Here is a 226,554-nt window from a genome sequence, read left to right as displayed (position 1 = left end):
GTGCAATAGATTGCGCCTTTTTTATGAAAATGCTTCAAATGACTCTTTCCGTGCGGTATGCTCTGCCATAAAATAGTAGCAACACCCTTGAATCCACTCGCAAGCATAAAAAAGGAGGGCTTTTTTATGAATGGTGAAATGCGGTTGATTCCTTATGTCACGGATGAGCAAATCATGGATGTGAACGAGCTTCCTGAGGGTATTAAAGTGATTAAGGCGCCAGAATTGTGGGCAAAAGGGTTTAAAGGCAAGGATATTAAAATCGCAGTGCTTGACACAGGCTGCGACATTAATCATCCTGATTTGAAAGACCGGATTGTCGGCGGGAAAAACTTCACCGATGATGACGGAGGCAAAGAAGACGCGTTTTCCGATTACAACGGACACGGGACACATGTTTCCGGAACGATTGCCGCCAATGATTCAAATGGCGGAATTTCGGGTGTTGCGCCGGAAGCGAGCCTTTTAATCGTAAAAGTTCTCGGCGGGAAAAACGGCAGCGGAAAATACGAATGGATCATTAACGGCATCAACTACGCCGTTGAACAAAAGGCTGATATCATTTCTATGTCACTCGGCGGGCCGAGTGATGTGCCTGAACTGAAAGAAGCCGTCACAAATGCGGTAAAAAGCGGTGTACTGGTCGTTTGCGCAGCAGGAAACGAAGGCGACGGAGACGAGCGGACAGAGGAACTGTCGTATCCGGCCGCTTACAACGAAGTAATCGCCGTCGGATCAGTCTCAGTCGCGCGAAAATCGTCAGAATTTTCAAACGCCAATAAAGAGATTGACCTCGTGGCTCCCGGCGAAAACATTCTCTCCACCCTTCCCAACCATAAATACGGGAAGCTGACGGGCACTTCAATGGCCGCCCCGCATGTGAGCGGAGCGCTTGCCTTAATAAAAGGGCTTGAACAGGCCTCGTTTCAGCGGACGCTTTCTGAGGCAGAAGTTTACGCCCAGCTTGTGCGGCGGACCCTTCCCTTGGATATCGCCAAAACATTGGCCGGGAACGGATTTCTGTATTTAGACGCGCCTGATGTGCTGATGGAAAAAGCCGAACAGGCACAGCTGCTGTCTTTCTGATATGTTTCTCATATAATGATTAATCAGCTTGTCACATCATCAATTTTTAAAATGTGAGATTTTCTATTGACAGTGATCTGAATAAGCTGATAAGATAACCAACAAATGATGTAACTTTTCAAAAAAATTGAAATATTTTCTCTTATCGAGAGTTGGGCGAGGGATTGGCCTTTTGACCCCAACAGCAACCGACCGTAATTCCATTGTGAAATGGGGCGCGTGATTTTTGCGCCGAGACAATTGTCTCTTAAGGCACGGTGCTAATTCCATCAGACATGATCTGAGAGATAAGAGAGGCTTACATTTTGATGTTAAAGCCTCTTTCTCTCATGAGAAAGAGGCTTTTTTGTTACATCTTACTTAAAGGAGGAGACTTAATGACAACTATTAAAACTTCGAATCTTGGTTTTCCGAGAATCGGCTTGAACAGAGAATGGAAAAAAGCGCTTGAAGCTTATTGGAAAGGAAAAACTGATAAAGAAACGTTTCTAAAAGAGCTTGACGGTTTATTCTTATCAGCTGTCAAAACACAGCTTGACCAAAATATTGATATCGTGCCGGTCTCTGATTTCACCCATTATGACCATGTGCTCGATACAGCCGTCAGCTTTAACTGGATTCCGAAAAGATTCCGCAGCATCACGGATCCCATTGATACATATTTCGCGATTGCCCGCGGTGTAAAAGACGCCGTTTCCAGTGAAATGACGAAATGGTTTAATACCAACTACCACTACATCGTTCCTGAATATGACGAAAGCATTGAATTCCGTCTGACGAGAAACAAACAGCTTGACGACTACCGCCGGATCAAAGAAGAATTCGGAGCGGAAACGAAACCCGTCATTGTCGGTCCGTACACATTTGTCACGCTTGCGAAAGGTTACGAAGAATCAGAAGCGAAAGCGATTCAAAAGCGCCTTGTCCCTCTTTATGTTCAGCTGCTAAAAGAGCTTGAAGCAGAAGGCGTCAAATGGGTTCAGATCGATGAGCCTGCCCTTGTGACAGCTTCTTCTGAAGATGTCCGCTCCGCAAAAGAACTCTATGAATCAATCACAAAAGAGCTTTCAGGGCTGAATGTCCTCTTACAGACATACTTTGATTCGGTTGATGCGTATGAGGAACTCGTTTCTTATCCTGTACAGGGAATCGGGCTTGATTTCGTGCATGACAAAGGCAGAAACCTGGAGCAATTGAAAAAACACGGCTTCCCGAAAGATAAAGTGCTGGCAGCGGGTGTGATTGACGGCCGCAACATTTGGAAAATCGATGCTGAAGAACGCCTTGATGCGACTCTTGATATCCTCAGCCACGCTGACATAGAGGAATTATGGATTCAGCCTTCAAGCAGCCTTCTGCACGTCCCGGTGGCAAAACACCCTGACGAACATCTTGAAAAGGATCTGCTGAACGGCCTGTCATACGCTAAAGAAAAACTGGCGGAACTCGGTGTCTTAAAAGAAGGTCTCCTGTCCGGAAAAGCGGCCGTCAGTGCGCAGATCGAAGAGTCCAAAGCTGCACTTAAAGCTCTGAAAGCTTTCGCAACAGGGGCGAACTCAGCTCAAAAAGAAGAACTGAATCAGCTGACGGAAAAAGATTTCTCCCGTCCTGCAAGCTTTGAGGAACGATTGGCGCTGCAAAATGAATCACTCGGTCTTCCCCTTCTGCCGACGACGACAATCGGAAGCTTCCCTCAATCTGCTGAAGTGCGGAGCGCACGCCAAAAATGGCGGAAAAAAGATTGGACGGACGAACAATACCAAGCCTTTATTAATGCGGAAACGAAGCGCTGGGTTGACATTCAGGAGGAAATCGGGTTAGACGTGCTCGTTCACGGAGAATTTGAACGGACGGACATGGTCGAATACTTCGGTGAAAAACTGGCCGGATTCGCCTTTACGAAATATGCATGGGTGCAGTCTTACGGTTCACGCTGCGTACGTCCGCCTGTCATTTTCGGAGATGTCGAATTTATCGAACCGATGACGGTAAAAGATACGCTCTACGCCCAATCGCTGACGGAAAAGCATATGAAAGGCATGCTGACTGGACCTGTCACCATTTTAAACTGGTCATTCCCGCGCGTGGATATTTCAAGAAAAGAAATCGCCTTCCAGATCGGGCTTGCCCTCAGAAAAGAAGTAAAAGCGCTTGAAGATGCAGGTATTCAGATTATCCAAGTCGATGAACCGGCGCTCCGCGAAGGGCTGCCGTTAAAAACGCAGGATTGGGATGAATATTTAACTTGGGCCGCAGAAGCATTCCGATTAACGACGTCTTCTGTGAAAAATGAGACGCAGATTCATACGCATATGTGTTACAGCAACTTTGAAGATATCGTAGATACGATCAATGACCTTGACGCGGACGTCATTACAATCGAACACAGCAGAAGCCACGGAGGATTTTTAGAGTATCTGAAAGAACATCCTTACGTAAAAGGCCTCGGACTCGGTGTATACGACATTCACAGCCCGCGTGTGCCGGCTACTGAAGAAATCTATCAAATTATCGATGACGCGCTTGAAGTGTGTCCGACAGACCGCTTCTGGGTAAACCCGGACTGCGGACTGAAAACAAGACAGCAGGAAGAAACCGTTGCAGCATTAAAAAATATGGTCGACGCTGCGAAACAGGCACGGAAAAAACAAGCTCAGCTTGTATAATAAAAAAAACAGCCATCCCTTATTTGAGCGGATGGCTGTTTTTTTCTGGGCCCGTTACTTATTTTTCAGCGCCTCTGCAAGGTCATACAGTGAATCATGCTGCTTAATTTGATAGCCCCGCCCTTCTTTCTGCAAATACCCTTTTTGGCAGAATTGCGTCAGTACATGTAAAAGATGACGGTAAGATACACCTAAATAATCACAAACCGTTATGTGCTTCTCTTTATAAAATCCTTCAAAAGCCGTTTGCAAAATAAAATCAGCAAGCCGGTTTTCAAGCGGGAACGCCAGACTTTGTGAATACTTTGAAGCCATAAGTGTTGCCTTTATACTTAAAAACTTAGCCAATTCACGCAGGAATTTCGCATCCTGAAGCAATTGCGAGCGGCAGCGGTCAATCGGCAGAGCAAAACAAACAGTCTTCGCTGAGGCCTGAATTCCTTTTGTATAATACATTTCATGTAATAGTTCCATTTCTCCGATGTAATCATTTTTGTTGATAAAATTAATTAACGACACTTTCCCGTTTTGATGGGTTACATATATTTTCGCTTTTCCTTCAATCACGTAAAACAGGAATTCCGGCCTCCTGCCCTCTTGAATCACCCATTCATCCCGCTGATATTCGCGCACTTCCATATACTCTTTTGCGGGAAAAGAAAATAAATGCGCGATTGAGTGTTTTTCTAACTGGTGCCGCTTTTTCTCACCTTTATAAATTTCCATCGTCCACCCCAAAAATATGAGATATCTCATATTGTCTTTACGTCTTTACATGATAACATGCCAATTAAAGGAGGAACGGGAATGAACGCATATCGCTGGATGAGTCTGCATTTTTTTAGTTTTTTTATGACATGGGGAGTTTTCCTGCCCTATTGGACGGGATGGATGGTGCATATAAAAGGGATTTCCGTATCCGAAGCCAGTTTCATTATGAGCTTAGGCCTGACAGCAAGAGGGATTTCCACATTACTTTTCTTTCCTTATTTATCAGGAAAATTCAGCAGCAAAGCCTTACTGAATGGCGCCAGAATCGGCACGCTTCTTGCACTTTTATGTTATATTCCGGCTGATTCTTTCCCAAGCCTGCTTCTTGTGACATTAGCGCTGCATGTGTTTTACCCGGCTTTGATGCCTGCTTTAGACAGCGCTTGCGGCGTCCTTGTACAGCATAACGAATTAAAGGATTACGGGACCAGCCGCCAGTGGGGGTCCGCCGGATTCGTTTCAGCCGGCATTATCCTGTCCGTCTTTACAGGCATGTTTGGGGATCAAGTGATTTTATGGGCACTGCTTTTAGGCACTCTGATATTCGTATGCCTCAGCTTTATGCATGCCCCTGCTGTTCTTTCAAAACGGCCGGAAACAGACCGCGCAAAAAAAGAGGGCATGCTTTCCTTATTCCGCGTCAAACATTTCGGTCTGGTGCTCGCAATCGTCATCTTACTGCAGGCGGCACATGCATCTTACTACAATTACGGTTATCTCTTTTTGCAAGAAATCCATGCACCCGCATATGCAATAGGGATCATCATCAATATCGCCGTTATCGCGGAGATCATCTTCTTTGCAATCGCTGACCGTTGCTTTCATCAATTTTCAGCAGGCTCTTTGCTCGCCATGGCGGCGCTTGGTGCAACCGTACGCTGGATACTGGTATTTGCCTTTCCGCATGTCATCATTTTCTGTATTGCGCAGACGCTGCATGCATGTTCATTCGCGATGGGACACTATGCATTTATGAAATACTTAATTAAGAATATTTCACCTGTGCAAGTCCCGAAAGCCCAAGGCATGTATTCAGCGCTGGCGCTCAGCTGGAGCACAGCGGTATTTACCATTTTTGGAGGTTTTCTATACGAAATTGAACCCAGGTATGCCTTTATCGGAATGATTGTTTGTACGATCCCTTCTATGCTTCTTGCCCTTTTGTACAGGAAACTGGAAATGAAAAAGAAAGTTTTTATCGGAAACGCACAGGATATATAGCTAAAGCTTTAAGTATATGATCTAATTTCCTGCATCCGAGCAACTCGGAGGACATGGGATGAATCAGCATACTTCATTTTTAAAACGGGCGGTCACACTGGGAGTTGAGAGCGTGAACAATGTGACATCAAGCAGCGATCCGGAATGCGTGCCGGACGCTTCAAACAGACCAGTTTGACGATTGTGTGATTTACACAAGCTGTGGACCGTGCCCAAGGTAATCGGCTCAGAAACTTGGACAGAACAAGTGAATATATTGATACCGTACTGCTTTACGCTTTTTTTGGCTACTTTGTACGTAATGAAGAAACTTTCCACCAACTCATAAGGAGGGACGTTGTGTCACAGCCTAATTTACCGAATATCACCCCTGTCGTTACCCTTTCCAGGGACGATACCATTAACCTTCTTCTTTCGGCAATTGCTATGGAAGAACTGGGGATGGCACATATTCTGAATGCGGAAGGGGAAAAAATCCAATACGCGCTCGGAACGATTCCCGGCTTAACTGGACCGCCGTCAAGTCTTGCGGATATTCTGAACTTGAACGAGAGCGTCCGTGATACGCTTGACAGCTTAATGAAACAGGAGCTTCTTCTCGGTTCAAAATTGGACAGTATCTCAAATATCCCTACACTGGCGGGACCGACCGGGGCTACGGGACCGACTGGACCAGCCGGCGGACCCACTGGACCGACTGGAGCAATCGGGCCGGCCGGAGCGACGGGGCCAACCGGGCCGACCGGGCCGACGGGGGTCACCGGTGCGGGTCTTCAAGGGATTATTGTTTTTAATCCTTTGATTGCCCCTACTTACACAACCGGTCAGGTTGTCCTGTATAACGGCAGCTCCTATGTCGTGAACACAGCTTCGCCTGCCGGGGTTCCGGATACGTCTGCCGATTATACGCTTTTAGCTGCCGCAGGGCCGACCGGGCCGACTGGTGTTACCGGCGCCGGTCTGCAGGGTATCGTGCCGTTTGATCCCCTCGCCGCTCCTTCGTATACTGCCGGACAGACCGTTACGTTCAACGGCAGCTCTTACGTTGCCAACGTAAACAGCCCGGCGGGAACCCCTGGAGCTTCAGCTGACTATACACTTTTAGCCGCGGCGGGAACAGCTGGCGCTACCGGAATCACCGGGCCGACCGGAATCACAGGCGTTACTGGTGACACTGGACCGACCGGAATCACTGGTGCTACCGGATCCACTGGACCGACTGGAATCACTGGTGCTACCGGAACCACTGGGCCGACTGGAATCACTGGTGCTACCGGAGCAACCGGATCGACTGGGATCACTGGCGCTACCGGAGCCACCGGGCCGACTGGAATCACTGGTGCTACCGGAACCACTGGGCCGACTGGAATCACTGGTGCTACCGGAGCAACCGGATCGACTGGGATCACTGGCGCTACCGGAATCACCGGGCCGACCGGGATCACTGGCGTTACTGGTGACACCGGACCGACTGGAATCACTGGCGTTACCGGAGTCACCGGGCCGACTGGAATCACAGGCGTTACTGGTGACACTGGACCGACTGGAATCACTGGTGCTACCGGAACCACTGGGCCGACCGGAATCACCGGCGTTACTGGAGCCACCGGGCCGATCGGGGTCACTGGCGTTACCGGTGACACTGGACCGACCGGAATCACTGGCGTTACTGGTGACACTGGACCGACCGGAATCACCGGTGTTACTGGAGCCACCGGACCGACCGGGATCACTGGGGTTACCGGTGACACTGGACCGACCGGGATCACTGGGGTTACCGGAGCCACTGGACCGACCGGGATCACTGGGGTTACCGGAGCCACTGGACCGACCGGGATCACTGGCGCTACCGGAGTCACCGGGCCGACCGGGATCACTGGGGCTACCGGTGACACTGGACCGACCGGGATTACCGGCGTTACTGGTGACACTGGACCGACTGGAATCACCGGCGTTACTGGTGACACTGGACCGACGGGAGGCACTGGCGCTACTGGAGTCACCGGGCCGACCGGGATCACTGGTGCTACCGGTGACACTGGACCGACTGGAATCACTGGCGCTACTGGAGCCACCGGGCCGACCGGAATCACCGGCGTTACGGGCGTCACCGGAACAAGTCTAACAGCAACTTCCGGCTTTGCAAGTAATACAGGCGGCGGTATTGTCGCAGTTGTTGTCGGCGGCACAACCATTTCCTTGCCGAATGATCAAAACCTTTCCGCAGATATTACGGCTAATGCTGCAAATACTGTGTTTACCGTTGCTCCGGCAGGACGATACTATATCTCCTACCATATTAATTTAACGGCCGGCCTGCTTGTCAGTTCACGGGTCTTGATTAACGGCACTCCATTTCCAAGTTCAATTATTGCACCGGTCGCGTCATTGGCAAACTTCAATAACTCCTTCATTGTGACTTTGGCAGCAGACAGCACCATCCAGCTCCAGCTGTTCGGATTATTGGGTGCGGCGACATTGCTTGGAGGAAGTGTCGGTGCAGCATTAAATATCATTCGATTATCTTAATGGAACAGATAAAAAAGGATCAGGCGTTTGTCCGCTGATCCTTTTTTAATTGAGACAGAAGTTCTTGTGCGGGTTTAAATTGAGGATTAGATTTCACGGATTTTTTGGCGTAAGCGATGGCCGTCATATCATGGTTTAATTCAGCATGGCATTTCGCCATATAATAAAAAGCTCTGAAATCGGCGGCGCCTTTTAAAATTAAGTGACCAGGGTTTTCCTCTTCAATCCGCGTCCCGTTTTCAAATGCTTTGATTGCCGCTCTGTACTTCTCCAGATGATATAATACAAGACCTTTATAATAATGAAGATTACTGTAATCGGGATAAAGCCTGAGCACCTTTTCAATCCCCTGCTCGGCTTCTTCATACCGTTTGAGTTCAAGCAATATTGTATATTTTAGATAATACAAGAGAGACGGAGGCATTCGGTTTTCACTTAAAAATTGAAAAATTGAGCCGTTGACAAGGTGTAATGCTTTTTCATAGTCTTTTATTCTGTAACATTCACTTGCCAAATGATAAATAAGCCACGGATCAGGCGTTTCCTCTGAAAGCTCTTCATTTAAAATGCTGATATTCCGTTTATGTTTTTGTTTGATCTTTTCTTCCTGCTCCAAATAGCCGTAGTGATGAATCACACAAGGAAGCGTAAAAAAAGCATTGTTTTCTTCCTCATTGGAAGACATGATATTTTCGTGAATTCTGCCTTGATACAAAAGGCCTTCATGATTGCGGAACAGTCTCGGCTGCATGCTTTCTAACGCTTCGTTTTCATCCAGCTGTTTTCCCGTATAATTGATAATCTTCAAAAGGCCCCGGCTCGGTAATTCGTCATGAAGCAGCGAAGTTAAAAAGCGGCCCGTCTCCTGATCGAGCTCTTCATCCGCGTCAAGCATTAAAATCCAATCCCCTTCGGCATGCTGCAGACCGTAATTTCTCGCCTTTGCGAAATCATTCTCCCATTCTAAATCATACACTCTGGCCTGAAAGTTTTTGCAGATATCTTTTGTATTATCTTGTGATCCGGTGTCTACGATAACGATCTCATCAGCAATATCTTGTACACTTGATAAACAGCGGGAGATATATCTCTCCTCGTTTTTTACAATCATGCAAAGCGTCAGTTTACATTCGGCATTTCCGCTCATTTTCTCACCTTTCCCGCTTTTGGAGTTGTGGATTGAACCAAGGCCGTTCAGGAGTGCCGTTCATCGTTACGATGACAGGCCTCACCCATCTGACGGCAGGTTCGGCAGATGATTCTGTATTCCATTCCTGCCATTCTTGAAGCTGCCTGACCGCCCGCTTCGTAATGGGATGCGCCCGGAATTCGCGCGGGCTTTCAGAAATGAATTTTTTCGTTCGTTCCGTCACTGTTTTCATTTCATGAAAGTGCCGCTCATACATCCGCTCCTGCCCTCTTTCCAGGCTGATCATTAAAAACAGCCGCCCGCCTGTTTCCATCTGCCAGCGGCACAATGCGGAGAACAGCCTGATTTCTTCCTTGTAATTTGAACCCCTTCTTTTATCAACGGTCACAGATAATATATTTAACAGCGCAATCGTGAGACAATGCATGGCTTCAAAAGATGTCTGTTTCGCTTTTGCGATGCTTGGATACGGCATATGCTTCACCCGTCTCTTTCTTTATGAACGCTCCCCGCCTTTCCTCTTCCATCCGCATTCCTCACAATCCTCGCACTCACAGCAGCCGATGCGGCCGTAAAACAGGCCGTCACACGGATCTTCAGGTGAAGGATTCGGATCACATGGGCCGCTTGAATCGTCGCCCGGATCATCCGGTTCGCAGGGATCATCCGGATCCCACGGGTCATCTGGGTCGTCTGGGTCGTCCGGATCGCCCGGGTCACTCGGATGACTTGGGTCGCCCGGATCCATACAGGCTTCAGAATCCTGTAAGTAGATAATGTCCTCGAGCTTCGTCTGCAAAAGGAGCTGGGATTTCATGACGGTGCGCAGGAGCCGTTCGGTGCTTCTATTGATTGCTGACAATTCCCCTAAAGTGGGATCGCCGGAAGCGCCGAGAAATGTTTGAATTCTTTCTGCTTCCGCCTGCAGAATATGGGATAATCCGATTTCTTCCATAGCAACGGATGAAAGAAGGAGGTTCAAAGTCTCACATCTGGAGAGTGAAATGTCGGGGGTGATGTTCGGTATGTTTGGAAGAGACATCGATTTCTCCCTCGTTTCTCTTGGTGTCATTATGCTAAAGTGCTATATCGTATTCTTATTCCGGGAGAGAAGAGATCATTACTGATGTTTTCGTTAATAAAATATCCCGGATATAAGATCCGGGATATTCGTTCGTGTATTTATTTGAGTTCAAGTTTGACGTCAACATTTCCTCTTGTTGCTTTTGAATACGGACAGAACTCGTGAGCGGCGTGTACAAGCTTCTCCGCCGTTTCTTTATCAAGGTCTTTTGTATCGATGACGAGTGTTACGCCGATTTTGTATCCGTCGTCGCTCTCATCTTTTAAAAGGCTGACCTGTCCTTCAATTTCAGAGGTCATGTCGATGTTCTGTTTTTTGGCGGCGAGCTCAAGCGCTCCCCCGAAGCAGGCGGCATATCCTGCCGCAAACAGCTGTTCAGGGTTTGTGCCGGTTTCACCGTCTTTTTTTGCATTCGGCATGATGATGTCAAAATCCAGCACTCCGTCTTCGGATTTAATATGTCCTGACCGTCCGCCGACTGCGGTCGCTTTTGAAGTAAATAATGCCATAATTATCAGCCTCCTCATTGTGCTTATTGTATATATTGCCCCTGCTCATATTTTTAAACATGATAGGAATAGGAAATGTGCCTTTTTTCGGCTACAATAGGGGTAACGTTAACAAACAAAGAGTTGGTGAAAGAAATTATGGCAGAAAAAGAATTTGAACATATGAAACTGGAGAATCAGCTTTGTTTTTTGTTGTATGCAAGCTCCAGGGAAATGACGAAACGGTATAAACCGCTGCTTGATAAGCTCAATGTGACCTATCCGCAATACTTGGCGCTTCTCTTATTATGGGAGCACGAAGAACTGAATGTAAAACGGATGGGTGAACTTTTGCACTTGGATTCCGGAACGCTGACACCGATGCTGAAACGGATGGAGCAGCGCGGAATCATTATGAGAAAGCGGTCGCCTGAAGACGAGCGCTCCGTGACGATCAGATTGACAGATGAAGGGCGCGCCTTGCAGAAAATGGCGGCGGATATTCCCATTGCCATGCTGGAACAGACGGGTCTGTCAAAAGAGGAATTAAAGCAGGTAAAGCAGGCGCTTTATGAAGTTTTGAAAACATTGCATGGCGTAAAATAAGGATGCCCGAATGGGCATCCTTATTTTTTATTCTGCTGCCAGAAGATTTACTTCAATATTTCCCGCTGTCGCTTTTGAATACGGGCAGACACCATGCGCTTTTTGAATAAGTGCCTCAAGCTCCTCTTTATCAATGCCGGATGCTTTGGCCTCAAGGGTAACGCCGAGTTTATATCCTTGGTCTGCTTCATCTTTCAGCAGACTGACATGCGCTGTGACCTCTGTTTCAATACTCAGGCGCTCTTTTCTCGCTACGAGCTGAAGGGCGCTGTCAAAGCAGGCAGAGTATCCTGCAGCAAACAGCTGTTCAGGGTTTGTGGCATGTTCGAGCCGTTTTGCTCTTGGCGTTCCCGGCATGGCAACATCAAGATTCAGCACACCGTCAGAAGACGAGACTTTTCCCTCCCGTCCGCCGGCGGCTGATACTGAAGCTGTAAATAATGGTTTTGTCATGTGAATTCACCTCTATTATATTGTGTACAATTAAATTGTACACAATATAATATGAATCGTCAATCTCCCCGCACAAAAAAAGCCTACCCTTTTTCAAGGATAAGCTTAAAAAGACTATACGCGGATTTGTCCGTTTCCTTTAATAATGATTTTTGTAGATGTTAACGCCGGAAGCCCCATCGGTCCTCTCGCGTGAAGCTTTTGCGTGCTGATGCCGATTTCGGCTCCGTACCCGAATTCAAAGCCGTCTGTAAACCGTGTGGAAGCATTATGATACACGGCGGCGGCGTCAACGGCTGTCTGGAAGTAAGCGGCATGCTCACCGTTTTCCGTCAGAATGGCTTCTGAATGGTTTGTGCCGTACTGCTGAATGTGGCGGACCGCCTCCTGTACGTCATGCACCGTTTTTACACTGAGAATCGGCGCCAGGTATTCCGCTCCCCAATCGGCCTCTTCGGCTTGTTTCGCATTAGGCTCCAGCTCGCAAATCATCTGATCTCCGCGTAGCTCCACCCCTTTTTCTGTCAGCTGATTCAGCAGCTTTCGTCCGTGTACTTCCGCCCATTTTTCATGAATCAAAAGAGATTCAATCGCATTGCAGACAGAAGGCCGCTGTGTTTTGGCGTTGATGACGACATCTCTTGCCATATCGGGATCTGCTGACTCATCTATGTACACGTGGCAGTTGCCCGCTCCGGTTTCTAACACGGGTACGGTTGATTCCCTGACCACCAGATCAATCAAATTTTTGCCGCCGCGCGGGATCAATACATCCAGCCCGTCATTTAATGTGAAGAGCTGTTTCGCGGTTTCTTTGCTTGTATCTTCTATGAGCTGAACGGCATCAATCGGAAGCTTTGACAGTCCCAGTGCGCGTTTCATCACACTGACAAGCGCTTTGTTGCTGTGGATGGCTGACGAACTTCCTCTGAGCACAACCGCGTTTCCGGTTTTCAGGCAAAGTGTGGCAGCGTCTACGGTAACATTCGGTCTGGCTTCATAGATCATGCCCACTACTCCGAGGGGCACGCGGATTTTTTCAATGGATAATCCATTCTCTTTTTGAATGGTCTCCAATGATTCACCGACGGGATCTTCCAGACCGATTAACAGTTCTACAGCATCCGCGATATCGAGCAGGCGTTTTTCATCAAGAGTCAGCCTGTCAATAATGTCAGGTGTCAGCCCTCTTTTCTGTCCCGCTTCAATATCTTTCTGATTCTCTGTTAAAATCAGCTGGCGTTCATTTCTGAGTCCGTCTGCAATACATTGGAGCGCTTCGTTTTTTTCAGCAGTCGTTTTCATGACCATTTCGGCAGCCGCTTCTTTTGCCAAGGCAGCTTTTTGCAATACTTCACTCATTTGTTTTCCCCCTCGTCAAATAAATTCACCCAATCATTTCTGTGAATCACTTCCACCTGCTTCGCGCCCGGAAGCTGATCGCTCCGCTTCCCTTTGGCTTCCAAAATCTCATCGGATGAGTAATGCGTCTGCCCTTTGCCGATGATGCCGCCGGGACCTCTGACTTCCACCACGGCCCCTTTCGGAAAACTGCCGCAGACATCGGCGACACCGGCCGGAAGGAGACTTGAGCCGTTATGGATCATCGCCTGCTCCGCTCCCCCATCAATGATGATTTCCCCTGATATCGGAGAATGAAACATGATCCATTGCCGTGTATTATTGACGGAGGACAGCTCTTTATCACCGATATATGTGCCGTCGCCTTTACCGTCTAAAATCACCTTCAGTTTTTCCCGTCCGGCACCGGTTCCGATAAACACCTTAACTCCGAGCGACAATGCGGTCTGGGCAGCGAGAAGTTTTGACTTCATGCCTCCGGTGCCGACCTTCGAGCCCGCTGATCCGGCATACCCGAGCAATTCAGGTGTAATGTCAGTCAAATAGTCAAACCGCTTTGCGTCAGGGTTTTCATTCGGATTGGCATCGTACAGCCCGTTAATGTCTGTGAGAATCATTAATTGGTCTGCATGAATCAGGCCGCTCACAAGCGCCGACAGCATGTCATTATCTCCGAACGTCAGTTCTTCGACTGATGTGGAATCATTCTCATTAATAATCGGCACGACTCCCCGCTCCAATAATTCCATTACCGTGGCATACGCATTTCTGTACCGCTCTCTTTTTGAGAAATCATTTCTTGTTAATAAAATTTGCGCCGGCGTCAGACCGTATCTTTTTAAATGGTCCATATATTGCTGCATTAAAAGCGTCTGGCCGACCGCGGCGGCTGCCTGCTTTCCTTTTATCGTAACGGGGCGCGCCGGATAGCCGAGAGCGGAAAAACCGGCTGCCACCGCGCCTGAGGTAATGAGGATTACTTCATGCCCGTTTTCTTTTAATAATGAAATGGCTTCCGTATGCTCCTTGATTTTGGCTTCATCAATACTTCCGTTACTGTTTGTGAGCGAGCTGCTCCCGATTTTCACAACAATTCTCTGCTTTTTCATAGTTTCTCCTCCGTGGCAATCAATCCAAACCGGCTCATCAATAAAAAAAGCCCATTCCGTCCTGAAAAATAAGGACGAAATGGGCTTTCCGTGGTACCACCTTGTTTGAACGCGTTTTGCACGCGTCCCGCTTTCCTGTAACGCCAGGTTATCGCGCCTGAGTTTTCCCCTCAGGACTCCAAGGCAGGTTCGGCAGGTTTCATGCGGCAAAATGTTTCAGCGGGCCATTTTGCTCTCTGTCACAGAAAGTTCTGCGTACTGATCCTCTTCAACGCTCAATGATTTTTTTATATTATGCAAAGAAAACGGGTTCTTGTCAAGACATTTTCATCCATAAAAAACGGCCCGCCTCCCCGGCGGACCGCTATTAATTAAATACGATCGTTTTGTTTTCGTGTACGATGACGCGGTCTTCCAAGTGCCATTTTACGGCTCTTGCCAATACGCTGCGCTCAATGGTTCTGCCGATATTCTTCAGATCCTCTGCGTGATCTCTGTGATCGACGCGTTCAATATCCTGTTCAATAATCGGGCCTTCGTCAAGGTCATCCGTCACATAGTGAGATGTCGCGCCGATTAATTTTACTCCGCGCTCATAAGCCCGTTTATACGGATTGGCGCCGATAAAGGCCGGCAGGAATGAATGGTGGATGTTGATAATCCGATTCGGGTGTGCAGATACAAAGTCAGACGTCAAAATCTGCATGTAGCGGGCAAGAACGATCACATCAATCTCATACTGCTCCAGCAGCTCAAGCTGGCGCCGTTCAACTTCCGCGCGGATGTCTTTGTTAGCCTTCATGTAATGGAACGGAATATTCAGCGGTTCAACCACTTCTTTCGCCTCTTCATGGTTGCTGATGACGACCGCAATTTCGGCCATCATATTGCCGCTTTGCCATTCCCAAATGAGTTCATGAAGACAATGCAGCTCCTTCGATACAAAGATCGCCACGCGCTTCAGCTCACTTGCCAGAGACAGGCTCCATGTCATGCCGAATGTTTGGGCGATTGAAGCGAACGCCTGCTTTAAGTCCTCTTTTTTCTCCCGAATGCCTTTGCAGTCGAATTCAATCCTAAGAAAAAACCGCCCGCCTTCAGGATCTGTCGTATATTGATTTGATTCAATAATATTTGCGCCATGTTCAAACAAAAACGCGGACACAGCCGATACAATTCCCGGCTGGTCGGGGCAGCTGACGAGCAGGCGCCCTTTTTCCTCATTCCCTTCGCGGTATTCATTCAGCCGCTGTGTCATATATGAATTCATATGTTTTAATCCCTCGTATCTTCATAATTCGTAACTTATTATAGATTATACTGAAGATTTGTTAAAAATCAATTTACGAAAGAATTTTCAATCCTACGGCAGCGCATAAAATAAGCGCAATGAAAAAGATGCGCTTCGCATCCTTCTGCTCTCCGTAGAAAAGAATACCGGCTAACGCGCCGCCCGCCGTGCCGATACCCGTCCAGATTGCATAAGCCGTTCCCATCGCGATCGTTTCCATCGCATAAGAAAGCAGCGAAAATGAAGCCGCAAAACCGACGATAATGAAGAGAATCCATTTGATTTTCTTTTCTTTTTGAAATTGATTCATCAAAATGACCCCGAGCATTTCACAAAGACCCGCGGCTATCAGACTGATCCAATGCATTACGCCTTCTCCTCCTTCGTCTCAGGCGTATCCTGTGTGACCAGCTTTAATCCGATGACACCGATCAGCAAAACGCCGATCAGCACGATTTTCACCGGATCGGCCTGCTCTTTGAAAAGCAAGATTTCACTCAGCACGGTGCCCGCTGTCCCGAGACCGGTAAAGACCGCATATACCGTTCCTACGGGCAGGCTGTTAGTCGCCTTGATTAATAGATAAAAACTGATGATGATGCCCACAATTGTGGAGCTCCACGTCAGCGCCGAATCTGCATGTTTCAGGCCGATGACCCATACAACCTCAAATACGGCCGCTAAGACCACTAAACCCCATTTCATGTTCTTCACCCTTTCTGTTTTCGGACAATACAAAAAAGCCCGGATAGTCGTCTCACATGAGATTGACTCTCCCGGGCTTTTTTCCCTCCGTGTGCATATGCGGGAATATGTCCGCATATGTGTTTTCTCTCGGACCAGGCCATGTGTGAACATGCGGAACCCTAGAAAACATGTCTGTTCGTATCATACTACATTTCGCTGAAACGTTCAATGTCAGATGTGATGTCAAAAACCGTCAGCTGCCTCTCCCATTTGTTAACGGTCTCGCCGGGCACCATGCCGATTTTTTCCGCGACACGGACGGAAGCAAGGTTTTTAGGATCAATCAGCGCCGCTATGCGTCCGTATTGCTTTGTTTGAAAACCGTATGTTAGACAGGCCTTGGCAGCCTCTGTTGCATAGCCGCAGCCCCAATGGCGGCGGGCAAACATATAGCCGATTTCCATCATCGCGGTTCCGTTTACCGTCTGCGGAACGATTCCGCATTGACCGAGAAATGCACCCGTCTCTTTATCTTCTGCGATCCAAAGACTCACGCCGTATCCTTTGGCCAATCGTTTGTTCCAGGCAATCCATTCCTTCGTTTCCCGTCTGCTTTTAAGAGAAGGATAATATTTCATGACCTCTCTGTCGGTAAACAGCCCGTACAAATTCTCTTCATCGTCATCCCGCATGGTGCGCAGGCGGATACGCCCGGTTGTCAGGATGGTGCCGGAAGACTTATGTTTCATCATACACGCCACGTCTCCTTTCCCTGTATTAGATTATGGGTCCGGCAGGAAAAGTCCTTTTTCAGCGTAAAAAAAACCGCTTTTTTAAAAAAGCGGTTTGACGATTACCAAGGCTTATCTGTCCCGAGCGCCTCGGCCAGGGCCTTGCTGTGTTTTAAACGGTTTTTTCGTTCTCCGGCGCGCTGAACGGCCGTATTGTGAAGCATGATTTCTTCCTCGGTTTCCGGCACGATCCGCGGAACGGGCACCGATTTCCCGTTTGAATCGAGCGCGACGAAGGTCAGAAATGACGTTGCCGCAAGCTCGCGTTCCCCAGTCATCAGATGCTCTTTAATGACTTTGACAAACACCTCCATAGACGATGTTCCGACCCATGTGACGTAGGATTCAAGGCATACGGAATCCTGCTGGCCGATCGGGCGCAAAAAATCTACAGAGTCCATTGAGGCCGTGACGGTTTCACACCGGCAGTGGCGGGCCGCGGAAATTGAGGCGATATCATCAATGTAGCTCATCAGCTTTCCGCCAAACAGCGTATTGTGGTTATTGGTATCAAGCGGAAAAACCCTGCTTGTTTTGACTACCCTTGTTTCTTTGCAAAATCTTGATTCTGGCAACTTCATTATTCAAACTCCCCTTTGGTGTCTGGTCGTTTTGACTCATTCATCTGCTACCACCTATTAAACAATACTTTTACCGTTTTGTCTAAAATTTTAAATGTTAAGTTGGTTAGATATTCTGTCAGAAATGTTTCATTATTCATCACATCCGGGAATAATAAACGCACATTGAATATTGATAGGAGGCTATCACATGGACGTATCCATTCCCAAATCCACGCAAAAACCGGCATGCCGCAGTGAATATGATGCTTTGAAAACAGTCATTTTATGCCGGCCGGAACACATGGCCATCAAAGATATTATTAACGGAACGCAAAAACATTTCAAACAAGAAAATATTGACATCTCCACCGCCCTCAAACAGCATAATGAGTTTATTGACATTTTAAAATCTCATCAGATTGAAGTCGTCCTGCTGCCTGCCGATCCTGAATTGCCTGAGCAGGTATTCACCCGGGATATCGGATTTGTCTTAGGAGAAACAGCGTTTATTTCAAGCATGGCGGCTTCAGTCCGGCAGGGAGAAGAAAAGGTGTTTCAACACCTGCTTGACGATGAGAAAATCCCTTATACGCGAATCAGCAAAGCGAACATTGAAGGCGGCGACGTCATGATCGCGGACGGCACCGTTTATGCCGGGCTGAGCGAGCGCACGGATAAAGCGGCTGTCCGGGAGCTGCAGGAGGCGCTGCCGGAGATGACCGTCGTGCCGATCCCTCTTAAGGAGGATTTCTTACATTTGGACTGTGTGTTTAATATGATCTCGGAAACGGAGGCGCTATACTGCAAAAATGGCTTGCGACAGAAAGAAATTGATCTTCTCGCCGAACGTTTTGAGATGATAGAAGTGCCTGAAGAAGAACAATTTACGCTCGGACCGAATATCCTGTCAATCGGCAATCAGACAATTATCAGCCTGCCGCAGCACCGTCATACGAACCGAGAGCTCAGGAAAAGGGGATATAATGTCATTGAAACCGAGTTTTCCGAAATTATCAAATCGGGCGGTTCCTTCCGCTGCTGCACCCTGCCGCTTGTCAGAACATCTTAAACATTTACAGGCAGTTTCCTTCAAGATACGTTAATATAGAGAAGACAAGACTTAAAGGGGGAAACCGAATGGCTAAGTACATAGGATACGCGGGAACATATACAAAAGGCGGAAGCGAAGGCATTTATTGTTTTGAACTTGATACAGAAGCGAAACAGCTCAGCCAGCCGAAGCTGGCTGCAAAGCTCGGCAACCCGACATACGTCACACCGAACTCTGATAACAGCATGCTGTATTCCATTGAAAAAGCAGACGGAAAAGGCGGCGTCGCAGCCTATCAAATTAATCAGAACAGCGGCGAATTAACGTTTGTGAACCATCAGCTGATTGAAGGCCCGTCTCCATGCCACGTCAGCATTGATAGTAAACATGAATATGTTTTAACCGCTAATTACCACAGCGGAAAAGTGCACGCCTTCCCTGTCAATCAGGACGGCAGCCTGCAGGAGCCGGCAGCTGAAGCAGCTCATACGGGGACCGGTCCTCATGAAAGACAGGAGAAACCGCATGCTCATTTCGCAGGCTTTACACCTGAGCATAATTACATTGCGGCCGTCGATTTAGGGACGGATACGCTGTATACTTACCAAATGCAAAACGGCGCGCTCACAGAGGTGAAAACCCATTCTTTCGCACCCGGTTCAGGGCCGCGCCATATCGTTTTCCATCCGGCGGAAAAATACGCCTATATCATGACGGAGATCAGCAATGAAGTCATCGCGCTTGAATACAATCCGACCTTGGGTGAATTCAGAGAGCTCCAGGTCATTTCCGCTTTGCCTGAAGGCTTTACTGACAAATCCCAGGGCAGCGCGATCCGCATATCTAAAGACGGCAGATTTCTTTATGCCGCCAACCGCGGGCATGACAGCATCGCCATCTTTAAGATCAATCAATATTCCGGGGAATTGTCTCTTGTTGAATGGGTGCCGACAGAAGGAAGCTGGCCGCGTGATTTCGCGTTTGATCCATCCGAAACATTCCTTATCGCGTCAAATGAAGAAACGGGAAATCTGGTTTTGTTTGAACGCGATCCGGAAACGGGCAGACTGACTCTGCTTCAATCTGACATACCGGTTCCGTATCCGGTCTGCGTGTCATTTCTGCATCAGGTTTAATCACAAAGAAAGCTGACGATTTAAAGTCAGCTTTCTTTTTTGTATAAGTGACAGGCGACAAAACGTCCCGTCTTCACTTCTTCAAGCTCAGGCGTAATTTTACCGCAGAGCTCCATCGCTTCAGGGCACCGCGTCCTGAAAACGCAGCCGCTCGGCGGGTTAACGGGGCTCGGCAGCTCCCCTTTCAGAATAATCCGTTCACGCTTGTCCTCAAGAAGCGGATCAGGGATCGGAATTGACGATAAAAGCGCCTTCGTGTAAGGATGAAGCGGTTCCTTGTAAAGCGCAGCGCTTTCTGTGATTTCCATCATGCGCCCCAAATACATCACGCCGATCCTGTCGCTGATATGCTTGACCATTGATAAATCGTGAGCGATAAATAAAAATGTCAGCCCTTTCTCCTTCTGAAGCCTTTTTAAAAGGTTGACGACCTGCGCCTGTACGGACACGTCAAGCGCTGAAATCGGCTCATCCGCCACGATAAACTCGGGGTGCAGAGAAAGCGCTCTGGCAATCCCGATTCTCTGTCTCTGTCCGCCGCTGAATTCGTGGGGATACCGGCTGCCGAAATCCGGATGGAGTCCGACAGCTTCAAGCAGTTCATCCGCCATCATCAGACGGGCTTTACGGGTATTGTAAAGATTGTGGATTTCCATCGGCTCCATAATAATCTCCCGTACGGTCAGGCGCGGATTTAACGAGGCGTAAGGGTCTTGAAAAATCATCTGCAGTTTGCGGAATAAGACCGACCGCTGATCTGGCACGGCACGGTGTATGTCCATCCCTTCATATGATACCGAACCGGCCGTCGGGTCGTACAGACGAAGAATAACCCTTCCGAGCGTCGATTTACCGCACCCCGATTCTCCGACGAGTCCGAATGTTTCCCCTCTTTGAATGTGAAAACTGACACCGTCGACTGCTTTTACGGCTTTCTTTCTTCCTGCGTCAAAATGCATTTTCAGCCCGCTGACTTCAAGGAGCGGAGATGCTGTCATATTTATTCCCCCTTTTCGCTGATACAGCGGCGTACGGTGCATAATTCCTTTTCATAGACGGTTCCTTCCAAAGGCAGCACTTCGATTGTTTTTCCCGTTTTCGGGGAGTGCAGCATCCGGCCGTCTCCCAGCGCCAAACCGACATGGTGGATCGCGCCTTGTCCTTCATCATAGGCGAAAAACAAAAGATCAGCCGGCCGGATATCGTTTACCGCAGCGCCGAATCCAGCTTTTGCTTGGTCCTGCGCATCACGGGGAAGGGCATAACCGTTTGCTTTAAATACCGAATACATAAATCCGGAGCAGTCAAACCCGAAACCGCTCAGTCCACCCCATAAATAAGGAAGCCCGAGAAACATCATGCCTGTTTCGATGATATCTATTGCCCGCCCTTTCGTATGCCGGAATTCGTCTGCGTCAGCTTCCTTCACGAATCGTTCTCCGAGCGGCGTCGCCACCCGGAAAAAGCCATTTTCACGTCCGGCTGCCGGAAGACGCGTTAAGAAACTCACTTCAAGATCCGGTTCGCCGTTTGAGTGATATAAAAAAGTTGTCGGTTTGGTAATCCATACGGCAGGAGAAGATGTGGGAAAGCTGTTTTTTGAAAGCTGGCTTTTTTTCATCCAGCCCGGATATCCGCGCGCGTCCTTTTTTGAAGGCTGGCCGGGAACGGCAACAAAAGCCCATTCACCCTCCTCTTTAAGGATAATCACTTCTTCCCCGAAAAGCACTTGCGTTTGGACAAGGTTGTCTGTGCATAGTTGAAGCCGCTCTTCATATCCCATAGACGCCAGCCATTTTCTGATTTGCGGCGGGTTTTCGAGCATCGGTGCATCATACGGGCGGGGAGATGACGGCAGCGTCCATACATTGGCTGCCGCCGCTGTAACGGTTGCTCTCATTGTTTTGCCTCCTCTTGCATCGACACACCGGTAATGCCCAGACCCGGTTCATCCGGGATCGTAATCTGACTGCCGCTGTATGTGATCCCGCCTTTTATGAAATCATTTTTCAGCATAAGCGGCGCATCAAAATCAAACCTTGTGACATTCCGTTTGCCCGCTGCAAAATGGGCTGCGGCCGTAATGCCGAGCTTCGTCTCAATCATGCTGCCGACCATGCATTCCACGCCGCACGTTTCCGCCATCGCATTGATGGTTTCCGCCTGCTTTATGCCGCCTGCTTTCATCAGCTTAATATTGATTAAATCGGCGCTTCTCGTTTGCAGTACGTGAAAGGCCTGACGGGGCGTAAAGACGCTCTCGTCCGCCATAATCGGCGTGTCTACGGCATCTGTGACCCGTTTCAGCCCGGCGATATCGTCTTTATGAACAGGCTGTTCGACCAGCTCAATGCCAAGTCCGGCGTCTTCCATCTTTCGGATGGCGGTCACGGCTTCTTTCGGCGTCCAGCCTTGGTTCGCGTCCAGTCTCAGTTTGACGGTTGCGCCGACACGTGATCTGACCGCCTGAATCCGCGCGATATCGTCTGATATGTCACCTATGCCGACTTTTATTTTTAAAATATGAAATCCTTTGCTCACATAACTGTCTGCATCCCCTGCCATCTCCGCAGGAGCATTGACGCTGACGGTAAAATCTGTTTCCATCGTATTCCGATAACCTCCGAGAAGCTGATAAAGCGGCTGTCCGTGCATTTGCGCCCATCCGTCATATACAGCCATATCTACCGCGGCCTTTGCGCTTTGATTTCTTTCCAAAAGCCGGCTGATGTCATACAAAACTGCTTCCCTGTCAGAAATGTTCCGGCCCAAGAGAGCGGGCTTCAGCACATCGCAAACAGCGCTTTCGATACCGGCAGCGCTGTCACCTGTAATAACAACCGTCGGCGGCGCCTCGCCCCAGCCGGTCAGACCGTTGTCAAATGTAATCTTCACAATGACCGATTCAGCATTGTAAACCGTGCGCAAAGCGGTCTTAAACGGTTTTTTCAGCGGCACGGATATCCGTCCCGTTTGAATATCTGTTATCCTCACGTCTGGTCACTCCCTTCCCGAAATCCCCGATTCAATCGTTACCGCTTTGGCCGCCGTATCCATAACCGCGCGGACTCCGATCGGAACGGCGAAGCTCGGCGAACAATGGCCGATTTTAAAGCCTTTGAGCGCGGGCTTCCCTGATTTGACAATGTAATCGTTCAGCACTTGCTCTAAAGTGAGGGACTTTTCTTTATTCTTCGGTTCACATTTGTGAAAATCACAGACTAGAATTCCTGCTGCGTCTGATAATTTGCCGGCCATTTTCAATTGATTCAGCATTCTGTCGATTTGATACGGCTCCTCATCGATATCCTCGATAAACAGCAGTTTGTCTTTCGTATCAATTTCAAACGGCGTACCGAGTGTGGATGTAATAAGCGACAGATTGCCGCCCGCAAGCTCTCCCTCGGCTCTTCCGTCTGTCAGCACCTCCAGCGGAGAAATGTCCTCCGTATAGGTGAATTCCGTTTCTTCGAAAAGCTGATGATACGATGCCTTTGTCAGCGGATCAGCATCTTCAAGCCCGACATCCGTGCTCAGCATCGGGCCGTGAAAAGTGACAAGTCCCGTATTTTGATGAATGGCGGTATGTAAAAATGTAATATCGCTGTATCCCCAGAAAATTTTCGGATTGCTGCGGATTAAGCCGAAATCAATGTCAGCGGCAATGCGGCCCGTGCCGAATCCTCCGCACGCGCATATCACTGCTTTGACATTCTGATCACTGAACATGTCATGGAGATCATCGAGACGGGCCCTGTCTTCTCCCGCCAAATAGCCGTGACGGGTCTTCAGCGCCCGGCCGAGTTTCACTTGAAGGCCAAGCTCATTCTCTAAAAAAAGCAGCGCGGTTTGTAAAGTCCCGCTCTCAGGCGGGCTTGCGGGCGCAATCACACCAACCGTGTCGCCTTTTTGCAGTGCTTTCGGTTTATGGTTCATGGCTTTTTCAATCTCCTCTCCCATGGATTGAAAAGTGAAACATACCGCTCCTTTAACGGAAAAAGAGCGGTATGGCGTTTTCGAGGTGATATCAGGACTTTTCTGCCCACTTCAGATCAACGTAACCGACGGGGTGCCGGACAATGCCCTTCACGCCGCTGTTTTGCAGATGCACCTGATTGTAAAAATAAATCGGAATGATCGGAGCCCCGTTCATGAGCAGCTTCTCCGCTTTATGCATGAGCGCAAAACGTTTTTTTGGATCGGCTTCCTGTTTTGCCTGCTTGATATAGCTGTCGTATGTCTCGCTGCCCCAGCCGGTGCGGTTCATGGAATTGCCCGTCTGGAAAGCCTCAAGAAAACTGATCGGATCTGCGTAATCCGGTAAAAATGAACTTTGAGAGAACTGAAACTTCAGCCCTTTCTGCTCCTCTAAAAAGACATTCCATTCCATATTGGCGAGCTTAACGTCTATACCGAGCACACTTTTGAGCTTCTGCTGTACCGCTTCCGCTATTTTTTTATGCTCCGGTTTTGTGCTGTATGTCAGTGTGACGGCAGGCAGTTTGTCATAATGCTCTTCTTCCATGCCTTTTTCCAGCAGTTTTTTGGCTTCTGATTCATCCGGAGTTAATAAACTGCCGCCCGCTTCGCGGAAATCTTTCCCGTCTGGCTGCGGAAACCCCGGGGATACAAAGGCATGTGCCGGCTTTTCACTGTTTTTGGTCACATAATCCGTGATTTCTTTCTGATCAATAGCCGCCGCAAACGCTTTTCTGATCTTTTCATTTTGGAACGGCTCCATTTTAACGTTAAAGCGATAGAAATAAAGTCCGGCCTGATCCCACGTGCGGACATTTTTCCCGCCCATCAGCTGCTCGCTCAGCTCTGCCGGCACAAAAGCGGTATCCAAATCTCCCGACTGGAACATCTGGTAGTCGGTATTTCGGTCACTGACCATCGCCCATGTGACTTTATCAAGTTTCACCGTCTTTTTATCCCAATACGTCTCGTTTTTGACCATCGTCATGCTGTCGTCATGCTTCCATTCCGTCAGCTTGAACGGTCCGTTGCCGACAAAGGTTTTCGCTTCAGTGAACCATTTCGGATCAGCCTTGGCGACCTTTTCATTAATCGGGAAATACGCCGGATTGGACACGACGCTCAGAAAATAATCCTGCGGTGCCGCCAATGTGACGACCAGCGTTTTTTTATCTTTTGCCGTAACTTTCACGTCTTCTTTTTTGCCTTTTCCGCTGTTAAATTCTTCCCCGCCTTTGATCATATAGCCGAGAAATGCGGAAGATGCTCCCGTTTTCGGATCGAGCATCCTTTTCCAGGCGTACACGAAGTCTTCCGCCGTGACGGGATCGCCATTGGTCCATTTGGCGTCATCACGGAGACTGAAGGTATATGTCAGCTTATCAGCGGACACCTTCCAGCTTTTTGCCATGGCCGGTTCGGGCTTATTATCTTTTCCGAGCCTTGTTAAACCTTCCATTATGTTATTCAGCGGCTGCCAGGAAACATTATTAAATCCGATCGGCGGATCAAGTGAGGTCGGCTCATTTTCGTTATTGAGCCGGAGCACTGTTTCATCCCCCTGTTCTTTTGCTTTGCCGGATTCTGTTCCCGCCTGCTCATTGGCCGTACAGCCCATCAAAGCAAACGACACAACAGCAATCACTCCGATCGCCCATTTCTTTTTCATTTGAATCCCCCTTTTTCCTCTGCTGCCGTCAGCTGTTTGTGCTTCAGCCTCTCTGCACGGTCATCCTGAAGCCAGCAATTGACGGAATGGCTTTTGGATTTCACGGTTGTTTCCGGATATACCTTTTCACAGACGATCATCCTGTCCAGGCAGCGGGCGGCAAACGGGCAGCCCGGCGGCGGATCGAATAAATCAGGCGGCGTCCCGTCAATCGGCGAAAGCTCACTATCCTCCATATCCAGCCGCGGCACTGAGCGGAGCAGCCCCTTTGTGTAGGGATGAGCGGGCCGGTAAAAAATATCATGCCTCGTGCCGATTTCGGCGATTTTTCCCGCGTACATGACGGCGACCCTGTCAGCGGTCTGAGCGACAACGCCGAGATCATGCGTAATCAGAACAATAGATACGCCTGTTTTTCTTTGAATCTTTTTAAATAATTCAAGGATTTGCGCTTGAATTGTTACATCAAGAGCCGTTGTCGGTTCATCGGCAATCATGATTTCCGGCTCGCAGATCAGAGCCATCGCGATCACGATCCGCTGCCGCATGCCCCCGCTTAATTGGTGGGGATACTGCTTCAGGCGGGATTTCGAGTCAGGGATGCCGACAAGGTCCAGCATGGCGAGAACCTCGGATTCAGCTTGTTTTCTGGTCATGGCTCGGTGTTCCAAAAGCGCTTCTGAAAGCTGATCCCCTACAGTCAAAGTCGGATTGAGCGCCGTCATCGGGTCCTGAAAGATCATAGAAATGTCGCGCCCCCGAATTCCCCGCATTTCCCGTTCCGTCATTTGACAAAGGTCTTTCTGTTTAAATTGTATGCTTCCGGATTCAATCTTTGCCGAATGTTTCGGAAGAAGGCCCAGCACGGCTTGTGACGTCACGCTTTTTCCGCAGCCCGATTCACCGACGATCGCAAACGTTTCACCTTTATATAAATCGAAGCTGACGCCTCTGACGGCTTTTACGGTGCCTCCGTATGTTGAAAAAGTAACATTCAGATTTTGAACTGAAAGAACTTGCTGCGCCATTTTTCCTACCTCCTCAATTTCGGGTCTAACGCGTCCTGCAAGCCGTCTCCAAGCACGTTAAACGCGTACATCGTTAAGGAAATGAAAAAGGCGGGAAAAAACAGCCGCCACCAATGACCTGATAAAATCGCCGGGAGCCCGTCGTTTGCCATGACTCCCCAGCTTGCAAACGGCGCCTGAATGCCGAGTCCTAAAAAACTTAGAAATGATTCCGCAAAAATCGCCGCCGGCACCGTAAGCGTCATTTGGACAATAATGGCCCCCATCGTATTCGGCAGCAGATTTTTCTTAATGATCCGAAATGTTTTCGCCCCAAACGTTTTCGAAGCAAGCACGTGTTCATCATGCTTCATCCTCAATACCTGTCCTCTGACAATCCGCGCCATGCCGACCCACCCCGTCACGGTCAGAGCGACGATAATGGAACCGAGCCCCGGTCCCATCAGTACCATTAACAAAATGACAACGAGCAGATACGGCAAGCCGTAGAGAACCTCGATGATTCTCATCATGGCGCTGTCTGTCCGTCCCCCTTTGTAGCCGGCGATGCCTCCGTAAATGACGCCGATCAAAAAGTCGATCAAGGCCGCCATCACACCGACAAATAAAGATATCCTCGCTCCGTACCACGTTCTTGTAAATACGTCCCGTCCAAGCTCATCGGTTCCGAACCAGTGTGAAAAAGACGGCGGAAGATTCTGCTCGGCGAGCGTCTGCCTTGTCACACTGTGCGGTGATATCAGCGGACCGAACATAGCTAATAGAAACAGGCAAAATAAAATCACAAGGCCGGCCATCGCCAATTTGTTCTTTTTAAGCCGCCGCCACGCATCCTGAGTGTAAGACAGGCTCGGACGCTTGACCGACTCGGCTTCACCCTTTCTTTCCATGCCCGGCTGAAACCATTCATCAGGCACTTCTGTGTGTTTTACCGTTTCCTGCGGGAGATTCATCTGGATCACCCTTTCTTATGAAGTTTTATGCGCGGGTCTAACAGGCCGTATGCCAAATCAACCAGAAACAGCATGACGATCAGAATCACACTGTAAAATACGGTCGTCCCCATAATCACCGGGTAGTCGCGCTGATTGATGCTTTCCACGAAATATTTGCCCATTCCCGGAATGGCAAAGATTTTCTCGATGACGAAACTGCCCGTCAGAATACTTGCAGCAAGCGTGCCGAGTACTGTCACAACAGGCATAAGAGCGTTTTTCAAGGCGTGTTTGATGATAATTTTGACAGGAGAAAGGCCTTTTGCTTTTGCTGTGCGGATATAATCCTGAGTGAGCACTTCAGCCATGCTTGATCTTGTCAGCCTCGCGATGATGGCCATAGGTCCGACGGCAAGCGCTGCAGTCGGCAGGACCATGTGAACGGGACTCGCCCAGGTAGCAGCCGGAAACCATTTCAGATGAACCGCAAATTGCTGAATCAGCAGTGTCGCCATAATAAAATTCGGAATGGAAATCCCCAGCACCGCAAGGCTCATGGCCGCATAATCGAGAAATCCGCCGCGCCTCAGAGCGGCCGTTATGCCGAGCGCGAGTCCTGAAATAACAGCGATGATAATTGCCGTTATGCCAAGCTCAAATGAAACGGGAAACCCGCGTTCAAGCATAGCGTTTACACTGTCTGACGGTTTTTTAATTGAAGGACCGAAATCAAAGGTTAGAATGGATTTTAGATAGATGGCGTATTGAGTGATAAGAGGTTCGTTCAGATGGTAGTAGGATTCGAGATTTCGCTGAACCGCTTCGTTTGTGCCCCGCTCTTCGTTAAAAGGCGAGCCGGGTATCACTTTCATCATGACAAATGTCAGAGTGGTGATGACGAGAACGGTCATAATCATTGCGATAAAACGTTTGATAAAATACCGAAGCAATGCCGTTCACCCCTTTAACAGAATGTTGTTCTCATGGCGAGTTCTGTCATGACGAGCATGGCCTGATAGGCTTCCGGCATGTCTTTTGCCTGAAATTGAACGATTGTCGTTCCCGGTATGATTTCTGTGCCCGGCATTAAATGGGCCCATTCAGCCTGTCCGTAGTTGGCAAATTCAATGCCTAAGACCGGTCTTTCAGGCGGAGTCAGCGGCTTGACCTTATCTTTATTTTTGAGCGCATAAGCTGTTTTTTCCGTCAGAAGCTGCCCGGCTTTCAGAGGAGACAGGCATTTAACCGCGGTTCTTGAAATGGTTTGCTTGACGGCGGCTGTCGTCACATTCGGTATCAGCTCCTCCGCTTCTTTTGCGGCGCAATCATCCCCGGCTGCCATGATCACCGGGACATCGTAAAATCCGGCGAGGTAGGCATTTAACCCCAGTTCACCGACCGGCTTATCATTTATGTAAAAGTGACGCACGCCGAATATCATGCTGTGCGACATGACTCCCGGCATTGAGGCTCTCGCATGGTAGCCGATAAACATCACGCCAGAATAGGATTCATCAAGCCCCTGCATCATGGAAAACGGCTTGACGTCCCCTGTGATCAGCTCTGCCTCAGGATGAAGTTTTTCTGCGAGCAGATTATTCATCTTTGAATGGCTGTCATTCACGGTCACTTCCGTGCATCCGTTATTAAACGCTTCTGCGATGCACCAGTTTGCTTCTTCGGTCATCAGAACCCTGCCGCGCTCATAATTGCGCATGCGGGAATTGACAAATGTTTCATCCGGCAGTCCGGATATCCCTTCCATATCTACAGATAGATACAGTTTCATGTAATACCTCCTTTTTTATTTAAAATTCCGATATTAAATTATGAATATTCTAACAAATTATATTAAAAAAGGATGAAACATGCAATATACCATTCTGCCATTATAGGAAAAAACAAACCTTTTCACCGGGAAAAGGGTTTGCTGATAGAAAAAGTTACATACTGTTGTTGGGGCGACGCTGAAACTGTTTGACCGCACTTCTGTATTCATAATCGGGAATGACCTGATGCCTGATCGGTTCAGGAGTTTTCCGCGGAGGCTGTTCAGCCTCCTGCTTACGGACGACGTGCGGTTTATGCGCCAGCTTATGTCCCATGCCGGCCGCATTCATGACAAATGATAAACACACTAAAAGCAGGCTTAAGATGAAAGCAATAAGAAACAGATCGCTGTATGTCCCCATCAGCAACTCATGCGGCGATTGTGTGCCGTGCGCGCCCCAAAGCATGCCGGAAGCATCTCTTTTGATAAAATAGCCTATTAATACAGGAGCGCCCATATAAATGAACAGCCGCAAAAACTGAACTGCCGTCATGCGTTTCACCAGTTCCGGAAGCGGTCCTCCCAACGCGGCTCCCATCAGTCCGGCTGCCACGATAAGCCCTGTTCCGGCCGCCAGCATTACGAAAAGCCCCGCAAATAGAATAAGAGGCATATGATGATCCGTCGTCATCCATTGAAAATTCACGAACACAAGTATAATAGAGCCTGTTATCCCGAGCATGCCCGGGCCGACTTTATCATATGCTAATGCGCTGATGACAGCGGCAACGGCCACGCCTGCCAAAAGGCTCGCATATAAAAATATCAAATGAGTTTGTGACAGATGATACGCCGCCTGAAGCTCCCCGCGAAATGCAGAAAGGCTGACCGCTATTGAGATACTGCCTGCAGCGATCATAAAAACTCCCAGAATCGGCTTTGGAATCAGCATAAGTTTAATCGAAATCAGCGCATGTTCGTTTCTGTACTGCATAATCAGCAAGATCAGCAGAATGACGAAGCTTCCTCCGAATCCCGCCAGTGTATGCCATGACGAAAAGCCCCATTTCGGCAGATGAATAAACGTAAAGGCAGCCAGCACGGCTGATACACCCGCTAACAGAAAACCGAAGCCGTCAAATGGAGACCTTTCAGCGCCTCTATGGGCATCATCTTGCAGCCACATATAGCTGAAAATAAAGCCGAAAAAAGACAGCAGGCCAAAAATGCCGAACAGCCAATGCCAATGGCCGGCGCTTGCCGCCGCCGTGCCTAATACGGTCCCCATAATGACGGACCCGTAAAAGCCGCCGATTAACACAAATAAGGCGTAATTGCGGCGCTCAATCGGAAACGAAAGCACCAGCATCGGGATCATAATCATCAGCATAGTGCCCGCAGCGGCTCCTTGTAAAAAACGGCCCGCAGCGAGCGGGTAAATATCATTCGTACAAGAAGCAAGCAGCGCTCCGATGACACTTGCTGCCATAGAAATCATATAGACAGGCCGGGAGCCGAACCTTTTTTTCAAATAAGGTCCCGCCGGCACGAATAAGGCAAATGCCATATTACCGATAATAATCGGATGAAAAGAATCAAAGTTTCCTCCGCCGACCGTCTGCCGGACAAGGCTTTGGACAGCCGAAAGAGCGGTGTTCGACATCAGTCCCGGCCCAACCGCCAACACAGCAAGCAGAGAAATAATCCAGTGATGTTTTTCTTTCATTTGACAGCTCCTTTCTTAAATTTGACAACGTAAAAAAGCTAACAGATTTCCCCCATTAGCTTGACAGAATTTTCATATCTTTTCATGTGAAGGATTGAACATAATCTCTCATTTATTATTTCAAATCCGATCGAAATTGTCAATATAAAGCGCCCCGTCCAATTACGTCTTTTTCACAATTTCCCACAATCTTTTCATTATTATCCCACACTTTTTGTGTAAGATGGAGTCAGTAATAATAGGCAAATCATGCTATGATGAAATAGAGAAACGGAGTGAACATGATGGATAACTATCGTGATGAAAATCGGACAGACCAAAAAGAACAGAAAGTCCTTTTAGCAAAAGAAAATCCGCAGCCGGCCAGATATTCCGCGGCGGACGAGGACAAGAAAAAACGAAGCTTCGGCTGGTTCAGACCGCTCCTCGGCGGGGTGATCGGCGGAGGGCTCGCCCTCGGCATCTATACATTTACGCCGCTTGGAGACCACCAGACACAAGATACTTCCAATCCTGCTCCCGCTCAGGAAACGTCATCTGTAACCGCTAAGCAGACATCTTCTGATTCCGGCAGCAGCAAATCGTCAAGCAGCTCATCAGCAAATTCAAGCAGCATTTCAAATATGGTGGAAGACATTTCACCGGCGATCGTCGGAATCACCAATCTGCAAAAGCAGCAAAGCAGTTCAGATTTATTCGGATTCGGATCCAGTTCCGGTTCTAACTCAAATTCATCGGGTGAAGATGCCGAAACGGGGTCGGGTTCAGGCGTTATTTTTAAGAAAGAAAACGGCAAAGCGTATATTATTACGAATAACCACGTGGTCGAAGGCGCCTCTTCCCTTAAAGTGTCATTATATGACGGTACTGATGTAACAGCTAAACTCGTCGGCAGAGACTCTTTGACGGACTTGGCCGTTTTAGAAATCAGTGATAAACACGTGACAAAAACGGCAAGCTTCGGCAGCTCATCCGCTCTCAGAACGGGTGAATCCGTCATCGCCATCGGTGATCCGCTCGGAAAAGACCTTTCCCGCACTGTCACTCAGGGTATCGTGAGCGGCTTAAACAGAACCGTCTCGATTTCTACATCAGCCGGTGAGTCAAGCATCAACGTCATCCAGACTGATGCCGCCATCAATCCCGGAAACAGCGGCGGACCGCTATTAAATACAGACGGCAAAATCATCGGCATCAACAGCATGAAAATCAGTGAAAGTGATGTAGAAGGCATCGGCTTTGCAATCCCGAGCAACGATGTAAAACCGATCGCCGAAGCGCTTCTCACTAAAGGACAGGTGGAGCGTCCTTATATCGGGGTGAGCATGATCGACTTGGAGCAAGTGCCGCAAAACTATCAGGAAGGCACACTCGGCCTCTTCGGCAAACAGCTGAATAAAGGGGTTTATATTCGCGAAGTGGCGCAGGGATCGCCTGCCGCTAAAGCCGGATTAAAAGCAGAAGACATCATTATCGGCTTAAAAGGGAAAGAAACCGACACAGGCAGCGAACTTCGCAATATTCTCTATAAGAATACGAAGGTCGGCAGCACCGTGGACGTGAAGATTATCAGAAACGGCAAGGAAATGACGAAAAAAATGAAACTGACTCAAAAAGAAGAAACGCCTTCTTAACATAAATCCAAGGCAGCGGCCTTGGATTTTTTTATATGAAACTTTCAGCACAGGCCGTCCGTATGAATAGTGTACAAAGGAGGATACATACCCATGAAACATTCCGGACTTTTGCTGGTCGTTACCGGCCTGATCTTGCTGCAGCTCAGCTTTCAGCTTCCTCAGCAAAACGTTGCTTGGGCCATGACACTGGGTGCAAGCATTTTATTGAACCTGACGGGAACCGGACTGATCATGCGCTCTTTGCACATGCAAGCCGGCCGCAGATGAATGAAAAAAGCCGCTTGACACTCAGTAATCCGGCGGCTTTTATTTCAGGCATAAAAGCACCCTGTCCGCTAGAAGGACAGGGTGTTTCGGTTAAGACATATGCTGATCCCGATAAACCTTTTCGTTATTAATGCCGTACGCTTTTTGCACGATATAGAGCGGACGGTCTTTTGCTTCGTCATAAATCCTTCCGATGTATTCGCCGATCATACCGAGAATTAAGAGAACGATACCGCTGAATAAAAGCTGTATCACAATCAGTGAGGACCAGCCCGTAATGGTGCTCTCTGTAAAAAGTTTCATATATAAAACGACAAACATATAGAGAAAACCCGCTCCGGACATGATCATTCCCGCATAGCTTGCCGCCTTGAGCGGTTTATGGGAGAACGTTGTTATACCGTCCATGGAAAGCTTCAGCATTTTTTTAAGCGGGTATTTCGTTTCTCCCGCAAGCCTCTCATCGCGTTCATATTCAACAGCAGTCTGCTTAAACCCGACCCAGCTGACGAGTCCCCTGACAAAAGGATTTTTCTCTTTTAATCTTTTCATTTCGTCACAGACTTTTCTGTCCAGCAGGCGGAAATCTCCGGTATCGAGCGGAATATCAATATCGGTCACGCTCCGCAGCAAGCGATAAAACATAGAAGCCGTCTGTTTCTTGAAAAAGGTTTCTCCTTTCCGTTTCGTTCTGACGGCATACACCACATCGCAGCCTTCTTTCCACTGGTCAATCATATCAAGGATTAATTCAGGAGGGTCCTGCAAATCGGCGTCAATGACGATGACGGCATTCCCCTCTGCGTAATCCATGCCTGCCGTGATCGCGATCTGGTGACCGAAGTTTCTGGAAAAATCAATAATTTTCACTCTCGGATCAATCAGACTGTGCTCTCTTAATATCTCAATACTGCGGTCTTTGCTTCCGTCATTGACAAAGATCAATTCATAATGATCTTTTGTTTGATCCATGACTTCTTTCAGGCGCTGATAGGTTGTCTGAATGACGGGTTCCTCGTTATAAACGGGGACGACAATTGAATATTGAATATGTCTGCTCATGTTTTTTCCTCCTATTCATCAGATTGCAGTTCGTATAATGAGGCTGACTGATTCATTCCGCCGGGGCCGCCGCCCATCCGATTGTTTTCACTTGAATCCTTCCTGGTTTCAGTATCAGCTGCATCATTATTTTTCGTTTTCTGATCATTGCTTGATTGCCATTTATCTGAAGATACTTTCTTGCCGTTTTTCTCAACCCATTGCACAATATCGTTGTTTCCGCCTTTGCCCATTCCGGATGTTAAGAAGTATTTTACTTTCCCTTCTTTTACGAGCTTTTTAAATTGAGACAGCGTGATGGCCGGGTCAGATCCGCTGAATCCGCCGATCGCCATGACGGCTTTCTTCGTTTTAATAATGTAAGGCGCCGCCGTGTTGGAATCGGTTGTGGCAAACAGATAGTCCGCTCCGGCGTTATGTTTCTCTAAATAGTTGATCAGTTTTCCATTTACAGATGCGTTATTCATCCCCATGCCTTTTTTGCTTGTTGAGACGAGCTGAGGGCCTGTTTCAGGCAATGAGCTGTTACCTCCGTAGAGAAGCGGTGTGCTCGCCCAATAAATCGGCATTACCAGCAAGACGAAAAGAGCTGCAAGTGACAGATAAGAACTGAGCGGTTTTTGGCGCTGTTTGAACACGAACAGAGCGATGGCAGCCGCAGCGCCGATCACGCCTATGCCGATGCTCCAGCCTGCCCCGATTTGATCAATGTAGTTTCTGAGTATAAACAGCTCAAATCCGGTTGTCGCAAGAATGGCTGCCGGCAGAAGCCAAGACTTCCATCCCGCCTGCTTGCGGTACAGATGAACGAGAGCGACCCACCCCGCGCCGGCAAGTGCCGCAATCGGCGGCGCCAGCATAATGAGATAATAATGGTGGAAAAATTCCGCCACACTGAAGAATCCGGCAATCGGCACAAGCCACGCTGCCCAAAAAATCGTTTCCTTTTGTTCTTCTGACAATCTTCTTCTTTCTCTCGCCCCTGCGATCAATAAACCGGCCAGCCCAAAAATCGCAAACGGCAAGAGCCAGCTGATCTGATCAGATAATTCCGTTTGGAAAAGCCGCAGCGGACCAGGGGTTCCGGTCCCGAACATTCCTGAACCTGATTGCATTTTCGAGCCGGTGCCTGTACCGCCTTTTCCTCCGCCGCCAGGACCGCCTTGGCCGCCATCTCCGCCGCTTGGAGGGCCTCCTTGAACGCCGCTTGGCATTTCTCCGTTAGACGGAGGCGCCGTCATGCTGCCGTTTTGTGATTTGCCTTCACTTGATGAACTGCTGCTTGAAGACTGACCGGGCGGTGCTTGCATTCGTGAAGAACCGGCAGAAGAAGACATCCCTTTTGAAGCGTTTCCGTCCGGCCCGCCTTGGCCGCCGCCTGAACTTTGGCCTGTCAGCCGCTGAATCCCGTTATATCCGAAAGCCAATTCCAATACGGAGTTGGTCTGGCTGCTTCCGACATATGGCCTTTTGCCGGCCGGGATATTGTCAACAATGAGCGGCCACGACAATGAAACGGCTGCTAATACGGCCAGCGCGCTTACCAATGAAATGATTTTTTTCTTAATGGTCGTGTTTGCCGCAATCATATAGAACAGCAAGAAGGCCGGTAAAATCATATAAGCCTGAAGCATTTTTGTATTGAAGCCTACTCCGACGACAAAAAACGCCGCCAGAAGCCAAATCAGTCTGCCTTTTCGAATCGCTTTAAAGAGAAGCCATGTGGCGAACAACAGGAAGAATACCAGTAAAGCATCGACATTGTTCGTCCGCGCGACTGCTACAGCGATCGGCGTACATGCCATGACAAATGAGGCGATGCGCGCCGCCGTTTTTCCGAACGTCGGCTTTATTAATAAATACATAAAGAGAACTGAGCCTGCACCCGCCAATGCCTGAGGCAGGATCACACTCCACCCGTGCATACCGAATATCAGCGTGCTGATCGTTTGAATCTGGTATGTAACAGGCGGTTTATCTACCGTGATAAACCCGGCTGCGTCAAATGAAGCGTAAAAGAAATTATGAAAGCTTTGAAGCATACTCGTTACCGCTGCGGTGTAATATGGATTCACCGTATCGTCATTCCAGATGTTATACATATTCAAGAATGCGGAAACGAGTAAAATGAGAATGAAGACTGCGTCTATCTCGCGTTTTTTCATGTTCACCTGTGTTTTCACTCCTTTTGTTTTAACTTTGAACAAGTGTAACAACCAAATATGAAAAATTTATTAATAAACAAAGACAATTATTTTGCCGTTTACAAATAGGTAAAAAGGATGACAAAACGGGTGAAAAAGCAAAAAAAAGATGCCCCCGTCAAGCCGGGAGGCATCTGTCTTTCTTTCTGATTTACTGAATCGGTTTCAGCCGCGCTTCTATTTCAGAACGGCGGTGTTCGAGATAAGGCGGGAGCGCAACCGTTTTGCCGAGCTCCTCAGGTTTTTCATCGACCATAAATCCCGGACCGTCTGTTGACAATTCAAACAGAATTCCGTTCGGCTCCCGGAAGTACAGCGCTTTGAAATAATAACGCTCTACAATGCCCGAGTTGGTGAAGCCTTCTTTCGTGATTATCCGGTGCCATAAAGCAAGCTCCTCCTCATTCTGAACGCGGAAGGCCACATGATGCACGCTGCCTTTTCCCGGACGCTCGCGCGGAAGATCGTTTCTTTCAATCAGATGAACTTCTGTACGCGCACCTCCGTTTCCGGATTCCAGCACCGTAACTGTGCCCCGGTCTTCATGCGTTTCTTTTCCGATTTCAGTAAAGCCCAGCACATCGGTTAACACACGCAGCGTCGCCTCTGCATACGGGACGGTTAATTCAACGGGGCCAAGACCGCGGAAAGAATATTCTTCCGGAATGCCGCTTTGCTTCACCGCTTCACCGATATCTTTTCCTTTTTCGTCAGCCGTCAGTACAAGCCGCTGTCCTTCATGATCCTGAAAAGCGAGTGTGTCTCTGCCCGCTGCCTTCCGGATGTCACTATGAGCGACCTGATGCTCTTCAAATCGTTTTTTCCAATATTGCAGCGCTTGCGTATCCGGGACACGCAGGCCGATCGAAGAAATACTGTTTGTCCCCGCATGAAACGGCGCAATCCGCGGGATTTCAAAAAACGTCAGTTCAGATCCCGGATTGGCTGTTTCATCACCGTAAAACAAGTGGTACATTGTCGGTTCATCCTGATTTACGGATTTTTTCACAAGCTTCAGCCCTAGAATATTCCGATAGAAATCTAAATTTTTCTGTGCATCAGCCGTCAATGCTGATACATGGTGTATTCCGTTAACTTTCATTATGTTATCCTCCAGTCAATTATCTCGATTTCGAGATATTTTCTATATACAATTTATGTTATCCGGATCATAAAGTCAATACATCTGCTTCTCAGGCGGTCAGCAGATTGCTCCCTTCAAAATAACGAACTATAGTTGTTTCAAATCTGTTAATGTTCGCTTTTAAAACGAGATGTTTTCCTTCTCAAAAGCAGAAACCTTGCTTTTTCAGGTAAAAACACTAAAATCAGAAAATTTATTTTATTCGTGTTTCGACAATTAGGGTTTACAATATGTAAAATAGTTTTTTCAGCATGACGATTTTACATCTGGAGGGAAAGGATATGCAGATTGAAGAAAATGGACTAAAAAAAGAGATCGGCCTTACCATCGCCCTCTCACTTGTTATCGGCACCATCATCGGTTCCGGCGTATTTATGAAACCCGGCGCCGTGCTTGCCTACTCCGGTGATGCGAAAACCGCGCTTATCGCGTGGCTGTTAGGAGGCATTTTGACGCTTGCCGGCGGCTTGACCGTTGCGGAAATCGGCACTCAGATTCCGAAAACGGGCGGACTTTATACATATCTTGAAGAAGTGTACGGTGAATTTTGGGGCTTTTTGTGCGGCTGGGTTCAAATTATTATTTACGGCCCCGCCATTATCGGAGCAATCGGTTTGTATTTCGGCTCCTTGATGGCCCATCTGTTCAATTGGGATTCCGGCTGGTCTAAACTGATCGGGATTTCAGCCGTTTTGTTTTTAAGCATCATTAATATTATCGGAACGAAATATGGCGGCATCGTTCAGGGAATTACGACTGTCGGCAAATTAATTCCGATTATCTGCATGATTGTGTTCGGCCTTTGGAAAGGCGATCAGCATATTTTTACAGCCGTCACAAGCAGCATGTCGGAAATGAATTTCGGCGCTGCCATACTGGCTACCTTGTTTGCCTATGACGGCTGGATTCTTCTTGCGGCTCTCGGCGGAGAAATGAAAAATCCGGAAAAGCTGCTCCCGAAAGCGATGACAGGCGGACTGTTGGTCGTCACCGCTATTTATCTTTTCATTAACTTTGCCCTGCTGCACATTCTTCCCGCGACCGATATTGTGAAACTCGGTGAAAATGCGACCGGCACCGCTGCCGGAATGCTGTTTGGCGACATCGGGGGAAAATTGATCAGCGTCGGAATTATCGTCAGCATCTTCGGCTGTTTAAACGGAAAGATTCTCGCTTTTCCGCGTGTCTCATTTGCGATGGCGGAACGGAAACAGCTTCCGTTTGCCGGACAGATTTCACGGGTGCACCCGACATTTCGGACTCCGTGGATTGCCGTGTCATTTCAGATCGCGCTGGCCATCATTTTTATGATCGTCAGCAATCCCGATAAGCTGTCCGAAATCTCTATTTTCATGATTTATATTTTTTACGTCATGGCCTTTTTCGCCGTGTTTATCCTCAGAAAAAAAAGCGGCGGAAAACCGCGCGCCTACAGCGTGCCCCTGTATCCGATCATTCCGGTTTTGGCCATTGCGGGTTCACTGTTTGTACTCATCAGCACGATCATTACAGATACACTGAGCTGCGGGCTGTCGATCTTAATCGGCCTCGCCGGACTTCCGCTTTATTTTTGGCTGAAAAACAATAGAAAAAACTGACAAAAACGGTTCCTTTTACGGGAACCGTTTTTTTTCGGCAAAATCACGTGTAAAAGTTGACAGCAAATTCACATCTTTTGTTATACTTTTTAAGCAAGATGTCTGAATTCGAAGTATGTTACGTTTTTTTGGCGAAGTGGGTAACATAAGAAAAACAGGATGAGACACGTTTTTACGAAAAAATCAAGAGGCGTTTTTTTCGACTTTATCTGTTTTTTTTCGACAAAAGGCTATATAATAATTTGATGTGTGCATTGTCTCATTCAAACAATGGAGGGTTTTTAATGATAAAAAGAAAAAAAGATAAGTTCTCACTCCTTTTAACAGAAATCGCAAAAAATATAGACGAAACCGCAGAATATTTTGTCAACTTTAAAGTGACGAACCAGACGACTTTAAAGGAATTTGCCGATACGTTAAAAGAGTTTGAAACAAAAGGAGATAATCATGTTCATGTCATGATCAAAGAGCTGAACAAAGCTTTTATCACTCCCATTGAACGTGAAGACATCCTTGAGCTGACAAACAGCCTCGATGACGTGCTTGACGGAATCGAACATTTTTCAGCAATGATGGAGATTTTCTCGATCACCTCTTCTGACGAACATATCGATAAGTTCAGCGGATACATCAGAGAGTGCGCGAAGGAAATTTTAATCACGATTGAACTGCTTGCAGAAAACCGATTAAAGGACATTCACCCTCACGCCATTAAAATTAAGGAATACGAGCACAGCTGTGATAACCTGCACCGTAAATCATTAAAAAATCTGTTCGGCACAGAAACCGATCCGATTAAAGTGATTCAGTACCGTGAGATTTACGAAACGCTTGAGGAAATTGCCGACTCTTGCCAAAGTGTTGCCAATAACCTTGAAACCATCATTATGAAAAACGCGTAACGAGGGGTTATAATGGATACTCTATTACTTTTAACGATATTAATTGTCATTTGCGCTTTGGTATTTGACTTCATCAACGGATTTCACGATACTGCAAACGCAATTGCCACCTCAGTTTCGACAAAAGCGCTGAAGCCGCGGCACGCGATTGTCATGGCGGCCATCATGAACTTTCTCGGAGCGATGACATTTACCGGTGTTGCGAAAACCATTACGAAAGATATTGTGAATCCCTATACATTAGACAACGGGTCGGTTGTCATTCTGGCGGCTTTGATCGCCGCAATCGCCTGGAACTTGATCACATGGTACTTCGGTATTCCGAGCAGCTCTTCACATGCGATTATCGGAGCGATCGCCGGTGCGGCCATTGCAGCGTCAGGTTTTGCATCGCTGAATTATAAAGGGTTTATTAAAATTATCCAAGCGCTTATTTTTTCACCGATCATCGCCTTTGTTCTCGGCTTTATCGTATATTCGATTGTGAAGCTGATTTTCAAGGACAGCAATTTGGCGAAAACAAATAAACGCTTCCGCAGAGTGCAGATTTTGACTGCTGCCATTCAGTCTTATACACACGGAACAAACGACGCGCAAAAAGCGATGGGTATCATTACGATGGCGCTTATGACGGCCAATTTACATAAAAGTGATGCGATTCCTTTTTGGGTGCAGCTCTCCTGTGCTCTGGCAATGGGTCTCGGCACATCCATCGGCGGCTGGAAAATCATTAAAACCGTCGGCGGAAAAATTATGAAAATCCGTCCGGTAAACGGCGTATCTGCCGACTTAACCGGCGCAGCCATTATTTTCGGGGCCACGTTTATCCATCTCCCTGTCAGCACGACACACGTCATCTCGTCTTCCATTCTCGGTGTGGGCGCTTCCCACCGCGTAAAAGGCGTGAACTGGGGCACGGCTAAACGGATGCTCATTACATGGGTCATCACCCTGCCGATTTCAGGTACACTCGGCGCCATCGCCTTTTTTATCTTAGATCTCTTTTTCTGATTACAGCATCCGCTTCTTTACAGGAGCGGTTTTTTTTGTGACAGGAAAATGATGTCATGGCATAGAATGAACATAGCAGACCATTTTTCGAATTGTGAGGGATGCTCATGCTTTTGTTTTATCAGATTATGGTGTGGACGATGGCGGCCGCACTCATTTTATATGTGTATGCATCCTGGCGGTATGAGGCAAAAGTAAAAGAAAAAATGTTTGCCATCCGTAAAACGTGGTATTTACTATTTGTAGTAGGCGCCATGGTCTATTGGACATATGATCCCGAATCGCTCTTTGCCGCATGGAGACAATATTTGATTGTTGCCGTCTGCTTTGCCCTTATTGATGCGTTTATCTTTTTGAGCGCGTATATCAAAAAGCTCGCCGGCAATGAATTAGAGACGGATACAAGGGAAATATTGGAAGAAAATAATGAAATGCTTCACTCCTATCTTGAAAAACTGAAAACCTATCAATATCTGTTGAAAAATGAACCGATCCATGTATATTATGGAAGTACAGAAGCTTATGCAGAAGGCATCAGCAGACTGCTGGCCGCTTATGCAGAAAAAATGAATGTCACGGCTTCATTGTGCGACTATTCCGCACAATCGGATAAGGACCGCTTGACAGAGCATATGCCTGATGCGGCAGACGTTCAGTCCCGCCTTAACCGGAAAGACGTCTACTATGATCAAAAAGGAAGGCTTGTGCTTATTCCGTTTACAGTCCAGACCCGCCAGTATGTGATCAAACTCACGTCAGAAAACCTGTTGACGGAATTCGATTATTTGCTTTTCACATCGCTAACGAGCATTTATGATTTAATGCTGCCAATAGAAGAGGAAGGTGACGGATAATGGAGCAGGCGTTTCAAAACGGGCAGCCGGAACAAAGAGCGAAACCGTTCAAAATGTTTAAAAAACGCTCAATGACAAGCATCGCAAGTTACCAGGTCAGCCCTCACACCGCCAGAATTTTCAAAGAAAATGAGCGGCTGATTGACAAGTATAAACAAAAAAAAGCTTGATTACACTAAGGACAGGAGACACGGCTCTTGTCCTTATTCCTTTTTTCCTTATATTTCATATAATAATACCAACAAAGAGATGCGACAGGTGATGATGTGAAGAAAATTGTAAGGCGCGTAAAGTTTGTGGATTACGGACGGTTCGGGCTTTCCGCTTATTCGCTGAGGATGCGGGCGAGGAATCTCGGGCTATTAAACCGATTAAAAAAGAAGAAAGGCTGAATCCCGGGATGTTCCGGGACTCAGCCTTTTTTTCTTAAAGCTGCTTCAAAATTTTCGCTTTTACAGCGGGGCCGTAGATGCCGTCAGACGGCAGTCCGTTTACAGATTGAAAGCGGGCCACGGCATTTGCGGTTTTCGGTCCGTAGATGCCGTCGATGCCGTTATTGGCAGCTCCTTTTTCAGGATAAAAATAAAGCGCGGCGAGCGCGTTTTGCACCTGGTATACCTTTTCACCGGATGTGTACGGCTCTGTCAGCTGAATCACCTCATCCGGAAGAGGATACAATCCCTCAACAGGCGGGCTGACAATCAGCACTTGTCCGACTTTAATCAAGTTCGGATCAGCGATGTTATTCCATTTCTGCAGATCGGCCACACTGACACCGAATTTTCGTGCGATTGCCGACAGCGTATCTCCTTTTTGGACAGTATACGTCTGTCTATTCTCAGAACCGATTCCCGCTTTAAACTCGTCCCATGTATCCAACAGTCTTCTCGGGCAAAGCTTTCCTGACCAATGCTTGTGCTCAACGACATTCGCAAGCGGGATGCCGTGCGACGTCATTAATGTGCGGATGAGCCATTGAGCGTTAGCCACGGCCTGTGAAAAGTTCCCGTCTGAATTTTCACAAATTTCAATACCGATGGATTTACGGTTGCCGTCCCCGTTTCCGTCTCCGGCATGCCAGCCGTTTTCGTTCAGCGGAAGATGCTGATAAATTTCCGCATCATCGACTGTGAAATGCCAGCTTGTCGGCGTATCGGGATTTTTCACATAGCTCGCGTGACTTTTGGCATTTGCGCCGGCTGCGGTATTGGCCGTATTATGCACCGTAATGTAAATCGGTGTCATTGCATAGCCTGGGCGGTTATTGTTTCCTTCCGGAATGAAATCCTGTGTGATTTTCACCATGTTTTCATCTCTCCTATTTCGATAAATTGTTTATTTTTAATAAAGCCTGCTGTTTTTTCCCTTTTGCTGTAACGTAATTGTTTTTAAACCAGGCGGCCGCAGTCGTTGCGATCGTAAAAACGGCCGACCCGGCGGCATACAGTGTATCCGCAAGCTGATTGACCTGATCCTCCTGAATATCCAGCGGCGATTTGCCGAACATCAGCAGTGTTTGGTTCAATAAAGCAAGCAAAAGAAGCACCGTCCTGACGACCGTGCCTTTGTCCGCGAATTTCATATTTGTTTCCCCCTTACTTTTGCAGCAGATTGTACATGATGGCGATGGCTCCGCCAATGACGCCCGTGCAGATTGCTGTCACGATGGCTCCTGTAATGGTCCGCTTAATCCATGTTGTATTTTCTTCAATTTTGTTCAGCTTTTCATTCAGCGTCATGATTTGCTGATCCTGCCGGTCTGATACCCGCTCTAAAGCGGCTACCCGCTGTTCAAGCACCTTTTGTTCACCTTTGATGCCTGCGAATTCTTTTTGCACCGTTTGTTCATCCAGAAGCACTTCAGCTCCCTCCTCTTACATTGTTCTCACCTCCCTTCGGAAGCTTGATTCTTTTAAGAAAATGCCGTGCCTTTGACAGAAAGGTTTCCGCCGGAAATGCTCTTGATTTCCATGACGATTTCTTTAAAGCCGGCAATATCAAATGTCCACACTTCTTCTGTGCCTGACGTGCCGGCGGCTGATGTCCCGTCGTCAGATCTGATTCCTCTGATCGGCACATTTTTCCCCGAGATGGACCTCCCCCAAAACGCGACTTGGCTTGACTCGGCGGTGCCGGTGATTTCGACGAGAAGTTTCTTCCAAGTCCCCGCTTTAAAGATGATGCCCTCGCCCGTTTCGGCTGTATCTTCATGAAAAATGACGTCTGTATATGAAGACGCCGCGGCACCACCCGTGCCCACAGATTGGTATAAAACAAATTCGGACTGCTTTTGGTCTCCATTTTCAAAACGGAGCCGGTAATATCTTTTTGTCAGGCAAACCCAGCCCGAAGCAGTCAGCATTCCGCCTTTGACTGCGACAGAGTGTGAGGCTGTCCACGAATTGTTATCCTCACTCTCTTCGATAAAAAGTGTTCCGCTGCGATCCGAGTAAGCCCACCCCTGTGCTCTGTCTATTAAAACAGCTCCTAAACGGTCTTGTCCGAATTGGCTGTAGACTTCAATCGCTTGCAGCGGCGTGTTAGTAAGAAGCTCTGCCATTCCGGACAAATCAGCAACTGGTGTGACATAATCGTTTTTGTTACCGCGATAAGCTTTTACGGCGCCTGGCCTGCCAAGTTGATCAGCGGGAAATTCAAATGAATGCTTTTTCATCGCCATCCTCCTTTTTTAAAAACCACAAATAAAAAAAGCCGTCTGGCTTATGACATAACATTTTTATAGTTTTCGTATGTTTCACCCGTTATTTCTTGAAATTCCTCAGGCGTGATATAGTGCGCGGCCACCCCTTCAGCCAGATCTTCGGCAGAACAGTCATTATAGCCCATAGCCTGTTTTACCATTTCTGTTGAGGCCCACTTATAAAACAAAGCGTAAACCCAAAAGTTAAGTTTTTTCATTTTTTCATTCTCCTTTTAAGTTTAAGAGTTCCAGTTTTAAAGATGCTATTTGCACGCCGAGTGACTGCTGCGCTTGTTCAGCTGCTTTTCTGGTCAATTTCTCATTCGCCAGCAGCGCGCCGAGGCCTGCAAGCTGGTTTAATGAATTTGAATCGGGGGCCATATCCTTTTTTAAGCTGTTTTTATATGCTTCATCAGCCGTTTCAACCCATTCTTGTTTTTCTTCATCAAAAAATGGGCGCCACATACCTTCTCCGTTTATTTCCGGCGGAAAGTCCGCAGCGTTAGCCGGCATTATATAATCTCCTGTCTCAGAATCCGGATAAAGCTCAACCGGACTGCCTGTATAAATATTGTCATTGCCATACGGAAATATTAATTTCATATTCTCGCTCCTTTACGTGAGGGCCACAACAAGATCAATGTAATAGCCGTTAACGTTATTTTCAATATTGGCCATTATTCCCGTCAACTTCAAATCTCCATTAGAATAAATAATAATCTTACTGTAACCGGTGGTTCCGCTGGCTGCGACCATAGTCACAACGCCTTTGGCCGGCGCACAAGAAGACGGCACACTCCCGAACACCACTTCTCTGTCAGTAAGTACGTGACCGTTCAAATGAAGAGTGTTTCCCACTTTGCGATATTGAAGCGGCCTGTCTCCTGACTTAGCGCCATTTTTATAAGGAACATTTATCCAAGGGACGTTTTCAGTATCAAGTTCGGTAACGATCCGCCGCCAGCCCTGCCAGCCCAAGTTCAAATCCAAATAGTTCGTGAACATATTATTTTTATAATCGACGGCAATGACATACCCAAATGTTCCCTTTCCCTCACTGTCAAGAGAGGTAAAATGAAACATGCCGCGGGTCGAAGCATTGCTCGGACTGTTTGCCGCTTTACCGGTTGAATAAAAGGTGCCGAACGCCCTTCCGTTTTTAACGATTTTTTCAAGAAAGTTATCTTCATCACCAATCGCAAGAAGATAGCTGCCGTTATCGCTTGTTATTTTCGAAAGCTGTGCGCCGTTCCACATATTTTTATCAGCCTGTGTGACATGGATGTCTTTCTTATTAGCATGAGCGTCTACCAGCTTTTGTGCAGCTTCTGTACTGTCCAACTCAATCCAATCACTCCAAATGTTATTTGCCAATGACTTACGAAACGTTCTGTTGTCATTTGTCATGGCAAGAACATGACCATATGACTTTCCAACGCTGCATGTCCAGAATCCACGTCCGCCTGCAGGCGGAGTGTTCGCCGCAGTTTTTTCATATGAGAAATAGGTCAATGAAGGATATTTTAACAATTCAGCATGAAGATCAGTTGTGACATTAAATAACGGCTGGCCGTCATCATTCGAAATTTTATTTAACTGTGCATTATTCCATTTGTCCTTATCAGATTTTGTTACGTGAATATCTGTTTGATTAGCATGTGCATCGACCTTTGCCTGCGCGCCTGCCACAGATTCGATCGGATACCAATTGATTGCTGTTTGATTAGAGTTATAGTAAAACCACCATGCGTTACCCTTCACGTCTACAGCATAACCATTACCTATTCCAGGCTGTCCCACTAACTGCATGCCGCGTAAACTTGTATCTGACGGGTTGTCTGTTGCTGCATTGGTTCCGTAAAAAGTTACAGAACCAACGTCTTTTAACGAGTCATAAAACGAGCCGGAAGTTAAATTGATTTTTTGCGTGCCATTATCGGCGGTAATTTTAAACAGCTGTCCGGCATTCCATCTATCCTTATCAGCTTTCGTTACATGGGTATCAGTCTGCTTTGCGTGGGCATCGACTTTTTTTTGAGCGCCTTCTGAAGTTTCTAATTGCACCCAATCAGTCCAGACGGAAGCTTTAAGGGTTTTTCTCCATGTGCCTCCTTCATAATCCATTGCCAGAGCCTCACCATCAGACTTGACTCCGATATATAGGCCTCGGGCGGAAAGCGGCGGAGTATTAACTCCCGTGTTATTTGTGTAAAAGAAGAAAGATTGATTAAGCTTTTCTACAACCTGATGAAAGTCGAGACCATCTTGTATCTCGGCTAAATATTTCCCGGAATCATCAGTCAGCTTTGTTAATTGACCGTTATTCCACTTCTGGCGCTCTTCTTTCGTCAAGTGCCGATCCTGATCTTGATTGTGCTGGTCGAAATCTTTTTTTGCTGCCTGCTGGACGTTGTCCACGTTTCCGAGGCCGATTTGCGCCTTTGTCGTTTTGTGCGGGTTGTTCATGTCGTTTTTATGGGCCGCCAGATCCTTGTGGGCGTCTTTTATGCCTTTTTCCCAGCGGTTGACGTCGTCTTCATTAATCGGATCGTCCGGAAGCCAGTCTGTTTTTTCTTCGTAAGCCATCGTTACACCACCTCAAAGGTAAATCTTAAATCCAGCGTTCTGTTATTGCTGAGATCCAAATTTGTTTTTCGTTCTGTGATGACGCTTCCTGTTTCGTCAAGCATCTGCACGGTTTCAATATGTTTGATGCCTTCTTCCCTGCGTGTAAGAACAGTGACTGCGGCTTCTTTTACAGAAATGTCCGCAATCGGTGTTTCTTTGCCGTTTAACAGCACTTTTGTGATCCTGTTTTTCAGATCGGCTGCGGCACGCTGTCTGTATGCGGCTGATATCATGGTAAGACCACCTCGTTATTATTGAGTGTGACGGAATAACCGACCTTCAGTTCACTGACTTTTCGGTATCTCCGATCGTTGAGAATGACCCGGTCTTTGATTTCCAGTGTTTCGTTTAATGCGGCTCTCAGTATATACGCCAAATGAGCGGGTTTGATCTTTTCAAGTGTTTCAATCAGCTCGTTCATGTGCTGCAGGTCATCAAGCTCCATATCGGCATAAAAACGATATTCCCCCGGAAACATCCGGACGTAAGCCGACGGATGTTTTAAAAAACGGTTTAACGCCTGTTCGATCGCTTGATGCGTGATGGGCGGAATATTCGACATCTTCGAGATCAGCCTGAGCCGTCTCATGTCCTCCGTATCACCTGATTCACGCGGTATTTTCAATATTTTTTCCCAGCGGTCAAGCCCCCACGTCGCCGTCGTAATAAAGAGCTGATCTGTCAAATCGAAAATATCGTGATTCTGCCGCTCAAACTCAGGAGCTTCCGCCTGAAGCACTTCCGCCATCTCTTTTAGCCGGGTTAAAAAAGGCGGGAGGTACGCCGTCATCTCATCGAGTCTGCTCAAGAATGATCACCTCTTTGAGGGTAGGAATTTCCACGTCACTGAGCACAAGATTTTCCGCCGCACCGTTCATTTTGATATCGGCGTAGTCACTGACGGATGCCGAATTATAAACAATGTTGTTTATTTGTGATAAACGGACGGTGTTTTCTTCGAAGGCTATTTTTTTAAATAAATTCAGGACGCCTTTTTCAATCTCCGCTTTTACGTCATCGATCGAGCTGTTCAGCTCAGGCAGCACGGAAGCGGAAATTTCGATCTCTTTCCATACCGCGCTTTCCACCGTTACTGCCGCTCCGATCGGCGCCTGGCCTTCTCCCTGCCCTTCATCCGGATCAATATAATCCTTTACTTTCTTGATCAGAATATCTGATGCCGGTTCCAAATTCGCATTTGTGATAACGACCTTCACCGTTCCGTCTCCGTTCCATAGCGGGAAGATTTTCGCCCTGCCGACACCGTCAACTTCTTCGGCCCACTGTTTATAATGCAGTTTATTCGCGCTGACTGCCTCCCGTCGGACACGGGTAAAATAACGCGCTCTTAAACTGTTGTCGTCTTCTTCCTCACGGCCTGGAATTAAAATATCGCGCATGACAGCCTTCTCAAGCCCGGGAATCGTATCAAGCGGCAGCAGGTTTTGACCTGTAATGCCGGCATTGCCCGCCTCACCGGCCGTTTCACATTCAAGCGTTCCATCCTCCGTATATTGAAAATACAGGTTATCGACGAAGAATCGAGAGCCTGGCGGAATGGTGATTCCCGGTGTGAATTCTCCGGCTCTGACCGCTTTTGTGGCAGCCGTTCGTTCAATTCCCGCTTCAGCAGCCCGCCTGTCCAGAAATTCGCCCTGAGCCGTATCGGAAAAAACAAGCTCCAGCACGGTATCAAGCCAAATATAAGACTTTGCGAGCTCAGCGGCCGCAGGCGCGAGCGCATTGTAAATGACGCTGCCTTCTCTCGTATCAATATCTGCCGTGATTTTCTCCAGCATTCTGTCCATAATGTCGTCAAATGTCTGAGCTTCAAACATCCTCACCCAGCACCTCCTCAATCTCAAGCATGCCCTCATCGGCTTCAACGGTAAAAGAGACGATGAAGGCATCATCTTTTTTCTCAATCTCAAAATTGGTAACGGCCAAAATACGGTCATCATACAGCAAGGCTTCTTCTATCAATCTTGGAATCTCCATTTTTTTGTAAGCATCCGTCGTATTCTGATCTGAAAGCACTTCCTGCAGTTCATTTCCGATATCATGACTGAAAACCGAGTATGAATACCGTTCTGTGTGCAGAGCGATATAGACAAATTGTCTGATTGCGTCCAGTCCGTTTATCAGTTCATTGGTAATCCGGTTGTTTTCAAAATCGATTCGGTAGGTTTGTGACGTTTCAATGGCATCACTCGCATCCTCCAAATCTTCAAATTCGATTTCCGGTGTCAGGGCCATTGCACCCGCTCCTTTTTGATTGTTCATTAAAAAAAGCCCTCTTCAGCGAATGAAGCGGCTTCATCTCTCTCTATTCCATTTCCATCCGGATCTCTCATGCAGAACGGATAACATTTCACGTTCCCGACATTCATCATACAGGCAGGCGGTTAAATTTTGTCCAGCACAAAGAAGGACTGACCGCCTGTTAATGCGGCGGTCATCACCCGGTCTCCTGCCTGGAGCTGATCATCTTCCCCGGACTTCAGCCGCTTCGGCACAATGAGGGCATCAGACGGAATCAACAGTTTGTCGTGATCTTTCAGCTTCAGCTCAAGCGGCGAAACGGAGGTCACTTCGGCCGGCATCAGCTCCACCGGCGCTTCGGCGTCAACCGCTCCGACGGCTAAATGTTTAATGGCATCGCTTAATCTCATCAGGATGTTCCCTCCGGAAGTGAGTTTTTCTCCGTGACATCAATTGTCATGGTATGTTTTGTTCCTTGGAATTCATGGCGGTCCGTGTCCACGTAATAGGTTTTCTTCAGTCCGATTTCCGGTATTGAGATATACACCGGCAATCCGCTTTCCAACCCCGGAATACCGATCGCCTGTATATTTTTCAGCTCTTTCTTAACGCCTTTTTTCTCAGCCTGCTTTACTTTGGCGCGCTGTTTCAGCTGGGCTTCGTTAATATCATCGGAAACCGTTTCCGTATACTGCAAAACGCCGAATGATTTCATGCCCGCGCTGTCCGCGGCGGAAGCCTTCACCGTTTTATTGTCTTTTTGCAGCCGCATGACGACGCGGGTTGCGGTATCATCGATCGAGGTGCTGTACTGATACCCCGTAATATTAACGCCTGTTTCCAGCACCCATATGTCAGACGGCTCCGGCCATTCACGCAAGCCGAGCCTGCCTTTTTCTGAATAGAGCTGATAATTGCGGCCCGTCTGGCTTTTTGTCTGCTTTAAGGCTTTTAACATCATATCGTAAAGGCTTGTATCATTTTTAAAAACGAGTGATTTAATGGTATGGCCTGTATTGGCAATGGATGTGACGGGAATTTGAAAATCGCTGGCAATCCTTTTTAATATTTGATCGGCGCGCTGGTTGGAAAACACGTATACGTCCTGGTTTTTCACAAGATATTGGAGCATATCATATGCGGTGAAGGCAACGGTATGTTCATCCGGCGTTCTTGCAAAGACAATGCCGCGGAACAGTTCTTTTCCATTCCATTTGAACAAAACCGTATCCCCCTCTGACACACTGTAATACGTCTGGCTGCCCTGCTTTACGACAATCGTCGCTTCGATGGAGCGGGGCGCCTGATATCTGTGGCCTTCCAGCGATACGCTTTCTGTTACAAGCTCGAGCCACTCCGTTTCTTTTATGACAAATAGTTCAATCATCTTTTCACCCGTTTCATTGCGGTATCTTCAGCTTCTGCCCCGGGAAGATCCAATGCCCCGGCTGCCGGATATTCCGTTTGCTGCGCTTTATCATGGCCGTTTTATTCGCGTTCCAGATTTTCCGCCACTCTGTATGGTTTCCGTAAAACCTGCCGGCGATGTCCCAAAGCGTGTCCCCCTTTTTCACGGTATACGTTTTGGGCGAGGCTTTGGACGGGCGCTTCGCTTTCGTTTTTTTCTTTTGTTTGATTTTTCTTGGCGAAGCGGTTTTATATTCTTTCAGTACGATGTCAAAATTCCGGTCGCCGATTTCATTGTCACCTTCGCTGTAATTGAAGCTTTCAATGCTGCATGTGACATTGATTGTTGTTCCTGTAATCAAAAACTGAACGGGTTTTTTCGCTTTCATCCATGTTTCAATTTCTGAAATGGCTTTTTCCGGCGAAGGAATACTTTGATATTCGGCAATCGGGCTGTATCGCTTCGGAAAAAAAGAAGAGAACGAAATTTCTTTCGCCCCCGGTTCTTCGATAAACGTCACCTCTCCAAGTCCGGTGACTTTCACGGAATCATTCTGCACGCTGTTTGCGATATCAATCGCTTCAGGGAGAACGGGAAGCCGGAGCTTGTCCTTCCCCTGAGACAGCCAAAATTCATAAACAGATTTAGTCAAAAGCAACGGCCCCCTTTGCACCGGTATAAATATCTTTTTGCAGTTCATCAATCAGCGCCTGCTTGATTTTGGCGGCGAGAGTGTCAGCGTCCTGTCCGTTATGAAAATGCTGATCACCGCTGAATTCGATTTTGATTTCTTTTGTTCCCGTTTTTTGAACGGTTTGGCCGCCGCCTTTAACGGCTGCGGAAACCGTGCCGGCTGAAAGTGCCGCGGGTTCCGTCTGTGACGGGTCGGACACTTCCATGCCGAGCGCTTGAGCCGCTTGTTGAAGCAGGTAACGGCCGCGGATGCCCCGCTCTTCAGGGATAATCCACTCCCGTTTGTTCCCTTCGCCGACACGGGCGATCTGCTCTTTTGTAATAAGACCGCCATTGGCATAACCGACGTAAGGGCCGCCGCGGGCCATACTCTTTATCCCGGGCACATTGTTGATCGAGCCGTATCTGCTTTTAATATAGCCGATAGCGGCAGCGGCGTTGTGGATTGGGTTTTTGATATCATTCATTCCTGGCGCTTTATGAGATTCAAAGGTGCTTGGGATCGTCTGCATTAATCCTTGTGACGGGTGGCCGGCTTTTGCGTTGCTGTCCCATAAGTTAATGGCGTTCGGATTGCCGCCGGATTCATTTTGAGCGATGGTCATTAATCCCGGAAGCCAGCTTAATGGCGTATGTGTAGCGCTCATTGCAGCCAAAAGCCACTCCTTGACGTTTCCTCCGGCAGCGCCCATGCCTGAAAAAGCGGCCGCAAGCGAGCCTGCCTGTTTTTCGGCGTATTTTTTCACATCAACAGAACCGAGTCCCTTTACGACACCGACTGAAGCGAAGCGGCCGAGACTCATCATGACGCGGGAAGGAGAATGGATATCAAGTTCTTCCCGGAAAGCCTCCTCAACCTTTTTGGCCATATCTTTCGCTGCCTGTTTCACTTCGCTTCCTTTAGAATTCATGCCGGAAACGAAGCTGCCGACTAAGCCTGACCCCCATCCGTTTGCAGAATCTCTCGATTGCAGAAACGGCTTATCTACATGTGTGCTCACATATTGCGCCGTTCCTGTATCTTTCGCATTTTGTCCGGCCGAAAATCCTTTGACCGTTCCGATGCCCCAAGAGGATGATTGATTGACCGCAGATTGATAAGGCGTTTTGACTTTAGATTGTAAAAACGCATCGGTGCCCGTCTGCGCCGCATTTTGTCCTTTAGCATATCCTGTAACGACTTGCTTTCCGTAACCGGGTGAAGAAGAAATCAGAGCATTGAACGGCGTTCCGATATTCTTCTCTTTCCAGCCGTCCATATCCACTGCCTTACTGCTGATTCCGCTGTCAAAGCCTTCCGTAAATTGTTTGCCGAGTGATGAAGCCGTCCCGCCAAGTCCGGAAGCATCCACAGACGCCGCGGCCGATACAGACGCCGAAGATGAAACTCCGCCCGCTCCTGCGGGTGCAGCGGAAGACTGAGCCGAAGCCGCGCCCATATCATCGACAACACGCATGCCGAGCTTAGACGCAGCCTGTGAAAGCAGCATCTTCCCGCGGCCTCGGTTGTTGTCAACGGGAATGACAAATTCTTTACCGGCTTCACCGATCCAGGAAATGGTCGGTTTTGTAATGTAGCCGCCTGTGGCGTGTTTGTCCGTTTTTTTCTTTTTATCTCCGCCGCCTGTGACAAAGTTCATTACGCCTGAGATCATGCTGCCGCCGGTTTTATCCCAAATCTTTTTCACCCAGTCAAATGCTGCGGAAAAAGCATCCGATATGGCTGTACCCACTTTTACGAGAGGTTCTTTTATGTTTTTCTCAAACCAGCCGCTTAACCCTTTCCATATATCCTTTACCGTATCTAAAGCAGTCTGGAAAGCGTCTGATATTCCTTTGCCGACATTTTTCACCATGTCCTTCACCGGGTTCCAGACAATGTCCATAAACCAGCCGGAAACCGTACTGAAAACAGACTTAATTTTATCCCAAGCTCCCGTGATATTTTCCCAGATAGAGGAGGCCACACCGACTACAGCCGATTTTACAGGCTCCCAGACGGTGCTCATAAACCAGGATGAAACTGTGCTGAAGACACCTTGAATGGTTGTCCACGCATTCACGATATTTGACCAGATGCTTGTCGCCACTCCGACTACAGCCGTTGAAACCGGAGTCCATACATTTTCCATAAACCAGGATGAAACTGTGCTGAAGACACCTTGAATCGTCGTCCACGCATTCACGATATTTGACCAGATGCTTGTCGCCACGCCGACTACAGCCGTCGAAACCGGCGTCCATACATTTTCCATAAACCAGGATGAAACTATGCTGAAGACACCTTGAATCGTCGTCCATGCATTCACGATATTTGACCAGATGCTTGTCGCCGCTCCGACTACAGCCGTTGATACCGGAGTCCATACATTTTCCATAAACCAGGATGAAACGCTTCCCCAAGTATCTTGTATCGTTGTCCAAGCACTTTGTGCTGCTTTGGATATATCATTCCACGTGTCTTTCAAAGCCCCTGAATCAAAGGCCTCGCCTAAGCTGGAACCGCCTAAACTGCCGGCGATGCCGCCTACCGCGCCGCCAATCAATGTCCCCACTCCGGGAACAACACTGCCGATTGCCGCTCCGGCCGCGGCCCCGGCAAGACCGCCTCCGGCTGAGCCGACCTTCTCTCCTGCATTTTCTTTATTGATGCCGGCTAAATCAGTAAGTGATAACAATTCACCTATGCCGGGAATTCCTTTAGCTGCACCTTTTAACCCTTTCATACCGCCTTTAAGCGCTTTTGAACCTCCTAAGTCTTTCAAAAGGGCGCCGATTCCTTTACTTGCCCCTTTTGCTTTCGGCGTGTTTACAGATGCGTGTGTGCTTTCCTTTACGGATGAGCCTTTTTTTGAAGATTTATTCCGCTCTTCGACTTTACTGCTTTTGCCCCTCGTCACTCCGGTACAGCAGCAGCAGCCCCCAAAAGCCCCGCCGGTTTTTTTGGCTGACTTTCCTGAAGATCTAGGTGCTGTTACCGTACGCTGTGAACCCTTTGTCAGACCAGGACGCTTCGGGCCGTTGGAGCCGCCGGCAGAAATGCTTCCCTTACTCTTTTCTTTTTTCGTGCCGCCTCCTAATAATCCGCCGATATTGAGTTTTCCTAATTTTTCAGCAATACCTGATATTATTTTTTCGATCAATTCTCCGGCTTTTTCGATGATTTTATCCGGGCTGAATTTTTCAAATTTCTTTGCAATCTTGCCGACAATTTTATCAACAAATGCCTCAACTTTTTCGATGATCGCATCAGGACTGAACTTGCCGAACTTTTTATCAATGCCTCCAAACAGTGAGGATGTAAACTGCTCCACTTTTTCCAGTATCTTATCCGGGTTGAGAAAATCGAATTTCTCAGAAATTCGGTCGATCGTGTCATTTACAAATTGTTCGGCGCGGTCGATTAGCTTATCAGGACTAAATTTACCGACAACATCGTCGACTTTCTTCATAAACGAATCAGTAAATTTATCCAGCTCTTTCAATATCGCTTCGGGACTGAATTTGCTGACAAGGTCATCTACCTTTTTCATAAACGAGTCAGTAAATTTGTCCAGCTCTTTCAATATCGCTTCGGGACTGAATTTACTCACGATCCCGTCTATCTTTTTCATAAACGAATCAGTAAATTTATCCAGCTCTGCTAATATCGTTTCCGGGCTGAATTTGCTCGCGACCTCGTCCACTTTTCCCATGAATGAGGTTGTGAACTTGTCCAGTTCGGTTAATATCGTTTCCGGGCTGAATTTGCTTGCGATCTCGTCCACTTTTCCCATGAATGAGGTTGTGAATTTATCCAGCTCTGCTAATATCGTTTCCGGGCTGAATTTGCTCGCGATTTCATCCACTTTTCCCATGAATGACGTTGTGAACTTATCGAGCTCTGTTAAGATCGTTTCCGGGCTGAATTTGCTCGCGATCTCGTCCGCTTTTCCCATGAATGATGTTGTGAATTTATCCAGCTCTGCTAATATCGTTTCCGGGCTGAATTTGCTTGCGATTTCATCCACTTTTCCCATGAATGACGTTGTGAACTTATCGAGCTCTGTTAAGATCGTTTCCGGGCTGAATTTGCTCGCGATCTCGTCCACTTTTCCCATGAATGAGGTTGTGAACTTATCGAGCTCTGTTAAGATCGTTTCCGGGCTGAATTTGCTTGCGATTTCATCCACTTTTCCCATGAATGAGGTTGTGAACTTGTCCAGTTCGGTTAATATCGTTTCCGGGCTGAATTTACTTGCGATTTCGTCCACTTTCCCCATGAATGAGGTCGTGAATTTATCCAGCTCTGCTAATATCGTTTCCGGGCTGAATTTGCTTGCGATTTCGTCCGCTTTTTCCATAAAGTTTGCGGCGAATTTGTCCAATTCCGCTATAATCGTCTCCGGATAGAACTTGGATGCGATGTCATTGACTTTTTTCATGAAGGCGTCTGCAATGGAATCAAGCATTGAAAAATCGTTTTTCGGCGAAGCAGGAGCAGCAGATGCAGGTGCTTTTCCGAAGTCCGGCATATTCTTTTGCAATGCAGCCAGCTGTGCTGCCACCTTTTCGTTTAACGATAATTGAATGACATTGTTTTTTCCCGTCAGTGAATCAATGCCAGCTGAGATTCGGCCGACTGTTTTCATGACGTGATCTATGACGCGTATAGTGACAGAGTACCCGTTCTTTAACGCAGACTGCATATAGCGTTTGATACGTTCCATGGCAGGTGTTACTTCGTCTGACGCATACAGTGAAACGGTAAATCCTTTGAAACCGGCAGCCAGATTCCGCAATCTTTCAAATGCCGCTGTCGCGCTATCTTTTGCTTCTATTTTAATGGTTAAAGACGCAGGCAGACCCGCTGATCGGACTTGCACTTTTTTAATGACGGCACTGGCTCCGTCTTCAGCTGAAATAGAGATCATTTGTGCGCCCAGCTTTCTTTTCATAGAGCGCTGAATGCGGTCAATTGTTCTTAAAACAGATTTACTCTCTTTGCGTATATCAATTTCGCTTTGGCGTTTTGTCATTTTCCTGTATTTCTCAAGCGCTCTGAAGCCATTTTGGATTTTCCTTATTTTCTTCGACACCCGGTCTTCCAATTCAAAACGGGCGGTCAGCTTTGCCATGATGTCGCTCCCCCTTTCTTCGCTTGTTTTTCGAGAATGTCCAGCTTGTAACCGATTAAACCGTACAGCAGCGCCTTAAAATGTCTCGGTGCTTCATATAACTCTTTCAGTTCTGATGGAGAATAATGAAGCTCGTGCATCGCGTAATAAAGATACACGGCTTCCTTATTCCCATCTTTTATCAGTTTTTTGCTTCTTGCTCCAGATCTTCTAATTCATCTTCAAATCCGTTGATCTCAATCGCTTTATTCAGCCAATTTGCATATTCGCCGCCGACTGAAAGAACGCGTTTTGCCACCTCGACCGGATCTGCCGTTTTGTAGGCATCGCGGAGCTCCTTAGACCGGAAATCAGGGTAAATTGTAGATTCAACTGCGATCCTTGCATAAAAGCGCTGGCTGTCTAAGTCTTTGACCCGGCCTCTGCCTTTCACATTTTTATAGGTCGTGCTTTCCTTCTCCAGTTCATCAATGCGCTCCGTCGTAATTGCTTTAAAAATAAAAGGCACGATGTTTCCTTTTTTATCGACAAAACGCTTTGAAAGCGGAACCCGAATCTCCTCGGCCTCGACTGTTTTTCCCGGCATAAAGAATGACAGATCATATACTTGTTCGTTTTTTTCGCTCATGGTGAAAACTCCCTTACTTTTTTTTTATTAAAAAACAGGCCTGTAAAAGGCCTGTGTCACTCATAACGATCTTGATTAAAACGTTTCAGAAAGCTTTTCCGGCACATCGAAATCTTCAAAGGTAAACGGCACTTCTTCTTCGAGCGCTTCTGAGTCTACGTCCAGTCCGGCGATTTTAGCGGAATCAAAGTTGACGTCATACAGGGTGACGCGTTCTGTTCCGCGGCCTGATGATTTGTCGTCAAGAACGGCTTGAAGCGTAAAATACGGGTCGCTGCCTTTTTTGACGTAATCCATCATAAGCACGGCGAATTTGGATGTGACTTTATAGAACGTTGCCGTGCCCGTTCCGTTGGCGCCTGTCGTTTTATGTCCCGTCATGCGGCGGCCCATGATGTTTACTTCCGATTTGTTTTTTTCCACGTTTGCTTCAAAGGTTTTAATATGCGCCATCTCTTCCCCATCGAGAAATAAACGGCCTTCTTTTCCTGAAATGGTGTTTTGCGCTTTTAATGCCATCTTAGTTTACCTCCACGTTAAAGTAGAATTTTTCCGCTGCATCCACAGGCTGTACGGCGAGATCAATTAAAAAGCCGTCGCGGTCTTCATTCAGGCCGATTGTGATATCAGTATCTGAATCAAAGTTTGCAATGCCGCCCGCATCCTGAAGCGTTGTCAAATATTGAATGATCATCGTTTTGACGAATTGAAGGCCGTCGTTTGTCGCAGGCAGATCGCTGCCCGTGCCTTTTTTCGATTTAATTAAGGCTTTCAGTTCACGTGTCAAATCGTTATTCACCGCATCAAGTACGCGGACGATTTTGTTTTTCGCGAACTTTTTGTTTTTCTCTGCCGTAAATGTCACCAATGAGTTGATATCTTTTTCAACGCTGACTGATTTATCACGGGCGTCATAGGAGAAAAGGAATTCACCTTTGGAAAGACGTTCGATCACTTCATCATGAGTCAGGCGATGCAGCACATCGACGGCGCCTTCGTATTCAACAAATGTGAGGGACTGATTAAATGCAGCGGCGGCACTAGCACCTGCCACCCAAGCGGTCGCTTCTTCAGCTTTAATCTCGGTTCCGTCTTCCAGCAGGACGCCCTCAGTAACATTGATAATGCCTTCATAATCCCCGCTGTAATGGGCGGTCACCCCTTGCACTTTTTGTCCCTGCGCATCGCGAAGGCGTTTAATGAATGCGGCAAATGTCGCTTTCAGCTGATCGTTATCCGCGACAGGAAGAGCGATCACATCGAAATTCTCCGTTTCAGCCGCAGCTAAAAAATCAATATAGTCTGAGTTGGCCGGTGCTTTATCGGTCCCGCCCGCAAGTCGGATGCCCGCCTGCGGGTTTAATGTTTCCCCGGACTCTTCCTCAGTGCCTGTCAGCGGGATGGAAGCCGACAGCTCGCCTGTTCCCGTGAATGTGACATAGCCGTTTGGTTTTAATTCTTCGGCTTTTTTCACCGTTTGTTTGTCAACTTCCGCTTCATCCATGTATGTGGTCACATCAAAAGCGGTCTGATCAAGGACGTTTTCACTGATGCGGATGATGATGTCATTTCCTTTTGAACCGCCGTACAGAGCGGTTGCTTTTACACCTTGCGATAGATCGGCGCTCGCTCTGATTCCCTCTGTCAGACGGTACATCAAAACGGTTTTTGCTTTCTTCTTCGCCTCGCGCAGCAGAATCAGTGACGGGTCTTCGATACTGAGCCCCACTTTTTTATTCAAATCTTCAATGCTTGAAATGGAGACGAATGTTTTCGCTTCGCCCCAGTTAGATGCGACAGGAAGGGCGACAATTCCCCGCTCACCGATCGATACCCGCTCCTGGGCGGTTGTTTTAAAGTTAAAATAGATCCCGGCACGTTCTTTTTCTTTTCCTTGCGTAAATGTTCCGCCGTTCATTATTGCATGACCTCCTTGGTTAAAAATGCTTGAATGTATGTCTGGGCTTGCGCTTTTGTCATTTGTTTCTGCTTCACGCCGAATAAAGCACCTTGGAGAATTTCAGGTTTTACACCGAAAAGCTCCTTTGCGTGCTTTGTTAAATCCGCCGTGTCATAAAGAACCGCTTTTTCTGCCGTGGCGGCGTTCTTCTTTTTATGTTGTTTCACTTTTGTTTCACCCCGCTGTTAATGTCCACATCCCGAAGTGCGGGAAATGTTTGTTTCTTATAGTAGTAGCGGCTCGTCCAGCGGATTGTGATCACTGCCTCGCCTTTGTCTCCGACTCTCGTTTCGATACGGCTGATGCGGATGAAATCACCGGTATCCTCCCCTGATTCAGTAAGCAGCGGAATCATCTGTCTGGATTCTCTCACCGCATCAGCAATCCGGTCGGCTTCATCGAGCGCCTGCACCGAGTCGGCATGGAACAGCTTCACATTCAGACTGTATATTTTCTTAAAAGTAGAGACTGTGTCATTCTCGTCAAAAACAAAAGGGGGCGGGATGTAAAGTGACGGCACCTGAAATTGTTCAGGCAGTTCATTTTCATATACGGGCACGCCGTACTGATGATATAAAAATGCGGCGATTGAACCGGTTTCGCGATTCATCCGATACCTCCCCCCAACGTGTTAAGCCACTTGCTGAAGCGCTTGTCCAGCGACCTTGCGAAGATTGTTTCATATAAAAGAAGGGCTTTGTCCCAAAACCCATTCCCGCTGATCCACTGTTTTTTGAGCGCCATTCCGGTTGAAGCTGACGGATCATATATGAACCGGGAGCCTTGAAAATACCCCGGCACCCATCTGACATTTTCTTCTGAGACGGTCCAATGTCCGTCATTTATGAATGAGGCATACTCTATATTGGTGCCGATTTCAAGAGTCAGTCCCCCGTTTTCAATGATCCACACATGATCCCGCGCTCCTTTTCGGAAAGAAGACAGCAGGTTTTCTGTATCGATCCCTCCCGAATGAATAAGCTCCTCCCGTACCAGATCGAGAAAATCCTCTCCTGATTGTTCCAGCCATCCGCTGGCCTGACGGGTAAATTCTCCGGATGATGCCTTCAGCAGCGACCGATTCCATTTTTCAAGGCTGTTTATGCTCATAGTCTGTCATCTCTCACAGCGATGGCCTCCCAATGGTGCTGTCTTGCTTTCTTCGGCATTTCCAGAATATACGCCTGATCTTCCCTAACGATTTTGTCATTGACACGCAAAACTGTCTCTTTCGGAAAATGAACGAGATACCGCTGATATACCTTATGATCAGGCTCAAGCTGAATAAGCTGCTGCTGTTTTTCAACAAACAGACACGGCACTCCTTCAGCGTCGGGAACTTCCGGATAAGAAAAGTCAGGCTGGAGCTTTTCAGCGGGAATGCCGAAACGTCCGGCCTTCGGAGCTGACACCGTTTCATGATAAATATCGCATCTGTCAGTAAGCAGCCGTTCATAGCTCATAACGGCCTCACCTTTGCGCTTGCAGAAGCCGGGGTACAGCCCGGCGCGATATATTCACAAAGCAGATGGTACACCGCCGGCTTTCGGATTCCGCCTTCACCGGCAACCGTATAGGAGTAGTCGCCTATCTTTTCAGATTGATAGGCTGAAGCGGCTGCTTCATTCTGGTTGATCAGCGCAAAATATTGAGAAAGCTTTAATAACGCAAGCTTAATCTTTTCGGGAAGCGGTGAGTATACAGGATCAGTGAACGGATGCCCCGCCATTCTGGCCGCTTCTGCCTCCGCCTCCAGAATGTCCTGGATTAGAAGCTGCTCCGGCCTGTTTTTGACTTGATCATAAACTGAATATGAAACAACGTCAGACGGCTGAATTAACATAACTGCCACCCCCGTCTTATTCTTTAACGTTTACGATTTTGGCGCTTGCATCTTCTTCTTCAAATTTGCTGTCAAGCTTAGCCGTCAGTACGATAATAAATTTGCGGCTGCGAATATCTTTATCTACTTCGATTCTGATATTCCGTGAAAAACCGAGAATGATATTTTTCGGGTGAGTCAAAATAATGTCTGATGCCTCGTACTGAGAATCACCTTCTCCGACTGAATACGGCTGCAAGTTGGAAACCCCTTTAACCGGAACGCCGAATGCTGAAGACAAACCGCCCTGCACCGCAAGATCCCCCAGATTGGTCTGACGGTCGGCCACACGGTCTTTCCATTCAATCTCCATGCCTTGAGATGTGTAGAATCTGAATTCTTGAGGCAGACGCAAATATTTTGCCGGAATTGCTTTTAAGCCTTTTTTAAATGTGGCCCTGGACAGCTCTTCCCCGTTTCCGTCAATAACGTGAGAGACGGTCTGCTTACGGATTCCGTCAAGCTGTGCCAAATACGGATCAGATGAAGATGTATCGCCGTTTACGACAAGCTCTTCTATATCGACTGCAGCCCGCTCCGCTAAAATCTGCATGATCGTCTGCTGCAGACCGTCTTTTTCAATGTTATTTTCAAGCGTGTCATAGGTAATGTTAATTTCCGCAATGACTTCTTTCGTATTCAGCTGCACCGTGCTTGTTGTCGGGACTGTCAGCTGATCGTCCGTTAAGGCTTTTCCTTCCTCAGCGGCACGCAGAATACGCTGGCCGAAACCGATTTTTTCAAATTTCTGCGAGTCGTTTTCCATTTGAATCACTCGCGATTCGCTGAAAATAGTCGGCGTGTTCTGTACCATGCGGATAAATGCTGAAGCTTGTGCGGGATTCATTAAACCGCCGCTTTTTAAAGCGGAAAGTGACATTTCCGCCTTTCTGATGATATCTTGATTTCTCACTCTACAGTTCCTCCTTCTGACTGGGCTTAAAGCAGTCCGCTCCAAATGGATTTTTTAACAGGCTCTTGGCCGCTCGTCTCTTCTTCCGGCTGCTTTGATGCGCCTCTTACTTTTTCAAGCGCTTCGATGCGTTTAATAATCGGCGCGAGCATGTCCTCGACAAGCGTTTTCAGCTTTTCTTCATCAGACGTCGCAGTCGCCCCGTCTTTGTCATCCGTATTTTGGTCCAAACTGTCAAGCCGCTTTAAGAGCGGGTGCAGCGCGTGTTCAATCGATTCTCTTATGTCTTCTTTTCTCATCTTGTTCAAGTCCTCTCCCTTGCGGTATCTTGATTTGCGGTCACGGTCGAGAAATTGTTTGACCGCGCCGAATAAGCCTGCTTGCTTTTCCTCCGGTTCTTCGTAAACGTCAGCGGTTCCCGCCATGCTGTAGCCTGTAATGACACCGGCTTTAATCTGATCCCATACTTCATCGGAGGCTTTGGTGACAAGCACCCAAGAGCCTTTCCGGATCACAGCATTCCCGATTTCAAAGTCATCCGGGGCGACGTACGACTCCACCACCTCGCCGGTTCCGCCTTCAAAATTATGATTTGTATCAATGTTGCGGGCGTCCGCCAAAAAACCGTGAGCGGCCTTTTCAATCTCTTCGGCCGTCATATAATCGCCATGGGCATCCGGGACATCCGGCTCGTATACAATGCCGTAAACAAGCTTCTGCTCATCCGGTTCGCTTTTTGTAAACACCTGCACCTTTTTTTCAAATGACGGAATGCCGGCCGCTTTTGTGAAAAAGAATTCCGTTTGGTTCGCCGCCTTATCGACATAGCTTACAAAACTGATGACGGCATTTCTTAATTCTCTCGGCACGAGATGTTTTCACCCCCTTTCAGGATTGCTCCTTTTTCCGTTGCAGCACCGGCCGGCTGTAGTACTCTTCAGGCCATTCTTCAAGCGTTTTGCCGAGCACTCTTCCGGCCAGATCACGAAGATCATTAGGAGAGACGGCGCCAGCGGAGATAAATGGCGTAAGCACCTTCGCAATTTCAAGCGGATCGCGAAAATCAGGCCCTTTTAGTGCGAGCTGTACATCGTGAAGCCCCAGTTCAGGCAAAAATAACGTATTGAGCTTATTAATCAGCGTTTTCCGCTCCGGCTGAAACACCTGCTCCTCCGTTATTTTCCTTGCCGTATCGGCTGTTGCTTTGTTGTATTCCTGCGCCTCGCCCGTATAAAGCGGCGGGAGACGAAAAGCGGAGCGGAGTTTATTTCTGCTTTTGTCGTCATATTCAAGAAACAGCGCATCATCCTGCAGAATTTCCGCAAGTGATTTAATTTCCACAGACACGGGCGTAATGTCTTCGCCTCCGTGAAGATCCTTTTCCTTCGCAATGCCTTCCGCCTCAATCAGCAGAAACTTGTGGGCGTTTTCCACCCCTTCCAGGTCATTCATATAATCCTGGAGCTCTTTGTACGAGGTTTCTGACAGCATGCCGTTTTCGACCGTAATGGCGGCCGGCACGTGACGGCCCTGCTTGAAATACATAAAATTCAGTTCTTCCGCTTTCCGGGCGCCGTACAGATTGACGATATTGCCGACCCAGCGAGGGATACCGTAAGTGCCGCTGCCGATTTTTAAGTGAATGGCTTCATTTGCCCGGTATTCTTCAGGCAAGGTCTTTACGTATTCGCCGGTTCTCAGGTCCATCATCCGGGGGTCGCCGTATTCCTTGAAAAATACTTTACGCCCGTTCAGCATCTGAACATATTTACGGAACCGTTTTTGCCTTTTAATCGTTTTGGATGAGCCGTTTTCTTCATATGAAAACGTGACTTCAACGGGATCATTCACACCGCACACCCGCATATGTTTCACATCCAGATATTCAATCCCCGCCGGTTTTCCCGCTCCGTCACGAAGCACCTCGAGAAAACCGTTGCCCGTTTTTTCGCGGTCTTCTATCGCATATCCGAGGATCGTCTCGGCTGATTCATCAAAATGAAGACATTTGTAAAAGCTCTCCAGCTTCATCCAGTTCTTTTCGGCCCGCGCTTTTTTAGCCGGGGAGCAGTCTGAGCTATTTACGTCAAATGTATATTCCACATCGAAACCGAAGCCCGTAATATTGACCCGATACGCGTCGATGCACTGCTGAAGAATGGTCGAGTATTCGGCGATCGTTTTCAGCTCAATGAGATTATAGGGCGGTGAAATGATGTCTTCGCCGTACAAATCGGCAAATTGATCTTCTTGCATCTGTCTTGCCTGCGGCGCGGCCATCTTTGATTTAATGACGGTGGCTCTGACGTTTTGATTGTTCGCCAACGGTTACCTCCTCCTTTCCCGATTCGGACGCGTCCGTTTTTGTAATGAATCTTTCAGATCCGCCGCGTCATAATCATCCAGCGCGTACCAAATCGCTGAAAGTGTGTGGGGATCAATTGAAAACTCATCTTCCGACAGAACGCCGTTTTTGTTTTTCGCGTACGTTAAGTTCTGCAATTCGCGGATTGTATTTTGACAGCTGTCTGAGCAATAGATGTGTTTGAACCGTTTCAGTTTTTTCGTATACTGAAGCCTTGAGCCGGGAAACTTTTTGGCCGCGACCATGCAAAAGCCCTGCCTGCGGAAATATTGGATGCTTTTCGGCTCGGCCGAATCCGCCTTGATCAGCTCTTTTTTATCCGCCAATTCCTGAAGCTCCTCCGCTGTCTGATCATCGGTCATTTTGTTTTTGTAATACTCCCAGAAAATATAAAGCTCTTTTTTATCCGGATCGACGGCAAGCCGGATGACCGCATTGTATGACTCTTCAAAACCGAAATCCATGCCCGTCCGAAACAGCGGGCGTCTGATAGCGGCAATCCGCTCTGTTACTTCCTTGTGCTCCATGACCTGAAACTGCGGAAAAACGCGGATGCCGTTGACGCCGAATTGTCCTTTGCGGGCGATCCGGTACAAATCGGGATCGTATTGCCGTAAGCTGTCAAGCTGCTTAATATAGCTTTTTGGCAAAAACAGATTGTCACACGCGGTGGAATGGTGGTAATAGGTATCTCCCTTTACGACGGAGCCTTTTTCATACAGCGTCTGATCATCCAATACGAACCGTTTTTTTTGCTCATCACGAAAAAAATGCCGGTACGTCCAATTGGAGGTGCCGACGGGATTTGTGGTGCATATCATATGAAGCGAAAGCTCGGGATGGCGCAGACGGCCGATCAGTTCCTTAAAGCCTTCATACTTCACTTCTGAGCATTCCTCAATCCAAATCAAAGAAATATGGTGAATGGATTTCAATTTGGCCGGGTTGTCCATTCCTTTAAACATAATCCGGCTTCCGTTTGCGAATCTCAGCTGCATCGGTGAAGAAACGGCCTTTACGGCATGTCCCAGCTCAAGCTCCTCGATAATGTCCTCAAACAGTGCAAAGGTAGAATCCCTGTGCGTATCGAATACTTCCCGGACGACAAGCGCCGTCCGCTTTTCACAAAGCAGCTTCAGGATGATTTTCAGCGCGGTATGATAGCTTTTTGACGAGCCGTAGCCTCCGACCAGAAATTGGTACGTTTCATTCCAATTGAACAAATAATCTTCAAAGCGCGGGTTGACCGCTTTTTCAATCATGGCCGTTCCTCTTTCCGTGTAATGACTATGTCAATCGGCTTTTGGCTCTCTTCTGTTTTTTCCAGCTTCTGCTGCGCCAGCTTTAATTTTTCTTGTTCAATTTTTTTCTTAAATTGATCAGGGAAAAGGTCAAAGTACAAGGACAGCTTTTCCAGTGCTTTCATCTTATCGGCAAGCTTTATTGCAATACCTTCTTTCCCGAGTTTTGCTTCGGTGACGATGGTTCCGTCCAGAAGATTCGAATCTTTAACATCAACGTAGCTGATCTCCTGCATAATCGGATTATCATTTTCGTCAAAGAGCGGTCCTGATTTCCCGAAGGCCTGAACCTCCCTTTTTCCGAAGGTTACATAATCGGTAATGTCGGCGAAAGCGATTTTCACATAGACTTGAAGAACGTCCATCGCTTCGACAAACACTTTATTGACCATTTCCTTTTTCATGCGGCTGATTTCTTTTGCGACTTTTTCGTTTTTTAACAGCCTGCTTCCCGTCACATGCGCGCTTTCCGGTGAATACCCGGCTTTTATCGCGGATTGGGTGGCGTTAAAGCTTTTCACATAATAAAGACAAAACAGCCGCTGTCGTTCGTTTAATTCATCATTTTCGGCCGGGGCGTTTTTTCCGCCGCTTTTCACATTCTGATTGAGCGCTTCGTCCCAGCGCCCTTCTTTTTTCCATCTGCCGATCGTTCTTGCGGATACGCCTGATTTTCCGGCAAGGGCGCGGTTTGTGATGCGGCCCTGATGAGACTGATAGATTGAAAATGCCTGTTCTTTTTTTGCGTTTTTCATGCTACGGCATCACCGCCACCTCCGACATGGATGTCTATAATAAAAAGCGGCTTCTTTCGGGCCGCTTTTTGGGATCGTCTGTTCACTTCTAGGTGGCAAACGTATGACAACTTATTAAGCAGGCGATTGGTTTCTTTGTTCCTGCTGTTTTTGAATTTTTAGAAGCGCCCGTTTGACCGTCGTCTGTACGGTTGATTTCTTTACATTCAGCAATGCGGCGATCCGTTCATACGAAAAGCATTCCGCTTTGTGGAGGAGAAGCATTTCTTTTTCTCTATCCGTTAAGACGGCTAATGCGTCCCGCAATCTGATTCTGTCTTCTTCAGTCACATTTCCGGAAGGTACGAACATCAGCGCCTGTGAATAGGTTTCTATGATTCTCGGATCTTTAATCAGCATTCTCTGATAAGCGTCTCTGCGGTCTATCGCTCTTCTTATACCGGGCTGCCGGCCTTTTTCAAGCCATTCAGTGACATATTCCAAATCTGTAATGATCGTTCTGATGATTTTTTTATCTTTCAGTTCTTCTGAAGTCAGAGCCGTTTCATCAGCTTCCTCAAGATGCTTGTACCATTTTTTCGTCTGTTTCAGCGTGCGTTTATATTCAAATAGTAAGTCTTCCATAATAAATCCTCCTCTTTTTCGGAACAAAAAAAGACACCAACCAATGCGCAAAATGTGCGCGATTGATCAGTGTCCGCAGGCTTTCCGTCTTGGACGTATTCTTTTTTAAAAAAATTAATTCAATTTAAAGCCGATTTCATATTCAACCCGGGCGAGATCCCCTTTTCTCGTTTCGATAAGCGTTTTGCCGTGCTCCGGCGCTTCGGCGAGCCATACTTCCTTCTTCAGCCCGTCTGCAATGATGACCCGCACCTTTCCTTCTTCCAGCTGGCTTTTTAATGTTGTATGTTCAATGTCTGACAGTTTTTTAGGATTCATGTTTTATGTCCTCCGTCTTTTTCAGGATGTTTACTTCATGTATGAGGCTTCCGAGCTCATTAATGAACGCTTCTTTATCTTCAGCGCTTTCTCCCCGAAGCAGGCGGAGAGCCGTTTCAGCCGCTTCAAAAAGTTCTGGGGCTTTAGCCATCAATGCCGCGTTGACTTGCTGCGAGTATGAACTTAAGTTGAAAACGGCCGCGATAAGCCTTCCGTTTGAATAAGGAAATTTCTCTTTATCCGCTTCGCTGTAAGCTGAATAAATGTAAATGGGTTTTTCTTCGCCGCTGTGTACGGCCCGCCACGGGGCGGGGCTGTTTTTTACTTGCAATGTTTATCCTCACTTTCCATCAGCCTCATGCCATGCTTCAATTTGCTTTTCTATCCGTTTCGCCCTGAACAGCAGGCAAAAAAGCCATTTGATATATTTACACACGTGCATCAAGCCTCGCTTTTGCGTCTTGAACCATTTGCTCAAGACGTTTAATGACCGGCGTTAAATCGGCCCCTGTTTTGCAGTTCGGGCAAGGGTGAAAGACAGCGCCGAAACCTGTTTCCGTCACAATGACCTTCTTCGGCCCGCACAGTTTACACATTATCTCGCCCCCTCTAATCTGTGGTTGACTTCATATGGGTTTCCATGAATGATGACTAAATAATCGCTGCACATCTCATATATTCTTGTGCCCAAGGCTTCATCAACCTGAACCAGTTCGTCACAGGCCAGCTCGCTCGACAGAAGAACCGGCTTATGATTTAAATAGCGGTAATTCACGACGGCGTACATTTGTTCAATCTGCCAGTCGGTCGCCCGGGGTTTTCCGTTCAGCGGTTTAAACAAATCGTCAATAAAGAGCACATCCGCCTGCTTCATACGGGCAAGCTTTGCGTCGAGCAGATCAAAATCATTTTTTAAATCCGTAAAGCCCTCCACAAAAGGAAAATACAGCACCGGTGTCTGCTTCTGCCTCATGACATGATTGCTGAGAGCGGTCAAAAGATGGGTTTTTCCCGATCCCGGACGCCCTAAAAGGGCAATGCTGTTTTTCCGGCAGTTTTTAATCGTGTCGAAGTTTTCAACAAATTCAAGGGCGCACTCATATGCGTCGATGACTGCCTGAGGCTTGCCCCGCGTAATAAATCCTTTGAAATCCAGCTTCCGAAAGGCGCCTGTAATCTCACTTGCACCGAGGATACGCTCTACTTTTCGTTCAGCGGCGCAGCGGCACTTGACCCACACATCCATTCCCAGCTGTTTTTTGAGATAACCGCCCTGATCTTTACAGAGCGGACAGTCAAAGCGGCTTTCGTCTGATTCTTCCGGTCTGGCCGCCAGTAATGGACGTTTTCCGTTTTTCAGGTCGGCAAGAATCTGCTCGATCGTTCGTGTTGTCATGTATCGTATTCCTCTCTTTTTTTGTTGTGATTGTCCTTCCCGCAATTCGTGCATTCAAGCGGTCTTCGATAAACTTGGCGCAATAGCTGAAGGCCTTGATCGTTTCAGCTGATGAAGTGCGCCGCTGTTCAAAAGCGGCAAAGCATTCGCCGAGCCATTTGATTGCTTCTTGTACTGATGCACCGAGCGAAACAATACGGGCGATGGCCTGGTAATCTCTTGGCGATGGGTATACGCTCCGCCCCTCCTGTGCAGACCTTAACCTGATAAAATGGGCGGCAATTTCGTTAATCGCTTCTTCAGCAGTATGATTTTTTGTTATATCTATTTCTCTCTGGACATTTTTGTCTCGGTGATCTGCCGTTATTGTCCGGTCAGTGACTGCCGGGCGGGTCAATGTCCCTTTCGGCGTGAATCTTTTCGAGTGTTTTACGGAGATGATGAGTCCGTAAGGCGCGCGGACGGTTTTGATATATTCGTGCTGTTCCAAGATCTCAAGCCACCGTCTGACGGTTTTTTCGCTGACCGTAAATACATCAGCCATTTCTCTTGCTTTAACGGGCTTATGCCCGAGAACGAGCCCCCACTTGATGCCGTCTTTTATTTGTTCCTTTGTCGTTGAGCTGACGAACCATAAAAACAGCCATATGGCGGAACCCATTTTGTCATAATGTTCTGAATTCAGTAATCCGGAATAGATGAAAAACGGGTAGCTTTTACGATTCATCATGAACATCTCCGTTTTTCTTCAACCTTATATAACGTTCATACTGCAATCTGTTATCAAATCGGAACACCGGAAGCCCGCAAGCGGTAAAAGAAATCGAACCGCCTGCTTTTCCTAAACATCTCTGGTCAGCCGGATTGCTGCTGAAACAGATGATTATCGGCTGCATCTCTCACCCTCCTGATCAATTTCTTATCGTTATTTGATACATTTTGTATCTCTATGATGTTGATTATATACGATACATTTCGTATCATCAAGACCTTTTTGATACTTTTTTTATCATCTCTTTATTTTGATACATTTTGTATCTATAATCATAAGTAACTTAGGGTGTTGAAAAAAGAGAGGTCATTCGGATGATAGGCGGAAGATTAAAAAGTCTCAGAGGAAAGAAAACGCAGGAAGAAGTCGCTAATCATATCGGTGTCTCGCGCGCCAGATATTCTCATTATGAAAACGGCCGATCTGAACCCGATTATGAAACGCTGCAAAAGCTTGCGGATTATTTCAATGTGTCAACGGATTATTTGTTAACCGGAAAAGAACCTTCAGATGAAGATCTGTTTGCTGATCCCGACCTGCAGATCGCGTATCGGGACATGCAGGACTTTTCGCCGGAAAGCAAACAGCAGGCCATTGAATTCATTAATTATTTAAAAGAAAAAGAGAAAAACCGCAGGCCGAAACATAAATAATCCGCTCTTTTCCTTTAAATCGTATAAAGTTCAGCCGATATAAAAGCTGAATATTTATTTTTAAAAGAAAAGGGAATTGATTCAAAGTCCGATCAGGGCTTTTCTTTCTCACTTAAAAAGAACATATGTTCGAAAGGGTGTTTTCAATTGGGCGATTTTTTAACACATCTGGAGGAATACGTCAAAAACTTATATTGCCGCATGGGAATGACCGCCCCTCTCCATATTGATATGCAAACAATTGCCAAGGAGCTTGATATTTGGATTCATTTTGAAGATACGCACAGCATGATGCTGAAGCGGGACGGCATGTACAGCATCGTCCTGAATCAAAAAAAGTCACCTGAGGAGCAATGGGAGGATTTTGCACACGAACTGTGCCATGTGCTGAAGCATACCGGTAACCATTTTCACATGAACAAGCTGTTCAGGGAACTGCAGGAATTCCAAGCCAACCATTTTATGTACCACTTCTGTGTACCGACCTTTATGCTGTTAAACATGGAGCTTCCCCAGCGGAGAAGCCATGCCGTCATATTAATCGCAGCCGCTTTCCGGGTGACGGCGTCATTTGCGGAAAAAAGGCTCGAGCTGTTTGAACGGCGTAAAGCAGGTATTCAATTTCAGAAGCGGCTCGCTTGTCTTCTATCCGACAAGCGTCCGAATGTGTATTACGAAGGCAGGCAAAAGCACTTGCATGCCGCTGAAGAAAAAGCGCCGTATTTTATTGAAAGCTGACGATTCTCTGCCGGCTTAGGACTTATGCCGGCATAAGCGTTTTGACATATCAGAAAAAAGGTATTGTGAAGCCTGTATCAGACGCTGTTCTCACCGTACTGCCCGCCAAGCGCTTCTTGCGTGATATTGAAGCTCTTTCAACTGCCCGGTGTATGAAAGAATGGGCAGGCGTTCATTTACTCATAAAAACCGAGCTTTACGGCTTCTACATACCGAAAAAACAGATCGGTCGGCGTGTATGTTTCTCCCCGGCAGCCGAAATTGCTGAACAGCGCGTTTCTCTGTGCCGTGCTTACTTCCAATTGCAGCCCCATTTTCCTTTTTGTCCGATTGACAATATTCCCGGGATTCACACCTGCCAGCCGATCGTTCATGTCCGTCAGTTCGGCGCCAAACCCCGCTTTACGCAGCAGATCACAAATACGTCTGGCTTTTTCCAGATCCGCGCCCCCGACGAGTGTAGTTGCCGTTTTCAGATCATGATACCCATGAAAAGCCAGTGCATGATGGTGAGCGGTTACTTTTTCTAAAGCCAGCGGTTCGTCAAAACGGGTGCTTGTCAAGTGGAGAAAACGGTTGTTGCACTGCTTCGTGCCTTCAAATAAATAAATTGAACTTTGGTCAGAAAATGCCCGCACCAGCTCACTGACACCGGGTTCAATTCTGCCGCCGTGGGGAGCGAGGACGATATATTCACTTCCCTTTTTTTCTTCATAAATAATCCGGTATTCCGATTCAGCAGCAGAAAGAGCTGCGAAGCTGTCATATCGATCTTTCATGTTTAACATGCTCTCCTTTACCAGTCAGCATCAGTTTACTCTACTCATCTAGGAATGAAAACCTTTTTATAGTATGATTTGATAGAATACGTATCAGGGGGGATATATCATGGGGTTCATCAATGGATTGCTTGGTAACGCGTCGACAATATCAACGGCTGAAGCAAGAGAAGAACTGGCCCGTATTTTGCTGGAAGGTGAAAATGTCAATGCCGCGTTTAAGCTCGTCCGCGATATCATTGTCTTTACGGATAAGCGTCTTATTCTTGCCGATAAACAGGGAATCACGGGTAAGAAAACGGAGATTCAATCCATTCCGTACAAAAGCATTTCCAGATTCAGCGTAGAAACCGCCGGCCGCTTTGACCTGGATTCTGAGCTGAAAATTTGGATTTCCGGCGCGGAGGTTCCCGCTGTCTCAAAGCAGTTTAAAAAAGATGAAAGCATTTATGATATTCAAAAGGCCCTTGCCGCAGTTTGTATGTAAGAAGAAACGGAAGCCCGGGGTGCTTCCGTTTTATTGATTACAGTTTTTCTTGGATTTTCGCCTTCGTTTTCGGGCCGTAAATTCCGTCTGCCGTTAATCCGCTGACAGATTGAAAACGTTTTACGGCATTTGCCGTTTTCGGGCCGTAAACACCGTCCGCCCCGTGATTTTTTGCTCCTTTATCAGGATAAAAATAAAGGGCGGATAAAGCGGTCTGCACTTGTTTCACGTTTGTCCCTTTCGTCAGCGGTTTCGTCACTTTGATCACCCCGGATGGGAGCGGATAGGATGACGCAGCCTGACTTTTTGAAGAAGAACCCGTCTGAGGGAGCTTGATCACCTGTCCGACTGTAATGCGGTTTGGATCAGTGATATGATTTATGCTTTGCAGCGATTTTATACTGACACCGTGCGATGCGGCGATTTCCGATAAGGTGTCGCCTTTTTTCACATGGTATTCAGACACGGAAGAAGAAACGGACGCCTTTTTCAGCGACATACTTCCGTTTAATTGCTTCTCAATATCCGCCTTCACTTCATCCCAGCGTCCTTCAGCCAAAATGCGGTGCGGGCAGTACTTTCCGTTCCAGTCCTGGTGCTTTCTGATTCTGTCAATCCCCCAGCCCCGCTCCTTCAGAAGCTGCGCCGCAAATTCAATCGCCAATTTTTCGGCGGCTCTGTACCGTTCGCCGCCTGACTTACTGTAACAGATTTCGATAGCAATCGACTTCCGGTTTCCGGTACCGTTCGTGCCGTCCCCCGAATGCCAGGCATTCCGGTCCAACGGAATTCCCTGGATCACTTCTTTGTCATCAACTGCAAAATGATAGCTCGTTGATTCGCTGTTCCCCGTCATATAGCTGATCTCATTAGCGGCGGAAGCGTCGTTTGCCGTGTTATGGATGGTAATATACTCCGGCGTCATCGGGTTCGGACATTTTAACGCATATTTATCAGCCGATACGAGCCGCTTTTTCACTTCAATCCCCACTCTTCATCTCTCCTTATGCCTTTTTCATAAATAGGTGGCATTCGTAGGACAGATAGATTGAGTACATAGACCCTTCAATCGGATAAAAATGGAATGGTTACGCACAGCAAAAAACAAGACCCTTCCAAAGAAGGGTCATTATGTTATGTTTGGTTGCGCGCGGCAATATGGAATGTGCCGTCCGCTTGGTTTTCCAAATGGCTTTCATGGCCGATCACCTGTGTAAAGCTGAACCCGACAGCAACAAGCAGCAATCCTGACAACAGTTTAGATTTCATATAGACAATCTCCTCTCTGAATTTGTTTTTGGGCGTTCACCATTTTTTCATAAAACGTGAGTGCTTTTTCAGGCTGTCCGTGTTTCATGTAAAATTTGGCAGCGTCATGCGCCAGTTCTTCCACATACGGATACAGCATGTGTTCCTCCAGAAAATCAAACGTGTGCCTGACGGATACGTTATCCATTTTCTTGCCGTATAACGCATGTAAAAATTGAAAGAGATTTACAAACAATTCATCATTGTATTCGCGGGCGATACTCAGCCCGAGGCGGTATTGCTTCTCTGCTTCGGCGGTGGTGTTCTGTTTATAAAGAACCTGTGTTAATGAGTAAATAGAATGCGGAAGATTATCGAACTTTTCTGACTTGCAAATGGAAACGGATGTCTCAAAATATTCGGCTGCTTTAGAGAGGTCTCCCATTTTTTCGTAACAGTTTCCGAGATTATATAAGGCTGAACTGATAAGACGGGGATTGCCTTCTTGTTTTGCAAGATCTAAAGCAAGTTCTAAGTGGGGCAATGCTCTTTCTGGATACTGCATGTCATCATAATTCCCTGCAATAACGAATTCACATTGGATTCTGCGGACGTTGTACGTCTCATACGATTGGTACGTTTCAAGGGCTTGTACCGCATAGCTCATGGAGACGTAGGTTTGTTTCAAGTTGTAAAAAATCTCGGCCATTTTAAAAGCAAACTCAGCTTTCTCGATGTCATCAGAAACGAGTGCGAGGTTTTTTTCAGCCCGTTTGTAATACATCATGGCGTTTAGGAACATTTTCTGTTTAAATTCATACATTCCTCGAAAAAAATTAAAATAGTAATCAAGCAGTCCTGTCAGTTTATACTGGTTGCCTTCAATGTCTTCCAATAATTCTGAAAACTCAGGCTGAGAAGGGTCCTCCTTTAAGGGCTTAATGTAATCCAGCATGACACGGTGTCTGAATTCCATTAATGAATAATACAGGAGCAGATCCTGATCTTCTTCCATATCCTCGATTTCTCTCTCTACTTCACGTTTGACGCGCTCCGCCTCAAGGACGTGAAACTGCCGGATATGGGTGTACCATTCATTAATTTTGAGCCCGACAAAAGAGGACGGAATAGTCTGCTTCATCCTCAATAAATCCCCCCTTTTGGAATGACCGAGATATGTCATATTTTATCATAATTGCTAGAAAAAGAAGAACGCAAAAAGACCGCAATTGTCGAATTTCGGATATCCGCAACGAAATATCACTATCAAGAGCTTATTGCTTGTTTCTTCCGCGCCGTTGATATAGCATATCTTTGCATCTTTATATTCTTGATAAATGGGGGTTTTCACATGACAGCACAAAATCATTTGGTCAGCCACTTTCTGTCACATCGAAACGTGACGATTGAGCTGGCGCAAAAAATCGGCCGCGAGCATTACGATTACAAACCGGCAGAGACTTCAATGTCTGCTCAGGAACTTGTAAAACACATGGTTTATTCTTTTCTCATGTTTGCAAACGTCATTAACGACGGAAACGGATCAGCCATCCAGAACAAACCAAATGAAGAATCAGAAACAGACCTCGTCAAACTGGCTGAAACGTGTACTGAAAAAACGACAAACATCCTGTCACAGCTGACTGAAGAGCAGCTGAACCGCGAAATTGACCTGACCGCCTCTTTCGGCAGAAAAATTACCGGCGCCGCTCTCCTTCAGCTTGCTATGGAACATGAAATTCATCATAAAGGCAATCTTTTCGTTTATGTAAGAGAAATGGGCCACACGGAACTTCCGTTTTATCAGCAAAAATTATAAACCGATGATCCGCCGGTCTGCGAAATAAAGCAGACTGGCGGATTTTTTGTTCCATATAAAATTTTCCGAAAATTCGATTGATTCCCGCCCCTTAATCATATATAATCTGATAAAAATAGTAGGATTATTCAGGAGGCACACAAATGACTGTAAGCATTGTGTTCATGGGTTTCATCGTCGGAACGCTGGTCGGATTGACGGGTGTGGGAGGAGCGGCGCTTTTGACTCCTTTGCTGATCGTTTTAGGAATCAACCCGTCGATCGCCGTCGGCACGGACCTTTTATATAACTCCATCACGAAACTGTTCGGTGTCGTTTCTCATTGGAAGCAGCGTACCGTTCATTTTAAACTTGTCGGCTACTTGGCGCTCGGAAGCATTCCCAGCGCGTCAGCCGCCATCGGCGTTCTTCACTTGTTCCCCGCTTTTCACCAGCATCAGGAGCAGATTATCAAACAGGCGCTAGGCTACGTGCTGACACTTGTCGCCATTTCCATTATCGCCCGTCTTTTTTTCGATAAAAAACTGCGGCCGAACCGCTGGCAGCAAAAAACGCTTGAAGAAAAGCGGGCACTCATGATACTGATCGGCGTCATTTTCGGCTTCATCGTCGGCCTGACATCTATTGGGTCCGGCTCATTATTTGCGATCGCCATGCTGTACCTGTTCAGAATGAAAACGGCGGAAGTAGTGGGAACAGATATCGCACATGCCTTTTTACTTGTAACGGCTGCCGGTCTCTTAAACGCAAGCTTCGGCAGCGTCGATTACCTGCTCGTATTGAATCTGTTGATCGGCTCTGTGCCGGGTGTCCTGCTCGGCAGTTTCTTTTCGCCGAAATTCTCACCGCGCCCGCTGCAGTTTGTGATGGCGGCGATTATTTTGATCAGCGGGATAAAATTAATATAAAAAAGCGATCTGCTGTCGGACCGCCTTTTCCCTTATAACGTCACACCAGTCTTAAAAATCGCAAGCTCCCGAAAATCATTTTTTTCGTTATTGACGAATTCTTCGCTTGCAACTTTGATGATGTATTGAATGAAATCTCTTACAATGTGATCTTCTGTTGTTTGTTCTTCCGCTAATCTGCCCGCGTTATAATCAATCCAATGAGGCTTTGATTGAAATAAATCGGTGTTTGTTGATACTTTCACAGTCGGGACAAATGTGCCGAGCGGCGTGCCTCTTCCGGTTGTAAACAGAACGATGTGGCATCCGGCTGCGACCAGCGCTGAAGAAGCGATTAAATCATTTCCGGGTGCACTGAGCAGTGTCAGTCCCTTTGTTTTCAATGTGTCGCCGTATGCCAGAATATCCGAAACAGGTGCCGCTCCGGCCTTTTGTGTGCAGCCGAGCGACTTGTCTTCAAGCGTTGAAATACCGCCCTCCTTGTTCCCGGGTGACGGATTTTCATAAATCGGCTGCTCGTGCTTTTTAAAATATTGCTTGAAATCATTGATCAATCGGACTGTTTTATGAAACACTTCCTCGCTTGCCGCGCGCTGCATGAGAATCGTCTCAGCCCCGAACATCTCAGGAATTTCCGTTAAGACCGTGCTCCCGCCTTGTGCAATCAAGTAATCTGAAAATCTCCCTAATAAAGGGTTTGCAGTAATGCCGGAAAAACCGTCAGAGCCGCCGCATTTCAATCTGATGTTCAATTCTGACAGCGGAATTTCTTCACGTTTATCTCCCTTTGCCGCAAAGTGTATGTTTTTAAGAAGTGCAATCCCTGCTTCAATTTCATCTGTGACAGCCTGTGATTCGAGAAATTTCACCCGATCCCCGTTCACTTCAGAAAGCGTTTCCTTTATCGCTGCCAGCTCATTATTTTCACAGCCGAGCCCTTAACACAAGCACACCGCCCGCATTCGGATGGCAGATGACATTTATCAGTATTTGTTTCGCATTCTCATGATCATCGCCCAGCTGCGAGCATCCGTATTGATGCTGCCTTCGCCGAACTGAAGGACTTTTTCAGGATATTGAATGTATTCGCCGCACATTTTTTTATTCAGCTGCCGCAAGCTGTCCGCCTCCTTCCGCTTTTTTGCACACGTTAACATTTTTTCGCACGAAAACCCGGTTATTCAGACGGGCGCCGTTATGTGAGTTTTTTGATTGAATCTCTTATCATCACCTCGGTGTTTTCATACATTTTTTCCGCCGCCGTATTCGGGTCGGCGATAAGCGCCAAAATCTTCTCTGCGCCGAGTATGCTGATTTTTTCAACCGGGCGTTTTACTGTCGAAAGCCTCGGCGTCATATATTGAGAAATGCCGATGTCATCAAACCCGATAACGGATATGTCTTCCGGAACGTTCAGACCTTTGGCGAAAATGGCATTCATTGCCCCGATCGCCATATCATCATTTGAACAGAAAACAGCCGTGGGCGGTGATTGAAGCGCCAATAGTTTTTCCATCGCCTGACTGCCGCTTTCCATATCATAGCGGCCTTTTACACTGTATTCATGCTTAATCGGAATAGAATGATCAATTAAAGCCGTCAAATAGCCTTCTTTCCGCTGTGCGGCTGACCTGAATCCTTCCTTTCCCTCAATAATCGCGATATCTCTGTGTCCGTTTGCAATCAGGCAGTCGACCGCTTGTCTGGAACCTTCTTTATCGTTTGATAAAATATTGGTGATGCTCCGGTCGTCAATGTCCCGGTTTAGCACAACGAGCGGGATGTTTTTCTCGCGGATATGATAAATAAAGGAATTATCGCTGTCGCTTTGGCTCATTAAGATGATTCCGTCATACCTCATGGGCGTAATGGTTTCAAAGCTTTTCAGATCGTCAATCGCGCGCACGAACAAATTGTATTCCTCACTGATTGTGCGGTTTACACCTTTGATGGTATCGGAAAAAAAGCTGTGTGAGGTTCCGTTTGTGATGCTTGTAAAAAACAGTCCGATCGTATGGGACTTTTGCATGGCAAGACTTTTTGCATTTACATTCGGTGTGTAATTCAGCTGTGAAGCGAGCTCTAATATTTTCTGTTTTGTATGCTCTTTAATGTAGGGGCTGCCGTTAAGTGCCCGGGATACGGTTGTGTGGGATACGTTGGCGAGTTTTGCGATATCTTTTATGGTTACCATTCGGTTTTCCTTTCTTTATGTATACTGTCATTTATTTCTATTGTACCATTAACGGGCAGTCCATAAAATCACTAAAGTTGAGGTTTTGTATGATGTAAGTCCTGAACGAGCTCGGCATGCTGCCGATCCGTCAGCTTATACATCAAGCCGATAATCAGCATGGCGCACGCTAAAGCGAAAGCCGGGTTCAGCAGCAGAAGCCCTTTTATCCCGATTAACGTGCCTTTTGTCTGAGATACATTCGGGATATAGCCGATAACGCTCAGCCCGACGCCTGAAAGAAAACCCGATAAAGATTGGGAGAGTTTTCTGGAAAAGTTGAAAAGCGAATAATTCGTCGCCTCTTTCCGTTCACCTGTTTTCCATTCTCCGTAATCAATAATGTCCGACACAAGCGCCCACGTAATGCCGTTTAGTATGCTGATGCCGATAAAAGCAATGCTCGCTAACGCCGTAAAGATATATACATTTGACGGGAGACAGAAATTCAGCGTATCAGCCGCGGCGCTGACGGCAAAACCGATCATCACCGTTTGCTTTTTTCCGAAGCGTTTGACGAGTTTCGGCATAAACAGAACGCCTAAAAATGAAGAACCGATGATGATAAAACTCATGTAGGACATCAGCTCAAAAAAGACATTGCCGAGAAAGTCCGGCAATGTCTTCATTGTCATTTGAAGGATTAGTAAGCGAGGCTGAATAATCCTTTGATATGTGTTAAATAACGTACGTTACTTGCTTCTTTCATTAATGATGCAGGAAGACCTTTCAGCGGAGTAGAGTTCGCTCCGATGATGGCAACCGCGTCTTTACGTCCGAGGCTTGCAAGTGTACCAGAGTTTACAGGCTTGAATGTTTCAAGCGTTTTTCCTTCTAAGTAAGCGAACAGGTTGTAACCGACAAGTTCACCCATCTGCCAAGCGATTTGAGCTGTCGGCGGGTACGGACGGCCGTCCGGCGCAAAGTATACAGCGCTGTCTCCGACAACGAATACATCTTCATGAGAAGTAGATTGTAAGAAATCGTTAACAGTCGCGCGGCCGCGGTTCACTTCAAGGCCAGATTCGCCGACTAACGGGTTGCCTTGTACGCCGCCTGTCCATACAAATGTGTTGGCAACGACTTTTGAACCGTCTTTCAGATCAATGACGTTTCCTTCCACGTTTGTAACAGGAAGACCTGTTAAGAACTCAACGCCGCGTTTTTCAAGACTTTTTGTCGCGCGTTCGATAAGATCATCAGGAAGAACAGGAAGAATTTTCGGACCTGCTTCAACTAATTTCAGTTTGATTTCTGTCGGATCTACGCCGTATTTTTTCGTAAGGTTCGGCATGATGTCAGCAAGTTCACCGACAAGCTCAACACCTGTTAAGCCGCCGCCGCCGATAAGAATCGTTGCATCAGCTTCGTTTTTCGTTTTAGAGTATTCACGCACACGGTCTTCCACGTGTTTGTATACTTTGTTGGCATCAGCAGCAGATTTCAGCACCATGCTGTTTTCTTCGAGTCCAGGAATGCCGAAATAAGCAGTAACTGACCCAAGACCGACAACAAGCGCATCATAAGTCAGCTTAGAACCGTCAGAAAGGGCAACTTCTTTCTTATCAACTGAGAAAGAATTGACTTCTGCGATTTTAATGTCAACGTCTTTTCCTTTCAGGAGTTTTTCAAGCGGCATAGCAACAGCCTGTTCAGACACGTTGCCGGCTGCAAGGCGGTGCAGTTCCGTAATAATTTGATGAGTCGGGAATTTGTTCACAACGGTTACGCGTGCTTCATCTTTACTGTAATGTTTGCGAACGGTTAAAGCAGAAAGAATTCCGCCGTAACCAGCGCCTAAAATGACAATATGTTTTGACATCGTATATCCTCCGTCCTTTATATCAATTTGAATCTGAGATTATTTTTGTTTTTCGTTCATGATTTCAAGATAGCTGTTAGCAAAACGGAACAGCTTTTGAGCTTGAGGATCTTTCAGCATGCGCAGCAGGCCGAAAAGTCCGATTGTCTCATTGCTTGCATCCGCGCGGTCTTTTGCTTCGATCGCAGTAGCTGCGACTTCTTTCGCTGTTTCTTTCACCGGCTCAAGAATTTCTGTAAGCGCACCCACTGTATCGCTCTTCAATACTTCGTCTGTCGCTACAGACTGTGCAAAATCATAAGACTTCGTTAAAATATTTACTAACTCAGTCAGTTTTGGAAGCTGATCCACTAAAACAGTCAGTGATTCTTGAACTTCAGGTTTTAGCAGCTGATCGATAAGATCGCGTTGGCCTTGGCTGACAGATGCATTTGTTTGATCGATTGTTTCTGGCATATCCGATTCTCCTTTACTATAAGCAGTATGCTGATTTTTTTTGGAAAGGGTAGCCTTTCCCCTTTCATGCAGAAAAGCATGAAAAAGCAAGATTGTGAATTCATGCACAATCATTTACAAAAATAAATGTTTACTACCCAGTTTTTCACTTTGCCATATTCAGTATTATTTTTATATCAACAAAAACAATTGAATAAGTCAAAATTTCTTTTTTCCTCTCTGAAAATAGCAAACATAAAAAACCCCAATTTGATTTACTCTTATATAATAACACTTTTTGAACAAAATTTGAACGTGAATTGTTTCGTTTATGAAATTATTTATATGGCGGGGGTGTAATAACGTTTCTTTCGGACTATTTTTTTACAGAGCATCCGCTTGTCTCCTGTCATTTTCCCCACACTTTTAAAAGCGGTTCCGTTTTTCCCGTAAAGGGGTCATGTTCCGGGAGCGGGACACGGCTGATTTCTTGTAAAGTTCTATCATTTTTCTCCGTTTTTGTATCGTACTGCCGGCCGCCCGGATAAGCGCCGATCACGGTAAAATCAGAACTGCACGACAGTTTTTTATGTCCAGTTCCGGCCGGAATGACCGCTGCGTCTCCCGTTTGAAGAACAACATCCGCCCCTTGTTCTCCGCCGAACCTCAATACCGCGTTTCCCTTTACCGCGACAAGAACTTCGTGTGTGGTGCTGTGAAAATGGTGATACGGAAACACCCCGCCCATCCAGCTGTTCGACCAATCATGCCGGCGGAGGATCGTCTCTGCTTCCCGCACTGTTTCTTCATTAAATACCGCTTTATAAATGACAAGCGGAAGATTCAGGTTATTCGGAATGCAGCCGTCATCTTCAAAATAAAGCACTTGAATATCCTCTTTCTGCACTGTGTTCACCTCCGTATATGTCTGTTTCCCATTCGTCATTTATTAAAACGCTATTTTCTCATATTCCATTGCGGAGCCTGCCGGTGAATAGTATAGTATAAAAAAATATGTGTCAAAATGAGGGATTTAATGAAAGCCATCTTAATCGGAATATTGGCATCTTTGTTTTTTGCAGTCACATTTATTTTAAACAGGGCGATGGAGCTCTCTGGCGGAAGCTGGATGTGGAGCTCTTCCCTGCGTTTTCTTTTTATGGTTCCGTTTTTATTTGTGATCGTTTATGCGAAAGGAAAGTGGGGGCCGCTCTGGCATGAAATCCGGAAAAAACCGTATTTTTGGCTGAAGTGGAGTTTTACCGGCTTCGTGCTTTTTTATGCTCCCATTACCTTTGCGGCGGCATACGGGCCGGGCTGGCTGATCGCCGGCACGTGGCAGATTACAATTGTCGCGGGCGTGCTTCTGTCGCCGTTTTTCTGCGAAACAAAAGATTCACCGGCGGGTCCGGTTCTCGTCAGACAAAAGATTCCCCTTATTTCGCTGGTTACTTCCGTCATTATCCTGATAGGAGCCGGCCTGATACAGCTTCAGCATGCAGGCTCCCTGTCAGGCCGCACGATAGTACTCAGTGTTGTGCCGGTGGTCATCGCCGCTTTTGCCTATCCGCTCGGCAACCGTAAAATGCTGGAACAATACGGCGGAAAACTCGATACGTTTCAGCGCGTGCTCGGCATGACGCTTGCCAGCTTACCGTTTTGGCTTTTGATTGCCGCTTTCGGCTGGCACAGAGACGGTCTTCCGTCAATGGGACAGACATTCCAATCCTTTATCGTTGCACTCAGCTCAGGCGTTATAGCAACAGTATTATTTTTCCGCGCCACCGATATGGTGAGGAATGAGCCGCAGAAGCTCGCTGCTGTAGAAGCGACACAATCCGGAGAGGTTCTTTTTGCACTGATCGGCGAGATCGTCTTTTTATCCGCAGCGTTTCCGTCACTTCTTTCGTTTGCCGGACTGTTCATTATTATTGCGGGAATGATCATGCATACATTCGCTTCCCGGCAGGCTGACCCGAAAACGGCGGATCAAACATCAGCCGATCTCACCGGTTCCTGATTTTTTTACGAAAGGTGTTATTCTGTATGAAAGAAAAAATTCCGGCAATATCTTTTCTGTCAGCCGGCAAACGCTTTGAACAAAACAATACGTCCTTTGATGTCCTCAGCGGAGTAACCGGACATATACAAAAAGGCTCTATTACGGCGTTGATAGGGCCTTCCGGCGCGGGAAAGAGCACACTGCTGTCACTGTGCAATCTGATGAATACACCTGATGAAGGCGAAGTGCTTGTATTCGGAAAAGACATAAGGCACTGGGACATCAGAGAGCTCAGAAAAACAGCAGGGCTTGCATTTCAATCAGCTCCCGTTATTGAGGGCACGGTGCGGGACAACCTTCTGCTCGGAGAAAAACTCCACGGAACACAGCACTATACGCCCGAAGAGCTCGCAGATTTTACAGATCTGCCGCAGGAGCTGCTGGATCGGAATGCAAAAGAATTATCCGGCGGGCAGCGGCAGAAGCTCTCATTAGCGAGAACTCTCGCCAGCCTGCCGTCCATCCTGCTGCTGGATGAAATCACATCTGCTCTGGATCCCTCATCTGTTCTCATCATTGAGAATCTGATTATGAAACTCCATCGGCAGAAGCAGCTGACGGTTCTGTGGATCACCCATAATCTTGAACAAGCGGAACGGATATCCGATACGGTATGGTTTATGGCTGAGGGACGGCTTTTAGAGACCGCGGAAACGAAAACGTTCTTTAAAGAACCGAAACACGAAAAGGCCCGGGCCCTTTTACAAAGGAGCGGGTGCTGATATGGATTATCTTTCTCTGTTATTGACAAGTGTATTTGTCATTATCGCTTTATTCCTATCTAAATCTTTTAAAGCCGGCGTAGAAAAAGATATGATCGTGGCAACTGTCAGAGCCGTGATTCAGCTTCTCATCATCGGCTATGTGCTGTCGCTGATTTTTCACGGTGATCATCCGGTGTTTATCATATTAATGGTGCTTCTCATGCTCACGGCCGCTTCGCACAATGTCGCCAAACGGAAAAAAATGCGGATCGGCTCATTTTGGCGCGTTTTTCTGACACTGGCTATTGTGGAAATCGTGACGCAGGGAATTTTACTGACCCTTCACATCATTCCGTTTACTTCAAGATATATTATTCCGATAAGCGGCATGGTCATCGGAAACTCCATGGTGCTCTCAAGCCTGTTTTTAAACCGGCTCAGTTCGGAAGCGGAGCTGCGGAAAGAAGAAATTCAGCTGATTCTCTCTCTCGGCGGAACGCCAAAGCAGGCGGTCCGGCATATGTTAACGTCGAGTATGAAGCTCAGTATGATACCGACGCTTGAAAGCCAGAAAACATTAGGGCTCGTTCAGCTTCCCGGCATGATGACGGGGCAGATTTTAGCTGGAGCTGATCCGATACAGGCGGTGCGCTTTCAGCTGTTGATTGTTTTTACAACGATGGCCTCCGCTCTTCTTACATGTATCATACTCAGCGCCTTGACATACCCATCCCTTTTCACGGAACATTGGCAATTAAAAAAATTCAGCAGGGAAGCGTAAGCTTTCTCCCTGCTGAGTGATTGTTTATGATAAGGTCAGAGATTCGTAGTAACGGGATAATTCGATAATCATCGCTCCCATCCGCTCAATGTCCGGAGCAAGGACTCTCTTCACCCCTTCATCCCGGATCGCTTCAGCTGTCACTTTGCCGACTGCGGCGGCAAGTACATGTGTTTCGAATGCTTGCTGCAATTCTTTTGCGGACCCTTTTTCTTTTGCATAATCAAAGAGAGAACGCACTTGAATGGCAGTCGTAAAACATACGGCGTCGACCTCGCCGTTTAACAGCTCTCCCAGCAGTTTATCGACCGTCTCCCTTTCAGGCGGAATATGCTGATAAGGCAGAACAGGGAATACCTCCGCTCCGTTTTTCTCAAGGAATTCCGTTAAGACGGGTGCTTTTTCCCCGTGAAGCTGGATCATGACTTTTTTGTCTTTCAATTCAAACCGTTCCAAGGAGCGGATCAGGCCTCTTGTCGTACCGTCTTCATCTGAAGCATGCGGCGTGACGCCGAGCTTTTTTAAAGACGCATATGTTTTATAGCCCCTGCAGCCGATTTTCGCTTCATGAACGGCCGCTAAAAATTCTTCTTTCAGACCGATTTTTTCCGATACTGACAATAACGTTTCCGTACCGATGCCGGTGGTGAATATCACCCAGTCGGCTTTTTGCTCAGCAAATGTTCTTACGTCGGGTTCAATCTGATTCTCCGCCAGGTATACGGTTCCTTGGAGGGAACGGACGACTGCCGTTCCGCCCTGCTTTTCTATTAATCTCGTGATCTCTTCTGTTTTCCGCGAACCGCCGATCGCAATCCGTTTTCCGTTCAATCCTTTTCCCATCGCTGTTTTCTTCTTCCCTTCAGATGCCGGGCGCCCCATGGCAGGCCGTCATTTATTTCTATTATTGTTACGCAATCAGACCGGAAAATCAAGATATGCTCCGTTGAATCCCCTGTGCAGTTGCTGTATCATTAACCGGGAAAAACGATTTGATTCGCGGAGGGACTTACAATCATGGAAACAAAAAAAGAGTTCGAGACAAAAGGCTACGATACTTCAGTTATTTATGAGTTCAATGAATATCCTGATGTTCACAGCGGCCGATGTGATAATTGCGACTATACGCTGTTTAAAAGCTCGGTAAAGGGCGGAAAATTTTTGCGGGAATGCCGGAGATGCGGCATGAAGAAAAACATATAACAAAACAGGCAGCCGTCCGGCACGCTGCCTGTTTTCCCAATCAATGTTCGACGGCCGCCTCTTTCAAAAATTCTTCAATAGCACAAACAGCCTGTTTGGCGCCGCCTGTTTCTTCTATTTTCTGCTGCATGCTTTTCACGCGGCTGAGGATGTTTTTATCGCCGTATACTTTCTGAACGTCTTTTTGCAGACGCGCCGCAGTGACTTCCTTCGGCGGCAGATGCACGCCAAGCCCCAATTCATCGACACGTTTTGCGGTGACCTCTTGTTCGTGCATTTGCGGAACGACAACGAGCGGGACACCCGCATTCATCGCCTCCATTGTACTGTTCATCCCGCCGTGAGATACGAACAGCTTTGCTTTCTCCAGCACGTCAAGCTGCGGAACGTGCTGGCGGATGATAAAGTGATCAGGCACATCCGAAAAACTTTCCGGATCAATTGTTGTGCCGACTGACATAATGACCCGCCAGTCTGAGTCCCGAAACGCACCGATACACATCTGGTAAAATTCAGGCCAGGCGTTAAACGCCGTTCCCAGTGAGATGAGCATAAGCGGACGGTCATCGGCTGCATCAATTTCCAGACTTCCCGTATTTGTGCGTTCCCCAAGGGACGGACCGGCAAAACAGAACCGTTCATCAAAGGTTTCCTGTTTCGGCTGAAAGGCCCTTGGCATAAAGACAATATTCAGTTTTTCAGGCATGAAAAATTCTTCCATTGTCATCCGTTTGAGCTGTTCATTTTCAATTTGCTCCTGGTATTCTTCTATCGCCTGTTTGGCCGCTTCCAGTGTATCTTCGTCTCTTCCTAATTGAAAATACTCATTCATTGCATAGCTCGGGCAGAACTTCACGGCCGGGATGTTACAACTGTCCGCAAACAATTTTCCGGCAAGAGCTAAAAAATCAAACAGGACGATGTCAGGAAGATCGTCTTTGTACAGCTCTTCCAGCTGCGGAAGCACTTCTGCCGCTTCTTCCAGAAACATCACAAACGCGTCATTTTTATTCACCCGTTCTTTTATCGTCTCCGGATCTGCCTTAAAGCTTGTGCGGTATAAAACGGGAATGGCGCCCGTTTTGGCAACGGAGGCCTCGAAATCCTCACTCGTAGCGAATGTCACTCTGTGCCCGCGTTTGACAAGTTCTTCGGCGACGGGCAGCGTCGGATTGACATGGCCGTGAGCGGCTACATTAATAATGGCGATATGTGTTTGTTTCATCTTTTTTCTTCTCCCCTGTTTTCGTTTATCTCCGCTTCTAAAGACTCCAGCCCGTACATGGCACTGTTTTGGATCGGCTCAACCCGGACGGGCTCCAAGTGTGAAAAGGCCTTTACAATGCCTCTCAGCGCGACTTCCGCTTCAAGTCTGGCAAGCGGAGCGCCTAAGCAGAAGTGTACGCCGAACCCGAAGGAAAGGTGCGGATTTGATTGGCGATGAATATCAAATACATCTGCCTGCTCAAATTTGTTTTCATCACGGTTGGCAGACGCAATGTAGCAGAGAACCATCTCTCCGCTTTTCAAACGGCGTCCGCGCAATTCAGTGTCGTGCCGGACCGTCCTTCTGACAAATGGAGCCGGAGCGCGAAAACGAAGCGTTTCCTCCACCGTTTGCGCAATGAGAGAAGGATCCTGCCTCAGTTCTTCATAAAGGCCCGGCGTCTCCAATATGCTGTAAACCGCATTTGAAATGAGATTAGTCGTTGTTTCATTTCCCGCCACTAAAAGCAGGTTGCAAAACGGGATCAGGTCTTCGGCCGAGAGCTTCTCTCCCTCTTCTTCCTCTTTTATCAAAATTGAAATAATGTCTTGGCCGGGCTGTTTTCGTTTGCTGTCTATTATTTCCGCAAAAAATGCCGCCAGCTCTGTCTCACATTGATCACGTTCCTGCTGATTTTTCTCCGCCTCTTCAGGACTCGCATCTTTCGGCATGCTGACGAGAATGTCCGACCATTTTTTAAACTGTTCCATATGTTCGGATGGAACGCCTAACAATTCAGAAATCACAATGACCGGCAAAGGATAGGAGAGATCTTTCACGATATCAATCCGGCCTTTGTTTTTTGCCTGTTTCAGCAGACTATCGGTAATCTCTTCAATTCTCGGCTCCCATTCCTTCAATACGCGGGGAGTAAAAGCGCGATTGACGGCAGATCTGATTTGGGTATGCTTCGGCGGGTCCATATTCAGCATGGACTTTGCAATCGAGCTTTTCATGTCAGACATGAGGCTTGAGAACGTCTCTTTATCACTGATGACTTTTTTGGCATCATCGTATAAAAACACACTCCAAACCTTAGTTTCTTCATCAAATTGAATGGGGCTTTCGCGTCTCATTTTTTCGTACCAAGGAAAAGGGTTGTATACGTCCAGGCCGTCTTTTCCTTTCATCAGGGTTCTTTGGATGGCTTGTCTCGGGCTCCTCAGGTTACTCATGGTTATCACTCCTGATTATTTCATATTTGAATAGTTGATGTGCCTTGAATTTTATCCTAGCACATATTTTCAATTTTTTTCTATTCATAACCTTAACTATTAACATAACACAACAATAGTCATGAATCCGGAAGTGAAATTTTTCCCAAGAAAGCAGCGGGAGCGCACAAAAAACCCGAGCCATAGGACAGGCTCGGGGGATGAAGTTCACTCATCCGTCTGCGGTTTCTGATGGTGCTTTTGGTCTTCAGGAGGCTGCGTATTTCTCTCCATATCGTCCGTATCAGCACCCATGCCTTTAAGGAAAGAAAACAGCAGAGTGACGGCCTTGTTGATTTCCGGGTCTTTTAAAGCGCGGACGATATCAAAATAACCCGTCTTTTTGCCGCTGTCTTTCTCCTCAACAGCCTTTGTGACCCCCGCATTGAGTTTGACGATAAACGGCTCAAGCTGTTTTACATCAAGCATGCCGAGGACGCCGGTCAACAGCAGGAGATTTTTCAGCATATTGGCCGTTTCCGGGGTATTCGCTTTTTTCACCAGGATATCCATCACTTTGTCGCCCTGGCCGAAGAGACCGCGCAGCAGCGCCAAAACGCCGCGCTCGTTCATTTGCTGAAGAATATGCAGTGACTCCAAAATCGCGTCTTTATTTTGTAAAAGAGCCGTCTCGATCTCTTCTAAGTCCTTTCTTCGTTTGTCTTCTTCTGTGACGGTCTGTTTTTGGATGTTGCTGATTGCTTTAGCCATTTTGCTGTTTCCCCCTTTTTACGGCGTCTCCCGGAAATACATAATCTTTACGCGCCCATTTCCGCTCAACCCGGACACCGATCTGCGGCTGCGGGTTTCCGTATCGGAAATTGATTTTCGGAAGCGGGTTAATGCCTTCTTTTTTCAAAATCTCCATCTTCGCTGAAGTTTCTTTATAGGCCGGTGTATCGGTATCCTTATCCGCATAGCTGCTTGTTAAAAGGTTAATAGCGGCGTCTTTTGAATCGTTCATCGGCAGATATACCTGCTTGCCTTTTACCCGGTCTGTGATGACGCATTTGACTTTCACATTCCCGTAGGGCGATGTCAGACGGACAAGCGTTCCGTCTTCAAGCCCTCTTTCTTCAGCGAGTTCGGGTGAGACCTCCAGGAATACACTCGGTGTTTTTTCGGATATCCCTTTTGAACGGTAAGTCAGATTTCCTTCATGAAAATGCTCAAGCAGCCGCCCGTTATTCACATGAAGATCATATTCTTCATCAAATTCCTTCGGCTCCGTCCACTGAACGGGATAGAGAACCGCTTTGCCGTCTGAAAACGGAAACTTGTCCGTAAATAAAAGCGGTGAATCGGTTCCGTCCGCTGCAACCGGCCATTGCAGTGAATTGTAGCCTTCGAGCCGTTCATAAGTGACGCCTGCGTAGAGCGGTGAAAGCATCGCCGCTTCTTCCATAATGTCTGCCGGGTGTTCATAGCGCCAATCAGCGCCCAGCCGGTTGGCGATGTCCGTAATGATCTGCCAATCGGGCTTTGAATCGCCCAGCGGTTCAAACACTTGGTAAAGACGCTGCACCCTCCGTTCCGTATTCGTAAACGTGCCTTCTTTTTCTAGGCTCGGGCTTGCCGGAAGCACCACATCGGCGAACTCAGCCGTACGCGAAAGAAAGATATCCTGCACCACGAAGAAATCAAGCTTTTCAAAGGCGGCATGAACATGGTTGATATTGGAGTCAACAAGTCCCATTTCTTCTCCTTTTAAGTACATGGACTTCAGTTTTCCTGAGTGGATGCCCTCGATCATTTCATGATTTGTCATTCCGATTTCTTTCGGCAAGTCTGTTCCCCAGCCCTGTTCATACTTTTTGCGGGCTTTTTCATCCGTTACTTTTTCATAGCCGGGGAAGCTGTCAGGCATACTGCCGAAATCACTGGCACCCTGCACGTTATTATGGCCCCGAAGCGGATATGAGCCTGCCCCGGGCTTGCCGTAATTTCCGGTCACAAGAAGCAGGTTGGAAATGGCCGTGCTCGTATCACTTCCTCCGATATGCTGGGTGACCCCCATTGCCCACAGTGCGCACACACTGCCGGCTTCATGAATCATCCGGGCTACTTTGATTAAGGTGTCCTTGTCCACACCGGTATGTTTTTCAGCATATTCCATCGTGTAAGGTTCAAGGCTTTTCACGAATTCATCCAGTCCGTTCACTCTCTCATTCAGAAATGCAGTATCCGCCAAATCGTGATCAAGCAAATATTTCGATACGGCATTCAGCCAGACAATATCTGATCCGGCACGCGGCTGGAAAAACACATCAGAGCGCTCAGCCATTTCATGTTTTCGCAAGTCAGCCACGACGAGCTTCTGTCCGTGCAGCTTATGGGAACGTTTAATGCGTGTAGACAGAACGGGGTGAGACTCAGACGTATTCGAGCCGATAATCAGCACGAGTTCCGCTTTTTCTATATCTGTAATTGATCCTGAGTCGCCGCCGTAGCCGACAGTCCTGAACAATCCGGCCGTGGCGGGAGACTGACAGTAGCGTGAGCAGTTGTCGACGTTATTCGTGCCGATCACGGCTCTTGCAAGTTTCTGCATCACGTATGATTCTTCATTCGTGCATTTGGAAGATGTGATGAAAGCAAGCGCGTCCGGCCCGAAATTTTCTTTTATATCCGTAAATTTATCGGCGATCAGCTGCAGCGCTTCATCCCATTCCGCTTCCCGAAACGAGTCTCCTTCCCGGATAAGCGGTTTGGTAAGACGCTTTTCACTATTGACGAAATCCCAGCCGAATTTCCCTTTCACACACGTCGAAATTCCGTTTGCCGGCGCCTCAGCCTGAGGTTCTACCTTTAAAATGTCTCTTCCTTTCGTCCATATATCAAAACTGCAGCCGACACCGCAGTATGTGCATACGGTTTTCGTCTTTTTGATTCTTTCATCACGCATGGCCGATTCCATATCCGAAATGGCTAAAATCGACCCGTATCCGGTTTCGACGCCCTTTGTGATGTCAATCATCGGCCGAAGCGTCTCTTGGTTGATGCCTGTTAAATACCCCGCTTCGCCTTCCATACCTTTTTCCATCATGGCATTGCACGGACATACCGTCGAACAATGTCCGCAGGAGACGCATGATGATTCATTGATCGGCACATCCTGATCCCAAATGACCCGCGGGTGTTTCCGCTCCCAATCGATGCTTAAGGTTTCGGTTACCTGTACGTCCTGACAGGCTTCGACACAGCGCCCGCATAAAATGCACTGATCGGGATCATACCGGTAAAACGGGTTTGATTCATCTTTAGGATACGGTTTTTGATCAAACGGAATGCTTTGATGATTGATTTTCATTTCCTTTACGGTATTATGTACTTCGCAGCTTCCATTGTTGTAATCACAAACCGTGCAGTACAATTCATGGTTGTGCAAAATGTTGTCCATGCCGATAATCTGCGCTTTTTTCACATCGGATGACAGCGTATCAATGATATCTCCGTCCTTTATTTGCGCGGAACACGAACGCACCAGTTCCCCGTTTACATCGACGATACAGGTATCGCATGTTTCAATCGGCCCGAGACTCGGATGATAGCACACGTGCGGTACGTCAATTGAACTATTGTTCAAAAGCTGCAAAACGGTTTGACCGTCTGCCGCTTCCATTTCAACGCCATTGATTGTAACCTTCTTTGTATCAGCCATTTTCCTTTCCCCTTTCTATACCCCTCTATACATCCTCTATGATTCCCAGCCGGCCTTTCAGTAAAACATCTCGTTTAGCTGGGGAAACATACGGGTATGAGCGGTAAAAAGGAGGCATTCACGTATGTTGAAGAAAAAAACACTCATCACGGGATTGTCGGCAGTGATGCTTACGGGAGGCGCGTTCGGGGCACAAGCATTTTCAGATACACAGTCCGTCCATGCCGCAGCCGCTTCATACACGGAAAATCAAAGTGCAAAAAAACTGGTGAACAGCCTTTATCAATCGGCGTTCAATGGAGAAATGCCCCAAAATGTGAAGGGCCTGAAAATCAATGAAAGCACAAGACAGGACGTTTACGATAAAATCGGAGAGCCGGAACAAAAAGCAGACAGCCGCAATCCATTTGATTTATACAGCTGGAACATGGGAAACCCCGGTTATGGATTTTCCTATCATAAAAACGGAAAAATCTCAGAAATCCGCTATTTCGGAACAGGGGTCGAACGGCGCTTAAACCTCGGCAGCGTCACACCTGACATCTTAAGCAAACAAATCGGCAGCGCTGACAAAATTCTGACGGTGCCCAAAACGGGCGAAACAGATTACGTCTACCATACGGGGCAATATGAGCTCCACTTCGTCATCGGCAGTGATCAAAAAGCAGACCACGTTAATTTAAAAGCAAGATAACGCGAAAAAAGCGGCCTTCCGGGCCGTTTTTTTCATAGACAGCTTCTCCGACATTCCTTACAATACATGGGAGTACAAAAAAAGGGGAACATGTGAAGTGAGTAGACATCCATTGACATACGGGGCATTGACCGTTTTTATCGCCGCCCTCGGTTTACTATCCAGAACGGCATACATAACCGCCCTGCTGCCCGGCATCATAAACGCTTATTTAGGGGACGCCCTGTGGGCGGCCATGATTTTTACCGGATTGGGGTGTTTGTTTCGAAACATCCGGACGAAAACATCCGCCATCCTCAGCCTCTCGTTCTGCTATCTGATTGAATGCAGCCAGCTGTATCACGCGCCGTGGATTGACGCGATCAGAAGCAGCACGCTCGGCGGGCTGATCCTTGGCTGGCAATTTGTGTGGAGTGACATTTTCGCCTATACCGTCGGAGTATGCGCGGCCGCACTTTTAGAATGGGCCGTAAAAAGAAACCGCCGGCTCTCTTCATAATCGGAGCAAGCTGCCGATATGAAGGAATAAGGAGGTGTGGAATCTATGGATATCCCTGCGTTATCAATCGCAATGCACCAAGCATCTCTGGCGCAGAATGTAAATATCGCGTTAACAAAAACGGTCATGCAGAATGCCCAGGCCACTGCGGAAGAAACAGTAAAAATGCTGCCGTCCCAGCACCCGACTGCCGGCCATGTAATTGACGTGAAGGTGTAAAAAAGATGCCGGATGATAACCGGCATCTTTTTTTGCCCGGTGTACGTACACTATACCGGGCATACAGGAATATGGTAAACGGAATCAATATTTTCAAGGGAGGTTTTCTCTTGTACGATCCTTTCTATCATGAATACACAGCCGAGAGCCAAGAACGGGTGCCATATCATTATCCGCGCCCGCCTTTTTATTTCCCCAGACCATTTCCGTACTATCCGCGGCCATATCCTTATGTTCCGCGGCCGTATATCCCATTCTATCCTTGGTATTAATATTTGAACTCGAGAAAGAAAAAGACCCGCAGACAGGGGAGCCCCCCTTTCTGCTATTCTACTTTGACCGACAGGATATACGGGAGGGATTGAACTTTCTCCATCACTGCCGCTTTTCCGCTTTTGCTTTTCACTCTTCCTTTCACTTCAAGCACCGATTTATTCAATTCATAGGATGTAATGAGAATTCCCTTTGCTTCAAGTGAAGTTAAAAGTTCATGCATGACGGCTTTCTCCTCAATTTGGAAACTGACAGACAAAGAGTGCGCCGCAGGCTTAAACAGAAAATTTAAAAGTTCTAGCCCGATTAACGCCAAAATCGTGCCGCTGATGCCGATGACATACATCCCTGCCCCGATCGTCAGCCCGATTCCTGACGTAGCCCAAATCCCCGCGGCCGTCGTAAGCCCCCGCACGACATGCCGCTGCAAAATAATCGTGCCTGCTCCTAAAAATCCGACGCCGCTGACGACCTGCGCCGCCACCCGGCTCGGATCAAAAGACGTATGGCTGTTGGATAACAAATCAAAAAATCCGTACTTGGAAACAATCATCATCAAGGCGCTGCCCACGGCCACCAGAAAGTGTGTCCTCAAACCGGCTTCCTTCGCCCTGAATTCTCTCTCCAATCCAATCAGGGCCCCAAGCAGACCCGCAACCGCCAGACGAATCACAAAATCAAGTTCCATCGTCTCTCCCCTTTCCTTATCTTCTTACCCGATCTTACAACCCAATCATGCGGTGTATCTTTTTTCAAAATGCACCGACTAATTGACATAAGGAGGTTTTATGAAATATATTCTGTGGTTTTTCATATTATTGTTATTTATCTTATTTATTTCGGGAGGATATAAAGCATCCGTTTCTCACCCGGATTTCCCGGTGCCATTATTCGCTCTGCACAGCAAAACAAAGGAATACGAAAAAGGAAAATACGTTTCAAACTATACATATCGTTTCGCAAAAGAAGAAGAAGGTCCGAGCGGTTTATACCAAATGGTAATAGCCGAAAAAGGCTGGAAACTTAAAGGGCAGGAAGGACTCATTAAAACCTATGAAAAGCAAGGAGAACGCGTTTCACTTTTTTTCGGAACTGGGGAAATAAGCGTCATTGAAGAATGATCCTGCTCAAAAGACAGGCTGAAATCCGCAAACGGCATGTTTTTTTTCGACCTCCATTATCTCTGCGGATCTAAACGTCCAACCCAGTTACTCAATTAAGGTGAACACCTTATTGATCCAAAAAACAGCAAATAGACAGGAACCGAAAAGTTTTCCCAAAGAGATGTAACCATCGAGCATAGACACGAGAGCAAACTATTTAACATAAAAAAAGCCCTCTTTTTAAAAAGAGGGCTGCAATCGATGCATTCAGTGACGCCGCAAAAGAAATACATAATTGCTTTTTTAATATAGACGTCACCGATAACAGTCAATATTTCTGCAGCCTATCGCTCAGCTCCCAAATAATAACTTTACGATTGTTGTAATAGAAACAAAAATTTTATAATATTGTGTAAGCACCACTGAGCAGGAGGACAGGCTATGGACAAAAAAGAACAGCTCCTCACGAATTTCAGGGACTTTTTTAACAAGATGGTGTGGCTTAATAGGCTGAAGATGGAAGAAAGCCTGAAGGAGTATAAGCCTTCTGAAGTGCATTGCATCGAATTTATCGAAAAAATTGAAGACGCCAATGTCACTAAACTTGCGGAGTCCCTTTATATGACGAGAGGCGCCATAAGTAAATTAACTAAGAAGCTTATAAACAAAGGCCTTATCGAAAGCTATCAGAAGCCGGTTAACAAGAAAGAAATCTATTTTAGGCTTACTGAGCAAGGGAAAGTCATTTATAAAATTCATGAGAAATTGCACACAGAGTTCCGAGAACGGGACAAAATCGTGTTTGAACAAGTAACTGATGAACAATTTGACACGATGCTGAGCTTCGTGGAAACATACAGCAGGCATTTGGATTCAGAAATAAAGAAACTTGGTGCAGACATTAAATCGGATAAAATTGAATAAAACCATAGGCAGCCCTGCTCCATGAAAACGGGCTGCCTTTTTACCCTCCTCTTATTGTTGACAAAGAAACAAAATCACTCTATTATTTTGTTGACAAGGAAACAAAATAACGATTGAGAGGAGAATAATATGTCAAAACATAAAAGAAAGGAACCCCGGCTGCCAAAAGAAGTTCTCACAGCCGCCTGGGCTATTGCACTGGGAGCAATCGCTCCAATGCTTGACTCAACGATGGTGAACATCGCCATCGACAAACTGACTGAAGATTTCAACACGACATTGGCTGCCATTCAATGGTCCGTTACAGGCTATGTGTTAGCACTTGCGATTGCAGTACCCGTGTCCGGCTGGCTTATGAACAAATATAACGGCAAGAAAATCTTCATCGGCTCAGTCATCGCCTTTGGTGTCATTTCTGTTTTTGCGGGAATGAGCCGTGACGTTTCCAGCTTCATCTTCTTCCGTTTGCTTCAAGGATTCAGCGCTGGCATTATTACTCCGCTTATGTCAACACTCTTGGTTAAAACAGCAGGTCCGGAAAACTTGGGAAAAGTGATGGCAATCGTCAGCACCCCTATGATCTTCGGCCCGATTTTAGGACCTGTCATCGGAGGCTTCATCGTTCAAGGCGCTTCATGGCATTGGATTTTCTTCATCAACGTGTTCATCGTTTTGATTGCTGCACCGCTTATGATGAAAACCATTCCAGACTTTGAACCATTCAACAAAGATCGTAAACTCGATATTTTCGGGATTATCAATTTGTCCTTAATGAGCGCGGCATTGATTTACGGTATTACGAAAGCAGCGGATCATGCATCATTTAATAATATCGATACAATTTTATGGGCGGGCATTGGTCTTGTTTCAGCAGCCATTTACCTCGTATATAATCAGATCAGAAAAAATCAAACCGTGCTGCCGATGAATTTGTTTGCACACAAGAGCTTCACAGCATCTGCGATCGGTTTGTTTTTAGCGAATATTGCCATCATGGGACCGATGTTAATTCTTCCGCTGTTCTTTCAAAACTTTCGTCATTTCACGGCAATTGAAGCAGCGCTTGCCTTAATTCCCCAAGGAGTCGGGATGCTCGTTACCAGGCCGCTGATCGGAAAAATGATTGATAAGATCGGTGCGAAATACGTGGTTATGGTCAGTCTTGTTCTTTCGCTTATCGGATCTGTACCGCTGATCTATATCACTGATAAAACGAGTTTGATTTGGATTTCCGTCGTATTGTTTATCCGGGGCACCAGTTTTGGAGGAATTATGCTTCCGTTAACGAGCGACGCTTATACAGGACTAGACGGCAAACAGCTTCCGGAAGCAGGTGTCGGTATTCATATGATTGAAAATCTCGGGGCCAGCTTTGGATCAGCTGTGATCGCCACCGTTACCGCAACTGTCATACAAGGATTGCAGCCAACAATTGAAAACAGTTTAAAGGGCTACCATGCCGGATTCTTAGTATCCGTCATCATCCTTGCGGCCATCTTCATTCCAAGTCTATTTCTTACCCATAAAAAGACTGCAATATAAAGAACTTTTTATGGTCTCCCTGAGAACTAAGAGAAATGAACTTTAAAGTAAAAAAACCCTTGCGCAGCAAGGGTTTTAGTTGTTGACAGAATTGGACACAATATAAAAGCCTTTTACTCACTCCACATTGCTTTTCAGTATCCATTCTACTTCTGTTAATTCTTGTTTTTGAACGTCTTTTGTGTGTTTTTTCGTAAAATGGACTTTAACAGCTTCTTCGTTTTCCCAAATCTCCCAAAGCATGATTTTGCGTTCTGATGGTTCAAGCGGATAAGCATGGAATTGAATGCAGCCTTCTTCTTTGTTCGTTTCTTCCTCAAGTTTTTTAAATTCTTTCATTATTTCATTAAGGTCTTTATCACTGATGATTTTTAAGCATGCAGTTATGTAATGCATCGAAATCCTTCCCCCTCTTCACATCATTTTATGGCTTTTCATTATATCATTTATAATGAAACCGGCATACCGTGGTCTCAACATATAAAAAACCGTCCATAAAAAATGAACGGCCGTGTTAAAAAGTTTATTTGAGGTCATCAAAGGCGACTTTTGCAGCCTCAGCGATAAGAGCATTATCATAATTCGCATCTTTCGTAAACCGTTTTGACAGGATGGCCAAAACAATAGGAGCTCTGTCAGGCGGCCAAACAATAGCAATGTCGTTTCGTGTTCCGAAACTTCCGGCCCCGGATTTATCGCCGACTTCCCATCCCGCAGGAGCGCCTGCCCGAATAAGTTCGTCTCCGGTAGCGTTGCCCCGCATCCAATCAGTTAAGATCGTCCGCTTGTCAGTCGTGAGAGTGTTACCCAAAGTGAAAGCTTTAAGGTCGGTTGCCAGCGCTTTTGCTGTGCTTGTGTCACGAATATCCCCGGGGATTGCAGAGTTCAGATCCGTCTCGAATCGATCAGCTTTCGTTACATGATCCCCGATCTGTTTCAGTGATTTTTCGAAACCTTTAGGGCCGCCAAGCTGCTGCAGCAATATGTTCCCGGCGGTATTATCGCTGTAACGGATAGCGGCTTCTGAGATTTCTTTCAGGCTCATGCCTGTATCCAGGTGTTTTTCTGTGATCGGAGAATATGTAACAAGATCTTCTTTGCTGTAGCGGATGACGTCATTAAGTTTTTCAATCGGGTTTTTCATCAGGACAGCGGCTGCGGCCAGGACTTTATAGGTTGATGCGTAAGCGAATCGTTCATTTGGCCGGTAGGCGATTGTCTTGTTTGACCCTGTATCAATCGCATAAACTCCAAGCCTGGCATCAAATTTTTTCTCAAGCTGAACAAATTTTTGATTCGTTATACAGCTTGTCATTTTTGTGTCTTCTATGGATTTCGCTTCAGCATGCGTTGAGCCGAATAAAGAATTGAAACCGGTAAAGCTCACACATAAAAGCCCAATACATATCCCGAATTTTATTGATGCTTTATTTTTCACATTCATCAGGCCTCCTACTTCAATGATTTTGTGTACCCCTTCTAATTAACATCACAAACAGGAAAACAGTCAATATATTTCCTGTGAAATGTTTCCCATGCAAGTTAGGAAATCAGCTGAAAAGGTTAATTTAAAAACGTCCTCACGTTAAAACAATCAGAGTCAAAACAATCGAGTAGAAATACGTACTGCTCCCACGAAGGTGGTCAAGCCCTTCACTTTAAAGTTAGATCAATTGATAATACTCTAATAGGAAAGCCCAGATAATAATGAAACTGGAAATTTGGAAGAATTTACAGAGGAAATTAAAACCCTTATTACTGACTCAAATCAACTAATTATATCTGCAGCCTTTGTTAAGGGATACAGTGGTTATGCCGCGATGAAGTATTTCAACAGGCGATGCTTTTGCAGTGACTACCTATAAAATACAGTTGAAGTCAATCTAACGGCTGAACAGATAAACGATAAAAAGTTTATCCAGTAGCATGATCAGTGATATTGAATTCACTCTTGGATGGCTGCAGAACGGAAGAATAATCTTTTCATGACTGTCCCTTTTCTTCATAAAACAAGCCCTTCTTTTGTTCACAAACATTTAACAGTTATTAACAAGTAAAACAATTACTTCTGTTGTATCTTTTATATGCAATAAAAAAACCATAAAGGAGTGTTTCAAATGAGAGTTAGAAAAGGTTTGGTTCTATTTTTTTCAGCTGTTTTGTTATCTATAACTTTTGCATCAACAGCTAACGCAGCCGTGTTAGCCAGTGTAACCCAAAGCAAAACAGGTGGGACCGACGTATATTTTACTGGAAACGGAAAATATATGAGATTTTATTGTTCTTATTCCAGAAGTTTTACTGATATGACGAATGACGGAGATTGTTCCATTTATAAATGCCTCCCACTACCATGGAAAACGTAGCTGACCTTTTCGTAGGGGGAAATACAAAAAAAAGCTCAACGTATATCGATGTGTGGTTGGATAAAAACAGTCAATATGGTATGAAAGCAGTACTTGGACCCTATCCTCCTTCAAATGCATCCACAACAGCTACAATTACAGATTTACCATAATCCAATGATAGGGAAAGGAAAGAAAGCTGTGTCCTTTCCCTATTGCTCCTCCTGTTTTTTGTATTCTGCGATTTCCTTAGGGGTGGCCATCCGTATTCCATCTGTGTCTGTCCTGTTTGCCGCTTGAACGCCTTCCATGTTTTTCACCTCGCCGACTACTCCCAAATGCTTTAAATACACATAATCACCAATCTTGAAACGATTCTGTTTGGCCCGCTCCTCGAGCATGCTCCTGTATTCACCCGCGGCTTTCTTTTTTAAATCAGCCAGACACATTTCACAAAGTGTTACTGTTACAGAATTGCCTTTAAAATCAGCAAATGAAACCGATCTGACAGATTTCTTTTCTGGATGTATCGTGCATGTTTTCTTCATAGGTGATGGCCGTGTAAATTCAATCATTCCGATTCCTCCTCAAAACATGTTTTTCGTCCTTCTGACATAACAGCGGATGAATTGGAAGTTCCATACACCCGCATCCGAACCGTCACAATACATGTAGACTGCGTTTGTCATTTTTCCGTATTGGATACACGAGGATTGCTTCGCCCATTCATTAAAGCTGCAGGCGCAATCAACGCTTTCAATGAAATCGATCTCCTTCGTCGTCTGACGGATTTTCATACATCCTACATAGCTGTAAGCCTATATTTCTTTATATTCCCAATGCTCGCCGCACTTCCCTGTTAGAATGAAGTTTTTAAAGCTGTTGACCAGTTGCCGCATGTTACCTCCATGCGAAAAACCATTTGGACCAACGCATCCCAATTCATACGGGTAAACGTCAGCCCTCATGAATCATCAACGAAGAACAGTTTTTTCTTAAACCTGAAAGGCGCTATGCGATCCTTTGACTTGCGGCAGAATGTCCGATGATATTCTTGCGATAAGCTATTAACCCACCCTCCCTTTGGGATATAAAGGGAAGGGAGAAATTCTCGGAAGAAGTGCAGAACAAGGGTCAAATGTTGCTGAGGATGTCACCAACGCAAAAATAGTGTTAAAAAAAGTATAAATGGGGAGTTTATTTTAACTGGTTACCCTATAAAATAAAGGAGTTCTAATTAACTATGTACGATAATTATGATATTTTGTTCTAGGTAAAAGAAAGCCCCTCTCTTATGAGAAGGGCTTTATCTATGTTTTCAATAGGTTAGACTATCTTCGGTCCGTAGATTCCATCAGCAGTCAAAAAGTACCTTGCAGTATACAGCGAATGCACTTCAAAATCAGCTCAAAAAAAAACAGTTTCGTCCCCAACTTTCCCCCAAATAGGATGATAAATTAAAGTTAATTTCCCACTAGACCTGCCATCAAAACACCCATCACAATCAATAATAATAGTAAAAGTAAACAAAGTGCTAGGATAACAAAAGAAATATACTTAGCCATTCCTTTAGGTGATTTGATTGCTAGAATACTCCCCACGACAATTCCTAGAATTCCAAGCGCCCAATGAATATGAGGCAGAAAACAAAATGTGAATAAAAGGATGATAAGCGACACTATCCCAAAATACTTTCTCATTTCTCTCCTTTCTTTTTCTCTCCATGTTAGAATACTTTTCTGATTTCATTGAAGACATTGTTTCGGTAAGTGAAGCTAATGAATACTTAAAATTGATTCAAAAAGTATTGGATGGTTCTATTGAAGAATATGAGATTCAATTAAACACCGCTATAGCATATATAAAAGAAGATCAAACAGTCATAGAATACCTTTATACAAAAAGTGAAAACGATACTCGTCTGAGAGACAAGATCCCACAAAGGTATAAGAGTGATAATTGAAACTTTAAGTCCTATGAAATTCAAGGGTTCTTTTTATTAATTCAATACCTCTTCAAGTTTCGCTCTGTTTTCGATCCATAGATATAATCTGAAGAACTTCTTAGGAACCGTCTGACAGAAGGCACGTATCTTCTTGTTTATCTGTAGCCTTGTAATAACTCTTCATCAGTCTTACCGATATGTCTATCAATTAGATGCCCGCCACTTGCTTCATGAACAGCTAATCCGCCGCCGGGTGCGAGAGAGGTACTATCACCTTTTTGACATTACCTATGCCCATGTTGTTAGAAGTTTCAGGTTTTAAGAGAACAATGAAACCTTAACTTTAACACCAAATCATTATGTAGACGGACCGATTATTGATGTTGAGCGTAAGCATGAGGGATTATTATGGTAAGAGTTTTCTAATATTTTCGAGTATGTATATATGCATATTTTTTCTTCTTGCTTCATCAAGAATTAATTTGGCGCTGCGTCCAGTTATAGTATTGTTTCCTTCCATTAAAGCTCGTGCTGTACTTCCACTTTTAAAGATAAACTTGGACATTATAATACCTATTATTTTTGATGATATCGTTGAAAGTATAGTATTTAAAGCATCATAACTCATTCCTCGTTCCTTCATTATAGGTTTTAGTTGTCGAAGATTTATGGAGATGTTTCCTAAAGCATGGATGGAGTCCATCAATCTTATAAAACTCCCTTCTTTTAAAACTTCGATTTCAATAGCTACATTTAGGAGGAAGTGGTTCAATAAGAACTTTTTAAAATTAGCTTGCCTTTTAACGCTGAAGCCGGCTTGCTCAAATAATGTGTATACTTGCTGAACTCGTTCTTTCGAAGCCGTCCCTATATCACCTATCATGATAATAGAAGTAAACGCACCATTAATTGTATTTGCTCCTACTGTTCCCCCGCCAGCACCAGGGAACCCGAATATAAGTTGAGATTGTGGTAATATTTCTGTTTGCTTGATGGGATCCTCCCAAAAATTATTAAAAAACAATACAGTGGCGTTATTCACCTTATTATTCAATGTTTTAACAACGGAACTAATTTGTTCAATATTGACGCTCACAAAAATCAAGTCATAGTTATGGTATTGTGGTATCTCATATATTAAATTAGTTTCCCAAGATACATTATTTTTTTTAGGCTGACGTTTCCTCCTATCTTCTAACTGCAAATTCAGCATTGGCTTATACTTATCTATTGATTCTGGTCTGATATAAAAGTCAATATTATTTCCGTTTTCTTTAAAGGTCCAAGCATATTGACTAGAAATGACTCCACGCCCAATAACTAAGATATTCATTAAATCCCCCTCCAGTTTTTTAATTGAACAGGTGTTGATTTAATAGTATCATTTGTATAAAATTAAACAATCATCAAAAGGCAATATATGTTAATTAATGAACATCATACTAAAATTGTTGAGGTGTGGAGATGGATAAAAGAAAAAGAAGAACGCAAAAGCTGATATTAGACACTTTTTTTATGTTACTTAATGAGAAACCATTTGATAAGATCACAGTAAATCAAATTTCAAAATTAGCCGATATTAACAGAGGTACTTTTTACCTTCATTATCAGGATAAATATGAATTGCTGGAAAAAACCATAAAGATTCATATTAATCACATGAACCAATACTGTCTTCATAATCAAGAAGAGACTAGTAACGCACTTACTTTAGCTCTTGATTACTTAAAGGATAATTACAAATTAATTGAGCCCTTATTGAGGAACGAAGGGTATCAACTTTTCCAAAACGAACTCAAGTCATCTATATCTTCCTTTATTGAAACTTCGGATTTATTTGATCTCCGTGTTGTTAGTATTCTGAAGAGAAGAGCCATCATATCAACTGTTCTAGGCGCTATTGAGTGGTGGTTATTAGAGGATGAATTGAACACAGTTCCATCAGATATTGCTGCTGAATTAAAGGATATAGTTTTTTCCATCATTACATAGAATTGTCATATAATCTTGGATTTGAATAAAACCTGTGAAACTGCTTTATTCTGTTTCAGTAATTTCTTTTGATACTAACAGTTAGTACCATAAGAAAAATCCCCTCTAATTTAAAAAGTAGGGAAGGGAGAACATTGTTCTCCACTTTAATTAATATTTTTTATATACCTCTGCATATGATTCTTTTAATTGGGCTCGTAAATCCTTGTTCTCATACTCTAATCGCTTAACTTTTCGCTTTAAAGATTCGATAATCGCGTCTTTATTATTTTCATTCATTTTATACTTTACCTGCTTTGCAGAGGGGTCTTTTATCTGCTGCTGACGCAGTGTTTCAATTTGCTCTCGTAATATCGCATTATTATAAAGCATGGCCTTTGTCACTCCAGCCTCACTGGCTACACTGTTAAAATTAATACCTTGATTGTTTCTAACGAGCCTTTTAATAGCATCATCTACTTTACTCATAGTAATTGCTTTGCGACCTTCGTGAATTTGCTTTAGGTGTTTCTTGCGGTCATATTATACCCCTTGCTCACGTGTTATTCATTTCGTCCAAAAATTATATTTCCTTGTTTAATAGTATTACAGATATTCTGGAGTCTATCTAAATTCTTCTGGTTTTTTTGTGCTATTTCTTCACGTCCATAATGTTTCACTACTTCTACCATTTTTGAAGTAGATTGTATATGAATTTCATGTTTTGCTACATCCATCTCTGAGAGACCTACCGCCAGGTCTTTACAAGGACTTCCACCATTACACGTTAAGCAAGGAGGTTCCTCCGCATAAGGGCAATTTCCGTTCAATCTTGCCCTACATGATCCATAATGATTATCTATTGCAGTTAATTTATGATTTAACCAAAGAATCTCCTTTTATTTCTTTTGTTATTTCTTCATTTTTATTAAGTTCATAAATATTCCCGTTTAAATCAAAACTAAAAACTCCATCAGTAACTACCTTTTCAAATGCTTTACGCTTTGTTTCATCCAAAAGTTTTGCATAAACCATTGTCATCTCCGGAGACAAGTGGGCAAGTAATTCTTGCACTGTAAAAATATCAATACCGTTATTTATCAGTTTTATTGCATAGGTATGTCGAAAGTGATGCATCTTAAATAACTTTAATGTGTATCAACTTGAAGAAATACCCTTTAATTGGTAAACTCATATTTAACTTACATAAGAGTGGGTGATTCTTTGAATAAAACAATCGGTATTACTGGATTAATCTTCAGCATAGTAGTGCAATCGTTTTCGGCCGATGAATCGCTATCCCACAAGATTGCTACGGCTTTGTTATTTGTATCAATAATGATTTATAACTTTGAACATGCTAAAGATTATTCTAAAAAGTCACTTGTAATTTTAGGAGTTACCTTTATTCTTTTTATGCTAGGAATTTATCAACTTCTCTCTTTTACCAGCGATTACTTTGAAAAGCTTAATGTGAATTTTAGATATATCCTCTTATTTGAAATAGCATTAATTATTGCATTGGTAACGATTGCAGTAAACGTAATGAAGTACATTGCAAATCGGTTAAGGAAATCACCTAATGGTAAAGGGTTATAACTCTTTGCCTTTTTTATACTAAATGCTTCTTTCTATGCGATCTTTTATGTATGAAATCAAATGCGATATCAACTTTTGCCGGTTCCCTCTCCTCTGCTACTCGCTCCGTAACAACAATCAGTTGTCCATTTTTCTGCGGTCAACGCTATGAACTGAATATCCTTTGGCAGCGTAATATTTACTATTAATCTCCTCAACGTGGTTACTAAGTAGTTTGTCTTAATCATCTAAACAACCTCCATTTACTGTATTTTTATTCTTTATTCGTTTATAATTATTCCATCTTCAGCCACACTCTAATCCATCTCTAGTACAGTTTCCGGGTCTATCACAACCTTTTTGATTTCACTTAAGTGACAAACATATGACAAAAACCCTTCTCATCTCGAGAAGGGCTTCACTCATCATACGGCCGGTATTTCTTCCGGCCGGCTTCTAATTCTTTTTTAAGAGCTTGTATATGTCCAAGCAAAAACAATGCGACTGTCCCAACCACCTTTTTAACCGGTTTGAGCTTTCCGGAAGTCATAAGGGTGCTTTAAACGCTGCCGGGTGACTCCAAGCAGCTCCCCCCTTCAGTCAAAACTTCTTCCTGAATAAACTTATTTTTTCGCTTTCTTTCATGTCGTTTTTCTGACCAAATCATAATAAGACCTTTAAAAATTGTGAGGACCACAGCTAAATATAAAATTCCACTCGCTATCATTCCAGAAAGCGACAAGTTTTTAGAATCAATCGCGACAAGGCCAAATAACATTATTAAAAGCATGGCCATTTCTGATGTACTGTACTTGCTGAGATAATCTTTCATTCGAAAATGATTGAAGAGTGGTTAAATAGTGATGTTAACAATCCATTACCGTTACCTTATAGAGGAACCGAAGTTATAGGTAGAGGAGTTCGCAAAGGTACAAATGAAGTTAAAGAAAAATGAAGATGGTAGCTTTATACTAACAGGCTACCCAACGAGGTGATATACAATGATTGAAATCAAAGTTTCTGATCCTGTATTTAGATTTCTAGGAGGGCATTTCCACCAAGATATAGAGTCTCCAGAATCAGCTCTTGATGAGTATCTAAATGAAGCATCAAATAAACTAAAAAAAAGAGATGTAAGAGCACTTACCGAGTTTGTAAACAGTGATCATTCGGAAGCAGATAAGATTGATTTTATAGAGGAGGCGGCTGATGGTGTATTTTTCCCAGAGGACGGTATAACTCCTTTAGAATGGCTTAAACAAGTTACAGAACAAATAAAACAGCACATTGAAACTCTCTAGATAAAAGAAAGTCCTTCTCTTATGAGAAGGGCTTTATCTATGTTTTCAATAGGTTAGACTATCTTCGGTCCATAGATCCATCAGCAGTCAGGCTGAAAGAACCTTGCAGTATACAGCAAATGCACTTCAAAAACAGCACAAAAAAATAATTTCGTCCCCAACTCGATGAATGATGACAAAATCAATAAATAAGCAAAGTAAAAAACCCTTGCTACGCAAGGGTTTCGGCTATGATTCCGACTGGGCTCGAACCAGCGACCTCTACCCTGTCAAGGTAGCGCTCTCCCAGCTGAGCTACGGAATCATGATATGTATGTGTTGCTGGGTATGTTGTTGTCTCTCTGACATTTATAATTATATATCCTGGTTATCCGTTCGTCAACACTTTTTTTATCAAAAATAAAAAAGAGCGCCGCACAAATTTGGCGGCGCCCTTTTCGTTTATGATCTCACTCCGGCGGGGGCGATTTTTTTCAGCGCTTGTTCGAAGTCGCGTTCCAAATCTTCGGCGTTTTCGACTCCGACGCTCAGGCGCAGGAGCCCGTCTGTGATGCCGCGTTTCTCCCTCTCTGCTTTCGGCATGGCGGCGTGCGACATGGCAGCAGGGTATGAGAGAATGGATTCGACGGCGCCGAGGCTGACTGCGAACACCGGAAGCGATACGTTTTCGACCAGCTTTTTGACGGCTTCTTTGCTTTCCAGTTCAAAGGACAGGACGGCGCCCGCTCCGCTCGCTTGTCGTTTATGAGTGTCGGCTCCCGGGTGTCCGGCAAGCCCCGGATAGTAAACGTTTTTGACGGCGGGATGCCCGTGAAAGTAGGCAGCCAGCCGTTCAGCCGTCCGGCTCGCTTTTTCCAGTCTGACCTGTAATGTTTTTAATCCTCTCAATACGAGCCAGCAGTCCTGGACGCCAAGTACCGCTCCAAACGAATTTTGCAGCTTATACAGCTGATTGCCGAGCTCTTCATCCTTTACGGCGGCAAGCCCTGACAGGACGTCACTGTGCCCGCTTAAAAATTTCGTCGCGCTGTGAAGCACGATGTCTACGCCGAGGTCAAGCGGACGCTGCAGTGCAGGCGTCATAAAAGTATTGTCAAGATATGTCAGACAGCCGTGATCCTTTGCCAGTTTGACGACGGCCTTAATATCCGTTATGCCGAGCGTCGGGTTTGACGGTGTTTCCATATAGATGGCTTTCGTATTCGGCCGGATGGCGCAGGCGACCGCTTCTGTGTCCGTCATATCGACAAAGGTGTGTTCGATTCCGAAGCGGGACAGCACCTCAGTCACCATACGGAATGTTCCGCCGTACACATCCTCCGTGACGAGCACATGGTCGCCTTGGGATAAGAGCAGAAATGCCGTCGAAATTGCCGCCATTCCGGAGCTGAAAGCAAAACCTCTCGTTCCGCCTTCAAGCCCCGCAATTGTTTCTTCAAGCGCTGTTCTTGTCGGTGTGCCGGAGCGGCTGTAATCATATGTCCCGAATTCCTCAAATGATGACTGATGGAATGTGGAGGCATGCTGGATCGGCACGCTGACAGCTCCGGTGGCTGCGTCTGTTTTAAATGGGTTGTGCACAAGCTGGGTTTCCAGCGTCCAATTGTGATTACTCATACGACACGGCCCCCTCTTTTACTTGCTGTAATGCCTGCTTTACATCCCGCTTCAAATCTTCTGCATGTTCAATTCCCACTGAAAATCTCAGCAGACGGTTGCAGACGCCGTTTGCGATGCGGATATCTTCCGGAATGTCCATGTGCGTCTGTGTCGCGGGGTATGTAATAAAGCTTTCCACCCCTCCGAGACTTTCTGCAAAACAGATCGTTTTAAGCGCCTTTAAAAACGGATTGACCCATTCCTCTTTTTGCAGCCGGAAAGACAGCATTCCGCCTTTTCCGGGATATAACACATCGGTGATTTCCTCTTCTTTTTCTAAAAATTCTGCAAGTTCACGGGCGTTTTCTTCATGACGGCGCATTCTGAGTCCGAGTGTTTTCATCCCTCTCATTAAAAGCCACGAATCGAACGGCGGGAGAACGGCACCGATCGCATTTTGGTGATTAAATATGACGTCGCCGAGCTCTTCATCCTTTACGACAGCCAGACCGGCAAGGAGATCATTGTGCCCGGCTAAATATTTTGTGGCGCTGTGAATGACGATGTCGGCTCCCAGTTCAAGCGGACGCTGGATCACCGGGGTGTAAAACGTATTATCCACAATCAAAAGCAGGCCGGCTTCTTTCGTAATGCGGGCGATTTTTTCTATGTCCGCCTCCTGCATTAACGGATTTGTCGGCGTTTCAACAAATACCGCTTTCGTGTTTTCCGTTATTTTGGAGCGTAAACAGTCTTCATCACTGAAATCATCATAAATAAAGCTTAAGCCGTATTTTCTCCACTCATTTTCAAATAAACGGTAAGTGCCTCCGTATAAATCGGAGGATACAATCAATTCATCCCCGCTTTTAAATAAAGCCATAATGGTTTGAATGGCTGCCATTCCCGAGCTGAAAGCAAAGCCTCGCGCACCGTTTTCCAACACGGCGATGGCGTCTTCAACGAGCTGGCGAGTCGGGTTTTTCGTGCGCACGTAATCAAAGCCTGTAGATTCTCCTATTCCTCTATGGCGGTAAGCGGTGGACAGATAAATCGGCGGACTGACCGTTCCCGTTGCTTCTTCGCTTCTATTTCCGATTTGGGCTAATTTTGTTTCAACATGCTGCGTCATCAGCAGGCACCATCCTTTTTCAAAAATAAAAAAGCTCCCTCTTCATAAGAAGAAGGAGCTTTTCTCTTCCTCTTATCTTCCAAGCATGTGAATCGCTTGCTGGATTTAGCACCTTGGCACTTTGCCTTCCTGCGGCAAAGCAAACCGGTTGCTGAGGTTTCAAAGGGCCAGTCCCTCCACCTCTCGTGATAAGAATATTGTTTTGTATTTTCTGATTGTTCTATATTAACGCACTATAAAATGAATTTCAACAACTTTTTAATTTTCTGAACTCTCTCAAGAAGTGCATCTGAAGAAAGAAATTTCTAATAATTCATGGTACAATAGGGAAAAACCATTAAGACAAGAAGCGGCCTGGAGGAATGCTAAGTGGCACCGAAAACCGGAATCATTCATGAGAAAAAACTTTTCTCCCATGAGCTTGAAGAAGAAATGACCGTTTTGGTCTACCTGCCAAACACCTACTCCCCCCTGTATAAATATCATACGGTCATCGCCCAGGACGGCCATGATTACTTCAGATTAGGGAAAATCGGGCGGCAGGCGGAAGAGCTCATGTCAAAGGGGGAAATTGACCGCTGCATCATTATCGGCGTCCCCTATAAAAATGTGCGGGAGCGAAGAGACACATACCATCCCGAAGGCTCTAAGTTCGCCTCATATAAACGGTTTATCGCAAATGAGCTCGTTCCTTTTATCGACAAAGAATACCCGACTTATCAAGTCGGATACGGCCGCACAATGATCGGGGATTCCCTCGGCGGAACCGTTTCGCTCATGACGGCGATTGACTATCCAAACATGTTCGGAAACGTCATCATGCAGTCTCCGTATGTTGACGGGCACGTCCTGGATGCCGTCCGGGAGTCGGAGGATCTCAAACAGATTTCCGTTTATCATCAAATCGGAGAAAAAGAAACCGACGTTCACACAACGGACGGCCAGATTCTTGATTTCACCGCGCCGAACGAAGAGCTCAAACAGCTGCTGGAAAGCAAACAGTCTGAATACACGTATGAAACCTTCGACGGGGATCATAAGTGGACCTACTGGCAGCCGCTCATAACGCCGGCGCTGAAGAAAATGCTGTAACCATTCATTTAAGGAGGGAACTTTCATGAAATACGGTATTGTTTTATTTCCATCAAAAAAATTACAGGATCTCGCAAATTCGTACCGAAAACGCTACGACCCGAGCTACGCGCTCATACCGCCGCACCTGACGGTAAGAGATCCGTTTGAAGCGACAGAACAGGAAATCGAGCAGGTCGTATCACAGCTGAGACAGACGGCAAAAGAGTCGCACCCGCTCGTTCTGAAGATCACAAAATACAGCTCGTTTTCTCCTGTAAATAATGTGATATACATGAAAGCGGAGCCGACGGAGGAATTAAAAACGCTGAGTGAGAAATGCTACTCAGGAGCATTATCCGGAGAGCCGGAATACAGCTTCGTTCCGCATGTCACAGTCGGCCAGAAGCTGTCGTCAGATGAACATTCCGACGTACTCGGGCAGCTGAAAATGCTGGACATTTCCCACGAAGAAGTCATCGACCGTTTTCACTTGCTCTATCAGCTGGATAACGGCTCATGGACTGTGTACGAAACATTTTTATTAGGCGGAGGAGAATAACTGTTTGGAAGCCATCATTGCAAAAACTGAAAAACAGCTGAACGACGCTTTTTTCGTCAGAAAAGAGGTCTTTGTTAAAGAGCAGCACGTTCCGGAAGAAGAAGAGATTGATCAATTCGAAGACACGTCAGAGCATATTGTCATTTATGACGGCGGCCAGCCGGTCGGAGCCGGCAGATGGCGCTTGAAAGACGGGCATGGAAAATTAGAGCGCATCTGCGTGATGAAAAGCCACCGCTCTCTCGGTGTCGGCGCCATCATTATGCAGGCGCTTGAAAAAGCGGCGGCAGCTAAGGGCGCCGACAGCTTTATCTTACATGCGCAAACACAGGCGGTTCCGTTTTACGAAAAACAAGGATACCAAGTCACGTCTGGCGAAGAATTTTTAGATGCGGGCATTCCCCATCTGGAAATGGTAAAGAAACAAAAACTATAAAATCAAAAACACTCCTGTTGATATGACAGGAGTGTTTTTTTATGAAAATTATACTTTTTCAAGAAATTTATTGAATTTTATGGAATTTAATTGTATGTTTAGTATGCGAAGTATTACATTTCATACAAAAAATACAATTTATATAGGAGGGTTAAACATGACAGCACCAAAAGGGAAGCATATATTCGGGACTGTTAAAGTAGGCACAAAAGGACAGATTGTCATTCCTAAAGAAGCAAGAGATGTTTTTGATATAAAGCCGGGGGACTCACTGCTTATGCTCGGGGATGACCAGCAGGGTATCGCACTTGTTAAACAAGAACTCTTTTTCGAATTTGCAAAAGATATTTTAAACGCAAAGCAAATCAATACAGATGGTGAGGAGGATGAGTAAATGCACGCGATTGAGCTGAAGCAATTAACTAAACATTATAAAGAAACCGCCGCTGTTGACCGACTTGAATTCTCAGTTGAAAAAGGAGAATTTTTCGCTTTACTCGGAGAGAACGGAGCCGGAAAAACGACATTAATCAGTATGCTTTGCGGCCTCCTTTCTCCAGATGAGGGTGATGCATCAGTGCTTGGTCACAGCATTTTGACTGATTTGGATAAAATAAAACCGAAAATGACTATGTCTCCGCAGGAAACAGCCATCGCCCCTAATCTAACCGTACGGGAAAACTTAGAGTTTATAGCCGGAGTCTACGGAATTCCGAAAAAAGAAGGAAAAAAAGAACGGATGAGATGCTCGAATTGTTTCAATTAAAAGAGAAAGAAAGAGCAAAAACAAAAACGTTATCAGGAGGAATGCAGCGCCGGCTCAGCATCGCAATGGGAATGATTACAAAACCGGATATTTATTTCTTAGATGAGCCGACATTAGGTCTGGACGTCCGTTCACGCCGTGAGTTGTGGAAAAATCTTGAGTCATTAAAGGGAGACATGACGATCATTTTAACGACACACTATCTAGAAGAAGCTGAAGCACTGGCAGACCGTATTTGCATTTTAGAAAATGGGACATTAAAAGCACTGGGTACGGCTGAGGACCTGAAAAAGCAAACTCATTCAGCCACATTTGAAGATGCCTTTTTAGCGATTTGTGACGGGGAGGCGGGGCTTTATGCTTGATTTCGCCATACGCAACCGTAAAGAAATTTTCCGTGATCCCCTATCTATCATCCTTGGAATCGCTCTGCCTGTTATTCTATTGTTTCTGTTTACGGCGATTGAGAAAAATGCGCCGCTTGACACTTTTAAAGTTCAGCATTTAGCACCCGGACTTATTGTTTTCGGTTTTGCTTTCCTCACGATGTTCTCTGCATTGCTGATCGCAAAAGACAAACAGACCGCTCTTCTGACCCGTTTGTTTGCTTCTCCTTTAAAAACAGCCGATTATGTCATCGGTTATGCACTGCCAATGCTGCCGTTAGCCATTTTACAAATCGTCATTTGTTTTATCGCAGCAGCTGCTGCCGGCTTATCCGCCGAATGGATCAATCTTCTAGCGGGTATCGCTGTGCTGCTGCCGATTGCGATGATGTCCGTTTTCTTCGGGTTATGTTTAGGAGCTGTGTTTACGGACAAACAAATTTCAGGTATCGGAACCATTTATATTACGCTTGTTCAATTTCTCGGCGGGGCTTGGATGGATGTCAGTCTGCTTGGTGAGACGTTCAAACATATAGCTTATGCCTTACCGTTTATTCACTCGATCGAACTGGCTCAGGAAGTCATATCCGGAGATTATTCTTCGTTCCATAGCATATTTGGCCGATAGCGGGATATGCCGTTTTGGCGCTTGCGCTTGCTTTCCTTAGTTTGATGAAAATCAGGAAGAGATAAAAAACCGGCACTCTGTAATGGGAGCGCCGGTCTTCTTTACTTATTTTCTTTCAGAAGGCTTATCGTATGTGGGAGCAGGCGGCCATCCCCCGGGCTGCCATGGCCCGGGACGACAATGCTTATGTCCCGGTATCTTTTCATCACTTTCTGAACGGCGCGCGGCCACTGATCCGGATAAAAGCCCGGAGTAGGCACGATTTCCTTTGTTTCTAAAGACTTGATTAAGCATCCGCCGAATAAGAGCTTATCCTGAGGCAGCCAGACGGTGATATTGTCTTCCGTATGCCCTTTTCCCGGATAAAACGTTTCCATTTTCATATCGCCAAATTTCAGCTTTGCCACGTTTTTTAAATCTCCGAGCGGCCGGGCATATCCCTGCTGTCGGGCGAAGTCAGCTGTCAGCTTCGTGCTGTGCACCTTTACACCGTATTTGTACAGGGTGTTCAGCCCGCCTATACGGTCATCATGGGCGTGTGTCACAATGGCATCGGTCATCCTTTTGCCGGGAAACTGCTGGTTTATTTGTGTCATTAATTGCTCTGTAAGACTGTCATTCCACGGAGTGTCAATCAACACGATTCCTTTGGAAGTATCAAGTAGCAATCCGTTCGCAGGGACGGGGCTCCCGTCTGCCATACCTGTGCTTGTATGCATCCAGACATGCGGCGCCAGCTGTGTGAGCGTGACACCTTTTAATTCGGAGCCCTCTGCCGCGTGTGCCGGTTTCATCCCGGCTGTAAAGAGGCCGAATAGAAACAGCCCTGCGATGAATAATGTAAATCTCCTCAATTAGATCATTCCTTTCTTCTTTCATATTATAAGACTCAAAAAAGCCCGGATATTTCCGGGCTTTTTTATACGCATTGATTAATCAATCGGCCTTTTCCCATAATTTGCGGGAGGCGGGAAAGAGAGCGCTTACGTTTTTCCTCATTGACTTTCTTTGCTGCGGCTGCGGTGTTTTCCTGGCGGCGCTCCACCTCTCTGTACACCCTGTCATTGGCGAGGGCGGCCGCTTTCGTAACGCCGGCGTAATCAGGCTTATAACCCGCTGACCGGTTTGCGTATTGAGTGTATTGCTGGTTTTGAATCCGTCCTGCATAAATCATATGTACCCCTCCCCTTCGCTTTTCATTTCCCTTAATCTTACTTTTTGAAACGCGGTTCTTTTGTTATGATATTCTTTGTCTATCAAATGGATGAACACCTTTTAATGGGAGGACCCCTTTTTGAAATGCGCCCGACTGAATAACCGAACGATACATTTACATACATATTCTAGAGAACATTACCAATTCCTTTTTGAAGAAGCCCAAAAAGGGAATATTTTTTGCGCACATTGTGACCAGCCTGTCTTGATGGGGCTTTCCATTTTAGAGCAGCCGGCGTTTTATCACCGGCAAAAGGGAGATTTCACCGCCTGTGAAAAAGCATGCGAGGCGAAGGAGCCAAAAGCAGAGAAAGAAAAAGAAGAGTATAAGGAAGCCGGCATGTTCCGCCTGCCGAAAGGAAAAGCCATTTCCGAGAATCCGAAACCGATCGTCTCAGAATGGAAAAGCCCGAAAAAAGTGCCTGCCCCCGAGCCGTTTTCACCGACATCTGAGGCGGCTGATACATCGCTGTTTCCCGGTATCGGACTGAACCGTGAACAGATGCGGGCCGTCACAGAAACGGACGGGCCTTTGCTCGTGCTTGCCGGAGCTGGAAGCGGAAAAACAAGGGTGCTGACGGCACGCGCTGCCCATATGATTGAACATCTCGGTATTTCACCTGAGAACATGCTGCTTGTGACCTTTACGACAAAAGCCGTGGCCGAAATGAAAGAGCGGATGGCGAATGAGTACGGGCTGGCAGCAGGAAGAGTCTCCCGTCTCGTGACCGGAACGTTCCACAGCTTTTTCTATAAAATACTCTATCATTATGATTCTTCAAAATGGAACGGCAGCCAGCTCTTAAAAATGGAGTGGCAAAGAGAGCAATATGTGAAAAAGGCGCTCTATGAAGAAAACCTGGATGAGAAAGAGTTTCCCGTCGACCAAGCGCTTCAGCTGATCGGCTGCTGGAAAAACACGTATCTCCCTCATGAGACAATTCCGCTTGCGGATGACTGGGAGAAAAAAGTATACAGGCTCTACGAACATTACGAACGGCAGAAGCGGGAAAACCGGCAATTTGATTTTGATGACATGGCTCAAGGCTGTTATGAACTGTTTCAAAGCCGGCCTGATATTCTCGCACAATATCAAAACAGATTTTCTCATATTTTAATTGATGAGTTTCAAGATATTAATCCTGTACAGTACAAAATTATGCAATTGATCGCAAGCCCTGAGAATAACCTGTGCTGCGTGGGGGATGATGATCAATCCATTTATGCGTTCCGCGGCAGCAGTCCGTCTTTCATTCTAGATTTTCAAAAGGATTATCCGGCAGCGAAGACCATTTACTTAACGGCAAATTACCGCTCACCGCATCCGATCGTCTCAAGTGCCCATACCGTCGTAAAGAAAAATAAAAAACGGTATGAAAAAACACTTTCTGCCGTCAAAGACGGTGTTCACGCCCCCGTGATGTTTTTTCCTTACGATGAAGAAGAAGAAGCGACTATGATCGTTTCCGATATGAAGGAGAAAATTCAAAACGGCGCGAGCCCTGACGATTTTGCCGTTCTTTACCGGACGAACAGCGCCGGACGGGCCATTTATGAAAGACTGCATCAATCATCGATTCCTTATCATGCCGACCGCGGCGTGCAGACGTTTTACAGCCGCCGAATCGTCCGGCAGATCCTCGCCTACTTATATGCGAGTCAGAACGAGGATGATACGGATGCAGTGAAAGATCTGCTGCCCGCCTTATTTTTAAAGCAATCCGCCCTGCAAACCTTAAAGGCGCTGTCAATCACAGAAGATTGCACGATGATCAAGGCGCTGACGAAACTGCCTGACCTGAAGCCGTTTCAAATCGGGAAGATCAAGCAGATCGTTCCGTTTTTCGCAAGCATCCGGACAATGAAGCCCGTTGAAGCCATCACCTTCGCAGAAAGCAAAATGGGCTTTTCCGAGTATTTAAAAAAACGGGGCAATGAAGGGAACAAATTGGAAAAAGGCTCTGATGATCTCCGTGATGTCAAAGTGGCCGCCAAAAAATTCAAAACCATTCCGGATTTTCTCGCGCATGTCGATCATATGCGCGCCGCCGAGAATCTGAAAACCGATGAAAACGGCGTCGAACTGCTGACCATTCACCGCTCTAAAGGTCTTGAATTCAATACGGTCTATATTTTAGGCGCGGCTGACGGCTCGATCCCTCATGACTTTGCGCTTGAGACGGCGAGACAGGGTGATCCCGCTCCGCTCGAGGAAGAAAGACGGCTTCTGTACGTCGCAATGACAAGGGCCATGCAGCATTTATATGTATCATGTCCTGCGAACAGGCGGGGAAAAACAGCCCGCAGTTCAAGGTTTCTCGAGCCCCTTCTTCGGACGGACAGACGGAGCGCACTCAAGATATAAAGAACCCGGCAGATGACTGCCGGGCTTTTCTCATATAAAAAGGCCTTTCAATAAGGCCGGCTGACGCCTATTTATTGTTCATCATTTTAGAAATGGTGCCAAAATCAAGTTTCTCTTTTCCGCTTGTAATAGATTGAACGATTTTGTCTTCCAATTCTTTCGGTACACGCTTGTTAGCCAGCTGGGATACCTTCTGAATGACGCCTCTCACCGTGTTTTCATCTTTGAAATTGGCATTTTGCAGTGAACCGGCGAGATTCATAACATCCTTCATGTTGACGCCTGTTTTCTTCTCAATATTTTTGAAAAATTGATTATCCATGTTGTGCCTCCTTTTTGTGGAGTAATACGATATTGTATGAACAAAGGGCGGAACATGTGCCCGTAAGACAACGGAAAAATTCCGCACACCCCGTTTTCATGCTCCTTCATACATCAGGCAAGCACGGGACTGAACAATCCCGCGCTTATCCTGGGTCTTGCTAATGTTTAACCGAAAAAGGATGCACCGACAATGATCAGAAGGATGAACAATACGACAACAAGAACAAATGTTGAGCCGTAGCCGCCTCCGACATAGCCGCCTCCGTATCCGCCGCAGCCGCCATAGCCGCCACCGAATCCGCCATATCCGAATCCCATATTTAAGCACCTCCTTTACTCTCTATACTCTATGTGAGCAGACTTGTTTGGCTTGGATAAATGCATAGGGCCGTTGCGGATTTCATTTATTTTATTGAGAATGCTCATTTTTCTTCAGCTTTGCTTCGGTTTCAGCGGCAAACACATCTATCCATTTCTCAAAGCGCAATCCCGCTTCATCAAACTCAGACAGCTGCTTTTCAATAGAAAAAATATGTTTGTCATGCTCCCGCTGATTTTGATTGTGCCGGCGGTATTTTCCGTTTATTAACGATTCAAATATATTCATACCATCCCCCCTCCTATGATCTATGCGGAACAGGGTCCGGTGTTCAGCCAAAAAACAAAAAAACCGGAATCTCCGGTTTCTTTTAGAAAACGGCTATCTCGGTTTTTTCTTTTGGCCGCAGCCGCAGCCTTTCTTTTTAATTTTTTTTTCGTAAGGCTGATACTCAGTTGATTTGTATGGAGTGTTTTGGGAAGGCTTGCTTGATTGATTCATGGTGATCCTTCCTTTCCTTATGTCATATATGCCATTTTATGCAGAAAGTGACGGTAAGTTGCTGATGGAACCGCCTTATTCCTGAAGAAGACGCGACACCGCAGCTTCAATGATCCCCGCCGCGCCTGCTATAGCCAACAGTAAAATCAGCCATTGCGCAGCCTGCGGCATCACAATCTGCGCCGCAATTAAAAAGGCGGCGCACCATACGCCCGTACACCAGTAGCAGCTGAGAAGTTCACCGATAAATGCCCTGATGCCTTTTCCTTTTATGACAATGTAGGTTTCTGTCGTACCGTCTGGTGCGGTTTCTGTTTTTTCCTCATGAAAAAGGCTCCGGAGCGGCGCCATAATGGTATCGAATACAAAAAGCCTGGCCAGCCGAAAAACGGCAAACGATAACAGAATAAATGAAAGCCAATTGGTAACCACCTGTTCACTCCTTTTTAAAACATGACCTCCTAATATATATGCGAAAACCCTGATTCTCATGAATCGCATCTTGTCCGGTAAAAAAATAGGTGCGGTTTAGTTGTTTTTCTTATTCCGCTCGGCGTTTCTTTTGCATTATATAAAGTATGAATTAGAAAGGAGTGAAGGTTATGTCGTTTGAAGAAAAAGTTGAAACACTCCAACCGCAAATATTCGAACAATTATCCAGCGAATTCGAACAGAAAATCGAAGTGATCGATTGCGAAAACATCACAGTGGATACAACACATATAACGGCCGCTCTTTCTATACAAGCCTCAGTTACTACGGCGATTATCCTTGCGACACAGCTCATGGTCGCAGATGAAGACACTGCAGACCAAATGGTAACCGAACTGCTGATCATGGATGATTGCCAGATAAAAAAAAGAACCGTCATTCAAGTCATTAACAGCCGCAATGTCAAAATAACACTGACAGCAGACGATATCATGGCCTTTGTACAAATTTTATTTCAATTATTAAATATACTTTTTGCTGAACTAGACATCCTTTAACCCTTTCTTTTCACAAATTTTTTAAGTTGAGGTGAGAACAGATGTCAGATAACGAAAAATTCAAAGAAGAACTCGCAAAGCTTCCAGAAGTGGATCCGCTTTTAAAAGTGCTTGTCAGTAATGTCTTCAAAAAACACGGCGTGACAAAGGATAAATTACGGGAAATACCTGATGAAGAAAAAGAAATGCTGATCGCATTAGTCAAAGACATGCAGGCGAAATCAGAAGCTTTTCTTGAAAGCCAGAAAAAGAAAAAAGAGCAGGAAAAAGCCCAAGAACAGCAGCCAACTCCGAAAAACCGCAGAGAACAATTAATCGAACAGCTCCGGCAAAGACGCCAAAATCCCGGTCAATAACTAAAAAATAGTGATTTTTATCAGGATATATGCCTGAGTCAAAGTAAGGGGCCGGCTCATTTAATAACAGTAAAAGAAAAGGAGGAATAGATATGGAAAGCAGACCATACTCTTGGGTTGCACTTGATCCTGAATGCGAACATCCGCGAGAAGAAAAAGAAGAAAGAGAATGCAGAAGATGTAATGTTTGCTGTAACGGTAACGGATTCGGCGAAGATAATGCCTTCATCGACCAAGACCTCGCTCAGGCGAATATCAACAAACAAGTTTCTGAAGAAGCGATTATTATCAGAGACTCTTGTGATATTAACGTGACGTCAACAGACGTTCAGGCAGTCACTTCAGTCGTAACAGCTCTTAATGCAGCAGTCGTAACGGCTACTCTCACTTCCATCGCTGACGGAGTCATCGCTGAATTGGTCGCGCAAGACTTACTTCAGCTTACAGCTAACAAACAAATCAACCGTCAAAAACTGCTCATCGAAAACTCCCGCGGCGTAAACGTGACAACAGTAGATGCCGATATCGCAACGTTGATCTCAACAGCGACAAATACACTGGTTGCCATCTTAGTCATCACCCTTGTCCTCTAAATCTAAAAAGCAGAGCTAAAAAACGCTCTGCTTTTTCTTATTTTCTCCGCATATGATGAATATATAGACGTTCACCCACACCAAGTGAGGCTCGCGTACATATGTTGTTAAAGACAAAAGTCAAATACCCTAAAAGAAGGAGCTGAAATCCATGAGCTGCGGAAAACACCATGGCCGAGATGAAAATTGTGTATGCGATGCAGTCGAGAAGATTTTAGCAGAGCAAGAGGCTGTTGAAGAACAATGCCCGACTGGATGCTACTCCAATCTGTTAAGCCCGACGGTTACCGGTAAAGATACCATCCCGTTTCTCCTGTTTGATAAAAAAGGCGGTTTGTTCTCCACATTCGGAAACGTCGGAGGATTTGCGGATGACAGCCAGTGCTTCGAGTCTATTTTCTTCCGGGCAGAAAGAGTTTGCGATTGCTGCGCGACGCTTTCAATATTGCGCCCCGTAGATGTGCACGGCGACACCCTCAGCGTCTGCCATCCTTGTGATCCTGATTTCTTCGGTTTAGAAAAAACAGATTTTTGCATTGAAGTTGATCTAAGCTGCTTCAGCGCCATTCAATGCCTTTCACCGGAGCTTGTCGACCGGCCTGCGCCGCACAAAGAGAAAAAGCACCACGGATAGTCATTGATTCGCATCTTTTCTAAAGGAGAATCCCCTTCCAACCTTCTATTACAGATGCAATCATCAGCCCGCCCGGACGTCCGGGCGGCTGACTCTCCGATATCGTTTAATCCGGTACCATTTAAAACGTGAAGTCAGGAGGGATATTATGAGCAAGAATATAACATACTGTGTGCGGGAAGCAGTAGAAAATATTGAAGACCTGCAAAATGCGGTTGAGGAAGATTGCCCGGCCGGATGCTATTCCAACCTTTTATCGCCGGGTTATTCATTAGGCGATACAGTGCCGTTTGTGCTTTTCACTTCTAAATCAACGCCGTTTATCGCGTTCGGAAATGTCGGCGAGCTGGATAACGGCCCATGCTTTAATACCGTTTTTTTCAGAGTTGAAAGAGTCTGTGACGGCTGTGCCACACTAAGCCTGCTTATTGCTTTTGACGAGCATAAGCACATTCTTGATTTTACAGATAAAGATTCTGTCTGCGATGTATTCCGCTTAGAAAAAACACACTATTGCATTGAAGTCGATCTTCACAGCTTCTGCGCCATCAATTGCCTGAACCCGAGACTGCTGAACCGCACACATTCTTAATCGAAAAGCATAAAAATAAGCTGCCGGATTAAAGAATTCAGGCAGCTTTTTGTATGGTTAAAAACCGAGCGGATGCAGCGAGGTGATATCGCTAATGGCAAGCTCCGCAGGCGCACCGTTGCTCGTCGTCCTCAAATAGATGGCATCATTTTTTCTGCCGACGATCACGCCTCTATAAGTTTTCCCATTGGCTTCTATCAGACAAAGCGCCCTCGGCATATTATGCGGCAGCTTCGTTAAGAAATCAATTTTTTCAAGAATGGACATTCTGCTCATCGGCTTTTTCACGCGCTTCGGCGGAACTTTCTCCTCCGAGGCGTCATTGTGAACCGCTTCAGGCTCTTTTTCAGCGGTGTCAGGTTCATCAGCAGCGTCCTGCACTTGCGCCGGAACTTCTTGAGGGGCTTCCTCCGCGCGGCTGTGCTGTACAGGCGTCTGATTTTCCGGTTTGGCAGACGCGGCTCCGTCAGGCTGAGTCTTACATTCTTCCTCCTGCTTTCCAGACGCCGGCTCTTCTTCCGGCGGCTGAGGTGCTTTCCTTTTTTTGATTAATATGTCCTGCATTGATGATTGCATGTCTGTATAATCCGGCTGAACAATATACATGAGCGGTTTTTTGTCCGCGCTTCTGTTTTGTTTTGACATCTTCATCCCTCCGATTCTGTCATGTTTTATCTATATGACAGAATGATTAAAATCAGAAGAAAGAAAAAAGCAATCCCTGAAAGGGACTGCTTGTCAATTAACGTGCGGTAATATGGAAACCGGAATCAACGTGAAGATTTTCGCCCGTGATGCCTCTTGACAGGTCACTGAACAAGAATGCAGCCGTGTCGCCCACTTCTTCAGGCGTTGTCGTGCGGCGCAGCGGCGCGCGCTCTTCGATTTCTTTCAGGATAGAGTTGAAGTCACTGATTCCTTTTGCAGACAGCGTGCGGATCGGGCCTGCTGAAATGCTGTTGACGCGGATGTTTTCTTTTCCTAAGTCAGCTGCTAAATATCTGACGCTCGCATCAAGAGACGCTTTTGCCACACCCATTACGTTATAGTTTGAAACGACGCGCTCTCCGCCGAGGTAAGTGAGTGTAACGATGCTTCCGCCTTCAGTCATGATCGGACGCGCCGCTTTTGCGACCGCTGTCAGAGAGTAAGAACTGATGTTATGCGCAAGCAGGAATCCTTCACGGTTCGTATTTAAATATTCACCGACAAGCTCTTCTTTGTTTGCAAACGCGATGCAGTGCGCGATGCCGTGAATCACGCCGACCTGCTCTTTAATGCTCGCAAAGCAAGTTTCGATCTCAGCGTCATTTGTCACATCACACGGAAGGATGAGAGAATCATTTCTTTCTAACGTAGCCGCAAGGTCATGAACTGATTTTTCCAAGCGTTCTCCTGCGTATGTGAAAATGAGGCGCGCTCCGGCTTCATGCAGCGAGCGGGCGATTCCCCAGGCGATACTGCGTTTATTGGCGACGCCCATCACAACGATGTTGCGGCCTTCAAGTGAAAAATTCATATGTATAAAGCCTCCTGTAATCGTCTTAAAGACATAGTTTTAGTACCTGATCTTAATTTTTATCATATCATAACCTTGTCCAGATTGAAAGCATGGGAAAAAGACCGCTGGGTGTTGAAGCGGTCTCTTTTTATCTCGTCTGCAGACTGTTTCTTTTAAAGGCAAAATGATTGGTCGGGCCGTGTCCCGCTCCGATGCCGAGCGTATGTTCCACCGCTTCACGCACAAAATTGGCGGCTATCTCAAACGCGGTTTGAATCTGTTCTCCCTTTGCGGTTTCCGCCGTCAGCGCAGCCGCAAACGTGCAGCCTGTTCCGTGAGTGTGTTTTGTGTCAATATAGGCGTGACTGATTTGGGTAAAAGACGAACCGTCAAATAATAAATCAACGATTTTCCCCTGTTCCGGCTGATGTCCGCCTTTTATGATGACGTTTTTTGCGCCAAGCCTGCAAAGGCATTCAGCCGCTTTTTTCCGGTCCTCAAGCGTACGGATTTCCATTCCCGTCAATGCCTCAGCTTCCGGAACATTCGGCGTAACCGCATAGCTGCGCGGAATCAGCAGCTCTTTTAACGCGGCCTGTGATTCCTCACGCAGCAGGGAAGCGCCTCCTTTGGCAATCATGACGGGGTCGGTGATGAGATGATCCAGCCCGTACTGATCCATTTTTTCCGCTATTTCCGCAATCATCTCTGCGCTCCACAGCATTCCCGTTTTTATCGCGTCAGGCCGTAAATCTTCCGCCACCGCATCGATCTGGCTGCCCAGCGCTTCCCGGGTGAGCGGATAGATGCCGTGAACGCCCAATGTGTTCTGGGCGGTTACCGCTGTAATGGCTGACATCCCGAAGACGCCGAGCTCCTGAAAGGTTTTGAGATCCGCCTGTATACCGGCGCCGCCTCCTGAATCTGACCCGGCAATCGTCAATGCTTTGCATATGCTCATGCTGTTTTTCTCTCCTTTCGCATTATCCGATCCATTTATGATAAAAGGATTTTGCTCTGCTGATATCACTTGTGCCGTGAATTAATGCTCTGCCGTCACGAAACAGAACCATCTTGACATTATCTGCGCGGAACGAAATTAAATACGGGTTGGCTGACACGTCAAGCCCCGCCCGCCTGAGCTGTTCCGCAAGCCTTTGCAGATCAAACTGTTCGGAGATCCCCGTTCTGATCTGTACCGTGTTCCGGCCGCACAGAACAGCCGCTTTCGTCTGATTTTCATAAGATAAAAACGGAAAATCGTTTGTGCCGCAGCTTGGACAATCAGCCGATTTAAGCTGGGCGACGTTTATTTCTGACCGTTCATTTTTCCACAAATCAAACGAACGGAGAACATGCTCAATAGGTTCGCCCGTTAACAGCTTCAGCGCGTCTGCAGCCTGAAAAACGGCCGTCTGCAGGACAGCCGGGCTGATGATTCCCGCCGTATCGCATGTCATACCGCCTAAAGGCAATGTCTCAAGCAGACAGTGAAGGCACGGCGTGACACCAGGAATGACGGTGAATGAAAGTCCGTAGCTGCCGACACAGGCGCCGTACAGAAAAGGAATTCCTTTCTGTACAGCCGCGTCATTCACAATCAGCCTCGTTTCAAAATTGTCAGTGGCATCCACGATAAGGGATGCGTCACAAATCAATCCGGGTGCGTTTTCCGCAGTGACATCCATAACAAATCCTTCTACCTCTACATCACTGTTTATAGATCGCAGCCGCTTTTCTGCTGCCGCGGCTTTCGGCATTTCCTGTCTGACATCGTCTTCGGTATAAAGCTGCTGGCGCTGGAGATTACTCCACTCCACATAATCTCTGTCGGCGATCGTTACCTTCCCGACTCCTGCTCTGACAAGCATCTCCGCACTTGCCGTGCCGAGCGCACCCGCACCGATAATCACGGCATGAGACGAATGGAGCTTCTGCTGGCCTGAAGGACCGATCGGCTGAAACAGCTCCTGTCTGGAATATCTGACCGTCATACCGGAAGACCGTCACGCGGACTGCTTGCAGTTCCGTAATCTTTTACCGGAATTCTGCCGGCTTCATAAGAAAGGCGGCCCGCTTCTACGGCAAGCTTCATCGCCCGGGCCATTTTGACCGGATCATCAGCGCCTGACACAGCAGTATTTAATAACACCCCGTCAGCCCCGAGTTCCATCGCGTAGGCAGCGTCTTTGGAAGATCCGACCCCGGCATCGACAATGACCGGCACCTTCGCCTGTTCAATGATGAAGGAAAGATTCAGCGGATTTAAAATTCCCTGGCCTGAACCGATCGGTGAAGCGCCCGGCATAATGGCATGAACTCCGAGCTCCTCAAGACGCCTTGCGAGCACGACATCATCTGACGTATACGGAAGGACGATAAATCCTTCTTCGAGCAGCTGTTCTGATGCTTTCAATGTCTCAACCGGATCAGGCAAAAGTGACCGGCTGCATCCGATAACTTCTACTTTTATCATGTCACAAAGCCCTGAAGCTTTGGCAAGCCTTGCGATTCTGACCGCCTCTTCAGCCGTTGCGGCGCCGGCTGTATTCGGCAGAAGCGTGTACTTAGACAAATCAAGCTGTTCGAGAAAGTTTGGCTGAGACTGTTCAAAGATGTTCATCCGCCGCACCGCGAAGGTTAAAATATCTGATCCTGAGACCGCCACCGCTTCTTTCTGAATCTCAAAGCTCGGATATTTTCCCGTTCCTAACAGCAATCTTGACTGAAACTGTTTTCCGCCTATTGTTAACATCCTCATCCGCCTCCTACAAAATGAACAATTTCTATGACATCCCGGTCACACAAACTTGTATTTTCATAATTCTTTTTTTCAATGATTTCTTTATTTCTCTCTACAACTACGATTCTTTGATCAAGCTGATACGATTCGAGCAAATCCTGAACCGTCCCCTCTTTTCGATCCCAATCAATTTGTTTTCCGTTCAGCTGAAGGATCATATGTGAACCGCCTCCTTGCGATCAATTCGAAACGCTTCTTCCCATTCATTTTTCACCTGTTTTCCCAGGATCATATCGCGCACCATTTCAGCCGTTGCCGGGGCCAATAAGATGCCGTTTCTAAAATGGCCGGCGGCGAATATGATGCCGCTGTCTTCAGGATGCCGCCCGATAAACGGCTTTCCGTCTCTTGTACCCGGCCTGAGCCCCGCCCAAAACCGGTCTATTTTCATATGTTCGATGGCGGGCAGCATGGTTTTCGCTTTTGAGATGACGGCTTCAATCCCGCCGATGTCAGGCGTATCGCTCCAGTCGCCCTGTTTCATTGTGGCACCTATGACAAGCCGGCCGCTTTTTCTCGGGACGACGTAGCTTTGACTATGGTAAAGGGTTTTGGTAAGCGGGATATGGTCATTCCACACAGAAAGGCATTCTCCTTTCACAGGGAAAAAAGGCTGTCCCAAGCCGAGCTGGCTGAAGAACCGGCCGCTCCATACACCGCTTGCAACTGCGACTTGGTCAGCATAAATATCCCCGCCGGATGTTGTGATACAGTACGCTCCGTTCACCCGTTTAACGGCGGACACATGTGTATGCTCATATATATCAGCGCCATAGCGCCGCGCCCCTTTTGCATACGCTTTGCAGACATAATACGGCTCGACATGGACATCGTCTTTTATAAAACTTGCGCCGAGAATGTCCTTTGAAGCGTACGGCTCTTTCTCAAGGGCTTCTTCCGCTGAAAGCCAAGTGACGGAAGGTAAATCATCCATCTTTCGTAAACGGGTAATGTCTTCTTCGGTATACGCCAGTTTAAGCATTCCGCCGTTATGGCGCCTGATGTCAATGCCGCAAGCCTCCTCCAGCTCGCGCCCTGCCGCTTCATACAGTCTTTGGCTGTACATGGCAAAATCAAAAAACGCATCCCGGTTTTCACATTCCGCATGAGCGCCCAGCATTCCCGCAGCAGCGCTTGTCGTTTTTCGGCCGATCGCACCGTCTTCAAACAAGACAACGTTCTTTTGAGTCTTCGCCAGCTCATAAGAAATGGCGCACCCGATAATTCCGCCGCCGATAACCGCCGTATCATAATGCTTCTTCATAATCGGCCTCCCTTATTGCGCGTGCATACCGTTTTGCCGCTTCCTCAGGATTTTCAGCTGAGAAAATACCTGACATGACGGCAATTCCGTCCGGTTTCGCCTGCTTTGCCTGTCCGATCGTCTGCAGTGTCACTCCGCCGATTGCGATTACGGGGATGGAAAGCGTGCGTTTAATATCTGAGAGCAGGCTGATGCCTCTTGCTTCAAGTCCTTGTTTACATTCGGTTTCAAATACATGGCCGAACACCACATAATCCGCATCTTCTTTTTCAGCTTGGACTGCTTCTTTCAACGAATGAACCGAACGCCCGATATGAAGATGGGGAAATCTGTTTCGCACCTGCTTGACGGAAAAGCTGCGGGACGGAAGCTGAACACGGTGTATATTGGCAAAAAGCGCGATATCCGCCCGGTCATTAATAATCAATTTGTCCTTATCGGCGCCGCCTTTTTTCAAAAGTGACAAAAGCTGCATGATCTCTCCCGCTGTTTTGTCCCGCTCACGGATATGGATAAAGCTCACTTCACGCTGAATCGAAAGAATATCCTCCGCCAGCTCGTCAACGGGCTTGCGATTATCGGTTACCGCGTGCAGCTCCAAAGGACTCCACCTCTTTTCCGCCCTTTCCGGACCAGCCTTCTTTTTGATAGGCCATTCCCCAAAATTGATATTCATAATAGCTTGAAATCACAAAATTCTCTTTCATTTTCGCGCGGATTTCCTCTGTGCTGCTTTCAGCAATCTCGTTAAAACGGCTGATCTGTTCCTCAACCTGTTGTCTGAACCAGTCTCCGCCGTATGTGCCGATCCATTTTTCATAAATTGGATGTTCCGGTTTGCATTCCTTTAAGTGTTCGCCGACTTCATAATAAAGCCAATAGCAAGGCAGAAGCGCAGCTAAAATTTCTCCAAATTGGCCGCTCATCACCGATCTGTACATATGAGACGTGTAAGAATAAGCCGTCGGTGCCGGTTTAAAGGCCGCACGTTCTTCTTCTGTAATTCCTAAAAGCTCCGTAAACTCGCGGTGCAGCGCCATTTCTGCTTCATATGTACCCTGAGCGTGGCCCGCCATCCTGCCCGTCGTAAACAAGTCTTTGGCATATGCGGCTCCGAACGCCTGAACTTTTGCAAAATGCGTCAAGTAGTAGGAATCCTGCAGCACGTAGTAGCTGAAACGGTCTATCGGCAGGCTTCCGTCACCGATTCCCGTTACAAACGGATGAACAAAGCTTCCGTCCCACCATTCAGCTGCCGCCAGTCTGCATTCTTCAGAAAATGTCATTATGTCTTCCCCCCTGATAAAATAAAAAAACCACTTTCCCGCATCGGAAAAGTGGTTTGGAATTTATATGGATAAAAGGAACCCAAAAAATACCGCTCCACTTCCCTACGCAGGTCTGAACCTGTTCAAGTTATGAGGGTCTAAAAGTCTCACTTTTATCTCAGCCCTTATGAAGGACACCCCTAGTGGTCATACGATTGATTATTTACTTGTTATGCCTTCTATCTTATCACGAATTGCAATTTGGTCAAGCTTCAAGAATGTTTCTCAGTTCCGACACGTAGTTGCGCGAGCCCGTAACGATGAGACGGTCTCCTGTTTTCAGCCGCGTGTCTCCGTGCGGAACGATGCTGTCCACACCTCTGAAAATCCGGACGAAAATCACATCGCCCATCAGCGGAAATTCCCGGAGAATGATGCCGTTATACGCCGTGTTTTCCAGATTGATCTGATAAAGCGAAGACTCTTCGTTTGTCAGGAGGCTCATCACGCCGGGCGCCTCGATTAACGCGCGCAGCAGCGTCTTTGTAGACAGAAGGATAGAAAAAATACTGATGCCCTCTTCCTTCAGTTTTGTTTCATGTTCAACCGAGCCGACGCTTGCAATGATACGCTCAGTCCCTTTCTCTTTCGCGATTAAGGCGATTTCAGCGTTCACGTCTTCATTGCCCGTCGCCACTACAAGGATATCCGTTTTGAAAATATCATGCGACTCAAGCGTGCCGGGCTCGTAATCAGAAATGGTCTCCACCGAAAAAACGGATTCCGCAAGCTTTTCTCCGGCATTTTCCTGATGAACGACCCGAACTTCATATTCCTCATCAGGCAATTCCAGCGTCACCGGGAGCGTCATTTGATTTGCGCCGATAAATGTAATGCGCTTTTTCTCCTGCGGCGCACTTTGCCGTTTATATAATTTTTTAAATCCTATCGGTGTGATGATGCTGGCAATAACCGCAACCAAAGTCAGCGCGCCGGACATATTGGCGCTGATAATGTGGAGCCTTTCTCCGATCGTAGCCGCCGCGATGACAAGCGAAAGCGTAGATGTCAGCAAAAACCCCGAAGCAAACACGGTTCTTTTGTCATACCATTTCTTTAAATAAAGCACCGGAAACATTTTGCTGATAAACAGCGCAATCAGAAGCAGCGGAATCATCGTCAATATTTTCGGATCTTGGAAGAGCGTCCAAATGTCCAATTTCACCCCGACCATGACGAAAAAGATCGGAATTAAAAACCCGTATCCGAATGAATCCAGCTGCTCCACCATCTCTTTGTTCGGTGACAGAAGCGATACCAAAACGCCTGCTAAAAACGCGCCGAGAATATTTTCCGCCCCGAGAGATTCTGACAAAGCGACAAGCACGATAATCAGTGTGAAAATGGCTCTCGTGCCGATCTGGACGGTGCCTTTAGACATCGACTGCACAAATGAGCGGTGTTTAAAGATCCTGCCGAAGAAATACAGCACGACCCCCGCGGCAAAGAGAATCAAAAGAAGCCACATATTTCCACTGTCTTCTCCGTAAAGAGAAGAGAAGAAAGCGAGCAGAATCATCGTAGCCAAGTCCGCAATAACGGCGACAAGCAGAATGATCTGGCCGATATTGGAGTTCATGATCCTTTCTTCTTTTAAGGTCGGGACCACCACTCCGAGTGATATCGTCGAAATAATAAGCGTCATTAAAAATGCGTTTTGAATAAAACCGGCTAAGACAAAGCCGTAAGACAGCAGCAATGATAAAATAAAGATGCCGAAAAATATAATCAGTGCGGCAGAAAACGTGTTGGGCGCTTCCTTGCCGTTCGGAAGGAATTGTTTTTTCTTCCCTTTCTCAAATGACGAAAAATCAATTTCCAAACCGCTTAAAAACATTAAAAAGATAAAGCCGAGGACAGACAGCGTCTCCAGCCACGTGTCTCCCTGAACGACGAGATTCAGGCCGCTTTTTCCGATAATAAGCCCCATGATGATTTCCGCGACGACGACCGGAATGCTGAGCTTAAACCGATGCAAAAGGAGCGGCGTCAAAAAAGCGACGATCAGAACGACGACTAAAGATGCGACTGATGTGTGTTCCATTAGTAAATACCTCCTTAAAACAAGGGTTATAAAAGCCCGCTTAATGCGGACAAAACCTTACTTTTTTAAAAACATAACGCATATTCTAACAAGGCTGACCGCGAAAAAAAAGTGATAAGGCTTTATTTCTTTAATTCTTTTTTTAATTTGTTCCAAAACATCGTAATTAGGTATAGGAATTAACCCCATAATAAATAAAAAACCGTTAAAAGGAGGCTGACACAAATGGCTTATGACATCATCAGCGATATACACGGATGTTATGATGAAATGATCGCTTTAATGCAAAAGCTCGGTTATGAAGTGAAAGACGGAACACCCGTCCATCCTGAAGGCAGAACGCTCGTCTTTGCGGGGGACTTAACCGACAGAGGCCCTAAATCCGTTGAGGTGATGCGTTTTGTGACAAAAGCATATGAAAAAGGAGCCGTCCGTTATGTCCCGGGAAATCATTGCAACAAACTGTATCGCTACTTAAAAGGAAACCCCGTAAAAGTGATGCACGGACTGGAAACAACGGCAGCGGAACTGAAAGAGCTGTCTCCCGCTGACAGAACGGAAATATCCAGACAGTTTATCCGATTATATGAGTCAGCGCCGCTTTACGACATTTTACATAACGGAGAGCTCGTTGTCGCCCACGCCGGTATAAAAGCTGACGATATCGGTAAATACACGCGTAAGGTGAAGGAGTTTGTTCTGTACGGCGATATCACCGGTGAAACCTATCCCGACGGCAGGCCCGTCAGAAGAGACTGGGCTGCCGCATATGAAGGTAAGGCATGGGTGGTTTACGGCCATACCCCGGTAAAACGCCCCCGGATCATCAACCGTACGATCAACATTGATACAGGCTGTGTCTTCGGCAATAAGCTGACAGGCTTTCGTTTTCCGGAGCACGAAACCGTTTCTGTAACAAGCTCAATGCCGTATGATGCATCACGATTTCGCGAGGATGACGGCACGCAGACATGAAAAAAGCCCGAGACCGGTTAACGGTTCGGGCTTTACATGTGTTCAATTAATGTTTTCATATCGTCAGGAACGGGGGCATGAAAAACGAGCGTTTCTCCGGTCATGGGGTGTACGAATGAAAGCCGCTCACTGTGAAGAGCCTGCCGTGCAATTCCCTCGTTTTTTCCGCCGTACAGTGTATCGCCGACTAACGGATGGCCGAGGTAACTCATGTGCACCCGGATTTGATGCGTCCGCCCCGTCTCCAGCCGTAACGCTGCAAGCGTGAACGCATGTCCCGCTTTTTCCGTTTGAAAATGCGTCACTGCTTTTTGACCCTCCGGCGTTACCATCCGCTCAATAATACTGTCGGGTTTTCTTCCGATGGGCGCATCCACCGTTCCTTCTTTCTGCACCATGACACCGTGTACGACAGCGAGATACCGCCTGTTAACAAGGTCCTTCTTCTGCGCTGCCGACAAAAGGGAATGGGCAAGCCGATGCTTGGCAATCAGCATCGCTCCCGATGTATCCCTGTCAAGGCGTGTGACAAGATGAACCGTTGACTGCACGCCGTTTTTACGGTAGTGGCTGATCACTCCGTTCGCGATGCTTTCGGACGGATGTTCTCTTGATGGGATTGAGGAAACATACGGCTGTTTATTGATCACAAGCACATGGTCATCTTCATAAAGAATATCAAGCGGGACCGGCTCAGGCAAAAGCGTTTCACTCACATGCTCCTTTGGGAATTCAATCTTAAGCACATCGCCGGCCGCTAACACGGTGCGGACGGTTACGTGCTCTCCGTTCACAAGAAGGTCTCCCCCGCCGAATTTAATGTCAGCGAGAAGCCGCTTTGAAATGCCGAGCTGCGCCGTATATTCTTTTACCGTCATGCCGGCTTCCGGGGCAGAAATGTTCTTTTGGATAAAAAAGTTTTTCAATCCGTTTCCTCTTTCTATTCGCCTTTTCCGATAAAGGAGTCCTGCACTCTTTTCCAAAACGGGAACGGGCGGAATCTTGCAAATCTGACTTTTTCTTTTGCCACTCGGCACAGAATAGACTTGACATCCTTATGCAGCAAGGTTAAATGATCTATCGTGACTTGGAAGTCGACTTCGTTTCTCGGTTTGATGACACAGTTATGATGATCGGGAAGCAAAAGCGGCGAACCGACAGTCCTGAACACTCTGTTATTGATGGATGCCATTTCCGCAAGCTGAATCGCTCTGATGGAAGGGTGGATGATCGCGCCGCCTAACGCTTTATTATAAGCCGTGCTTCCGGAAGGCGTGGACAGACATAAACCGTCTCCCCTGAACGTTTCAAACAGCTGGCCTTTAATTTCAACGTCAGCGACGAGACTGCCTTCTATGCTTTTGATCGTACATTCGTTCAAAGCCAGATACCGCTCCTCACGCTCTTCATCATGATAAGTGACAATCACCTCAAGAAGGGGATACTCCACGGTGTGATACGGCGTTTTGGCGATGGCCAGAACAAGCTTCTCTATCTCCTGCGGAACCCAATCGGCATAAAAACCCAAATGCCCCGTGTGAACCCCGACAAAAGCCGTTTTATCGAGACGGTCGCTGTACCTGTGGAACGCGTAAAGAAGCGTTCCGTCACCGCCGACGGAAATAACGATTTCCGGCTCTTTTTCATCCAAGGTCATGTCAAAATCGAGTAAATACGCCTGTATTTTGCTTTTCAGTGTATCTGAAACCTCGTCTCCTTTTGAAGAAACGGCAAATTTCATGCCATTCCCCTCCTTTCCTACTGGTGGCCGCCCGCTTTTTTCTTTCGTGAAAATGCGGCTTGGGCTTCCTGGATCTCTCCGCGGATTTCTGACATTTCTTCATCGAGCCGGGATGCGGCTTCTGAGGCCCGCTGCAGCCTCAGCTTTACTTTTTCGGGAATGTTCCCGCTGTATTTGTAATTCAGTGAATGCTCAATGGTTGCCCAAAAGTTCATGGCAAGCGTCCGAATCTGTATTTCTACAAGAAGGTGCTTTTCTCCGGACGCTGTCTGTAAAGGATATAAAACGACAAGGTGGTAAGACCGGTATCCGCTTTCTTTATGCTCTGCTATGTAATCCCGCTGGTCGACAACGGTAAAATCTTTTCTGGCAAACAGCATATTTTTGACGATCTGGATATCATCGACAAATTGGCACATAATACGAAGCCCCGCGATATCCTGCATCGTTTCAATCTGATGAAGCGGTATGCTTTTCCGTCTCGCTTTTTCAAGTATGCTCGCCACCGGCTTTACACGGCCTGTCACAAATTCAATCGGTGAGTGGTCATCTTCATACTCATAAAGGGTTCTGACACCTTTCAGCTTCACCTTTAATTCTTCAACAGCCTGGCGGTATGGCGCTAGAAATTGCTCCCATTGTTTGTCATCCATCGTACATCCCCCAATTCCGAACCTGTTCTAAAGAAATACGCTTTTCACTTTTTCTTCCATATCTCCGTAGTTTGCATTATCTTTAATATTTTCAATAAGATAATCGAGTTCTTCATGCAGCCCTGAAAGTTCAACCGTTTTGCCGCCGGCCTCAAGCACAGCCGGTTTTCTTTGGTCAAGGGCCTCTTTCAGATCCGGCCATACATGGTCTTTTATAATGACATATTCAAAAGAGTCAGCTGTTTCAAGTATGTATACAAAAGCAAAGTGATCGGAATCAACTAGCATTTGACCTGAGGCTTTGCGTTCCGCTCCGCTTAAGTCCTCTCCGCACTTCAGTCGGAGCGCGTCTTCTGTTAATGATGCATTTTGGATTTCAATTCTCTTTTGCATAATGTTCTCCTTTTTTAACAAAGTACAGCATTTATTTTATCATATCAAGGTCGATATTGATAAACGTAACCTCTAAAGAGATAATGGGAATTATACAATTTTTCGTCCTGAAAGGAAGACTGTCATGACCCAAGAAATAGAAATCGAGTTCAAAAATCTGCTGACAAAATCAGAATTTCAGAAACTAAGTGAAGCACTCGGCATGAAAAAACATGATTTTAAACAGCAGATCAATCATTATTTCGACACAAAAGATTTTTCTCTGAAACAAAAAAAATCAGCCCTCCGCATCCGTGAAAAAAACGGCGCGTTCGTTCTGACTTTAAAAGAGCCTGCCGCGGTCGGTCTGCTGGAAACGCACCAGGAGCTTACGTCACCTGACCTGGACAGCTTCAAGATTCCCGAAGGCCCTGTCAAACGGCAGCTGGAAGGTCTCGGTATCAATTCAGAACACATTTGCTGGTTCGGAACGCTGTCGACTGAACGCGCGGAAAAAGAATCAGAAAAAGGCTTAATCATTTTAGATCACAGCCGATATTTAGAGAAAGAAGACTTTGAATTGGAATTCGAGGCCGCTGACTGGGACGAAGGAAAACGGGCGTTTGAACAATTGCTCAAGCAATTCGGCATCCCGGCGCGGACCACTAAAAATAAAATCCAGCGTTTTTATGAACAGAAACAAAAAAAGGTGGAATGACAGAGTGAATATAACGAATTGGGCGGCCCTTCTCCAGCTTCAATCAATGGCGCTGCAATCAATCTCTAATACAAGCACGGCTTCAAGCGGACAATCTTCACAAAGCCCGCTTTCAGATTTCAGCGCGCTGCTCAGCCAGTATACGGACACAGCCGTCCGGCAGCAGCCGGAAGCGGGAATTTTAAACGGGGTGCGGACCGCTCACACTTCATATTCACCGAGAATTCCGGTTACAGCCAGTTCCGCGGCCGCATCACAGACTGCTTCCCAAAGCATTAAGCCTGCGAATGCGGCTTCTGACATCAGCACCGGAAACTTTTCAATAGACAGCGCCATTCAAAAAGCTGCCGAGAAATATGGAGTGGACGAAAAGCTGATCCGCGCCGTTATTAAACAGGAATCGGGCTTTAATCCGAAAGCGGTCAGCGGCGCGGGGGCAATGGGACTGATGCAGCTTATGCCTTCCACGGCTGAATCACTCGGGGTGTCAAACCCGCTTGATCCCGTCCAAAACGCTGACGGCGGCACGAAGTACTTAAAGCAGATGCTCACGAAATACGACGGCAATGTATCCTTGGCGTTAGCCGCCTACAACGCGGGCCCCGGCAACGTAGATCGGTACGGAGGCGTTCCGCCGTTTAAGGAAACACAGCAATATGTCAAAAACATAACCCGGCAGTATTACGCGTAAACCAGAGAGGCTTCCTTCTCTGGTTTTTTTGCGGAGTGAAATCTTACACATGAATGAAGGCGATGTGATATGATATGAAATACAAGCGCCTGACAGAAAGGCACTTTGTTTGTAGAAATAAAATGTTATTGCTAAAATATACAGTAACTGAAGATAGTAAAACTGAAAGATAATTTCGCAATAGGAATGATGGTTCCTATTAGCCATATAAAGGAGTAGTCAACATGGGACAATCGTTTAACGCACCATATGAAGCGATTGGAGAGGAACTTCTATCGCAACTTGTTGATACTTTTTATGAGCGTGTCTCGTCTCATCCCTTGCTGAAACCAATATTCCCAAGTGATTTGACTGAAACGGCCAGAAAACAAAAGCAATTTTTAACCCAGTATTTAGGCGGGCCTCCCCTTTATACAGAAGAGCACGGACATCCCATGCTCAGGGCAAGGCATCTTCCCTTTCCGATTACGTCCGAGAGGGCTGATGCGTGGTTAAGCTGTATGAGCAGTGCGATGGATCATGTCGGGCTAAAGGGCGATATTCGTGAATTTCTGTACGGGCGTCTGGAATTAACGGCCAGACATATGGTAAACCAGGCGGAAGCGGAGGATCGATCATATTGACGAATTATCAGCATGAGCAATACTTCGCCCATTGCCACGGACATCCAAAAAAACCGCTGGAAATTTACATGTTTGTTGACCCTTTATGTCCTGAATGCTGGTCGCTGGAACCCGCCATAAAAAAACTAAAAATCAGATACGGACGTTTTTTTACGCTGCGGATCATTGTCTCCGCGAGTATCACGTCGCTGAATAAGCAAAAGCGTAAAAAACACCTTCTTGCCGAAGCTTGGGAAAAAATTTCGAATCGCTCCGGGATGCCTTGTGACGGAAGCCTTTGGCTTGAGCAGGAGCAGCCTTTGTCATCGCCTTACCTTGCCGCACTCGCGTTAAAAGCGGCCGAACTGCAAGGAAGAAAGGCCGGCATCGTGTTTCTTCGCAACATGCAGGAAAGCCTGTTTGTCTCGAAGCAGAATATTACGGATGAAGACGTTCTTTTAGAGATTGCCAAAAAGACGAAATTGGATGTCGAAGAATTCAAACGCGACCTCCATTCACAAAGCGCAGTCAAAGCGCTTCAGTGCGATATGAAAATCGCGGCGGAAATGGACGTCACCGTTAATCCGACATTGACATTCTTTAACAGCCTGCACGATGATGAAGGGCTGAAGGTGCCAGGCAACTATTCTTATGACGTATACGAAGAAATCTTATTCGAAATGCTCGGCGATGAACCGAAACCTTCTGAAACGCCGCCTTTGGAATGTTTCATTGAATATTTCCGGTTTGTCGCATCAAAAGAAATTGCACTTGTTTATGATTTAAGTCTTGAAGAAGTTGAAAAAGAAATGAAAAAACTGGCATTCGCCAAAAAGGTGGCCAGAGTGGAAGCAAAGCACGGTCTGTTTTGGAAATCCCTGGCCGGCACCAAGGAAGATGTCACCTGCTATGATCATTAAAAAAAGCTGATTCCTTACGGAGCCGGCTTTTTTTGTGCAAATAAAGAAACCGCGCCGGGATAAGCGCGGTTTCATATGTCTTAACGACAACAAAGGGGATGGGAGAAATTTTTCACGGTCAAACAAAGGGGTAATGTTTGTTTGTGATCAATTTCACATCCTTATCATATCAAATCTTGTCGAGTTTTGACAAGCCATAAGCTTAATGTTCATATTTTTGTCACAAAACATAACTGACTGCTTGTTTTCATAGAATATATCAATGAAAACAAGGAGGGACAAAAATGCTCCGCACCGTATTGACCATCGGAATGATTGTGTTTTTCTTCTTTTTAAATCTGCTGGCCATGATGCATATGCTGCCGATTTACATTACATCTCCCCTGCTGTTTTTATCCATATTGTTTGCCCTGTACCGGCTGAATCATCGAAAAACGTTTAAAGGATTTTAAAAAGCCTGCGCATCTAATGCACAGGCTTTTTTGTATTAGGAAGGATTCACTTTCGAAAGGAGTTCTTCCATTTCATTCAGTTTCTCTTCAAACATTTTGCAGGCAGCTTCGATCGGTTCAGGCGATGTCATATCGACTCCCGCTTTTTTCAGGATGTCGATCGGATATTCTGAGCTTCCGGCTTTTAAGAAGTTGGTATAACGCTCAACCGCAGGCTTGCCTTCTTTTAAGATCTGGCTGCTCAGCGCTTGAGCCGCACTGTAGCCTGTCGCATATTGATATACATAATAATTGTAATAGAAATGCGGAATTCTTGACCATTCCAGGCTGATTTCTTCATCAATTACCATGTTGTCTCCGAAATACTTTTTATTGAGATCATAATAAAGCTTGTTCAGCAGTTCAGGCGTTAACGGCTCGCCTTCTTGCGCTTTCGTATGAATCAGATGCTCAAATTCAGCGAACATCGTCTGTCTGAAGACTGTGCCTCTGAAACCTTCAAGCATGTGGTTGAGAAGATACAGACGCTGTTTTTCATCTTTTAAGCTGTTCAGCATATATTCACCGAGCAGCGCTTCATTGGTCGTAGAAGCGACTTCAGCGACAAAAATGCTGTAGTTTCCGTACGGATACGGCTGATATTTTCTCGTATAGTAGCTGTGCACGGAATGGCCGAACTCGTGAACGAGCGTAAACAGATTATTGACAGTGTCGTGCCAGTTCATTAAGATGTACGGGTTCGTGCCGTATGTACCGGACGAATAAGCACCGCTGCGTTTTCCTTTGTTTTCGTATACATCGACCCAGCGGTTTTCAAGTCCTTCTTTTAAAATAGACGCGTATTCATCGCCTAACGGAGCAAGCCCTTTGAGCATATAATCTTTTGCTTCCTCATATGTGACCTTCATTCCCGAATCTTTTACAAGCGGTGTGTACAGGTCATAATTGTGGACTTCATCAAGGCCGAGCACCTTTTTCCGCAGATCAATGTAACGGTGTAATAACGGAAGATGTTTATTGATCGTTTTGATAAGGTTATCATAAACTTCTTCAGGGATGTTGTTATTGGATAAAGCCGCTTCCCGTGCTGATTTGTATTTTTTCACCCGGGCGTAGAAATTATCTTTTTTCACAGTGCCGCTGAGTGTAGTCGCCATCGTGTTTTTATACTGTCCGTATGTTTTATATACTGCTTTAAAGGCGTTTTTACGGACTTCACGATCGCTGCTTTCCAGAAAATTAATAAAGTTGCCGTGTGTGATTTGAGTTTCCTTGCCGTTTTCATCTTTTATCGACGGAAACGTAATATCGGCGTTGTTTAAAACACTGAATGTATTGGAAGGTGAAGACAGCGCTTCTGACGCTTCCGCAAGCAGGGCCTCTTCTTTTTCGCTCAGCACGTGCGGACGCTGTTTTGTAATTTCTTCAATGGCATGGGAGTAAACCTTAAGCTCTTCTTTTTCCAGAATAAACTGATGCAGCTTGTCCTCCTGAATCGCCAGAATTTCCGGTTCAATGTAAGCAGTCGCACTGGCGGCCTGAGAATACAGACTTGCGGCTTTGTCGTTCAGACCTTGGTAGAAAGAATTTCCCGTATCCTGATCTGAGCGCATATGCGCGTATGCGTAAAGTTTTCCCAGACGGCTCGTCACTTCATCCTGTGCGGTAAGCGCCGCGTATAAATTATCGGCTGAATGAGCAAGCGTGCCTTTAAAGGAAGATAAATTCGGAATTAATTCTTTAACTGCTTGAAATTCTTTATTCCAGGCCTCATCACTAGGAAAAATATCCTCTAGTCTCCATGTATGCTCTGCCTTTACTTCACTTCTGTCAGGCAGCTGTGCTGCTTTATTTTCCTCAGTCATGGTGATCCCCCTCGTTTTCTTTATTTCAAGCCAATTGAAAAAATGATTGTTTCTCCAAAAGCTTGTGTTGTGATTATCTTCCGGCTTTTCACTGCCTTTTGTCAAATCATATGCGGCGTATAAGACCGAGCATACCAATAATACAATGAAAAACCGAAAACAAAATGCTTGTACGCCCTTCACATTCAGCCACCACCTTGACGTTAGGGTGAACGAAACGGAGCATTCTCATTCCCTAAAAAAGAGCAGGTCCCGGCGGCGCAGCTCTTCGGCCGTTTGAGGGCGCTTGTGTTGGGTTGAAGGCATATATACTTCATTCTCAGTTTCCCTTAAAAAATCCTGCAAACATAAGAAATCAGCATATTGTTTTATCGCCATTCCGATGAGATCTTCATATGAATCATACCGCATCCTGATCTCCTGACGCCGGATTTTTTGCCGCAAATAATGAACCATGCCGGATAACCGGATCGGTGCGCCTTTTTCACAAAGCTTCGCAAGCCGCAAGTATAAATGGCCCTGCCACACAAAAACGGGACTTGCGAAAACAAAGCCCGCTGAAACGGGAATAAACACTTCAGAAGGCAGAAAAGGAAAGGCAATCTGATGCCTTTCGTAAAAAAGGCGCCGGATAAGACCTGCATCTTCTGATAAGAACCGGCCGCTTTTTTTGCGGAAGCCTGCTACGGCGCGTCCCCAAGAGGAAAGGCTGACGCTGTGCCGGCCCTCCGGGAGAGAAATGTCTTTTAGGTTTGCTTTATGAAGAGGAATCATGGTTAAGCCGGCATAAGAATAGCCGGTGTAAAACGGGGTAATAGAATGCAGCTTGTAAAAGGAGCGGACGTCGGGGCAGTAAAACATCAAGGAGGAAAATGAATTAACTTCAAAGAATTGCCAGTGGTAAGCAGAAAGCCGGAAAAAATGCGCAGCCAGCCGTTTTAAGCGTTTTGCCCCGATGATCCAGACAGGCCGATACCCGGCGTTTTTCAAGCCGGCCGTCCGGCTCTTTAAAGAGTCTGCCGAAAGGTTTGCACATTGAAATTCAAAAGCCAGCCGCTCTGTGCCGCTTTCCGCCGTCAGGTCAGGCCGCTGTCCTGCGGAAGGCAGATACGGCTCCAGGCTGACGGCGCACCTTTGTGTCTTAAGCCAGAGAAAAAGCTGTCTTTTTCCTTCCAGGTGATATTCGCTTTCGGGTTCGGATTCTCCCGGGCACAGCCTGCTTTTTTTATGAGCGAAGTGCGGCAGTTTTTCCCGTCCCAATTTAATATCAAGCTCACTTTCACAAATGGGGCAGAACCAGCGTTTCTTTCTCAAATCCGCCGCTTTTTCTTTTGAATAGCTTCCGGCCAGCTGAATAAGCTGTCCCTCGGCAGTCAAAGCACTGAACATGCTACATCTTCTCCTTTCCTGAATCTTGATGTATTCAGCAGGACGAAGGCATAATCCTTTTTGCGGATGAGAGCCGTTATGCAGTTTTCAGCCGTTCATAAAGTCATTCAGAACAAAAAAAACCGATTTCTGCTGAGAGAAATCGGTTTGTTATGATGCAAAGTGTTTTTTTATCGTATATAACGCATGATCAGCGATCACCAATTTTCCGTATTCTTCAAGACGGTGGATGCTGACTGATGATTCTTGCGCGTACTCCAACAGGATGCTTAGCTGATTTTCAACCTCTTCATCAGTTTGCTCATAAAAATCTGCATATAAATAATATCGGTCTTCAAACGAATATAGGGTCGTTTTAATTCCGTTAAGATTCAATTTTGATAGCGAGATGAGATCCTCAAAATCGTCGAACCGCAAAGTGAACTGAAGCTTTTGCTCCTTCTCCTCCCGATTCTCGGCCTGCTCTTCTTTCTGGAAATCATCAAGTAAAGCATCGAGATTTTCATCTGCCGGCTCTTGTTTTTTATCTTCCGGGATCGGCAGTTCGAGTTTTTGTCCGTCCTTGGAAAGCTGGGCTTTTGTTACGATTATTTCCAGTCCTTTGTCCAATGCCTGAACCTGAATCCAAAGAGGACCCTCGACAGCGAATTCCTCTTCATCATGCACTTCATCCATGACTTCCCAGAACAGTTCTTCACTGCGCTCGCGATTGTACCAGATTTCTTCTCTGTCAAAACCGCGATCTTCAATATCACCATAAGACATATAAAATTTTACTGTATGCTCATTAATTCTTTCTATTTCCATTTTGCCAACCTTCCCTTCTTTATAAGATGTTGAAGGGACATCTAAGCTCCCGATGAATAGTACTTTACTACACTTTACCCATTCCGTCCACATCTTAACCTTATAGAAGACAGCGCAAATTCTTTATATTTCTATTTTATGATAAAACAGTTATAAAAGAAATAAAAAAGCATTTTCACACCGAAAAACAGGCTTTCTCCCGGTTCTCATCATAAATAGCGCACCGCTTCATATATTAGCTGTACAAGCAACCGATCTATAAGCGAGGTGTTATTATGCCGCACGATTACCTGCTGTCCCTTCTGCTCATTATCGGAATTGACCTCATTCTCGGCGGTGACAATGCCGTCGTCATCGCGATGGCCAGCCGGAATCTGGCGCATAAGCAAAGACAGCAAGCGATCATCTTCGGAACGTTTATCGCAGTCGTCTTAAGAATCGTTCTGACGAGCGCCGCGGTCTATTTATTGAATGTTCCTTTTTTACAATGCGCAGGCGGAGTGTTTTTATTGTATCTCGGCTATCAGCTTCTGATTGAGAAGAAAGATGCGCAGCATGTAAAAAGCAGTTCTTCCCTTTGGAAAGCCATCCGCACAATCGTTCTGGCTGATATCTTTATGTCGCTTGACAATGTCATTGCTGTAGCCGGCGCTTCTCACGGTGAGCTTACACTCGTTGTGATCGGGCTCTTCATCTCGGTGCCGATCATCATTTGGGGCAGCAAGCTCGTTCATGCCGCCATGGACAAAATCCCTTTATTGATGTATGCCGGGAGCGGCCTTCTCGCGTTTACCGGCGGTGAAATGATTGCCGGAGACAGCAAGCTGTCATTTTTCATGGCAGAACACGGCGCGATCCAAATGATGCTGCCGATTTTGACCGTCGTTTTTGTCATCCTCGCCAGTATGATTTATCAACAGACTGAAAAATAACAAAAAGCCCAAACCGCGATGGTTTTGGGCTTTTTCCATGCTTATCGTAAGCTTATATCAGTTGGCAAGACGCTGTGCTTCTCTTAATTGGAAAGAACGCACTTTTCTTGGCAGGAATCGTCTGATTTCGTCTTCGTTATAGCCGACTTGCAGACGTTTTTCATCAATGATGATCGGACGGCGGAGCAGTCCCGGATGCTCATTGATCAAAGTGTACAAGTCTTGAAGAGGCATTGATTCAACATTTACGTTCAGTTTCTGGAATACTTTAGAACGGGTAGAAATAATTTCATCCGTACCGTCTTCAGTCATACGCAGAATCTGCTTGATCTCATCAATTGATAACGGCTCGGAGAAGATGTTTCTTTCTTCAAACGGAATCTCGTGCTCTTCAAGCCAAGCTCTTGCTTTTCTGCATGACGTACAGCTAGGTGATGTGTATAATGTAACCATTAATCTTCACTCCTCTAATTAGTAGGATGAACATGTTTGTATTCTCAAATTGAAATGACTTTAAAAAAGGAATCTTTATAGGTATTATACTATAAAAAAGTAAGTGTGAACAGTCTCCTGAGAAAAAAATGTGTCAATCCGGCAAATTTACGTTTTGCGGATTTTTTTCATTCTCAATTAGCTCAGCTGATCGAAAATGTTTTTTCGTTTGTTCTCATCAATGACTTTGAGAACTTCATCCGTTTTTTCGTATGATTCTCCGTACCATTTTTCATCTTTATAAGTGTGAATGGTTTCATATGTCTGTTTCATCGCTTCAAACATTTCTTCTTCTGACTCTGTCTTAGGTGACCAGTACAGAATCTCCATTTTGTTCACTTCATTCGTAGCCAATGACCGGCGCCGATACCCGATTGACTGCGCGTGCTTGAAATGCTCTCTTTGATAAAAACGCAAACGCTTCTGTGTATCCGTGTCATCCTCGTCCACAGGTTCCACCTCAAGAAGAATCGGCTTGTTTTTCTTTTTCAGCCTGCCGATCAGCTTGCTTCCGAGACCTTGACCTCTGGATTTCTTTGACACAAACAGGTAATCAATAAAGATAAAAGAGTCAAATTCCGCATACATCAGCACGTGGTACTGTCCCTCTTCTTTATGATAAACATCGCTTTGCTCCTTCAACAGAGCTTCCATATGCGCTTTTGATTTCATTTCTTCAATCGGAAAATATTCACTCAGCTTCTCGTACCAGTTCATTCATTTGCTCCTTATGGGTTCGTTGTCTTCACACTCTTAGATATACCCCATTTCCGATTGTTTAAACAATCTTACATCTATTAAGACGTGTGATCCTTTGACATGGTTTCAATTTTTTTAAAATGGTGTATAATCCACGTTTTTTGTATAACGGTTTGCCGCGTCCCACAATAAAAATTCGTCAATCCCTTCATCATGCAGCGCTTTTATCTGGTCTTCCACCTGGCTTTTCCCGTACTCTTGGTAATTACCGCTGCCGAGATAAGAAGCCGTGAAATCCTGAAGCCACGGACGTGACACCGGCGGATGTTTCAGTTTGGACAGTTTTTTATTTTCCACCTTCGCGTATTCTTTGACGACTTTGTAAGGCTCAAGGTCCGGTTTATCAATTCCGAAATAGCTTGTCCAATGGCTCGGGTAAATCATGGATGAAATGACATCCACCCGTTCGGAAATCTTGCTGAAATTCTGGCCGATCCCCGGTGCTTCCGGCAGCGTCGCAGAATAGCCGAAAATATCAGCCGACACATCCGCACCGTACGGTTTGAGTTTTCTTTTCGCATAACCGACAAAATCGGTGACGGCGTGCACGCGTTTCTGCACATTGCTGTCCGCTGTTTTTCCGTAATCGCCGTGTCCGTATGTCAGTTCGTCATCACGTTTTTCAAAGCCTTCAGGAAAACGGACATAGTCAAACTGAATTTCTTGAAAACCCATCTTCACGGCTTGTTTTGCAATCTTTACATTGTAATCCCATACTTCTTTCATAAACGGATTGACGAACGATTCTCCGCGGCCGTTTTTCCAGACACTTCCGTTTTTTTCTTTAAAGGACCATTCCGGCTTTTCGTTCGCGAGTTCGCTGTCTTTAAATACGACAATACGCGCAATCGGGTAGATCTTTTTTTCCTCCAGTTTTTTCATCATCTTTTTTGGGTCTTTGATGTACGGCTTGGCGATTTTAGCATACTCTGAATGACCATCCGGCTTAAAGGTAAGATTTCCGTGGTCGTCCTTCACATCGATCACCATTGTATTGAGCTCCGTTTTGTCCACAAAGTCTGTCAGCTCCTGAAATTTGCTGCCTCCCGCTGAATGCCCTGTAACGTAAATGCCCCGAACCTTATCAGGATGTGTAAAATGCAGACCTGACGGATATGCGAACCTGGCATTTGCTTTTGGCAGTTCTTTTTCAGTCAGCGCCACATTCACAAGCGGCTGTTCCTCTTTCACAACGGCTTGTGCCGGATAAGCGGCTGCACTGAAAAACAGTCCCGCCGCAATGACGCATAAAATAGTTCTCATACTGATCTCCCCCTTTTTTTCCATTATAGGAAAACGGGAGCAGGCATAATAAACTTGGATGTGCGCGAAAAAAATCCTCCAAGACTGAGTCTTGAAGGATGATACTTTTATTGATAGGTTTTAAATTCAGCTTCGGTGCACATGACGAAGTGTCCCGGTTTGACTTCACGAAACTCCATCTTTTCTCCGTCTTGGAGCTGATGAATTGACGGGTCGTACTTCTTTCGTGTGCGATTTCTTTCATAGTCCGGATCAGGGAGCGGGATGGCGGACAGCAATGATTTCGTGTAAGGGTGAAGCGGGTTTTCGTAAAGCTCATCCGCCGGCGCAAGCTCCACCAGTTTTCCGAAATACATAACGCCGATGCGGTCGCTGATGTATTTGACCATTGATAAATCATGGGCGATAAACAGATAAGTGAGCCCTTTTTCTTTCTGCAATTCTTTCATTAAATTGACGACCTGCGCCTGAATCGAAACGTCAAGCGCCGAAATCGGTTCGTCCGCAATGATAAACTCCGGATCAACCGCCAAAGCTCTGGCGATTCCGATACGCTGGCGCTGTCCGCCCGAAAATTCATGCGGGTAGCGGTTGGCGTGTTCTTTATTTAAACCGACCGTTTCCAGCAGTTCGTGAACCCGCTGCATCCGCTCTTTTTTCGTTTTTGCCAGACGGTGAATATCTATTCCCTCGGCAATAATGTCGGCGACTGTCATTCTCGGATTTAAAGAAGCGTACGGATCCTGGAAAATCATCTGCATTTTCCGGTTAAACTCCAGCAGTTTCTTGCGGGATTTTTTTCCGTGGACATTTTCCCCGTTAAAGAGAACTTCACCGCCGGTTGCCTCATACAGCCGGATAATACTGCGGCCCGTCGTTGATTTACCGCAGCCCGATTCCCCGACAAGGCCGAGCGTTTCGCCTTTATAAATATCAAATGACAAATCATCTACTGCTTTTACTGTTCCTTTCGGCGTAAAAAAATGCTGTTTTAAATGTTTGATTTCGAGCAGTTTCTCAGTCATTTTTTTCACCTTCCTTCATTAAAACAGGCTGCTGATACGTATTCGGCAGCTGACGGATTTTAGCCTTCACCGCTTCCGGCGGCTCGACCTTAGGCGCGTCAGGATGCAGAAGCCATGATTTCACAAAATGCGTATCAGACACTTTATACATCGGCGGTTCCTGTTCAAAATCAATTTTCATCGCATACGAGCTGCGAAGCGCAAATGCGTCCCCTTTCGGAGGATTCGTCAAATCAGGCGGCGTACCTGGAATAGCAGTCAGTTTTTCCTGGTCAGTGCTGTCCAGGCTCGGCATTGAGGCGAGCAGCCCCCATGTATACGGATGGCGCGGATCATAAAAGATTTCATCCACCGTTCCCGATTCGACCACCTGACCCGCATACATGACGGCGACCCGGTCAGCGACATTGGCGACAACGCCGAGATCGTGCGTAATAAAAATGATGGATGTATCAATTTTCTTTTGGAGATCTTTCATCAGCTCAAGGATCTGAGCCTGAATCGTCACATCAAGAGCTGTTGTCGGTTCATCGGCAATTAACAGTTTCGGATTTGCCGCGAGCGCCATCGCGATGACGACACGCTGTCTCATACCGCCTGAAAACTCGTGCGGGAATTGGCCGATCCGTTTTTCAGGCATCGGAATTCCGACGAGATCAAGCAGTTCTACGGCGCGTTTTTTAGCCGCTTCTTTTGAGATTTTTTCATGTTTGAAAAGCACTTCCGTAATTTGTTTGCCGACTTTCATCGTCGGGTTCAGAGAGGTCATCGGGTCTTGGAAAATCATTCCGATTTCCTTTCCTCTGATGGCCTGCATTTCTTTTTCGGACATCGGTACGATATCGCGCCCGTCAAAAAGAATCTGTCCTCTTTTAAAATAGCCCGGCGGCATCGGGATCAGCTTCATAATTGCTTGGGAGGTCACACTCTTTCCGGAACCTGACTCTCCTACGATCGCCAGCGTCTCTCCTTTATTCAAATGGAAATTCACGCCGCGGATTGCCTGTACCTCTCCGCCGTATGTTTTAAATGAAATGGCTAAGTCTTTTACTTCTAGCAAGCGTGTCACTCATATCACTCCTTATTTGCGTAACTTAGGATCCAGCGCGTCTCTTAACCCGTCGCCGACAACGTTAAAGCCGAACATCGCCAGGCAGATAAAGCCGGCAGGGAAAAACAGACGCCAAGGGTAATAGGTTAATGCAGGCAATCCGTCTGAGGCCATCGTTCCCCAGCTCGCAAGCGGCGCAGGTACGCCGAGCCCCAAATAACTTAAAAACGCTTCTGTAAAAATCGCCGTCGGAACCGTCAGTGTCATCGTTACGAGGATAGATCCCATCGCGTTCGGAACGATATGCTTAAACAAAAGCCGGCCGGTTTTGGCGCCGAGTGTCTGTGAAGCAAGCACATACTCCTGATTCTTTAATTGCAGCACCTGTCCGCGGACGATCCTCGCCATATTGATCCAGCCTGTGATCGTCATCGCGACGATAATGGTGAGCAATCCTTTCGGCAGGACAACCATCAGCAAAATAACCATTAATAATGAAGGAACAGCCCACAGAATGTCAGCAATGCGCATCATTACTTCATCTGTGCGTCCGCCGCGGAATCCGGAAATGCTGCCCCAGATTACGCCGATTAATAAATCAAGCACGGCAGCGGCGACACCGATAAAGATGGAAATCCGCGCGCCTACCCATGTCCGGACGAATATGTCCCTTCCAAGGTCATCTGTGCCGAACCAATGATCTTTCGACGGTGCTTTATCGGCATTTAGTAGATTGGTAGTCGCATAATCATATCTTGAAAAGACAGGTGCAAAAATCGCCATAAGAATAATAAGAACGATCAGTACAAACCCGACCATCGCAAGCTTATTGCTGCGGAAGCGGAGCATGGCGTCTTTCCAGAGGGAAAGGCTTTTTTTACTTATTTTTTCGGCATCGCCGGCATTAGCTGAAGCTGGTTCAAACATATTTTTAGGAATGTTCTGCATGGTCTAGGCTCCTTTCTTTGCTTTAGAAAGCTTGATTCTCGGATCGATTAAGCCGTACAGCACGTCTACAATTAACACGCAAAAAAGAAGGATTACGCTGAAGAACACGGTAACTCCCATAATGACGGTATAATCACGGTTTGTAATACTGTTTACAAAATGCGCCCCTAAACCGGGAATTCCGAAAATAGATTCAATGATGAAACTTCCTGTTAAAATGGATGCCGCCATCGGCCCCATATATGTCACGACGGGCAAAAGCGCGTTTCGAAGCGCATGGCGCACGGTGACTGACGGACGGGAAAGTCCTTTTGCTTTGGCAGTCCGTATGTAATCGCTGTTTAACACTTCAATCATGCTTGAACGGGAGAGTCTGGCAATGAACGCCATCGGCATGGAAGCGAGCGCAATGGAGGGCAGAAAGCTGTATGCCCAGGATTCCCACCCCGCGACCGGGAACAGTTCTAATTTAATTGAGAAAATATATTGCAAAATCGTCGCCAATATAAAGCTCGGAACTGAGATCCCAAAAATCGTTAAGATCGCAATGGTATAATCCTGCCATTTATTATGGTACAGGGCAGCCAGCACCCCGAAAAGCACACCAAACGCTAAAGCGAGGAGAATAGCTTCTGCACCGAGAGTGAATGAGACGGGGAAGCCTGAGTTGATTAATTCATTAACACTTTGGCCTTTATATTTAAAAGAAGGTCCGAAGTCCCACATCGCCACTGATTTTAAGTAGCTGGCATATTGAACGAAAAGAGGCTTGTCCAGACCATAGTGTTCGTTTAAGTTTGCCTCAATTTCAGGCGGCAGCTTTCTTTCGCCGGAAAATGGTCCGCCCGGCGCTGCCTGCATTAAGAAGAATGTGGCGGTCACAATCACAAACAGCGTGATGATCATGTAAATGAATCGTTTACCGATATATTTCAGCAAGGTGAACACCTCCATGTTTTTTACAATTTTATACTTTATCAGTAAGAAAGGTATATGGGGACATCCTCCCCATATACCTTGGGTTTTTTGATTTCAGAACCGTCTTTTATTCAAAAGAAGCGTTTCTGAAGTAAACTTCACCTGTTCCGGTCATGATGACATTTTTGAGGTTTTTATCCTGCACCCAAGTATCTGTATAGAAATAAATTGGCGCGACCGGCATTGCATCAATAAAGATTTTTTCTGCTTTTTTCAGCTCTTCGATACGTTTGTCCGGGTTAGTTTCAAGCTGAGACTGGTCCAAAAGCTTTTTAAACTCAGGATCTTCCCAGCCGGTATCGTTGTTTCCGCCTTCTTTATCGCGGAACAACTCCAGGAAGTTGATCGGATCATTGAAATCACCAAGCCAGCCCATACGTCCGATTTGATAATCCTGGCTGTGCAGCTTGTCAATAAACACATTCCATTCTGAGTTATCAAGCTCAACGTTAACGCCTAAGTTCTTTTTCCACATTTCCTGCACGGCCTGCGCAATTTTAGCGTGTGCTTCGTCCGTATTATAAGACAGCTTGATTACCGGAAGGTCTGATGCTTTCTTTACGCCTAACTCCTTCAATCCTTTATCAAGATATTCTTTTGCTGTTTTGACATCATTATCTTTGAAATATCCTTTGGTATTATCTTTAAAGCCCTTCATTGACGGCGGCACGGCTGCCATTGCCGGTACTTGTTCGCCCTGCGTCACGTTTTTCACGATCGATGCGCGGTCGAGGGCATAAGTAAGAGCTTTCCGGATGTTAACGTTATTGAGCGGTTTGGCTTCTGTATTAAATTTGTACCAATACACGCCGGCAATAGGCTCTACATGCAGCGATCCGTCTTTCTTCAAAGTCGGCAGGGATTCTGTCGGAAGCTGTCCAAGCGGCATTCCCGCCCAGTCAAGTTCCCCTGCTTGGAATTTTTTAAGTTCCGTATTGGTATTGTTAATCATCACCATGTTGATTTTCTTCAGTTTTACAGAGTCTTTATCCCAATATTCGTCGTTCTTCACAAGATCGATAGAACCGCTATGTTTCCAAGCCGTCATTTTGAACGGGCCGTTTGACACATAATTGTCGCCCGCGTTTGTGTTCCAGTTTTTATGTTTTTCCGCAATTTTCTTGTTGACCGGCATATACGTATAGAATGAAGTTAATTGCAGGAAGTAAGGTGTCGGGTTGTTCAGTTCAACCTTTAATGTTTGGTCATTAACGGCTTTCACGCCTACATCGTCAATCTTGCCTTTTCCTTTGTTGGCAGCTTCAGCGCCTTTGATATAGTAGAGCTGATAAGCGTATTGTGACTCATTGTTCGGGTCAAGCACCCATTTCCAGGCATATTCAAAATCCTGCGCAGTAACGGGATCGCCGTTTGACCATTTTGCACCGTCACGAATCGTAAATGTATAGGTCTTTCCGTCTTTGCTTGTTTCGATCTTAGATGCCCTTCCTTCTTCAGGCTCACCTTTAGAGTTGACGCGTGTCAATCCTTCAAAGATCTGCCGGATGACGCCGCCGGAAACGGTATCGTTAGCTAAACCGGGGTGCAAAGAGAACGGTTCTGTTTTAATATTGAGATGCAGTGATGTCTGCCCTTTGGTGTCTTTCTTTCCACCGCCGCCTGTTCCGCCGCTGAATCCGCCGCATGCACTTAACACGAGCGAGAAGATAAGCATTAAACCTACAATAGACCAACGCTTTTTCATGCACTAACCCCCTAATCAATTTTTCAGCCTTTACTACTAAATACTCAGAAATATCAGACAAAATAACTTAATATTTTTCTAAACTTTAATTGTGTTCCGTCTTTTCTGATTATTTTATGTAAAGAAGCTGTAACAATAGAGTGAACAAGTTCATTATAATGAAATGAATAATTTATTGCAATACTATTTTCTCAATTTAAAATATTTAAATTTGGTCAGTTTTTCTGTCAATAAGGTGATACACTTCTATTGTTTAAAGCGTAACCTAACTAAATTTTTTTATTGTAATTTCCAGTTCATATTGCTTTTTACATATAATATTCGTTATACGAAATGTTGATATGCGTTATCATTTAGGCATTTTCAGTTCTTTTCGGGTATTTCCAGGCCGTAAGCAATTTGGAAATACGCTTGTATTCTCCTGATGACATTTGGCTATAATTGATTTATAATAGATCAATCAAATACATTTTATTGTGATTGCTATGATGAAGAGTAGTACACATGTTAACCCGTTTGAAGAGAGCCTGCGGTGCTGGGAGCAGGTAACGGGCCATGCGGAATGGACTTCTGAGCAGCTGACCGAACGTAAGTAGGCCCAGCCGGAGCAGCCTCCGTTACCAACGTCTCGAGCGATTCCATTTTAAATGGAGTAATCAGGGTGGCACCACGGTTCATTCGTCCCTTTTTTCACGGGAAGAATGGGCTTTTTTTATTATGTTTTAAGAAATGAGGTAAGTTCTATGAAGAAAACGATTTTTTCAGGCATTCAGCCGAGCGGTTCCGTTACCCTCGGCAACTACATCGGCGCGATGAAGCAATTTGTCGATTTGCAGCATGACTACAACGGATACTTCTGTATCGTCGATCAGCATGCGATCACGGTTCCGCAGGATCGGCTTGAACTGCGGAAGAACATCCGCAATCTCGCGGCTCTATACGTGGCCGTCGGACTTGATCCCGAGAAAGCGACCCTCTTTATCCAGTCAGAGGTTCCCGCTCATGCCCAGGCGGGGTGGATGCTCCAATGCGTCGCATATATCGGCGAGCTTGAGCGGATGACGCAATTTAAAGATAAGTCAAAGGGCAAAGAAGCCGTCGTATCAGGACTGTTAACATACCCGCCGCTGATGGCCGGTGATATTTTACTGTACGGAACGGATCTTGTTCCCGTCGGAGAAGACCAAAAACAGCATCTTGAATTGACCCGCAACCTGGCGGAACGCTTCAATAAAAAATACAATGACATCTTCACGATTCCTGAGGTGAAAATCCCTGAATCAGGCGCGCGCATCATGTCACTGGCTGATCCGCTCAAAAAAATGAGCAAATCAGATCCGAACCAGAAAGCATACATCACGCTGCTTGATGAGCCGAAACAGCTCGAAAAGAAAATCAAGAGCGCTGTCACTGATTCTGAAGGCATTGTAAAGTATGATAAAGAAAACAAACCTGGCGTCTCTAATCTTTTGACGATCTATTCTATTTTAGGAAACACATCAATTGAAGAATTAGAGGCCAAATATGAAGGAAAAGGGTACGGTGAATTCAAAAGCGATTTAGCCGAAGTCGTTATCGGCGCATTGACACCGATCCAAGAGCGCTACCGTGAATTAATTGAGAGCGATGAGCTTGACCGCATTCTCGACGAAGGAGCGGCGCGCGCTAACAAAACGGCCGGCAAAATGGTAAAAAAAATGGAAAACGCCATGGGTCTCGGACGGAAAAGAAGATAAAGAAAAGAGGCGGGATAACCCCGCCTCTTTTTTCAGTTCACTTTTGATTCCTGTTCCATTTCCCAAAGCTTTTCGAAAAACGGCTGCCCTTTAATCAAATTCTCACAGAACGCGAGATGCTTGTCTGACCAGCCTTCAATTGTTTCATTGTAAAGCATGTCCCAAATCTCTTCAAAGCTCATCCGTTTGATCTGCTCGTACATATGCGGATTCCATTCCGTATACCAATACACAATTTCCGCGCGGTTTTTCAGCCCTTTCAGCTGGTCAAGCGCCATAAACATCAGCTGCTTGATCTGCCGTTCTTTTCTCGTCAGCCCTCTGACATGCTCCGGCGCCAGTGATAAAATGTGATATTCCTTTGAAGACTCCAGTTGCGCCGGCTCAAATTGAAATGATTCCGGCTCTACATCCTTTACCATTTCATAAACAAGCTGCTCCTGTCTCGGAATCAGGCGGCTCTTTCTGACCGGGATGGTATATCCGATCGTATCCACGGCAATGATGCCGATCCCGTCTGTCACGACAAAACAGTACTCAAGCTTCGTCCGCTCATGATTTTTTCGCACGTATGACTTTTGATGCACTTGATCAAGCAGCTCTTTCGGAAGCTCTGATAAGTCGTTTTCTATGTAATGAAATAATACCGACGGCACTCTGAGCAGCGGCGTCTGATCCAAAAGCTCAACCGTGTCTTCCTTCCGCCATTCGTGAAAATGGCAGACATTGTAGCCATTCTCTTCCCCTTCAAACCAATTGACCCACACATCATGAAGAAATAACATATTCGACCCCTCACTTTATAAAAACTGTTGTCCACAGTATAGGCAAGGGAAAGATAAATTATTCCATTTCGATATGAGATTTCCGCAATACGGGACTGGATTTCTGCCTGCAACGCAACAAAAAAATCTCCCGTTTCATCCGGGAGATCATTTCACATTTTTCGGATCAAGCGCATCACGCAGCCCGTCTCCGACAAAGTTGAAACACAATACGGTAAGAAGGATCAGCAATCCCGGGAATAACGGGTACCACCAAGCTTGAATCATAAGCGTAAAGTTTTGTGCATCCTGAAGCATATTGCCCCAGCTTGCGATCGGAGGCTGGATCCCGAAACCGAGATAACTTAATGTAGACTCTGCCAAAATAACCGTTCCCACTTTTAATGTGGCAGAGACAATTATCGGTCCCAGCGCATTCGGCAATATATGAGAAAAAATGATATGATGATTTTTTGTACCGATCGTCTTTGCGGCCAGTACAAACTCTCTGGAACGAAGCGATAAAAACTCCCCTCGGACAAGGCGCGCTGTTGTTGTCCAGCCTGTAAGGGAGAAAATTAAAATTAATTTATCCATTCCGGGCTGAAAAATCGTAACAAGTGTAATAAGCAAAAATATATCAGGTATAGATAGTACGATATCAACAGTTCTCATAAGAATGGCATCGACAATCCCCTTAAAATATCCGGCAACGGCTCCGACAACTGTCCCGATTGTAATCGCACCGATCACAGAAGCGAATCCGACAAGCAAGGAAACCCGCGCCCCGTACAGAACCCTCGTAAAGATGTCTCTTCCGAATTTATCAGTTCCCATTAGATGTTTTAAACTCGGCGGTTTCAAACGGTTGATAAGAGATTGACTCTCTGGAGAGTAAGGAGCGATTACCGAAGCGAATAAAGCAGACAAGATGATAATGGTTAATATAACGGCTCCGATTACAGCAAGTTTATTTTGAAAGAACTTTTCGAAAAAAATCTTAGTCATTGTTTCCGGTTTGGATTGAATATTTTCCTTTAATTTTATTTCACTGGGGGGTGTGCCGGTATTTGGCTGTAACATTTGACCTCTCACCTCTCTTTGTTAATATTCAATGCGGGGATCAACCAACGCATATAAGATGTCTGCAATTAAATTCCCCACCACAACCAAAACAGCTGAAATGACCGTCATGGCCATGATAACCGGATAATCTCGTGAAAAGGCTGAATCAATAAACAATTTGCCGAGACCCGGCCAAGTAAAAATCTGTTCTACCACTACCGCTCCCCCGATAAATGACGGTATCATCAGACCAAAAATAGTGATAACCGGAAGAAGTCCGTTTCTCAAACCGTGTTTAAAAATCACTTTATTATCCCTAAATCCTTTCGCACGCGCCGTGCGTATATAATCCTGCTTTAACACATCAAGCATACTAGATCTTGTATATCTCGTTATTCCAGCCATGTCTGCCGTGGCGAGCACAAAAGCAGGCAGAATCAAGTGATGCAAACGGTCAAATATGTTGAAGTCAGCATTTAAAGTGCCTACTCCGCCAGTGGGAAACCATCCCAGATTTACAGATAAGACCATGATTAAAATCAAACCGAACCAAAAATTCGGAATGGCAAGCCCTAAAAATGAAGTAACAGTTATCCCATAATCCAATTTTGAATAAGGCCGTTTCGCTGACAGAACACCAAATGGAATAGAAATAAGAAGAGCGACAAGGGTTGAAAAAAGCATAAGCACAATCGTATTCGGTAAGCGGGATAAGATAAGTTCAGAAACAGGGGTGCCTTTCTTTACGATAGAAGTCCCGAAATCCCCTTGGAGCATATTCCCCAGCCATTTCACATATTGAACGGGTTCCGGATCGTTCAACCCGTATTTTTCAATGAATTTCGCCCTGTCCGCTTGACTGATTGTAGGGTCCATCATAAGTGACATCGGATCTCCGGGCGCTGCTTTCATGATGGCAAATGATAAAATCGTAATGCCTAAGAGAATCGGCAAGGACATTAATGTTCGCCGTAAAATATATGTAACCATGTTCTTGTCCCCTTTTTAAATAGGATAAGAGAGGAAAGGAACTTCCTTCCCTCTCAAGGGCTTCTGCTATTTTTGGTCCAGCCACCATTTTTCAATATTGTACAAGTCATTTTTAGGGTGGAATACATAGCCTTGTAAATTATTCGGCATCGCTCTGTGATAATTGTAATAGAATAAGAAGCTGTACGGCTGATCTTCCGCAATCAATTTGTAAATCTCTTCATATTTCTTTTGGTATTCTTTTCTGTCGGTAATTGACTTCGCCTCTTCAAGAAGCTTATCGACTTTCGGATTTTTATACCAGATATTATTCAGCCCGTTTTTAGATTGGCTTGAATGGAAGATGGAGAACTGATCCGGGAACGTTGCAAGACTCCATCCGAGAAGAAGAGCGTCATAATCCCAATTAGGGGCACTGGTCTGTTCAATTAACGCACTGAATTCAACAATCCGCGGCTTCGCCTCAATTCCCACTTCTTTTAATTGCTGCTGAACGACAACAGCTAAATCTTCGCGAATTTTATTGCCTTGATTCGTTTTAATTTCAAAAGAGAATTTTTTTCCATCTTTGTCAAGGTAGCCGTCACCGTCATGATCTTCCCATCCGGCTTCTTTTAACAGCTGTTTTGCTTTTTTCGGATTATAATCAAATGTCGGCACTTTAGACTTCGGATAATTCCATGACAGCGGACTCTCAGGAACATTCGCTACCTTGCCGTCTCCATTCAGCACTTGATCCACCATTGCCTGCCTGTCAAGAGCGTAGGTCAATGCCTGGCGCACTTTTTTATCCTTAAAGAGCTCTTTTTTCTCATTCCAGCCGATATAGCTGTAGTTTAAGCCAAGGTCAGATTTGACCTTCACATTTCCAAACGTTTTAACCGAATCAAAATCAGTGCCAGGCACAACGAAGAAATCAATATCTCCCGCTTTTAACTGGGCCACGGCAGCGTTAGAATCAGGAATTGTTTTCACTGTCACTGTATCGAGATAAGGTCTGCCTCCAAAGTAATCATCGTTTGCTTTCAGTTTGACATACTCGCCCTTTTTCCACTCAGCAAACTTAAACGGACCGGAGCCGATTGGATTTTTACGGTTAAATTCATTCTCTCCCAGGTCGGCAACCGGAACCTTACCCAAAATATGTTTAGGCAAAATGCCGTAACTGTCGAGAACGACATTATAGAAATAGGCGTCTTTTTTCTTCATTTTAAACTGAATTTCATATTTTCCTTTTTTCGTTACGGATTTAAGTGACTCAAAACCTGAGCCCCGCTCACCGTTGTAATCTTTGTTAAGAGGAATACTGTAGGTGAAAACTACATCATCGGCTGTGAGCTCTTTTCCATCATGGAATTTAACGCCTTTTTTAAGTTTTACGTTATACGTTAATCCCCCGTCAGCTTCTGTTACTTTTTCAGCCAGCGACGGCTTGACGTTCAATTTTTCATCGGTTTCTAATAATGTGCTGTAAATCATTCCTTCAATATCGGAACTTGCAACATCGGTGGAGTAAAGAGGATTAAAAAGTGTTGGTTCCCCAGTTGACCCGACAACCAAATCTCCGCCTTTTTGCGGTTTTACGTAATTTCATATCAATTCCCCCTTTGTGATATATATGCAGCAAACAGGTTATGTAATCCGGCATACCCCCTCTCGATGCTTGCCTTTTCAGGCGTATAAATGGCAGGCGACGTAATGGCCGGGAGCGGCTTCCTCAAATACCGGGACTTGTTCCTTGCAGATCGGTTTGGCCATCGGGCATCGCGTGTGGAACACGCATCCTTTCGGCGGGTTTGCCGGGCTCGGCAGTTCTCCTTTCAGGATGATTCGTTCCCGCTTGACGGCGTCTTTTTTTCTCGTCACAGGCACTGAAGACAAAAGCGCTTGCGTATAAGGGTGAAGCGGATTGTCGTACAGCTCGTGTTTATCGGTCAGCTCCATCATTTTCCCCAGATACATGACGCCGACTCTGTCACTGATATGACGGACAACACTCAAATCATGGGAAATAAACAAATAGGTCAGATTGAATTCTTCCTGCAGCTCTTCCATCAGATTGATGACCTGAGCCTGAATGGAGACATCGAGCGCGGAAACGGGTTCATCCGCGATAATCAGCTCGGGATTCAATGTCAAAGCCCGCGCGATCCCGATCCGCTGACGCTGTCCTCCGGAAAATTCGTGCGGATAGCGGTTTGCAAAGCTCGGATGAAGACCGACTTTCGCCAGCAGCTCCTCCACTTTCTCGTTCCGCTCGCGCATGCTGTACATATGGTGAGTCTGTAACGGTTCTTTAATAATGGAACGGAGCGTTTTTCTCGGATTAAGCGATGCGAAGGGATCTTGGAAGACCATCTGGATGTTTTTCCGGACGCTTTTTCTCAGCTTTTCTTCAGATAAGCCGGAGATATCCTGACCTTTAAAAAGAATCCGGCCGTCTGTCGGCTTGTATAAACGGATCATCGTTCTTCCCGCCGTTGACTTGCCGCATCCTGATTCACCGACGATGCCTAGCGTCTCCCCGCGCTTTAGTGAAAATGAAACGCCGTCAACAGCCTTTATGTCTCCGACTTTCCTTTGAAAAAAACCGGAGCGGATCGGGAAATATTTTTTTACGTCTTTCAGCTCTAAAATCGTTTCTTGGTTCACAGCTGTCATTTTGATTGGGCACCCTCTTCCTCATATAAAAAACATCTTACAGAACGGCCGCTTTCATGTGTCACCAGCTCCGGCTGCCCCGTTTTGCATTTGTCCATCGCTTTTGAACACCTCGGGGCGAATCGGCAGCCTGCCGGAAGATTATCCGGTGTCGGGACACTGCCTTTGATCGCTTTTAATGTATCAATCTCTCCGTCTATCACCGGTATGGAGTTTAACAGCCCTTCCGTGTACGGATGGAGAGGGTTTAAAAATAAGTCTTCCACACTCGCGCTCTCTACGACTTGTCCGCAGTACATTACAATCACCCTGTCTGCGGCTTCGGAAACGACACCTAAATCGTGAGTGATAAGCAGAATGGAAGTATCGAATTTATTGCAGAGGTCTTTCATCAGCTCCAATACTTGGGCTTGTATCGTCACATCAAGCGCCGTTGTCGGTTCATCGGCGATCAGAAGTTTCGGATTGCAGCTGAGCGCAATGGCGATCATCACCCTCTGTCTCATCCCTCCGGACAGACGGTGCGGATATTCTTTCATCACTTGTTCCGCTCTGGAGAATCCGACGAGCTCAAGAAGCTCAACGGCCTTTTTGACCGCTTCTTTTTTACTCATTTTTTTATGGTATTCAAGAACTTCGGTAATTTGTTCCCCAATGGTCAGCACCGGGTTCAGGGAAGTCATGGGTTCCTGAAAGATCATAGAGACGTCATTTCCGCGGATTTTGCAATATTCGTTTTCGGTGAAGGAGGCCAGGTCCCTGCCTTCAAGCTTAATCGAGCCATCCATAATTTTTCCGCCCGATCCTTGGACAAGTCCCATAATAGAAAGCGAGGTGATGCTTTTGCCCGAGCCGGATTCTCCTACAAGTGCGACGGTTTCGCCTTTGTTAATGTGAAAATCAACCCCGTCAACTGCGGGAATCGGCTGTTTCTTTCTGAAAAAATAGGTCTTTAAATTATTCACTTCTAATAGTGTGCTCATGATACGCCCCTTTCTCATTCCGCTGCAGCAGAGGGAAACATACGTTTCGCTATCACAAAATATAGAATAGTCGAAAAATTTTATATTTATATATTATTACATCATTATTACAAAAGCAAGAATTATTTAGGATAAATGTAATATCCTTAAATAATTTCCATTCTTTTAATCTTTTAAAGCGTTGCTTCCAGAAAGGTTTTTGAAGGTGTGGCCAATGCTTCTTTTACTGTTTTTTGATGGTCGGTTAAATATTTTTTTACTATATTGAATCCGACCGCATACCCAAGCATCGAGGGGAAGTATCCTTTTCCGTATAACAGCTGGGTAAACATTCTGTTGTCTCTCGTTAATCTGAGGTTCGGCTTGACTCTTTTTTCAAACAGAAAATCAAGCTGCTCAGGCGTATAGTAGGACGTCCATTCCGCCGTAAGACTTGAGCCGAAGCGCTCATATACAGCATATTCTGCCAGCCCCTCCATCATGATTGTATCAAGTAATGTCTCATCTTTTTCGTCCATTGTCACATGCTCTAACCGGCAGACGTGATTATATTCATGCGTCATAAGGGCGGAGACAGCTGAATTGGAGATATCCGACGATAAAAAGAGAAACATTTTGTCCCGGAAGGCAAGACCCGATTTTGACCCGAATTCCATACGTATTTTCCGGTTCCGTTCATCAACAGGCAAAACAACGATCGGCACGTCCGGCCCGCTCCACTTCTCCTTTAAATAAGCTTCCTCCTTTTGGATATGGCTGTAGCATCCCCTTTCTTTCAGCTGTTTACTGGTCACGACACCGTCCTTCAGATGGCGGAACATGCCGTGGTTTTGAAGCATCGCAAGTATCGATTTCCATTCTTTCTTTTCGGCCCCTGAAAAAAGCGGCAAAAGGTGCGGGGCCAAATCATTGATGGATGCCGCCTTTTCCATCCATTGATATGTCAGCTTGACGCTCATACCGGTTCGCCTCCTCTTGTTGTTATCATATGCACGCATAAAAAAACCGGCCACCTTTTTCAGGCAGCCGGTCAAAAACTGTATTATTGATATTTTTTAAAGATCAAAGTGGCATTATGTCCGCCGAATCCGAGCGAGTTGCTGAGTACGATGTTTACATCCTGCTCGCGCGCTTTGTCCGGTACATAATCTAAATCACACTCTTCATCAGGTGTTTCGATGTTAATGGTCGGCGGGATGATCCCGTCTTTAATCGCCATGACGGAGAAGATTGCTTCAATTCCTCCGGCTGCGCCTAACAAATGACCCGTCATTGATTTTGTCGAACTGACGGCAAGCTTGTACGCATGATCACCGAAAACAGTCTTAATGGCTTTTGTCTCGTATTTGTCATTGTAGTACGTGCTTGTGCCGTGAGCGTTGATGTAATCAATTTCTTCAGGCTTGATGCCCGCGTCTTTGATTGCTTCCTGCATCGCTCTCGCACCGCCTTCCCCGTCTTGGGCAGGCGCGGTAATGTGGTAAGCATCACCGGTTGAACCGTAGCCGACAATTTCTCCGTAGATTTTCGCACCGCGGGCAAGCGCATGCTCAAGCTCTTCAAGCACGACGATCCCCGCGCCTTCTCCCATGACAAAGCCGTCACGGTTTTTATCAAACGGGCGGCTTGCCGTTTTCGGATCAGGATTTGTAGAAAGGGCTTTGTTTGCGCTGAAGCCCGCAAATGACATTCTTGTCAGCGGCGCTTCCGTTCCGCCCGAAATCATCGCATCGGCATCGCCGCGCTGAATGACTTTAAACGCGTCACCGATAGAGTTCGTTCCCGTCGCGCATGCCGTCACCGTACAGGAGTTGACTCCTTTTGCTCCGAGAGCGATTGAGATTTGGCCTGTCGCCATATCCGGAATCATCATCGGAACAAAGAACGGGCTGACCCTTCTCGGACCTTTTGTCAGGAAGATTTCGAATTGGGATTCAAGCGTTTCAAGGCCGCCGATTCCGGACCCGACCCAAACGCCGACTCTCGGCGCGATCTCTTCTGTAATGTTCAGACCGGCATCTTCAACGGCCATTTTCGCAGCTACGACAGCATATTGCGTGAAGCGGTCCATTTTTCTCGCTTCTTTTTTATCCATGTAATTTTCAACATTGAAATCTTTCAGTTCAGCAGCTACTTTCGCCGGATACTCGTCCGATTCCACACGTGTGATCGGTCCGATTCCGGATACGCCGCCGATTGCATTTTTCCAGCTTGTTTCGGCATCATTGCCAAGCGGAGACAGGGCTCCAAGTCCTGTAACGACTACTCTTTTTTTACTCATCTTGTGTGCACCTCACCTTTTTTCTATCGTCCCCAGCGCATTGCTATGGCGCCCCATGTCAATCCTCCGCCGAAACCGACCATGACGATGACATCGCCGTCTTTAATTTTACCTGCTTCCAGTTCCTCTACTAATGAAATCGGAATGGATGCTGCGGATGTGTTTCCATATTTATGAACTGTTTTAGACATCTTTTCAACCGGAAGCTCCAAACGTTCCCGTGCCGCTTCCATGATGCGGATGTTTGCCTGATGGGGAATCAAAAAGTCTACGTCCTCTTTGGAGAGGCCGGCTTTTTCAATTACATTTACGCTCGATTCACCCATTTGCCGGACGGCGAATTTGAATACTTCTCTTCCATGCATGATTGTATGCCTTTTTTCATCTAAGTACAAGTGCTGACCGCCTGTACCGTCTGCTCCGAGCTCAAATGACAGTATGCCTCTGTCGTCGCTGACCGGTCCGATGACCGCCGCTCCGGCTCCGTCCCCGAACAGAACAGCCGTATTGCGGTCTTCCCAGTCTGTAATGCTTGAAAGCTTTTCAACTCCGACGACGAGAACATGCTTGTATGTTTGTGATTCAATGAATTGTTTGGCGGTTACGATACCGTACATAAATCCCGCACATGCGGCGCTGATATCCATCGCGCACGCTTTTTTAGCCCCGAGCTTTTCTTGTATCATACAGGAAACGGTAGGGAAAGACTGATCGGGAGTGACCGTGGCCACGAGGATCATATCAAGATCCTCAGCGGAAATGCCCGCCTGATCAAGCGCTTTTTGCGCAGCCTCGGCAGCCATGCCGGATGAATACATATCTTCAGCGGCGATTCTTCTTTCTTCTATACCTGTTCTCGTACGAATCCACTCGTCCGATGTATCTACCATTTGTTCAAGATCATGATTTGTCAGCACTTTTTCCGGAATGTAACGGCCGACACCAAGAATTCCAGCTTTCATAGGAAAGACTCCTTTTTATAATGAATTTATAACTAATTAGTTATGATCAATTATTAGTATCAGGTACTAATTCTACCCTATTTTTTTTCTGTTGGCAATATATTCGTCTAAACTATCGGCTCTTGATCCTCATAGAATAAAAGGAAGACGAAAGGAGGCTTTACTATGGATATTTTCTCTAAGATGATGTTCGGCAATTCCGAGGAGCGGGATAAAGAACCGGAAGAAAATCCGGAGCAGCCTCAGGCTGAAAACGAAGAGCAGATCGATTACAACCACGTGATGAATCAGCTGGGCTCCATCATGAACTCCCTGGACCAATTAAAGCCTGTATTTAAAGACCTCGGGCCGATGGTGTCCGCCATAAAGAAAAAAATCATGTGAAAAGCCACTTCATGAAAAAGTGGCTCTCTTTATTTATTCAGCTCCCCGGCATCAGATCTGCCAAGCTCATACGCTTCCGCCATGACCGATGTAAACAGGTTCATGAACGGCTGAATCATTTCCATAGACAGATCAATGCCTGATTTCTCAAGCTCCGCCTTTGCTTCCGGCAGGTATTTCATCGCGATCTGCATAAATTCAAGAGACTTTTCATGCTGCATGTGTATCCACCTCTATTCATTTGACGGCAGTTCATTTGTTTGGTTATACGTTTTTACAAGGTCTGAGATTTTGTCTTGAAAGGCTTTGTCCACCAGAGGGCTGAACGTCCCCATTTCAACGACTCCTTCCCTGAAATCGAAGTTGTGATCTCCGCTCTTGAGCGTACCTTTATTATATTGCTCGGCGATTAATGTATAGGCTTTGTCTACATTTTGCACGGTGCTTGTCAGCACCGTGTTTTTGCCGAGATACGATTGCTCGGCGACATAGCCGATGGCGTAAAGCCCGTCTTTTTTGATTTGCTGAATGACAGGAACATTATACCCGTCTCCGGCCGGATACACAACATCCGTGCCTTCCGCTTTTAACTTCTCGTAAAGATGGAGCGCTTCATTGCCGTTATCCCAGTGGTCCGTAAATTCAGTATTGACGGTGATATCGGGATTTTCATATTTCGCCCCTTTGATAAAGCCGTCTACTTCAGGCTGCCATAAGAACGAGGCGATGACGCCGACCTCATTGGTTTTTGACATATGGGCAGCCGTCATTCCCCCGAAAAAGCCCATCGCTTCTCCCATGAGATGAACGCTTGTGACATTATCGTTTTTCGCCGTTCCGTTTGCGACGACGAACTCCATGTCGGGATAGTCCTTACTGATCATATTGAAGATTTCCTCGTATTCATTTCCGTGCCCGTATAAAAGATTGACTCCTTTTTTGTGCAAATCATCTATCGCTTTTAAAATATCTTCATCAGATCTGATATTTTCTTTATAATAAACGTCAACGTTAAATTCAGATTGTATCGCTAATAAACCTTTGTAACCTTTTGTGCCCCATACCAGGTCACTGATGGTATCGGGAAAAAGCATTCCGACCTTCTCAATTTTTCCTTTAAACGGAGTTTGTGCGCATCCGCTCAATAAAAGGAGGACAGAAAAGATCATGACAAGCCTGGTGATCAAGCCGTGTTCAACCCCTTTTTAAACTCATAACATGTATAATTTAATTGACATACGTTTATTGTAGCGGTAATGCACATAACATGGAAGGTATTTCTTAAAAATTGTCGAATATTGATGAAAATTGTCTTTTCCACTCTTGAATTTTCTCTTTCGCTTCCGTTTTTTGTGTTTTTTCTTTTATTTCCAGGGTAATAATCTGATTTTCGTCCTCTGTGCCGTCAGTTTCAAGCTTATTCATCAGACCGCAGACCGCGTCTTCTAAAAAGACCCTGTTTTCGCCATCTTCTTTCGCTTCCGTCCACGGTCCGTAAAGAGGCGGAAGGATAATCGCTTTAGCCGTGTCCCGCTGACCGTTTTTTTCCCAGCCTTCGTGATCCTCACTGTAAACAATCCAATATAAAGGCTCCTCCCTGTCTTCAGGCAGACACCCGCTCCCATATTGAACACAGATGCGATCGTATTCCTTTTCGCCGATTTCATCTATTATTTGAAAAAGCCCGTTTCTCCCGAGCCACATTAAACGTTCTTCTAAATACAGCTGCCTCGTTTTGTCCTCCGGTTCATCCAAAATGACATCAACATGCACACCCTCATCCATCATCCGTTCGCATAATGAAAGGCCTAGAAATTCATCTGCTCCAATGATCAGCGCTGTCTTCATCACATCTGCCGCCTTTCCGGTTTTTCATTCACGCACAAGCCAAACAGCCCTCTGAAAAGAGATGGCTGTTGTATTCTATTCACTACAGGTCTTTTTCATGACTGCGGAAAAACCGGCAGATGGCTCTGTACATCCGCGCGGGATTCTCAAGCAGGTGATACGTGATAGCGGTCTTACTTCCGGTCTTTTCCCGGGCTTCTTTATATGCGTTCGCATGCAGGGTATACGGGTACGGCGCTCCGGTCGTTCTTTGCCATATATGTACCGGCGCGCGGGTGCTGCATCCGGTGATGGTCTGATAGTTCAGTGAGCTTGCCTCTTTTTCAGAAACACCGAAGCTTTGAGCCGTTTCTCTCAGAAACTGCTTATAAAAAAACTTATTTTCTTTCTCTGATTCGAAATGGGCTTGAAGATCAAGACAAGGATCTAACATTGCAGCTGAACGGATATGCTCGGGCGATGATCGCAGCAATTGATCGGCGATGAGGGCGCCCATGCCTTCTGCGAGCAAGTGTATCTTCGGATTGAGGGTTTCTTGTTTCAGCACATAATGAATCAGCTGCCTGGCGTAGGCGGCGGCTTTTTCCGATCCCCAGTGCCTTCCGTATAAATTGCTGTTGAAGATCGTATAACCTCTGTCACGCAGCGTATTTAACAGCTGGTTTCTCCCTTCATGTTCGAGCCAAAAGCTTGAATCCCCGCTGACAAAGTGAGTTCTGTCTCCAAGAATAAAGATACAGAAGCCGTTCGGCCGATACGGCAGATGGATGACGTTCAGCTCAGATCCGAGTTGGAAAAATCTTTCCGTTATCCCCATGCCTTTCCGCCTCCTTTTACTCCTAGTCTCTCTATTGACTATCATATGTAAGACGAATGAAAACGGATCAGTTAAACCCCTATTTGCTTCTATGTTTTGGCTATTATACCAAGTGCGGGAACCTTATTTTCCGTCAGACAGCCGAACTTGCGGGAGAAAGTCAGCTCCGGGCGCGCTTTTTGATGCGAAAATGACCTTCCGCCCGCGCTTTATGTATGGTATGATACAACGTAGAATAAAATGAAGGACGAGGTGGAAACGTGCGGTTTATTATCAGTTTTATTTGGACGTTCCTTTTATCACATATGGCCTGTTATTTAATCGCCTCCATGAACAGCGCGGCATACAATTTCAAGCAATCATCCGTTATTGCCGTGGTTATTGCGGTGCTTGTCTTTGTTCTTGCGGAGATCATGCCTGTCAAACAGGATGCAAGCCAGCATTCATAAAAGAACTAAAAAACCTGCTTTTCAGCAGGTTTTTTTGTGTTCACGGTTTTCGCTGATACGTCCACAGTCTGTTGTGATTTGAAGTCTCGGGAAACATTTCTCCCGTTGAGAGCTTGATTTTTTGCGGATTTTTGACCATGCTTCCCGTTTCGCCGATTTCAACGTATACACCGTTATTCGGCGCTTTTTGTCCCGGGCGGAATTGATGCTGCTGTCCCATGTCATTTCCTCCTTTTTCTTTTTCATGTAGTATGCGCTTGTGTGCGGAAAATATTAAAAAACCGCTGAATGAGATTCAGCGGTTTTTTTGTTAATCCTGTTTGTAAAGAAGAGCTTTCAGGAGCGCTTTTTGCGCGTGAAGCCGGTTTTCCGCCTGCTGAAATACCGCCGAATTCGGGCCGTCGATAATGTCGGACGTGACCTCTTCCTCCCGATGTGCGGGCAGGCAATGCAAAAATGTATAGTCAGGCTTGGCGAGACTGACGAGTGAGGCGTTGACTTGATAAGGGGCAAACACGTTCAGCCGCTGCTGCGTCTCTTCCTCCTGCCCCATGCTCGTGAAGACGTCGGAGTAAATCACGTCGGCATCCCGCACCGCTTCCTGCGGATTATCGGTCAGGGTGATCTTCGTTCCGGAAACAGCCGCGGCTTCTTTCGCGGCATTTACCGCCTCTTCCTCAACTTCATAGCCTTTCGGCGAAGCAACCGCAACATCACAGCCCATTTTTGCGCAGCCGATCATAAGTGAATGCGCCACATTATTTCCGTCACCGATATAGGCGACTTTTACTCCTTTCAGCTTTCCTTTTATTTCTTGTATCGTCAACAGATCCGCGAGAGCCTGACACGGATGGTACCGGTCGGTCAGCCCGTTTATGACGGGGATGTCTGCATGCTCGGCAAGCTCTTCAACTTTTTCATGCGCGAAGGTGCGGATCATAATGGCATCAACGAATCCGGACAGCACCTTCGCCGTATCCGCGACCGTCTCTCCCCGGCCAAGCTGCAGGTCGCTGCTTGAAAGAAAAAGTCCGGTTCCGCCGAGTTGAGCCATTCCCGCTTCAAATGACACACGCGTGCGGGTTGAAGATTTTTCAAAGATCATCGCCAATGTTTTCCCTTGGAAAATCGGCTGTATCGGATGTTGTTTTAACAATGAAGCTTCTGTAAGAAGCGCGTTGATGTCTGACGGGCTGACATCTTTTAAGGAAAGAAAATCTTTGCCGTACAAATGGGTTAATGTGTGTTCCGCTTTTACTGTGTGCATGATTCCACTTCCTTTTGATAAAGATCTTTGAGCGATACAGGCTGAGGCGTGCCGGAGCCGCTTGCCAAAAATGCTTTGACGGTTTCGGGTTCAGTAAAGACCGTCACACCGTGCGTCATGGCTTCTATCCGCTGTTTGCGCGCTTCTTCTGAGTGATTGAAATTGATATGAACCGCTTTATCCTTTCGGTCTGCCCAAGCCTGAAAAGAGTCTTTGCATACGGTGAATCCCGCTTCTTGGGTCTGCTGTGCCAGTTTTTCATCTCCGCCTTCCAGATAGACGCTGCCTTTTTTCTCCCAGACGTGCGCATAGATTTTTTTCAGGGCGCTTTCTGCGTCAAACGCGACACACATGCCTTCTCCGGTCGACTTCATTTCCGGGCCGGGCTTTACGTCCACATCCTGAATGGCGTGAGAAGAAAATACCGGGAATTTCACTGCCGTTCCGTGCTGATTTTGAATCACCGGCTTGATTTCTTTAAGGGAAGCTCCGGCCAGCAGTCTGGCGGCAAGCGGGATCATCGGGACTCCCATAACCTTAGACACTACAGGAACCGTTCGGCTTGCCCGCGGATTTACTTCAAGCACGAGAATATCTCCCTTTTCATCAATTACAAACTGGATGTTCATGATGCCTTTGAACGCCAGTTTTACCGCGATTTTTTCGGCGGCCTCTTTTAAATCCCGCTGCATTTCAGGGGTGACAGAAGGCCCCGGAAGAATCGCAAAACTGTCGCCCGAATGGACGCCTGCCCGTTCGATATGCTCTGTACAGGTCGGCACAAATACTTCATGTCCGTCAGAAATCAGATCGATCTCCACTTCTTTTCCTGTAATGTACTGGTCGATCAAAATCGGGTACGGCATGCCCGCTTCATTTTCAAGAAGTTCTGAAATTTGCGCTTCTGACTCAACGATTATCATGCCCATCCCTCCGATGACATAAGACGGACGGATCAGCACTGGATAGCCGATGCGGCTTGCTTTTTCCGCGGCTTCTTCTTTCGTATAAGCGGTTTCCCCTTTGGCATGTTTCAGATCCAGATCATCAAGCAGTTTATAAAACAGATCCCGATCCTCCAGCGCATCAAGGGTTTCAAAGGATGTTCCGAGCAGCGAAATGCCCGCTTTTTCCAGCGGTTCAGCAGCATTGATAGCGGTCTGTCCCCCAAACTGGACGATGGCAAAATCAATGTTTTCATGTTCCGCCACGTTTAAAATATGCTCTGTCGTCAGCGGTTCAAAATAGAGCCTGTCGGCAATTTCGTAATCCGTGCTTACTGTTTCCGGATTGTTATTGATCATAATCGTTTCATATCCGAGCTTTTGCAGGGTCAGGACGCCGTGAACGGCACTGTAATCAAATTCCACTCCCTGCCCGATGCGGATCGGACCTGAACCGATGATGAGCGCGCGTTTTTTCTCTTTTCGGCTGATATCTCCGTCGCTTTCCCCGAGATAGGTGGAATAGAAATAATTTGTCTTGGCATCAAATTCAGCGGCGCATGTATCTACGATTTTAAACGACGGGACGATGCCTGATGTCTTTCTGAGAGCGCGGATGTCTTCTTCCGTTTTTCCTGTAAGAGATGCGATCATGACGTCCGTGAAGCCCTTTACCTTCGCCTGTTTTAAAAGCGGGACAGACAGGTTATCTCCTTCTTCCATCAGCTTGTTTTCCAATGTGATGATATTCCGGAACACATGGAGAAAAAACGGGTCAATTTTCGTTTCAGCATGAATGTCTTCTATTGTTACACCGCGGCTTAACAGTTCCATGACGACGAAGAATCTCCGGTCATCCGGCGTTACCGCTAATTCCCGCAGCTGATTGAGCGTACAGCCGCCGAGTTCAGGCAGGCGGGTGCCGATCGTTTTCAGCTCAAGGGAGGCCGCCGCTTTTTGAATGGCCGCTTCCATATTTCTTTCGATCGCCATGACCTCTCCCGTCGCTTTCATCTTCGTTCCGAGCGTACGGTCGGCATATTTAAATTTATCAAACGGCCAGCGCGGGAATTTGACGATGACATAATCAAGCGCCGGTTCAAAGCTTGCATAGGTAGAGCCTGTCAGCGGATTTTTCAGTTCATCAAGTGTATAGCCGACGGCAAGTTTCGCCGCCATTTTGGCAATCGGATAGCCGGTCGCTTTTGACGCGAGGGCTGATGAGCGGCTGACACGCGGGTTCACTTCAATGACATAGTACTGTTTGCTGAACGGATCCAGCGCAAATTGAATGTTGCAGCCGCCGACCACATCCAGCGCCGAAATAATCGCCAAGCTTGCCGAACGCAGCATCTGATATTCCTCATCGGTTAACGTCTGGGACGGTGCGACGACGATAGAGTCTCCTGTATGCACGCCGACGGGATCGATGTTTTCCATATTGCAGACGGTGATGCATGTATGATTTTTGTCGCGCATGACCTCATATTCGATTTCTTTAAAACCGGCGATGCTTTTTTCGACGAGGCATTGGCTGATCGGGCTTGCTAACAGCGCCTGTTTAATCAGCGTCTGAAACGCTTCTTTCGTTTTCGCGATTCCTCCTCCCTTTCCGCCTAACGTATACGCCGGTCTCAGAATGACCGGAAATCCGATAGACTCAGCAAAACGGAGGGCGTCTTCTTCGTTGTCGACGATTTCGCTTTCCGGAACGGGCTGGTCAAGCTCCTTCATCAGGGCGCGGAACTGCTCCCGGTCTTCGCCTTTTTGAATGGTTTCCACCGATGTTCCTAAAAGCTTGACGTGATGCTTCTTCAGCACGCCTGCTTCTTCAAGCTTAACGGCTAAATTCAGCGCGGTCTGGCCTCCTAAATTGGCAAGCAGACCGTCCGGGTTTTCTTTTTCAATAATGGCCTCGATGCTTTCGGGTGTGAGCGGTTCAAAATAAATTTCATCAGCAAACGCCTCATCCGTCATAATCGTTGCCGGATTGTTGTTGACAAGAATAACGCGGTATCCTTCTTCTTTCAGGGCCATGCAGCCCTGTGTTCCTGAATAATCAAATTCAGCCGCCTGGCCGATGATGATCGGGCCGGAGCCGATGACCAATATACTGGAAATAGTTGTATCTTTAGGCATGAGCGATTTCTCTCCTTGCTGGTATCACTTTCTCTAGAAATTCATCAAATATCCACTCGCTCTCAGCCGGTCCCGGATGAGCTTCAGGGTGGAACTGGACGCTTAATACGGGAAGGCGTTTGTGAATGAGCCCTTCCACTGATGTGTCATTGACATGATGGAACCTGATCGACAGCTCATTTTCGTCAATTGATGATTCATCGACGACATAGCTGTGGTTCTGGCTTGTCATAAACACCCGTTTCGTTTTCCGGTCAATGACGGGATGGTTGGCACCCCTGTGGCCGAACGGCAGCTTATACGTATCTCCCCCGAAGGCGAGAGCAATCAGCTGATGCCCGAGACAAATGCCGAGTGCGGGGAAAGCATTCAGTAAACCCTTAATCCGGGTCATGTACGGAGCAATCGCTTTCGGGTCCCCAGGTCCGTTTGAAAGCACGATTCCGTCAGGCTGAATGTCATAAACGGCGTTCATCTGGTGATACGGAATGACCGTTACTTTACAGCCGCGCTTGACAAGCGACGAAGCGATTGATTTTTTATAACCGAAATCAATCAGCGCAATATGCCGTTCTCCGTCCCCCATTGAGGTGATGTCTTCGGCCTGCGCCAGCTCAGCCGGGTTTTCTGTTCCGCACGCCGCCGGAACCTCTCCTGTTGTTGATACGGCAGCGTTCATCGTGCCGCCGGAGCGGATGGTTTTGACGACAGCCCGTGTGTCCACTTCGGTTAAGAGCGGGATGTTCCATTTATTTAAATACTCTCTCAGGCTTGAGACTGCTTCATGGTGAGAAAAATGTTCACACGCCTCATACACGACAACAGCCTTGACTTGAGGGATCTTACTTTCAAGATCTTTTTCATTAATTCCGTAGTTTCCGATCAGCGGATACGTAAAAACGATGATCTGGCCCTTATATGACGGGTCTGTAAGCACTTCCTGGTAGCCCGTCATTCCGGTGAAAAAAACCGCTTCGCCAACGCAGCATGCCTCTTTTTCAAGTTCACCGCCGAATGATGTTCCGTCTTCCAATACTAAATAGCCTTTCATCTAAAGCCCACCTCTTGATGAATAATTAATTGAAAATATGGATTTTTATACCTTGATAACAAAAAAATTATCGTTTCACTGCGGAATTCGCTTCGATCGCTGCTTTCAGCATACTGACGGCCGACAGCATTTCTTCTTCAGAAACCGTAAGCGGCGGGAGCAGCCTGATGACATTCGGTCCGGCTGGAAGCACGAGAAGTCCGCGTTCCTGCAGATCTCCGATGATGCTGGAAACGGGGCCTGCGCATTCAATGCCGATTAATAACCCTTTTCCGCGGATGTTTTTTACAAAAGGCACTGTCAGCTCACGTTTCAGCTGCGCTTTTAAAAAAGCACCTTTGTCCGCCGCAGCCTGGAGAAAGTCCGGCTGAAACACAATGCGCAAGGTCGCATTCACAGCTGCCATGGCAAGCTTATTGCCGCCGAAAGTCGTGCCGTGCGTACCCGATGTGAAGGCTTCGCCAAGCTTCTTTTTGCCGATCACGGCTCCGACGGGAAAACCGTTTCCAAGCCCTTTCGCAACAGTGATAATGTCCGGAGAGATGCCGAAATGCTCATAACCGAATGCCTTGCCCGTCCGGCCGATTCCGGTTTGAATCTCATCTGCGATAAGCAGCGCCTGTCTGTCTTTGCAAAATGTCTGTAATGCTTTGATGAATTCCGGATCAGCGGGATGAACTCCCCCTTCACCCTGTACCGTCTCAAACATGACCGCGGCGATATCATCCTCGTTTGAAAGCGTGCCGAATGCCGACGGATCATTAAACGGCAGATAGTGAAAACCTTGGAGCATCGGTCCGAAACCGGTTTTGATTTTGTCTTGTCCGGTGGCGGCCATTCCCGCATATGTCCGTCCGTGAAAAGATTGATGGAAAGTCACGATTTTTGTTTTTCCCGTTGCTTTACGGGCCAGCTTAATGGCGCCTTCATTCGCTTCGGCTCCGCTGTTGCAGAAGAAAACAAGATCCCCCGCGCTATGTTCGGCAAGCTTTGCCGCGGCTTTTTCCTGAAGGTCATTTTCAAACAGATTGGAAACGTGCCATACGCTGTCCAGCTGTTGTTTGACCGCTTCTGTCACCGCGTCATGGCAATGGCCGAGATTAGAAACGGCGATACCCTGAATAAAATCCAGATACGTTTTTCCGTTTTCATCCTCTGCGACTGTCCCTTTCGCTTTTTTGATATCGATAGGCCAGCGGCTGTAGGTTTGAAATAAGCTGCTCATGAGACGCTCTCCTTTTCCTTGACGATTTTTGTTCCTTGAAAGGCTTGATCGGTGAAAAACGCTCCTTTTCCGTTTACAATCATCACTTCCGCCACATCTTCACTCAGTGCCGATAATGCCGACTTCACCTTCGGAATCATCCCTCCCGAAATGACGCCGTCATCGATGAGGGCTTGAATCTCTTGCGGCGTTAAAGTATCCAGCCGGTTCTCTCCGTCCATAATTCCTTCGACATCTGTGACAAATAAAAGTTTATCGGCGTGTAAGGCGGAAGCGACGGCAGAAGCCGCGGCGTCTGCGTTTACGTTCAGCGTTTTGAAATCACTTGTCATGGAAAGCGGAGCGATAACGGGAATAATGCCTTCCTTCATTAACGCTTGAATAATGGACGGATCGGTTTTTTTGATTTCGCCCACTTCTCCGTATTTATCTTGGTCAAGATAGGATGCTTGAAGGAGCCAGCCGTCCTTTCCTGAGATTCCCGCTGCTTTCAGCCCGTTTTTCGCCAGTTCAGCCACGAAAAATTTATTGACCGACCCTGACAAAACCATTTCCGCTGTCTCCAGCACCGGTTTGGTCGTTTTCCGCTGCCCATCGACAAATTCCGTTTCAATATGCAATGTTTTCAGCATTTGTGAAATTTCCGGGCCGCCCCCATGCACGACGGCAATGTTCCAGCCCGATTGCATAAGCTCTTTTACATTTTGAAAAAAAGCGGCGGATAACTCGCGGATCACGCTGCCGCCGCACTTAAAAACAATGGTTTTCCTCATGCCGCTCTCCTCTGTCATGTGCGATAGCTCGCATTGATTTTGATATAATCATAGGTTAAGTCACAGCCCCATGCCCGGCCGCTGCCGGAGCCTTCGTTCAGGCGGACTGCGATCGTAATTTCATCACCTGATAAGTACTCCTTGGCATCGGTTTCTGAAAACGGCTGAGGTTCGTTGTTTTTAAACAGACACTGCCCGCCGAGGAAAACTTCCACTTGTTCTGCCGTTACGCTTGCTGCACTGTGCCCGATTGCGCCGATGATGCGCCCCCAATTGGCGTCCGTGCCGTAAACGGCGGTTTTCACAAGGCTTGAGCCGACGATTTTTTTGGCGATAATATTCGCTTCAAGATTATTTTTCGCACCTTCGACTTCGGCTTCAATTAATTTCGTCGCTCCTTCACCGTCTCTGGCAATTTCTTTGGCAAGGTCTTCGCACACAAGCTTTAACCCCTTTTTAAAAGCCGGCCAGTCGGGATGCTGCTCCGTCAGGCAATCATTCCCCGCGCAGCCGTTCGCCATTACGAGCACCATATCATTCGTCGATGTTTCTCCGTCAACGGTGATTTGGTTAAATGAAACATCCGTGATCTCCCTGAGCGCGTTTTTGAGCGCCTGTTCTTCCACGGCCGCGTCCGTTGTGACAAAGCCAAGCATTGTCGCCATGTTGGGGTGGATCATGCCTGAGCCTTTCGCAGCTCCGCCGATCGTGATGATGTCTCCGCCGATCACCAGTTCATAACACGTCTGTTTCGTCACCGTATCCGTCGTCAAAATGGCTTCTTCAAATGCTCCGGACAATGACGGCGCTTGACCGAGCTGTTCAATGCCCGCTTGAATTTTTTTCATATCTAAAAGCTCACCGATCACCCCGGTTGACGAAACCGCCACAAGCTCCGGCTCAATACCGAGCTGGCTTGCGAAGCTGTCCCGCATTTGATAGGCGTCCTTTAAGCCTTGGTCTCCCGTACAGGCGTTTGCAATCGCGCTGTTGACAATAACCGCCTGAAGCACAGCTTCTTTTTTTAAGCTGTCTTGCGTCACTTTCAGCGGCGCTGCCTGAAAATGGCTCTGCGTATATACCGCTGCACTGACTGCCGGCGCCTCGCTGATAATCGCCCCGAGATCTTTTTTTGAATAGCGCAGCCCGCAGTGGACGCCCTTTGCCTCAAACCCTTTCGGCGAGGATACGCCGCCTTTTATTTTCGTGATTTCCTCACTCAGCTGAATCATATTCTGAATCCCTCTTTCGTTCTATGGATAGACTGGCGTCATCGTGAGTCCCGTTTCTTCCTGCCAGCCATTCATGATATTTAAATTTTGCACCGCCTGCCCGGCGGCGCCTTTCATCAGATTATCTATGACAGAAACGATGGTTACGCGGTTTGTTCTTTCGTCCACAGTGACACTGATATCGCAAAAATTGCTGCCGTATACTTCTTTTGTCGCCGGGTATTCACCCTCCGGCCTGATTCTGACAAAATATGAATCTTTGTAAAATTCGGAATACAATTCTCTTATCTGTGCAGAAGACATTCCCGGAGGGGCGTCAGTATACATCGTCGCCATAATGCCTCTTGTCATCGGCGCCAAATGAGCGGAAAACGTAATCGGACCTGTGCCCGGCTGCCATGCCGCCAATTGCTGTTCAATTTCCGGGGTATGCTGATGCTCATTGACCTTATAAATTTTGAAATTATCATTCAGCTCAGAATAATGGGTGCCCATGGATGCTTTTCGGCCCGCGCCGGATACGCCGGTCTTCGCATCAACAATCAGAAATGAATCTTGTAAAAGCTTATTTTTCGCCAGCGGGGCGAGACCGAGCAGCACAGCCGTCGGAAAACATCCCGGATTGGCAATCAGCTTTGCAGTCTGAATCTCTTCTTTTTGCAGTTCCGCTAAACCGTAAACCGCGTTTTGAATCGTTCCTTCAGGGGCAGCCTTCCGCTTATACCACTTTTCATACACAGCCGGGTTATGAATCCGCAGATCGCCGGAAAGGTCAATGACCGGGATGCCCGCTTCCGCCAGCTTAGGCGACCACTCTCCGGAAACACCGGGCGGCGCGGCTATGAACATGACATCAATTTCGTTTCGGATGGTTTCTATATGAAGCGGCTGGAGTGATTGTGACGCGATATTCCTCAAATGCGGATATGAAGCATCATATGCCTTCCCTTCGTCACTTGATGAATATAATATACAATTCCCTGCATAAGGGTGATGGTTAAGAATCCTGACAAGTTCGGCGCCTCCATAACCAGACGCGCCTATAATACCTATTTTCAACGGGTTCACCTTCTTGGTTTTTGTGAAATTATTTAACATTATAACATGAATAAAAATTAATTCAATTGTATATTTAATATTTTTTCACCCATTTTCCATCTGTTTTCAGGGACAAAAAAACAGGCTGATCGGATCAGCCTGTTTTCTTCAGCATCATCAGCCCGCTTATAAAAAACAGCACAGAGCTGGCGTAAAAAATAATATATACCGTAAAGAAATCAGCGAGAAAGCCGCCGATAATAATGGCGGCGGCTGAAAATACGGCCGTCCAGAAGTGATAGCTGCCGACTTTTTTCCCACGTTCCCCGCCGTCGGTATAATCGGCGATCAAGATTTTTTCGCCGTGTTTTTGCATGGCCCCGAACAGGCCCAAAAGCACTTGTACAACATAAACCTGTTGTACGCCGGTAATATGCGGAAGCGTCAGAAGAAGCAGCGCCATGCCCCATGAATTCGCCATTAGGAACCAGCGGGGATGCATTCTTGCCGACAGCCTGCCGAGCAGCGGATGGATCAAAGCGCCGCTCAGGCCGAACAAGCCGTATGACAGACCGAATTGCGTATAACTGGAGCCGATGTTTTTAATAAATAAAATATAAAACGGAAAGATCAGGCTGCCGGCAAAAAAGACACTGCTTTGAGACAGGATCAGCCATTTTAAATGATTGTGTTTCATGATTTGTACCTCTGATAAAAATAATTCATAAATAAGTCATCCGGATCATACTTGTGTTTTTTCTGAAAGAATATATCGCTTTTCGGATATGCCTCGCGCATCTGCTCTTTCGTTTGGTACAGCATATACGGCAGATAATAGCTGCCGTGATGGCGCAATGCCGTATCCGTCATTTTTCTGATGATCCGCGCCGTATCCGCCTGACTGTCTTTTGAAAACCCTTCATTGATTAAAAGAACGAGTGAAAACATGTCATCCTTTGCGTATGACAGATCGGCTTTTTCATTTTTTTGCACGTAGCGGATCGTAATATTTACAAGATTGAGATCTTCATGTGACAGCGCCGCACGTAAATCATGAATGTACGGCGCAAATTCGCCGACGGGTACAAAGTACTCTTGAAGCACGTCGGTGTTGTCCGTGTTTTCATATTCCAAAAATTTCGATTCTGACCTCATAACATTATTCCTTGAGATTTTCACGCCGTTTTGGCTGAGAAAATAAGATTGCTGAGCCGACCAGAGCCAATTTCTTCCCCAGTCATAGCGGCGGGAGAGGCCGAGCGCAAATTTTGTCAGCGCAGGATGCTCATCTTCTTTCAGCTCATTGTGCTGCTTTAATTCTTTCTGATTGTCTGAAAGTGTGTAATCAGTCACATACATATCGTGCAAAAAGCCTTTATCTCCGGTTGCGATTCGTGCGAGATGCATGCGCACGGCAGGGTTGCGCCGGACATGCTGAGTAAAATATTGACTGTATGTATCAGCGTTCATGCGCTTCGTTTTCATTTCATATAGCTCATCATCCGTCAGCTCGATATCCGCGTCAAGGATGACGCCGAACAGGCCGTATCCGCCGATGACGGCTGAAAACAGGTCATCTTTCGGGGTGACGGTGATGATTTTGCCGTCCGCCTTTAAAAGATGAAATGATTTGACCGTATCAATCAGCGAACCGTACCGGATATCCCGGCCGTGGGCGTTGGCGCTCAGTGAGCCGCCGATCGTAAAAATGTTTTGTGACTGCATGACCTTTACAGCGAGCCCGTATGGATTGACATAGCGCTGAATATCATTCCACGTCGCTCCGGCCTGCACTCTGATGATTTTTTTCTTTCGGTCGAGACCGAGTATTTTGTTGTAGCCCGTCATGTCGAGAACGATACCGTCTTCATAATACGTCTGGCCGCCCATTGAGTGCTGGGCGCCTGCGATTGAGATGTTCAGATGCTTTCTCTTTGCTTCCTTAATCGTTTCGACCAATGTTTCTTTCTCTTTTCCTTTGACCGTCTGCTTAATTTTCACGGGCATGAGACGGCTGACATCCGTCATTGTTCCCGTCTTCTGCTCCCGTTCTTTGTGGAAGGCAGAAACAGCGAACAGCCCCGTATAAACAAGGATGCTAAGGATAATGAAAAGTATTTTTTTCTTCATAGGTTCCTCCCTCGCATGCAGCCGGTCTATTATATCATGACTCAAGCCCTCTTTTTTCCTTTTTATCCTTAAACCGCAAAACCCCGAATGATGGAACATTCGGGGTTTTTTAGCTCCTTGTCTTTTTTTCGCACGCCGGTCTGCAACGACAAGCCCGGCAGCCAAAAGAAGGCAGTCAGAATGCAGAAACGGTAAGGATAAAAATCACAGAAACCCTAAAAAAGCTTTTTAGTCGGTATATAATCGTTATATATGCGGTTATTAAAATGTTTAATTACCAAGGGAGAGGTTTTGAATTTCCCCAAAGGCAATAACAACCATTTTAAATGAGGTGGGAAAATGAACATAAAAGGAATCAATCATCTCTTTTTTCTGTTTCACATTTGGAAGAATCTATAGAATTTTATGAGAACGTATTTCATGCACAACTCCTAGTTAAAGGACAAAAAACAGCATATCTTGATCTGAATGGGCTTTGGCTTGCGCTTAACTTAGAGGTGGATATTCCAAGAAATGAAATACATAAATCCTACACCCATATGGCTTTTACAATTGATGCGAAAGATTTTGATGCAATACATCAAAAATTAAAAAGTCTAAATGTAAATATATTAAATGGACGTGCCAGAGATAAGCAAGATCAAAAATCAATTTATTTTACTGATCCTGATGGACATAAATTTGAATTCCACACAGGTACACTCCAAGACAGACTGGCCTATTACAAAAAAGATAAACCCCATATGAAATTTTATGTATGATGGTTTATGTAAACTTTTGTGCACTCCAATACGTTTTGCGATCCTAAGCAACCCCCGCAGCTAAATGCAGCCAAAAGAAAAGCACCTCCGGATTTTAGGTTGATCCTAAAATCCGGGGTGCACTCAAAAAGCTGTTTTTCTTATTACTGAATCCCTAATGCGATTTTCGCGTAGCGTGACATTTTGTCTCTTGTCCACGGCGGGTTCCAGACGATGTGAACCTCAGTCTCTTTTACGTCCGGAATGTCGGCGAGCGCTTTTTTCACCTCGTCGACGATGATCGGAGCGAGCGGGCACCCCATTGATGTCAGTGTCATCGTGACGTGCGTCAGGCCGTCGTCATCCATATCAACGTCGTATACGAGGCCGAGATTGACGATATCGACGCCGAGCTCAGGGTCAACGACCTGCTCCAAGGCGCCCATGATGTTTTCTTTTAATGCTTCTTCCACGTTCCATCACTCCTTTTTCCCCAGTATAACGTATATGCGGCTTTTGTTAACACCTTTGTGCTTTATAAATGCTTATCGAACCAGGCGACTGTTTCTAAAACGGCGTATCGCGGGACTTTATGATCCGCCCGTTCGTCTTTCAGAAACTGAAGATGCTCAGGCCGGCTGCTGTAATGCGGTTTAATCGTTTCATAAAAACCGCGGGTCGGTGCATACGGAACAACTTTGTCTTGAACACCGTGCCAGAACAACAGCGGACGGCTGCGCAGTTTTTCCGGGTGCAGACTGAGATCAAACGGTTTGAGCCGCGCAAACAGTTCATCGACCTGCTCTTTTGTGACGTCAATTTCGATGTCCTGCTTCTGGATGTGGTCAATCTGCTGCTGAAAAAACGCCGTATAGTTCGGGCTTCCCATCAGACTGACGCCGGCTTTGACCCAATCATACGCAGCCATCGCGCCGAATGTCGTAATTCCGCCCATTGACGTGCCGGCGAGGCCGATCCGCCCGTCTTCAATCAGCCCGCGCGCTTCAAAATCCTTTTTCAGCACGTCAAGCTCCGCGATTTCATTTAATACAATGTCCCAAAAATGGACGGCGAGCTCTTCTGCTTCCAGCTGTTCAGCGCGTTCACCGTGGTAAAGAGCTTCCGGCAGCACGGCTCTGAAGCCCTTTTCAGCAAGCAGGTAAGCAAAATGAAGATTATGCTCCTTCGCGCTTGTAAAGCCGTGAATAAAGAAAACAAGGGGAGCGGGACGGTCCCGATTTTCTTCTTTTACAATATGTAAAAACGGAATGCCTGATACGATTTGATGATCAATAAGAATCACGTTGACTCCCTCCTTAGGATACCCATAATCATAAGTGTAACATGTAGACAATAAAGATGGTAAAAAGCTACACTGTACATAAGAGAAAAACAGCAAATCATAAAGGAGTTATTTATGGAGACAAAACCTTATCTCATCGCCTTAGATCTGGATGGAACTTTATTAAAAGATGATAAAACCATTTCCCCCAAAACGGCACGGACGATTCAACTGCTGAAAGAAGCGGGCCATCATGTCTGCATCTCAACCGGGCGCCCTTTCCGTTCCAGTTCGATGTATTATGACGAGCTGGGGCTGACAACGCCGATTGTTAATTTTAACGGAGCATTTGTCCACCATCCGAAAGACGAATCATGGGGACGCTATCACACGTCTTTATCTGTCGATGTGGTCAGACAGCTGGCAGAGCTTACAGAGACCTATCAAATACATAATGTGCTCGCTGAGGTTATTGATGATGTGTATTTCCATTATCATGATGAGCATTTAATCGAGGCGTTTCATATGAATATGGCGAATGTCACGTTCGGCGATCTGCGCGAAACGGTCAAAGAAGATGTAACGTCCGTATTGATTCACGCGAAAGAAGAGGACGTCGCGGACATACGCGCGCATTTATCCGAGGTGCATGCCGAGGTCATTGACCACAGACGATGGGCAGCTCCATGGCATGTGATTGAAATTATTAAACACGGGATGAATAAAGCGGTCGGCCTGAAGAAAATCAGCGACTATTACCAAGTGCCGAGAGAACGGATCATCGCGTTCGGCGATGAAGACAACGATCTTGAAATGCTCCGGTTCGCCGGCTGCGGCGTAGCAATGGAAAACGGCACGGATGAAGTCAAACAGGCCGCCGACCGTGTCACGGGTTCAAATGAAGCGGACGGAATCGCCGAATTTTTAACATCCTATTTCTCCCTATGAGGTTTTCCCGCTCATAACCCGAAGCCTTCCGCCCATACTAAAACAGACGACTCATCTCGTCTAAATATGGAAGGGGGACATTGCAATGGGTAAACGAAACAAATCAAAACGGTTTATTCAGCAAGGCAAGGACTCTGTCAGTCTTCATGACGCAAGATTTCCATATCGGTCTACATTAGAGGAAGCACAGCATGAGGCAGCAAAAGACGAAGCTGAAAGACAGGTTTATTATTAATGAGAAACGAACTATTCTCTCAAGCCAAGTCATTCGTCCAGCAGGCTGTCATGATTGCTAACGGTTTCGAGGACGGCGACCGGGAAAAAGCTGTCTCACGCGCCAAAAATGCTGTGTCTTCTGCGTACGCCAATTCGACAGATGCAGAACGTCAGCAGCTGCACCAGTTTCAGGATCAGCTGGAGAAATTGCAATAAAAAACGGCGCCCCGTTTAGACGGGGGCGCCGTTTTTTTACTTCACTTCAAATGTTTTTACCGTTTTCAGCCTTTTTCCGATCTGATCGGACTTTCCTAAAAACGTCACCGTGACCGTATATGTTCCCGGGCCGGGCACGTTTTTCCACACATCTGAAAAGTCATATGTTTCATTCGGCATTAATGTCACGGTCTGAAACGCCTGAGTAAACATTCTGTCTTTTGAATAGCGGTACAGTTCTTTGTTATGTTGATCATGTACGGTCAATTCGAATTTCTGCCCTGAACTGAATGTGAAATCGATCGGGCTGCCGCTTTTGTTTTTTAAAGACATTTGAAATTCGATCTGCTGATCCGTCTGCACAGGATTTACGGCTAATTCCACTTGCTGTTCATTCATCTCTCCGGATACCTCCTCAGCGGGCTCCTTCTGCCCGGATTGACTGCTGCATCCGATCAGTAAAATGACCGGTAATAACAGGCCAAACAGCCATTTCATTCTATCCGCTCCTATCAGTCTTTTCTGAAGAAACCAAAGATCCCCGTCGTTTGCACGATGTTTGTGAAGGCTTTCGGGTCGACCTCTTTCACGATTTTCTCAAGATCATACAATTCGTACCGCGTGATGACGATGATCATCATTTCTTTCTGTTCGTTCGTGTAAGCGCCCTTTGCCGGCACCGTTGTAATGCCGCGGACCATTTTTCCGTAAATCGCTTCTTTGATTTCATCGGCTTTTTTCGTAACGATCATGGCGGTCAGTTTCATGTGGCGGGTGTGAATGGCGTCAATCACCCTTGTTGTGACATACAGAGCGACAAGGGTATATAATGCTTTCTCCCATCCTTGCAATAATCCTGCCGTCAAAATGATAATCCCGTTCAAAATGAAGAAATACGTACCGACCGGTTTATCCTTCCATTTGGCCAGCACCATCGACACGATATCAAGGCCGCCTGTGGAAGCGCCGAATTTCAGCGTTAAACCGATGCCGACAGCTGAGATGACTCCTCCGAATACGGTATTCAGGAGAATATCGTGCGACAGTCTCATTTCCGGGAGAATTCCCATAAAGACGGACGTCAGCGCTACGCTTAATATGCTGTATACGGTGAATGATCTGCCGACTTTCAGCCACCCTAACACACCGATGGGAATGTTTAAGAGGAACATGAGAACTCCTGTCGAAATATAAAAAGGGGCGTATTGATCAACGACGCTTGACAGCAGCTGGGCGACGCCGGTAAAACCGCTGGCATATACATTCGCCGGTATCAGGAATAAATTCAGTCCCGCCGCATACAGAAACGCGCCGATGACGACGATTGTTAATTTTTTTGCTTGTTCAAGTACCATGGCTTGCTCCTCCGCTCATTTTCATTATTAGCTTTTCCCTTAATACAAAGTTTTGAACACTAATTTGCCAAATTTATATGATATAGTTGGCATGACTCTCACCAATTGGAAAGAAGGGAATTATGATGACAGTTCACCTTATTGCTGACAGCGCCTCTGACCTGCCGAAATCCTTCATTGAAGAAAACCGGATCGGGTTCATTCCGCTGCACGTAACACTTGACGGAAACGAATATGAGGACACGGTCACCATTCAGGCGGATCATATATTTCAAGCGATGCGGGATGGAAAAGTTCCGAAAACATCCCAGGCATCGCCGGAAACGATAAAAAAAGTATTTTTACATTACGCGGAACTGGGAGAACCGGCGATTTACATCGCCTTTTCATCAGGTCTTTCCGGCACCTATCAGACGGCCGTAATGGTCGCCAATGAAATCAAAGAGGAATTTCCCGATTTTGATTTGCGGATTGTTGATTCCAAATGCGCTTCTTTAGGCTGCGGTCTCGCCGTGATGTACGCGCAAACACTCTGTGTTAACGGAAATACAATACAAGAAATCGAAACATCTGTAAAGAGCTTTTGCGCCCGGATGAAACATATATTTACCGTCGATGATGTCGCTTATCTTGCGCGGGGCGGCAGGATTTCAAAAACGTCCGCTTTTGTCGGAGGGCTTTTGAACATCAAACCGATTCTGCATGTGGAGGACGGCAGACTCGTGCCGCTCGAAAAATTGCGCGGACAGAAGAAACTGTTTAGACGGATTATAGAAATGATGAAGGAAGAAGGCGGCGATTGGGCGGATCAAACCGTCGGAATCAGCTATGCCGATAACGAAGATACCGCTCTCAGCATGAAACAGCAGATCGAAGAAGCGTTCCATCCGAAAGAGGTCATTCTTCATTCAATCGGATCAGCCATCGGCGCTCATTCCGGGCCGGGGACGCTTGCGATTTTTTTCCTGAAGCCATAATTTCCAATGCCGGCGGGCATCCTAACGGAAAGAAGGGAGGCTTTCCGCATGAAAGACGATGATAAAAAACCGCTTGATAATAACGCCCTTAATCAGAAAAAGAACCGGCTTGCCGAAAAAAACCGCCAGGCAGGCAAGAAACAGGAATCAAAAAAACCCGATCACCTGTAATCACAAAACAGCCCTCTTTTTCAGGAAGAGGGCTGTTTTGTGTTCTATTTGCGTCTCACATCACCTATCACAAATCCGCTTTCAGGCAATGCCGGCATTCTGGACAGGCTGAAGCTCAAATCTTGGGACGGAACATCGTACTCTATTTCATTAGTAAGAAACGCAAGGGAAGCTTTCATGACTTCCACGGTCATTCCCTCACCCGGACAGCGGTGGCCGTTAGCCGGGTCACCTCCGCCCTGGGGAATGAAATCAAATTTATTTTCCTCCCGTCCCTGAAAACGTTCCGGGCGGAATTCATTCGGATTCTCCCAAAGCCGGGAATCATGGTTTGTTCCATATAGGTCAAGCATGACGGATGCACCCTTTTTAAACTCACAATTCTTCCATACGAAATCTTTTTTCACAACGGCTCCTAAAAACGGGGCGAACGGGTAATACCGCCGAACTTCATGTACAAATCTTTCGGCCTCCTGATCACCTCCCGATCTCAGCTTATCCCGATATTCAGGGTGGTCATGCAATGCCAGAGCTGAAAACGCAATGAAGTAAGAAATGGCGGCAATCGGGCGCAGAACATTAATAAGCTCAACAGCAGCCATGTGAGAATCGAGCCTGCTCCCGTCAAGTTCTGTATGAAAAGCCATTTCATACAAGGCTGAGCCCTCCGGCGTTTGCAGTTTGCCGGACCGCACATCCTCAATGACCTCCTCTATCCATTTCTCCGTTTTCGGCCTCGCTCTTCTGCCTTTCCAATGACGCGGTCCGACTGCGCCGAACGCGTCTACCATATCGGTGAAATCCTCCGCCCGCTCTTTTACTTCCGAGTCTTTCAGCGGAACGCCGGCCCACTCACAGGCAGCCCGGCACAGCACTTTCTTCGCTTCATCAAAAAGGACAATTCGGTCTGAACCCTCCCACTTTTCCGCAGATGCTTTCCACTGTTTTGCCACCGCTTCCGCAAGCCGTTTTTGCCGGGGCGGCGTCATCAGCGACATAAATAGAAGCTTCCTGTGCTTATGCCGTTCACCGTCCATTGACTGGATTGCCCCTGTTCCGAATAACGTTTTCTGGACCCGTTTGGGGAGGGCATGCTGGCGCTGAAATCGTTCTGTGTCATAAAAAAGCTTTGCGGCTTCCGCTCCGCTCATACAAATGAATGTCTTCCCTAATAATCGGGCGCGAAACACATCCGAGCGATAATTCTCCGCTCTGTTTTTTACAAATACATATCCATCGCGTAATAAAGCCAGACTATTATCAAGACCCTTTTCATGCGGAATTTGTTCATTCATCTCGATTCCTCCCTTCTTTTTTCACCTTTCACGAAAAAGAATAAATGTAAACACATTTATATTCAGTATTTGTGTTTCATTCAGAAGTTACTCATGTCAGGCTGCAAAAATCAGGGGCGGAGCAAAAGCCCGTTACAATGTAAAACGGCGGACCTGATCATTTAACCGTTCTGTCAGGCTGCGCAAGGCATTGACGCTTTGCGTCATGTTTTTAAAGGATGACAGCTGCTCCAAGGCCGAGGCTGAAATTTCTTCGCTTCCGGCGGCTGTTTCCTGAACGACGGCGCTGATGCTTTCGGCATGCTGCAGCACTTGCTCACCAAGCTGTTTCGATTCGCGGATCTGCCCGTCTAAGCGAGAAAGCTCCGCCTTAATGTGCGCGGCTTTCTGTTCGATATGGGCGAATGATTCCGACGTTTTCTCCATTAGCTCCTGCTGTCTGTCCCCTAAAGCGACGCCGGTGGTGACAGCGCCGGTAATAGATGTGATGCCGCCTTCAATTTGCTTCACCATATCGAAAATCTGCGCGGTTGCTTTGGCTGATCCGTCTGCCAGCTTCCGTATTTCCTCGGCAACGACGGCAAATCCTTTCCCGGCCTCGCCTGCTCTGGCCGCTTCGATCGCCGCATTTAATGACAGCAGATTGGTCTGGCCCGCAATGTCAGAAACGGTCTGGGCCATCATACTGATGCCTGCCGCATGTTTTATGAACAGATCAGCGGCTTTTGAGATTTCTTTTGACGTTTCATTGCTTTTGTCAATCGCTTGTTTTGTTTCTGCCAAAGCATTTCGGCCTGCAGCCACCGCTGAAATGGTGTCCTCGCTGCTTGCAGTGGTCTGTTTTGAGCGCTCGGCATTCGCTTTTGCGTGCTCATCCATTTTTTCAATAAATAACACCGCATGCTGCAAGTCTTCTGAAATGGTTTGTGAGCCCTTTGCCATTTCTTCCGTTGATACGGACACCTGCTCGGTCATTTCCGTGAGTGTCTGGTTTTCTTTCGTCAGGCCTTCTGCAAATGTTTCCACTTCGCGGCCGACCTCTCCGATCGCCTTGATTAAGGTGCGGAGCTGTTCTGTCATGATTCCGAATGAATCATTCAGCTCTTTCAGCTCGTCTTTTCCTTTGTAGTCGAGCTTTTCAACAGCCAGGTTTCCGCCGGCGATCTGCCGGGCGTGTTCGGCCATCTGGCGGATCGGCCCGGCAATTTTCTTTGTCAGCCTGACGGATGAAAGCACGGTAACGGCAAGGAGCACGATTGTTAACACCGCTGCGCTGTAAACGATAAATTGAATTTGATCGGCCGTTTGTTTCTGCATCTGTTCATAACGGCTGCGGCTTTCAAGATTGAGCATATAAATGTCATTAAGCAGACCGTTAATGCGGGCCGCCGTCCTTGTCGCTTCGGCCGGACTCTTTGTACTCAGGGCCGCGGCAGCCTCCGTCTGCCATGTTTCATATTTTTTGGCGAGCTTGTCATAGGCGGCTTTTCCCGCCGGGTCAGTCATTGTTTTTTGTAGCGCATTCAGGCGGTCGGAGCTGTTTTTCATATAGGTGCGAACGCTCTCTTTCTGGGCATCGGCGAGCGTGTAGGAGTAGCTTGTGATGCTTTCTTTCAATGTATTGAGTTCAGCCTTCGCCGACTGAACGCTTAACAGCGCTTCGACCTCATCTTCATTTGAGGCTTGAATCTTCATCATGTTTACGATCGTAAAACCAATGACAGCGGCAAAGCATATCATCGTCACGGCCGCGTTAACGAGAAGTCTGGTCCGTAATGTCACGCTCATTCCCCTCCCTTTTCGATCAGCTTGCTTTTCATATCAGCGATTTTTTTTGTCAGCTCATCTGAATTCTTCACGATTCTGATCTGGGCTAAGTCCATGCCATTTTCCTTTAATCCGTAAACGATTTGGCCGTTTTTGATTTGCTTTCCGTTTTTTAAATCTTTGGCCAGCTCGTAAATCACATGGTCAACGTTTTTCACTAAAGAGGAGATAACGGCGTGTTCGGCAGTGTAATATTGGTCGCTGTCCACACCGATCGCGTATATCTTTTCGGCCTCCGCTTCCTTCAGCGCGCCGACACCCGTAAAACCGGCCGCCGTAAACAGGACATCGGCTTTCTGATGAATCATTCGTTTGGCGATCCGCTGCCCAAGCTTGTCATTATCAAACGATCCGCTGATTTCAGACAGCACACGGATATTTGGTTTGATTGATTTCGCCCCTTCCATATAGCCTTTTTTAAACCGTTTAATGACGTCGGCATCTGAGCCGCCGATAAATCCGATCGTGCCGGTTTTTGTTGTCAGGGCCGCTAGTGCTCCCGCTAAATAGCTTCCCTCATCTTCTTTAAAGGTAACGGAGGTGACGTTTTTCAGTTCTGACACTGAATCAATCAGCACAAACTGCTGGTTCGGATATTTTTTAGCGACCTTTTCTAAATCCGGCTGCATGCTGTAGCCGAGTGCCACAACAAGATCATTTCCTTCTTTTACAAGCTGAGTCAGTCCTTTTTCATATGTATCGGTATCCTTTATTTCTCTGTAGTCAAATGTGATGCCGAGCTCGTCTCTTGCTTTCATTAAGCCTTGAAAACCGGAATCATTAAAGGACTGGTCGCCAAGTCCGTTGTCCGTCAGCATCATCCCGATTTTTTTCGCCTCGCGGCCGGCCGTTTCGTCTGATCGGCTGTTTGCACATCCGGCCGCACCGAGTGCGATCAGCAGAACAGCCGCAAATATCATCATTTTTTTCATTGAAACTCTCCTTTGCGGTTTTTTCTATATATCGGTCTGCGTGTCAGAATATTTTATTTCAATAAAATATTTATTTTTACATGAAGAACTAAGAAAACAAGGAATATTGTGGTTTTACAGGAAATAAAAAACATCGGTTTTGTTCACCGATGTTTTTGCAGAAAATTTATTGTTTTTCGTATGTCCAGCCGTCTTCCTGGTACACCTTGCCGTTTTTCATCAGGTGGCCGAGCGCCCGCTTAAAGGCGGCTTTGCTTAAATTGAACCGTTCGCGGATATCGTCAGGATGGCTTTTGTCTCCGTATGGCATCGCGCCGTTTCTTGATCTCAGATAGGTCAAAATCTCTTCCGCGTCAACGGAAAGCGCGTCCTGCTTTCTCGGCAGCAGCGACATGTTGACGGAGCCGTCTTCCTTCACCTCGATGACACGCCCTGTCACACGGCTGCCGAGTCTCGGCTCTTCTTTTCTTTCCGAAGAGTGAATAAACCCGCGGATGCCTTCATCAGTAATCAGGAAAGAGCCTGATGCGATCAGCCTATACACCGTGCCCGTCAGTTCTTTATTCATCATCTCTTCGCCTGCATCCGTAAATAATTCGCTGATGATGTCCTCCGGCGCCGGCTTGGCAAACATGCGCCCGCGGTTTGTCACCTTAAGCATACAATACAGTCTGTCGCCTTTTTGCGGCCAGACGGATTTGTACGGGGGCAGATGCTCCGTTGCGACGAGCGCGTCTTTTGACAGACCGACATCGACGAATACGCCCATATCCTCCACTTTATCCGTCACTTCCACCCATCCGTAATCATAAAAGCTGATGAGCGGCTTTTTCATCGTCGCCGCGAGCCTTTCCTGATGGTCGACGTAAATAAATACGTCCACTTCATCTCTGTCTTCGATATCCTCTGTGATTTCACTGTTATGTAAAAGAACCGTATCCTCGCCGTCAGTTAAAAAATAACCGAAATCGGTTTGGTGATCTATACTAAGCGTGAGCTGCTGCCCTGGTCTCATGTTATCGTCCTTCCTGCTTCGCCCGTATGAGGCTGATGTTTTTCTCATTTTTTCCAATTCACACAAATTCATGCTTTATGCTGTTGGACATTTCTCTTTATTCTACTATAATCAACTCATAAGTGAAATGTTATAGGAGGTTTTCTCATGGCAAAAGAAAGTTCTTTTGATATCGTATCAAAAGTTGAATTTCCCGAAGTGCAGAACGCGATTCAGATGACGCTGAAAGAAATCGGCACACGCTATGATTTTAAAGGATCTAAAAGCGATGTGAGTTTAGAAAAGGAAGAACTTGTCCTGATTTCAGATGACGAGTTTAAATTGAATCAGCTCAAAGATGTGCTGAGCGGCAAGCTGATCAAACGGGACGTGCCGACGAAAAACATTGAATACGGCAAAATCGAAAATGCCTCGGGAGGCACGGTGCGACAGCGCGCGAAGCTTGTACAGGGCATTGATAAAGACAACGCAAAAAAAATCAATGCGGTGATTAAAAACTCCGGCTTGAAAGTGAAGTCGCAGATTCAGGACGACCAAGTGCGCGTCACCGGAAAAAATAAAGATGATCTGCAGCAGATTATTGCAGCCGTCCGCGGTGCAGACCTGCCGATTGATGTTCAATTTATTAATTTTAGATAAATTATGTGATTCCTATTGATTATTGTCTCTATTTTCGGTAAATTTGGAGAAAGGGATTTTCACAGTTACGTTTTGGAAACCCATGACAATTAAATGAACGTTCTTATCAAGAGAAGCCGAGGGACTGGCCCGACGACGCTTCAGCAACCGGTGTAATGGTTTAACCAAACCATGACCAAGGTGCTAAATCCAGCAAGCTAAACAACAGCTTGGAAGATAAGAAGAGAGACAAATGATCACAAAGTCTTCTTCTTAAGAAGACTTTTTTTATTTCTCTTTTTTCCTTGCTGAATGTGATGAAGGAGGCAAACAATGGGACTATTACAAGACTTGGAAGAACGGATATTAATCGGGGACGGCGCGATGGGCACTCTCCTTTATTCCTACGGCATTGACAGATGTTTTGAGGAACTGAACGTCTCAAAGCCCGATGAAATCAAGCGGATACATAAGGCTTACGTGGAAGCCGGGGCAGACATCGTCCAAACAAACACGTACGGCGCGAATTTTATTAAGCTCTCAAGATACGGACTTGAGGATGAAACGAAAAAAATCAATCAGGAGGCGGTCAGAATCGCGCGCGCTTCCTCAGACGGCGCTTATGTTTTGGGAACGATGGGCGGCATCCGCACCTTCAACAAAAACGCCTACAGCCTTGAGGAGATTAAACGCAGCTTTCGGGAGCAGCTTTATTTACTGCTTCACGAGGAGCCGGACGGCCTGCTTTTGGAAACATACTATGATTTAGAAGAGGCGCGCGAAGTGCTGAAGATCGCCAGAAAAGAAACGGAACTCCCGATCATGCTGAACGTTTCCATGCACGAACAGGGCGTGCTGCAGGACGGAACATCGCTTCGGGAAGCCCTCAAATCAATTGCCGGCCTCGGCGCTGATATAACGGGAATCAATTGCAGGCTCGGCCCGTACCACATGATTGAAGCCCTTACCGAAGTGCCTATTTTCCGTGACGCTTATTTATCGGTCTATCCGAACAGCAGCCTTCCGTCTTTAGAAGGAGGCCGGCTTGTTTATGATACGGACGATGCCTATTTCCGGGAGAGCGCCATACAATTCCGCACTCAGGGCGCGCGCATTATCGGGGGCTGCTGCGGCACAACGCCCAACCACATCAGAGCCATGGCTGAAGCGGTCAGAGGACTCTCACCCGTCACTGATAAAGAAGTGAAAATCAGACGGGAAGAAGAAGTCATCTCAGTCCGGGATGAACGGACCGAGCCGGGTTTAGACGAAATCGCCGCGCAAAAACGGTCAATTATCGTAGAGCTTGATCCGCCGAAAAAATTGAATTTTGAAAAATTTCTGCAAGCGGCGGCTGAATTAAAGGAAACCGGCATAGAAGCGCTGACGCTCGCCGACAATTCATTGGCGACACCGAGAATCAGCAATGCGGCCTGCGGTGCATTACTGAAAGAGCGCCTTGATATCCGTTCTCTCGTCCACATTACATGCAGAGACCGCAATATCATCGGCCTTCAGTCACATTTAATGGGGCTGGATACGCTCGGGCTCACCGACATTTTAGCCATCACGGGCGATCCTTCAAAAATCGGCGACTTTCCGGGAGCTACCTCCGTCTATGATTTGACGTCCTTTGACTTGATCAGGCTGATTAAGCAATTCAACGAGGGCATTTCCTTATCAGGGAAACCGCTCGGCAAGAAAACGAACTTTTCCGTAGCCGGGGCATTCAATCCGAATGTCCGCCATCTTGATAAGGCGGTAAAAAGGCTCGAGAAAAAAATCGAGTGCGGAGCCGACTACTTCGTGTCTCAGCCTGTTTACTCAGAGCAGCAGCTCATTGACATTCATCATGAAACGAAGCATCTCACAACGCCGGTATATATCGGCATTATGCCGTTAACGAGCAGCCGCAACGCAGAGTTCATTCATCATGAAATACCGGGCATTAAGCTGTCAGACAGCATCCGGGAAAAAATGGCGCAGGCCGGTGAAGATAAGCGGAAGCAGAAAGCCGAGGGCCTTGCCATCGCCAAGTCGCTTCTTGACACGGCGTGCGAGCTGTTTAACGGAATCTATTTAATCACCCCGTTTCTCCGTTCTGATTTGACGTCAGAACTTGCAGCTTATATTAAGCAAAAGGATGAAAAGCGGGCTGATGTATATTTGCATTGATGTGAAAACAAGCCGCCTGATATGACAGGCGGCTTTTTCATGGTACGATACAGAAAAAGAATCAAGCAAAGGAGGATTTTTTCATGGTTGAAGTAAAACCCATCACCGCAGAAGACACGTACGCGATCAGACACAGCGTGCTGCGCCCCATCAGACGATAGAGGATTGTAAATATGATCAGGACAGCGTAAAAGGAGCTTTTCATCTCGGAGGTTTTTACGACGGACAATTGATCAGCATCGCTTCTTTCTATCCGCAGCATCAGCAGGCATTAAAAGCTGAGCCCGCCTACCAGCTGCGCGGCATGGCGACGCTTGAGGAATACCGGACACAAAAAGCGGGAAGCACATTAATCGCCTATGCAGAACGGAAACTGGCCGATATGGGGGCGGCGCTTGTCTGGTGCAACGCCAGATGTCACGTGAAAGGATATTATGAAAAGCTCGGCTGGACAAGCATCGGAAGCTCCTTTGACATACCCGGCATCGGCTCGTATGTGATCATGTATAAGAACTCGCTTGAAACAGACAAAAGCCCTTGGCGTCTCTTATAAGGGCTTTGTTTTGTTATTTTTAGCGTTAAGCGGATCTGGACATCACGTCCCGCTCCCCATGCTTTTTTAAGCGCCGCTATTGACGCTCTCCCGCTTTTTTATTACCCTTTGTTCATTAAGCAACAAGGACAGCAGGTGTGAAACGATACCTGGCATTGCCGATTTCAGCTATTTTTTAAGAAAAGGGAGTAAAAGATGAATACGATCCAAAAACCGAAAATCCCGAAAGAATTGCCGGTGCTTTCTTTCACCGAAGCGCTTCAGGACGAACAGATCAAAGAAGTCATAATTGAAAACGAAATCATAAGCGGCAAACTGCACAGCCTGCGCGCTGAAAAAGTCATTTTCAGAAACACGGTTTTTATAGATGCCTCTTTCAGACATATGGAATGTACGGATGTTCTGTTTGAAAAATGTGATCTCTCAAACGCTGATTTCAGCGGAAGCATCATCCATAGAACGGTCTTTCAGCATTCAAAACTTCTCGGCTTGAACTTGGCGGATTCCGCTATGCGCAATGTGCGGTTTGAAGACTGCCTCGCAAATTACAGCTCGTTCAGCTATTCCAATATGAAGCATGTCCGGTTTGACACGTGCGCTCTTTTAGAAAGCGAGTGGAATGATGCCGCCCTTGAACACACAGATCTTAACGCATGTGATCTGAACGGCTCAAACTTCATCGGCACGTCTCTTTTTAACATGGATATCAGTACGTGCACATTTGATCACCTGCACGTCTCACTTGATAAGCTGAAAGGATGCCGCATCTCTCCGGCGCAGGCCGTTACATTCGCAGAAGCGCTCGGAGCCATCGTGACGTAATCCCCTGAACTACAAAATGAAACGGCGGGCGATGTCCGCTATCGTTCGAATGCCTTTTTCCAAGTCCGGCAAGGATGCGTACGAATAGGAAAGACGCAGGCTTTGCCGGTCTTCGGGAAGGTAAAGAGCTCCCGGATTGATCAGCACGCCGGCCTCCAGTGCACGGGTGAAAAACGTTTGAACAGCGAACGCTTTATGAAAGGTAACCCAAATATAAAAGCCTCCCTCCGGAACATGCCACTCCGCAATATCTCCCGCGTATTTCTCAAGAAAATGCAATGCCGCATCTCTCCTGATTTTGAGTTCCTTCCTGAGACGCAAGAGACGCGTTTCATAGCGGCCGTTTGACAGCCATTGGCATGCCGCCCATTGGGATAAAGCGCTGGAGCCGTAATCCGTCTGCATCGGATTCGGGCGGCCGGCTGCTCGGCATCCTGAATAAATGCTCGGCATTGGTGATGTGGGGGGCGGCTGTTTATTTTGCAACGCTTTTGCTCCGATAAAAAGGAGATCCGGCAAGTCATGTTGAATGTACCGAAGGGGAAAGGGGGAATTGGAATGTCAGAGATTCTAAAGCTGCATCATTACCACAGGTGGGCGAATGAGCAAGTCATTCAGCACCTGAAGACCATGCCCGCGGCAAGCTTACAGCAGAAACTTAAAAGTGTTTTCCCGACCGTGAACGCCGTGCTTGTGCATATATGCCGGGCCGATTACATCTGGCTTCACGTGCTTTACGGAGAAACTTACGAACAAATCGTCTCGCGATTTGATCAATTTGAAAAGCTTGGCGGAGATTTGGGGGCTATTGAAAATAGAATGACAGAGCAGTACGAAGATTACAGCCGATTTTTAAAAGAACTGGAGAATCCGGAAGGTCCGATTTCCATTTCTCATCCGCGCCTGGGAACGCTAAAGACGACATATGCAGATGTGATCCGGCATGTTGTGAATCACGGCACATACCATCGCGGCAACATAAGCGCGATGCTTCATCAAATGGGATATAAAGGCGTGCCGACTGACTACATTTTCTTTTCAGACGAATCATAAAAAAGCAAAGGCATGCTGAGCCTTTGCTTTTTCTCTTCGAATCTATCACAATCCGGCATAGCTGGAAGCGCCCGGGGTAAGCTTTACAGGCCTCCCGGTTTTAAAAGAATTCGTCGCGGCGATCCCGATTTCTAAGTTAATCGTGGCATCGACGTCTGTCACAATCGGAGTTTCCCCTTTTTTCACACATTCGGCAAAGTGCTCAAGCTCCAGACGATAAGCGTCTTTAAAGCGGGCTTGAAAATCCGGGATAATTTCGTAGCTGCTGCCTGACTCCGTTAAAACGGTAACATGGCTTTTCCGCAGCGTACCGACTAAAATGCTTCCCGTCGTGCCGATAATTTCTGCGCGGATGTCATGGCCGTACGGAGAATTTCGGCTTGCCTCCACATCGCCGGCCGCGCCTGAGTCAAACTCAAGATACGTTAATGCCTGATCAACATCGCCGCATTCCTCCATGAACGGGTGCTTTAAAATTCTCCCGTGCCCGCTGACGGACGTAACCTCGGCATTCATGAGATATCTCGCGATGTCGTAATCATGAATGGAGCAGTCAATGAAAAGCCCTCCGCTATGTTTGATAAATTCAGCGGGCGGTGCGCCTTGATCTCTCGTAAATCCTTTATAATAAATGGGGCTGCCGATTTCTCCGGCGTCGATTCTTCTTTTCGCGTCGGCGTAAGCCGGGTCAAACCGCCTCATAAACCCGACCTGGCAGATGACGCCCGTTTCTTCGATTTTTTTCATGACTTCTTTAGATTCCTCAAGACTAAGGGTCAGCGGCTTTTCAACAAAGATGTGCTTTCCGTTTTCAGCGGACTTGGTAATCATTTCCGCATGTGTGCTTGTCGGGGTGACAATGATGACGGCGTCAATCGGCTCATCTTCCAGCAGATCATTCGGATTTTCCGTCCATTTGGCGATTCCTAATTCTTTCGCACACGTTTCCGCCTTCCCCTTCATCGGGTCACAGACGGCCGCAAGCTCGGCTCCCTGAACTTCGCTGACTAAATGCTTTGCATGAAAATATCCTAATCGCCCTAATCCCAGCACCGCACATCTGATTTGATCTGTCATATATCTCCGCTCCTTTTACCTTGAGGCCGCATGCTGCGTTAAAGCAAGCGGTTTCTCTTATTAAACTTGCTTTTATCATCTATCATTCTTTCATAATCATCATCGAGAAAGCGCTTTATTTATAATGCAGGCTGATTGTTTATATTGTTTATTTTGTTTTGCGCAAGCGCTTTCTCAAAAGCTGATTTTATTTTACAATGCTTTTCGCTCGTTTGACAATGTTTTTCACAGAAAAAAACGCGCCTCATTGATGCGGTCGCGTTTTTGCCGGTGCCGTAGAATGCCTGATGACAAGTTCCGGAGATAAAATGATTTTGCTTTTTGTTTTTTTCTTCCCTTGAATCTCATCAATAAGAAGTTCAACGACGCGCCTCCCCATTTCGCGGATAGGCTGGGAAATCGTCGTGAGCGGAGGAGCCGTCATTTCAGCGAGAATGGTATTGTCAAAGCCGATGACGGACAAGTCTTCCGGCACCCGAATGCCCCGGGAGCGCGCAGCCTGTATTGCCGCACATGATAACACATCATTAAAGGCGAAAACGGCGGTCGGAAGGTCTCTGTCAAACAGCTCAGCCGCTGCCTGTTTTCCGCTTTCCAGCGAATATTCCGTCGGAATGATGAGCGATTCATCGAGTGTCATCCCCGCTTCACGCATCGCTTTTTGAAAACCTTTGATTCTGTCTCTTTCACCCGTGGTCGAGCCGTTGCCGACGATACAGGCGATCTTTTTATGGCCTAAAGATATAAGGTGTTCAGCCGCCGTATAGCCGCCGAGAAAATCATCGATAATGACGACGTCCATCGGCGCGAGCGGTTTATCCTGAGTGATCATCGCAAGCGGGGTGCCCGATTTCACAATATCATCAAGCGCCGTAACGCTGTCATCATGATCAAGCCCCGTCGCGAAAATAATGCCGTCCGCCTGCTTCTGCCGCAACATGGAAAAATACTTCGTTTCTTTTTCAGGCTGATAATCCGTACTGCAGATAATGATATGAAACCCAAGTACACCGGCACTGTCTTCAATGCTTTTCGCCAGTTCCCCGAAAAACGGATTTGAAATATCCGGGGTGATCAGGCCGATCATATTCGTCTTTTTGCCCGTCAAGGCGGATGCGTGAACATTCGGATGATAGTCCAACTCCTCCATGACACGGAGCACCATCCGCCGTGTTTTGTCACTGATCCTCCCCGTGTTGTTGATGACCCGCGAGACGGTCGAAATGGAGACGCCCGCCTTTTCGGCTACATCGTAAATTGTCATTTTCATGCTTACTAATCCCTCTTCTGTTCTCTGGTTTTAGGTCAGTCCGTTTTCCTGCTTACGAATTTGCGGTATTCAAGCGGCGTAATGCCTTCAATCTGTTTGAACAGTTTAGAAAAATAGGTCGGGTCCTCCATGCCGATGGCGTCTGCGATTGCCCCCATTTTGTGATTGGTGGCGGACAAAAGACGCTTCGCCTCCGTCATTCTGACTTTGTTCGTATACTGGCCGGGCGTGACGCCGAGCACCTGCTGCATGCAGCGGGTCACGTAGTCTTGGTTGTAATGAAGAGCCGAAGAGAGCGCTTTGATGGTGGTTTTCTCCTGATAGTGCTCCTGCAGATACCGGGCGGCCTCCCATGCGACTCTTTCCTTTGCGGACGGTATTTGGAACGCTTCCTTTTGAAGATGAAGCAGCAGCTCTTCAAACAGAATCTGCTTTCTGAGCGGCAGGTCGGAGTTCTCTGCGCTGTCATCAGTCAGGACGCTGAATTGCCCGGCCATAAACTGAGGGCGCCTCACTTTACCTTTTTGCGGCAGAGACAGGCGGTAGCGGGCCGGCTCTTCAAAGCTGCCTTTTTTCCGCCTCAGCTCCGCCCAGTTATTCCCGGTTGTTTCCGTCACCTCATATGCCGTTCCCTCAAAATGAAGCCACGAATAGGATGTCGTTTCTTCACTTCCTTTTGTCCCGTAATGTTCAAGGCCGGGAGAAAGCAGAATATATTCTCCGGCTTCTACGGAAAAGGCGTTTTCGTCTTCTGTAATGTAGAGGACGCCTTCTTTCACATACAGCAGATCAAACACCGGGAAGACCCGTCTCACATGGGTTTCGCCTTTTTTGAACGTCCCTTCTCCCGCAGCGATAAAGACCGGGAACGGAGGGACTGTGAACTCGAGAAAGGACATATTTTCGGCCCTCCTTTTTAAGTCGGATTTTTGCAAGAAGTTTCGTTTCTCTCCCTTTTTATTATAAGAAAATGGAGGTACACTTTTAAACGTTGATTTTGTCAGGAAAGGGGTTAAAAGAAATGAAACAAGCGATTTTAAAACGGACTGCATTCAAACAATCCTCTGATCACAAACTCTCATTATACGCGCTGACTTGGCCGATATTTATTGAGGTTTCATTATATATGTTTATGGGAAACGCCGACACTCTTATGCTTAGCCAATACTCTGACAACAGTGTGGCGGCCGTGGGTGTCAGCAATCAGATTTTAAATTTAATTATCGTGATGTTCAGCTTTATCGCAACGGGCACGACAATTGTGATTTCGCAGTTTTTAGGTTCTAAGCAGAAAAAAGAGGCGCAGGAAGTGGCTTATGTTTCGATAGGAGCGAACTTTGTCATCAGTCTCGCCATCAGCGCCGCCGTGTTTTTCGCGGCCGTTCCGATGCTTCATGTCATGGGTCTTTCCAATGAATTGATGCCCGATGCCAAAGTCTTTTTACAGGTGGTCGGCGGGCTGTCATTCATTCAGGCCCTGATTATGACGTTCAGCGCCATTTTAAAAAGCTACGGTCATACGAAGGATACGATGTTCGTTACGATCGGGATGAATATTTTAAATATTGCCGGAAACTTTCTTGTCATCTTCGGGCCGCTCGGCCTGCCGGTGCTAGGCGTCGCCGGGGTTGCGATGTCAACGTCCATCGCGCGGATCATCGGGTTAGCAGCTATGATTGTGATCGTCAAAAAACGCATCGGACTCGGTCTGACATGGAAAAAGATCTTTCACGTTCATAAAGAGCACTTGCGGAAACTATTGAAAATCGGGATTCCGTCTGCCGGCGAACAGCTGTCTTATAACATTTCACAAATGGTTGTCACTTATTTTATCGCCATTATGGGCGCCCAGGCGCTCACAACAAAGGTTTATACACAAAACATCACCATGTTTATCCTGCTGTTCGGAACGGCGATCAGCCAGGGCACACAGATTTTGATCGGCAGATATATCGGCGCGAAACAGTTTGACGACGCTTATGACCGCTGCATGAAAAGTCTGTACTGGGCGCTTGGCATTGCCGCTTTGACATCCGTTATCATGACCTTGTTTTCAAAGCAGCTGATCGGAATTTTCACAAGCAGCCCTGACATTATTGCGACGGCGAGCATGCTGATTGCCATGACGATCATTCTTGAGCCCGGCCGTTCATTTAATGTCATAATCATCAACTCGCTCCGGGCCGCAGGAGATGCAAAATTCCCCGTCTATATGGCGATGATATCCATGTGGGGCATCGGTCTGCCTCTCGCTTATCTGTTCGGCATCCATTTCGGATTGGGGCTTATGGGCATCTGGATTTCATTTATCGCGGATGAATGGGTCAGAGGCATTCTCATGTACAGAAGATGGAAGTCGCGGATTTGGATTCAAAAAGGGATTGCATAAACGCCCGAAGCTTCGTTATGAAGCCGGGCGTTTTTTTATGCCTGCGTAAGCCGTTTTCTCATGTCATCGAGCTCTGACCGGTAATGTGCCAGCAAATCGGTAACGGCTGGCCTTGAGTATAACGGAAACAGCTCCAGCTCTTCAGACGCCTCTTCGAAATACGCCTCGGCTTCGAAAGCGATATACTCCCATACATTCATAAAAGCTTTGTTGATGGTATGTCTCTCCAGCTCTTCTTCCGTATAGCCGAATTGTTCCATCACCTGACGCGGAAGACGCTTTTTCATCCGCTCATCCGTATGAACCCCAGTGAGAACCCGGGTCAGCTGCACGGCTGCTCCTAATGAAACGGCTGCATGGCGGAGCTTCTCTTGATTTCTACGCGCGCAAACCGGCAGCAGAAGCAGACCGAGCGCTCCGCCTGTTTGGCCCGCGTACATCAGGAGGTCATCAAACTCTTGATAGGTCTCTTTTTCTCTGTCAGACCTTTGGCCGGCGATAAACTCACGGAACGGCTCTTCTTCCAGCGCAAATTGCTGCCGCACGTCGGCGAGCGCCTCCCATAAAAAGTCTTCGGGGCCTGTCCCGTTCAGAACGTCTTGTGCCGTCTGTTCAAATCCCTCAAATTCCTGAACATCCTCAAGGCTCTCAGCTTCATGAAACAAAGCAAGCACAGCCCATGCGGCCTGCCTGTTTTTTGGCGGCAGGGATGAAAAAGTCCGTTTATATAAAGGAAAATGCGCCTCGGCAAGCTGCGCGCATGTTTTGTATTCGGTCATGGTATCACTCCTCTGTTTTTTAGTGTACCATATGTTTCACAATAAAAAGACCGATATCCTCAGCGGAAACCGGTCGCGGAACTGTTATTCTTCTATATCAATGCGGTACGCCTCAAACCATGTATGGATTTGGGCAAGATGGGCGATCAGCTGCGGGCCTTTCATCAGCTGGCCGAACCATGGAACCTGAAAAGATGACCCCTCTGTTTCCAGCAGCATTTCCAGTTTTTTTCTGTCCAGCAGGGTGTGAAGTACGGAATCTTTTTGTTGTAAAATCGTTTTCAGCCACTCTGTAACCCCTTGCGTGTATTTCGGGTGATGCGTTTTCGGGTAAGGACTTTTTTTGCGGTACAGAATGTCTTCCGGAAGCAATCCTTCAAGCGCCTTCCGCAAAATGCCTTTTTCCCGGCTGCCATGCATTTTCATTACCCAAGGGATATTCCAAACGTATTCCACGAGTCTGTGGTCGGCGAACGGCACCCGCACTTCAAGACTTGCGCCCATACTCATGCGGTCTTTGCGGTCCAGCAGATTTGTCATAAACCAAAGCATATTTAAGTAGAACAGCTGCCGTCTCGCTTTGTCTGTTCCCGTCTCACCGTCTAACAGCGGTGTTTCCGCAATAGTTTCTTCATATCTCGCATTCACGTATTCTCTTAAATTCAGGCGTTTTTGCCATTTTTCGTCCAAGAGGGTGATTCTCTCCTCAGTGGATCTCATCCAAGGAAATCCGTCTTCTTCCGCCGCGGTATGAAACCACGGATATCCCCCAAAAATTTCGTCCGCGCATTCTCCGGAAAGGCTCACGACAAAATCTTTTTTTATCTCACGGCAGAACCACAACAGCGAGGAATCAACATCAGCCATGCCCGGCAGGTCTCTGACGAGAACGGATTCCTCCAGATGTTCAACCAGCTGATCCTGCGTAATTACGCATTGATGGTGCTGTGTGCCGAATGCATTTGTCATTTTATCGATCCACGGGCCGTCATCATTCGGCTGAAATGCGCTCGCTTTAAAAAATTTGCTGTTCTCCTCATAATCAATTGAATAAGTATGGAGGGGATCTCTGCCTTCTTTCTCAAAATGAGCGGCGGCTATCGCGGTAATCGCGCTCGAATCAAGCCCCCCTGACAAAAATGTGCAGACCGGCACGTCAGATACAAGCTGGCGTGTCACCGCATCCTGAAATAAGTACCGAATATGAGCGGCGGTTTCATCGAAGCTGTCTGTATGCTTTTCGCTCTTTACATTCCAATAACGCCAGATGGACAAACCGTCCTTTGAAAAAGTGAACGCATGAGCGGGACGCACTTCGTGAATTCCTTTAAAAACCCCGCAGCCCGGTGTTCTGGACGGTCCGAGTCCGAAAACTTCCGCAAGTCCGGTGCTGTCTGTGCGGGCTTTCACATCAGGATGAGCAAGGATGGCTTTCAATTCTGATCCAAACAGAAAGGAAGTACCGTGTTCTTTATAAAAAAACGGTTTGACGCCGAGCCGGTCTCGCGCCCCAAACAGGCGCTCCCGCTTTTCATCCCAGATGGCAAAAGCGAAAATACCGTTCAAGCGGTGAACGCACTCCTCCCGCCACTCAATATAACTGTGCAGCAGCACTTCTGTATCAGAGGTCCGTTCAAAACGGTGGCCTCTCGCCTGCAGCTCTTTCCGCAATTCTTCCGTGTTATACAGCTCGCCATTATAAATGATGGTGTACGTTTCCTCTTGATGCGTGCAGGCCATCGGCTGGCGGCCGCCTTCAATATCAACGACCGAAAGTCTTTTATGTCCGAATAAAACATGGGGCTCTCCCCAAACGTTTGAATCATCAGGCCCTCGTTTTGAAAGAGTGTCTATCATATTGTTCATAATATGTTTCTCTTGGACGAGCTGCTTTTGAAAATCGACCCAACCCGCAATTCCACACATGTGATATCAGCTCCAATCCCGTTTCTGTCGGTATCAAATTCGTTTCTATCAGCACTTTACCCAGTTTATGCAAAGAAACGCAGATAGTTGATTTGTCCCACTAAGAGTTGTATGAGACAAGTCCGATTTGGAAAGAACGGAAGAGAAGATCAAACAAAGGAGCCTCTTGGTTATGAAACGAAAACAGCTTTTCTCAGAAAAAAACAAATGGGGGCGCGGCACTCTGCTGATAGAGGACGGCATCTGCCTCGTCGAAAATGATGAGGGCGATATCCTGCTTGCAGACAGTCTCGGAAATGCCGCCGTATTGATGAAACGTGACGGCAGATGGCAGCCGGCCCGGATTCACGGCGGTACGGCCGAAATCGGCGCAGACACCATCGCTCTCTTCGGCGGAGAAGAGATCCGTTATGAAAAGGCGGTAAAACGGCCGCTTTTAGCCTTGCTGGATTCGCTGGACGATGAAACGTTTCTGCTGTTTCTCAGCCATCTGCACGGGTTCGGCCTGTCTGTATATGATTGCGTATTTTCCTACAATCAGTCGCTGTTTTCCGGTGAAGGCGTCTCGTTTTATCACTTCTCGGCGGATGATGCCCAATGCGCCCTGCAGCATCACCGCGGCGGCTCGGGTAAACATGACAGATTTGAATGGACGGCATCTGACGGCCGGCGCTCAATTATGTATTCAGCGGCAAAACACGGCGGAACAGCGTAAAAAACAGGCGGCGCCCTTTAAAAGGCACCGCCTGTTTTTTATTTTACGACCGTTACTTTAACCGCTTTGCTTTCTTGTTTATCCGTGTCGGCAGCCGTCACATAAAGCACGGTGCCTGCTTTTTGCTTTTTGATTTTGACGGAGAACGCGCCTTTTTGATCCGCTTTCTGCGTCGCGATCACTTTTTTCGCTTTATCTTTGACGGTGATTTTTGCTTGGCTGTTTGCTTTTCCTTTTACCGCTGTATCTTTTGCTGTCACTTTACTGACCTTCGGCGTGCCGGACGGGGTTCCTTTGGCTACGACAAGCGTGACAGATGTTTTTGCCTCATCTTTAGAAGCTTTCACGTGTAAAACGGTGTCTTTTTTCTGCATCGGGATATTTACTTTAAACTTGCCGTCTTTACCTGCTTTGGCGCTTCCGATCTTTTTCTTGCCGTTCATGACTTCAAGGACCGTGCCCTCTTTCGCTTTTCCTCTGACGGCATTCTGTGTGCTTTCAAACTTGTTGATTTCGATGCCTAAATCAACGGCGCTTACGGCCTGCATGATATTCAGGCGGCCGTGGCCGGAATGCCAGTCAACTCCCGGAATGACGGGAATCGGGATCGGATCGCCATTGTCATCATACAGCTCTTCTTCCTTGCCGTCCTCGCTTTTAAACGAGATATCATCTGCGGTCTGCTTTAATTTCGCTTCGACTTCATTCGGTTTAAGCTTCGGGTTTTGAGAGAGCACTAAACCCGCGGCAGCCGCAACATGCGGGGCAGCCATTGACGTGCCGCTCATATATGTGACGTTTCCGTTCGGGACAAGACTCGGGATATCAGAGCCGGGCGCCGTCAAGTCAAGCCCTTTTCCATAGTTTGAAAAGTCAGAGGTCATATCCATCCGGTTGCTTGCACCGACTGAGATGACATACTTTGATGATGCCGGGTAGGAAAGTTCATTCTGAGCTTCATTTCCGCTGGCCGCGGCGATGACAACATTTTTGGACGCCGCGTATTTCAGAGCGTATTCAAGCACTCGGCTGTATGCTCCCCCAAGGCTCAGGTTAATAACTTTTGCGCCTTTGTCGGCTGCATATTTGATGCCGAGGGCGATTTGTTCTGTATCTCCCGAACCTGTTGAATCAAGCACTTTCACGGGAATAATGCCCGCATTGCCGTTTAGACCCGCCATTGAATAGCCGTTATCTCGTTTGGCGGCGATAATTCCGGCAACATGGGTTCCGTGCCCTTGATCATCCAAGGCGCTGTTTGATCTGTCTACAAAATTGCGGCCGAGATCGGTCCTTACTTTTCCTTTCAAATCGGCAAGCGTGCTGTCTACGCCTGTATCAACGACCGCGATGAGCGTGTCAGTGAGCTTTCGCTTCGACAGCAGAGCAGACGCCTGATCAAATTTCACATCGGCTCCCTTGACGCCGCCGTCCGCTCCGCTGTTTTTCAGCGACCATTGATAAGGATACTGGATGTCGGCCGAGAGGCTTTTGTATTCACGCACAGGTTCTGCAAATTCTACAGCCGGCAGTTTGGACAGTGTCGATGCCGTTTCTTTTACCCGCTTGGCACTCATCGTGTAAGCGCCGTTTTGGTCTTTCGGCATGTCTAAGGAATAAAAGCTGTCAAACAGTTTTTCCGCCTGTTTGATGCGGGACATGTCTTTTTTAGATTGTGCGCTTGCTTTAAGACCTGCCGCTTCCTTTGTGACCGCGGCGAGGCTTTTGTTATTTTTCAATTTGAAAATAACTTTCCCGGTCTGAAGCTTGCTTTTTGCAGCAAGATGGTTTTCTGTTAAAAACGCTCCGGCTGTTTTGCCTTTCAGGCTGTGAATACCGAGTTTATCCGCCTTTTGCTCCAGCTCTTTTTTTACATATGACGGTACTGACTGAAGTACGGCGGCGTATAACCGTTCAATCGCCTTTTGGTCTTGCGCGGTCACCGTGTATTCGGAATCCGCGCCGTTTTCAGCCGTATCGCTGAACATCGGCTTCAGTGTTTTAAGATCCTGATACATTTCATCTCTTGCTTTTTTACTGAATACGAGCTTTGCCGCCATAAACGGAGCGGTTTTGTAATATAATTTTGACAATTCTTTGCCAGTCGGGGTTTGATTGAGCTCTTGATCACGGATCGTCCGCAAATCTTTTAAAATACCGGCTCCCTCTTTTTTCTGGCTGACGCTCATTTCAACAGGGCAGGACTCCTCTTCTTCCAAATCTGCCGGCCCAAGCGACGTTCCTTCATAGCCGATGGTGTATTGCGCTTTTTCCGCATTTTCATTCTGAGCGCCTTCGTCTTCGGGCTCTTCACCCAGATACTCTACTTTTATATAGTAGGGGCCTTCCCAGGCATGCGGAATATTGATTTCAATTTTTCCTTGGTCCGTGTAAGAGCGGTACATATCAAAGGTGTCATCATTGAGGGCTTTCTCTTTGCTGGGGTAAACGGATACATTTAAGAAAGATTGACTTCTTACAGTTAATGCCATGTGCGAATCTTGTTTCACTTCATCTTTTCCGGGCATGATTGTATACCAGACTGATTGTTCCGGCTTATCAATGGTGCCGGACTGTTCTTTCCCCTTTGCCAAGGCTTTCGTCTGGCCGATTTGTTCCTCCGCTGACACTTCAGAAAACGGAGCGGCGAGGCTCAGCACTAGAACCGCTGACAAAACGGCTGCCCAAAAAGATGCAAATCTCCTTCGTCTCATCTCAAATCCCCCTATCCTTTTGATTCTCTTGAAGAGTAGCATACTGAAAGAGAAACAGATACCTAAAAAAGGGATATTTAAGCTGAAATTAAAATACATGGAAATAAAACTCCTTTTGGATAAAGTTCTTTAGTCGCCGATTATAAAGATTTATGCCCAAATAAAAAAACCCGGATCTTATCCGGGTTTTCAGACGATTGATTAAAATATGTGAAAGCCGATCGGCAAGTGAAGGCCGAGAAGCACCGTCAGGACGAGCACAATAATAAAACCGATCCACAGTCCTCCGGTTGATTTGCCTTTTTTCTTGCGGATTACGAGCATTTCCATCAGTCCGATGGTAATGATGCCGAGCAGCATTTTTCCGGCGTACTCTCCGTTCCAATTCGCAAAACGGACAAACAGTTCAGCACCGGTCAAAATAATAATAATGTAGAATAAGCGCAGAATCATATGCGTAATTTTTGCGCCTTTCGCTTTCCCTGAGCCGTACAGCCCGTAGCTGACAAACACCAGTATAAGCGCAACGACCCATGAAGTAATATGCCAATGTGTCATTATGTTCAATTCCCCCTATCAGATCAATCTGCCTCACTTATGGTACCACAACAAGCCGCTGTGAGCATTATCAATCGCGATAAAGACACACAATTATCCGATTTGGTTCGACAGCGTGCCGATCGGTTCAATTGTAATGTCAACGCGGTCCCCCGGCTTTAAAAATTTCGGCGGCTGAAACCCTTTTCCGACACCGGCCGGCGTCCCCGTCGCTATTATGTCTCCGGCTTCAAGCGTCATTCCTTTTGACAGCGTCTCGATCAGTTCAGCAATCGGAAAAATCATGTCACCCGTTGATCCTGATTGGCGCAGTTCCCCGTTCACCCGCGTTTCAACTTTCAGGCTTTGCGGATCACTGACGGCCGACTTATGTACAATGACCGGGCCCATCGGGCATGTCGTATCAAGGCTTTTGCCGATAAAAAACTGTTTATGCTTTTTCTGCAGATCGCGCGCCGTTATATCATTTACAATTGTATAGCCGAAAATATGATCAAGCGCGTTTTCTTTGGAGATGTGCGATCCGCTTTTTGATATAATAACCGCCAGCTCCCCTTCATAATCAAGCTGCTCCGTTGCATCCAAGTGGCTTTTCACTGTTTCTCCATGGCCTGTAACGGAAGTCGGGGCTTTTGTAAAAACCATGGGATACTCCGGAATATCCGCCTCACTTCCCATTTCAACGGCATGATCACGGTAATTTTTCCCGATGCAGATCACGTTCTTTGAAGGCCTCGGAATTGGCGCACAGAGCTTCACGTCAGACAGTGCATACATAAATGAACCGGACTCATCATTCGGTTTTTTGGCCCATTCCGCAAGCTGTCCGGCATGCGCGACGAACTTTTCTCCCTTTTGAATACACTCTATCAGCGAACCCGGAATCGTCTCAAGTTCAAACAATTTTTTTTCAGCCTTTTGCAGATCTAAGATTTTGTCATCATCCATGATCAGGCCGACAAATTTCCGGCTGTTCAGTTCCCCTGTCGCAAATTTCATGTTAATCCCCCATCATTTTTAAATCTGGCATTCCTTTATGTATTCTTTCTCCGGGCGGAAAATCCTCTTTTGAACAGGCTGAAAATAATCGTAAAAGAGTATCAAAAATTGTCACTTTTTCAGTCATATTGACGAAATAAAACCTTCTCAGCCAAAATGGGTTATACTATTACCATCCTATGTTTTCCAAAATAATCGAGAATTGGAGACCACACGATGAACAGTAAAATTGAAGAAAAAAGATTGACTTTATTCGAGACAGCGCAAAAATTCGGAATCAATGCGAGGGAGACCATCAGGTGCAGCCAAGAGCTGGACAGCCTCTTAAACGGGTGCCGGAGCGGGCTCATCCAACAAACGAAAGACAGCGGGCTGAACCCGGCCGTACAGATTCAGCCGGATTACACCGCAGGGAAAAAAGAGGCTTTCTCATAAACATGATATCAATATAGATTTGAACCATTTGCTTTTAAGACCCGGCACGCGTAAAGCGCCGGTGTTTTTTTATGTCTGAGATTTTTTCCGCTCACAAAAATGTGCGTTTGTCATAAGCTATTTTAGGCAGGCAGCCCAAATAAGCTCCTGGAGTGTATTCCATGAAAATCTTCAAGAAAAGGATGTGCTCGTATGCCCGCAATTGTCGGAGCGTTTAAAATTAATGCCGTCGGTACGAGCGGAGTCGTTCATATAGGCGACTGCATCACCATTTCTCCAAAAGCAGAGGTTAAGACATTTGCCGGAGCGGGCAGCTTCAATACCGGAGACAATCTCACACTGACGAATTACAGGAATTCAACGAATGTGTACGATAATGATGTAATCGATCAGCCGATGGCAGGTAACGCATAAAGGAGGCGCCGTATGAATTTTTACGTCAATCAGTCGATCCATATCAATTACATGCGTGTAGAATCTGTCACCAATTCCTCCGTACTGCAAATCGGGAGCGCCGGTTCAATTAAAGCTCTTTCCAACCTGTATAACACAGGGAGTTATGTAGAGCCGGCGCCGCCTGTCACCGCGGGGCAGACTGCAACAACAGGGGGAGGTCCCGGCACCTCATCATTTGTACCGCTCCAGCCGCCAAGCCGGTAGTTCAATGAAGGAAACGAGACGCGAGGTGAATGTCATGTATGATCAATCGGTTTCATCCTACCTGCAGAACTTAAATTCCTTCGTCCAGCAGCAGGCGCTTCAGATTCAGGAGCTCGAACGGCAGCTGAAAGAGTTTCAGAGCGAAATTTCAACGCTGAAACAGCAGCCATCCACAAGAATCGATCGGCTCGAGTATAAATTTGATCAGCTGAAAATTGAACGGCTGGAAGGAACGTTAAATATCGGATTGAACCCGACTGATCCGAATGCCGTTCAAAACTTTGAAGTCGGCCAGACATCTCCGCAGGTCGGAATGATGCAGCAGGAACAGGCGGGCCAGCAAATGCAGCAAATCCGCCAAAACGTCGATATGTACCTGAATGAAGAAATCCCCGTGCTGTTAGAGCAGCTCGAAACCCAGTATGAGAGCAGGCTGGACGAAACGAACAAATATCATATTATTGAAGATATCAGAAAGCAGATGGACAGCCGGATTAAGTATTATATGTCCCATGTCCCAAAAGAAGAAAACACGGCGCCCGCGCAATACGCCGAGGAGATTGCCGAACACGTGAAGCGTGATATTGTCAGGGCCGTCGAGCATTTTATTAAACACATACCAGGTGAAATGAAAGGTGATGATCCGTCATGATTTTTACAGTGATTAACCGGAACATTGAAGTCGGCGATATCCGGTCGACCGGTGTCTCCAGTTCTTCCTTATTATTAATCGGCGACACCGAATCCGTCTACCTGTCTTCCATCTTTGATACGCCTCCGGAATCTCTCATTATCGGGCCTCTTGTGCCGCTGGCGCCGGAATAATGTTAAAGCGGATTTCACGCCTCAGGAGCGCCAAAGTCAATTCAGTCGGGATTGGGAGTGTTTTTCAAGCAGGCGATACGAATGAAATCAATATGAAGGTTAAAGTTTTGGCCGATCAGCGTACTCTTGCCGTATACAGAGATGATGAAGGCTCGTTTAACAGAAAAGAATACCCGATCTTTCAGCAGCCCGCTGTCATGCCGTTACCGGAAACGGGAGTCCAAAGTGCATTCTGCCATGAAAATCCTTCGATTCGGGTAAGGAATGTGAAAGTCCAAGGGGTATCGTCAGCGTCCGTTGTTCAAATCGGATCGTCATCGGTCGTGCTGGGAGATTCGCGGCTGAAACATATTAGGCAGATCGTCTCACCGAGCTCACAATCATCGCAGACCTGACATATAATGACGGTGAGACTTCTATAAAGGGTGTCGTTTATGCCAGCAATTACCGGACCTATAGCTATCAATTCCATATCGGGCGGAGTCGTAAACTTTGGTGATTCCTTTTACCTTTCTCCAAAAAGCTCTTCTAAATCTGCGCTCGGTTCGGGAGCAGGCAATACCGGAGATTTCCTTTTATTAAACAACGTTGTCAATGCGACAAACTATATAGACCCCGATGTCAGCGATCAGAATGTGGCCGGAAACGCATAAAAGCAGCCGCTCTTTAAGGAGGGGGCTGCTTTTTTGTGTTCAGTGTTGTTTTCGTTCGTTTGATTTTTTTGTTTTCACAAGTTTTTCCGGCGGCTGTTTTCTGATCCATTTCACAAACCGCGCAAGTTTCGGATCACGCCGCAGCTCTTCTATTCCCGCGAGCCTTGCCGCAAGCTCCTGATTCGTATAAAGCGCGTGTATCTGTTTATGGCAGGGAATGCAGAGCATTGCGGTCGGAAGGAATGTCCCGCCTTCTTCCTTAGGCGTCAGGTGGTGTTCCGTCAGCCGCACATGATGGCGGCCGCATAATTCACATGTGCCCTCGGCAGAATCGGCCATAGCTCCTTCTCCTTTCTACATGATCTCCATTGTGACCCGGGTGCCTTTTCCGCCCGGTTCGGACGGATGAACGATTAATTTTTTCGGCAGCCGCGCTCTGAGCTCCTGCACATGGCTGATCACCCCGACGGACAAATTATCCGATTGCAGCTTTTCCAGCGCTGTGACAACGGTGTCTAAAAGCCCTTGGTCAAGCGTTCCGAATCCTTCATCTAAGAAAAAGAATTGCAGCGGATATTGCCCCCGCAGCTGAATCTGGGCGGACAAGGCAAGCGCAAGCGACAGCGATGTCAGAAACGTCTCACCGCCGGAAAGGCTTGATACAGGGCGTTTGACGCCGCCATTCGCGTCATCGCGCATGACAAATCCGCCTTCTGAATCGACTAATATGGCATACCTCTGTCTTGTCAGCGCTCCAAGCCGGGCAGAGGCGTCTCGGGCCACGCTTTCCAGCTGTTCCTCCGCTAAAAATTCGACGAATGTATTGCCTTTACATACAGACTGGAGCTTATCAAGCCTGTCAATCTGTGTCTGCCAGCTTTTCAGTTCGGCTTCAATCTCTTTAAAGCGCTTATGCTGTTTTTGCATCACCGCAAAGGCTTTTGCCTGGGCTCCTTTTTCCTCCTTGGCAGCGCCTGACTCAGCCTCTGCCTGCTCCATCAGAGAAACCGATGCTGTCCATTCTTCTTCCGTTACCCGGCGGCCGGCTAATTTATCAGTGACACGGCGGATATTTGCCGAAAGCTGCTTTGAGCTGTCCAGAAATTCATCAATTTCTCTTTTCATTTCCTCGGCCCGCTCTCTCGGAAGCAGGCTTTTTTTGACTTGATCCGGCTCGGCAAACCCGGTGTCTTTTGATTTCCCGCGCCAGTCATTTTGGGCTTTCTCAAGGGCGGACTCAGCGTCCCGCAGTGACATGAGGCTCCCGGATTCCCGGCCTTTTGCGTCATTCAGTGATTGCTGAGCCTGCTGCAGCGCTTCGAATAAGGACTGTTCTTTCGATTTTAACAGCTGTAATTCCTGCCGCACCGCGTCAAGCTTTGCAGAAATGGATGTTTCTTCAGCTGCTGTTCCGAGCTCTTGTTCATATCCGTCAATGACCTGTTGCAGGCGCTCTGACGCATAGTGAAGCTCGAGCCGTTCCCGTTCAAGCTGATGCTTCTTCTCCTGCAGCCGTTCTTTCTCATCTTCATGTTCCTTGAGGAATGCGATGCTTGTTTCAATGCGCTTCTCGAATTCCTCTGCCTGCCTGTCCTTATCGTCTATCGAAGCCTGCCAGGCGTCAATCCGGCTTAACGGAATATCCCCGCAGGCTTCGTTATACTGATTCAAGCGGCTTTCTGACAGCGATTCGAGCTCTTCTAATGAATGTCTGAGGCGGTCTGCTTCTTTTTCCTCATAGCGGATTCGTTCGGCCAGCTGCTCAGCTTGTTTCACCGTCTGCTGATACGTGCTGATCAATCTCGTGACCTTCTCTCTTACCGACAGCATATCCTGTTTCATTTGCTTCCACTCCAGGCGGACGGCGCTGAACGCTTCATCAAGCGGGCGGCCGCTGATGGAAGAAGCGGCTTCCAGCTCCGGGACCCGGGCGCTTTGCAGAAACGGACATTCTTCGGTAAAACGCCCCGACTGCTCTTCTAATGCAACCTTGGCCGTCAGCACTTCCTGAGAAAGAGCCGCCGCTTCAGAAAGCAGCGCTTCAACCTGCTGCAAACGTTCCTGTACAGCCGTATCGGGCGAATATGTTTCATGAGCGGAGCGCGAACGGTCATGCTGCGTCGAGCCGCATACAGGACAAGGTTTTCCTTCGATTAGTTTTTCCGATAATTCTTTTGTTAATGCAGCCGTTCTCGCTTCCTCTGAGCGCTTGCGCAGGTCGGCTTGCATTTTGTCCGCCCGTTCGGCTGCGGCTTTCAGTGAACGTTCCGTTTCACAGACCATATGGTAAACGGTTTGAAGCGTTTGATAAGCGCGCGTAATGTCCTCTTCTTCCGATTTCGCCTTTGCGCTGAGCGCCTCGCTTTCTCCGTTCAGCTTCTCCATGTTTTTCAACTGGGCTGTCAGATTGGTCCGTTCTTTCGTGATTTGTTCCTGTGTCTGCTGAAAGCCGGCTGCCAGCTGTGCGGCGGTCTGGCATTTTTTCCGTTCATCAGCGGTCACTTGCACTGCTTTCAGCTCTTCTTTCAGCTCATTCTGCCTGTTTTTGCCGCGGGCCAGGCGGTCTTTCACTGCGGTCAGCTGTTTCGAGGCGGCTTCGTATTCTTCCTCTTTTTTGCTGTGCTCCGCCTTTGTTTTTTCCGCTTCTTTTTTTGCTTCAAGCAGCTTTTGTTCAATGGCTGACAGCCTTTGATACAATTCTTCTTCCTTGACAAGTTTCGGCTCTTGTTCAGCCTTATGGACCCGCCACGCTTCATAGGCTTCATTTTGCCGCGTAAATGAAGCGGTTTCCGCCTCTAATTTCCGTTTGGCCAGTTCGTGCTCCTGCTCGGCACGCTCCTTCCGGCGGACGGCTTCCGTGTAGCGATCTGCATACGGCTCAAGAGCGAGAGCGGTTTCCGCTTCTTTAAGACGGTCAGTCAAACCCGTGATATACGGGCGTTTTTCCTCAAGCTTTTCCTGCCGCGCCTCATATTCGTTTCTCTCTGTCTGCAGGTTCCAAATCTCCTGGTGGTTCTCAAAACGTTCTCTTGCTTGGACCCGTTTCTTCTCAGCTGCTTCAAGCCGTTCATTCGCTTCGTGAAACTGCTGTTCAGCCAGCTTCAGCGCGTCTTCCCCCGCGTCTCCGAGGCCGGATTGTTCGGCCAGCATCTCATTTTTTTTCGCGGCCGCTTCCTGCGCCCGACGCCGCAATTTTTTGACAAGCCTGTCACCGTACTGTTCCAGATTAAAAAGGCGCTGCAGCATATGTCTTCTTTCCGCGCCTTTCAGCGACAGAAACTCGGCAAACTTTCCTTGCGGGAGCACGACGGCTCTTGTAAAGTCGTCAATGGTCAGACCAAGAAGCTCTTCCACCTTTTTGTTCACTTCATTCGCTTTATCGGCAAGCACGGTTTGTTCCTCTTTGATTTCAATTAAGCGGCAGAGGGCGGTTTTCACTTTCGTTTCATCCGTTCTCTTAAAAACACGCTCTACTTTGTAGGATACCCTGTGGCCGGATTGAAGCGCGAATGTAAAAGAAACGGCGAGCTGATCTTCGGCATGGTTCAGAATGCCGTGCGTATTATTTGCGGCGCGCTCCACTTTTCCGTATAGAGCGAGTGTCATCGCATCAAGGATCGACGACTTTCCGCTTCCCGTCGGGCCGAAAATTCCGAACACCCCGGCACCGGACAGTCCGTCAAAGTCAATGGTCTGTTCCTCTCTGAAGCTGTGGAGTCCTTTTATCGTTAACAGAATCGGCTTCATGTCGCATCCTCCTCATCATCCGCTGACGCAAGCTCTAAAAACAGCTTGACCATCTCCTCATCCGGCACGCCGCCGCCCGTTTGTTTTTCATAAAACTTCTTAAACCGGTCCTCAATTGATGTGTGTTTCACTTCAATCCGGTCAATGTCTGTCTCTTTTTCTTCAAAAACCGGCCTGATATGGATAAAGCCTGGATGCGCCTTTCTCAGCCGATGGATTTCTTCAAGAGAAAGCTGATCCGTCAAATGGATATCCAGATCGATCCAGGCATTCCGGTCACGCCCTTCATCGAGCCAGCCGTGAACCTCGCTCAGCCCCTGCGCTTTCCATTTGACAAGCGGTTTTCCGGAAGACAGGAAAATCTCTTCCCACTTCGCTTCTCCGCCCGGCTTCGCTTCTACCACCGTCACCGATTTGGCATAACCGGCTTCTGAAAAGCTGTATGCCAGCGGAGAGCCGGAATAGCGGGCGGCCGTTTTGGCACGTTTGATCGTTTGCGGACGGTGGAGATGGCCGAGGGCCACGTAAGCCGCATCAGCCGGCAGGCTTTCAGCGGCGACCGTGTAAGCGCCCCCGACTTCAATCGGACGCTCTGAATCGGTCTGATTTCCTCCCGCGACATAAATGTGGCTCGCCGCGACTTTCACGGCATCGTCCCGGCACAGAGCGCACATACGGGCAAACGCCTCTCTGATTTTCACATCGTAATGATCGCGAAGAAGCTTTTCCTCAAACGTATCAGACAGCACTTCGTTTAATCTCGCTTCTGACGGATAGGCCAGCGCGGCAACGGCTAACAGCTCGTCCGCCGACGGCACCTCAATATGGACGGGTTCTGTCCGCGGATAGCCGATTAAATGAATGCCGCGCTCATTTGTTAACGGAGAAGCCGCCGCCAGCCTGTCAGGATTGTCATGGTTCCCGGCAATGACGACAACCGGGCGTTTTCCGCCGTCAGAAAGCGCGGAAAGACTTTCGTAATACAGTTGTTCAGCGAGCGCAGGCGGATTGACTGTATCAAATACATCCCCTGCCATAATGACCGCATCAATGTTTTCTTCTTTGACAATGGTATTCAGCTCTTCCAATACCTCGGCCTGTTCACTCAGCCGGCTTCTGCCTTCAAGCGTTTTGCCGAGGTGCCAGTCAGCTGTATGTAAAATGCGCATACCGCATTCACCTCACTTTTCTGATAGAAAAAAAGATCCGCTCCAAAAAAGGAGCTTCGGATCTTATTACAGTGTAAGAACGTGACCTCCATCGAAGAAATAGAGCGCACGCCCTTTCACTTTCGTTTTTGTAATTTGTTCAACCGCTTTTGTATACAATTCGATTTGTGTTTCATACCTTTTTTGCAGGATCGGGGCCGCGCCTTCAAATCCGTTCCGGAATTTCCCCTCGATCCGATCCGTTTTATAGTCCAGCAAATAGAGTCCGTCCGCAGTTTCGTAGAGGCAGTCAATAATTCCCTGGACGAGCAGCGGTTCACCGGCCGTTTCGGCATCCTTGTACACCTCGCTGGCCGGAAGCGCCATACTGAACGGCACTTCCCGATCAATCCGCAGCGCTCCAACAAGGTCTTTTCCGATTTCAGTTCCGAAAAACTGAATCAGCTCATCGATATCAATTGCGTCCAGCTGTTCTTCTGTCAGCAGCTCTTTTTCGTAAAGCATCCGGACCGTCCGCTCCGCTTCTTCAGCAGTCGGAGCATGCGTCAGCGGTATGTGCTGCATCACCGTATGCATCGCCGTCCCTTTTTCGGCGGCTGTCAGCCCTTTTTTCATCATAAAGCCGGGACGCTTGTATAAAAGAGTGTCCCCTGACGGTTTGATGAGAGAGCGTCCGCTGTACTCATCCTCGTATTCTTGCTTTCTCTTCAGCTCAGAAACAGACTGCTTCGTTCTGATGGCGGTCAGCTTCCGATACGGATATTCCCATTCAAGAAGACGGCGCGCCTGATCATCAAATGAAAACGAATCAGGAATCGGCTCGCCATGCTGTATCGCTTTTAAACGTTTGCTCTTTTCTTCAGCACGTTCCTCAGGACTATCTTCCAGCAATTCACTTTGCTGCAGCATCCGGATGTGAAAACGCGCCGGGTCATGCGCGATATCCTCCGGCGCCAAAAGCCCCGGAGCCCTGTGCGCCTCCATGTCACGGTGACGGATGAGCGCCGGACCGATAAAGTCCAAATAAGATGACGCCTGATAGCGGTCGAATTCAGAAAGGAGCCAATCAGCCCGGTCTGCTTGCGCCTGCCATTTGGCCAGCTGTTTTTCCCGGTTTTTGCAGGAACCGACGAGAAACAGCTTTTCCTTCGCCCTTGTCAGCGCCACATACAATACGCGCAATTCTTCTGATAAAAGCTCTCTGCGCATTTTTTTCTTCATTGCCACAAGCGGCAGAGTCGGATAGCTGATTCTAAGTTCCGGATGAATATACTTCGTGCCGAAACCGAGCTCTTTATCAAGCAGGTATGATTTGTTGAGATCCATCATATTAAAACTTCTGCCAAGTCCGGCGGTGAAAACGACGGGGAACTCAAGTCCTTTGCTGCTGTGGATCGTCATCAGCCGAACGACATCCTCCTGCTCGCTGAGCGCCCGAGCCGTCCCCAAATCATCGCCGCGCTCCTGCATCCGTTCAATGAACCGCAAAAAGCGGAATAACCCGCGGAATGCCGTCGCTTCATACGAACGCGCCCGGTCATACAAGACGCGCAGATTGGCCTGACGCTGCTTTCCTCCAGGCATGCCGCCTGCATAATCAAAATATCCGGTATCGCGGTATACTTCCCAAATCAGCTCAGACACTGAATGATTCGTCGAGAATGACCGCCACTTCTGCAGACTGTCATAAAATGTTCTCAGTTTTTGATACAGGTCGTCATGTCTGTCACCGTTCGCTATATACGCTTTCAGCGCTTCATAAAACGGCGCTTTTTTCTTTTCAAGGCGTATGAGCGCGAGTTCATTTTCGTCACAGCCGACGATGGGCGAGCGCAGCACGGAAGCTAGCGGAATATCCTGATACGGATTATCAATCACCTTTAAGACTGAAAGCGCCGCAGCCACCTCCACGGCTTCAAAGTAACCTGACGTCAAATTGGCGTAAACCGGAATGCCTTGGTTTTTCAGCTCTTCCATTAATTGCGGAGCCCATGGCATGGAGCGCAGCAAAATCACGATATCCCGGTACTGGATATTCCGGTGTGTTTTTGTTTTGCCGTCATATACCTTAAACGGAGATGAGACAAGCTTCCGGATCTCCGCGGCTATCGCTTTCGCTTCCCAATGCACGGTTTCAAAGTCTTCGGCATCCTCGGGGCTGTCTGCGTCATCAGCGCTGTCAATCAGCAGCAGTTCCGTTTTCGCCGCGTCATTCGGCGGATATGATGCGCCAAGCTTTAATGCCGCCTGTTCATCGTAGTCCACTTCGCCGATTTTGCCGCCCATCAGCTGCTTAAACAAGAAATTCGTACTGTCCAAAATATCGGAGCGGCTTCGGAAGTTTTGGTTCAGGTCGATTTTCTGCCCGGCGCCTTCCCCATTTTCCGTAAACCTTTTGTATTTCCCGAGAAAAAGCAACGGCTCGGCAAGTCTGAAACGGTAGATTGATTGCTTGACGTCCCCTACCATAAACAGATTTCCCGACTCTTCATTCCCGCTTTTAACAAGCTGCAAAATGGATTCCTGCACAAGATTGGTATCTTGATATTCATCAACCAGAACTTCATGGAACTGGTCTTGATAATAAACGGCCGCTTCACTCGGCACACGCCGGCCTTCTTCATCCCTCGCAGTTAAAATCGCCAGGCAGTAATGTTCCAAATCTGAGAAATCAATGATTGATTTTTCTTGTTTCGCCGCTTCAAATCGTTTTCCGTACGATATTACGAGCTGAACGAGGGTTTCAATGACAGGCTTCATGTCTTTTAAACTCTTTAAATGATCTTGCGGGCTTCTTGTAAAGTAATCGGTTTTTAACTTTTCGATCAGTTTCTTCGCGCCGTTTCGCAAATCAGTCGCTTCATCCAAAAGCGCCTTGTCAAATTCATCACCCTTTACCGCCTTGGCCCGTTTAAATGTGACCGTAGGAACCCGCTCATACAGCGCCTTAAAGTCATGCCGGCAGCTGATCAGCTCTTCTATCTGCTGAAGGTCATCCAGAATATTATCAGCACGCGGGGCCGGCCCGCCGGGCGCTTTTGTCAGTTCAAGCGCCTTATCTAGCTTTTGTTTTGCCCCGAAGAGCGCCATTTCAGCATCTTCTCTCACATACTCGTAAAACGGCAGCTCTTCCATTTTGCTTTCTTCTGTCACATCATATAGGCGGACAAAGCTTTTCAGCCACGCTTCCGGGTCAGGATGCGACCGGGAATACTCATACACCCGCTTGACGAGGTCTTGAAGATCCAGATCGTGCCTGTCCGTCGTATATCTGTCCACAAGCTCAAAAAACGCCTGATTCCCTTTTGCGTATTCATCCTCAAACAGCTCATCAAGCACTTCGTCTCCGAGCAATTCGCCTTCCGTCTGGTCAGCCATCCGAAAACCCGGGTCAAGATCAATCATATAATAATATTTTTTAAGCACCTGCAGACAGAAAGAGTGAAGCGTCGAAATGCTCGCCCGATTTAATAGAGACAGCTGCCGTCTGATATGCAGAGACCCCGGATTTTTGGCGAGTTCTTTTTCTAATGCTTCAGCAATCCGATGCTTCATTTCCGCTGCTGAGGCGTTTGTAAATGTCACCACAAGGAGCCTGTCAACATCAACCGGCTCTTCTTCAGCGGTTATCTTTCTGATCATCCGCTCTACAAGCACGGCCGTTTTACCTGATCCGGCTGCGGCAGCGACCAGAATATCGCGGCCGGAAGAAACGATGGCGCTCCATTGGTCATCCGTCCATATGCTGTCTTTCGGTTTAGGAATTTGCATCATCATCCGCCTCCTTTTTCAGCCAATCCAGTATAGTGCCGTCTTTTTCCGCTTTCAGGCTGCGGTATTCATTTTCCTTAAGCGACTCATCAAACTGGCACACCGATTTAAACGCACAGTACGTACAAGGCGTCTTATCTTTCAGCTTATACGGGGTAATGGACACAAGCCCGTCCGTTATCGCTTCGCCCGCCTGCTCAAATGTCCGCCTCACATGGTCTGTTAAGAGATGAAAATCCCGTTCGCTGACCGCCGCTGAATCGGACCGTAAAGAACCGTCCTTTTTCAAACCGGCATTGATAATATTTGAACGCCCTTCCTCCAAAGTCGTGTCCATCAGGCTGATCGCCTCCCGGTCACCGAGGAGAAGGCCTTTCATTTTAAATTTCTTAAAGATTTCCTGCTCGATTTCATCAAGTTCCATCGGCAGACTGGCCTGAATCATCGGATCATGAATATGGAAATACAAAACGCCTGCCGGTGTCGCTTTCATGCCGAGCCAATCCGCTGAGTGTGTAATTGATAAGTCAAGATATGTGAGCATTTGCAGAGCGAGCCCGTAATATACCTCAGCGAGATCAAGCCCCTTGTCGCTTGATTTATAATCAACGATTCTCAGCAGCAGGCCTTTTGAGCTTTCCGCTTTATCCACGCGGTCGATCCGGCCGACGAGTTCCATCGTACAGCCGTTTTTCAGCGTGAAAGTGAGCGGAGGCAGCGGTCCGCTTCCGCCAAAACCGAGTTCAAGGCCGATCGGGACGAAACCGCTCGCCTTCGCATGCTCGCTTAATATGCCTGAGACACGCGTGACGATCTTCTGCAGTTTTTCCTTCACATAAAAGTGCCTGTTTGAGCTGAGCAGAATCTCTTTTTGCAGCCTTGGCGCAAGCCGTTCCACCGCATCATAGGAAAAATTCCGGCACTGATCTTTCGTCAGATCGCGCCATTCCAGCTTCTGCTCACGAAGCCGGTCTGAAATCAGCTTCAGGCTGGAGTGAAACAGCTGTCCGATATCCGGCGCTTCCAGCTTAAAAAACTGCCGCTCTTTTAATTGCAGTCCGTGAGATGCAAAATGAGAAAACTGGCAGGCATTAAACGCCTCCATCCGGGAGACGCTTCCTTTAATGTGCTCGCCGTAAAGCTGTCGCGAAACAGGCCGTTCAAGACGCTTTGCCTCATTTCGGAAAAACAGGCTTGAAAACAGCTTTTTCGCACGCTCGTGATCAGGCTCTTTCATCAGCACGTTGTATGCGCTCCACCACACGTCACTGATCTCGTACTCTCTTGTCCACAGCCTGAGCTGGCTTGCCGTATACGTCTGCGCCACCTGTTTATTGACGAGATACTGAAGCTGTTCTTCTTCGCTTACCTGCTCGGGATCAGCCGCTGACAGCTTTTCCTGATGATCGGGAAACAGCTCGCCGAGCCTGTTTACAACAATTGACGGCAGGAGCGTTTTTCCTTCCGCATCGGCAATCGGATATGTCACATACAGACGGTCAGACGGACTTGACAGCGCCATATAGATGAGAAAATGCTCATCAAGCAGCCGCTCACGCCCAGCGGAAGAAAGCTCCACTCCGACCGCTTTCAGCCACTCCCGGTCATCATCAGACAGCACGCCGTTTTCATCCGGGCGCGCCGGAAGAACGCCGTCATTGGCCCCGATAACAAACGTGCAGGAGGTGCCGTACATTCTGGACAGATCCATATTCCCTACAAATACTTGGTCAAGCGCAGGAGGAATTAAAGAAAAATGAAGCGATTCCGTTCCCGTTTCAAGCATTTGCTGGAACAGCGCCAAAGACATTTCATCTTCACCCATCATTCCCGCAAACTCTTCGAGAAGCTGGATAACGGCATCCCACGCCTGGCCGTGCTGCTGCGCTTCAATCATGTTCCCGGCCTCTTCGGCCTGCTGTCTTTTCCGATCCAGCTTCAGGGGAACATCGGTATCTTCCAAAAAGAGATAAAGAGCTTCCGCCATGCTTTGAACCGTTTTCGCTTTTTTCAGCCGGTTTTGAAGCCGGATGAGCGGCTCGGCCATCCACTCTCTCGTCTCATTCAGCATGTGTTCCATCTCTATTTCCTGATCCGTCTGCGCGAAATCCTCATCGAGCGATACGAACCGCCTGTATACAAACCGCTCCCCGTTCGTCCAGCGCTCACCTTTGATTCCGTAGGCGATACAGTAGTTTTCAAGCTGATCAACCTGCTCTCTTATTTTCTGCTCCGGCTGATCAAGGGGGAATAACAGTTCGGTTTTCGCACAGCGGAACACCGCTTCATATCTCCAGTTCCCCTTCACGACATCCAAGCTTGAGCGGATGAATTCAATAAGCGGGTGATGCTGCATAGAAGCTTTTCCGTCTATAAAATAAGGAAGCCCGTAATCTGCAAACACTTCCTTCAACAAATCTTTATAATCTTCCGGCTGACGGATGAGAATCGCCATATCTCTGTACCGGTATCCTCGGTCCCGGACAAGTGATTGAATTTCCCGGGCAATACCCTCGAGTTCAGCTCTTCTGTTCTGCGCCTGTATGACGGTAAAAGCTTCCTGTCCGCCAGTATACACAGCCGCGGGACGCACATCGTACTGCGATTCAATACAGGCAAGCTCCGGCACATGCTGATGCCGCTTCGTTCCATGCAATTCCTTGCAGGAAATATCGGCATTCAACTCCTTTGCCGTCTGATAAAGCTTATAGTATGTGCTGCCGGTCATTCTGAACAGGTCGAGCTCATCCGGAGCCTGTTCCGCCGAAGGGCTGTCCGCCGTCAGAGAGAATGTGACATGTTCAGCATGCATGATCAGCTGCTCGAGCACCCTTAATTCCTGCGGCGTAAATTGATAGAAGCCGTCGACATAAACACGGGCGCCTTTTATAATATCCGCCAAAGGAATCTGCTGAGCGAGCAGTGTCAAATAATCCTCTGAATGCAAATAATGGCCGGCGAGGCTTCTTTCCATCTGCTGATATAAAATGCCTAAGTCATGAAGTTTTTCAGACAGCATCCGCTCTCCGCGGTATTCTGACGCCGTTCCGCTTTCCGCCATGCGGCGGACGTCTTCAGGCTCAATGCAGTACCGCTTAAACTCTGTCAGCATCCGTTCCACCTGCTCAGTGAATCCGGTTTTGTCACTCGCTTTTTGATACACTTTAAAATCGTGCTTATGTTCTTCAATCAGTTTCCTTAAAAGCATCTGCACACCCGTCGTCGTCACAAACGGACGGTTCATGCCCCCCGTGTGCTGAAGCACGCGCCACGCCAAACGCGAAAAGCTGAACACTTGAGCGCGTATCATGCCGCCGATATCCGGCGTTTTAGCAAGCTCATATTCCATTAAAAACGTCATTTGATCCGGGACTAGAAAAATGATCGGTTTCCCGAACGGCTCCCGGCGCAGTTCTTCTTGAATGCTGTCGATAATCAGCCTCGTTTTCCCACTCCCCGATCTGCCTACTAAAAACTCAACACCCAAATTAGAAGACCCCTCTCTTTTTATCTTTCTACATTTTATCGAAAGTTGACGAAAATGACCAATCTCATCTGCTGGTAAAAACGGGATGACTGTTTTAAAAAGTATCGTTTCTGACCAAATTAAAGAAAAAAAGGACTAAATATGATGTCAGAATATCCCGAAGTGATTGTACGAACGATTCTGTCGTTCAGCATTCTGTTTATCGGCGCCCGGATACTCGGAAAACAAACTATTTCACAGATGACGCTTTTTGATTTCATTGCGGCCATCTCGCTCGGCGCCATCACGGCAAATCTGTCGTTTAATACAAAGCTGCCGATTCATTATACTGTCATTGCCTATATTATTTTCGTGGCAATCATTTACCTGGTCGCATATCTTTCGATGAAAAACAGGGCCGCCAGGGGTTTCTTTGCGGGCAAGCCGACCATTATCATTCAAAACGGCAAAATACTTGAGCATAATATGAAAACGATGCGTTATACCATCGACTACTTGAATCAGCAGCTTCGTGTTAATGACGTATTTGACATTTCTCAGGTTCAGACCGCCATCATTGAAACAAACGGCAGCATGTCAGTGGAGGTCAAGCCGGAATTTGCGCCCGTTACAAGACAGGATCTCGGCATTTTTGCCGGACATGAAAAGAACTTCGCCGTTGAGCTGATTATGGACGGCCAGCTGGTGACGAAGAACCTGAAAGAAAACCACGTATCGGAAAAATGGCTGAGAAAAGAATTGGACAGGAGAAACCTCAAAACAGAAGACGTCGTATATGCGGTGCGCGGAAGCAACGGCCGGCTGTTTGTCGATACATATGATGACCATATTACATCGCCGCTTGATAAAGAATAAACATAACAATTCCGCACATGTCACGGGCTGCCGCCGTATAATACCCTATAAACATCCGGGGGTGAGTCCAATGCACGAGCATTTTTTTCATTATACAGCCGTCTGCGGCGACGACTCTGTTCTTATAAAAGATCTGATAAAATCCATTAACGGCGAATACAGCGCCGTGATCTGCTACTCGATATTGGCCGAAAAAGCGCCGACCGCAGAAATCAGAAGACGGATCGAACATATCAGAGAGGAAGAAGTGCGCCACCTGCACGCTTTCTCTTCACTGTATACTTCAATTACCGGACGACAGCTGACGCCCAAACAGACAGAGCATTGTCCGCACACATACAGAGAAGGACTAAATGCAGCCTTTCTTGATGAACAGAAAACGAATGATTTTTATTTGCATGCATCCGACAGAGCGGTAAACCCCGAAGCGAAGCAATTATTTGCCCGCACGGCATTTGACGAGCAGCGCCATGCCGTCTGGTTTTTATACCATATGATCCATTCCCCTTCCCACCACCACACAGGGGGAACGGTATCAAACGCACCGAACAAAAGCTATACTGAGGTAAAAACAGTAAATAATGGTCCGGATAGATAAACGCTCTCCCGCCGGGAGTCTTCAGACCGCAGACAAACCCCGTTCTTTCAACATGAGAGAATGGGGTTTACTTTTCGAGCTGATTTTATATGATCATCCCCTCTAAAAACGGATAACTTCTTCATTGTATAATCAGCAAAAACACTTTATAATAAAATAAACCAACTGGTCGGTTTTTAAGAAAAAAGGACAATAACATGAATACGGCGGAAAGGATTTGTGTGGAGTGACAAATACAAAAGGCGGTGCCGGAAAGAGCGAAAAGACAAAGAATAGGCTCGTATCCGCTTCGCGTGACTTATTTGCAAAAAAAGGTTATTCAGAAACAACGATTCGAGACATTTTAGAGGCGGCCGAGATCAGCAAAGGCAACCTATATCATCATTTTAAAGGAAAAGAGTTTCTGTTCCTTCATATCATGGAAGAGGATCATCGCGTGATGATCGAGACATGGAGGGAAATGGAAGCTGATCTGAAAGATGCTGCCGAAAAGCTGACGGGCTTTGCAGAGCTGCTCAGCCGGATGAGCATCAATTATCCGCTGATGAGGGCAAGTGAAGAGTTTTATGCGAGTGCGTTTACGTCTGAGGAGGTCGTCAAGCGGCTCAATAAAATTGATATTGAATATGACGATGTGATGAGAGAGATCTTAGAAGAAGGAAATCAAGACGGCAGCTGGTCCATTCATCATGTCGAATCAAAAGTAAAAATCCTGCTATCCGTCTTTTACGGTTTAGATGTGTTATATAAAAACGATTCCATTCAGCAAAGAAAAGAATTGCAGAAGGAAGCCATCTCCGTGTTTATTCACGGGTCGATCAACGCTGATAAACGGAATGACAGCTGACAAAGGAGAAACAACATGCAAAAACCGATTCGAGAACAAAAAGCTGTACTCATCATCTTATTAGGCAACATATTTATTGCGTTTTTAGGCATTGGATTGATCATTCCCGTTATGCCGCTATTTATGAACGTGATGCACTTGACGGGCAGTACAATGGGGTACCTTGTCGCTGCCTTTGCCTTCGCTCAATTAATTGCATCCCCCATTGCCGGGAGATGGGTTGACCGCTTCGGCAGAAAAATCATGATTCTCGCCGGACTGTTTCTGTTCGCATTATCCGAGCTGACCTTCGGATTGGGCACCCATGTCTCCATTTTGTATTTCGCAAGGGTGCTGGGCGGCATCAGCGCAGCTTTTATCATGCCCGCTGTTACAGCGTATGTCGCAGATATTACGACGGTGCAGGAAAGATCGAAGGCGATGGGCTATGTATCTGCGGCCATCAGCACAGGGTTTATCATCGGGCCCGGCATAGGAGGTTTTATTGCCGATCACGGCGTTCGTATGCCGTTTTTCTTTGCCGCAGGCATTGCTTTTATCGCAGTGATTTCCTCAATCTTTATGCTGAAAGAGCCATTGACAAAAGAAGAACGCGCACGGCAGTTGGAAAGCGTCAAAGAGTCAACCTTCTTAAAAGATTTGAAAAAGTCGATTCATCCAAGCTATCTAATCGCCTTTATCATCGTCTTTGTGCTGGCATTCGGGCTGTCGGCGTACGAAACGGTATTCAGTTTATTTACAAACCATAAATTCGGCTTTACGCCAAAAGATATTGCCATTATCATTATGTTCAGCTCCATTGTTGCGGTCATCATTCAAGTGCTCGCATTCGGCAAGCTTGTCAACTCCCTTGGGGAGAAAAAGGTCATCCAGCTTTGTCTGATCGTCGGCGCTGTTCTGGCTTTCGTATCTACGGTGATGTCAGGATTTTTGCCCGTGCTTGCTGTCACTTGCATCATATTCCTTGCGTTTGATTTACTGCGCCCTGCACTGACTACTTTCCTATCCAAAATCGCAGGAAATCAACAGGGGTTTGTTGCCGGAATGAACTCAACATACACGAGTTTAGGCACCATTTTCGGCCCGGCTTTGGGCGGTATTTTATTTGATATGAATATTCACTTCCCGTTTCTGTTCGCAGGTGTGGTCTTATTTCTCGGTCTGGGGCTGACCCTAGTATGGAAAGGTAAGGTTAGTGAAGTTTCGGAGTAGAGTGTACTCACTCTTCTCCGGAGCTTTTTTTGTTTATGATAAGAAAAATGAATGGATTACGAGAAATAAATCATTATTTATTTATCTCAAAATCTATACTATAGTAATAGTAAGGTTAACGAGCTTAACAATTTAATATGAATGTTTCAGGAAGAAGGGTTTTCATTGAAGAAAGACAAACATCTCCTTACGGATATCTGGTTTATTCTTATCAGTGCGGCAGGGGGGTTTCTTCTTTCGCTTACAGGGATGTCGATCGCCTGGATGCTCGGAACGCTGGCAGCCGGCTGCATCCTCTCCATGACGCGGCCCCGCTGGCTGTTCATGGCGGCTGACAGAAGAGGGATTAACCGCAGATGGCTTGCGGCTGGGCAAATGATCCTCGGCATCGAACTCGGCCAGAAACTGAACCTGTCCGTGCTTTCAGTTTTACGGGAACATTGGCTGTCAGTAGGCTTTATGCTGATTTTCTCTATCGTGATGGCGCTTGTTTCCGGATACGTGCTCTTTCGGTTCAGCCGGACGGACATGATGACAAGCTTTGTAGGCACGGCGCCAGGCGGTTTATCCGCCATGCCCGGTATCGCCCAGGAAGTCGGCGCCAATACCGCGATTGTAAGCCTCATTCAGCTGACGCGCGTCCTTTTGGTCGTTATGACGATACCGTTTCTCGTCATTTTCTTATTTACCAAACAAAACGGGACGGCTCAGACATCAGCCGGAGCCATTTCAGCAGGAGCTTCACATCCGGGCCTTATTCCCGTCTTGTTAACGGCCGGATTTATTTTGGCTGCCTGGCTTGCAAGTAAAGCCGCAAAACGGCTGAAATTTCCCGCTCCTTGGCTGCTCGGCAGCATGATCGGCGTTGCTTGTGCGGAAATCGGCGTGTCCGCCTTGGCGGGAAAAGACATGCTGGCTTGGTGGCCGCCGGAAGCGAACCAGCTGTCACAAATTTTTCTCGGCGCCACAATCGGTTCAAAAATGTACAAAAGCATGTTCAGCGGTGTGACAAGAGTGCTGACCGTCGGATTTATTTCTTCGGTCGGGTTAATCGCCGCAATGATCCTGAGCGCGGTTGCCGTTTCTAAATTAACGGGCATCTCAATGATTACATCGGTTCTCGCCTTCTCTCCCGGAGGGATCGCCGAAATGGCGGCAACTTCGATCACTCTGCATGAGGACTCGACTTTTGTCGTTGCGGTTCAGGTCATCCGGATCGTTCTCGTGATCGCCATGCTCCCGCCTTTCTATCGCCTGCTGCATCACCTTTCTCAGCTGAAACGGACACACGGCGAGAGAGCCCGGGCAGAAAGAGGAACCTGAGCTGAATAAAAAAACACGCATCCATATGCGTGTTTTTTATTTTAACAGCTGCTCTCCGCCGCCATTTACAGACCGCCAGTTTGCTGAAAGATCACGGAACAGCCGTTCAGCAAATAATAGTTCTTCATCTGTATAGCGATCCAAAAACGCCAAGAGCCGCTTTTTTATCATCTCATGATATTTGTGATGAAGGGAATGCAGCTCTTTCCCGGCAGGAGTGAGCCGGAAGTAGACTTCTTTTTTATTGTCGCTCAGCCGGGTTCTGCGCAGGAAACCGGCTTCCAAAAACTTCGCGCAGCTTCTCGATACGGTCGGTTTTGTCGTCTTCATTTTTTCCGCTATTGATGTGACATTGATCGGTTCATGATCTCCGATACAAGATAAAATGTGAATTTCCGTCAAGGTCAGCTGAAGTTTTTTCCCGTTTTCTTCACGGAGTTCGTCCATCCGTCCTGCTAACGATGCCCTGATGTCCTCCTGACACCTCTCCTGCTCGTGGAAAATGTCTGTCAGTCCTTCAAGAATCATGTGTTTTGCATGGTCTGGCTGTCTTCTGTCCAACTGCGGGTCACCCTTCCGTATTGATTGTTTCTTTTACTATAACGTTTTGTTACGCAAGAAACAATCACACAAGCGAAAAAAGGGTATCAGATGAATCCCCATCTCTCCATACCGGCCAGAACGGTCTCTTCCGCTTCACGTCCTGAGCCGCCGGCTGCCCATGCCGCATGGCCGTCCGGCCGAATCAAAACGGAGTGAACGTCATCCCAATCGGCACGTGTTTCAGAAAGCTCCGCCCTGACAAACTCCACGCTGTCCGTGTCAATGCCGGCGGGAATGCTTCCTCTTAATGACAGCAGCACAAAGGCTCCTTTGTGCAGAAAATCATACAGCCGGGCGGGCCGGCCGTCATGAAGAGTCAGCTCTATATCGGGCAGCCGTTTTCCGTTCAGCATATGAGGGGGCAGCTCCGGATCGGGTTCATAATGCAAATCAAGCGCGGATACTTTTCCCGCCAATAAACGGTTCGACTCCTGAAAATCCAGCAAAGCGGTCATCGTATCTCTTAATGCCATCCCTGACTCGGTAAAATCCATGAGCTTTATCTGGGTTTTTATATTGTGCAACACTTCTTTTCCCGTGCTGTGCCTTTCCTGATGGTAGCTGTCCAGAAGATGAGGCGCCGCTTTTCCCTTAATTTGCGCCGCCAGCTTCCACCCGAGATTGACAGCATCCTGAAGCCCCGTGTTCAGCCCTTGGCCGCCGGCGGGAAAATGAATGTGCGCCGCATCCCCGGCCACAAAAACCCGGCCGGAGCGGTACTGTTCAGCCTGACGCTCGGCATTGCCGAACCGTGACATCCACACCGGATCACTCAATCCGAAATCAGTGCCGCATATTTCCCGCAGGTCTTCTTTCAGCTCATTTTCTGTAACCGGCTCTTCTTTCCGCTTTTGCGGAGCGTGCGGAGAAACGATAAGGACGCGGAAAAGTTTGTTCGAAAGAGGGACAATGACAACCGATCCCTGCAGACGGCAAACTGAAAAAAAGGCGGATTCAGGCGGATTTTTCAAAACGGCATCACAAAGGGTTCCTATTAAGTCGGCATCAGTCCCCAAAAAAGCGATGCCCGCCTGTTTCCGGACAATGCTCCCCGCTCCGTCTGTACCCGCGGCATATAAGCTGCGCAGGGTGCGGATACCGCTTTCGTCCCGGAACACCGTCTCCACCCCGTCATCCGACTGGGTAAGAGCCACCGCTTCTGCCCCGCGGATGATATCCGCGCCTAAACTTGATGCATACTCCTCCAAAAGCCGCTCCGTTTCTGCCTGAGGCAGCATTAACGAATAATTCTGCTTAGAATCCAGCCGAGAAAAATCCAGCCGTGTATCCAGCATCGAAAA

238 protein-coding genes, 1 tRNA gene, 14 pseudogenes, 5 riboswitches and 2 other annotated features (1 of these 260 cut by a window edge) are annotated in these 226,554 nt (G+C 46.8%); of the genes and pseudogenes, 82 read left to right on the top strand and 171 right to left on the bottom strand.

Translation table 11 applies throughout. The annotated features are described in order from the left end of the window. The first annotated feature begins 126 nt into the window (after positions 1-126). Together isp and metE are read left to right on the top strand one after the other, a co-directional pair. Positions 127-1,086: a serine protease Isp gene (gene isp, locus QRX25_RS06455; protein WP_065981287.1), complete on the top strand. Its 960-nt coding sequence runs from the start codon at positions 127-129 to the stop codon at positions 1,084-1,086. Between the two features lie 139 nt (positions 1,087-1,225). Next, positions 1,226-1,380: riboswitch (SAM riboswitch) on the top strand. 83 nt (positions 1,381-1,463) lie between these two features. Next, a complete protein-coding gene (gene metE, locus QRX25_RS06450; protein ID WP_065981286.1) occupies positions 1,464-3,752 on the top strand; it encodes a 5-methyltetrahydropteroyltriglutamate--homocysteine S-methyltransferase in 2,289 nt (762 codons plus the stop codon). A gap of 54 nt (positions 3,753-3,806) precedes the next feature. On the opposite strand, the gene yeiL is transcribed toward metE, so the two are convergent. After that, complete coding sequence (gene yeiL / locus QRX25_RS06445; RefSeq protein ID WP_212101119.1) at positions 3,807-4,478, bottom strand: transcriptional regulator YeiL; 672 nt, start codon at positions 4,476-4,478, stop codon at positions 3,807-3,809. Positions 4,479-4,559: 81 nt separating this feature from the next. Here yeiL and QRX25_RS06440 point away from each other — a divergent pair, with 81 nt between their 5' ends. Next, positions 4,560-5,744, top strand: a complete 1,185-nt coding sequence (locus tag QRX25_RS06440) for an MFS transporter (protein ID WP_212101117.1) — start codon at positions 4,560-4,562, stop codon at positions 5,742-5,744. Positions 5,745-6,083: 339 nt separating this feature from the next. After that, positions 6,084-8,273 carry a BclA C-terminal domain-containing protein gene (locus QRX25_RS06430; protein ID WP_212101115.1) on the top strand — a complete coding sequence of 730 codons (2,190 nt, stop codon included), beginning with the start codon at positions 6,084-6,086 and terminating at the stop codon, positions 8,271-8,273. A gap of 19 nt (positions 8,274-8,292) precedes the next feature. Here the strand turns inward: QRX25_RS06430 and QRX25_RS06425 are convergent, their stop codons facing one another. From QRX25_RS06425 to ohrB, 4 genes are all read right to left on the bottom strand, one after another. Continuing rightward, positions 8,293-9,420, bottom strand: coding sequence for a glycosyltransferase (locus tag QRX25_RS06425; RefSeq protein ID WP_065981282.1), 1,128 nt, complete (start codon positions 9,418-9,420; stop codon positions 8,293-8,295). Between the two features lie 4 nt (positions 9,421-9,424). Continuing rightward, on the bottom strand, positions 9,425-9,898 hold the full coding sequence (locus tag QRX25_RS06420) for a hypothetical protein (RefSeq protein ID WP_065981281.1): 474 nt from the start codon (positions 9,896-9,898) through the stop codon (positions 9,425-9,427). A 21-nt stretch (positions 9,899-9,919) separates the two neighbouring features. Next, positions 9,920-10,465: an alpha-helical endospore appendage domain-containing protein gene (locus QRX25_RS06415; protein ID WP_212101112.1), complete on the bottom strand. Its 546-nt coding sequence runs from the start codon at positions 10,463-10,465 to the stop codon at positions 9,920-9,922. Between the two features lie 140 nt (positions 10,466-10,605). Beyond that, positions 10,606-11,016, bottom strand: a complete 411-nt coding sequence (ohrB, locus tag QRX25_RS06410) for an organic hydroperoxide resistance protein OhrB (RefSeq protein WP_045506603.1) — start codon at positions 11,014-11,016, stop codon at positions 10,606-10,608. Between the two features lie 75 nt (positions 11,017-11,091). Between ohrB and QRX25_RS06405 the strand changes: the two genes are divergently transcribed. Beyond that, on the top strand, positions 11,092-11,601 hold the full coding sequence (locus tag QRX25_RS06405) for a MarR family winged helix-turn-helix transcriptional regulator (RefSeq protein ID WP_283092423.1): 510 nt from the start codon (positions 11,092-11,094) through the stop codon (positions 11,599-11,601). Positions 11,602-11,628: 27 nt separating this feature from the next. On the opposite strand, the gene QRX25_RS06400 is transcribed toward QRX25_RS06405, so the two are convergent. From QRX25_RS06400 to QRX25_RS06365, 8 genes are all read right to left on the bottom strand, one after another. Continuing rightward, complete coding sequence (locus QRX25_RS06400; protein ID WP_212101106.1) at positions 11,629-12,054, bottom strand: organic hydroperoxide resistance protein; 426 nt, start codon at positions 12,052-12,054, stop codon at positions 11,629-11,631. A gap of 114 nt (positions 12,055-12,168) precedes the next feature. Then, positions 12,169-13,416 carry a glutamate-5-semialdehyde dehydrogenase gene (proA, locus tag QRX25_RS06395; RefSeq protein ID WP_212101103.1) on the bottom strand — a complete coding sequence of 416 codons (1,248 nt, stop codon included), beginning with the start codon at positions 13,414-13,416 and terminating at the stop codon, positions 12,169-12,171. After that, a complete protein-coding gene (gene proB / locus QRX25_RS06390; RefSeq protein WP_065981276.1) occupies positions 13,413-14,525 on the bottom strand; it encodes a glutamate 5-kinase in 1,113 nt (370 codons plus the stop codon). Before proB ends, proA begins: the two co-directional genes overlap by 4 nt. 67 nt (positions 14,526-14,592) lie before the next feature. Next, positions 14,593-14,806 (bottom strand) — a binding site (T-box leader). Between the two features lie 86 nt (positions 14,807-14,892). Beyond that, entirely contained in the window at positions 14,893-15,795 is a 903-nt protein-coding gene (gene purU / locus QRX25_RS06385; RefSeq protein WP_045506614.1) for a formyltetrahydrofolate deformylase, read from the bottom strand. Positions 15,796-15,868: 73 nt separating this feature from the next. Further along, on the bottom strand, positions 15,869-16,183 hold the full coding sequence (locus QRX25_RS06380; RefSeq protein ID WP_065981275.1) for a DMT family transporter: 315 nt from the start codon (positions 16,181-16,183) through the stop codon (positions 15,869-15,871). Then, positions 16,183-16,521, bottom strand: coding sequence for a DMT family transporter (locus QRX25_RS06375; RefSeq protein WP_065982866.1), 339 nt, complete (start codon positions 16,519-16,521; stop codon positions 16,183-16,185). The genes QRX25_RS06380 and QRX25_RS06375 overlap by 1 nt, the downstream gene beginning before the upstream one ends. A 66-nt stretch (positions 16,522-16,587) precedes the next feature. After that, a riboswitch (guanidine-I (ykkC/yxkD leader) is annotated at positions 16,588-16,697 on the bottom strand. Positions 16,698-16,709: 12 nt separating this feature from the next. Next, positions 16,710-17,255 carry a GNAT family N-acetyltransferase gene (locus QRX25_RS06370; RefSeq protein ID WP_065981274.1) on the bottom strand — a complete coding sequence of 182 codons (546 nt, stop codon included), beginning with the start codon at positions 17,253-17,255 and terminating at the stop codon, positions 16,710-16,712. A 101-nt stretch (positions 17,256-17,356) separates the two neighbouring features. Further along, positions 17,357-17,875 (bottom strand): acyl-CoA thioesterase, encoded by a 519-nt coding sequence (locus QRX25_RS06365; protein ID WP_003154772.1) that lies wholly within the window; start codon positions 17,873-17,875, stop codon positions 17,357-17,359. A gap of 190 nt (positions 17,876-18,065) precedes the next feature. On the opposite strand from QRX25_RS06365, the gene QRX25_RS06360 reads away from it, so the two are divergent. Next, positions 18,066-18,926: a dimethylarginine dimethylaminohydrolase family protein gene (locus QRX25_RS06360; protein WP_212101100.1), complete on the top strand. Its 861-nt coding sequence runs from the start codon at positions 18,066-18,068 to the stop codon at positions 18,924-18,926. A 68-nt stretch (positions 18,927-18,994) separates the two neighbouring features. Then, complete coding sequence (locus QRX25_RS06355; RefSeq protein WP_212101097.1) at positions 18,995-20,044, top strand: lactonase family protein; 1,050 nt, start codon at positions 18,995-18,997, stop codon at positions 20,042-20,044. Positions 20,045-20,070: 26 nt separating this feature from the next. Here the strand turns inward: QRX25_RS06355 and QRX25_RS06350 are convergent, their stop codons facing one another. The 10 genes from QRX25_RS06350 to QRX25_RS06305 form a co-directional block, all read right to left on the bottom strand. Beyond that, complete coding sequence (locus QRX25_RS06350) at positions 20,071-21,042, bottom strand: ABC transporter ATP-binding protein (RefSeq protein ID WP_065981271.1); 972 nt, start codon at positions 21,040-21,042, stop codon at positions 20,071-20,073. A 2-nt stretch (positions 21,043-21,044) separates the two neighbouring features. After that, a complete protein-coding gene (locus QRX25_RS06345) occupies positions 21,045-21,944 on the bottom strand; it encodes a C40 family peptidase (protein WP_212101094.1) in 900 nt (299 codons plus the stop codon). Further along, on the bottom strand, positions 21,941-23,038 hold the full coding sequence (locus tag QRX25_RS06340; RefSeq protein WP_212101091.1) for a mandelate racemase/muconate lactonizing enzyme family protein: 1,098 nt from the start codon (positions 23,036-23,038) through the stop codon (positions 21,941-21,943). Before QRX25_RS06340 ends, QRX25_RS06345 begins: the two co-directional genes overlap by 4 nt. A gap of 6 nt (positions 23,039-23,044) precedes the next feature. Continuing rightward, positions 23,045-24,004 carry a S66 peptidase family protein gene (locus QRX25_RS06335; protein WP_196769344.1) on the bottom strand — a complete coding sequence of 320 codons (960 nt, stop codon included), beginning with the start codon at positions 24,002-24,004 and terminating at the stop codon, positions 23,045-23,047. Positions 24,005-24,071: 67 nt separating this feature from the next. Next, on the bottom strand, positions 24,072-25,691 hold the full coding sequence (locus QRX25_RS06330; RefSeq protein WP_212101087.1) for a peptide ABC transporter substrate-binding protein: 1,620 nt from the start codon (positions 25,689-25,691) through the stop codon (positions 24,072-24,074). Continuing rightward, positions 25,688-26,719 (bottom strand): ABC transporter ATP-binding protein, encoded by a 1,032-nt coding sequence (locus QRX25_RS06325; protein ID WP_212101084.1) that lies wholly within the window; start codon positions 26,717-26,719, stop codon positions 25,688-25,690. Before QRX25_RS06325 ends, QRX25_RS06330 begins: the two co-directional genes overlap by 4 nt. Before the next feature lie 5 nt (positions 26,720-26,724). After that, positions 26,725-27,672: an ABC transporter permease gene (locus QRX25_RS06320; RefSeq protein WP_212101080.1), complete on the bottom strand. Its 948-nt coding sequence runs from the start codon at positions 27,670-27,672 to the stop codon at positions 26,725-26,727. 5 nt (positions 27,673-27,677) lie between these two features. Next, positions 27,678-28,604, bottom strand: a complete 927-nt coding sequence (locus QRX25_RS06315) for an ABC transporter permease (RefSeq protein ID WP_065981265.1) — start codon at positions 28,602-28,604, stop codon at positions 27,678-27,680. A gap of 14 nt (positions 28,605-28,618) precedes the next feature. Then, positions 28,619-29,443: a D-aminopeptidase DppA gene (gene dppA / locus QRX25_RS06310; RefSeq protein WP_212101078.1), complete on the bottom strand. Its 825-nt coding sequence runs from the start codon at positions 29,441-29,443 to the stop codon at positions 28,619-28,621. Between the two features lie 154 nt (positions 29,444-29,597). Beyond that, on the bottom strand, positions 29,598-31,151 hold the full coding sequence (locus QRX25_RS06305; protein WP_212101076.1) for an MFS transporter: 1,554 nt from the start codon (positions 31,149-31,151) through the stop codon (positions 29,598-29,600). A gap of 284 nt (positions 31,152-31,435) precedes the next feature. Between QRX25_RS06305 and htrA the strand changes: the two genes are divergently transcribed. Together htrA and QRX25_RS06295 are read left to right on the top strand one after the other, a co-directional pair. Further along, positions 31,436-32,785: a serine protease HtrA gene (gene htrA / locus QRX25_RS06300; RefSeq protein WP_212101665.1), complete on the top strand. Its 1,350-nt coding sequence runs from the start codon at positions 31,436-31,438 to the stop codon at positions 32,783-32,785. 93 nt (positions 32,786-32,878) lie between these two features. Beyond that, entirely contained in the window at positions 32,879-33,055 is a 177-nt protein-coding gene (locus QRX25_RS06295) for a hypothetical protein (RefSeq protein ID WP_190277755.1), read from the top strand. Positions 33,056-33,145: 90 nt separating this feature from the next. Here QRX25_RS06295 and QRX25_RS06290 read toward each other — a convergent pair whose 3' ends face one another. The 3 genes from QRX25_RS06290 to QRX25_RS06280 form a co-directional block, all read right to left on the bottom strand. Further along, positions 33,146-34,117: a glycosyltransferase family 2 protein gene (locus QRX25_RS06290; protein ID WP_212101074.1), complete on the bottom strand. Its 972-nt coding sequence runs from the start codon at positions 34,115-34,117 to the stop codon at positions 33,146-33,148. Between the two features lie 11 nt (positions 34,118-34,128). Further along, positions 34,129-36,288 carry a glycosyltransferase family 39 protein gene (locus tag QRX25_RS06285; protein ID WP_212101072.1) on the bottom strand — a complete coding sequence of 720 codons (2,160 nt, stop codon included), beginning with the start codon at positions 36,286-36,288 and terminating at the stop codon, positions 34,129-34,131. A 184-nt stretch (positions 36,289-36,472) separates the two neighbouring features. Further along, entirely contained in the window at positions 36,473-37,423 is a 951-nt protein-coding gene (locus QRX25_RS06280; protein ID WP_115997110.1) for a ring-cleaving dioxygenase, read from the bottom strand. Positions 37,424-37,746: 323 nt separating this feature from the next. On the opposite strand from QRX25_RS06280, the gene QRX25_RS06275 reads away from it, so the two are divergent. From QRX25_RS06275 to QRX25_RS06250, 6 genes are all read left to right on the top strand, one after another. Continuing rightward, positions 37,747-39,063 carry an APC family permease gene (locus QRX25_RS06275; RefSeq protein ID WP_065981259.1) on the top strand — a complete coding sequence of 439 codons (1,317 nt, stop codon included), beginning with the start codon at positions 37,747-37,749 and terminating at the stop codon, positions 39,061-39,063. A 284-nt stretch (positions 39,064-39,347) separates the two neighbouring features. Further along, positions 39,348-39,965 (top strand): DUF47 domain-containing protein, encoded by a 618-nt coding sequence (locus QRX25_RS06270; RefSeq protein WP_003154804.1) that lies wholly within the window; start codon positions 39,348-39,350, stop codon positions 39,963-39,965. 12 nt (positions 39,966-39,977) lie between these two features. Continuing rightward, positions 39,978-40,976: an inorganic phosphate transporter gene (locus tag QRX25_RS06265; protein ID WP_065981258.1), complete on the top strand. Its 999-nt coding sequence runs from the start codon at positions 39,978-39,980 to the stop codon at positions 40,974-40,976. A gap of 107 nt (positions 40,977-41,083) precedes the next feature. Next, the gene (locus tag QRX25_RS06260) at positions 41,084-41,830 is read left to right on the top strand and encodes a type II toxin-antitoxin system SpoIISA family toxin (protein WP_065981257.1); all 747 of its coding nucleotides are present in this window, start codon (positions 41,084-41,086) and stop codon (positions 41,828-41,830) included. Beyond that, the gene (locus QRX25_RS06255) at positions 41,830-42,000 is read left to right on the top strand and encodes a type II toxin-antitoxin system SpoIISB family antitoxin (RefSeq protein WP_003154807.1); all 171 of its coding nucleotides are present in this window, start codon (positions 41,830-41,832) and stop codon (positions 41,998-42,000) included. The genes QRX25_RS06260 and QRX25_RS06255 overlap by 1 nt, the downstream gene beginning before the upstream one ends. Before the next feature lie 96 nt (positions 42,001-42,096). Further along, a complete protein-coding gene (locus QRX25_RS06250) occupies positions 42,097-42,222 on the top strand; it encodes a hypothetical protein (protein WP_003154809.1) in 126 nt (41 codons plus the stop codon). Between the two features lie 34 nt (positions 42,223-42,256). Here QRX25_RS06250 and QRX25_RS06245 read toward each other — a convergent pair whose 3' ends face one another. The 36 genes from QRX25_RS06245 to QRX25_RS06070 form a co-directional block, all read right to left on the bottom strand. Continuing rightward, a complete protein-coding gene (locus QRX25_RS06245) occupies positions 42,257-43,135 on the bottom strand; it encodes an N-acetylmuramoyl-L-alanine amidase (RefSeq protein ID WP_212101071.1) in 879 nt (292 codons plus the stop codon). A gap of 13 nt (positions 43,136-43,148) precedes the next feature. Continuing rightward, positions 43,149-43,412 carry a phage holin gene (locus QRX25_RS06240; protein ID WP_013351965.1) on the bottom strand — a complete coding sequence of 88 codons (264 nt, stop codon included), beginning with the start codon at positions 43,410-43,412 and terminating at the stop codon, positions 43,149-43,151. A gap of 13 nt (positions 43,413-43,425) precedes the next feature. Next, positions 43,426-43,689 carry a hemolysin XhlA family protein gene (locus QRX25_RS06235; protein WP_013351964.1) on the bottom strand — a complete coding sequence of 88 codons (264 nt, stop codon included), beginning with the start codon at positions 43,687-43,689 and terminating at the stop codon, positions 43,426-43,428. A gap of 53 nt (positions 43,690-43,742) precedes the next feature. Next, on the bottom strand, positions 43,743-44,504 hold the full coding sequence (locus tag QRX25_RS06230) for a phage portal protein (protein ID WP_212101067.1): 762 nt from the start codon (positions 44,502-44,504) through the stop codon (positions 43,743-43,745). 47 nt (positions 44,505-44,551) lie between these two features. Continuing rightward, the gene (locus QRX25_RS06225) at positions 44,552-44,749 is read right to left on the bottom strand and encodes an XkdX family protein (protein WP_013351962.1); all 198 of its coding nucleotides are present in this window, start codon (positions 44,747-44,749) and stop codon (positions 44,552-44,554) included. A 4-nt stretch (positions 44,750-44,753) separates the two neighbouring features. Next, entirely contained in the window at positions 44,754-45,134 is a 381-nt protein-coding gene (locus QRX25_RS06220) for a YomQ N-terminal domain-containing protein (RefSeq protein WP_065981254.1), read from the bottom strand. 12 nt (positions 45,135-45,146) lie between these two features. After that, positions 45,147-47,117, bottom strand: coding sequence for an XkdV family phage structural protein (locus QRX25_RS06215; RefSeq protein ID WP_212101064.1), 1,971 nt, complete (start codon positions 47,115-47,117; stop codon positions 45,147-45,149). A 2-nt stretch (positions 47,118-47,119) separates the two neighbouring features. After that, positions 47,120-47,392, bottom strand: a complete 273-nt coding sequence (locus QRX25_RS06210) for a hypothetical protein (protein ID WP_013351959.1) — start codon at positions 47,390-47,392, stop codon at positions 47,120-47,122. Next, positions 47,389-47,967 carry a YmfQ family protein gene (locus tag QRX25_RS06205; protein WP_045506670.1) on the bottom strand — a complete coding sequence of 193 codons (579 nt, stop codon included), beginning with the start codon at positions 47,965-47,967 and terminating at the stop codon, positions 47,389-47,391. The genes QRX25_RS06210 and QRX25_RS06205 overlap by 4 nt, the downstream gene beginning before the upstream one ends. After that, a complete protein-coding gene (locus QRX25_RS06200; protein WP_212101662.1) occupies positions 47,951-48,997 on the bottom strand; it encodes a baseplate J/gp47 family protein in 1,047 nt (348 codons plus the stop codon). Before QRX25_RS06200 ends, QRX25_RS06205 begins: the two co-directional genes overlap by 17 nt. Next, on the bottom strand, positions 48,990-49,415 hold the full coding sequence (locus QRX25_RS06195) for a DUF2634 domain-containing protein (RefSeq protein ID WP_014470499.1): 426 nt from the start codon (positions 49,413-49,415) through the stop codon (positions 48,990-48,992). Before QRX25_RS06195 ends, QRX25_RS06200 begins: the two co-directional genes overlap by 8 nt. 149 nt (positions 49,416-49,564) lie before the next feature. Next, entirely contained in the window at positions 49,565-49,831 is a 267-nt protein-coding gene (locus QRX25_RS06190) for a DUF2577 family protein (RefSeq protein WP_065981250.1), read from the bottom strand. Beyond that, complete coding sequence (locus QRX25_RS06185; RefSeq protein WP_212101060.1) at positions 49,831-50,808, bottom strand: XkdQ/YqbQ family protein; 978 nt, start codon at positions 50,806-50,808, stop codon at positions 49,831-49,833. Before QRX25_RS06185 ends, QRX25_RS06190 begins: the two co-directional genes overlap by 1 nt. 13 nt (positions 50,809-50,821) lie before the next feature. Continuing rightward, positions 50,822-51,481 (bottom strand): LysM peptidoglycan-binding domain-containing protein, encoded by a 660-nt coding sequence (locus QRX25_RS06180; protein WP_013351953.1) that lies wholly within the window; start codon positions 51,479-51,481, stop codon positions 50,822-50,824. Continuing rightward, positions 51,474-56,639, bottom strand: a complete 5,166-nt coding sequence (locus tag QRX25_RS06175; protein ID WP_212101056.1) for a transglycosylase SLT domain-containing protein — start codon at positions 56,637-56,639, stop codon at positions 51,474-51,476. The genes QRX25_RS06180 and QRX25_RS06175 overlap by 8 nt, the downstream gene beginning before the upstream one ends. Beyond that, complete coding sequence (locus QRX25_RS06170) at positions 56,627-56,779, bottom strand: hypothetical protein (RefSeq protein ID WP_015239684.1); 153 nt, start codon at positions 56,777-56,779, stop codon at positions 56,627-56,629. The genes QRX25_RS06175 and QRX25_RS06170 overlap by 13 nt, the downstream gene beginning before the upstream one ends. A gap of 41 nt (positions 56,780-56,820) precedes the next feature. Continuing rightward, a complete protein-coding gene (locus tag QRX25_RS06165; protein ID WP_003154836.1) occupies positions 56,821-57,267 on the bottom strand; it encodes a phage tail assembly chaperone in 447 nt (148 codons plus the stop codon). A 75-nt stretch (positions 57,268-57,342) separates the two neighbouring features. Then, positions 57,343-57,786, bottom strand: a complete 444-nt coding sequence (locus QRX25_RS06160) for a phage tail tube protein (protein ID WP_003154837.1) — start codon at positions 57,784-57,786, stop codon at positions 57,343-57,345. Between the two features lies 1 nt (position 57,787). Then, on the bottom strand, positions 57,788-59,185 hold the full coding sequence (locus QRX25_RS06155) for a phage tail sheath family protein (protein WP_065981246.1): 1,398 nt from the start codon (positions 59,183-59,185) through the stop codon (positions 57,788-57,790). Further along, entirely contained in the window at positions 59,185-59,394 is a 210-nt protein-coding gene (locus QRX25_RS06150) for a YqzN/YkzM domain-containing protein (RefSeq protein WP_212101053.1), read from the bottom strand. Before QRX25_RS06150 ends, QRX25_RS06155 begins: the two co-directional genes overlap by 1 nt. Next, on the bottom strand, positions 59,391-59,837 hold the full coding sequence (locus QRX25_RS06145; protein ID WP_065981244.1) for a phage portal protein: 447 nt from the start codon (positions 59,835-59,837) through the stop codon (positions 59,391-59,393). Before QRX25_RS06145 ends, QRX25_RS06150 begins: the two co-directional genes overlap by 4 nt. After that, positions 59,834-60,337, bottom strand: a complete 504-nt coding sequence (locus QRX25_RS06140; RefSeq protein WP_065981243.1) for an HK97 gp10 family phage protein — start codon at positions 60,335-60,337, stop codon at positions 59,834-59,836. Before QRX25_RS06140 ends, QRX25_RS06145 begins: the two co-directional genes overlap by 4 nt. Then, a complete protein-coding gene (locus tag QRX25_RS06135) occupies positions 60,334-60,690 on the bottom strand; it encodes a DUF3599 family protein (protein ID WP_212101050.1) in 357 nt (118 codons plus the stop codon). Before QRX25_RS06135 ends, QRX25_RS06140 begins: the two co-directional genes overlap by 4 nt. Then, positions 60,687-61,070 carry a protein YqbG gene (gene yqbG / locus QRX25_RS06130; protein ID WP_065981241.1) on the bottom strand — a complete coding sequence of 128 codons (384 nt, stop codon included), beginning with the start codon at positions 61,068-61,070 and terminating at the stop codon, positions 60,687-60,689. Before yqbG ends, QRX25_RS06135 begins: the two co-directional genes overlap by 4 nt. Before the next feature lie 16 nt (positions 61,071-61,086). Next, positions 61,087-62,022, bottom strand: a complete 936-nt coding sequence (locus QRX25_RS06125) for a phage major capsid protein (protein WP_212101047.1) — start codon at positions 62,020-62,022, stop codon at positions 61,087-61,089. 26 nt (positions 62,023-62,048) lie between these two features. Beyond that, a complete protein-coding gene (locus QRX25_RS06120; protein WP_212101044.1) occupies positions 62,049-62,891 on the bottom strand; it encodes an XkdF-like putative serine protease domain-containing protein in 843 nt (280 codons plus the stop codon). Positions 62,892-62,910: 19 nt separating this feature from the next. Next, positions 62,911-64,302 carry a phage portal protein gene (locus QRX25_RS06115; protein ID WP_212101658.1) on the bottom strand — a complete coding sequence of 464 codons (1,392 nt, stop codon included), beginning with the start codon at positions 64,300-64,302 and terminating at the stop codon, positions 62,911-62,913. A gap of 48 nt (positions 64,303-64,350) precedes the next feature. Then, positions 64,351-65,649, bottom strand: a complete 1,299-nt coding sequence (locus QRX25_RS06110) for a PBSX family phage terminase large subunit (RefSeq protein WP_212101041.1) — start codon at positions 65,647-65,649, stop codon at positions 64,351-64,353. Then, the gene (locus QRX25_RS06105) at positions 65,646-66,443 is read right to left on the bottom strand and encodes a terminase small subunit (protein WP_212101038.1); all 798 of its coding nucleotides are present in this window, start codon (positions 66,441-66,443) and stop codon (positions 65,646-65,648) included. Before QRX25_RS06105 ends, QRX25_RS06110 begins: the two co-directional genes overlap by 4 nt. 114 nt (positions 66,444-66,557) lie before the next feature. After that, a complete protein-coding gene (locus QRX25_RS06100; protein ID WP_013351940.1) occupies positions 66,558-67,067 on the bottom strand; it encodes a sigma-70 family RNA polymerase sigma factor in 510 nt (169 codons plus the stop codon). A 114-nt stretch (positions 67,068-67,181) separates the two neighbouring features. After that, a complete protein-coding gene (locus tag QRX25_RS06095) occupies positions 67,182-67,385 on the bottom strand; it encodes an XtrA/YqaO family protein (RefSeq protein ID WP_045506717.1) in 204 nt (67 codons plus the stop codon). Then, on the bottom strand, positions 67,375-67,716 hold the full coding sequence (locus QRX25_RS06090) for an XkdD/Y8K6 family phage-associated protein (RefSeq protein WP_212101035.1): 342 nt from the start codon (positions 67,714-67,716) through the stop codon (positions 67,375-67,377). Before QRX25_RS06090 ends, QRX25_RS06095 begins: the two co-directional genes overlap by 11 nt. A 97-nt stretch (positions 67,717-67,813) precedes the next feature. After that, positions 67,814-67,981 (bottom strand): hypothetical protein, encoded by a 168-nt coding sequence (locus QRX25_RS06085; protein ID WP_212101032.1) that lies wholly within the window; start codon positions 67,979-67,981, stop codon positions 67,814-67,816. Then, positions 67,981-68,781: an ATP-binding protein gene (locus QRX25_RS06080; protein ID WP_065521624.1), complete on the bottom strand. Its 801-nt coding sequence runs from the start codon at positions 68,779-68,781 to the stop codon at positions 67,981-67,983. The genes QRX25_RS06085 and QRX25_RS06080 overlap by 1 nt, the downstream gene beginning before the upstream one ends. Further along, positions 68,681-69,508, bottom strand: a complete 828-nt coding sequence (locus QRX25_RS06075; RefSeq protein WP_065981234.1) for a phage portal protein — start codon at positions 69,506-69,508, stop codon at positions 68,681-68,683. Before QRX25_RS06075 ends, QRX25_RS06080 begins: the two co-directional genes overlap by 101 nt. Continuing rightward, the gene (locus QRX25_RS06070) at positions 69,498-69,677 is read right to left on the bottom strand and encodes a YjzJ family protein (protein WP_045506729.1); all 180 of its coding nucleotides are present in this window, start codon (positions 69,675-69,677) and stop codon (positions 69,498-69,500) included. The genes QRX25_RS06075 and QRX25_RS06070 overlap by 11 nt, the downstream gene beginning before the upstream one ends. Positions 69,678-69,867: 190 nt before the next feature. Between QRX25_RS06070 and xre the strand changes: the two genes are divergently transcribed. Next, positions 69,868-70,206 carry an HTH-type transcriptional regulator Xre gene (xre, locus tag QRX25_RS06065; protein WP_013351934.1) on the top strand — a complete coding sequence of 113 codons (339 nt, stop codon included), beginning with the start codon at positions 69,868-69,870 and terminating at the stop codon, positions 70,204-70,206. Between the two features lie 147 nt (positions 70,207-70,353). Continuing rightward, a complete protein-coding gene (locus QRX25_RS06060) occupies positions 70,354-70,944 on the top strand; it encodes an ImmA/IrrE family metallo-endopeptidase (RefSeq protein WP_013351933.1) in 591 nt (196 codons plus the stop codon). Between the two features lie 176 nt (positions 70,945-71,120). On the opposite strand, the gene QRX25_RS06055 is transcribed toward QRX25_RS06060, so the two are convergent. Continuing rightward, complete coding sequence (locus tag QRX25_RS06055) at positions 71,121-71,723, bottom strand: poly-gamma-glutamate hydrolase family protein (protein ID WP_212101030.1); 603 nt, start codon at positions 71,721-71,723, stop codon at positions 71,121-71,123. Positions 71,724-71,832: 109 nt separating this feature from the next. Between QRX25_RS06055 and QRX25_RS06050 the strand changes: the two genes are divergently transcribed. Then, positions 71,833-72,210, top strand: coding sequence for a PH domain-containing protein (locus tag QRX25_RS06050; protein WP_212101027.1), 378 nt, complete (start codon positions 71,833-71,835; stop codon positions 72,208-72,210). Positions 72,211-72,247: 37 nt separating this feature from the next. On the opposite strand, the gene QRX25_RS06045 is transcribed toward QRX25_RS06050, so the two are convergent. The 3 genes from QRX25_RS06045 to QRX25_RS06035 form a co-directional block, all read right to left on the bottom strand. After that, a complete protein-coding gene (locus QRX25_RS06045; protein WP_212101024.1) occupies positions 72,248-73,201 on the bottom strand; it encodes an N-acetylmuramoyl-L-alanine amidase in 954 nt (317 codons plus the stop codon). Between the two features lie 143 nt (positions 73,202-73,344). Next, positions 73,345-73,479 carry a PhrA family phosphatase inhibitor gene (locus QRX25_RS06040; protein ID WP_003154881.1) on the bottom strand — a complete coding sequence of 45 codons (135 nt, stop codon included), beginning with the start codon at positions 73,477-73,479 and terminating at the stop codon, positions 73,345-73,347. Further along, positions 73,469-74,605, bottom strand: coding sequence for a Rap family tetratricopeptide repeat protein (locus QRX25_RS06035; RefSeq protein WP_212101021.1), 1,137 nt, complete (start codon positions 74,603-74,605; stop codon positions 73,469-73,471). The genes QRX25_RS06040 and QRX25_RS06035 overlap by 11 nt, the downstream gene beginning before the upstream one ends. Before the next feature lie 204 nt (positions 74,606-74,809). Here QRX25_RS06035 and QRX25_RS06030 point away from each other — a divergent pair, with 204 nt between their 5' ends. Together QRX25_RS06030 and QRX25_RS06025 are read left to right on the top strand one after the other, a co-directional pair. Beyond that, on the top strand, positions 74,810-75,277 hold the full coding sequence (locus QRX25_RS06030) for a DinB family protein (protein ID WP_212101019.1): 468 nt from the start codon (positions 74,810-74,812) through the stop codon (positions 75,275-75,277). Between the two features lie 143 nt (positions 75,278-75,420). Continuing rightward, positions 75,421-76,185 (top strand): sulfite exporter TauE/SafE family protein, encoded by a 765-nt coding sequence (locus QRX25_RS06025; protein WP_065981227.1) that lies wholly within the window; start codon positions 75,421-75,423, stop codon positions 76,183-76,185. A 32-nt stretch (positions 76,186-76,217) separates the two neighbouring features. Here the strand turns inward: QRX25_RS06025 and QRX25_RS06020 are convergent. From QRX25_RS06020 to QRX25_RS05990, 7 genes and pseudogenes are all read right to left on the bottom strand, one after another. Beyond that, positions 76,218-77,229, bottom strand: a pseudogene (locus QRX25_RS06020) (UxaA family hydrolase); the annotation flags it as partial. Further along, positions 77,169-77,303: a hypothetical protein gene (locus QRX25_RS06015; protein ID WP_257784743.1), complete on the bottom strand. Its 135-nt coding sequence runs from the start codon at positions 77,301-77,303 to the stop codon at positions 77,169-77,171. The gene QRX25_RS06015 and the pseudogene QRX25_RS06020, both read right to left, overlap by 61 nt. A gap of 77 nt (positions 77,304-77,380) precedes the next feature. Further along, the gene (locus tag QRX25_RS06010) at positions 77,381-78,379 is read right to left on the bottom strand and encodes a LacI family DNA-binding transcriptional regulator (protein ID WP_212101016.1); all 999 of its coding nucleotides are present in this window, start codon (positions 78,377-78,379) and stop codon (positions 77,381-77,383) included. Between the two features lie 71 nt (positions 78,380-78,450). Continuing rightward, positions 78,451-79,026 (bottom strand): annotated as a pseudogene (locus QRX25_RS06005) (MFS transporter); the annotation flags it as partial. Positions 79,027-79,061: 35 nt separating this feature from the next. Beyond that, the gene (locus QRX25_RS06000) at positions 79,062-80,240 is read right to left on the bottom strand and encodes an NAD(P)/FAD-dependent oxidoreductase (RefSeq protein WP_013351920.1); all 1,179 of its coding nucleotides are present in this window, start codon (positions 80,238-80,240) and stop codon (positions 79,062-79,064) included. A gap of 39 nt (positions 80,241-80,279) precedes the next feature. Beyond that, entirely contained in the window at positions 80,280-80,696 is a 417-nt protein-coding gene (locus QRX25_RS05995) for a DUF1641 domain-containing protein (protein WP_003154908.1), read from the bottom strand. Between the two features lie 388 nt (positions 80,697-81,084). Continuing rightward, the gene (locus tag QRX25_RS05990) at positions 81,085-81,582 is read right to left on the bottom strand and encodes a cupin domain-containing protein (protein WP_212101013.1); all 498 of its coding nucleotides are present in this window, start codon (positions 81,580-81,582) and stop codon (positions 81,085-81,087) included. Positions 81,583-81,711: 129 nt separating this feature from the next. Between QRX25_RS05990 and QRX25_RS05985 the strand changes: the two genes are divergently transcribed. From QRX25_RS05985 to QRX25_RS05975, 3 genes are read left to right on the top strand one after another with little or no spacing between them, the layout of a single operon-like run. Then, positions 81,712-82,695, top strand: coding sequence for a DMT family transporter (locus tag QRX25_RS05985; protein ID WP_212101010.1), 984 nt, complete (start codon positions 81,712-81,714; stop codon positions 82,693-82,695). A gap of 26 nt (positions 82,696-82,721) precedes the next feature. Continuing rightward, positions 82,722-83,459, top strand: a complete 738-nt coding sequence (locus tag QRX25_RS05980) for an ABC transporter ATP-binding protein (protein ID WP_212101007.1) — start codon at positions 82,722-82,724, stop codon at positions 83,457-83,459. A 1-nt stretch (position 83,460) separates the two neighbouring features. Beyond that, entirely contained in the window at positions 83,461-84,222 is a 762-nt protein-coding gene (locus QRX25_RS05975) for an ABC transporter permease (RefSeq protein WP_212101004.1), read from the top strand. 24 nt (positions 84,223-84,246) lie between these two features. Here QRX25_RS05975 and QRX25_RS05970 read toward each other — a convergent pair whose 3' ends face one another. Further along, positions 84,247-85,065, bottom strand: coding sequence for a uroporphyrinogen-III synthase (locus QRX25_RS05970; protein ID WP_212101001.1), 819 nt, complete (start codon positions 85,063-85,065; stop codon positions 84,247-84,249). A gap of 174 nt (positions 85,066-85,239) precedes the next feature. On the opposite strand from QRX25_RS05970, the gene QRX25_RS05965 reads away from it, so the two are divergent. Next, the gene (locus QRX25_RS05965; RefSeq protein WP_003154919.1) at positions 85,240-85,425 is read left to right on the top strand and encodes a DUF8096 family protein; all 186 of its coding nucleotides are present in this window, start codon (positions 85,240-85,242) and stop codon (positions 85,423-85,425) included. Between the two features lie 40 nt (positions 85,426-85,465). On the opposite strand, the gene QRX25_RS05960 is transcribed toward QRX25_RS05965, so the two are convergent. From QRX25_RS05960 to fdhF, 4 genes are all read right to left on the bottom strand, one after another. Next, a complete protein-coding gene (locus QRX25_RS05960; protein WP_212100998.1) occupies positions 85,466-86,650 on the bottom strand; it encodes a macrolide family glycosyltransferase in 1,185 nt (394 codons plus the stop codon). Next, positions 86,647-87,867 (bottom strand): cytochrome P450, encoded by a 1,221-nt coding sequence (locus QRX25_RS05955; protein ID WP_212100996.1) that lies wholly within the window; start codon positions 87,865-87,867, stop codon positions 86,647-86,649. Before QRX25_RS05955 ends, QRX25_RS05960 begins: the two co-directional genes overlap by 4 nt. A gap of 207 nt (positions 87,868-88,074) precedes the next feature. After that, a complete protein-coding gene (locus tag QRX25_RS05950) occupies positions 88,075-88,617 on the bottom strand; it encodes a helical membrane plugin domain-containing protein (protein ID WP_212100995.1) in 543 nt (180 codons plus the stop codon). Then, entirely contained in the window at positions 88,610-91,567 is a 2,958-nt protein-coding gene (fdhF, locus tag QRX25_RS05945; RefSeq protein ID WP_212100994.1) for a formate dehydrogenase subunit alpha, read from the bottom strand. Before fdhF ends, QRX25_RS05950 begins: the two co-directional genes overlap by 8 nt. Positions 91,568-91,691: 124 nt before the next feature. Between fdhF and QRX25_RS05940 the strand changes: the two genes are divergently transcribed. The 3 genes from QRX25_RS05940 (at position 91,692) to QRX25_RS05930 (ending at position 92,979) form a co-directional block, all read left to right on the top strand. Continuing rightward, a complete protein-coding gene (locus QRX25_RS05940; RefSeq protein ID WP_065981215.1) occupies positions 91,692-92,261 on the top strand; it encodes a YjgB family protein in 570 nt (189 codons plus the stop codon). A gap of 97 nt (positions 92,262-92,358) precedes the next feature. After that, positions 92,359-92,760, top strand: a complete 402-nt coding sequence (locus QRX25_RS05935; RefSeq protein ID WP_065981214.1) for a ribosomal maturation YjgA family protein — start codon at positions 92,359-92,361, stop codon at positions 92,758-92,760. Positions 92,761-92,805: 45 nt separating this feature from the next. Further along, on the top strand, positions 92,806-92,979 hold the full coding sequence (locus QRX25_RS05930; RefSeq protein ID WP_065981213.1) for a YjfB family protein: 174 nt from the start codon (positions 92,806-92,808) through the stop codon (positions 92,977-92,979). Between the two features lie 564 nt (positions 92,980-93,543). On the opposite strand, the pseudogene QRX25_RS19825 reads toward QRX25_RS05930, so the two are convergent. Beyond that, positions 93,544-93,940: pseudogene (locus QRX25_RS19825) on the bottom strand (MgtC/SapB family protein); the annotation flags it as partial. A gap of 100 nt (positions 93,941-94,040) precedes the next feature. Here QRX25_RS19825 and QRX25_RS05920 point away from each other — a divergent pair. From QRX25_RS05920 to QRX25_RS05910, 3 genes are all read left to right on the top strand, one after another. Beyond that, entirely contained in the window at positions 94,041-94,373 is a 333-nt protein-coding gene (locus QRX25_RS05920; protein ID WP_065981212.1) for a hypothetical protein, read from the top strand. Positions 94,374-94,796: 423 nt separating this feature from the next. Beyond that, the gene (locus QRX25_RS05915; protein WP_212100993.1) at positions 94,797-95,279 is read left to right on the top strand and encodes a MarR family transcriptional regulator; all 483 of its coding nucleotides are present in this window, start codon (positions 94,797-94,799) and stop codon (positions 95,277-95,279) included. A gap of 129 nt (positions 95,280-95,408) precedes the next feature. After that, a complete protein-coding gene (locus QRX25_RS05910) occupies positions 95,409-96,821 on the top strand; it encodes an MDR family MFS transporter (RefSeq protein ID WP_212100989.1) in 1,413 nt (470 codons plus the stop codon). A gap of 117 nt (positions 96,822-96,938) precedes the next feature. On the opposite strand, the gene QRX25_RS05905 is transcribed toward QRX25_RS05910, so the two are convergent. After that, on the bottom strand, positions 96,939-97,217 hold the full coding sequence (locus tag QRX25_RS05905; protein WP_212100985.1) for a putative quinol monooxygenase: 279 nt from the start codon (positions 97,215-97,217) through the stop codon (positions 96,939-96,941). 127 nt (positions 97,218-97,344) lie between these two features. After that, positions 97,345-98,265: a class A beta-lactamase gene (bla, locus tag QRX25_RS05900; RefSeq protein ID WP_212100982.1), complete on the bottom strand. Its 921-nt coding sequence runs from the start codon at positions 98,263-98,265 to the stop codon at positions 97,345-97,347. A gap of 909 nt (positions 98,266-99,174) precedes the next feature. Between bla (QRX25_RS05900) and QRX25_RS05895 the strand changes: the two genes are divergently transcribed. Continuing rightward, a complete protein-coding gene (locus tag QRX25_RS05895) occupies positions 99,175-99,339 on the top strand; it encodes a hypothetical protein (protein WP_222891155.1) in 165 nt (54 codons plus the stop codon). Positions 99,340-99,378: 39 nt separating this feature from the next. Here the strand turns inward: QRX25_RS05895 and QRX25_RS05890 are convergent, their stop codons facing one another. From QRX25_RS05890 to QRX25_RS05880, 3 genes and pseudogenes are all read right to left on the bottom strand, one after another. Next, positions 99,379-99,741: a hypothetical protein gene (locus QRX25_RS05890; RefSeq protein WP_212100976.1), complete on the bottom strand. Its 363-nt coding sequence runs from the start codon at positions 99,739-99,741 to the stop codon at positions 99,379-99,381. A 147-nt stretch (positions 99,742-99,888) separates the two neighbouring features. Beyond that, positions 99,889-100,214: pseudogene (locus tag QRX25_RS05885) on the bottom strand (YoqU family phage-derived protein); the annotation flags it as partial. A gap of 415 nt (positions 100,215-100,629) precedes the next feature. After that, positions 100,630-100,845, bottom strand: a complete 216-nt coding sequence (locus QRX25_RS05880; protein ID WP_258415017.1) for a hypothetical protein — start codon at positions 100,843-100,845, stop codon at positions 100,630-100,632. A 44-nt stretch (positions 100,846-100,889) separates the two neighbouring features. Here QRX25_RS05880 and QRX25_RS05875 point away from each other — a divergent pair, with 44 nt between their 5' ends. Continuing rightward, the gene (locus QRX25_RS05875; protein ID WP_258415016.1) at positions 100,890-101,129 is read left to right on the top strand and encodes a tRNA-Val4; all 240 of its coding nucleotides are present in this window, start codon (positions 100,890-100,892) and stop codon (positions 101,127-101,129) included. 149 nt (positions 101,130-101,278) lie between these two features. Here the strand turns inward: QRX25_RS05875 and QRX25_RS05870 are convergent. Then, a pseudogene (locus tag QRX25_RS05870) lies at positions 101,279-101,386 on the bottom strand (WXG100 family type VII secretion target); the annotation flags it as partial. Positions 101,387-101,517: 131 nt separating this feature from the next. Continuing rightward, positions 101,518-102,444: a ketopantoate reductase family protein gene (locus tag QRX25_RS05865; RefSeq protein WP_065981201.1), complete on the bottom strand. Its 927-nt coding sequence runs from the start codon at positions 102,442-102,444 to the stop codon at positions 101,518-101,520. Positions 102,445-102,575: 131 nt separating this feature from the next. Between QRX25_RS05865 and QRX25_RS05860 the strand changes: the two genes are divergently transcribed. Beyond that, a complete protein-coding gene (locus QRX25_RS05860) occupies positions 102,576-103,103 on the top strand; it encodes a TetR/AcrR family transcriptional regulator (RefSeq protein WP_212100973.1) in 528 nt (175 codons plus the stop codon). Positions 103,104-103,253: 150 nt separating this feature from the next. Here the strand turns inward: QRX25_RS05860 and QRX25_RS05855 are convergent, their stop codons facing one another. Together QRX25_RS05855 and QRX25_RS05850 are read right to left on the bottom strand one after the other, a co-directional pair. After that, the gene (locus tag QRX25_RS05855; protein WP_212101656.1) at positions 103,254-103,598 is read right to left on the bottom strand and encodes a DUF6262 family protein; all 345 of its coding nucleotides are present in this window, start codon (positions 103,596-103,598) and stop codon (positions 103,254-103,256) included. Between the two features lie 47 nt (positions 103,599-103,645). Beyond that, positions 103,646-104,225 (bottom strand): annotated as a pseudogene (locus QRX25_RS05850) (tyrosine-type recombinase/integrase); the annotation flags it as partial. Between the two features lie 81 nt (positions 104,226-104,306). Here QRX25_RS05850 and QRX25_RS05845 point away from each other — a divergent pair. Continuing rightward, positions 104,307-104,681 (top strand): YoqO family protein, encoded by a 375-nt coding sequence (locus QRX25_RS05845; protein ID WP_212100970.1) that lies wholly within the window; start codon positions 104,307-104,309, stop codon positions 104,679-104,681. A 13-nt stretch (positions 104,682-104,694) separates the two neighbouring features. On the opposite strand, the pseudogene QRX25_RS05840 reads toward QRX25_RS05845, so the two are convergent. Continuing rightward, positions 104,695-104,870: pseudogene (locus QRX25_RS05840) on the bottom strand (hypothetical protein). A 349-nt stretch (positions 104,871-105,219) separates the two neighbouring features. Continuing rightward, on the bottom strand, positions 105,220-105,456 hold the full coding sequence (locus QRX25_RS05835) for a hypothetical protein (protein WP_258415015.1): 237 nt from the start codon (positions 105,454-105,456) through the stop codon (positions 105,220-105,222). Between the two features lie 205 nt (positions 105,457-105,661). On the opposite strand from QRX25_RS05835, the gene QRX25_RS05830 reads away from it, so the two are divergent. Continuing rightward, a complete protein-coding gene (locus QRX25_RS05830; RefSeq protein ID WP_212100967.1) occupies positions 105,662-105,961 on the top strand; it encodes a contact-dependent growth inhibition system immunity protein in 300 nt (99 codons plus the stop codon). Positions 105,962-106,192: 231 nt separating this feature from the next. On the opposite strand, the gene QRX25_RS05825 is transcribed toward QRX25_RS05830, so the two are convergent. The 3 genes from QRX25_RS05825 to QRX25_RS05815 all read right to left on the bottom strand — a co-directional run bounded on the left by QRX25_RS05825 (position 106,193) and on the right by QRX25_RS05815 (position 108,692). After that, positions 106,193-106,265 (bottom strand) — tRNA-Val (locus tag QRX25_RS05825). Between the two features lie 137 nt (positions 106,266-106,402). Continuing rightward, positions 106,403-107,578 carry a cystathionine beta-lyase gene (gene metC / locus QRX25_RS05820; protein WP_045506874.1) on the bottom strand — a complete coding sequence of 392 codons (1,176 nt, stop codon included), beginning with the start codon at positions 107,576-107,578 and terminating at the stop codon, positions 106,403-106,405. Next, entirely contained in the window at positions 107,571-108,692 is a 1,122-nt protein-coding gene (locus QRX25_RS05815; RefSeq protein WP_212100964.1) for a methionine biosynthesis PLP-dependent protein, read from the bottom strand. The genes metC and QRX25_RS05815 overlap by 8 nt, the downstream gene beginning before the upstream one ends. 69 nt (positions 108,693-108,761) lie before the next feature. Then, positions 108,762-108,887: riboswitch (SAM riboswitch) on the bottom strand. Between the two features lie 174 nt (positions 108,888-109,061). Here QRX25_RS05815 and QRX25_RS05810 point away from each other — a divergent pair. The 6 genes and pseudogenes from QRX25_RS05810 (at position 109,062) to QRX25_RS05785 (ending at position 112,606) form a co-directional block, all read left to right on the top strand. Continuing rightward, the gene (locus QRX25_RS05810; RefSeq protein WP_065981195.1) at positions 109,062-109,784 is read left to right on the top strand and encodes an esterase family protein; all 723 of its coding nucleotides are present in this window, start codon (positions 109,062-109,064) and stop codon (positions 109,782-109,784) included. A 25-nt stretch (positions 109,785-109,809) separates the two neighbouring features. Beyond that, positions 109,810-110,325 (top strand): YjcG family protein, encoded by a 516-nt coding sequence (locus tag QRX25_RS05805; RefSeq protein ID WP_045506883.1) that lies wholly within the window; start codon positions 109,810-109,812, stop codon positions 110,323-110,325. A gap of 4 nt (positions 110,326-110,329) precedes the next feature. Further along, positions 110,330-110,761: a GNAT family N-acetyltransferase gene (locus QRX25_RS05800; protein ID WP_212100961.1), complete on the top strand. Its 432-nt coding sequence runs from the start codon at positions 110,330-110,332 to the stop codon at positions 110,759-110,761. A gap of 157 nt (positions 110,762-110,918) precedes the next feature. Beyond that, a complete protein-coding gene (locus tag QRX25_RS05795) occupies positions 110,919-111,155 on the top strand; it encodes an AbrB/MazE/SpoVT family DNA-binding domain-containing protein (RefSeq protein WP_212100958.1) in 237 nt (78 codons plus the stop codon). After that, a pseudogene (locus QRX25_RS05790) lies at positions 111,156-111,892 on the top strand (ABC transporter ATP-binding protein). Then, positions 111,885-112,606 (top strand): annotated as a pseudogene (locus QRX25_RS05785) (ABC transporter permease). Before QRX25_RS05790 ends, QRX25_RS05785 begins: the two co-directional pseudogenes overlap by 8 nt. Positions 112,607-112,642: 36 nt before the next feature. On the opposite strand, the gene bla (QRX25_RS05780) reads toward QRX25_RS05785, so the two are convergent. Together bla (QRX25_RS05780) and QRX25_RS05775 are read right to left on the bottom strand one after the other, a co-directional pair. Then, complete coding sequence (gene bla, locus QRX25_RS05780) at positions 112,643-113,335, bottom strand: subclass B1 metallo-beta-lactamase (protein ID WP_373925698.1); 693 nt, start codon at positions 113,333-113,335, stop codon at positions 112,643-112,645. A 125-nt stretch (positions 113,336-113,460) separates the two neighbouring features. Further along, positions 113,461-113,715: a hypothetical protein gene (locus QRX25_RS05775; RefSeq protein WP_013351862.1), complete on the bottom strand. Its 255-nt coding sequence runs from the start codon at positions 113,713-113,715 to the stop codon at positions 113,461-113,463. 120 nt (positions 113,716-113,835) lie between these two features. Between QRX25_RS05775 and QRX25_RS05770 the strand changes: the two genes are divergently transcribed. Further along, positions 113,836-116,121, top strand: coding sequence for an ATP-dependent helicase (locus QRX25_RS05770; protein ID WP_212100952.1), 2,286 nt, complete (start codon positions 113,836-113,838; stop codon positions 116,119-116,121). A 67-nt stretch (positions 116,122-116,188) separates the two neighbouring features. Here the strand turns inward: QRX25_RS05770 and spoVIF are convergent, their stop codons facing one another. From spoVIF to QRX25_RS05750, 4 genes are all read right to left on the bottom strand, one after another. Beyond that, positions 116,189-116,443, bottom strand: coding sequence for a sporulation-specific transcription regulator SpoVIF (gene spoVIF / locus QRX25_RS05765; protein ID WP_065981188.1), 255 nt, complete (start codon positions 116,441-116,443; stop codon positions 116,189-116,191). 167 nt (positions 116,444-116,610) lie between these two features. Continuing rightward, positions 116,611-116,763 carry a YjcZ family sporulation protein gene (locus tag QRX25_RS05760; protein WP_065981187.1) on the bottom strand — a complete coding sequence of 51 codons (153 nt, stop codon included), beginning with the start codon at positions 116,761-116,763 and terminating at the stop codon, positions 116,611-116,613. Between the two features lie 91 nt (positions 116,764-116,854). Then, positions 116,855-117,052, bottom strand: coding sequence for a protein YjzK (yjzK, locus tag QRX25_RS05755; RefSeq protein WP_115997972.1), 198 nt, complete (start codon positions 117,050-117,052; stop codon positions 116,855-116,857). A 288-nt stretch (positions 117,053-117,340) separates the two neighbouring features. Further along, the gene (locus QRX25_RS05750; RefSeq protein WP_065982864.1) at positions 117,341-117,697 is read right to left on the bottom strand and encodes a DUF1360 domain-containing protein; all 357 of its coding nucleotides are present in this window, start codon (positions 117,695-117,697) and stop codon (positions 117,341-117,343) included. A gap of 170 nt (positions 117,698-117,867) precedes the next feature. Between QRX25_RS05750 and QRX25_RS05745 the strand changes: the two genes are divergently transcribed. The 5 genes from QRX25_RS05745 (at position 117,868) to cotZ (ending at position 120,429) form a co-directional block, all read left to right on the top strand. After that, entirely contained in the window at positions 117,868-118,254 is a 387-nt protein-coding gene (locus tag QRX25_RS05745) for a spore coat protein (RefSeq protein ID WP_115997971.1), read from the top strand. Positions 118,255-118,295: 41 nt separating this feature from the next. Beyond that, positions 118,296-118,610 carry a spore coat protein gene (locus QRX25_RS05740; protein ID WP_115997970.1) on the top strand — a complete coding sequence of 105 codons (315 nt, stop codon included), beginning with the start codon at positions 118,296-118,298 and terminating at the stop codon, positions 118,608-118,610. Positions 118,611-118,702: 92 nt separating this feature from the next. Next, positions 118,703-119,203 (top strand): spore coat protein CotX, encoded by a 501-nt coding sequence (cotX, locus tag QRX25_RS05735; protein ID WP_115997969.1) that lies wholly within the window; start codon positions 118,703-118,705, stop codon positions 119,201-119,203. A gap of 151 nt (positions 119,204-119,354) precedes the next feature. Then, a complete protein-coding gene (locus tag QRX25_RS05730; protein ID WP_013351854.1) occupies positions 119,355-119,837 on the top strand; it encodes a CotY/CotZ family spore coat protein in 483 nt (160 codons plus the stop codon). Between the two features lie 148 nt (positions 119,838-119,985). Then, positions 119,986-120,429, top strand: a complete 444-nt coding sequence (gene cotZ, locus QRX25_RS05725; protein ID WP_115997968.1) for a spore coat protein CotZ — start codon at positions 119,986-119,988, stop codon at positions 120,427-120,429. Between the two features lie 57 nt (positions 120,430-120,486). Here the strand turns inward: cotZ and QRX25_RS05720 are convergent, their stop codons facing one another. The 10 genes from QRX25_RS05720 to QRX25_RS05675 form a co-directional block, all read right to left on the bottom strand. Continuing rightward, positions 120,487-121,074, bottom strand: coding sequence for a CotO family spore coat protein (locus QRX25_RS05720; RefSeq protein WP_065981184.1), 588 nt, complete (start codon positions 121,072-121,074; stop codon positions 120,487-120,489). Between the two features lie 97 nt (positions 121,075-121,171). Further along, complete coding sequence (fabI, locus tag QRX25_RS05715; RefSeq protein ID WP_013351851.1) at positions 121,172-121,948, bottom strand: enoyl-ACP reductase FabI; 777 nt, start codon at positions 121,946-121,948, stop codon at positions 121,172-121,174. A 130-nt stretch (positions 121,949-122,078) separates the two neighbouring features. Further along, positions 122,079-122,891, bottom strand: a complete 813-nt coding sequence (gene thiD / locus QRX25_RS05710; RefSeq protein WP_212100949.1) for a bifunctional hydroxymethylpyrimidine kinase/phosphomethylpyrimidine kinase — start codon at positions 122,889-122,891, stop codon at positions 122,079-122,081. A 22-nt stretch (positions 122,892-122,913) separates the two neighbouring features. Then, positions 122,914-123,924 carry a thiazole biosynthesis adenylyltransferase ThiF gene (gene thiF, locus QRX25_RS05705; protein WP_212100946.1) on the bottom strand — a complete coding sequence of 337 codons (1,011 nt, stop codon included), beginning with the start codon at positions 123,922-123,924 and terminating at the stop codon, positions 122,914-122,916. Continuing rightward, complete coding sequence (gene thiG / locus QRX25_RS05700; protein ID WP_115997965.1) at positions 123,921-124,691, bottom strand: thiazole synthase; 771 nt, start codon at positions 124,689-124,691, stop codon at positions 123,921-123,923. Before thiG ends, thiF begins: the two co-directional genes overlap by 4 nt. Then, on the bottom strand, positions 124,688-124,891 hold the full coding sequence (gene thiS / locus QRX25_RS05695) for a sulfur carrier protein ThiS (protein WP_045506936.1): 204 nt from the start codon (positions 124,889-124,891) through the stop codon (positions 124,688-124,690). The genes thiG and thiS overlap by 4 nt, the downstream gene beginning before the upstream one ends. Beyond that, on the bottom strand, positions 124,888-125,997 hold the full coding sequence (gene thiO, locus QRX25_RS05690) for a glycine oxidase ThiO (RefSeq protein WP_212100944.1): 1,110 nt from the start codon (positions 125,995-125,997) through the stop codon (positions 124,888-124,890). The genes thiS and thiO overlap by 4 nt, the downstream gene beginning before the upstream one ends. Continuing rightward, positions 125,981-126,598: a thiazole tautomerase TenI gene (gene tenI / locus QRX25_RS05685; RefSeq protein ID WP_212100941.1), complete on the bottom strand. Its 618-nt coding sequence runs from the start codon at positions 126,596-126,598 to the stop codon at positions 125,981-125,983. Before tenI ends, thiO begins: the two co-directional genes overlap by 17 nt. After that, entirely contained in the window at positions 126,573-127,283 is a 711-nt protein-coding gene (gene tenA / locus QRX25_RS05680) for a thiaminase II (RefSeq protein WP_013351845.1), read from the bottom strand. Before tenA ends, tenI begins: the two co-directional genes overlap by 26 nt. Before the next feature lie 85 nt (positions 127,284-127,368). After that, a riboswitch (TPP riboswitch) is annotated at positions 127,369-127,477 on the bottom strand. A 53-nt stretch (positions 127,478-127,530) separates the two neighbouring features. Then, positions 127,531-129,369 (bottom strand): monovalent cation:proton antiporter family protein, encoded by a 1,839-nt coding sequence (locus QRX25_RS05675; protein WP_212100938.1) that lies wholly within the window; start codon positions 129,367-129,369, stop codon positions 127,531-127,533. Positions 129,370-129,594: 225 nt separating this feature from the next. Here QRX25_RS05675 and prpE point away from each other — a divergent pair, with 225 nt between their 5' ends. Next, positions 129,595-130,344, top strand: a complete 750-nt coding sequence (gene prpE / locus QRX25_RS05670) for a bis(5'-nucleosyl)-tetraphosphatase PrpE (protein WP_212100935.1) — start codon at positions 129,595-129,597, stop codon at positions 130,342-130,344. Positions 130,345-130,376: 32 nt separating this feature from the next. Here the strand turns inward: prpE and QRX25_RS05665 are convergent, their stop codons facing one another. Genes QRX25_RS05665 through QRX25_RS05650 form a run of 4 tightly spaced genes read right to left on the bottom strand, consistent with a single transcriptional unit; the run spans position 130,377 to position 133,131 of the window. Further along, positions 130,377-131,270, bottom strand: a complete 894-nt coding sequence (locus QRX25_RS05665) for an RluA family pseudouridine synthase (protein ID WP_212100932.1) — start codon at positions 131,268-131,270, stop codon at positions 130,377-130,379. A gap of 14 nt (positions 131,271-131,284) precedes the next feature. Then, complete coding sequence (locus QRX25_RS05660) at positions 131,285-132,085, bottom strand: NAD kinase (protein WP_013351841.1); 801 nt, start codon at positions 132,083-132,085, stop codon at positions 131,285-131,287. A gap of 17 nt (positions 132,086-132,102) precedes the next feature. Continuing rightward, the gene (yjbM, locus tag QRX25_RS05655) at positions 132,103-132,738 is read right to left on the bottom strand and encodes a GTP diphosphokinase (RefSeq protein ID WP_013351840.1); all 636 of its coding nucleotides are present in this window, start codon (positions 132,736-132,738) and stop codon (positions 132,103-132,105) included. Between the two features lie 27 nt (positions 132,739-132,765). Continuing rightward, the gene (locus QRX25_RS05650) at positions 132,766-133,131 is read right to left on the bottom strand and encodes a UPF0738 family protein (RefSeq protein ID WP_013351839.1); all 366 of its coding nucleotides are present in this window, start codon (positions 133,129-133,131) and stop codon (positions 132,766-132,768) included. A gap of 124 nt (positions 133,132-133,255) precedes the next feature. On the opposite strand from QRX25_RS05650, the gene QRX25_RS05645 reads away from it, so the two are divergent. From QRX25_RS05645 to QRX25_RS05625, 5 genes are all read left to right on the top strand, one after another. Continuing rightward, positions 133,256-133,828 carry a CYTH domain-containing protein gene (locus tag QRX25_RS05645; RefSeq protein WP_065981176.1) on the top strand — a complete coding sequence of 191 codons (573 nt, stop codon included), beginning with the start codon at positions 133,256-133,258 and terminating at the stop codon, positions 133,826-133,828. A 4-nt stretch (positions 133,829-133,832) separates the two neighbouring features. After that, a complete protein-coding gene (locus QRX25_RS05640; protein WP_212100929.1) occupies positions 133,833-134,519 on the top strand; it encodes a lytic transglycosylase domain-containing protein in 687 nt (228 codons plus the stop codon). Between the two features lie 224 nt (positions 134,520-134,743). After that, entirely contained in the window at positions 134,744-135,142 is a 399-nt protein-coding gene (locus tag QRX25_RS05635; RefSeq protein ID WP_212100927.1) for a globin domain-containing protein, read from the top strand. Continuing rightward, on the top strand, positions 135,139-136,041 hold the full coding sequence (gene spxH / locus QRX25_RS05630; protein WP_013351835.1) for a protease adaptor protein SpxH: 903 nt from the start codon (positions 135,139-135,141) through the stop codon (positions 136,039-136,041). Before QRX25_RS05635 ends, spxH begins: the two co-directional genes overlap by 4 nt. 284 nt (positions 136,042-136,325) lie before the next feature. Next, the gene (locus QRX25_RS05625; RefSeq protein WP_016938224.1) at positions 136,326-136,493 is read left to right on the top strand and encodes a hypothetical protein; all 168 of its coding nucleotides are present in this window, start codon (positions 136,326-136,328) and stop codon (positions 136,491-136,493) included. Positions 136,494-136,528: 35 nt separating this feature from the next. Here QRX25_RS05625 and pepF read toward each other — a convergent pair whose 3' ends face one another. The 3 genes from pepF to mecA form a co-directional block, all read right to left on the bottom strand. Further along, a complete protein-coding gene (pepF, locus tag QRX25_RS05620; protein ID WP_013351834.1) occupies positions 136,529-138,358 on the bottom strand; it encodes an oligoendopeptidase F in 1,830 nt (609 codons plus the stop codon). Positions 138,359-138,586: 228 nt separating this feature from the next. Then, positions 138,587-139,747 carry a competence protein CoiA family protein gene (locus tag QRX25_RS05615; RefSeq protein ID WP_212100924.1) on the bottom strand — a complete coding sequence of 387 codons (1,161 nt, stop codon included), beginning with the start codon at positions 139,745-139,747 and terminating at the stop codon, positions 138,587-138,589. 150 nt (positions 139,748-139,897) lie between these two features. Next, complete coding sequence (mecA, locus tag QRX25_RS05610) at positions 139,898-140,554, bottom strand: adaptor protein MecA (RefSeq protein ID WP_212100921.1); 657 nt, start codon at positions 140,552-140,554, stop codon at positions 139,898-139,900. Between the two features lie 275 nt (positions 140,555-140,829). Between mecA and QRX25_RS05600 the strand changes: the two genes are divergently transcribed. Then, a complete protein-coding gene (locus QRX25_RS05600; protein ID WP_065981171.1) occupies positions 140,830-141,486 on the top strand; it encodes a TerC family protein in 657 nt (218 codons plus the stop codon). 57 nt (positions 141,487-141,543) lie between these two features. On the opposite strand, the gene spx is transcribed toward QRX25_RS05600, so the two are convergent. From spx to QRX25_RS05560, 8 genes are all read right to left on the bottom strand, one after another. Beyond that, complete coding sequence (spx, locus tag QRX25_RS05595) at positions 141,544-141,939, bottom strand: transcriptional regulator Spx (RefSeq protein ID WP_003327578.1); 396 nt, start codon at positions 141,937-141,939, stop codon at positions 141,544-141,546. 177 nt (positions 141,940-142,116) lie between these two features. After that, on the bottom strand, positions 142,117-142,695 hold the full coding sequence (locus QRX25_RS05590; RefSeq protein ID WP_013351830.1) for a GNAT family N-acetyltransferase: 579 nt from the start codon (positions 142,693-142,695) through the stop codon (positions 142,117-142,119). Positions 142,696-142,812: 117 nt separating this feature from the next. Further along, entirely contained in the window at positions 142,813-144,000 is a 1,188-nt protein-coding gene (locus QRX25_RS05585; RefSeq protein WP_212100918.1) for a putative glycoside hydrolase, read from the bottom strand. 107 nt (positions 144,001-144,107) lie between these two features. Next, the gene (oppF, locus tag QRX25_RS05580; RefSeq protein WP_045506975.1) at positions 144,108-145,025 is read right to left on the bottom strand and encodes an oligopeptide ABC transporter ATP-binding protein OppF; all 918 of its coding nucleotides are present in this window, start codon (positions 145,023-145,025) and stop codon (positions 144,108-144,110) included. Beyond that, positions 145,018-146,094 (bottom strand): ABC transporter ATP-binding protein, encoded by a 1,077-nt coding sequence (locus QRX25_RS05575; protein WP_013351827.1) that lies wholly within the window; start codon positions 146,092-146,094, stop codon positions 145,018-145,020. Before QRX25_RS05575 ends, oppF begins: the two co-directional genes overlap by 8 nt. A gap of 12 nt (positions 146,095-146,106) precedes the next feature. Beyond that, positions 146,107-147,024, bottom strand: coding sequence for an oligopeptide ABC transporter permease OppC (gene oppC / locus QRX25_RS05570; RefSeq protein ID WP_061521818.1), 918 nt, complete (start codon positions 147,022-147,024; stop codon positions 146,107-146,109). 3 nt (positions 147,025-147,027) lie between these two features. Beyond that, on the bottom strand, positions 147,028-147,963 hold the full coding sequence (locus tag QRX25_RS05565; protein ID WP_065981169.1) for an ABC transporter permease: 936 nt from the start codon (positions 147,961-147,963) through the stop codon (positions 147,028-147,030). A 106-nt stretch (positions 147,964-148,069) separates the two neighbouring features. Beyond that, positions 148,070-149,707, bottom strand: a complete 1,638-nt coding sequence (locus QRX25_RS05560; protein ID WP_289707643.1) for a peptide ABC transporter substrate-binding protein — start codon at positions 149,705-149,707, stop codon at positions 148,070-148,072. A gap of 476 nt (positions 149,708-150,183) precedes the next feature. Continuing rightward, positions 150,184-150,396 (top strand) — a binding site (T-box leader). A 54-nt stretch (positions 150,397-150,450) separates the two neighbouring features. On the opposite strand from QRX25_RS05560, the gene trpS reads away from it, so the two are divergent. After that, positions 150,451-151,443: a tryptophan--tRNA ligase gene (trpS, locus tag QRX25_RS05555; protein WP_012117281.1), complete on the top strand. Its 993-nt coding sequence runs from the start codon at positions 150,451-150,453 to the stop codon at positions 151,441-151,443. Positions 151,444-151,475: 32 nt separating this feature from the next. Here the strand turns inward: trpS and QRX25_RS05550 are convergent, their stop codons facing one another. The 9 genes and pseudogenes from QRX25_RS05550 to QRX25_RS05510 form a co-directional block, all read right to left on the bottom strand. Further along, positions 151,476-152,228 carry a YjbA family protein gene (locus QRX25_RS05550; RefSeq protein WP_007409116.1) on the bottom strand — a complete coding sequence of 251 codons (753 nt, stop codon included), beginning with the start codon at positions 152,226-152,228 and terminating at the stop codon, positions 151,476-151,478. Between the two features lie 147 nt (positions 152,229-152,375). Beyond that, positions 152,376-153,290 (bottom strand): oligopeptide ABC transporter permease, encoded by a 915-nt coding sequence (gene opp4C, locus QRX25_RS05545; protein WP_013351823.1) that lies wholly within the window; start codon positions 153,288-153,290, stop codon positions 152,376-152,378. Positions 153,291-153,311: 21 nt separating this feature from the next. Beyond that, positions 153,312-154,262: an ABC transporter permease gene (locus tag QRX25_RS05540; RefSeq protein WP_013351822.1), complete on the bottom strand. Its 951-nt coding sequence runs from the start codon at positions 154,260-154,262 to the stop codon at positions 153,312-153,314. Positions 154,263-154,328: 66 nt separating this feature from the next. Next, positions 154,329-155,856, bottom strand: a pseudogene (locus tag QRX25_RS05535) (peptide-binding protein). A gap of 77 nt (positions 155,857-155,933) precedes the next feature. Beyond that, positions 155,934-156,923, bottom strand: a complete 990-nt coding sequence (locus QRX25_RS05530; RefSeq protein WP_212100915.1) for an ABC transporter ATP-binding protein — start codon at positions 156,921-156,923, stop codon at positions 155,934-155,936. Continuing rightward, positions 156,920-157,906, bottom strand: a complete 987-nt coding sequence (locus QRX25_RS05525) for an ABC transporter ATP-binding protein (RefSeq protein ID WP_212100912.1) — start codon at positions 157,904-157,906, stop codon at positions 156,920-156,922. Before QRX25_RS05525 ends, QRX25_RS05530 begins: the two co-directional genes overlap by 4 nt. A 173-nt stretch (positions 157,907-158,079) precedes the next feature. Continuing rightward, positions 158,080-158,865, bottom strand: coding sequence for a DUF2268 domain-containing putative Zn-dependent protease (locus QRX25_RS05520; protein WP_212100909.1), 786 nt, complete (start codon positions 158,863-158,865; stop codon positions 158,080-158,082). Positions 158,866-158,948: 83 nt separating this feature from the next. Further along, complete coding sequence (gene fabF, locus QRX25_RS05515) at positions 158,949-160,187, bottom strand: beta-ketoacyl-ACP synthase II (RefSeq protein WP_065981162.1); 1,239 nt, start codon at positions 160,185-160,187, stop codon at positions 158,949-158,951. Positions 160,188-160,210: 23 nt separating this feature from the next. Then, complete coding sequence (locus QRX25_RS05510; RefSeq protein WP_065981161.1) at positions 160,211-161,149, bottom strand: beta-ketoacyl-ACP synthase III; 939 nt, start codon at positions 161,147-161,149, stop codon at positions 160,211-160,213. A 165-nt stretch (positions 161,150-161,314) separates the two neighbouring features. Here QRX25_RS05510 and QRX25_RS05505 point away from each other — a divergent pair, with 165 nt between their 5' ends. After that, positions 161,315-161,533 (top strand): hypothetical protein, encoded by a 219-nt coding sequence (locus QRX25_RS05505; protein WP_013351815.1) that lies wholly within the window; start codon positions 161,315-161,317, stop codon positions 161,531-161,533. 29 nt (positions 161,534-161,562) lie between these two features. Here the strand turns inward: QRX25_RS05505 and QRX25_RS05500 are convergent, their stop codons facing one another. From QRX25_RS05500 to QRX25_RS05485, 4 genes are all read right to left on the bottom strand, one after another. Continuing rightward, the gene (locus QRX25_RS05500; protein WP_013351814.1) at positions 161,563-161,754 is read right to left on the bottom strand and encodes a ComZ family protein; all 192 of its coding nucleotides are present in this window, start codon (positions 161,752-161,754) and stop codon (positions 161,563-161,565) included. Between the two features lie 12 nt (positions 161,755-161,766). Next, on the bottom strand, positions 161,767-162,720 hold the full coding sequence (gene med / locus QRX25_RS05495) for a transcriptional regulator Med (protein ID WP_013351813.1): 954 nt from the start codon (positions 162,718-162,720) through the stop codon (positions 161,767-161,769). A gap of 94 nt (positions 162,721-162,814) precedes the next feature. Continuing rightward, entirely contained in the window at positions 162,815-163,381 is a 567-nt protein-coding gene (locus tag QRX25_RS05490) for a hypothetical protein (protein ID WP_212100906.1), read from the bottom strand. Between the two features lie 82 nt (positions 163,382-163,463). After that, positions 163,464-164,198: a lipase family protein gene (locus tag QRX25_RS05485; protein ID WP_065981159.1), complete on the bottom strand. Its 735-nt coding sequence runs from the start codon at positions 164,196-164,198 to the stop codon at positions 163,464-163,466. 260 nt (positions 164,199-164,458) lie between these two features. On the opposite strand from QRX25_RS05485, the gene QRX25_RS05480 reads away from it, so the two are divergent. Then, positions 164,459-164,647: a YjzD family protein gene (locus QRX25_RS05480; RefSeq protein WP_013351810.1), complete on the top strand. Its 189-nt coding sequence runs from the start codon at positions 164,459-164,461 to the stop codon at positions 164,645-164,647. Between the two features lie 40 nt (positions 164,648-164,687). On the opposite strand, the gene QRX25_RS05475 is transcribed toward QRX25_RS05480, so the two are convergent. The 10 genes from QRX25_RS05475 to QRX25_RS05430 all read right to left on the bottom strand — a co-directional run bounded on the left by QRX25_RS05475 (position 164,688) and on the right by QRX25_RS05430 (position 176,446). Further along, complete coding sequence (locus QRX25_RS05475) at positions 164,688-164,867, bottom strand: YjzC family protein (protein ID WP_212100903.1); 180 nt, start codon at positions 164,865-164,867, stop codon at positions 164,688-164,690. Between the two features lie 90 nt (positions 164,868-164,957). Beyond that, a complete protein-coding gene (gene argF, locus QRX25_RS05470; RefSeq protein WP_065981158.1) occupies positions 164,958-165,914 on the bottom strand; it encodes an ornithine carbamoyltransferase in 957 nt (318 codons plus the stop codon). Further along, complete coding sequence (carB, locus tag QRX25_RS05465) at positions 165,902-168,997, bottom strand: carbamoyl-phosphate synthase (glutamine-hydrolyzing) large subunit (RefSeq protein WP_212100900.1); 3,096 nt, start codon at positions 168,995-168,997, stop codon at positions 165,902-165,904. The genes argF and carB overlap by 13 nt, the downstream gene beginning before the upstream one ends. Continuing rightward, positions 168,990-170,048 (bottom strand): carbamoyl phosphate synthase small subunit, encoded by a 1,059-nt coding sequence (locus QRX25_RS05460; protein WP_212100897.1) that lies wholly within the window; start codon positions 170,046-170,048, stop codon positions 168,990-168,992. Before QRX25_RS05460 ends, carB begins: the two co-directional genes overlap by 8 nt. A 67-nt stretch (positions 170,049-170,115) precedes the next feature. Then, a complete protein-coding gene (gene argD / locus QRX25_RS05455) occupies positions 170,116-171,273 on the bottom strand; it encodes an acetylornithine transaminase (protein ID WP_212100895.1) in 1,158 nt (385 codons plus the stop codon). After that, positions 171,270-172,046, bottom strand: a complete 777-nt coding sequence (gene argB, locus QRX25_RS05450) for an acetylglutamate kinase (protein WP_212100892.1) — start codon at positions 172,044-172,046, stop codon at positions 171,270-171,272. The genes argD and argB overlap by 4 nt, the downstream gene beginning before the upstream one ends. A 14-nt stretch (positions 172,047-172,060) precedes the next feature. Next, positions 172,061-173,278: a bifunctional ornithine acetyltransferase/N-acetylglutamate synthase gene (gene argJ / locus QRX25_RS05445; protein ID WP_212100888.1), complete on the bottom strand. Its 1,218-nt coding sequence runs from the start codon at positions 173,276-173,278 to the stop codon at positions 172,061-172,063. Between the two features lie 21 nt (positions 173,279-173,299). Next, positions 173,300-174,337, bottom strand: coding sequence for an N-acetyl-gamma-glutamyl-phosphate reductase (gene argC, locus QRX25_RS05440; protein ID WP_065981152.1), 1,038 nt, complete (start codon positions 174,335-174,337; stop codon positions 173,300-173,302). A 133-nt stretch (positions 174,338-174,470) separates the two neighbouring features. Next, positions 174,471-175,013: an MFS transporter gene (locus QRX25_RS05435; RefSeq protein ID WP_212100885.1), complete on the bottom strand. Its 543-nt coding sequence runs from the start codon at positions 175,011-175,013 to the stop codon at positions 174,471-174,473. Beyond that, the gene (locus QRX25_RS05430; RefSeq protein WP_212100883.1) at positions 175,010-176,446 is read right to left on the bottom strand and encodes an FAD-binding oxidoreductase; all 1,437 of its coding nucleotides are present in this window, start codon (positions 176,444-176,446) and stop codon (positions 175,010-175,012) included. The genes QRX25_RS05435 and QRX25_RS05430 overlap by 4 nt, the downstream gene beginning before the upstream one ends. A gap of 339 nt (positions 176,447-176,785) precedes the next feature. On the opposite strand from QRX25_RS05430, the pseudogene fosB reads away from it, so the two are divergent. Further along, a pseudogene (gene fosB / locus QRX25_RS05425) lies at positions 176,786-177,207 on the top strand (metallothiol transferase FosB). 143 nt (positions 177,208-177,350) lie between these two features. On the opposite strand, the gene QRX25_RS05420 reads toward fosB, so the two are convergent. Both QRX25_RS05420 and QRX25_RS05415 read right to left on the bottom strand, forming a co-directional pair. Beyond that, positions 177,351-177,659, bottom strand: coding sequence for a metal-sulfur cluster assembly factor (locus QRX25_RS05420; RefSeq protein ID WP_003155088.1), 309 nt, complete (start codon positions 177,657-177,659; stop codon positions 177,351-177,353). 62 nt (positions 177,660-177,721) lie between these two features. Beyond that, positions 177,722-178,489 carry a prolyl oligopeptidase family serine peptidase gene (locus QRX25_RS05415; protein ID WP_115997947.1) on the bottom strand — a complete coding sequence of 256 codons (768 nt, stop codon included), beginning with the start codon at positions 178,487-178,489 and terminating at the stop codon, positions 177,722-177,724. A gap of 114 nt (positions 178,490-178,603) precedes the next feature. Here QRX25_RS05415 and QRX25_RS05410 point away from each other — a divergent pair, with 114 nt between their 5' ends. The 3 genes from QRX25_RS05410 (at position 178,604) to QRX25_RS05400 (ending at position 179,848) form a co-directional block, all read left to right on the top strand. Continuing rightward, on the top strand, positions 178,604-179,416 hold the full coding sequence (locus QRX25_RS05410) for a Cof-type HAD-IIB family hydrolase (RefSeq protein ID WP_115997946.1): 813 nt from the start codon (positions 178,604-178,606) through the stop codon (positions 179,414-179,416). A gap of 85 nt (positions 179,417-179,501) precedes the next feature. Then, positions 179,502-179,651: a hypothetical protein gene (locus tag QRX25_RS05405; protein WP_193551601.1), complete on the top strand. Its 150-nt coding sequence runs from the start codon at positions 179,502-179,504 to the stop codon at positions 179,649-179,651. After that, positions 179,651-179,848, top strand: coding sequence for a DUF3813 domain-containing protein (locus QRX25_RS05400; RefSeq protein ID WP_013351795.1), 198 nt, complete (start codon positions 179,651-179,653; stop codon positions 179,846-179,848). The genes QRX25_RS05405 and QRX25_RS05400 overlap by 1 nt, the downstream gene beginning before the upstream one ends. A 36-nt stretch (positions 179,849-179,884) precedes the next feature. On the opposite strand, the gene QRX25_RS05395 is transcribed toward QRX25_RS05400, so the two are convergent. Both QRX25_RS05395 and QRX25_RS05390 read right to left on the bottom strand, forming a co-directional pair. Continuing rightward, a complete protein-coding gene (locus QRX25_RS05395; protein ID WP_045507050.1) occupies positions 179,885-180,346 on the bottom strand; it encodes a BsuPI-related putative proteinase inhibitor in 462 nt (153 codons plus the stop codon). A 14-nt stretch (positions 180,347-180,360) separates the two neighbouring features. Beyond that, a complete protein-coding gene (locus QRX25_RS05390; RefSeq protein WP_013351793.1) occupies positions 180,361-181,203 on the bottom strand; it encodes a YitT family protein in 843 nt (280 codons plus the stop codon). A gap of 125 nt (positions 181,204-181,328) precedes the next feature. On the opposite strand from QRX25_RS05390, the gene QRX25_RS05385 reads away from it, so the two are divergent. Both QRX25_RS05385 and QRX25_RS05380 read left to right on the top strand, forming a co-directional pair. Further along, positions 181,329-182,180 carry a DegV family protein gene (locus tag QRX25_RS05385; RefSeq protein ID WP_212101653.1) on the top strand — a complete coding sequence of 284 codons (852 nt, stop codon included), beginning with the start codon at positions 181,329-181,331 and terminating at the stop codon, positions 182,178-182,180. A gap of 48 nt (positions 182,181-182,228) precedes the next feature. Further along, positions 182,229-182,351: a DUF3941 domain-containing protein gene (locus tag QRX25_RS05380; protein ID WP_014470021.1), complete on the top strand. Its 123-nt coding sequence runs from the start codon at positions 182,229-182,231 to the stop codon at positions 182,349-182,351. A gap of 44 nt (positions 182,352-182,395) precedes the next feature. Here the strand turns inward: QRX25_RS05380 and cypC are convergent, their stop codons facing one another. From cypC to QRX25_RS05360, 4 genes are all read right to left on the bottom strand, one after another. Further along, entirely contained in the window at positions 182,396-183,646 is a 1,251-nt protein-coding gene (cypC, locus tag QRX25_RS05375) for a CYP152 family fatty-acid peroxygenase CypC (RefSeq protein ID WP_212100881.1), read from the bottom strand. Between the two features lie 132 nt (positions 183,647-183,778). Further along, positions 183,779-185,428 (bottom strand): methyl-accepting chemotaxis protein, encoded by a 1,650-nt coding sequence (locus QRX25_RS05370; RefSeq protein ID WP_115997941.1) that lies wholly within the window; start codon positions 185,426-185,428, stop codon positions 183,779-183,781. A 2-nt stretch (positions 185,429-185,430) separates the two neighbouring features. Next, entirely contained in the window at positions 185,431-186,405 is a 975-nt protein-coding gene (locus QRX25_RS05365; protein ID WP_212100879.1) for a BMP family lipoprotein, read from the bottom strand. 166 nt (positions 186,406-186,571) lie between these two features. Further along, complete coding sequence (locus tag QRX25_RS05360; RefSeq protein ID WP_193551600.1) at positions 186,572-187,468, bottom strand: CvfB family protein; 897 nt, start codon at positions 187,466-187,468, stop codon at positions 186,572-186,574. Positions 187,469-187,567: 99 nt separating this feature from the next. Here QRX25_RS05360 and QRX25_RS05355 point away from each other — a divergent pair, with 99 nt between their 5' ends. The 4 genes and pseudogenes from QRX25_RS05355 (at position 187,568) to QRX25_RS05340 (ending at position 191,588) form a co-directional block, all read left to right on the top strand. Then, complete coding sequence (locus tag QRX25_RS05355) at positions 187,568-188,059, top strand: YajQ family cyclic di-GMP-binding protein (RefSeq protein WP_013351787.1); 492 nt, start codon at positions 187,568-187,570, stop codon at positions 188,057-188,059. Positions 188,060-188,159: 100 nt separating this feature from the next. Then, positions 188,160-188,282: riboswitch (SAM riboswitch) on the top strand. 89 nt (positions 188,283-188,371) lie between these two features. Next, positions 188,372-190,213 carry a bifunctional homocysteine S-methyltransferase/methylenetetrahydrofolate reductase gene (locus QRX25_RS05350; protein ID WP_065981140.1) on the top strand — a complete coding sequence of 614 codons (1,842 nt, stop codon included), beginning with the start codon at positions 188,372-188,374 and terminating at the stop codon, positions 190,211-190,213. Between the two features lie 83 nt (positions 190,214-190,296). Continuing rightward, positions 190,297-190,766, top strand: a pseudogene (locus QRX25_RS05345) (GNAT family N-acetyltransferase). Between the two features lie 195 nt (positions 190,767-190,961). Next, a complete protein-coding gene (locus QRX25_RS05340) occupies positions 190,962-191,588 on the top strand; it encodes a pentapeptide repeat-containing protein (RefSeq protein ID WP_065981139.1) in 627 nt (208 codons plus the stop codon). Between the two features lie 9 nt (positions 191,589-191,597). Here QRX25_RS05340 and QRX25_RS05335 read toward each other — a convergent pair. Beyond that, positions 191,598-191,993 (bottom strand): annotated as a pseudogene (locus tag QRX25_RS05335) (PLP-dependent aminotransferase family protein); the annotation flags it as partial. A 153-nt stretch (positions 191,994-192,146) separates the two neighbouring features. Between QRX25_RS05335 and QRX25_RS05330 the strand changes: the two are divergent. Continuing rightward, on the top strand, positions 192,147-192,641 hold the full coding sequence (locus QRX25_RS05330) for a DinB family protein (RefSeq protein WP_065981137.1): 495 nt from the start codon (positions 192,147-192,149) through the stop codon (positions 192,639-192,641). A 45-nt stretch (positions 192,642-192,686) separates the two neighbouring features. Here the strand turns inward: QRX25_RS05330 and iolX are convergent, their stop codons facing one another. The 3 genes from iolX to QRX25_RS05315 all read right to left on the bottom strand — a co-directional run bounded on the left by iolX (position 192,687) and on the right by QRX25_RS05315 (position 195,887). Continuing rightward, positions 192,687-193,718, bottom strand: coding sequence for a scyllo-inositol 2-dehydrogenase (iolX, locus tag QRX25_RS05325; protein WP_115997939.1), 1,032 nt, complete (start codon positions 193,716-193,718; stop codon positions 192,687-192,689). Between the two features lie 244 nt (positions 193,719-193,962). Further along, the gene (gene degA, locus QRX25_RS05320) at positions 193,963-194,988 is read right to left on the bottom strand and encodes a transcriptional regulator DegA (RefSeq protein WP_115997938.1); all 1,026 of its coding nucleotides are present in this window, start codon (positions 194,986-194,988) and stop codon (positions 193,963-193,965) included. Between the two features lie 35 nt (positions 194,989-195,023). Further along, complete coding sequence (locus QRX25_RS05315) at positions 195,024-195,887, bottom strand: AraC family transcriptional regulator (RefSeq protein WP_065981134.1); 864 nt, start codon at positions 195,885-195,887, stop codon at positions 195,024-195,026. A gap of 122 nt (positions 195,888-196,009) precedes the next feature. On the opposite strand from QRX25_RS05315, the gene QRX25_RS05310 reads away from it, so the two are divergent. Next, positions 196,010-197,377 carry an MATE family efflux transporter gene (locus QRX25_RS05310; RefSeq protein WP_115998001.1) on the top strand — a complete coding sequence of 456 codons (1,368 nt, stop codon included), beginning with the start codon at positions 196,010-196,012 and terminating at the stop codon, positions 197,375-197,377. Between the two features lie 35 nt (positions 197,378-197,412). On the opposite strand, the gene QRX25_RS05305 is transcribed toward QRX25_RS05310, so the two are convergent. Beyond that, positions 197,413-198,156, bottom strand: a complete 744-nt coding sequence (locus QRX25_RS05305; protein ID WP_115997937.1) for a squalene/phytoene synthase family protein — start codon at positions 198,154-198,156, stop codon at positions 197,413-197,415. Between the two features lie 84 nt (positions 198,157-198,240). Beyond that, complete coding sequence (asnB, locus tag QRX25_RS05300) at positions 198,241-200,082, bottom strand: asparagine synthase (glutamine-hydrolyzing) (protein ID WP_115997936.1); 1,842 nt, start codon at positions 200,080-200,082, stop codon at positions 198,241-198,243. Positions 200,083-200,254: 172 nt separating this feature from the next. On the opposite strand from asnB, the gene QRX25_RS05295 reads away from it, so the two are divergent. Further along, on the top strand, positions 200,255-200,797 hold the full coding sequence (locus QRX25_RS05295; protein WP_249199295.1) for a DUF2777 family protein: 543 nt from the start codon (positions 200,255-200,257) through the stop codon (positions 200,795-200,797). Positions 200,798-200,835: 38 nt separating this feature from the next. Here the strand turns inward: QRX25_RS05295 and QRX25_RS05290 are convergent, their stop codons facing one another. The 3 genes from QRX25_RS05290 to QRX25_RS05280 form a co-directional block, all read right to left on the bottom strand. Then, a complete protein-coding gene (locus tag QRX25_RS05290) occupies positions 200,836-203,511 on the bottom strand; it encodes a peptidase S8 (protein WP_212100875.1) in 2,676 nt (891 codons plus the stop codon). Between the two features lie 201 nt (positions 203,512-203,712). Further along, complete coding sequence (locus QRX25_RS05285; RefSeq protein ID WP_013351772.1) at positions 203,713-204,069, bottom strand: YisL family protein; 357 nt, start codon at positions 204,067-204,069, stop codon at positions 203,713-203,715. Between the two features lie 93 nt (positions 204,070-204,162). Further along, positions 204,163-205,068, bottom strand: coding sequence for a fumarylacetoacetate hydrolase family protein (locus tag QRX25_RS05280; protein ID WP_212100873.1), 906 nt, complete (start codon positions 205,066-205,068; stop codon positions 204,163-204,165). A 216-nt stretch (positions 205,069-205,284) separates the two neighbouring features. Between QRX25_RS05280 and QRX25_RS19820 the strand changes: the two are divergent. From QRX25_RS19820 to QRX25_RS05245, 7 genes and pseudogenes are all read left to right on the top strand, one after another. After that, positions 205,285-205,398: pseudogene (locus QRX25_RS19820) on the top strand (aspartyl-phosphate phosphatase Spo0E family protein); the annotation flags it as partial. A 297-nt stretch (positions 205,399-205,695) separates the two neighbouring features. Continuing rightward, positions 205,696-205,917, top strand: coding sequence for a spore germination protein (locus QRX25_RS05270; RefSeq protein ID WP_003155135.1), 222 nt, complete (start codon positions 205,696-205,698; stop codon positions 205,915-205,917). Between the two features lie 12 nt (positions 205,918-205,929). After that, on the top strand, positions 205,930-206,163 hold the full coding sequence (locus QRX25_RS05265; RefSeq protein ID WP_115997932.1) for a spore germination protein GerPB: 234 nt from the start codon (positions 205,930-205,932) through the stop codon (positions 206,161-206,163). A gap of 34 nt (positions 206,164-206,197) precedes the next feature. Next, entirely contained in the window at positions 206,198-206,815 is a 618-nt protein-coding gene (locus QRX25_RS05260) for a spore germination protein GerPC (protein WP_115997931.1), read from the top strand. After that, on the top strand, positions 206,812-206,988 hold the full coding sequence (locus QRX25_RS05255; protein WP_013351767.1) for a spore germination protein GerPD: 177 nt from the start codon (positions 206,812-206,814) through the stop codon (positions 206,986-206,988). Before QRX25_RS05260 ends, QRX25_RS05255 begins: the two co-directional genes overlap by 4 nt. Further along, positions 206,988-207,383 (top strand): spore germination protein GerPE, encoded by a 396-nt coding sequence (locus QRX25_RS05250; RefSeq protein WP_212100869.1) that lies wholly within the window; start codon positions 206,988-206,990, stop codon positions 207,381-207,383. The genes QRX25_RS05255 and QRX25_RS05250 overlap by 1 nt, the downstream gene beginning before the upstream one ends. A 39-nt stretch (positions 207,384-207,422) precedes the next feature. Continuing rightward, positions 207,423-207,641 (top strand): spore germination protein, encoded by a 219-nt coding sequence (locus QRX25_RS05245; protein ID WP_013351765.1) that lies wholly within the window; start codon positions 207,423-207,425, stop codon positions 207,639-207,641. A 39-nt stretch (positions 207,642-207,680) separates the two neighbouring features. Here QRX25_RS05245 and hlpB read toward each other — a convergent pair whose 3' ends face one another. The 5 genes from hlpB to addB all read right to left on the bottom strand — a co-directional run bounded on the left by hlpB (position 207,681) and on the right by addB (position 219,815). Continuing rightward, positions 207,681-207,980, bottom strand: a complete 300-nt coding sequence (hlpB, locus tag QRX25_RS05240; RefSeq protein WP_065981125.1) for an HNH nuclease-like protein HlpB — start codon at positions 207,978-207,980, stop codon at positions 207,681-207,683. Positions 207,981-207,995: 15 nt separating this feature from the next. Beyond that, entirely contained in the window at positions 207,996-211,388 is a 3,393-nt protein-coding gene (sbcC, locus tag QRX25_RS05235; RefSeq protein ID WP_212100866.1) for an exonuclease subunit SbcC, read from the bottom strand. After that, positions 211,385-212,557 (bottom strand): exonuclease subunit SbcD, encoded by a 1,173-nt coding sequence (gene sbcD, locus QRX25_RS05230; protein WP_065981123.1) that lies wholly within the window; start codon positions 212,555-212,557, stop codon positions 211,385-211,387. The genes sbcC and sbcD overlap by 4 nt, the downstream gene beginning before the upstream one ends. 66 nt (positions 212,558-212,623) lie before the next feature. Beyond that, positions 212,624-216,328, bottom strand: coding sequence for a helicase-exonuclease AddAB subunit AddA (gene addA, locus QRX25_RS05225; RefSeq protein WP_212101650.1), 3,705 nt, complete (start codon positions 216,326-216,328; stop codon positions 212,624-212,626). Further along, positions 216,315-219,815: a helicase-exonuclease AddAB subunit AddB gene (gene addB / locus QRX25_RS05220; protein ID WP_115997927.1), complete on the bottom strand. Its 3,501-nt coding sequence runs from the start codon at positions 219,813-219,815 to the stop codon at positions 216,315-216,317. The genes addA and addB overlap by 14 nt, the downstream gene beginning before the upstream one ends. A 141-nt stretch (positions 219,816-219,956) precedes the next feature. Between addB and QRX25_RS05215 the strand changes: the two genes are divergently transcribed. The 5 genes from QRX25_RS05215 (at position 219,957) to QRX25_RS05195 (ending at position 224,650) form a co-directional block, all read left to right on the top strand. Beyond that, positions 219,957-220,670 (top strand): DUF421 domain-containing protein, encoded by a 714-nt coding sequence (locus tag QRX25_RS05215; protein WP_115997926.1) that lies wholly within the window; start codon positions 219,957-219,959, stop codon positions 220,668-220,670. A 70-nt stretch (positions 220,671-220,740) separates the two neighbouring features. After that, positions 220,741-221,268 (top strand): ferritin-like domain-containing protein, encoded by a 528-nt coding sequence (locus QRX25_RS05210; RefSeq protein WP_088462317.1) that lies wholly within the window; start codon positions 220,741-220,743, stop codon positions 221,266-221,268. A 226-nt stretch (positions 221,269-221,494) separates the two neighbouring features. Continuing rightward, complete coding sequence (locus QRX25_RS05205) at positions 221,495-222,115, top strand: TetR/AcrR family transcriptional regulator (protein WP_115997925.1); 621 nt, start codon at positions 221,495-221,497, stop codon at positions 222,113-222,115. A gap of 15 nt (positions 222,116-222,130) precedes the next feature. Beyond that, positions 222,131-223,327 (top strand): MFS transporter, encoded by a 1,197-nt coding sequence (locus QRX25_RS05200; RefSeq protein WP_212100863.1) that lies wholly within the window; start codon positions 222,131-222,133, stop codon positions 223,325-223,327. A 165-nt stretch (positions 223,328-223,492) separates the two neighbouring features. Further along, entirely contained in the window at positions 223,493-224,650 is a 1,158-nt protein-coding gene (locus tag QRX25_RS05195; RefSeq protein ID WP_212100860.1) for an AbrB family transcriptional regulator, read from the top strand. Between the two features lie 36 nt (positions 224,651-224,686). Here the strand turns inward: QRX25_RS05195 and QRX25_RS05190 are convergent, their stop codons facing one another. Continuing rightward, positions 224,687-225,211: a MarR family transcriptional regulator gene (locus tag QRX25_RS05190; protein ID WP_045507146.1), complete on the bottom strand. Its 525-nt coding sequence runs from the start codon at positions 225,209-225,211 to the stop codon at positions 224,687-224,689. Between the two features lie 86 nt (positions 225,212-225,297). Next, positions 225,298-226,554: the 3' portion of a monooxygenase gene (locus QRX25_RS05185; protein ID WP_115997922.1), read on the bottom strand. The gene runs 222 nt beyond the window's last position; only the last 1,257 of its 1,479 coding nucleotides appear in the window; its start codon lies beyond the right edge, outside the window; the stop codon is at positions 225,298-225,300.

It is taken from the genome of Bacillus sp. L381 (assembly GCF_030284525.1).
Taxonomy (GTDB): domain Bacteria; phylum Bacillota; class Bacilli; order Bacillales; family Bacillaceae; genus Bacillus; species Bacillus amyloliquefaciens.
Note: the sequence above shows the minus strand (reverse complement) of the source record. Positions and strands in the feature narration are given on the sequence as shown.

Bases quoted from the DNA above. Each gene is read 5' to 3' on its own strand.
- isp (WP_065981287.1), top strand. From the start codon at position 127: ATGAATGGTGAAATGCGGTTGATTCCTTATGTCACGGATGAGCAAATC.
- metE (WP_065981286.1), top strand. From the start codon at position 1,464: ATGACAACTATTAAAACTTCGAATCTTGGTTTTCCGAGAATCGGCTTG.
- yeiL (WP_212101119.1), bottom strand. From the start codon at position 4,478: ATGGAAATTTATAAAGGTGAGAAAAAGCGGCACCAGTTAGAAAAACAC.
- QRX25_RS06440 (WP_212101117.1), top strand. From the start codon at position 4,560: ATGAACGCATATCGCTGGATGAGTCTGCATTTTTTTAGTTTTTTTATG.
- QRX25_RS06425 (WP_065981282.1), bottom strand. From the start codon at position 9,420: ATGAGCGGAAATGCCGAATGTAAACTGACGCTTTGCATGATTGTAAAA.
- QRX25_RS06420 (WP_065981281.1), bottom strand. From the start codon at position 9,898: ATGCCGTATCCAAGCATCGCAAAAGCGAAACAGACATCTTTTGAAGCC.
- QRX25_RS06415 (WP_212101112.1), bottom strand. From the start codon at position 10,465: ATGTCTCTTCCAAACATACCGAACATCACCCCCGACATTTCACTCTCC.
- ohrB (WP_045506603.1), bottom strand. From the start codon at position 11,016: ATGGCATTATTTACTTCAAAAGCGACCGCAGTCGGCGGACGGTCAGGA.
- QRX25_RS06405 (WP_283092423.1), top strand. From the start codon at position 11,092: ATGTGCCTTTTTTCGGCTACAATAGGGGTAACGTTAACAAACAAAGAG.
- QRX25_RS06400 (WP_212101106.1), bottom strand. From the start codon at position 12,054: ATGACAAAACCATTATTTACAGCTTCAGTATCAGCCGCCGGCGGACGG.
- proA (WP_212101103.1), bottom strand. From the start codon at position 13,416: ATGAGTGAAGTATTGCAAAAAGCTGCCTTGGCAAAAGAAGCGGCTGCC.
- proB (WP_065981276.1), bottom strand. From the start codon at position 14,525: ATGAAAAAGCAGAGAATTGTTGTGAAAATCGGGAGCAGCTCGCTCACA.
- purU (WP_045506614.1), bottom strand. From the start codon at position 15,795: ATGAATTCATATATGACACAGCGGCTGAATGAATACCGCGAAGGGAAT.
- QRX25_RS06380 (WP_065981275.1), bottom strand. From the start codon at position 16,183: ATGCATTGGATCAGTCTGATAGCCGCGGGTCTTTGTGAAATGCTCGGG.
- QRX25_RS06375 (WP_065982866.1), bottom strand. From the start codon at position 16,521: ATGAAATGGGGTTTAGTGGTCTTAGCGGCCGTATTTGAGGTTGTATGG.
- QRX25_RS06370 (WP_065981274.1), bottom strand. From the start codon at position 17,255: ATGATGAAACATAAGTCTTCCGGCACCATCCTGACAACCGGGCGTATC.
- QRX25_RS06365 (WP_003154772.1), bottom strand. From the start codon at position 17,875: ATGAAGTTGCCAGAATCAAGATTTTGCAAAGAAACAAGGGTAGTCAAA.
- QRX25_RS06360 (WP_212101100.1), top strand. From the start codon at position 18,066: ATGGACGTATCCATTCCCAAATCCACGCAAAAACCGGCATGCCGCAGT.
- QRX25_RS06355 (WP_212101097.1), top strand. From the start codon at position 18,995: ATGGCTAAGTACATAGGATACGCGGGAACATATACAAAAGGCGGAAGC.
- QRX25_RS06350 (WP_065981271.1), bottom strand. From the start codon at position 21,042: ATGACAGCATCTCCGCTCCTTGAAGTCAGCGGGCTGAAAATGCATTTT.
- QRX25_RS06345 (WP_212101094.1), bottom strand. From the start codon at position 21,944: ATGAGAGCAACCGTTACAGCGGCGGCAGCCAATGTATGGACGCTGCCG.
- QRX25_RS06335 (WP_196769344.1), bottom strand. From the start codon at position 24,004: ATGGGAGAGGAGATTGAAAAAGCCATGAACCATAAACCGAAAGCACTG.
- QRX25_RS06330 (WP_212101087.1), bottom strand. From the start codon at position 25,691: ATGAAAAAGAAATGGGCGATCGGAGTGATTGCTGTTGTGTCGTTTGCT.
- QRX25_RS06325 (WP_212101084.1), bottom strand. From the start codon at position 26,719: ATGGCGCAGCAAGTTCTTTCAGTTCAAAATCTGAATGTTACTTTTTCA.
- QRX25_RS06320 (WP_212101080.1), bottom strand. From the start codon at position 27,672: ATGAATCTCCCGCAGGAAACGGTAAAACACACAGAAGTGCCTGATGAA.
- dppA (WP_212101078.1), bottom strand. From the start codon at position 29,443: ATGAAACTGTATCTATCTGTAGATATGGAAGGGATATCCGGACTGCCG.
- QRX25_RS06305 (WP_212101076.1), bottom strand. From the start codon at position 31,151: ATGAAAGAAAAACATCACTGGATTATTTCTCTGCTTGCTGTGTTGGCG.
- htrA (WP_212101665.1), top strand. From the start codon at position 31,436: ATGGATAACTATCGTGATGAAAATCGGACAGACCAAAAAGAACAGAAA.
- QRX25_RS06295 (WP_190277755.1), top strand. From the start codon at position 32,879: ATGAAACATTCCGGACTTTTGCTGGTCGTTACCGGCCTGATCTTGCTG.
- QRX25_RS06290 (WP_212101074.1), bottom strand. From the start codon at position 34,117: ATGAGCAGACATATTCAATATTCAATTGTCGTCCCCGTTTATAACGAG.
- QRX25_RS06280 (WP_115997110.1), bottom strand. From the start codon at position 37,423: ATGAAAGTTAACGGAATACACCATGTATCAGCATTGACGGCTGATGCA.
- QRX25_RS06275 (WP_065981259.1), top strand. From the start codon at position 37,747: ATGCAGATTGAAGAAAATGGACTAAAAAAAGAGATCGGCCTTACCATC.
- QRX25_RS06270 (WP_003154804.1), top strand. From the start codon at position 39,348: ATGATAAAAAGAAAAAAAGATAAGTTCTCACTCCTTTTAACAGAAATC.
- QRX25_RS06265 (WP_065981258.1), top strand. From the start codon at position 39,978: ATGGATACTCTATTACTTTTAACGATATTAATTGTCATTTGCGCTTTG.
- QRX25_RS06260 (WP_065981257.1), top strand. From the start codon at position 41,084: ATGCTTTTGTTTTATCAGATTATGGTGTGGACGATGGCGGCCGCACTC.
- QRX25_RS06255 (WP_003154807.1), top strand. From the start codon at position 41,830: ATGGAGCAGGCGTTTCAAAACGGGCAGCCGGAACAAAGAGCGAAACCG.
- QRX25_RS06245 (WP_212101071.1), bottom strand. From the start codon at position 43,135: ATGGTGAAAATCACACAGGATTTCATTCCGGAAGGAAACAATAACCGC.
- QRX25_RS06240 (WP_013351965.1), bottom strand. From the start codon at position 43,412: ATGAAATTCGCGGACAAAGGCACGGTCGTCAGGACGGTGCTTCTTTTG.
- QRX25_RS06230 (WP_212101067.1), bottom strand. From the start codon at position 44,504: ATGAAAAAGCATTCATTTGAATTTCCCGCTGATCAACTTGGCAGGCCA.
- QRX25_RS06225 (WP_013351962.1), bottom strand. From the start codon at position 44,749: ATGAAAAAACTTAACTTTTGGGTTTACGCTTTGTTTTATAAGTGGGCC.
- QRX25_RS06220 (WP_065981254.1), bottom strand. From the start codon at position 45,134: ATGAAATTAATATTTCCGTATGGCAATGACAATATTTATACAGGCAGT.
- QRX25_RS06215 (WP_212101064.1), bottom strand. From the start codon at position 47,117: ATGGCTTACGAAGAAAAAACAGACTGGCTTCCGGACGATCCGATTAAT.
- QRX25_RS06210 (WP_013351959.1), bottom strand. From the start codon at position 47,392: ATGATATCAGCCGCATACAGACAGCGTGCCGCAGCCGATCTGAAAAAC.
- QRX25_RS06200 (WP_212101662.1), bottom strand. From the start codon at position 48,997: ATGTTTGAAGCTCAGACATTTGACGACATTATGGACAGAATGCTGGAG.
- QRX25_RS06195 (WP_014470499.1), bottom strand. From the start codon at position 49,415: ATGGCCCTGACACCGGAAATCGAATTTGAAGATTTGGAGGATGCGAGT.
- QRX25_RS06190 (WP_065981250.1), bottom strand. From the start codon at position 49,831: ATGAGATTAAGCGATGCCATTAAACATTTAGCCGTCGGAGCGGTTGAC.
- QRX25_RS06185 (WP_212101060.1), bottom strand. From the start codon at position 50,808: ATGATTGAACTATTTGTCATAAAAGAAACGGAGTGGCTCGAGCTTGTA.
- QRX25_RS06175 (WP_212101056.1), bottom strand. From the start codon at position 56,639: ATGGCAAAGCTGACCGCCCGTTTTGAATTGGAAGACCGGGTGTCGAAG.
- QRX25_RS06170 (WP_015239684.1), bottom strand. From the start codon at position 56,779: ATGCACGAGCTTCATTATTCTCCATCAGAACTGAAAGAGTTATATGAA.
- QRX25_RS06165 (WP_003154836.1), bottom strand. From the start codon at position 57,267: ATGAGCGAAAAAAACGAACAAGTATATGATCTGTCATTCTTTATGCCG.
- QRX25_RS06160 (WP_003154837.1), bottom strand. From the start codon at position 57,786: ATGGCATTAAAAGCGCAAAACACCATTTCAGGAAAAGAAGGCCGTTTA.
- QRX25_RS06155 (WP_065981246.1), bottom strand. From the start codon at position 59,185: ATGAACGGCGGAACATTTACGCAAGGAAAAGAAAAAGAACGTGCCGGG.
- QRX25_RS06145 (WP_065981244.1), bottom strand. From the start codon at position 59,837: ATGAATCGCGAAACCGGTTCAATCGCCGCATTTTTATATCATCAGTAC.
- QRX25_RS06140 (WP_065981243.1), bottom strand. From the start codon at position 60,337: ATGAGCATAAACAGCCTTGAAAAATGGAATCGGTCGCTGCTGAAGGCA.
- QRX25_RS06135 (WP_212101050.1), bottom strand. From the start codon at position 60,690: ATGAGCTATGAACGGCTGCTTACTGACAGATGCGATATTTATCATGAA.
- yqbG (WP_065981241.1), bottom strand. From the start codon at position 61,070: ATGTTAATTCAGCCGTCTGACGTTGTTTCATATTCAGTTTATGATCAA.
- QRX25_RS06115 (WP_212101658.1), bottom strand. From the start codon at position 64,302: ATGGCCGCGCCGCAGGCAAGACAGATGCAAGAAGATCAATTTGCCGAT.
- QRX25_RS06110 (WP_212101041.1), bottom strand. From the start codon at position 65,649: ATGATTGAAAAAGCGGTCAACCCGCGCTTTGAAGATTATTTGTTCAAT.
- QRX25_RS06105 (WP_212101038.1), bottom strand. From the start codon at position 66,443: ATGAAAAACGCAAAAAAAGAACAGGCATTTTCAATCTATCAGTCTCAT.
- QRX25_RS06100 (WP_013351940.1), bottom strand. From the start codon at position 67,067: ATGGAAGACTTACTATTTGAATATAAACGCACGCTGAAACAGACGAAA.
- QRX25_RS06095 (WP_045506717.1), bottom strand. From the start codon at position 67,385: ATGAATCCTAAAAAACTGTCAGACATTGAACATACAACATTAAAAAGC.
- QRX25_RS06085 (WP_212101032.1), bottom strand. From the start codon at position 67,981: ATGTGTAAACTGTGCGGGCCGAAGAAGGTCATTGTGACGGAAACAGGT.
- QRX25_RS06080 (WP_065521624.1), bottom strand. From the start codon at position 68,781: ATGACAACACGAACGATCGAGCAGATTCTTGCCGACCTGAAAAACGGA.
- QRX25_RS06075 (WP_065981234.1), bottom strand. From the start codon at position 69,508: ATGAATCGTAAAAGCTACCCGTTTTTCATCTATTCCGGATTACTGAAT.
- QRX25_RS06070 (WP_045506729.1), bottom strand. From the start codon at position 69,677: ATGCAGCCGATAATCATCTGTTTCAGCAGCAATCCGGCTGACCAGAGA.
- xre (WP_013351934.1), top strand. From the start codon at position 69,868: ATGATAGGCGGAAGATTAAAAAGTCTCAGAGGAAAGAAAACGCAGGAA.
- QRX25_RS06055 (WP_212101030.1), bottom strand. From the start codon at position 71,723: ATGAAAGATCGATATGACAGCTTCGCAGCTCTTTCTGCTGCTGAATCG.
- QRX25_RS06050 (WP_212101027.1), top strand. From the start codon at position 71,833: ATGGGGTTCATCAATGGATTGCTTGGTAACGCGTCGACAATATCAACG.
- QRX25_RS06040 (WP_003154881.1), bottom strand. From the start codon at position 73,479: ATGAAATCTAAACTGTTGTCAGGATTGCTGCTTGTTGCTGTCGGGTTC.
- QRX25_RS06030 (WP_212101019.1), top strand. From the start codon at position 74,810: ATGACAGCACAAAATCATTTGGTCAGCCACTTTCTGTCACATCGAAAC.
- QRX25_RS06025 (WP_065981227.1), top strand. From the start codon at position 75,421: ATGACTGTAAGCATTGTGTTCATGGGTTTCATCGTCGGAACGCTGGTC.
- QRX25_RS06010 (WP_212101016.1), bottom strand. From the start codon at position 78,379: ATGGTAACCATAAAAGATATCGCAAAACTCGCCAACGTATCCCACACA.
- QRX25_RS06000 (WP_013351920.1), bottom strand. From the start codon at position 80,240: ATGTCAAAACATATTGTCATTTTAGGCGCTGGTTACGGCGGAATTCTT.
- QRX25_RS05995 (WP_003154908.1), bottom strand. From the start codon at position 80,696: ATGCCAGAAACAATCGATCAAACAAATGCATCTGTCAGCCAAGGCCAA.
- QRX25_RS05985 (WP_212101010.1), top strand. From the start codon at position 81,712: ATGAAAGCCATCTTAATCGGAATATTGGCATCTTTGTTTTTTGCAGTC.
- QRX25_RS05980 (WP_212101007.1), top strand. From the start codon at position 82,722: ATGAAAGAAAAAATTCCGGCAATATCTTTTCTGTCAGCCGGCAAACGC.
- QRX25_RS05975 (WP_212101004.1), top strand. From the start codon at position 83,461: ATGGATTATCTTTCTCTGTTATTGACAAGTGTATTTGTCATTATCGCT.
- QRX25_RS05970 (WP_212101001.1), bottom strand. From the start codon at position 85,065: ATGGGAAAAGGATTGAACGGAAAACGGATTGCGATCGGCGGTTCGCGG.
- QRX25_RS05965 (WP_003154919.1), top strand. From the start codon at position 85,240: ATGGAAACAAAAAAAGAGTTCGAGACAAAAGGCTACGATACTTCAGTT.
- QRX25_RS05960 (WP_212100998.1), bottom strand. From the start codon at position 86,650: ATGAAACAAACACATATCGCCATTATTAATGTAGCCGCTCACGGCCAT.
- QRX25_RS05955 (WP_212100996.1), bottom strand. From the start codon at position 87,867: ATGAGTAACCTGAGGAGCCCGAGACAAGCCATCCAAAGAACCCTGATG.
- QRX25_RS05950 (WP_212100995.1), bottom strand. From the start codon at position 88,617: ATGGCTAAAGCAATCAGCAACATCCAAAAACAGACCGTCACAGAAGAA.
- fdhF (WP_212100994.1), bottom strand. From the start codon at position 91,567: ATGGCTGATACAAAGAAGGTTACAATCAATGGCGTTGAAATGGAAGCG.
- QRX25_RS05940 (WP_065981215.1), top strand. From the start codon at position 91,692: ATGTTGAAGAAAAAAACACTCATCACGGGATTGTCGGCAGTGATGCTT.
- QRX25_RS05930 (WP_065981213.1), top strand. From the start codon at position 92,806: ATGGATATCCCTGCGTTATCAATCGCAATGCACCAAGCATCTCTGGCG.
- QRX25_RS05920 (WP_065981212.1), top strand. From the start codon at position 94,041: ATGAAATATATTCTGTGGTTTTTCATATTATTGTTATTTATCTTATTT.
- QRX25_RS05915 (WP_212100993.1), top strand. From the start codon at position 94,797: ATGGACAAAAAAGAACAGCTCCTCACGAATTTCAGGGACTTTTTTAAC.
- QRX25_RS05910 (WP_212100989.1), top strand. From the start codon at position 95,409: ATGTCAAAACATAAAAGAAAGGAACCCCGGCTGCCAAAAGAAGTTCTC.
- QRX25_RS05905 (WP_212100985.1), bottom strand. From the start codon at position 97,217: ATGCATTACATAACTGCATGCTTAAAAATCATCAGTGATAAAGACCTT.
- bla (WP_212100982.1), bottom strand. From the start codon at position 98,265: ATGAATGTGAAAAATAAAGCATCAATAAAATTCGGGATATGTATTGGG.
- QRX25_RS05895 (WP_222891155.1), top strand. From the start codon at position 99,175: ATGGAAAACGTAGCTGACCTTTTCGTAGGGGGAAATACAAAAAAAAGC.
- QRX25_RS05890 (WP_212100976.1), bottom strand. From the start codon at position 99,741: ATGATTGAATTTACACGGCCATCACCTATGAAGAAAACATGCACGATA.
- QRX25_RS05875 (WP_258415016.1), top strand. From the start codon at position 100,890: ATGTTAGAATACTTTTCTGATTTCATTGAAGACATTGTTTCGGTAAGT.
- QRX25_RS05865 (WP_065981201.1), bottom strand. From the start codon at position 102,444: ATGAATATCTTAGTTATTGGGCGTGGAGTCATTTCTAGTCAATATGCT.
- QRX25_RS05860 (WP_212100973.1), top strand. From the start codon at position 102,576: ATGGATAAAAGAAAAAGAAGAACGCAAAAGCTGATATTAGACACTTTT.
- QRX25_RS05835 (WP_258415015.1), bottom strand. From the start codon at position 105,456: ATGGCCATGCTTTTAATAATGTTATTTGGCCTTGTCGCGATTGATTCT.
- QRX25_RS05830 (WP_212100967.1), top strand. From the start codon at position 105,662: ATGATTGAAATCAAAGTTTCTGATCCTGTATTTAGATTTCTAGGAGGG.
- metC (WP_045506874.1), bottom strand. From the start codon at position 107,578: ATGAGTAATCACAATTGGACGCTGGAAACCCAGCTTGTGCACAACCCA.
- QRX25_RS05815 (WP_212100964.1), bottom strand. From the start codon at position 108,692: ATGACGCAGCATGTTGAAACAAAATTAGCCCAAATCGGAAATAGAAGC.
- QRX25_RS05805 (WP_045506883.1), top strand. From the start codon at position 109,810: ATGAAATACGGTATTGTTTTATTTCCATCAAAAAAATTACAGGATCTC.
- QRX25_RS05795 (WP_212100958.1), top strand. From the start codon at position 110,919: ATGACAGCACCAAAAGGGAAGCATATATTCGGGACTGTTAAAGTAGGC.
- bla (WP_373925698.1), bottom strand. From the start codon at position 113,335: ATGAAACCGGCACACGCGGCAGAGGGCTCCGAATTAAAAGGTGTCACG.
- QRX25_RS05775 (WP_013351862.1), bottom strand. From the start codon at position 113,715: ATGATTTATGCAGGACGGATTCAAAACCAGCAATACACTCAATACGCA.
- spoVIF (WP_065981188.1), bottom strand. From the start codon at position 116,443: ATGGATAATCAATTTTTCAAAAATATTGAGAAGAAAACAGGCGTCAAC.
- QRX25_RS05760 (WP_065981187.1), bottom strand. From the start codon at position 116,763: ATGGGATTCGGATATGGCGGATTCGGTGGCGGCTATGGCGGCTGCGGC.
- yjzK (WP_115997972.1), bottom strand. From the start codon at position 117,052: ATGAATATATTTGAATCGTTAATAAACGGAAAATACCGCCGGCACAAT.
- QRX25_RS05745 (WP_115997971.1), top strand. From the start codon at position 117,868: ATGTCGTTTGAAGAAAAAGTTGAAACACTCCAACCGCAAATATTCGAA.
- QRX25_RS05740 (WP_115997970.1), top strand. From the start codon at position 118,296: ATGTCAGATAACGAAAAATTCAAAGAAGAACTCGCAAAGCTTCCAGAA.
- cotX (WP_115997969.1), top strand. From the start codon at position 118,703: ATGGAAAGCAGACCATACTCTTGGGTTGCACTTGATCCTGAATGCGAA.
- QRX25_RS05730 (WP_013351854.1), top strand. From the start codon at position 119,355: ATGAGCTGCGGAAAACACCATGGCCGAGATGAAAATTGTGTATGCGAT.
- cotZ (WP_115997968.1), top strand. From the start codon at position 119,986: ATGAGCAAGAATATAACATACTGTGTGCGGGAAGCAGTAGAAAATATT.
- QRX25_RS05720 (WP_065981184.1), bottom strand. From the start codon at position 121,074: ATGTCAAAACAAAACAGAAGCGCGGACAAAAAACCGCTCATGTATATT.
- fabI (WP_013351851.1), bottom strand. From the start codon at position 121,948: ATGAATTTTTCACTTGAAGGCCGCAACATCGTTGTGATGGGCGTCGCC.
- thiD (WP_212100949.1), bottom strand. From the start codon at position 122,891: ATGAGCATATGCAAAGCATTGACGATTGCCGGGTCAGATTCAGGAGGC.
- thiF (WP_212100946.1), bottom strand. From the start codon at position 123,924: ATGACGGTCAGATATTCCAGACAGGAGCTGTTTCAGCCGATCGGTCCT.
- thiG (WP_115997965.1), bottom strand. From the start codon at position 124,691: ATGAGGATGTTAACAATAGGCGGAAAACAGTTTCAGTCAAGATTGCTG.
- thiS (WP_045506936.1), bottom strand. From the start codon at position 124,891: ATGATCCTTCAGCTGAACGGAAAACAAATTGATTGGGATCGAAAAGAG.
- thiO (WP_212100944.1), bottom strand. From the start codon at position 125,997: ATGAAGAAGCATTATGATACGGCGGTTATCGGCGGCGGAATTATCGGG.
- tenA (WP_013351845.1), bottom strand. From the start codon at position 127,283: ATGACATTTTCTGAAGAATGCAGACTGGCGGCAGCTGAATGGTGGGAC.
- QRX25_RS05675 (WP_212100938.1), bottom strand. From the start codon at position 129,369: ATGGAACACACATCAGTCGCATCTTTAGTCGTCGTTCTGATCGTCGCT.
- prpE (WP_212100935.1), top strand. From the start codon at position 129,595: ATGGCTTATGACATCATCAGCGATATACACGGATGTTATGATGAAATG.
- QRX25_RS05660 (WP_013351841.1), bottom strand. From the start codon at position 132,085: ATGAAATTTGCCGTTTCTTCAAAAGGAGACGAGGTTTCAGATACACTG.
- yjbM (WP_013351840.1), bottom strand. From the start codon at position 132,738: ATGGATGACAAACAATGGGAGCAATTTCTAGCGCCATACCGCCAGGCT.
- QRX25_RS05650 (WP_013351839.1), bottom strand. From the start codon at position 133,131: ATGCAAAAGAGAATTGAAATCCAAAATGCATCATTAACAGAAGACGCG.
- QRX25_RS05645 (WP_065981176.1), top strand. From the start codon at position 133,256: ATGACCCAAGAAATAGAAATCGAGTTCAAAAATCTGCTGACAAAATCA.
- QRX25_RS05635 (WP_212100927.1), top strand. From the start codon at position 134,744: ATGGGACAATCGTTTAACGCACCATATGAAGCGATTGGAGAGGAACTT.
- QRX25_RS05625 (WP_016938224.1), top strand. From the start codon at position 136,326: ATGCTCCGCACCGTATTGACCATCGGAATGATTGTGTTTTTCTTCTTT.
- pepF (WP_013351834.1), bottom strand. From the start codon at position 138,358: ATGACTGAGGAAAATAAAGCAGCACAGCTGCCTGACAGAAGTGAAGTA.
- QRX25_RS05615 (WP_212100924.1), bottom strand. From the start codon at position 139,747: ATGTTCAGTGCTTTGACTGCCGAGGGACAGCTTATTCAGCTGGCCGGA.
- mecA (WP_212100921.1), bottom strand. From the start codon at position 140,554: ATGGAAATAGAAAGAATTAATGAGCATACAGTAAAATTTTATATGTCT.
- QRX25_RS05600 (WP_065981171.1), top strand. From the start codon at position 140,830: ATGCCGCACGATTACCTGCTGTCCCTTCTGCTCATTATCGGAATTGAC.
- spx (WP_003327578.1), bottom strand. From the start codon at position 141,939: ATGGTTACATTATACACATCACCTAGCTGTACGTCATGCAGAAAAGCA.
- QRX25_RS05590 (WP_013351830.1), bottom strand. From the start codon at position 142,695: ATGAACTGGTACGAGAAGCTGAGTGAATATTTTCCGATTGAAGAAATG.
- QRX25_RS05585 (WP_212100918.1), bottom strand. From the start codon at position 144,000: ATGAGAACTATTTTATGCGTCATTGCGGCGGGACTGTTTTTCAGTGCA.
- oppF (WP_045506975.1), bottom strand. From the start codon at position 145,025: ATGACTGAGAAACTGCTCGAAATCAAACATTTAAAACAGCATTTTTTT.
- oppC (WP_061521818.1), bottom strand. From the start codon at position 147,024: ATGCAGAACATTCCTAAAAATATGTTTGAACCAGCTTCAGCTAATGCC.
- QRX25_RS05560 (WP_289707643.1), bottom strand. From the start codon at position 149,707: ATGAAAAAGCGTTGGTCTATTGTAGGTTTAATGCTTATCTTCTCGCTC.
- trpS (WP_012117281.1), top strand. From the start codon at position 150,451: ATGAAGAAAACGATTTTTTCAGGCATTCAGCCGAGCGGTTCCGTTACC.
- QRX25_RS05550 (WP_007409116.1), bottom strand. From the start codon at position 152,228: ATGTTATTTCTTCATGATGTGTGGGTCAATTGGTTTGAAGGGGAAGAG.
- opp4C (WP_013351823.1), bottom strand. From the start codon at position 153,290: ATGTTACAGCCAAATACCGGCACACCCCCCAGTGAAATAAAATTAAAG.
- QRX25_RS05540 (WP_013351822.1), bottom strand. From the start codon at position 154,262: ATGGTTACATATATTTTACGGCGAACATTAATGTCCTTGCCGATTCTC.
- QRX25_RS05530 (WP_212100915.1), bottom strand. From the start codon at position 156,923: ATGACAGCTGTGAACCAAGAAACGATTTTAGAGCTGAAAGACGTAAAA.
- QRX25_RS05525 (WP_212100912.1), bottom strand. From the start codon at position 157,906: ATGAGCACACTATTAGAAGTGAATAATTTAAAGACCTATTTTTTCAGA.
- QRX25_RS05520 (WP_212100909.1), bottom strand. From the start codon at position 158,865: ATGAGCGTCAAGCTGACATATCAATGGATGGAAAAGGCGGCATCCATC.
- fabF (WP_065981162.1), bottom strand. From the start codon at position 160,187: ATGAGTAAAAAAAGAGTAGTCGTTACAGGACTTGGAGCCCTGTCTCCG.
- QRX25_RS05510 (WP_065981161.1), bottom strand. From the start codon at position 161,149: ATGAAAGCTGGAATTCTTGGTGTCGGCCGTTACATTCCGGAAAAAGTG.
- QRX25_RS05505 (WP_013351815.1), top strand. From the start codon at position 161,315: ATGGATATTTTCTCTAAGATGATGTTCGGCAATTCCGAGGAGCGGGAT.
- QRX25_RS05500 (WP_013351814.1), bottom strand. From the start codon at position 161,754: ATGCAGCATGAAAAGTCTCTTGAATTTATGCAGATCGCGATGAAATAC.
- QRX25_RS05490 (WP_212100906.1), bottom strand. From the start codon at position 163,381: ATGAAGACAGCGCTGATCATTGGAGCAGATGAATTTCTAGGCCTTTCA.
- QRX25_RS05485 (WP_065981159.1), bottom strand. From the start codon at position 164,198: ATGGGGATAACGGAAAGATTTTTCCAACTCGGATCTGAGCTGAACGTC.
- QRX25_RS05475 (WP_212100903.1), bottom strand. From the start codon at position 164,867: ATGGGACAGCAGCATCAATTCCGCCCGGGACAAAAAGCGCCGAATAAC.
- argF (WP_065981158.1), bottom strand. From the start codon at position 165,914: ATGCACACAGTAAAAGCGGAACACACATTAACCCATTTGTACGGCAAA.
- carB (WP_212100900.1), bottom strand. From the start codon at position 168,997: ATGCCTAAAGATACAACTATTTCCAGTATATTGGTCATCGGCTCCGGC.
- QRX25_RS05460 (WP_212100897.1), bottom strand. From the start codon at position 170,048: ATGAAAGGCTATTTAGTATTGGAAGACGGAACATCATTCGGCGGTGAA.
- argD (WP_212100895.1), bottom strand. From the start codon at position 171,273: ATGAGCAGCTTATTTCAAACCTACAGCCGCTGGCCTATCGATATCAAA.
- argB (WP_212100892.1), bottom strand. From the start codon at position 172,046: ATGAGGAAAACCATTGTTTTTAAGTGCGGCGGCAGCGTGATCCGCGAG.
- argJ (WP_212100888.1), bottom strand. From the start codon at position 173,278: ATGATTCAGCTGAGTGAGGAAATCACGAAAATAAAAGGCGGCGTATCC.
- QRX25_RS05435 (WP_212100885.1), bottom strand. From the start codon at position 175,013: ATGAAACACAATCATTTAAAATGGCTGATCCTGTCTCAAAGCAGTGTC.
- QRX25_RS05430 (WP_212100883.1), bottom strand. From the start codon at position 176,446: ATGAAGAAAAAAATACTTTTCATTATCCTTAGCATCCTTGTTTATACG.
- QRX25_RS05410 (WP_115997946.1), top strand. From the start codon at position 178,604: ATGGAGACAAAACCTTATCTCATCGCCTTAGATCTGGATGGAACTTTA.
- QRX25_RS05405 (WP_193551601.1), top strand. From the start codon at position 179,502: ATGGGTAAACGAAACAAATCAAAACGGTTTATTCAGCAAGGCAAGGAC.
- QRX25_RS05400 (WP_013351795.1), top strand. From the start codon at position 179,651: ATGAGAAACGAACTATTCTCTCAAGCCAAGTCATTCGTCCAGCAGGCT.
- QRX25_RS05395 (WP_045507050.1), bottom strand. From the start codon at position 180,346: ATGAAATGGCTGTTTGGCCTGTTATTACCGGTCATTTTACTGATCGGA.
- QRX25_RS05390 (WP_013351793.1), bottom strand. From the start codon at position 181,203: ATGGTACTTGAACAAGCAAAAAAATTAACAATCGTCGTCATCGGCGCG.
- QRX25_RS05385 (WP_212101653.1), top strand. From the start codon at position 181,329: ATGACAGTTCACCTTATTGCTGACAGCGCCTCTGACCTGCCGAAATCC.
- QRX25_RS05380 (WP_014470021.1), top strand. From the start codon at position 182,229: ATGAAAGACGATGATAAAAAACCGCTTGATAATAACGCCCTTAATCAG.
- cypC (WP_212100881.1), bottom strand. From the start codon at position 183,646: ATGAATGAACAAATTCCGCATGAAAAGGGTCTTGATAATAGTCTGGCT.
- QRX25_RS05365 (WP_212100879.1), bottom strand. From the start codon at position 186,405: ATGAAAAAAATGATGATATTTGCGGCTGTTCTGCTGATCGCACTCGGT.
- QRX25_RS05360 (WP_193551600.1), bottom strand. From the start codon at position 187,468: ATGAGAAAAACATCAGCCTCATACGGGCGAAGCAGGAAGGACGATAAC.
- QRX25_RS05355 (WP_013351787.1), top strand. From the start codon at position 187,568: ATGGCAAAAGAAAGTTCTTTTGATATCGTATCAAAAGTTGAATTTCCC.
- QRX25_RS05350 (WP_065981140.1), top strand. From the start codon at position 188,372: ATGGGACTATTACAAGACTTGGAAGAACGGATATTAATCGGGGACGGC.
- QRX25_RS05340 (WP_065981139.1), top strand. From the start codon at position 190,962: ATGAATACGATCCAAAAACCGAAAATCCCGAAAGAATTGCCGGTGCTT.
- QRX25_RS05330 (WP_065981137.1), top strand. From the start codon at position 192,147: ATGTCAGAGATTCTAAAGCTGCATCATTACCACAGGTGGGCGAATGAG.
- iolX (WP_115997939.1), bottom strand. From the start codon at position 193,718: ATGACAGATCAAATCAGATGTGCGGTGCTGGGATTAGGGCGATTAGGA.
- degA (WP_115997938.1), bottom strand. From the start codon at position 194,988: ATGAAAATGACAATTTACGATGTAGCCGAAAAGGCGGGCGTCTCCATT.
- QRX25_RS05315 (WP_065981134.1), bottom strand. From the start codon at position 195,887: ATGTCCTTTCTCGAGTTCACAGTCCCTCCGTTCCCGGTCTTTATCGCT.
- QRX25_RS05310 (WP_115998001.1), top strand. From the start codon at position 196,010: ATGAAACAAGCGATTTTAAAACGGACTGCATTCAAACAATCCTCTGAT.
- QRX25_RS05305 (WP_115997937.1), bottom strand. From the start codon at position 198,156: ATGACCGAATACAAAACATGCGCGCAGCTTGCCGAGGCGCATTTTCCT.
- asnB (WP_115997936.1), bottom strand. From the start codon at position 200,082: ATGTGTGGAATTGCGGGTTGGGTCGATTTTCAAAAGCAGCTCGTCCAA.
- QRX25_RS05295 (WP_249199295.1), top strand. From the start codon at position 200,255: ATGAAACGAAAACAGCTTTTCTCAGAAAAAAACAAATGGGGGCGCGGC.
- QRX25_RS05290 (WP_212100875.1), bottom strand. From the start codon at position 203,511: ATGAGACGAAGGAGATTTGCATCTTTTTGGGCAGCCGTTTTGTCAGCG.
- QRX25_RS05285 (WP_013351772.1), bottom strand. From the start codon at position 204,069: ATGACACATTGGCATATTACTTCATGGGTCGTTGCGCTTATACTGGTG.
- QRX25_RS05280 (WP_212100873.1), bottom strand. From the start codon at position 205,068: ATGAAATTTGCGACAGGGGAACTGAACAGCCGGAAATTTGTCGGCCTG.
- QRX25_RS05270 (WP_003155135.1), top strand. From the start codon at position 205,696: ATGCCCGCAATTGTCGGAGCGTTTAAAATTAATGCCGTCGGTACGAGC.
- QRX25_RS05265 (WP_115997932.1), top strand. From the start codon at position 205,930: ATGAATTTTTACGTCAATCAGTCGATCCATATCAATTACATGCGTGTA.
- QRX25_RS05260 (WP_115997931.1), top strand. From the start codon at position 206,198: ATGTATGATCAATCGGTTTCATCCTACCTGCAGAACTTAAATTCCTTC.
- QRX25_RS05255 (WP_013351767.1), top strand. From the start codon at position 206,812: ATGATTTTTACAGTGATTAACCGGAACATTGAAGTCGGCGATATCCGG.
- QRX25_RS05250 (WP_212100869.1), top strand. From the start codon at position 206,988: ATGTTAAAGCGGATTTCACGCCTCAGGAGCGCCAAAGTCAATTCAGTC.
- QRX25_RS05245 (WP_013351765.1), top strand. From the start codon at position 207,423: ATGCCAGCAATTACCGGACCTATAGCTATCAATTCCATATCGGGCGGA.
- hlpB (WP_065981125.1), bottom strand. From the start codon at position 207,980: ATGGCCGATTCTGCCGAGGGCACATGTGAATTATGCGGCCGCCATCAT.
- sbcC (WP_212100866.1), bottom strand. From the start codon at position 211,388: ATGAAGCCGATTCTGTTAACGATAAAAGGACTCCACAGCTTCAGAGAG.
- sbcD (WP_065981123.1), bottom strand. From the start codon at position 212,557: ATGCGCATTTTACATACAGCTGACTGGCACCTCGGCAAAACGCTTGAA.
- addA (WP_212101650.1), bottom strand. From the start codon at position 216,328: ATGCAAATTCCTAAACCGAAAGACAGCATATGGACGGATGACCAATGG.
- QRX25_RS05215 (WP_115997926.1), top strand. From the start codon at position 219,957: ATGATGTCAGAATATCCCGAAGTGATTGTACGAACGATTCTGTCGTTC.
- QRX25_RS05210 (WP_088462317.1), top strand. From the start codon at position 220,741: ATGCACGAGCATTTTTTTCATTATACAGCCGTCTGCGGCGACGACTCT.
- QRX25_RS05200 (WP_212100863.1), top strand. From the start codon at position 222,131: ATGCAAAAACCGATTCGAGAACAAAAAGCTGTACTCATCATCTTATTA.